This is a genomic window from Streptomyces sp. NBC_01190, assembly GCF_045039895.1.
Taxonomy (GTDB): Bacteria; Actinomycetota; Actinomycetes; order Streptomycetales; family Streptomycetaceae; genus Actinacidiphila.
This window is the reverse complement of the sequence record NZ_CP108580.1, coordinates 6,050,466-6,225,000: the sequence shown is the minus strand read 5'-3', so window position 1 is coordinate 6,225,000 and position 174,535 is coordinate 6,050,466. Positions and strand designations below refer to the sequence as shown.

Below are 174,535 nucleotides of genomic sequence, written 5' to 3'. Positions count from 1 at the left end.
CATATTCGGCATGCGTTTGGATTGTTGACGTATGGTGCGGCGCTTTTCACGAACAGCGCTTTTTCAAGGCAGTGCTTTTTCAGGAACGGTGCTTATTCAGTTGTGAAGTCTTGGTCAGAGATCTACCCCGCCCGCGGCGAGATCCTGCTTGAGCTGCTCGGTCTGTGCCGCGCCGAGGCCGACGAGGGGAAGCCGGACCGGACCGGCGGGCAGTCCGCGCAGCGCGAGGGCGGTCTTGGTGGTGACGACGCCCTGGGCGCGGAAGATACCGGTGATGACGGGGAGCAACCGCTGGTGGATCTCGGCGGCCTTGGTGACGTCGCCGCCGGTGTACGCCTCGAACAGGGCGCACAGGTCGGCGGCGACGAGGTGGGCCACGACGGAGACGAAGCCGCAGGCGCCGATGGACAGCATCGGCAGGTTCAGCATGTCCTCGCCGGAGTACCAGGCGAGGCCGCTGCGGCTGATCGCCCAGCTCGCGGCGGCCAGGTCGCCCTTGGCGTCCTTGTTGGCGATGATCCGCGGGTGCTCGGCCAGCCGGACGATGGTCTCGGTCTCGATGGGGACACCGCTGCGGGCGGGGATGTCGTAGAGCATCACCGGCAGGCCGCTGCTGTCGGCGATCGCGGTGAAGTGCTGGTAGAGGCCCTCCTGTGAGGGCTTGTTGTAGTACGGCGTGACGGTGAGCAGGCCGTGGGCGCCGCTGCTCTCGGCCCGGCGGGCCAGGGCGACGCTGTGGGCGGTGTCATTGGTGCCGACGCCGGCGATCACCCGGGCGCGGTCCCCGACGGCCGCGACGACGGCGCGGACGAGGTCGTCTTTCTCGGCGTCGGTGGTGGTCGGCGACTCTCCAGTGGTGCCGTTGAGGACGAGGCCGTCGTTGCCCGCGTCCACCAGGTGGACGGCGAGACGCTGGGCGCCGTCGATATCGAGGGCACCGTCAGCGGTGAACGGCGTGACCATTGCGGTCAGTACCCGGCCAAAAGGGGCCTTGGAGGTGGAGGTCGCTACCATGGTTCCCACGCTACTCGGTGTATGTACGGTGACGCAGCCGCGGGACCTGCGACGGAGGACTCCGACGCTGCCCGCTCGGGGGTTCGGACAACGCCGGAGTCCGTTTCCGCAGCCTAGATGAACCTCGCGAATGCCTGCAATCCGAACACTTCGGACATTTCTCAGGGAGCCACTCGGCCGTTCGCGTTGAAAGCGGCATGGGTGAGCGGCATCAGCTCCGCCCACGCGGCCTCCATCTTCTCCGCGACCATCTCGATCTCCCGCTGCGGGAAGGACGGCACCCGCGCGTCCTGGTGCTGGGTGCGCAGCCCGAGGAAATGCATCAGGGAGCGGGCATTGCAAGTCGCGTACATCGAGGAGAAGAGCCCCACCGGAAGTGTGGCGCGAGCCACCTCGCGGGCCACCCCGTCCGCCAGCATCCGCTGGTAGGCGGCGTACGACTGCGCGTACGACTCCTCCATCGCGGCGACGACGCCCTTGTGCTGCTCGGGTGTGCCGTGCACGAACTCGTACTTCCCCGGACGCCCGCGCTGGACCAGCTTGCGGTCTTCGCCGGGTACGTAGAAGACCGGCCGCAACTCCCGGTACCGACCCGACTCCTCGTTGTAGGAGTTGTGCACGACGATTCCGTCGGCGACGAAGTTGTGCCACGGGCCGGCCACGGAGAGGTCGTAGGTCATCTCCTCACCGTCGTCCGCCACGGAGACGACGGGGTCGGGCACCGCCACGGCGCCGGCCGCCAGCACCGCGTCGCCGGGCGCGAGTTCTCCGGCCTTGCGCCAGCCGTCGGGGGTGAGGACGGCGTGGTCGACCGAGCAGCGCAGTGTCCGGCCGCCTTGGGTGGTGATCCGGATGAGCGCCTTGACCCCGGACTCCATCACATCGACGATCGGGGCCTGCCGCGCCAGCAGGGTCTCCTCGTCGAAACAGCGCACCTGGCCGTCGCGGGCGGGGCCCTGGGTCGGCGGCCGGTCCGCCTCGCCGTGCCACTGCTCGTAGAGGTCCTTGATCCGGCGCTGACGGAGGCTGCCGGCCTCGGTCTCCAGGGTGATCTCGGTGTCGCCGGCCAGACACCAGCCCACCCGGTGCCGCATGAACTCGCGGAAGACGAAGATCGGGGCGCTGATCAGGAAGGTCATGGAGTTGTGCTCGAAGGGGCTGCCGTGGCGGTCCCGCATGAGGAAGTTCAGCAGCCCCTTGGAGCGCTCGGGGTCCTTGCTTAGTTCTTCGATGGACTGCTCGCCTGCGGTGGAGACGCGGGCTGCCCAGAGCACATCGGAGTCCGAGGCGCTGTGCTTGATGAGATCGACGGACACGTCGTCACGGAACTCGACTGAATCAACTGACGCGGCTGACGCGGCTGAATCAGGCGAATCGACGGACACGTCGTGCTCAGGGGGCAGATCGGTCGACACCGGGGGTCCTTCCACTTGGCTGCTGCCAGCCTAGCCAGGCTGGAGGGCGGGTCGGACACCGGCGGCCGGGCGCCGGGCCGGGGCTCCTGAGTCACGCGGGGTCACCTCGGCTCGCGTCGGAGGACGCCGACCGACGTGTGCCGACGTGTTGTGACATCAGGTGACTCCTGAAGGACAACGCCGACCTGGAGGTTGGCCGTTTCCGCCGTGGCGGATAGCCTCACCGGTCAGAGCCAGCCCCACCCGTCCGCCCCCGCCCGGAAGCCGGAAGAGGATCGTCCGCGTGTCCCTGCCCTACAGTTCCACTCCCTCGATCGAAGAAGAGTCCACCGGACGCGCGCTGCCGCATGCCGTGCACGACCGCTGGCTGCGGCCGTACCGCCCCGGCCCGTGGCGGGTGGTGACCGCCGCGCTGGCGTTTCTGCTGGCGTCCTACCTGCTGATCGCGGCGCTGATCATGGCGCTGGCCGGCGAGGGCGCGGGAGCCGGCGGGCTGCTGCTGGTGGCGGTGCTGCTCATCGTGGCCACGCTGCGGCTGCTGCGGGTCGGGGTGTGGCTGAGCGGCAAGGGCGTCCGCCAGGTGGGGTACTTCACCACGGTCACCGTGCCGTGGAGCCGGGTCGCGTCGGTGCGGACCGCGCAGCAGCCGGTGAAGGTGATCGGGCTGCCGCGTACCGTGCAGGGGCAGGCGCTGGTGGTCACCCGGAAGGGCGGCCAGCAGCTCCGGGCGCTGTTGACCGATCACAACGCGGACTTCCTCGGCCGGGTCGAGGCGTTCGACATCGCGGCGGACGCGATCGAGAGCTGGGCCACCGAGTTGCGCTGAACCCTCGTGACCGGCCTCTGGGCGGCCTCGGCCGACCAGGGGCCGATGACGTCACTGCCCTCGGCCCAGGAGTCACGGGGTCATTTGCCGTCGTGCAGCGTGATGGCCCGCTGCATGGCCTTACGGGCCCGCGGTGTGTCACGGGCGTCGAAGTACGCCACCGCCAGCCGGAACCAGTTGCGCCAGTCGTCGGGGGCCGCCTCGGTCTCCGCCTGCCGCTTGGCGAACACCGCGTCGGCCGAGTCGCGGTCGATCCGGCCGCTGGGGGTACGGGTCAGCTCGTCGACCGGCAGCCCGCCCTCGGCCTCCAGCTCCCGGCCGAGACGGCCGGCGTGGCGGGCGAACTGGGTGGTGTGCCAGAGGAACCACGCCCCGATGAGCGGCAGGACCAGCACGGCGAGGCCGAAGGCGACGGTGACCGGGCGGCCGTCGGCGATCAGCAGTATGCCGCGGTCGCCGACCAGCACGAAGTAGAAGACCAGGACGAGCGCGGAGACGGTGTAGCTGAGTTTGGCGCGCATCGCGGTTCAGTCTCCTTCGCTGCCCTGGCCGCCGCCCTGGCCGGCGCCGTCCTCGGGTCCTTCGGAGAGGAAGTGTTCCAGGCCGAAGGTGAGCCCCGGCACGCCGGGTACCGCCCGGGCCGCCAGCAGGATGCCGGGCATGAAGCTGCTGTGGTGCAGCGAGTCGTGCCGGATGGTGAGGGTCTCCCCGGTGCCGCCGAAGAGCACCTCCTGGTGGGCGAGCAGGCCGCGCAGCCGGACCGAGTGCACGGGCACACCGTCGACGTCGGCGCCCCGGGCACCGTCGAGGCCGTGGGTGGTGGGGTCCTGCTGCCGGTCGCGGCCCGCCTCCGCCCGGGCGGCCGCGATGAGCTGGGCGGTGCGGGTCGCGGTACCGCTGGGCGCGTCCGCCTTGCGGTCGTGGTGGAGTTCCACGATCTCGACCGACTCGAACCAGCGGGCCGCCTGCTGGGCGAACCGCATCGTGAGCACCGCCCCGATGGAGAAGTTCGGCGCGACAAGGACTCCGGTGCCGGGAGCGGCGGCCAGCCAGCCCCCCAGGGTGGCCAGCCGCTCCTCGGTCCACCCGGTGGTGCCGACCACGGCGTGGATGCCGTGCCCGATGGCGAATTCCAGGTTGTCCATCACGGCGTCCGGGTGCGTCAGGTCCACCGCGACCTGTGCGCCCGCCTCCGTCAGGGTCTCCAGCCGGTCGCCGCGGCCGAGCGCGGCGACCAGGTCAAGGTCGTCGGCGGCGTCGACGGCGCGGGCCGCCTCGGACCCGATCCGGCCCTTGGCGCCGATGACGGCCACTCGGAGCTTGCTCATCGTTGTTCGGTCCTTCGCTCCCGGCGGTGGGCCGGGCTTCTGGGCGTACGGGCGGCAGGGCTTGCGGGCGTCAGGCGAGGGCGCTCTGCAACTGGGCGGCCTGCTTGTCCTTGATCGGGCCGATGACCGCCAGCGAGGGACGCTGTCCGAGGACATCGCGGGCGACCGCGCGTACCTCGTCGGGGGTGACGGCGGCGATCTTGGCGAGCAGGTCGTCGACGGAGAGCTGATCGCCCCAGCACAGCTCGCTCTTGCCGAGCCGGTTCATGAGCGCCCCGGTGTCTTCCAGGCCCAGCACGGTGGAGCCGGAGAGCTGGCCGATGGCGCGCTCCACCTCCTCGTCGGTGAGGCCCTGTTCCGCGACCTGGTTCAGCTCGTCCCGGCAGATCTTGAGGACCTCGGGCACCCGGCGCGGCTGGCAGCCGGCGTACACCCCGAACATGCCGCAGTCGGCGAAGGACGAGGTGTAGGAGTACACCGAGTAGGCCAGGCCTCGCTTCTCCCGGATCTCCTGGAAGAGCCGGGAGCTCATGCCGCCGCCGAGCGCGGTGTTGAGCACGCCGAGCGCCCAGCGGCGCTCGTCGTTGCGGGACAGGCCGGGGGTGCCCAGGACGACATGGGCCTGCTCGGTGCGGCGGTCGAGGATCTCCACCCGGCCGGCCGCGCGGATGGTACGGGATCCGCCGCGGGGCGCCTGCGGGGCGGCCTCGGGCTGGTGCGACGCGCCCGCCTGCTCGAAGGCGCGCTGGACCTGGCGTACGACGGTGGCATGGTCGAGGTTGCCGGCCGCGGCCACCACCAGCCGGGTCGGGTCGTAGTGCTTGCGGTAGAAGCGGGCGACCTGATCACGGGTGAGGGCGTTGACCGTCTCGACGGTGCCGAGGACGGGGCGGCCCAGCGGCGAGTCGCCGAGCAGGGCGGTGGTGAACAGGTCGTGGACCTGGTCGCCGGGGTCGTCCTCGGTCATGGCGATCTCTTCGAGCACCACTCCGCGCTCGGCGTCGAGGTCCTCCTGCCGGATGAGGGAGGAGGTGAGCATGTCGCTGACCACGTCGATGGCGAGCGGCAGGTCGGTGTCGAGCACCCGGGCGTAGTAGCAGGTGTACTCCTTGGCGGTGAACGCGTTCATCTCACCGCCGACCGCGTCGATCGCGGCGGAGATGTCGAGCGCGCTGCGCCGCCGGGTGCCCTTGAAGAGCAGGTGTTCCAGATAGTGGGTGGCGCCGCCGAGCGCCGGGGTCTCGTCGCGTGAGCCGACGCCCGCCCAGATGCCGAAGGTGGCCGAGCGCACGGTGGGCAGGGTCTCGGTGACGACCCGCAGGCCGCCGGGGAGCACGCTGCGGCGGACCGTGCCGATGCCGTCGCTGCCGGGCAGGAGGGTCCGCGTGCGGACGGCCCGCCCCTTGGTGGAGGGGCGGGCCGTCCGTGCGGTGGAGCGGGTCGTCACTGGTCCGACTCGTCCTTCGTGTCGTCGTCGCCTTCGCCGTCGATGACCGGGATCAGCGAGAGCTTGCCGCGCTGGTCGATCTCGGCGATCTCGACCTGCACCTTGGCGCCGACGCCGAGGACGTCCTCGACGTTCTCGACGCGCTTGCCGCCGGCGAGCTTACGGATCTGCGAGATGTGCAGCAGTCCGTCCTTGCCGGGCATCAGCGACACGAAGGCGCCGAAGGTGGTGGTCTTCACGACCGTGCCCAGGTACCGCTCGCCGACCTCGGGCATGGTCGGGTTGGCGATCTGGTTGATCATCGTGCGCGCGGCCTCGGCCTGGGAGCCCTCGGTCGCGCCGATCAGCACCGTGCCGTCGTCCTCGATGGAGATGTCGGCGCCGGTGTCCTCCTGGATCTGGTTGATCATCTTGCCCTTGGGGCCGATGACCTCGCCGATCTTGTCCACCGGGATCTTGATGCTGATGATCCGCGGCGCGTTGGGGGACATCTCGTCCGGGGAGTCGATGGCCTCCATCATCACGTCGAGGATGTGCAGGCGGGCGTCGCGGGCCTGCTTGAGGGCCGCGGCCAGCACCGAGGCCGGGATGCCGTCCAGCTTGGTGTCGAGCTGGAGGGCGGTGACGAAGTTCTTGGTGCCGGCGACCTTGAAGTCCATGTCGCCGAACGCGTCCTCGGCGCCGAGGATGTCGGTGAGCGCCACGTAGTGCGTCTCGCCCTCGATCTCCTGGGAGATCAGGCCCATGGCGATACCGGCGACCGGGGCCTTGAGCGGCACACCGGCGTTCAGCAGCGACATGGTGGAGGCGCAGACGGAGCCCATCGAGGTGGAGCCGTTGGAGCCCAGCGCCTCGGAGACCTGCCGGATCGCGTAGGGGAACTCCTCGCGGGTCGGCAGCACCGGGACCAGGGCGCGCTCGGCGAGGGCGCCGTGGCCGATCTCGCGGCGCTTGGGGGAGCCGACGCGGCCGGTTTCGCCGACGGAGTACGGCGGGAAGTTGTAGTTGTGCATGTAGCGCTTGCGGGTCTCGGGCGCCAGCGTGTCGAGCTGCTGCTCCATGCGGAGCATGTTGAGGGTGGTGACGCCCAGGATCTGGGTCTCACCGCGCTCGAAGAGCGCCGAGCCGTGCACCCGCGGGATCGCCTCGACCTCGGCGGCCAGCGTGCGGATGTCGGTGACACCGCGGCCGTCGATCCGGACCTTGTCGCGGATGACGCGCTGGCGGACCAGCTTCTTGGTCAGCGAGCGGTAGGCCGCGGAGATCTCCTTCTCGCGCCCTTCGAACTGCGGCAGCAGCTTCTCGGCGGCCAGCCCCTTCACCCGGTCGAGCTCGGCCTCGCGGGACTGCTTGCCGGGGATGGTCAGCGCCTGCGCCAGCTCGTCGGTGACCGCCGACTCCAGCGCCTCGAACACGTCCTCCTGGTAGTCCAGGAAGATCGGGAACTCGCCGGTGGGCTTGGCGGCCTTGACGGCCAGCTCGGACTGCGCCTTGCACAGCACCTTGATGAAGGGCTTGGCGGCCTCCAGGCCGTTCGCCACGATCTCCTCGGTCGGCGCCTCGGCGCCGCCCTCGACCAGCTGGATGGTCTGTGCGGTGGCCTCGGCCTCGACCATCATGATCGCGACATCGCCGTCGTCGAGCACCCGGCCGGCGACGACCATGTCGAAGACCGCGTCCGCCAGCTCGGAGTGGGTCGGGAACGCCACCCACTGGCCCTTGACCAGGGCGACGCGGACGCCGCCGATGGGGCCGGAGAAGGGCAGGCCGGCCAGCTGCGTGGAGCAGGAGGCGGCGTTGATCGCGACCACGTCGTAGAGGTGGTCGGGGTTGAGCGCCATGACCGTGCAGACGACCTGGATCTCGTTGCGCAGGCCCTTGACGAAGGACGGGCGCAGCGGGCGGTCGATCAGCCGGCAGGTGAGGATGGCGTCCTCGGAGGGGCGGCCCTCGCGGCGGAAGAAGGAACCGGGGATCCGGCCGGCCGCGTACATGCGCTCCTCGACATCCACCGTGAGGGGGAAGAAGTCGAAGTGCTCCTTGGGCTGCTTTGACGCGCTGGTGGCCGACAGCACCATGGTGTCGTCGTCCAGGTAGGCCACGGCGGAGCCGGCGGCCTGACGGGCCAGCCGGCCCGTTTCGAAGCGGATGGTACGGGTGCCGAAGGTGCCGTTGTCGATCACGGCTTCGGCGTAGTGGGTCTCGTTCTCCACTATGGGGTTTCTCCTCGTCCTTGCCCGCGGGGCGTGTCCTCGCGGGCCATCGGTGGAGGGGCGTCCTGCTGCCGGGGGCCGGTCTTCGATCGAAGCCTCCGGGGGTGGAACCACCCGGGGGCCACTACCGAGGACCGGCGGAAGCGGCTGGTAAGGAGGACGCTCCTCCTCATACGTCGTTGGTCATACTTTTCTTGCTCATACTGTTCCCGCCTTGTCAACAGCACCATTGCACCAGACAAGGCCGGGATCGTGCACGTCTTGCGGTGGGGCGTACATGCGGCAATACACATACGGCAACACATACGGCAACACATACGGCAAAGGGAGCGGCCCCGTCGGACGGGAACCGCTCCCTCAACGGCGTGCTAGCGGACACCCGCCGCGCCGGCCCGGATACCGAGGCGCTCACGGAGCTCACGGAAGCGCGTGATGTCCTTCTTGGCCAGGTACTGGAGCAGGCGGCGGCGCTGACCGACCAGGATCAGCAGACCACGACGCGAGTGGTGGTCGTGCTTGTGCAGCTTGAGGTGCTCGGTCAGGTCCGAGATCCGGCGGGAGAGCAGTGCGACCTGCACCTCGGGGGAGCCGGTGTCGCCCTCCTTGGTGCCGAACTCGGCGATGATCTGCTTCTTCGTCTCGACGTCGAGCGACATACGGACTCCTTGGGTGTCAGTGGCCTCCGAGCGCCCCCGGTCTTCATCGCGGGGTGTCTCAGGTGACTCGCGAGGCGCGGCCACGCGGTGACAATCCACGCGTGACCGTCACCCAGAGTACCAGCCCGCGCCGAGGCGCTTACCCACGGGTCATCTAGGGACGGGGGCGGGGGTCCGGGGCAGGGGTGCGGCTCGGATCATCAGCCTGACATCAGGTGGGTGGCGACGATTAGTCTTGCTCTGAACGGGGAGGGGCAGTCGGCCATGGGGTGTGTGGGCACGAGCACCGCGGGGCGGTTGCGAACGGCGTACCAGGAGGCATTGTGAGCAGCGATCGGGACGAGAACCGCGTCGGCGGGCCCGGCCCTGTCGAGGACACATCGGGGGCGGCGCCGGACAACACGGCTGACAACACCGGGGAGTTCATCCTCGGGCCGCGGCTCCCCGCCTGGTACATGCGGGACACCGCGGGCAGCCCCGCGTTCGCGGCGGAGGACGAAGGCGGCGCCGACGAGGCAGCCGGGTCCGCGGCGGCGGGGGGGTCTGACGGGGCGTCCGGAGTCGAAGAGGACGGCCCGAAACCGGCCGACAAGGGCGCGGGCTCCGGGTCCACGGCGGCGCGGGACGCGAAGAGCCCCGATCTGTACGGGAGTTCGGGCGCCGCCAAGCGTGCCGCCGGGTCCGGGGCGGCCTTCGAGGAGCCGGGGAGTCCGGCGGGGCGGGACCGGGCGATGCTGTCCTCGGCGGCCGCGCCGGGGGACGAGCCGCAGGACGAGGCCGGGAAGCGCACGGGCGAGAGGCTGGGTGACAAGGTGGCGGACGCGGATCCTGACCCGCGGCGGACCGAACCGAAGCCGGCCGACGGCCCGGCGGGGGCGGCGGGGCCGGCCACGGAGATCGGCACGGCCACAGGACCGGGACCGGCCACGGGACCGGCCACGGGACCGGAACAGGCACCGGCGAGCGCGCCGGAAACAGCGGCGGAGCAGCCCGGCGAGCGCGAGTTGGTGTGGACACCGCTGCCCACGCCCCCCGATGCCGACCCATGGGCGCCGGTGGCGCCGGCCGGTCCGGTACCGCCGCTGCCCCCGCAGTTCGAGCGGGCCGAGGCGCCGCACCCGCACCCCGAGGCCCCTGACATCCCGACGCCCTACGTCCCGCCGGCCGCCGCGCCCCAGGGCGGCCACCCCTTCCCCCCTCCTCTGCCGCCGCAGCAGCCCGGCGTGCCCGCCGCGGCGCAGCCCGGCCTGGACTTCCCGCCCCCCACCGGTCAGCCGATTCCGCTCCCTCCCATCGGGCAGCCGGTCACCCCCGCCCAGCCTGGAGGGCCCCACCCGCCCGCCGTGCAGCGCGGGGTGGACTTCCCGCCGGCGTCGGCAGGTCCGGCCCGGCCGGTCGTACCGGGTGATGGTGATGCCGCCGGCCGGCCCGCGGCTCAGGCAGCGGCGACGGCTCTTCCCGAAGCCGTACCGCCGCCCCAGCCGGGGCAGGCGCCCCAGTCGGGGCAGAACCTGCCCGCGCCCATGGGCTACGGGCCGCCGCCGCCCGAGGCCGTACCTGCTCCGCAGCCCGGGCAGGACCTGCCGACGCCGGCCATCCCCGGACAGGCGCGCCCCGAGTCCTTCCCGTCGCCGTCCGGACCGCAGCAGCAGCCGCAGCCCGGGCAGCCGCTGCCCGCACCCGCGATCCCCGCTCAGCAGCAGGGCCCGCAGGGACCGCCGCTGCCGCAGGACGGCGGGTACGGCTTCCCGCACCACGCCGGGCCGCACCCCGGCCCGTATCAGGGGCCCTACCAGGCGCCTTACCCGGGGCCGGGGCAGCACGGGGAGAGCGGGCCGTACCCGGGGCCACAGAATGGGCCGCAGACCGGGCCACCGGCTGGGCCGCAGGCCGGGCCACTCACTGGGCCACTCCCCCCGCTGCCCGCGCAGGGCGGCTACGGATTCCCGCAGCCGCCCCAGCAGCCCCACCCGGGGCAGCAGCCGCAGCAGTACGGCCGGCCCGTCGCACCCGAGGCGGCGCCGCCGCAGGCCGCACCGCCCGGCCCGGCCGACCCGCGGGCCGGCGGCTGGCCGACCACCACGCCGGACCAGCGGCCGCAGCCCCCGCAGGGCGGCGCGCCGCTCGGCTACACCGCCGCGGTGGAGCTCTCCTCCGACCGGCTGCTGCGCAACCGTCCCAAGCCGAAGCGGCCGGGCGCGAACGCGCAGCCGTCCCGGTTCAAGCTGGGCGGCAAGAAGGAGGAGGCGGAGCGGCAGCGCAAGCTGGAGCTGATCCGTATCCCGGTGCTGTCCTGCTACCGGATCGCGGTGATCAGTCTCAAGGGCGGTGTCGGCAAGACCACGACCACCACCGCGCTGGGCGCGACGCTGGCCAGTGAGCGGCAGGACAAGATATTGGCGATCGACGCCAACCCCGACGCCGGCACGCTGGGCCGCCGGGTGCGCCGGGAGACCGGGGCGACCATCCGGGACCTGGTGCAGGCGATCCCGTATCTGCACAGTTACATGGACATCCGCCGGTTCACCTCGCAGGCCCCGTCCGGCCTGGAGATCATCGCCAACGACGTGGACCCGGCGGTCTCGACGGCGTTCAACGACGAGGACTACCGGCGGGCGATCGAGGTGCTCGGCCGGCAGTACCCGGTGATCCTCACCGACTCGGGCACCGGTCTGCTTTACAGCGCGATGCGCGGTGTACTCGATCTGGCCGATCAGCTCATCATCGTGTCGACGCCGTCGGTGGACGGCGCGTCCAGCGCCAGCACCACGCTGGACTGGCTCTCCGCGCACGGCTACGCCGAGCTGGTCTCGCGCAGCATCACGGTGATCTCCGGGGTCCGCGAGACCGGCAAGATGATCAAGGTCGAGGACATCGTGGCGCACTTCAGGACGCGTTGCCGCGGGGTGCAGGTGGTGCCGTTCGACGAGCATCTGGCGGCCGGCGCCGAGGTGGACCTCGACATGATGCGGCCGAAGACGCGGGAGGCGTACTTCAATCTGTCCGCGATGGTCGCCGAGGACTTCATCCGGGCCCAGCAGGAGCAGGGGCTCTGGACGGCGGACGGCGTCAACCCGCCGCCCACACAGGCGCCGCCGCTGCCGGGCGCACCCGCACCCGCGCAGCAGCCGCCGTACGGTGCCGCGCCCGCCGGGTATCAGCAGGGGTATCCGGCACCGTACGGGCCGCCAGTGCAGCCGGGACAGCCGGGACAGGTGCCGCCCGGCCAGTACGGAGTGCCGCCGCAGGGCGCGCAGCCGTATCCGCCGGCGCCGCAGGGGGCCCCGCCGCCGTTCCAGCCGCAGTCACCACGGCCGCAGGCCCCGCAGCCGCAGCAGGGCTGGCCCAACGGGCAGCCCCCGCCCCCGGCGGGCTACGGATACCCGCCGGCTCCCCCGCAGGACTGACCCGGCGGGCGACGGGAGCGAGATATCACCGGATGGGGTGAGGCGTCGCCGGGTCAGGACTGCTCGGCGGCGTCGATCAGTTCGCGGGAGCGCTTCACGTCGTCGGCCATCCGCACCAGCAGCGCCTCGATGGTGGCGAACTTCTCCATGCCCCGCAGGTAGGCGAGGAAGTCCACCGCCACGTGCAGCCCGTACAGGTCGAGGTCGACCCGGTCGATGGCGTAGGCCTCCACCGTGCGGGCGGTGCCGTCGAAGGTGGGATTGGTGCCGACGGAGATCGCCGCGGGCATCGCCTCGCCGTTGACGTGCAGCCAGCCGGCGTAGACCCCGTCGGCGGGGATCGCGGTGTGCGGGAGCGTCTCCACGTTCGCGGTCGGGTAACCGAGCTCGCGGCCCCGCTGGGCGCCGCGGACCACCACGCCCTCGACGCGGTGCGGGCGGCCGAGGATCTCCGCCGCGCCCTCGATGTCCCCCTCGGCGATGAGCCGCCGGGTCAGGGTGGACGAGAAGGGTTCGCCGCCGCCGGCCTCGCCGCGTACGAACAGGTCCACGACCTCCAGCTCGTAGTCGTACTTCAGGCCGAGCGCGGAGAGGAACTCGACGTCGCCCGCGGCCTTGTGGCCGAAGCGGAAGTTGGGTCCCTCGACCACCAGCTTGGCGTGCAGGCCGTCGACCAGCACGGTGCGGATGAACTCGCTCGGTGTGAGGTTGGAGAACTCGCGGGTGAAGGGGAGGATGAGCAGCGCGTCCACGCCCAGCGCCTCGATGAGTTCGGCGCGCCGGTGGTGGGCGGCGAGCAGCGGCGGGTGCGTACCGGGCCGCACCACCTCGCTGGGGTGCGGGTCGAACGTGACGACGACCGACGGCACACCCAGTTCGCGGGCCCGCCGTACCGCCCGGCCCATGATGAGCTGGTGGCCGCGGTGCACACCGTCGTACGACCCGATGGTGACGACGCTGCGCCCCCAGTCACCGGGCACGTCCTCCAAGCCCCGCCAGCGCTGCACCTTGACGCTCCGCTTCTTCTGCTACCGGACGTCCGTCGCCGGACGCCTCTTGCCGACTGCCGCAGGACGCGATCGACGTTTGGCCGTTTGGCCGTGCTGTCCTGCAAGGCCAAGCCTGCCATGCCGGTGTGCGGCGGTGCCCATCGGCACGTGCCGCGGGTGTCGCGCCGGCCGGACCCGTCACGCCACGGTGTCCAGACGGCGCCGGGCGCTGGGCCCGACCACCGCGTCCCAACTGCCGCCGTCGGTCAGCCACGCCCGCAGCAGACGGCCGAAGTCGGGTTGCGCGGCGGCGAGTTCCACCACCCGGCGGTCGAAGTGGGTGGCGCCCTCCGGGGTCCGGCCGAGCAGCAGCCCGAGCCGGTGCACCAGATCACGGGTGAGCAGCGGATGGCGCCGCCGGCAGCCGGCGGCGGCCGCGGTGAGCAGCGCGTCGAGCACGGCCGGATCGCGTTCGATGCCGAGGGCCAGGTCGAGCACCTCGAAACGCAGCGCCCGGGACCCGGGGGTGCCCGGGTCGGCGAAGACCGGCAGCAGGAGGCGGCGCACCGGCGTGGGGTGATCGCGCAGCAGCGCTCTGACCAGCGGCAGCAGCGTGGCTCTGGCCGCCTCGCCGGTTTCGAGCCTGGCGTCCAGGAAGCGGGCCACTTCGGGTGCGGCGGCCGGGCGGCGGCGCAGGTACTCCTCGACGAGGGTCGCGGCCCGCCGCGCCAGGGCCTGCCCGCGAACGGTGGCCAGTTCGGCGAGGATGCCGGCGGAGCCGCCCGGCGCGGCCGTGGTGGGGTCGCCGGCGGAGCCGGGCCGAAAGCCGGGGTCCGGGGAGCGGCCGCCCCGACCTCCGGTTCGGTCCTCCGGCCGGTCGGGGCGCGGATCGTGCGAGCGGCTCGCCCGCGGGGCCGGGAGGCGGCGCTCCGGGGACTCCCCCGGGCCGGGCTCCGGCGGGCTCGCCACCGGGCCCCGCAGCCGGGCCCGGAAGGCGGCGAGTACGGAGTCGGGGTGGGTGGCGAGCGCGGTGCCCAGCGCGGCCGGGGTCACATCCGGGTCGCCGACGGTGAACTTCGCGAGCGCGGCGGGGAGATGGCCGTCCCTGGTCACCGGGTCCCGCACCAGCAGCGCCAGTGCCGCGCCGTGCAGGGCGCGGTCCTGGGGGCGGCCGAGGATCGCCAGCGCCGCGTACCGCAGCAGCTCCCGGTCGGCGGCCGATCTGACGTGGGGGGCCGCCGCCGGTCCGTGGGTCGCCGCCGCCACGTGCCGGTCGGGGCGCTCGTCGTGTGCCCAGCGGTCCACCGCCCGGCACACCGCGGACGGTTCGTCCTCGGCGAGTGCGGCCAGCACCTCGTCGGCCGCCGGCTGGCCGACGGCCACCAGCGCTTCGGTGAGGTCGTCCACGGCGAGCCGGCGATGGGTGTGCAGCAGGGCCTGCGCGGCGGAGGCGACGGTGAGCCGGGCGGGGTGGGGCGAGCCCGAGGCGCCGGGGGCGCCGGGGGCCGTCTGGAGCGGCCGGTCGTCGGTGAGCCAGCCGCACACCGCGGGGAGCGCCGCGGCGGGGTTGGCGCGGAAGAGGTCGGAGGCGGCGGTGAGGAAGCGGTCGTCGGCCCGGTCCGCCGTCGGCGGTCCGTCGGCGGGCAGCAGCAGGCGGAGGAGTTCGAGGCGGTCGGTCACGGGGAGCGGGAGGGCGCGCCAGAAGGACGGGCCGAAGCGGCCGAGCGGTCCCATCGCGTCGGTGGCGAGGTCGGCGGCGAAACCGCCGCGCTCCACCGCGCGGACCACGACCCGGCCGGCCAGGTCCCTGAGGAGGTCGGGATCGGGGGCCCGGGTGAGCGTCTCCCGGACGAGGTGGGCGGCCCACCAGACGGCGTCCGCCTGGCGCCGGCCACCGCCCCCTGGCACCGGCCGGGTACGCGCCGGATGCGGGGTGGGGACGGTGGCAGCGGTGTCGGGGGTGGCGGCCGCCGGGCCGGCCTCGGTCGGCCGGTGGGGGTTCGGCAGCATGGCGAGGCGGGTCGGCGGCGGGGTGTGCCGGTCGAGCGTCTGGAGCAGGGCGCGCAGGTGGGCGGCTCGGACGGCGGGCGGGGCGGCAAGGAGCGCTTGGCGCACCGGGCCGGCACGGTGCCGGGGGACGGGCAGGCTGCGGGGGAAGCCGGCCGGGGCGATCGGTGGCGCCGGGGGCACCGGCGGCGGGTGTCCGGCGCGGGCGGCGGATCGGGCCGGGAGCCTTACGGCTGCCTCGGCGGTGGTGCTCGGCGGTACGAACCAGCGGTGGACGAGGGCGTGCAGGGCCGCGTCGAGATCGAGGTGGAGCGACTGGAGCCAGTCGGCCTGTTCCTCGTGCGCGAAGCGGTAGCCGGCGCCGGCCGGCACCAGCAGCCCTTCGGTGAGCACCGCGGCCGCCCATCCGCTGCGCCAGGGGAACAGCTCCTCGAACGCCTCCCGGTCCAGCGCCCCTTGCCCGGGCCCCAGCAGCCGCCGGGCCGCCTCATGCGTCTGCCCGGCCACGCGCGCGGCGAGCCGCCGCACCCCGGTACCGCGCAGCGGCGGCCGGGACCCGGCCGCCAGGCGTTCGGCGATCCGCAGGCACATCAGGTCCAGGTGCGCCGAGAAGACATCGGCGCGCGACGGCGGCTCGGCCGGATCCGGTTCGGTGTCGCCCGGCAGGGCAGCCCGCACTTCGGCGAGCAGCCGCAGGGCGAGCGGATGCGCCGCATCGGCCGCCGCCAGCGCGCCGTCGGGGAGGTGGTGACGGGCCCGCAGGTGCGCGGCCTGCTCGGTGGTCAGCTCGCCGACCGCCACCTTCGCCGCCGCCGCCGGCAGGGCGGCCTCGATCCGCTCCCAGAGCTCGGTCCCGCAGGCGAGGATCAGGCGGGTGCCTGACGCGCGCAGCCACTGGGCCGTGGCGGCGGCCCAGCCGGCCAGCTCGTGCGCCAGTACCGGCGGCATCTCCTCGGGCTCGTCGAGGAGGACGAGCAAGGGGCGGCCCGCGCTCCGGGCGAGGTCGGCGAGGGTGTCGGGGGAGGTGTCCCCGCCGTACTCCCCCGGTCGGCCGCAATCGCCGAGCGCGCCGCCAGGCTCCCGGCGTTCGCCGTACCCGCCGTACCCGCCGGGCTCCCCGTGCCGCGCGCACGGGGGCGGGGGTGTCAGGAGCACTTCGGCGGGAGCGTCACCGGTGGCGGCGCGGACGATCCGGGTGGCGGCGCGCAGCGACCGTTCGATCGCGTCCCTGACGCTCCCGTCACCGGGCCGCAGCTCCGCGCCGCGCAACCACAGGGTGGGCGCGGGCCGGGAGCCCCGGGCGCTGCTGGTGGCGAGGCGGGCCAGTTCTGTGCTGCGGCCGGTGCCCGGGGCGCCGACCAGGCCGAGCACGAGCGGCCTCTCCTCTCCTTCGGCGGCCAGGAACTCCGTCGGCGCGCCGACGAGTTCGGGGCGCGCGACGGTGTGGCGCCGGTCAGCGGGTTCGCCGGCCGGGCCCAGCGTGGTGCCGGTCAGCCGCAGCGCGCCGGCCAGGTTGAGGTGCGGTCCGTAACCGGGGACGGTCGCCGCGTTGCGGGCCAGCAGCCCGGCCAGTGGCGCCGGGGCGCCGGCGGCGCGCAGCGGGACCGCGAAGCCGCTCGCCCGGTGCTCGGCCTGCAAGGCGGTCACCACCACGGCGAGGACCGCGCCGGTGGCCGCGTCGATCAGCGGCGCGCCGGACGCCTGGGCCGCCGCCCGGCTCAGATCCGCCCGGTCCAGGGCGAGTTCATAGACCTCGTCGAGCAGGTGGAAGCGGTCGGTGGCCGTGTAGGTGACTGCGGTGGTGCCGATCACCGAGCCTTCGGCGCGATGGGGCAGCCGGAGCCTTATCCGCTGCTCGGGGTGGGCGGGGCCGCCGGTGGCGATGGGCAGCGGCGGCAGGCCGAGCCCTTCGGTGGCGACGAGCGCGACACCGTGTTCGGGCAGCGGGGTGATCGCCGCGGCCTCGGCCAGGCAGACCCGGCCGCCGGGGGCGTGCAGCACCAGCCGGGCGAGCCCGTCGACCGCTTCATGGCTGGTGATCATCGTGCCGTCGGTGTCGGCCAGAAAACCCGTGCCGCGGGGGCGTCCGGCCAGATCACAGACCCGGATCAGCGCATTGTCCCGTTCACCCGCGTATGTCACTTCCGGGTACCTCCCCCCGCCGTCGTGCCGGGACCACACCGTCCCGATTCGTCCCGCTTCGACGTTAGGTGCCCACTGATCGTCCGCCAAGATCACGGACCGAAAGCGCCCCCTTGCGCCCCCTCGCTTCACTCCGAGCGCCTGGCCATTGGGGTGAATTCGCTGGTCCGAATGGATAGAGACATGGGCGGGGGGGTTGGAGGGGACCGTGGAGCGGGGCCGCTCAGGGGACAGGTGGCCTCGCTGCACGGTGAACGGCGGACCGCCGTCGCGCCCGGCCGGACGTCAGGGCGCGGCGGTGGCCTTCCTCCGCCGACCTCCGCTCCCTTTCACCGGATTCGCCGGGTGCACCGGATTCGCCGGGTGCACCGGGTTCGCCGGGTGCACCGCGTTCACCGGGTTCAGCGATTCCCCCGCGTGCACCGCGTCAACCGCGCTCGCCGCGTCCCGCCGCGCCAGGTCCGCGGCTACTGGCCGAAGCCCGCCACGATCCGCGCCTGCCCCTTGCTCTCCTCAATGAGCGCGAGAAAGCGCCCGTCGGGGCCGAAGACCGCGTTCGGCCCGGCGGCCAGCGCCGGAACCTCGATCCGTACCCCATGGCCGAGCAGCCGCGCCTGGTCGGCGTCGACATCCCAGCGCGGGAAGGCCGCCGCGGCGGCCTGCTCGATGGGCAGTACGGCATAGCTCTCCTGGAGCTGCTCCAGGGTGCGGGCGCCGTCCAGCCCGTAAGGGCCGACGCGGGTGCGGCGCAGCGCGGTGAGGTGGCCACCGACGCCGAGTCCGGCGCCCAGGTCGCGGGCGAGCGCCCTGATGTAGGTGCCGGACGAGCAGACGACGGTCACATCGAGATCGACGGCGTCGGGCGCGTCCTCGGGGGTGCGCAGGTCCTGGACGGTGAACGAGGAGACCGTCACCGGCCGGGCGGCGAGCTCGAACTCCTCGCCCTCCCGCACCCTGGTGTACGACCGGACGCCGTTCACCTTGATCGCGCTGACCTTCGACGGGACCTGCTGGATGGGCCCGGTGAGCGCGGCGATCCCGGCGTCCACCGCCGGCCGGGTGACCCCGCCGGCCGGGACCGACGCGGTGACCTCGCCCTCGGCGTCGTCGGTCACGGTGCTCTGCCCGAGCCGGATGGTGGCGGTGTACTCCTTCTCGGTGAGCGCGAGATGGCCGAGCAGCCGGGTGGCCTTCTCCACGCCGATGATCAGCACACCGGTCGCCATCGGATCGAGGGTGCCCGCGTGCCCGACCCGGCGGGTCCCGGCGAGCCGCCGCATCCGGGACACCACTCCGTGCGAGGTGAGGCCCCCCGGCTTGTCGACGACGACCAGACCCGAGGGGCTTGCCTCCGGGCGTTCAGACCCGGTGTTCGGTGTCATGCGTGCGACGGACCGTCCTCGTGGTGATCGGCCGTGTCATCGTGATCGGCCGCCTCGGCGTGGCCGGCCGGTTCATCGGCGTGGCCGGCCAGGTCGTCATCGTCATCGTCATCGTTGACGTCGTCATCATCGACGTCGTCGTCGACCGGCTTGCGGTACGGGTCCGCGTCTCCGGCGAACTGGGCGTCGGTGGCGCTCTTGCGGACCTCCTCGTCGGCCGCGCGGGCCTTGGCGAGCAGATCCTCGATGGTGCGGGCGTTGTCCGGCAGGGCGTCGGCCACAAAGGCGAGGCTCGGGGTGAAACGCACCCCGGTCTGCCGGCCGACCTCGGAGCGGAGCACGCCCTTGGCGCTCTCCAGGGCGGCGGCGGAGGCCGCGCGCTCCTCGTCGTCCCCGTAGACCGTGTAGAAGACGGTCGCCTCCCGCAGGTCACCGGTGACCCGGGTGTCGGTGATCGTCACGTACCCCAGCCGCGGATCCTTGATCCGGCGCTGGAGGGTCTCCGCGACCACGACCCGGATGCGGTCCGCCAGCTTGCGCGCCCGCGCGGTGTCGGTCATCGTCTTCTTCTCTCTTCTTCGCTTCGGTGGAGGTCGGCGGGCCGGTCCTGTGGCGTCAACGGTCCGGCCGCCGGTCCGATCGTCATCTCAGTCGTCGTCGCCGTGGATGCGCTGCCGTACCGACAGCAGCTCCACCTCGGGCCGGGCGACCATCCAGCGTTCGCACCGGTCGAGTACGTCCTTGATGTGCCCGAGGTCCCCGGACACCACCGCGAGTCCTATTTCGCCCCTGCGGTAGAGATCCTGGTCCCCCGTCTCCGCCACGCTGATCCCGAACTTCCGGTGCAGCTCCGCGACGATCGGACGGATGACCGACCTCTTCTCCTTCAGCGACCGTACGTCACCGAGCAGCAGGTCGAAGCACAAGGTGCCTACATACATGTAAGCGACGGTACAGGCGAAGGCCGGGGCCGATCGACGGAATTTGTGTTCCGTCGACCGGCCCCGGACCGTGTCACCTCAGGTGAGGCACCGGATCAGCCGCGCGGCTTCTCCCGCATCTCGTAGGTGGCGATGACGTCGTCGATCTTGATGTCGTTGTAGTTGCCGAGGTTGATACCGCCCTCGTAACCCTCACGAATGTCGGTGACGTCGTCCTTGAACCGGCGCAGACCCTCGATGTTGAGGTTCTCCGCGATGACCTTGCCATCGCGCAGCAGCCGCGCCTTGGTGTTGCGTCGGACCTCGCCGGAGCGGACCAGCACACCGGCGATGTTGCCGAGCTTGGAGGAGCGGAAGACCTCGCGGATCTCGGCGGTGCCGAGCTCCACCTCCTCGTACTCCGGCTTGAGCATGCCCTTGAGGGCCGCCTCGATCTCCTCGATGGCCTGGTAGATCACCGAGTAGTACCGGACGTCCACGCCTTCGCGTTCGGCCATCTGCGCGGCCCGGCCGGCCGCCCTGACGTTGAAGCCGATGACGATGGCGTCGGAACCCGTCGCCAGGTCGATGTCCGACTCGGTGACCGCACCCACGCCGCGGTGCAGGACGCGGATGTCGACCTCGTCGCCGACGTCGAGCTGGAGCAGCGAGGACTCGAGAGCCTCCACCGAACCGGACGCGTCGCCCTTGATGATGAGGTTGAGTTCCTGCACCAGACCGGCCTTGAGCGCCTCGTCCAGGTTCTCCAGGGAGAACCGGACACCCTTGCGGGCGAAGCGGACGTTGCGCTCGCGCGCCGCGCGCTTCTCGGCGATCTGCCGGGCGGTGCGGTCCTCGTCGACCACGATGAAGTTGTCGCCCGCGCCCGGCACATTGGTCAGACCGAGCACCTGGACCGGGGTGGAAGGCCCGGCCTCCTCCAGCGTGTTGCCCTGGTCGTCGAGCATGGCGCGGACGCGGCCGTAGGCGTCGCCCACCACCATCGTCTCGCCGACCCGCAGGGTGCCGCGCTGCACCAGGACGGTCGCGGTGGCGCCGCGGCCCTTGTCCAGGTGCGCTTCGATCGCGATGCCCTGCGCGTCCTGCTCCGGGTTGGCCCGCAGGTCGAGCGAGGCGTCCGCGGTCAGGATCACGGCCTCCAGCAGGGAGTCGATGTTGAGACCCTGCTTGGCGGAGATGTCGACGAACATGGTGTCGCCGCCGTACTCCTCGGCCACCAGACCGAACTCGGTGAGCTGGCCGCGCACCTTGGTCGGGTCGGCGCCCTCGACGTCGATCTTGTTGACCGCGACGACGATCGGCACATCGGCCGCCTTCGCGTGGTTGAGCGCCTCGACCGTCTGCGGCATGACGCCGTCGTTGGCCGCGACGACCAGGATCGCGATGTCGGTCGACTTGGCGCCACGGGCACGCATGGCGGTGAACGCCTCGTGGCCCGGGGTGTCGATGAACGTGATCCGGCGCTCTTCGCCGTTCACCTCGGTCGCCACCTGGTAGGCACCGATGTGCTGGGTGATGCCGCCGGCCTCGCCCGCGACCACGTTGGTCTTGCGGATCGCGTCGAGCAGGCGGGTCTTGCCGTGGTCGACGTGACCCATGACGGTGACCACCGGCGGCCGGGAGACCAGGGCCTCCTCGCCGCCTTCGTCCTCGCCGAACTCGATGTCGAAGGACTCGAGCAGCTCGCGGTCCTCCTCCTCCGGGCTGACGATCTCCAGCACGTAGTTCATCTCGCCGGCGAGCAGCTCCAGGGTGGAGTCGGACACCGACTGGGTGGCGGTGACCATCTCACCGAGGTTGAGCATCACCTGGACGAGCGACGCCGGGTTGGCGTTGATCTTCTCGGCGAAGTCGGTGAGCGAGGCACCGCGCGACAGCCGCACGGTCTGGCCGTTGCCGCGGGGCAGCAGCACGCCGCCCACGGACGGGGCCTGCATGGCCTCGTACTCCTGGCGCCGCTGACGCTTGCTCTTACGGCCGCGCGCCGGACGACCGCCGGGGCCGCGACCGAACGCGCCCTGCGTGCCGCCACGGCCGCCCGGGCCACCGGGACGTCCGCCGAAACCGCCGGGACGGGGACCGAAGCCGCCGCCACCACCGGGCGCGCCGCCACCACCGCCGGGACGAGGGCCGCCGAAGCCGCCACCGCCGCCACCGGGACGACCGCCGCCGCCGGGACCGGCCGGACGGCCGGCGAAGCCGCCACCGCCACCACCGGGACGGCTACCGGGACCGCCGCCGCCACCGGGACGACCGGGACCGCCGGTGCGGCCACCAGGGCCACCACCGGGACGGCCGCCGGGGGACGGCGCCGGACGCTGCGGCATCATGCCGGGGTTCGGGCGCGGACCCGAGGACTGCGGACGGGGCATGCCGCCCGGCGTCGGACGCGACCCACCGGGGCCCGCCTGACCGCCGGGAGCGCCGGGACGCGGGGCACCACCGGGACGCGGAGCGCCGCCGCCGGGACCCGCGGGACGCGGGGCACCGCCCTGGCCGCCACCGGGGCGACCCGCGCCACCCGGGCGCGGCATGCCGGTGGAGCCGGAGGTGAAGGGGTTGTTGCCCGGGCGCGGACCCGCGGGACGCGAGCCGCCGGGGCGGGCACCGCCCTGGCCCTGGCCCTGGCCCCCGGGGCGGGCACCCGGCCGGGCACCGCCGTCCCGCTGGCCGTCACGCGGATTGTCCCGCTGGCCGTCACGCTGGCCGGGGCCGGCCGGACGGGCCGGGCGCGGGCCGGGGGTGGCGCCGGAGCGCGGACCGGCCGGAGCCTGCGGCGCGGACGGCGGTGCCTGGAAATCGGCGGCCGGTACCGGCGCCGCCGGAGCGGGCTTGGGCGTGGCCGGCGCCGGGGCGGGCGCCGGGGCCGGTGCGGGCCGGGGGCCGGGGCGCGGGCCGGCGCCGGCCGGAGGCGTGGAGCCACCGCTCGGCGCGGCCGGAGCCGGGGCGGGCGTCACCGGGCCGCCCGGCCGGGGGCCGGGGGCAGCGGGACGAGCCGGCGCACCCGGGGCGGGGGCCGGCGAAGAGGTGCCACCCGGACGGGGGGCGGGGGACGGCGTCGCCTTGCGCGGCGCCGAGGGCTTCGCAGCGGACTTGCCGGCGTTGCCGCCGGGTCCCTGGAAAGCGTCGGTCAGTTTGCGTACAACTGGCGCCTCGATGGTCGAGGACGCCGAACGGACGAATTCACCGAGTTCTTGGAGCTTGGCCATGACGACCTTGCTCTCGACTCCCATCTCCTTGGCGAGTTCGTATACCCGGACCTTAGCCACTTCGCTCCTTTTAGGTCCGGGGTGATCGTCCGCCGGACCGTCGCTACTTCATGGGCGTACTCATCGCGTACTCATCGAGTGCTCATCGCAATCTCGACCTACTTCCATCTCGCGAGGTACCTGACCGCACGGTGGCCCGTGCCGCACTGCTTCTTACGGGGTGTTACAGGGCTTGCTGGGTCTTACGGGGCTGCCTGCTCGACATACCGGCGCAGCTCCGCGGAATCGGCCGTCACAGGTCCCCGGAAGGACCGTGCGAACGCCCGGCGACGGACCGCCAGGTCCAGACAGGCAAGGACGGGGTGCAGATAAGCACCCCGACCGGGCAGCGTACCGCGAAGATCGGGAACGCACGCACCCCCGGTCACCACCACACGCAGCAGATCGTTCTTGGCCGCTCGCTGACGGCAGCCGACGCAGGTTCGCTCCGGGCATGCTGGATGCAGCGTCCGACCAGACACTCTTAGTCTACCTCCCCGCGCCGGACTCACTCCTTCGAGGAAGCAGACGCACGGCCGTTCGTTCGGGATCAGTCCTGCGGCTGCTCGGTGTCCGGCCGGATATCGATCCGCCAGCCGGTCAGCCGGGCCGCCAGCCGGGCGTTCTGCCCCTCTTTGCCGATGGCCAGCGAGAGTTGGTAGTCCGGCACGGTGACCCGGGCGCTGCGGGCGGCCGAGTCCACCACCTCGACGCCGGAGACCCGGGCCGGCGAGAGGGCGTTGGCCACCATGTCCGCCGGATCGTCCGACCAGTCCACGATGTCGATCTTCTCGCCGTTGAGCTCCGCCATCACGGCCCGCACCCGGGCCCCCATCGGGCCGATGCAGGCGCCCTTGGCGTTCAGCCCCGAGCGCGTGGAGCGGACCGCGATCTTGCTGCGGTGCCCGGCCTCGCGGGCGATCGCCTCGATGACCACCGAGCCGTCGGCGATCTCCGGCACCTCGAGCGCGAAGAGCTTGCGCACCAGGTTGGGGTGGGTGCGCGACAAGGTGACGGACGGGCCGCGCACGCCCTTGGCGACCCGCACCACATAGCTGCGCAGCCGGGTGCCGTGAGCGTAGTCCTCACCGGGGACCTGCTCCTGCACCGGCAGGATGGCCTCCAGCTTGCCGATGTCGACCAGCACGTTCTTGGGGTCCTTGCCCTGCTGGACGACGCCGGTCACGATGTCGCCCTCGCGGCCGGCGTACTCCCCGAAGGTCACGTCGTCCTCGGCGTCCCGCAGCCGCTGGAGGATCACCTGCTTGGCGGTGGAGGCGGCGATCCGGCCGAAGCCGCTCGGCGTGTCGTCGAACTCGCGCGGCTCGGCGCCCTCGCCGGCCTCCGCCTGGTCCTCGGTGGCCCACACGGTCACATGGCCGCTCTGCCCGTCGAGTTCGACCCTGGCCTTGCGGTGGCTGCCCGGTTCCCGGTGGTACGCGATGAGGAGCGCCGACTCGATGGCCCCGACCAGCAGGTCGAACGAGATCTCCCGCTCCTGCACCAAACCCCGCAGGGCCTTCATGTCGATGTCCACGGCTACGCCTCCTCAGTGTTCTCGTCGTTTTCGTCGTTTTCGTCGTTTTCGTCGTTCTCGTGATCCGCAGTGTGCTCGTGGATCTCGTCGGCGTCGGCCGCCTCGTCCTCGCCGGCGGCCTTGCGGTTGAACTCGACCTCGACCCGGGCTTTGGCGATCTCCGCGAAGTCGGCCCGCGCGGGCTTGGGCTTGCGCCCCTTGACCCCGGGGACCTCCAGATCCAGACCTGTGCCGTCCACCGTCATGATCCGTGCGATCAGCTCGCCGCGCTCCTTGAGCTGGAGCTTCACCAGCCGTCCGGTGTTACGCCGGAAGTGGCGCGGCTCGGTGAGCGGACGGTCGGTGCCGGGTGAGCCCACCTCGAGCACGTACTCCGATTCGCCCATCACGTCCGACGCGTCCAGCGCCTGGGAGAGCTCGCGGCTCACCTCGGCGACCGCGTCGAGCGACACACCGTCCTCGGCGTCCACCACGACCATCAACTGCCGGCGCTTGCCCGCGGCGGTCAGGACGACATCCTCCAGCTCAAGACCGGCCTTCACGACGAGCGGTTCAAGCAGGGCGCGCAGCCTCTCGCTCTGGGTGGTGCTCATCCGGGTGACTCCTCGGCCGCGTCTGCTGTTGTCATGGAAAGTCGCGTGTAGGACTCCTACGTTACCGGAGTCCCGGACCCCCTTTTTCCACCCCGCGTCGGCTGCCGCCCCCGGTCAAACCGCACGATGGCGGGCGAGAAGCACCCGCGAGGTGTCCACGGGACAGCGGTGATCGGAAGTGACGCGCGCCACCGTAAACTCCCCGCATGATCCGGGAGGTGGCTCGGCTGAGCCGGCGGGGTGTGGTGGCGGTGGCGGCCGTGTGGGGCGCCGGGGCCGTCAGCGGGTGTTCCGGGGGCGACGGGGAGGCGGGGAAGGCGCCCGCTCGGCCCGCGCCCGGAGCGGCGGAGCGGGCCCAGGCGGCACGGGACAGCGCGGTGCTGCTCGCCCGGTACGACGGCGCGCTGGCCGCGCATCCGGCGCTGGCCGGCCGGCTGGCCCCACTGCGGGCCGAAGTGGCCGAGCACGTAGGGGCGTTCGGCGGCAAGGCGGCGCCACCGCCGCGCCTCGGCCCGCCGACCGGCCCGACCGGCCCGCCGACCGGCCGGGCGGTGGCCCCGGCGACGGGTACGCCGACGGGACACACCCCGCCCGCCGCGACGCCCGCCCCCTCCCCCGCCCAGACGCTGGCCGCGCTGGCCGCCGCCGAGCGGGAGTTGGCCGACCGCCGGGCGAGCGCGCTGCTCACGGTGCCCGGGGAGCTGGCCCGGCTGCTCGCCTCGGTCGCGGCGGCCGGGGCCGGTCATGTGGTGCTGCTGGGCGGCGGATCGAGCGGGGAGACGGCGTGAGTACGGTCCTGGAGGCGGCGCAGGCCGCGCTCGCCGCGGAGCACGCGGCGATCTACGGCTACGGCGTGGTGGGCGGCCGGGTGGCCTCGGGGCGTGCGGCGGAGGCCCGGCAGGCGTACGAGGCCCACCGGGCCTGCCGGGACGCGCTGAGCCGGACGGTCGGCGACCTGGGCGGCAGGCCGGTGGCCGCGGCCGCGGCGTACTCCCTCCCGTTCGCGGTGACCGACCCGTCGGCCGCGGTGCGGCTGGCGGCCTTCCTGGAGGAGCGGGTCGCGGGCGCCTACGGCGATCTGGTGCGAGCGGCGACCGGCGGTGTCCGGCGCGACGCCGCCGCGGCCCTGCGCGAGGCAGCGGTGCGCGCGGTCCGATGGCGTGGCGCCAGTGTGGCCTTCCCCGGGCTGGCCGACCGCGGCTGACCGCCCCGCCCCAAAGGCCGCACCCGACCCGCCGCTGAGCCGAACGAGACGCACAACGGACGAGACGGACCACCGAACGGACCACCGAGGGGAGCGCGCGGGATGGGTTCGGCGCCACGGAACGGTCGGCCGGCGCACATCCGCCTGGATCCGCCCGAGCGGCTGACCCGGACGATCGGGGCCTGGGCGGGCCAGGCCGGCCGGGATTGGCTGGCCCGGCTGCCCGCTGTGGTGGCCGACTGTCTGGAGCGGTGGGAGCTGACGCCGGAGCGGGTGTTCGGAGCCGATGGCACCGATGGCACGGTCAGCATGATCGTGCTGGTCACGACGGTGGACGGCGACCCGGCGGTGCTCAAGGTGGGCATGGTGAACCGGGAGACGGCGCAGGAGCACGCGGCGCTGGCCCGCTGGAACGGGCACGGGGCCGTCCGGCTGCTGCGGGCCGACCCGGAGCGGGGCGCGATGGTGCTGGAGCGGCTCCGGCCGGATGTCTCGGCCCGGTCGCTCGCCGAACCCCGGGCGCTGCTGACGGCGGCGGAGGTGCTGCGCCGGTTGTGGGTGCCGCCGGGCTCGGACCATCCCTTCACCACCGTCGCGGAGTACACCGCCGAGCTGGCGCCGCTGCTGCGGGAGCGCGGCGAGCAGCCGTGGGCGGCCGACGCCCGGCCGCTGATCGACAAGGCGCTGGCGGTGCGGGAGGCGCTGCTCGCCGACGGGCCCGAGCCGGTGCTGCTGCACGGCGACTACCACCAGGGCAATGTGCTGGCGGGCGGGCGCGAACCCTGGCTGGCGATCGACCCCAAGCCGCTGGTCGGCGAGCCGGCGTACGACGCGGCCTGGCTGGCCCGCGACCGGCTGGACACGCTCCTCGCGCGGCCCAGCCCCCGCGATGCGGCCCGCCGTCGGCTCTCCCTGCTCTCCTCGGCGCTGGTTGTCGACCCCGGCCGGCTGCGCGGCTGGTCCCTCTTCCGCGCGGTGGAGGCCGGCGTCTGGTCACTGGCCGTGGGCGATCAGGAGGTCGGCGAACAGCTCCTGGAGTTCGCCGACTGGCTGTGATCCCTGGCGGCCGCGCCGATCAGGGACCTCAACTCTCCTGTCGCCTCGCGTTGTTCAGCCCGTGAGCCGCGCCAGGGCGGCTGCCAGGGGGAGTTCCTCGCGGGCGCCGGTCCGGCGGTCCCTGAGTTCGACGACGCCCTCGGGGGCCCGGCGGCCGGCCGTCAACAGCACAGGGACACCGAGGAGTTCGGCGTCGGTGAACTTCACGCCGGGAGAGACGCCGGGGCGGTCGTCGTAGAGGACCCGGCGGCCCGCGGTGTGGAGCGCGTCGACGGCGAGGGCGGCCAGTTCGGTCTGGGCGGCTTTGCCCGCGGCGATGACGTGGACGTCGGCGGGGGCGACCTCGGCGGGCCAGCACAGGCCGCGGGCGTCGGCGGTCTGTTCGGCGAGGGCGGCGACCGCGCGGGAGACGCCGATACCGTAGGAGCCCATGGTGACGCGGACGGGCTTGCCGTCGCGGCCGAGGACGTCGAGCCGGAAGGCGTCGGCGTACTTGCGGCCGAGCTGGAAGATGTGGCCGATCTCGATGGCCCGGTCCAGGCGCAGTCCGGCGCCGCACCGGGGGCAGGGGTCGCCGGGCCGTACGGTGACCACGTCGAGGTAGCGGTCCACGGTGAAGTCGCGTCCGCAGACGACGCCGGCCGCGTGCCGGCCGGGCTTGTTGGCACCGGTGATCCAGCCGGTGCCGGGCGCCACCCGGGGGTCGGCGAAGTAGCGGATGCCGAGCCCCTGGGGCCCCACGTAGCCGCGGACCAGATCGGGCCGGGCGGCGAAGTCCTCGGCGGTGGCGAGTGCCACCACGGCGGGCGCCAGGTGTTCGGCGAGTTTGCCCAGGTCCACGTCGCGGTCGCCGGGCACCCCGACCGCGGTGAGCTCTCCGTCGATGGTGACCAGCAGGTTCTTCAGGGTGGCCGAGGCGGGTACGCCGAGGTGCGCGGCGAGGGTCTCGATGGTGGGGGTGCCGGGGGTGTCCAGTTCCTGGAGGACCGGGTCGGGGCCGGCGTCGGCGGGCGCGGCCGGAGCCGTGAAGGTGACCGCCTCGGTATTGGCCGCGTAGCCGCACGCGGGACAGTCCGCGAAGGTGTCCTCGCCGGCCGCCGCGGGCGCCAGGAACTCCTCGGACGCGGAGCCGCCCATCGCCCCCGAGACCGCGGAGACGATCCGGAAGTCCAGGCCGAGCCGCTGGAAGATCCTGCGGTACGCCTCGCGGTGCAGCCGGTACGCCTCGGCGAGTCCCTCGTCGGTGGTGTCGAAGGAGTAGGCGTCCTTCATCAGGAACTCGCGCCCGCGCAGCACCCCGGACCTGGGCCTGGCCTCGTCGCGGTACTTGGTCTGGATCTGGTAGAGGATCACCGGCAGGTCCTTGTACGAGGTGACCTGGTCCTTCACCAGTTGGGTGAAGATCTCCTCATGGGTGGGCCCGAGCACGTAATCGGTGCCCTTGCGGTCCTTGAGCCGGAAGAGCAGGTCGCCGTACTCGGCCGCGCGGCCGGTCGCCTCGTACGCCGCGCGGGGCAGCAGCGCGGGCAGCAGCACCTCCTGGCCGCCGATGGCGTCCATCTCCTCGCGGACGATCCGGCTGACGTTGTCCAGGACGCGTTTGCCGAGCGGCAGCCAGCTCCACACCCCGGCCGAGGAGCGGCGCACATAGCCCGCCCTGACCAGCAGCTTGTGGCTGGTGGTCTCGGCGTCGGCCGGGTCGTCGCGCAGCGTGGTGAGCAGCAGTCGGGACATGCGCAGGACCATGGCGGGGCCTCCTGTGGTGCCGGGGGTCCGGGCGGATTCCGGCGAGGATATCCAGCGCGGGGCGGCCCGCCCCACTGCTTATCCGGCGTCGCGCGTCTTTTCGGTGTCCCGCGTTGTCCGGCGTCAGGCGCTCACGTGACGCGGCGCAGCAGCGGGAGTTGCGCGCCCATCACCGCGTAGGGGCGGTTCGCGCTGGGGAAGTGCACCGGCCGGGCCAGGTCGCGGTAGCCGAGCGCGTGGTAGAGGTGGCGGGCCGGGCTGTCGCCGTCGATCGCGGAGAGGATGCTGCGTGGTTCCGCCGCGGTGTCGGTGATGTCGGTGATGAGCCGGCGGCCGATGCCGCGGCTCTGGAAGTCCGGCAGCACATGCAGTTCGGTGATGACGAAGGCGCCGTCGAGCCAGTCGTCGTTGCCCTGCCCGCGCAGATAGGGCTGCACCACGCTCGACCACCAGTGCGTACGGTCGTTGGGCAGGCCGTAGACGAATCCGACCAGCCGCCCGTCCTCGCCGAAGGCGCCGAGCGCCCGGGCGCCCGGGCAGGCCAGGTGCCGCAGCACGATCTGCCGTCGGATGGCCACCTCGTCGGGGCCGAGCCCGAACGCCACCGCCTGTACGGCCAGTGCCTCGTCCACCCGTGGGACGAGATCAACCGGGCCGACCACCACGTTCTCCATGAGCCGCGACCCTATCGGTCCTTCAGAACAACACACTCATGAAGGCACCCACTTCGGCGAAGCCCACCCGGTGGTAGGCGGCGCGGGCGGGGGTGTTGAAGTCGTTGACGTACAGACTCGCGACGGGCGCGACGTCCCGCAGGGCGTAGTGGAGGACGGCGGCCATGCCGGTCTCCGACAGGCCGCGGCCGCGGTGGCCGGGGGCGACCCAGACGCCCTGGATCTGGCAGGTGTGCCGGGTGACGGCGCCGATCTCCGCCTTGAAGACCACTTCGCCGTTCTCTATCCGGGCGAACGCCCGCCCGGTGGTGACGAGTTCGGCGACCCGGGCCTGGTAGAGGAGACCGCCGTCACCGGCCAGCGGGGAGATGCCGACCTCTTCGGTGAACATGGCCACGCAGGCGGGCAGCAGCACCTCCATCTCGTCGCGCCGGACCCGGCGGACCAGCGGGTCGGGGGTGACGTCCACCGGCAGTGTCCGGGTGGTCATCAGCGGCTGGTGGGCGCGGACCTCGCGGGCCGGTCCCCAGTGCGGTTCGAGTCGCGCCCACAGGTCGGCGGTGGGTTCGGCGGGGCCGACGATGGACGAGCAGCGGCGGCCGGACCGCCGGGCCCGTTCGGCGAAGGCGGCGACGGCCTCGGGGGTGGCGCAGATGGGTACGAGGTTGGCGCCCGCGTAGCACATCGAGGTGAGTTTGCCGCCGGTGTACCAGCCCCACATCTCGCCGCCGAGCCGCCACGGGTCGAGCCCCGCGACATTGACCCGGGAGGTCACGAAGGCGTTGGCCACCGGGTCGCGGCCGAGCACGGCGAGGGCGGCGTCGAGGTCGCCCGGGTCGAGCACCCGGGCGGTCGAGTGGGTCAGCATGCGGGCGCCTCACCGTACGGGCCGCGGACGACGGCGGGGAGTGACTCCGGCACTTTACCTCCCGGCCGGCAGGCAGTGCTCCGGGCCCGGTCCGCGGTACCCGGAGCGCGCGGGACACCGGTCATCGACGGGGTTCAGGAGATGCTCACCCGCGGTTCGCCGGAGGCGACACCCGCCGCTTCCATCTGCTCGGCGAGCTTCATCGCCTCTTCGATCAGGGTCTCGACGATCTGCGACTCGGGGACGGTCTTGATGATCTCGCCCTTGACGAAGATCTGGCCCTTGCCGTTGCCGGAGGCCACCCCGAGGTCGGCCTCGCGGGCCTCGCCGGGGCCGTTGACGACGCAGCCCATGACGGCGACGCGCAGCGGCACCTCCATGCCTTCGAGTCCCGCCGTCACCTGGTCGGCGAGCTTGTAGACGTCGACCTGGGCGCGGCCGCAGGACGGGCAGGAGACGATCTCCAGCCGGCGCTGGCGGAGGTTGAGCGACTCCAGGATCTGGATGCCGACCTTGACCTCCTCGGCGGGCGGCGCGGAGAGCGAGACGCGGATGGTGTCGCCGATGCCCTCGGCCAGCAGCGCGCCGAAGGCGACCGCGGACTTGATGGTGCCCTGGAAGGCGGGGCCGGCCTCGGTGACGCCGAGGTGCAGCGGGTAGTCGCAACTGCGGGCGAGCAGCCGGTAGGCGGCGACCATGACCACCGGGTCGTTGTGCTTCACCGAGATCTTGATGTCGCGGAAGTCGTGCTCCTCGAAGAGCGACGCCTCCCAGAGCGCGGACTCGGCGAGCGCCTCCGGGGTGGCCTTGCCGTACTTCTCCAGCAGCCGCCGGTCGAGGGAGCCGGCGTTGACGCCGATCCGGATGGGCACGCCGGCCGCGGCGGCGGCCTTGGCGATCTCCTTGACCTTGTCGTCGAACTGCTTGATGTTGCCCGGGTTGACCCGCACCGCGGCGCAGCCCGCGTCGATCGCGGCGAAGACGTACTTCGGCTGGAAATGGATGTCGGCGATGACCGGGATCTGGGACTTCCTGGCGATCGTGGAGAGCGCGTCGGCGTCGTCCTGGGTGGGGCAGGCGACGCGGACGATCTGGCAGCCGGAGGCGGTCAGCTCGGCGATCTGCTGGAGGGTCGCGCCGATGTCGGACGTCCTGGTGGTCGTCATCGACTGCACGGAGACCGGTGCGTCGCCGCCCACAGCGACACTTCCGACCTGGATCTGACGGCTTTTGCGGCGGTCGGCGAGCTTGATCGGAACATCCGGCATACCGAGCGAAATCGCGGTCATCTGCGTGGCATCCCCAAGGTTGGAACGAGGTCCCGTCGTGGGCGGGTACGTGCTTCGAGATTACGGCACCGCGCCCACGACTCTCACCCGACCCAAAGCATTACGTACTCAGTTTGACCGGGTTGACAACGTCAGCGATCAGGACCAGAAGGGTGAAGGACACAAAGATTCCGGCCACGACATACGCGATCGGCATGAGCTGGGCGACGTCGAAGGGGCCGGGGTCGGGTTTGCGGAACGCCCGGGCGGTGTGCCGGCGGACCGCCTCCCACAGGGCGCCGGCGATGTGGCCGCCGTCAAGGGGCAGCAGCGGCAGCATGTTGAAGAGGAACAGCGACAGGTTGAAGCCCGCCACCAGCATCACCATGGTGGCGACCCGGTCGATCGCGGGTTCCTTCAGCGAGAAGACCTCGCCGCCCACCCGGGCCGCGCCGACCACGCCCATCGGCGAGTCGGCCTTGCGCGGCGCCCCGTTGAAGGCCGCGTTCCACAGGTCGGGGATGCGCTGCGGCAGCCGGACCAGCGAGTCGACGCCCTGGCGGGCCATGTCGCCCATGTGGCCGACGGAGTCGGTGAAGGCGAGCGGCTCGATGTGGCTGGCCGGGCTGAAGCCGAGGAAGCCGGCCTTCACGGTGCCGTCCACCGGGTTGCCGTCGCCGTCGGTCTTGGCGACGACGTTGGTGGTGATGGTGGGGTGCAGGGTGAGCTGCTTGCCGTCCCGCTCGACCACGACGGTGGCGGTGCCCGCGCCCTTGCGGATGTCCTTGGACAGGTCCGCCCAGTTCTTCACCGGCCGCCCGTTGAAGGCGACGAACTTGTCGCCGGCCTGGAAGCCGGCCGTCCTGGCGGGCGCCACCGGGTCGGTGGGCCGGCACGGGTTGGCCGCGTCCCGCTTGGCGGTGTCGGCCTGGGAGATCACACAGTCGCTGACCTGGCCGACCACGGTGGTCTGCTTGCTGATGCCGATCCCCATGAAGACCGTCAGGGCCAGCCCGAAGGCCAGGATCAGGTTCATGAACGGGCCGGCGAACATCACGATGACGCGCTTCCACGGCTTGCGGGTGTAGAAGAGGCGGTGCTCGTCGCCCGGCTGCAACTCCTCGAAGGCCGCCGAGCGGGCGTCCTCGATCATGCTGCGCCACGGCGAGGTGGAGCGGGCGGTGATCCGGCCGTCCTCACCGGGCGGGAACATGCCGATCATGCGGATGTAGCCGCCGAGCGGGATCGCCTTGAAGCCGTATTCGGTGTCGCCCTTGCGCCGGGACCACAGGGTGGGGCCGAAGCCGACCATGTACTGCGGCACACGGATCTTGAAGAGCTTGGCCGTCGACAGGTGGCCGAGCTCGTGCCAGGCGATGGAGACCATCAGCCCGACGGCGAAGACGACTATGCCGAGGACCGTCATGAGAGCCGTCATACGCCTGCTGCCTCCGATGCCTGTGCGAGTTCCGCGGCCCGGGCCCTGGCCCAGGTCTCCGCTTCGAGTACGTCCGCGACCGTCAGTCGAGTTCCCGCGGCGGGCGCTCCGTGTTCCTCGACCACCCGGGCGACGGTGTCCACGATCCCGGTGAACGACAGCCGGCCGGTACGGAAGGCTTCGACGCATTCCTCGTTGGCCGCGTTGAACACCGCTGGCGCGGTGCCTCCGAGGCTACCGACATGGCGGGCCAGCGCGACCGACGGGAACGCGTCGTCGTCGAGCGGGAAGAACTCCCATGTTGACGCCTTGGACCAGTCGACGGCGGGGGCGGCGCCCGGCACCCGGTGGGGCCAGCCAAGGCCGAGGGCGATCGGCATCCGCATATCGGGGGGGCTGGCCTGGGCGAGGGTGGACCCGTCGCTGAACTCCACCATCGAGTGAACGTAGGACTGCGGGTGGACGACGACCTCGATCCGGTCGAAGGGGATGTCGTAGAGCAGGTGCGCCTCGATCACCTCAAGGCCCTTGTTGACCAGGGTCGCCGAGTTGATGGTGATCACCGGGCCCATGTCCCAGGTGGGGTGGGCGAGCGCCTGCTCGACGGTGACGGCCTCCAGCTCGGTCCGGGTCCGGCCGCGGAACGGGCCGCCGGAGGCGGTGACGATCAGCTTGCGGACCTCGCCGTGGCTGCCGCCGAGCAGCGCCTGGAAGAGCGCGGAGTGCTCGGAGTCGACCGGGATCACCTGCCCGGGCCTGGCCAGGGCCTTCACCAGCGGACCGCCGACGATCAGCGACTCCTTGTTGGCGAGCACCAGCACCCGGCCGGCCTCCAGGGCGGCCAGGGTGGGCCGCAGACCGATGGAGCCGGTGATGCCGTTGAGCACCGAGTGGCACTCCAGCGCGGCGGCCTCGGTGGCGGCGTCCGGGCCGGCCAGGATCTCCGGCAGCCGGTCGGTGCCGTAGCGCCGGCCGAGCGCCTCGCGCAGCGGGGCCACGGCGGCGGGGTCGGCGACGGCGACGGTGCGCACCCCGAGCGTGCGGGCCTGTTCCGCGAGCAGCTCGACCCGGCCGCCGGCCGCGGAGATCGCCACGACCTGGAAGCGGTCGGGGTTGCGGAGGACCACGTCGATCGCCTGGGTGCCGACCGAGCCGGTCGAGCCGAGGATCACGATGTCCCGGGGACCGCCGCCGGGCGACGGTGTGACGTGCGGGCGGTGGTGGGGGTCTGCGAGTGCGTCCGTCATGGGGGCCATTGTGTCCTGCCGGGGTCCGGTTCGGCGCGGGGGACCGGGCACGCCTGTGGACAAACCGGCCACCGGCCGTCCCGCTGGGTGCGGGACGGCCGGTCGACAGGGAGAGCCGGCCGGGCGGTCAACGAGGGGTGACGGGCCGGTGCACGTTCTTCTTCCGGGACGGCCCGGGGGTGGTGTCGGCGATCCACGGCCCCTCGCCGCTGACGTCGAGGACACCCGCCTCCAGCCAGTCCATGGAGCCGTTGAGCACGGCCTTGGTGAGCCGGTGGTCGGAGCCGTCGGTGTTGGTCCACAGCCGGTCGAAGAGCTCGTCGGTACGGACCCGGGCCTGCCGGCAGAAGGCGTCGGCGAGCTGCCGGGCCTCCTGTCCGTGGTCACCGGTGGCGGCCTGGTGCTCGGCGCGTACGCAGGCGGCGCTCATCGCGAAGAGCTCGGCGCCGATGTCCACGATCCTGGCCAGGAAGTTCTGCTTGGTCTCCAGCCGCCCCTGCCAGCGGGACATGGCGTAGAAGGTGCTGCGGGCCAGCTTGCGGGCGCTGCGCTCCACATAGCGCAGATGGCCGGCGAGCGGACCGAACTCCGCGTACGCGTTGGGCAGTTGGCCCGGTCCCGCGACCAGTTTGGGCAGCCAGCGGGCGTAGAAGGAGCCGGCCTTGGCGCCCGCCTTGGCCTTGTCGCCCATGGTGGCGTCCGGGTCGATCAGATCGCCGGCCACCGACAGGTGCGCGTCCACCGCCTCCCTGGCGATCAGCAGATGCATGATCTCGGTCGAGCCCTCGAAGATCCGGTTGATCCGCACGTCCCGCAGCAACTGCTCGGCCGGCACGGCGCGCTCGCCGCGGGCGGCCAGCGAGTCGGCGGTCTCGAAGCCGCGGCCGCCGCGGATCTGCACCAGCTCGTCGGCCATCCGGCAGGCGGCCTCGGACCCGAAGAGCTTGGCGAGCGCGGCCTCGATCCGGATGTCGTTGCGGTCCTCGTCGGCCATCTGCGAGGAGAGGTCGACCACGGCCTCCAGGGCGAAGGTGGTGGCCGCGATGTACGCGATCTTGGCGCCGACCGCCTCGTGCCGGGCGACCGGCCTGCCCCACTGCTCGCGGGCGGTGGACCACTCCCTGGCGATCTTCAGACACCACTTGCCTGCGCCGACACAGGCCGCGGGCAGCGAGAGGCGGCCGGTGTTGAGGGTGGTCAGGGCGATCTTCAGACCGGCGCCCTCGGCGCCGATCCGGTTGCCCGCCGGGACCCGGACCCGGTGGAAGCGGGTGACCCCGTTCTCCAGGCCGCGCAGGCCCATGAAGGCGTTGCGGTTCTCCACCGTGACGCCCTCGGCCGCCGCCTCGACGACGAAGGCGGTGATGCCGCCCTGGTGGCCCTCTGAGGCGGGCACCCGGGCCATCACCACCAGCAGGTCGGCGATCACGCCGTTGGTGGTCCACAGCTTCACGCCGTCCAGCAGGTAGTCGTCGCCGTCCGGCACCGCGGTGGTGGCCAGCCGGGCCGGGTCCGAGCCGACGTCCGGCTCGGTGAGCAGGAAGGCGCTGATGTCGGTCCGGGCGCAGCGGGGCAGGAACTCCTTCTTCTGCTCCTCGGTGCCGAACATCTTCAGCGGCTGCGGCACGCCGATCGACTGGTGGGCGGAGATCAGGGCGCCGACGGCGGCGTTGGCCGTACCGATCAGCGCCAGCGCCTTGTTGTAGTACACCTGCGTCAGGCCGAGGCCGCCGTACTCCTCGTCGATCTTCATCCCGAAGGCGCCGATCTCCTGGAGGCCGCGGATGGTCTCGTCCGGGATCCGGGCCTCGCGCTCGATCAGCGGGCCGTCGACGTGCTGCTCGCAGAAGTCGCGGAGCCGGGCGAGGAACGCCTCGCCCTTGGCCACCGCCTCCGGCTCGGGCTGCGGGTGCGGGTGGATGAGGTCGAGCCGGAAGCGGCCGAGGAAGAGCTCCTTGGCGAAGCTCGGCTTGTGCCAGTCCTGTTCTCTGGCGGCCTCGGCCACTTGCCGGGCCTCGCGCTCCGAGACGTTGCGTACTGCGGCGGGTGCGGACACGATTGCGTCACCTCCGGGTAGCCGGTTACCGACCGGTGCTACTTGTCCGTACTACCCGCGATCCCGCGAACAAGCCAGGCGGACGGCATTCGGCCGTACAGCCGCCCGCCGCCCGCCTCCACGCTTCTTACCGGGCCCTCAGAGGTCGAGGCCGGTGAGGACCAGCACCCGCTCGTAGGTGTAGTCCTCCATCGCGAACTTCACGCCCTCGCGGCCGTTGCCCGAGTCCTTCACCCCGCCGTACGGCATCTGGTCGGCGCGGTACGACGGCGCGTCACCGATGATCACACCGCCGACCTCCAGCTCCCGGTGCGCCCGGAAGGCCAACTGGATGTCATGGGTGAACACACCAGCCTGGAGGCCATACCGCGAATCATTGACGGCGGCAAAGGCCTCGTCGGCGTCGTTCACCCGATGCAGTGAGAGGACCGGGCCGAACGCCTCGGCCTGCGCCAGGATCGCGTCGCCCGGCAGCTCGGCGAGCACCGTCGGCGCGTAGCCGGCACCGTCCCGCTCGCCGCCGGTGAGCAGCTTGGCGCCCTTGGCCACCGCGTCGTCCACCCAGCTCGCCACCCGCTCGGCCGCGGCCTCGTTCACGAGCGGACCCACATCGGTGGCGTCGTCGGCCGGGTCGCCGGTGACCTGGCCGCGCACCTTCGCCAGGACCTTCTCCACCAGCGCGTCGTAGACCGCGCTCTCCGCGATCACCCGCTGCACCGATATGCAGGACTGGCCGCCCTGGTAATTGGCGAAGGTGGCGATCCGGGTCGCCGCCCACTCCAGGTCCTCCTCGCCGGACCAGTCGGCGAGCACCACGGCCGCCGCGTTTCCGCCCAGCTCCAGGGTGACGTGCTTGCGCGGCACCGAGTCCTTGATCCGGTAGCCGACCGTGTCGGAACCGGTGAAGGAGATCACCGGCAGCCGGGGGTCCTGGACCAGCGCGGGCATCCGGTCGTTCTCGACCGGCAGCACGCTCCACGCGCCTGCCGGCAGGCCGGTCGTCCCGGCGAGGATCTCGCCGAGCAGCAGCGCGGAGAGCGGAGTGGCCGGCGCCGGCTTCAGGATGATCGGCGCGCCGACCGCGATCGCCGGGGCGACCTTGTGCGCCACCAGGTTGAGCGGGAAGTTGAACGGCGCGATGCCGAGCACCGGGCCGTGGGGGAAGCGCCGGGTCAGCGCGAGGCGCCCCACGCCGCCCGGGTCGGTGTCCAGCCGCTGCGCCTCGCCGCCGTTGAAGCGGCGGGCCTCCTCGGCGGCCCAGCGGAACACCGACACCGCCCGGCCCACCTCGCCGCGCGCCCACTTGATCGGCTTGCCGTTCTCCGCGGTGATCAGCCGGGCGGCCTCCTCGGCCCGCGCCGCCAGCTCCCTCGCCACATGGTCGAGCGCGGCGGCCCTGACGTGCGCGGACGTCGCGGCGAACTCCCGCTGCGCCCCGGCGGCCGCCGCCACCGCCTCCTCGACCTGCGCGTCGGTCGGCACACTCACCCGGCCGACCAGGGCGCCGTCCCACGAGCTGGTCACGTCGAAGCTGTCCTGCCCGGTGGCCGGGCGCCCCGCCAGCCAGAACGCGGAGGGGGCTGCGGCTGAGGTGGTCACGGTGGTCCGCCCTTTCCTGCACATGGTCGCTACGCGCCGTCGATCGGCTGCCCTCACCGTAGGCGCGCGGGCCGGCGGCGGCCGTTGTCCACCGCGGAGTACCGGGCCGCCCGGGCGCTACGGATTGGCCAGAGCCGCCGCGCGGGGCGGCCGCCCCGCATATTCTGCTGGTCCCCGCCCCTCGCCGGACGGGCGCGGGTCGGAGGCAGGTCGGAGGCGGATCGGCCGCGGGTCGGAGGCGGATCGGCCGCGGGATACGGGGAGGCGAAGACGGATGGCGGAGACCGTGACGATCGCGCTGGGGGACGGCTCGACCGTGCGGGCGGAGGTCATCGGCGAGGTGCCTTTCACCCACCCCGACGACAGCGGCGGCTACGGCGACGTCGGCGTGCGCGGCCGCGCGGCCGCCGTCGGCTCGGCGGTCGCCCTCACCCTCGACGAGGTCCGCGACACCGTACGCGGCATCGGCCGCTGGGCGGCGGAGACCATCACGGCGGGCGGCGCCGCGGGCTCCCCCGACTCCTTCGAGGTCGAGTTCGGCCTCAAGCTGGCGGTGAAGTCGGGTCAGCTGCTGGGCATCATCGCGGAGGCCGGCGCCGAGGCAGGGCTGACGGTGCGGCTGTCCTGGGACCTGGCGGCGCGCCGCGCGGCCGCGCCGCTTCCGGCCGGAGAGCCGCCGCCCGAAGAGCTTCGGGCCGGGGAGCCGCCCGAGGGCGCCGCGCCCGCCGCGGCGCCGCCTACTCCCCCTCTTTGAGCACCTTCAGCGCCAGCCACAGCTCCATCCGGACGTCCGGGTCGTCGAGCGAGCGTCCCAGGATCTCCTCGACCCGCCGCATCCGGTAGCGCAGGGTGTGCCGGTGGACGCCCAGGACCGCCGCCGCCGCGTCCCACTGGCCGTGGTGGGAGAGCCAGGCCGCCAGCGAGGCCACCAGGTCGCCGCGCGAGGTGGAGTCGTGCTCGCGCAGCGGCCGCAGCAGCCCCTCGGCGAAGGCGCGCACCGCGTCGTCCGCGAGCAGCGGCAGCACCGAGCCGGCGCCCACCTCGCCGTGCTCCACCAGGCTGAGGCCACGGCGCAGCGCCACCGCGAGCGCGTTCTCGGCCTGCCGGTGCGCCTCGGGCACCTCCTCCGGCGGGACCGGGGCGGACAGTCCGGCGGACAGTCCGTCCTGGGCCTCGGCGAGGTCGACGGCGGTGGCGAAGGAGTGCGCGTCCTCGGCGGCGAGGACGATCAGCCGGGCCCCGTCGCGCACCGCGAGCAGGGGCTCGCCGGCCCGGACCGCGGCGGCCTCGGCCCGCTCGGCGAGCAGGGCCGTCGCGTCGTCGGCGGCGGGGTGCGCGGCGCTTACCGTACCGGCATCCCCTGGCGCGGCGATGAGCAGTCGCAGCGGGTGGTCGAAGAGCGTGCCGTACAGGCGCCCGGCGACGCTGCGGGCGTGCGCGGCCTCCCCGGCGAGCAGCATCCGCAGCAGCGCGGCGGCCAGCCTGCCCTGCGCGTCCTGGAGGGTGCGGGACTGCTCCAGGGAGAGGGTGAGCAGGGCGACCGCCGAGTGCACGACATAACGGGCGGCCGTGTCGAGGCGCTCCTCGGTGCCGACCGCGAGGAAGCCGCGGGGGCGGCGCCCGGTGCCGAGCGACTGCAACTCCACCCGGTCCTCGCTGCCGGCCGGTCCCGCGACGGCGGCGCTGGCCGGGGCCGGGGTGTCGCGGAGCCGGTCGATCTCGCCGGCCAGCCGGGCGGCGCGGCGCCCCGCCCAGTCCGGGGCGGCGGCCACCACGGCGCCCGAGGCGTCGTAGAGGGCGGCCCAGCCGTCCAGGTGGGCGGCGAGCCGGGCGAGCAGCGCGCCGGTGCCGTCGGGGGCGAGCGCGGCCCTGGTCAGTTCGCGCTGGGCCTCGAAGCCCGCGGTGACCGCCTTGTACTGGTCGGCGGCGACCGCCGCGGAGACGGCCTTGCTGATGGCGATGAAGGGCGTGGCGCGGGGCACTTCGAGCAGCGGCAGCCGGGCCTCGGCGGCGGCTTTCACCAGGGCGGGCGGCACCTCGTCGTGTCCGACGCCGACGCCGAAGCCCAGGCCGACCACGCCGGCCGCGGCCAGCCGCCGTACGTACCCGCGCAGGAAACCGGCGTCCTCGACGTCCAGTTTGAGGCCGGTGGTGAGCAGCAGTTCGCCGCCCTCCAGATAGGGCGCCGGGTCGTCGAGTTCGCTGGTGTGGACCCAGCGGACGACGGCGTCGAGCCGGTCCTCTCCGGCGAGGACGCCGAGCTTGAGCGCCGAGTGCTGGACGAGGGAGGCGAGGGTGAGCGGCATACGGTCCTGGCGTGCGGTGGGAGGCCGGTGGACAGTGCGGTCGGGGCCGTCCGGTGCGGAGCGGACGGCGGGTCGGGGCGGGCCGCTGCCGGCCGCGCTCCTCGATTGTGCCGCACCGGGAGCCACCGGCTCACGCCCGCAGATCGAGCAGCACCGGCGGGGCGTGGTCCCCGGCGGTGGTGGTCAGCGAGAGCACGGCGTGGCCGGCCGGGACGCCGTGCGCCAGTTCGGAGGCGGACCAGCGCTCCCGTTCGACCTTGCGGACGGTGACGGACTCGGTGGTGGCCGCCTCGCCGGTGAACGCCCGCCGCACGCCCCGGCTGGTCCGCCGCAGCAGTCCGCCGGACTGGTCGGGGCTGCGGGTGACGTCCCGGGTCTCCACCCAGGTGGTGCCCCATGCCTCGGCGAAGCGCTTGCCGTCCCAGGTGGTGACGCCGGACAGCGCCATCCGGCAGCCGACCGCGCCCAGCAGGGCGCTGCGCAGCGCCTCCGGTACGTCGTCGAGGGTGCGCAGGGTCAGCAGTATCCCGGCGTTGGCGGAGCGCAGCCTGGCCATGCCGCGAACGGCGTCGGCGGTGACGGTGTGCGCGGCGTCGTCCAGCACCAGGCAGGCGAAGAGCGACCGGTCGCGGCGGGTGGTGACGGCGGCGGTGAACTGGGCGAGCACCAGCCGGGCCAGGATGCGGGACGCCTCGGCGTGGCCCCGCTCCGGCAGGTCGATCCTGACCCGCAGCGGGTGTTCGAGCGCGTGCATGGAGAACGGCCGGGAGCGTCCGGTGACGTCGAAGAAGCCGGCGAAGGCGGGCCGGTCGAGCAGCGCCACCCGGTCGGCCAGCCGGGGACCGATGTCGCCGGGGCGGCCGATCTGCCGGGCCCGGGCGTCGAGTTCGCGGACCATGGCGGGCGCGCCCGCGGCGTCGAGGGCCTCCCGCAGGGCCGCGTACACGTGCGGGGTGCCGTCCAGGAGTTCGCGCAGCTCGGTGACGGGCGGGAAGTGGCCGCGGGCGGCGGCGTAGGGGCCGAGGAGCTGGCTGAGCGCGGTGCCGGCCCGGCGCAGCTCGCCCTCGTCGGTGGAGTTCCCGTCGAGCAGCGCCTCGGCGAGGGTGGCCGCCGCGGCGTCCGGATCGGTGCCGCCGCCGTAGAGGTCGAGGTCGTAGCGGGAGGTGGGGTCGGCGAGCGAGATCACCACGTCGTAGGCGCCGGGCGGGCCCAGCTCGGCGCCGGCCGCCCCGACCGCGACCACCGCGGCCTGTCCGGCCAGCGCCTGGAGGCACAGCGACTCCACGACCGGCCGGACCAGGTGCCGGGTCTTGCCGGAGCCGGCCGGACCGACCGCGAGCAGCCCGGTGCCAAGAAGGGCCGGGTCGAGCGCGATACCGGAGCCCCGGTGCTGGTACGGGTTGCGTTCGTCGTCGGCGCCCCGGCCGATCCGCACCTGCCGGTTGAGCAGGTCGTGCGGGGCGTCGCGGTGTGGCAGGTCACGGGCGCCGGAGGGGTGGCCGCAGGCGCCCGCGCCGTGGCGCAGCACCGCGTCGGTGAAGGCGCCGAGCCGGCCGGGGTCGGCGGCCACGCCGGTCCAGGCGCGGTGGATCCGGGTGTAGTCCACGTCGTTCATCCGCCCGGTGCGGACCTCGGCGGCCAGCCGGTCGGCGAGCGCGTACTGCCGCGCCGCGCGCAGCTCCGGCCACTCCACCGGGTCGCTCTGCGCGTCCTGTGGCGCGGCGCCGGGCGCGGGCTCGTCCCAGAGCTTGCCGAGCGCCGGCTGGACGTAGCGGCGCCAGACCTCGCGCCACTGGCCGCGGCGGGCGAGCAGCAGCCCCAGCAGGAAGAGCACCACCGCGTATCCGGAGTAGCCGAAGACCGTGTAGAAGAAGGCCCCGTGGGTCCAGGCGTCGGGCAGGAACACCCGGATGATCCCCGCCACGAGCTGGTAGGCGAGGTCGCCGCCGTTGAGGAAGAGCGACCAGAGGAAGATCGCGGCGAGCCCGGTGAGGACGGCGAGGCCGAGCAGGTGCCGGGCCGGCAGCCGGTCGGGGTCGGGGGCGGCGCGGGGGGTGTGGGCGAAGCCGTAGACACCGGGCGCGTCGATCGCCCGCGGTGTGCGCAGCCAGATCTCCAGCGCGGACGCCGGGGGCGCTTGCGCCGGCATCGGCGGCGGCCCGGCGGGGCGCGGCACGGGAGCGCCGGCGGGCTTGTGGGGCGCGCTGTCCCCGTACGGGCCCGCGGAGCGGTACCCGCCCTCGTGATCCATGGCGTCCATGGCGTGCTGCCCCTCGCCCCTCGTCGCCCGTCGTCTCGTCGTCTCTCGTCGCTTCGTCGCTTCGACGCTTCGACGCTTCGTCGCTTCGACGCTTCGTCGCTTCGACGATGCGCACAATGTAGTCGAGCCGCTACGCCGGTAAAAGGATCTTGCCGGTACCGGGGCAGGGGCCCCGCTGTCCGCGGCGGCGCCCGCGGGCGGCCGGACCGTGGCCGGATGCACGCGGCCGCCGGCCGCACTGTCCGATCCGGCGCAACCGGACCCGGCAGTGTTACCGATCGGCGTATGCGGTCCGGCCGCGCCCCGGCCTAACCTGCGGGAAGAATCGACCGATCACCGCACGGACCGATCACCGGGTTTCCGCATCACCCGTCGCCCGTCGCCCACGAGGAGAGTGCCCCCCATGACCGATCTGCCCCAGGAGCGCCGGCTCGTCACCGCCATCCCCGGCCCGAAGTCGCAGGAGCTGATGGCCAGGAAGAGCGCGGCGGTCGCGGACGGGGTCGGCGTCACCCTGCCGGTGTTCGTGACGCGGGCCGGCGGCGGTGTGGTGGAGGACGTGGACGGCAACCGGCTGATCGACTTCGGCTCGGGCATCGCCGTCACCTCGGTGGGCAACAGCGCGCCGGCCGTGGTGCGCCGGGCCACCGAGCAGCTCGCCGACTTCACCCACACCTGTTTCATGATCACCCCGTACGAGGGGTACGTGGAGGTCGCGGAGCAGCTCGCCGAACTGACCCCGGGCGACCACCCCAAGAAGTCGGCGCTCTTCAACTCGGGCGCCGAGGCGGTGGAGAACGCGGTGAAGATCGCCCGCGCCTACACCAAGCGCCCCGCGGTCGTCGTCTTCGACCACGGCTACCACGGCCGCACCAACCTCACGATGGCGCTGACCGCGAAGAACATGCCGTACAAGGAGGGCTTCGGGCCCTTCGCGCCCGAGGTCTACCGGGTGCCGCTGGCCTACGGCTACCGCTGGCTGACCGGCCCGGAGCACGCAGCGGAGGAGGCGGCGGCGCAGGCGATCGACCAGATCACCAAGCAGATCGGCGCCGAGCACGTGGCGGCGATCGTGATCGAGCCGATCTCCGGTGAGGGCGGCTTCATCGAGCCGGCCAAGGGCTTCCTGCCGCGCATCGCCCAGTTCGCCAAGGACAACGGCATCGTCTTCGTGGCGGACGAGATCCAGACCGGCTTCTGCCGGACCGGCCAGTGGTTCGCCTGCGAGGACGAGGGCATCGTGCCGGATCTGATCACCACCGCGAAGGGCATCGCCGGCGGCCTGCCGCTGGCCGCGGTGACCGGCCGGGCTGAGATCATGGACGCGGCGCACTCCGGCGGCCTCGGCGGCACCTACGGCGGCAACCCGGTGGCGTGTGCGGCGGCGCTCGGTGCGATCGAGACGATGCGGGAGCTGGACCTGCCGGCCCGGGCCCGGCGGATCGGCGAGCTGATGACGCCCCGGCTGGAGGCGATGCGGGAGAAGTTCCCGGTGATCGGCGAGGTCCGCGGGCGCGGCGCGATGATCGCGGTGGAGCTGGTCGAGCCGGGCACCAAGGAGCCCAACCCGGCGGTCACCTCGGCGGTGGCGAAGGCGTGCCACGCGGCCGGGCTGATCGTTCTCACCTGTGGGACGTACGGAAACGTGTTGCGCTTCCTGCCGCCGCTCGTCATCGGGGAGGATTTGCTGGGCGAGGGCCTCGACATCATCGAGGACGCCTTCGCCGCGGTGTGAGCCCGGTGCTGAGTCCGGCGTGAAGGCCGGTATGAATTCCGCTACGGGTTCCGGTACGAATTCCGGTATGCGCACGGCATGAGTGCGGCATGCGAACGGCACGAGTCGGGCACGGATCCGGCGCTATGGCAGGGGGCGGACAGGGTCGTGAAGAAGGTGTGCGGGCCTGATGGCGGACGGGTGAGTTCGCGCCCTGGAGAGACTTCTGTGACGTACGGTTTCCGAAGAACACCCCGCTCGTGGCGGACTCCCCAGAACTCCACGGGCGGCAACGCGCCGGTGAATCCCCATCACCGGCACGGCAGTGCCCTCGCGCACGACACCGCCGGGTCCGTTGGCCCCGGCAATCCTCGCCGATCGGTCGGCCGTCCGTCCCACACCCCCCGGGACGGACGGTACGGCGGTCGCCCTGGCCGCCCCGTAACTCTCCCCCCTGTTCCGGGGCGGCTCATTTGGCTGTTCACCCTCGGGGTGGTGCTGTTCGCGGCGCTCACCTGGCAGGTGTCCTCGCACGGACCGCTGGTGGGCCGCGACGCGGCGGTGCTCGGCTGGTTCCGGCGGGAGGCCGCCGCGCACCCCTGGTTCACCACCACCGCCCACTACTTCTGCAAGCTGGGCAATATCGAGGTCGCGGTGCCGGTGCTGCTGGCGGCGGTGTGTCTGGCGGGCTGGCTCGGCCGCCGGGCCGGGCTGCCGCGCGGCTGGCTGCCGCCCGCCGCGGCCCTGCTGGTGATCGTGGTGCTGCCGGTCGTGGTGACGGTGGCCAAGGACGCGGTGGGGCGGCCCGCCCCCGGCCGGACGGTGCCCGACCCCTCCGGCTACGGCTACTTCCCGTCCGGCCACACCGCGACCTCGGCGGTCGCGTACGGCGCCGCGGCCCTGCTGCTGCTTCCCTGGGTACGCGGCGGGGCGGCCCGGCTGGTGCTGCTCGCGGGCACGCCCCTGCTGCTCCTCCTGGTCGGTTTCTCCCTGGTCTGGTGCGACTACCACTGGCCGCTCGACGTGCTCGCCAGTTGGTCGCTGACGCTGAGCCTGCTGACGGTGGTGGCGGCGGCCGTGACGGCGGTGCACCGGCCGGACCGGCAGGACCTGACAGCGGGACCGGCGGGGCCGGCGGGACCTGACGGCGGCCCGGTCGGCGACAGACGCTAGCTGTTGGTCGGGAAGCCGAGGTTGATCCCGCCGTGGGAGGGGTCGAGCCAGCGGGCGGTGACCGCCTTGCCCCGGGTGAAGAACTTGACGCCCTCCTCGCCGTAGGCGTGCGCGTCGCCGAAGAGGGAGGACTTCCAGCCGCCGAAGGAGTAGTAGGCGACCGGCACCGGGATGGGCACGTTGATGCCGACCATGCCCACCTCGACCTCGTGCTGGAAGCGGCGCGCGGCGCCCCCGTCGTTGGTGAAGACCGCCGCGCCGTTGCCGTAGGGGTTGGCGTTGATCAGCGCGAGCCCCTCGTCGTAGGAGGCGACCCGGACCACCGAGAGGACCGGGCCGAAGATCTCGTCGTCGTAGACCGACATGCCGGGCCTGACGTGGTCGAAGAGGGTGGGGCCGAGCCAGAAGCCCGCGGCCTCGCCCTCGATCGGGTGCTTGCGCCCGTCCACCGCGAGGGCGGCCCCGTCGGTGACGCCGCTGTCGAGGTAGGCGGTGACCTTGTCGCGGTGGGCGCCGGTGACCAGCGGGCCCATCTCGGAGCCGGGGGCGGAGCCGGGTCCCACGGTCAGGCCGGCGATGCGCCGGCCGATCCGCTCGACCAGCCGGTCCCCGACCGGGTCGACAGCGACCAGCACGGACACCGCCATGCAGCGTTCGCCGGCCGCGCCGAAGCCGGCGTTGACGGCGGCGTCCGCGGCCAGGTCCAGATCGGCGTCGGGCAGCACCAGCATGTGGTTCTTGGCGCCGCCGAGCGCCTGCACCCGCTTGCCGTGCCGGGTGCCGGTCTCGTACACGTAGCGGGCGACCGGGGTGGAGCCGACGAAGGACACCGCCTTGATGTCGGGGTGTTCGAGCAGCCGGTCGACGGCCGGCTTGTCGCCGTGCACGACGTTGAAGACGCCGTCCGGCAGCCCGGCCTCACGCCACAGGGCGGCCAGGAAGTTCGCGGCCGACGGGTCCTTCTCCGACGGTTTGACGACCACCGTGTTGCCGGCCGCGATGGCGATCGGGAAGAACCACATCGGCACCATGGCCGGGAAGTTGAACGGGGAGATGACGGCGACGGGGCCGAGCGGCTGCCGGATGGAGTAGACGTCGACACCGGTGGAGGCCTGCTCGGTGTAGCCACCCTTGACGAGCTGCGGGATGCCGCAGGCGTACTCGACCACTTCGAGGCCGCGGGCGATCTCGCCGAGCGCGTCGGAGTGCACCTTGCCGTGCTCGGCGACGATGACCGCGGCGAGTTCCTCCCGGCGGGCGTTGAGGAGTTCGCGGAAGGCGAAGAGCACGGTGGTGCGTTTGGCGACGGAGGCGTGCCGCCACTCCTGGAAGGCGGTGCGGGCGGCGGCGACCGCCTCGTCCACCACCTCGGGGCCGGCCAGGTCCACCTGCCCGGTGATCCGTCCGGTGGCGGGGTCGTAGACGTCGCCGTGCCGTGGCGCGTCGCCGCGCCAGGGCTGTCCGGCGATCCAGTGGGTGATGTGCGTGGCCGTCACGAGTGAGCCTTCCGTCGTCTGAGGTTCGAGTGTGGTCATGGTGAGTGCCGGCCACAAGCGCCGCGTGGGCCGGCTCGGCGGTCATCCGTCGGCGAGCCGCGCCGCCGCCTCGTGCATGGCCAGTTCCAGCACCACCGGGTCGGTGAGGTGTCCGGTGCCGTCCGGCGGGACCAGCCAGCGCACACCGCCGGAGGGCCGGCCGGGATACGGCACGACGATCCAGGTGCCGTGCCCGGCCGCCCGGACGCCGGTGCCGAGCCAGCGGTCGGCGGTGCCGGGCGGTACGAGGAATCCGGTCCGTGAGTCGGCGAAGTCGGCGAGGACGGGACCCGGCCGGTGCACCAGCCGGACCAGCACGTCCAGCGTGGCGTAGCCCAGCTCGCCGGGGAGGATCAGCACGTCCCAGAGCCGCCCGGCGGGCAGCAGCGTCACACCCAGCGGGTTGCGTTCCCACTCGAAGCGGCAGCTTTCCGGGTCGGCCGCCACCGACACCAGCCAGTCGACCGCGCTCTTCGGTCCGGTCCCGCCCATGCCGGCCCCTCCTTCGCTCCACGTGCCCCCTGCGGCGGTTGACGCCACACGGGAGAGACCGGGTTCGGGGCGGTTCATTACGCGGCTTGCGCCGCTCATCTGGCGTGGCGCCGGTCACGGCGTCCGCCACGGCCGCGGCCGGATCACGGATCGCCGGATCACCGGATCAGCTGTCGAAGCCGAGGCCGGCCCGGTCCATCATCCGCAGCCAGAGATTGCGCCGGCCACCGGAGTCGTCGGCCCGCGCCAGTGACCAGCGGGTGAGCCCGATCCCGGCCGAGGCGAACGGCTCCGGCGGGAACGGCAGCGGCCGGCGCCGCACCATGTCGAGGCCGGTGCGTTCGGTGGCCCGGCCGGCGAGCAGATCGAGCATCACCTCGGCGCCGAAGCGGGTGGCCCCGACGCCGAGCCCGGTGTAGCCGGCCGCGTAGGCGACCCGGCCGCCGTACGCGGTGCCGAAGAACGCCGAGAAGCGGGTGCAGGTGTCGATCACCCCGCCCCAGCTGTGGCTGAACCGCAGCCCCGCCAACTGCGGGAAGCAGTCGAAGAACTGCCGGGCCAGCTTCAGATAGGTCTCCGGACGCCGGTCGTAGGCGGCGTCGATCCGGCCGCCGCGCGGATAGATCGCGTCGTAGCCGCCCCACAGGACACGGTTGTCGGCGGTGAGCCGGAAGTAGTGGAACTGGTTGGCGCTGTCGCCGAGCCCCTGCCGGCCGCGCCAGCCGATGGCGTCGCGCTGGGCGTCGCTGAGCGGCTCGGTGGTCAGCGCGTAGTCGTAGACGGGGACGGTGTACGGGCGGACCCGGCGGATCAGCGAGGGGAAGACGCCGGTACCGAGTGCCACCCGGCGGGCGCGGATCCCGCCGTACGGCGTGCGGACCGCCAGCGCGGCGCCGTGCCGGGCCAGCGCGGTGGCCGGGGTGCGCTCGTGCACGCGTACGCCGAGGCGGGCGGCGGCGCGGGCCAGGCCCCAGGCGAGTTTGGCGGGGTGCACCAGGGCGACGCCGCGCTCGTCGAGCAGGCCGCCGCGGAAGGTCGGCGAGTCGACCTCGGCGCGTACCTGGTCGCGGTCGAGCAGCTTGAGGTCCAGGCCGTGCCGCGTCGCGGTGCGGTGCGCCTCGCGCAGCTCCTGCCACTGGTGGTCGGCGGTGGCCACGTCGATCTCGCCGGTCCGTTCGAAGTCGCAGTCGAGACCGTGCCGTTCGACCGCCGCTTCGATGGCGTCGAGGTTGCGGTCGCCGAGCTCCTGGAGCAGGTCGAACTCGCCGGGCCAGCGGGCCAGTCCGTTGAAGACCCCGTGGGTGAGGCTGGCCGCGCAGAAGCCGCCGTTGCGGCCGGAGGCGGCCCAGCCGATCCGGTCGGCCTCGATGAGCATCACGTCGCGGTCGGGGTCGCGCTCCTTGGCGAGCAGCGCCGTCCACAGCCCGCTGTAGCCGCCGCCGATCACCAGCAGGTCGCACTCCGCCGTGCCGGTGAGCGCCGGCCGGGCGGCGGGGCGGCCGGGGTCGTCCAGCCAGTACGGGGCCGGCTCGGTGTCGGCGAGGCTGCGGGCTGGGTCCATGGTTCTCCCACTTTCACGGTCGCACGGGTCCGCGGGGCCGCGGACGGCCCTGGCACGGTGTCAGGCGCGCGCCCTGCGGCGGCCGCCGACGAGCTGCCCGGCGACCACCAGCAGCACGGCGATCACGAACATCGCGGTACCGATCACATTGACCTGGACCGGGGTGCCGCGCTGCGCGGAGCCCCAGACGAACATCGGGAAGGTCACCGTGTTGCCCGCGTTGAAGCTGGTGATGATGTAGTCGTCGAAGGAGAGCGCGAAGGACAGCAGCGCGCCGGCCGCGATGCCGGGGGCGGCCAGCGGCAGCGTGATCCGCAGGAACGTCTGCACGGGGGTGGCGTAGAGGTCCTGCGCCGCCTGCTCCAGCCGCGGGTCCATGCTCATCACCCGGGCCTTGACCGCGGTGACCACGAAGCTCAGGCAGAACATGATGTGCGCGATGAGGATGGTCCAGAACCCGAACTGGATCCGCATGTTGAGGAAGAGGGTGCCCAGGGAGGCGCCCATCACCACTTCGGGCATCGCCATCGGCAGGAAGATCAGCATGTTGGTGGCGGCCCGGCCGCGGAACCGGTAGCGGGCCAGCGCGAAGGCGGTGAGGGTGCCGAGCACGGTCGCGCCGATGGTGGCGTAGACGGCGATCTTCAGACTCAGGGTGAGCGAGCCGCACATGCCGGCCACGTCGCAGGGGTGGGTCCAGGCGTCGGTGGAGAAGTGGTTCCAGGTGTAGTTGAAGCGGCTCTTCGGCTTGTTGAAGGAGAAGAGCAGCACCACCACGTTGGGCAGGATGAGGTAGGCCAGGGTGAGCACCCCGGCGAGCACCACGAGGTTCTTGCGCAGCCACCGTGTCGGGCGCATCAGACCAGTTCCTCCGTTCCGGCCCTGCGGACGTAGAGGGTGACGATGCCGAGGATGACCGCCATCAGGATGAAGGACAGGGCGGCGGCCGTCGGGTAGTCGAGGACCCGCAGGAACTGCGATTCGATGACGTTGCCGATCATCTGCTGATTGGTGGAGCCGAGCAGTTCGGCGTTGATGTAGTCGCCGGAGGCGGGGATGAAGGTGAGCAGGGTGCCGGCCACCACACCGGGCATGGACAGCGGGAAGGTCACCTTGCGGAAGGTGGTGAACGGGGTCGCGTAGAGGTCGCCCGACGCTTCGTGCAGCCGGCCGTCCACCCGTTCGAGAGAGGTGTAGAGCGGCAGGATCATGAAGGGCAGGAAGTTGTAGGTCAGGCCGCAGACCACCGCGAGCGGGGTGGCCAGCACCCGGTCGCCCTGGGTGATGCCAAGCCAGGAGGTGACGTCCAGCAGCCGGATGTCGCCCAGGAAGGTCACCACCGGGCTCTGGTCGGCGAGGATCGTCTCCCAGGCCAGGGTGCGGATCAGGAAGCTGGTGAAGAAGGGCGCGATCACCAGGATCAGCACCACGTTGCGCCAGCGGCCGGCCCGGAAGGCGATGGTGTACGCCAGCGGGTAGCCGATCGCCAGGCACAGCACGGTGGCGATGCCGGCGTAGGCGAGCGAGCGCAGGAAGTGCGGCCAGTACGCGTCGAGGGCGTGCCAGTAGGTGGCGAAGTGCCAGGTGACCTTGAAGCCGTCCTCCAGGGTGCCGGTCTGCACGGAGGTCGACGCCTGGTAGATCATCGGGGCGACGAAGAAGACCAGCAGCCAGGCGACACCGGCGAGCAGCAGCAGGTAGGGGACGAGGCGGCGGCGCCTGACGGCCTTGCGCAGGGCGGGCGGCAGCGGGGCGGGCGCGGGCTCGCCGGTCGGCTGCGGGTCGCCGACGGGTGTGGCGGCGGGCGTGGCGGCGGCGCTCATCCGGCGGCCTCCCCGGCTTCCGGGTCGACACCGGCGTCGATGTCCTGGTCGGCGTCGAGCCCGAAGGTGTGCTCGGGGTTCCAGTGCAGGACGACGGGGGCGCCGGGGACGAGCCGGCCGTCGCGCTCCACGTTGGGCACGAACACCTCCAGCTCCGGGCAGACGGGGCTGTCCACCACGTACTGGGTGGACACGCCGATGAAGCTGGAGTCGACGATCCGGCCCTGGACCCGGTTGCGGCCCTCGGGTATCGCGTCCTCGTCGTCGCGGTGGGTGAGGGTGATCTTCTCCGGGCGGACCCCGGCGAGCACCCGGCCGCCGACCGCGACGGGAGAGCGCAGGCGCGCGGCGGGCAGCGTCAGCCGCTGCCCGGCCGACTCCAGGTGGAGCCGGTCGCCGCCGGCGCCGGTCACCTCGGCGGCGATCAGGTTGGAGGTGCCGAGGAAGTTCGCCACGAAGGTCGAGGACGGGTTCTCGTACAGGTCGGCGGGCGCGCCCAGTTGCTCGACGCGGCCGGCGTTCATCACCGCGACGGTGTCGGCCATCGTCATGGCCTCCTCCTGGTCGTGGGTGACGTGGACGAAGGTGATGCCGACCTCGGTCTGGATCCTCTTGAGTTCGAGCTGCATCTGCCGCCGCAGCTTCAGGTCGAGGGCGCCCAGCGGTTCGTCGAGCAGCAGCACCTTCGGCTGGTTGATCAGGGCGCGGGCGACGGCCACGCGCTGCTGCTGGCCGCCGGAGAGCTGGCTGGGCCTGCGGCGGGCCAGCGGGCCGAGCTGCACCAGGTCCAGCATCTCGCCGACCTGCTTCTTCACCGACTTGATGCCGCGCCGGCGCAGTCCGAAGGCGACGTTCTCGTAGACATCCAGGTGCGGGAAGAGCGCGTAGTTCTGGAAGACGGTGTTGACCGGGCGCTTGTAGGGCGGCAGGACGGTGACGTCCTGGCCGCCGAGCAGCACCGAGCCGGACGACGGGGTCTCCAGGCCGGCGATCATCCGCAGCGTGGTGGTCTTGCCGCAGCCGGACGCGCCGAGCAGGGCGAAGAACGAGCCGGCCGGCACGGCCAGGTCGAGCGGGTGCACGGCGGTGAAGGAGCCGTACGCCTTGCTGATGCCGGTGAGCCGGACGGCGGCGTCGGGTCCCGGCGGAGCCTCGGGAGCGGGCGCTTCGGCGCCGGCTGCGCTGGTGCTTGGGGTTGTCATGGGAATGTCCTCTGGTCTGCGACGAGCTGCGGCGGTCTGCGAAGAACTGCCGGAAGCCGGGCCGGGTCAGGCACCGATGAGCTTGGAGAACTTGGCCTCGTAGCGCGAGTCCTCGGCGTCGCTGAGCGAGCGGAACGCGTGCGTCTTGGCGTCCATGGCCGCGTCCGGGAGGATCAGCGGATTGGCGGCGAGCGAGGGGTCGATCTTCGTCAGATAGGGCTTCACTCCGGCCACCGGGCACACGTAGTTGATGTACGCCGACAACTGGGCGGCCACCGGGGGCTCGTAGTAGTAGTCCATGATCTTCTCGGCGTTGGTCTTGTGGCGCGCCTTGTTGGGGATCAGCATGTTGTCGGTCGAGGAGAGGAACCCGGAGTCGGGGAAGACGTACTCGATGTTCGGGTCGTCGATCCTGAGCTGCACCAGGTCGCCGGCCCAGGCGACGCAGGCGGCGATGTCGCCCTTGCTGAGACCGTCGGTGTACTCGTTGCCGGTGAACTTGCGGATCTGCTGGTTGTCGACGGCCTTTTGGATCCGAGCGATGGCCGCGTCGTAGGTGTCGTCGGTGACCGCCTCGGGCTTCTCGCCCATGTCGAGCAGGGTCATCCCGACGGTGTCGCGCATCTCGGAGAGCATCGCGACCTTGCCCTTGAGGCTGCGGTCCTCCAGGAGTTGGGCGATGCTGGTGACCTTGCGGCCGCCGGTGGCCTTCTTGTTGTAGGCGATACAGGTGGCGATGCCCTGCCAGGGGTAGGAGTAGGCGCGGCCGGGGTCCCAGTCGGGGCTGCGGAAGCGCTGCTCCAGGTTGGCGTAGGCGTGCGGCAGGTTGGCGGCGTCGAGTTTCTGCACCCAGCCGAGGCGGATCATCCGGCCGGCCAGCCAGTCGGTGAGCACCATCAGGTCGCGGCCGGTGTCCTGGCCGGCCGCCAGTTGCGGCTTGATCTTGCCGAAGAACTCGATGTTGTCGTTGATGTCCTCGGTGTACTTGACCTTGATGCCGGTGCGCTGGGTGAAGGCTTCCAGGGTGGGGCGGTGCTTGCCGTCGTCCGAGACGTCGATGTACTCGGTCCAGTTGGAGAAGTCGACGACCTTCTCCCGCGCGGAGTGGTCGGTCGAGGCGACCGCGTCGCCCTGCCGGCCGGCGGCGGGGATGCCGCACGCGGTGAGCCCGGCGGAGGCGACCGCGCCGAGTGCCCCGGCACGCAGCAGCGACCGGCGGGCCAGCGCGGCGCGGCCGCCGGTCAGGCTGCGCAGGGTCGCCGCACGCTGCGGCGGGGAGAGGGTCTCGAACTGCTCCATGGTGGTGCCCTTCCGAGGGGCCGGCCGGGGGGACGCCGGGACGATGAGGGTCAGGTGCGGGGGATCTCTACGGGATCGGTACGGGGGTCGTACGGGATCGAGGCGGGGGGTCGTCAGCGTTCGGTGCGGGGATCGGGGCGCGGTCGCGGGGTGGCTGCGGTGGCGCGTCCTACGGTCGGGGGTCGGCGAAGACGGTGCGGTGCCAGTCCTTCCGAGCGACCGCGGTGGTGTCGTACATGACGTGCTTGACCTGGGTGTACTCCTCGAAGGAGTACCCGGACATGTCCTTGCCGTAGCCGGAGGCCTTGGCGCCGCCGTGCGGCATCTCGCTGACGATCGGGATGTGGTCGTTGATCCAGACGCAGCCGGCCCGCAGTTCCCGGGTGGCGCGGCCGGCCCGGTAGACATCGCGGGTCCAGGCGGACGCGGCCAGACCGTACGGCGTGTCGTTGGCCAGCGCCAGCCCCTCGTCGTCACTGTCGAAGGGCAGTACGGCGAGCACCGGCCCGAAGATCTCCTGCTGTACGGCCTCGCTGTGCTGCGGGGCGCCGGTGATCAGCGTGGGGCGGTAGTACGCGCCGGCCGCGAGCTTGTCGCCGGGCGCGGCGCCGCCGGTGACGACGGTGGCGTAGCCGCGGGCCCGGGACACGAGTGCGGCCACCCGGTCGCGGTGCGCGAAGGAGATCAGCGGCCCGAGGTCGGTCGCCGGGTCGAAGGGGTCGCCGAGGACCACCGCCGCCATCAGATCGGCCACCGCGGCGACGAAGGCGTCGTACAGCGGCCGTTGCACGTAGGCACGGGTCGCGGCGGTGCAGTCCTGGCCGCTGTTGATCAGCGCGGCGGCGACCGCGCCGTGTGCGGCGGCCTCCGGGTCGGCGTCGTCGAAGACCACGAACGGTGCTTTGCCGCCCAGCTCCAGGTGGAGGCGTTTGACGGTGCCGGCGGCGAGTTCGGCGATGCGGCGGCCGACCGCGGTGGAGCCGGTGAAGGAGGTCATCGCCACGTCCGGGTGGGCGACGAGGTGCTCGCCGGCTTCCCTTCCGGTGCCGGTGACGATGTTGACCACCCCGGCGGGCAGCCCGGCCTCGGTGGCGGCCTCGGCGAACATCAGCGCGGTCAGCGGGGTGAGTTCGGCCGGTTTGAGCACGATGGTGTTGCCGGCCGCGATCGCCGGCAGGATCTTCCAGGCGGCCATCTGGAGCGGGTAGTTCCAGGGCGCGATGGAGCCGATGACGCCGAGCGGTTCCCGCCGCACGTACGAGGTGTGGTCCGGGCTGTACTCGGCGGCGGCCCGGCCCTCCAGGTGCCGGGCGGCGCCGGCGAAGAACGCGGTGTTGTCCACGGTGCCGGGGACGTCGAAGCCGCTGCTCAGCCGGATGGGTTTGCCGCACTGGAGCGATTCGGCCCGGGCCAGTCCGTCGGCGCGGTCCGCCAGCGCGCCGGCCAGCCGGTGCAGCGCGTCGGAGCGTTCTCCCGGGGTCGCGTCCGCCCAGTCCGGCAGCGCCGCCTTGGCGGCGGCCACCGCCGCGTCCACGTCGGCGGGCCCGGCGGTCCGGTACGTCCACACCGTTTGCCCGGTGGCGGGGTCCACCACGGAGTACGTGCCGGTGCCCGTGCCGACCCGCGGCCCGCCCGCGATGTACTGGGCGCCGCCGAACCGCTCCCCCGCGTCCGTCACGTGGTGCATCACGCCTCTCCTCGCCTCCGTGCCCCGTCCTTCACGCCGTGGCCAAAGCCTGGATTGGTGGCTGATCCTGACAGAGGAGCCGCCGGTCAACAAGGGATTCCGTTGTTGCCTTTTGGTTAAGCGACGAATTCTGTGCCCATCCTGTCTCGGCCCGCTTCTGTCACCGGGTGCGGGCCGCCGGGGCGCGGCCGGGCCCGGCGCGGGGCCCGGTGCCCGCTGCCCTGTCGGCGCGGCCGCCTAGGATGATGGGCCAGGAGCTGCCCCGTGGAAGGACCCCCCATGCCCGACATCGCGACCGGCCAGGCGACCCTCTCCGAGGCGAGCGGGGCCGGCGGCGGACTCGACGCCTTCATCGCCGGGCTGCCCAAGGCCGAGCTGCACGTCCACCACGTGGGATCGGCGTCGCCGCGGATCGTCGCCGAACTGGCCGCCCGGCACCCCGACTCGGCGGTTCCGACCGATCCGGCGGCGCTGGCGGACTACTTCAGCTTCCGGGACTTCGCCCACTTCATCCAGGTCTACCTGTCGGTGGTCGACCTGATCAGGGACGCCGAGGACGTCCGGCTGCTCACCTTCGAGGTGGCCAGGGACATGGCCCGGCAGAACATCCGGTACGCGGAACTGACCGTCACCCCGTACTCATCGACCCGGCGCGGCATCCCCGGCGAGGCGTTCATGGCGGCCATAGAGGACGCCAGGAAGGCGGCCGAGAGCGAACTCGGCGTGATACTGCGCTGGTGCTTCGACATCCCCGGTGAGGCGGGTCTGCCGTCGGCGGCGGAGACCGAGCGGCTCGCCCTGGACCTGCGGCCGGAGGGGCTGGTGTCCTTCGGTCTCGGCGGTCCGGAGATCGGCGTGCCGCGCCCGCAGTTCAAGCCGTACTTCGACCGGGCGCGCGCGGCCGGCCTGCACAGCGTGCCGCACGCCGGCGAGACCACCGGGCCGCAGACGATCTGGGACGCGATCAACGAGCTGGGCGCCGAACGCATCGGCCACGGCACCAGCGCCGTCCAGGACCCCCTGCTGCTGGCGTACCTGGCCGAGCACCGCGTCCCGCTGGAGGTCTGCCCGACCTCGAACGTCGCCACGCGGGCGGTGCCCTCGCTGGACGAGCACCCGATCCGGGCGATGGTCGACGCGGGGGTGCTGGTCACGGTGAACAGCGACGACCCGCCGATGTTCGGCACCGACCTCAACCGCGAGTACGCGGTCGCCGCCCGGCTGCTTGAGCTGGACCCGGCGGGGGTCGCGGCGCTGGCGAAGAACGCGGTCGAGGTGTCGTTCCTGGACCCGGCGGGCAAGCGGGCGCTGGCGGCGGAGATCGACGCCTACACCGCGGCCTGGGGGTGACCGGCGGTGGCCGACCTCCGGGTGACGACACAGGCGGTCGCCCACCGCGGCGACCCGTACCACTTCCGCGAGAACACCCTGGCCTCGGTGCGCTCGGCGCTGCTCAAGGGCGCGGACGTGGTGGAGGTCGACGTCAGGACCAGCCGCGACGGGGTGCCGGTGCTGCTGCACGACCCGACGCTGGAACGGCTGTGGGGGTCCGACCGGCCGGTCGCCGAGCTGAGCGCGGCCGAGGTGTTCCTGCTCACCCGCGGCGGGGTGCCGACCCTGGCCGAGGCGCTGGCCGAGCTGGACCGGCACCGCACCGGCCGGCTGCTGCTCGACCTGCCGGACGAGGGGCACACGGCGGCGGCCGCCGTGGCGGCGGTGAAGGCTTCGGGGGCGGCCGACCGGGTCTACTTCTGCGGTGAGCTGCCCGCCATGGTCGCGGTCCGGGTCCTCGACCCGACCGCGGAGATCGCCATGACGTGGAAGACCTCGCGGCGGCCGCCGACATCGCTGCTCGCCGACCTCGGCCCCCGCTGGCTCAACCTCCGCTTCCCGCTGGCCGACTCGCGCACCATCGACCAGGCGCGCGAGGAGGGGCTGCTGGTCGCGGTGTGGACCGCCGACTGGCAGCGCTCCATGGCGCGGCTGGTCCGGCACGGTGTGGACGCGATCACCACCAACCGGCTGGAGACGCTCCAGCGGCTGCTGGCCCGCCACACCGGCTGAGCCCCCGCCGGAACCGCCCCGGCCCGGCCCGGTCGGCGAGGACCGGGCCGGGCGTACGGGGTGCGGGGGCCGGGCGTACGGGGCGGGGGCCGGCCGTACGTGGAGGGAGGCTACGCGTCCAGCGACGTCATGACGTGCTTGATCCGGGTGTAGTCCTCGAAGCCGTACCCGGACAGGTCCTTGCCGTAGCCGGACTGCTTGAAGCCGCCGTGCGGCATCTCGGCGACCAGCGGGATGTGGGTGTTGATCCAGACGCAGCCGAAGTCGAGCCGCTTCGACATCCGCATGGCCCGCCCGTGGTCCTTCGTCCAGACCGATGACGCGAGCGCGTAGTCGACCCCGTTGGCCCACCGCACCGCCTGGTCCTCGTCGGTGAAGGACTGCACGGTGATGACCGGTCCGAAGACCTCGCGCTGGATGATCTCGTCGTCCTGCCGGAGCCCGGAGACCACGGTCGGCGCGTAGAAGTAGCCGCGCTCGCCGACCCGGTGGCCGCCGGTCTCGATCTTGGCGTGCTCGGGCAGCCGCTCGATGAAGCCGCTGACCTGGGCGAGCTGGTTGGCGTTGTTGAGCGGGCCGTAGAGCACGTCCTCGTCGTCGGGCAGGCCGGTCTTGAGGCCGGCCGCGGCCTTGGCCAGGGCCGCGGTGAACTCGTCGTGGATCGACTCCTGCACCAGGACGCGGGTGGCGGCCGTGCAGTCCTGCCCGGCGTTGAAGTAGCCGGCGACCGTGATGTCGTCGACCGCCTTGGCGATGGCCTCGCTGTCGAGGTCGTCGAAGACCACCACCGGCGCCTTGCCGCCCAGCTCCAGGTGGACCCGCTTGACGCCCTTGGCCGCCGCCGCGGCGACCTCGCTACCGGCCCGCACCGAGCCGGTGATCGAGGCCATCGCGGGCACCGGGTGCTCGACCATCAGCCGGCCGGTGTCGCGGTCGCCGCAGATCACGTTGAAGACGCCGGTGGGCAGCACCGAGCCGAGGATCTCGGCGAGCAGCACGGTGGAGGCGGGGGTGGTGTCGGACGGCTTGAGCACCACCGTGTTGCCGGCCGCGAGCGCGGGCGCGAACTTCCAGACGGCCATCATCATCGGGTAGTTCCACGGCGCGACCTGCGCGCACACCCCGACCGGCTCGCGCCGCACGATGGAGGTCATCCCCTCCATGTACTCCCCCGCGGCGCGGCCCTCCAGCATCCGGGCGGCGCCGGCGAAGAACCGGATCTGGTCGACCATCGGCGGGATCTCCTCGCTCGCGGTCAGCCCGAGCGGTTTGCCGGTGTTCTCGCTCTCCGCGGCGATCAGCTCGTCGGCCCGGGCCTCCACCGCGTCGGCGATCTTCAGCAGCGCGCGCTGCCGCTCGGCGGGCGTGCTGTCCCGCCAGCCCGGGAACGCCGCCGCGGCGGCCTCCATCGCCGCGTCGACGTCCGCCTGCCCGGAGAGCGGCGCTTTCGCGTACGCCTCCCCGGTCACCGGGTTGATCACCTCGGTCGTGCGTCCGTCGGCGGCGTCGCGGAATTCTCCGTCGATGTAGTTGCGCAGAGTACGGAGTTCGGTCACGGCGCCAGCTCCCTGATGATGTCCAATGTCCAACTGCTGAGACATCGCCCAGCTTAGCCGGAGGACTGCCGTATTCGACATACCCACCCGGACGAGACAACTGATTCGGTTCCCCAATCCGCTGACCGCGACGAATTTCATCGTCCAAGGCTTGCGTCACCGACGACCTCTCCTGCACAGTGGGGCGCGTGGCAACTCGTGACAGAAACGGCGCTCCGTCCGCCATGGACGCGGTGTCGAAGGCGATCATCGAACAGCTCCAGGAGGACGGCCGCCGCCCGTACGCGGCGATCGGCAAGGCGGTGGGCCTGTCCGAGGCCGCGGTCCGGCAGCGGGTGCAGAAGCTGCTCGACCAGGGGGTCATGCAGATCGTCGCCGTCACCGATCCGCTCACCGTGGGGTTCCGCCGCCAGGCCATGGTCGGCATCAACGTCGACGGCGACATCGACCCGGTGGCCGACTCGCTCGCCGCGCTCGACGAGGTGGAGTACGTGGTGATCACCGCGGGCTCCTTCGACCTCCTGGTGGAGATCGTCTGCGAGGACGACGACCACCTGCTGGAGATGATCAACAAGCGGATCCGCGCGCTGCCCGGCGTGCGGTCGACCGAGAGCTTCGTCTACCTCAAGCTCCGGAAGCAGACCTACACCTGGGGAACCAGATAGCCATGAACGCCAATAACACGGAGCAGTCGAAGCTGTCGAAGACCGCGTACGACCACCTGTGGATGCATTTCACCCGCATGTCGTCGTACGAGAACGCCCCGGTGCCCACCATCGTGCGCGGCGAGGGCACGTACATCTACGACGACCAGGGCAAGCGCTACATCGACGGCCTGTCCGGGCTCTTCGTCGTCAACGCCGGGCACGGCCGCCACGAACTGGCCGAGGCCGCCTACAAGCAGGCGCAGGAGCTGGCCTTCTTCCCGATCTGGAGCTACGCCCACCCCAAGGCCGTCGAACTCGCCGAGCGGCTGGCGCACTACGCGCCCGGCGACCTCAACAAGGTCTTCTTCACCACCGGCGGCGGCGAGGCCGTCGAGACGGCGTGGAAGCTGGCGAAGCAGTATCACAAGCTGACCGGCAACCACACGAAGTACAAGGTGATCTCGCGGGCGGTCGCCTACCACGGCACCCCGCAGGGCGCGCTGTCCATCACCGGACTGCCGAGCCTCAAGGCGCCGTTCGAGCCGCTGGTGCCCGGTGCGCGCAAGGTGCCCAACACCAACATCTACCGGGCGCCGATCCACGGCGACGACCCGGAGGCGTTCGGCCGCTGGGCCGCCGACCAGATCGAGCAGCAGATCCTCTTCGAGGGCCCGGAGACGGTCGCCGCGGTCTTCCTGGAGCCGGTGCAGAACGCCGGCGGCTGCTTCCCGCCGCCGCCCGGCTACTTCCAGCGGGTCCGCGAGATCTGCGACCGGCACGACGTGCTGCTCGTCTCCGACGAGGTGATCTGCGCGTTCGGCCGGCTCGGCACCATGTTCGCCTGCGACAAGTTCGACTACGTGCCCGACATGATCACCTGCGCCAAGGGCATGACCTCCGGCTACTCGCCGATCGGCGCGTGCATCGTCTCGGACCGGGTGGCGGAGCCCTTCTACCGGGGCGACACCACCTTCCTGCACGGCTTCACCTTCGGCGGTCACCCCGTCTCCGCCGCCGTCGCCCTGACCAACCTCGACATCTTCGAGCGCGAGCACCTCAACCGACACGTCCTGGACAACGAGGGCGCCTTCTTCGACACCCTGAAGAAGCTGCACGACCTGCCGATCGTGGGTGACGTCCGCGGCGACGGCTACTTCTACGGCATCGAACTGGTCAAGGACAAGGCGACCAAGGAGACGTTCACCGACGAGGAGACCGAACGGGTCCTGTACGGCTTCCTGTCCAAGGCGCTCTTCGACAACGGCCTCTACTGCCGGGCCGACGACCGGGGCGACCCCGTCGTGCAGTTGGCGCCGCCGCTCATCTCCGACCAGGCGCTCTTCAACGACATCGAGGGGATCCTGCGCGGCGTGCTGACCGAGGCGTGGACCAAGCTCTGAGCAGAGCTGAGCTGACCCGGTCTGGCCTGGCCTCACCCGGCCGGGCCCGCCGGTCGCGGAAAGGGCCGTCCGGGTCAACCGGCCGCCGCGCCTGCGGGCCCGCGCCCCGCCGGGCTGGCTACGGTTCCGGGAGTGACCCGCCCACCCCGGAGCTCGCGCCACGCAGTGCGGCGTTCTTCGCCACCCGCTGCCGGACCTGCCGAGGGGAACGACTCGCGGAAGGTACGGCATGGTGGCCCCGCCCGACAACGACGTTCTCTGGGCCCGCGCCCTGCGCCACTCCCACCAGGGCTCGCCCGCCCTGCTCGGTGTCTCGATCGACGTCAGGGCCGGTGAGATCCTCGCCGTCACCGGGGCGCGCGGCGCCGGCAAGACCACGCTGCTGCACTGCCTGTCCGGACAGCTCGTCCCGGACGAGGGCGAGGTCTGGTTCACCACCGCGGCCGTGCACACCCTCTCCGAGCCGGCCAGGGAGGCGCTGCGCCGGGAGCGCTTCGGCTGGGTCGGCCCCGGGCCGCAACTGCTGCCCGAGCTGACCGCGTGGGAGAACGCGGCGCTGCCGCTGCTGATGCGCGGCGACGGCCACCGCGCCTCGAAGGCGGCGACCCAGGAGTGGCTGGAGCGGCTCGACATCGGCGACATCGCCGACCGCAGGCCCGCCGAACTGCTCCAGTCCCAGCGCCAGCGGATCGCCGTCGCACGGGCCCTGGTCACCGGGCCCGACGTGGTCTTCGCCGACGAGCCCACCGCGTCGCTGCACCGCGCCGACCGCGCCCACATGCTGCGCACCCTGACCGGCGCGGCCCGTTCGCACGGCATCGCGGTGGTGCTCACCGGCAGCGATCCGGAGATCGTGCGGCAGTCCGACCGTGTCGCCACCCTGGTCGACGGCCGCTGCGGCACCGGGACGCCGCTGCGCGAACGCGACCTCGCCGACACCTCCCCGGCCGCCGTATGAGGCCGGCGCCGACGCCCACGGTGACCCCGGTGGCACCCGACCCGGCAGCCGCCCCGGCACCCGCCGCGCCGCCCCCCGCGACCCGGCCCCGCCTCCGCCGCGTCCCGGTGGAGGCGGTGGCCGCGTGCTGAGCCTGCGGGTGCTGCGCGGCAGCCGCCCCGCCGCCCTCGGCCGGTGGGCCGGGGTGGCCGCGGCCTCGGCGGGCACCGGGCTGCTGCTGCTCTCCTCCCTCGGCTGGGCGCTGGCACACCCCGAGCACGGGACATCGGACGCGTTCATCCGGCTCGGCTGGTGCGTGGTGCCGGTCGCGGCGGCCGTCCAACTGGCCGTGGCGGTCGGCCGGGCGCAGCCCGTCGACTGGCCGCGGGCCGCACTGAGCGCGGCCGGGCTCGGCCGCACCGGGCTGATCATGCTGGCCGCGGCGACCACCTCCCTGGTCTGCGCGGCCGGCAGCGTGCTCGCCTTCCTGGTCTTCCTCACGTTGCGCGGCGACATCACCGGCGTGCCGTTCGACGGGGTCGGTCCCGGGCTGCTGGCCGCGGGTAAGCCGCTGCCGCTGGCCGGCGCGGTCACCCTGCTCGCGCTGGTACCGGCCGTATCGGCGCTCTGCACCGCGGCCCGGGTTCGTCCGGCGACCGCACCCGCGCGCGACATGCCCCGCGGCCTGCCGTGGGGAGTGGCCCTCACCGCCATCGGCCTGGCCGTCGAGGTGACCGCCACCGGGGGGCAGGCCCTGCCGCTGCCCAGCGGCCTCGGCTCGATCCCGCCGGGCGCGGCCGGCGGCTGGGCGATCACCAGCGTCGGGATGACGGTGGCCGGCCCCGGCCTGGTCTTCGGCAGCGGCCGGTTGCTCTCCAGCCATCACCCGGGCGCGCTGCGCCTGCTGGCCGGGCGCACCCTCCAGTACGAGTCCCGCGCCATCGGGCACCCCCTGGGCCTGCTCTGCGCCACCGGCTCCGCGGCCCTTGCCGCCTACGGCCTCCAGCACACCAGCGGCCACTCCCTGGGCCCCGTCACCCTCTTCGCGGCGTCTCTCATCGCGGCGTGCGTCGCCGCATCCGCGGCGCTCACCCTCTGGCAGACCAGGCGCGACCGCGACGAAGCGCTCTCCGCCTTCCACGACATGGCCGCCTCCCCCAACCTCCTGCGCGCCGCCGTGGCGGTGCGCGCCACCGCCCTCGTGGCGGCCCTGCTCCCCGCCACCCTGCTGGTGGCCGCCCTCTCCTCCGCCCCCACCCACTGAGGCCCACCGCATGCCGGGACATGACGACGCGACCGCAGGGGCTATCGTGCTGGACGTGCCTGCCGAGACGCCTTCCGCCCACGTACCCGCGACCCCTGCGCCCGGCGACGGTGAACTGCCGCCCGCCGAGCCGGAGCCGCGGCCGGAACCACCGCGGGAGCCGCGGCCGGAGCCCGGTCCTGGCGAGCCCGGCGTCGGGCGGTCGGCCCGGGGCGCCGGGCGCGACTCCGGGCAGGGGCCGGGGCGGGGCTCGCGGGAGATCGAGACGCTGGAGCGGTTCGACCACGTCGCGGTCACCGGCTCCCTGGCCGGGTACCGCGTACAGGCGGTGGACCTCACCGAGCGCACCTTCGCCCTCCTGGTCGCCGACACGGCGGAGGCCGTCTTCCTCGGCTGCCGTATGGAACCGCAGGCCCTCGCCCATGTACGGGCCAATGGCGCGCTGGTCTTCCCGCCGGTGCCCGACCTGCCCTTCGATCCCTACCGGGCGCGGCTGTACTCCCCCGGCGAGCTCTACGCGGGCCTGGCCGGCCTCGACGAGGGCGAGGGCGGTTACCCGGAGACGCCCGACGCCCTGACCTACCGCTGGTTCCAGCGGACCGCCGCCGACGGCGACATACTCGCCTCGATGCTGCGGTCGATCCACGACGACGCCGTCTCCGACGCCCTCGACGAACACCTGCGCGGCAAGCGTGTGGTGGGTGTGATGGGCGGTCACGCCATGGAGCGCGGCACCGACGCCTACGCGGGCGCCGCCCGTCTCGGCCGCGAACTGGTCCGCGAGGGTCTCACGGTGGCGACCGGCGGCGGCCCGGGCGCGATGGAGGCCGCCAACTTCGGCGCGTACGCGGCCCCGTACGACGATCTGATGCTCGGCAAGGCGCTCGCGGTGCTGGCCGCATCCCCCTCCTTCCGCCCGTCGGTGGGCGCCTGGGCATCGGCCGCGCTGGCCGTACGCGATCGGTGGCCGGACGGCGGCCCCTCGTACGGGCTGCCGACGTGGTTCTACGGTCATGAGCCGCCGAACGCCTTCGCCGGGCACATCGCGAAGTTCTTCGCCAACGCCACCCGGGAGGACGGCCTGCTCTCCCGCTGCACGGCGGGCGTCGTCTTCCTGCCCGGCGCGGCCGGCACCGTCCAGGAGGTCTTCGACGCGGCGACCCCGAACTACTACGCGTCGCGGGGCGAGCCGGCCCCGATGGTGCTGGTCGACCAGGAGCACTGGACGAGCCGGCTGCCGGTCTGGCCGCTGCTGCGGAGCCTCGCGGCGGACCGGTCGATGGCGCGGCGGATCGCCCTGGTCGACAGCGTGGCCGAGGTACCGGCCGCGCTGGCCGAACTCAGCGCCTGAGTCCCGGGCCAACACCCCGCGCTCCGGACTGAAGGTCGGGGGCCGGGGTCTCCGGCGCCCCCGTGCGCCCCGGAGACCCCGGTGTCCCGGCCCCTTGGGCGTCAGCCGGCCCGGACGGGCCGGCTGACACGGGGCCTACGGAAGTGCGGACTGCCCGGGGGCGCGAAACTCATCGGCCGGCCGGTCACCCGGCGGTGCCCCGAGGACGACGATGTCCTCGGCCGCGAAGGTGACGCCGACCCGCGCGCCCTCGTCGGGGGCGTCGCGCAGCGCGCATTCGGCCTCCAGCGTCGGGCCGCGTTCGGGTCGCAGCAGGACGGCGACATGGCCGCCGCGGAAGGTGCGGGCGAGGACTTCGCACACCGGGCCGTCGCCGGTGGGCCCGAGCCGCACCCCGGTGGGCCGGATCAGCAGCCGGCAGGGGCCGGCCGGGGTGCCGCCGGGGACGGGCAGCCTGCCCCACACGGAGTTCGCGCCGACCGCAGCGTCCTGGCCCCCACCGTCACCCGCGCTGTCGACCACGGCGTCCACGATGTTGTCGAAGCCGAGGAAGCGGGCCACGAACTCCGAGGCGGGCCGCTGCCAGACCTCGAGCGGCGTACCGGACTGGGCGATGCGGCCGTCCCGCATCACCACGACCCGGTCGGCGAGCGCGAAGGCCTCGCCCTGGTCGTGGGTGACGGCCAGCACGGTGGTGCCCAACCGGCCGAAGAGCCGGCGCAGTTCCACCACGAGCCGTTCGCGGAGCGAGCGGTCGAGCTGGCCCAGCGGCTCGTCGAGCATCAGCAGCCGCGGCTCGGGGGCGAGCGCCCGGGCGAGGGCGACGCGTTGCTGCTCGCCGCCGGAGAGCGTCGCGACCGCGCGGCGGCCGGCGCCCGGCAGCCCCACCAGGTCCAGGAGTTGGGCCACCAGCAGGTCGCGCGGCCCGCGGGCCATCTTGTGCATCCGCGGTCCGAAGGCGACGTTGCCCGCCACGTCGCGCTGCGGGAAGAGCTGGTGGTCCTGGAACATCAGGCCGAGCCCGCGCCGGTGCGCGGGCACCGCCTTCTGGTCGGCGCCGTCGAGCAGGATCCGGCCGCCGTCGAGCGGCTGGAGTCCGGCGACCGCCCGCAGCAGCGTGGACTTGCCGCTGCCGCTGGGGCCGAGCACACAGACGATCTCGTGCGCGGCCACCTGGAGGTCCACCGAGTCGAGGGCGGCGCGCGACCCGAACCGTACGGTCACGGCGTCCAGTTCGAGCAGCGGGTGCGCTCCGGGGCCTGGCTGGTCGGGCCGGTCGGGCCCGGGATCGGGATCGGGCCGGTCAAGCGGCTGAGACGGCATCCAGTGCCCCTTTCGGCGTCTTCCGCGCCGGTCTGACGGCAGGCCGGGCCTCCGCGGCGCGTCGGCCGGCGGCCTGGGACATCGCCGTCCGCGCGGCGGTCGGTTGAGGTCTCGGCACTAGAACTCCCCCGCGGTGTCGGTGGTCCTGAGGTTCTCCAGGATCAGCAGCGAGGCGGCGCACACCAGCATCAAGATGGTGCTCAGCGCCATCGCCTGGCCGTAGTTGGCGGCGCCGGCCCGGCCGAGCAGCCGGGACACGGCGACCGGGAGGGTCGGGCTGTCGGGGCGGGCGATGAAGACCGTCGCCCCGAACTCGCCGAGCGACACCGCGAAGGCGAACCCGGCGGCGATGCCCAGCGCCCGCCCCACAAAGGGCAGTTCGACCTCCCGCCAGACCCGCGGCGGCGACGCGCCCAGTACCGCCGCCGCCTCCCGCAGCCGGTGGTCGACCGCGCGCAGCACCGGCAGCATCACCCGTATCACGAAGGGCACCCCGACCAGGGCCTGGGCGAGCGGCACCAGCAGCCACGAGTCGCGCAGATCGAGCGGCGCCTTGTCGAGGGTGATCAGGAAGCCGAAGCCGACGGTGACCGCCGAGGTGCCGAGCGGCAGCATCAGCAGCGCGTCGAAGCCGCGGACCAGCCGCCCGGCCCGGCGGACCAGGGCCGCCGCGGCGAGCCCGCCGACGAGCAGCGCGATGACGGTGGCGACGGCGGCGTACCGCAGCGAGTTCCCCACCGTCTGCAGCGGCGGCACGAGGAAGGTACCCCCGTCGGCCGAGGTCAGGGCGCGGTAGTAGCCGAACCCGTAGCCGCCGGGGACGTCCAGCGAGCGGGCGACGAGGACACCGAGCGGCAGCAGGATCAGCACGCCGATCGTCGCCAGCACGGCGGCCAGCAGCACGCGTTCACCGCCGCGCGGGCGGTGCGCGGTGCCGCCGGCGTCCACCAGCCGCAGGGTCGCCTCGCGGCGCCGTACGGTCCCGGCGTGCACGGCGAGGATCGCGGCCACCGCGGCGAGCTGGAGCAGCGTCAGCACGGCGGCGGTCGGCAGGTCGAGAAGCTCCGCGGTCTGCCGGTAGATCTCGACTTCGAGCGTGGAGTACGTGGGTCCGCCGAGGATCTGGATCACGCCGAACGAGGTGAAGGTGAAGAGGAACACCATCAGCGCGGCGGCGGCCACCGAAGGTCCCAGCGCGGGCAGCGTCACCCGCCGCCAGGCCGCGAGCCGGCCGGCGCCGAGCATCCGGGCGGCTTCCTCCTGCCGCGGGTCGAGCTGCGCCCACAGGCCGCCGACGGTGCGCACCACCACCGCGTAGTTGAAGAAGACATGCGCGACGAGGATCGCCCACACACTGGTGTCGAGCCGCAGGCCCAGCAGGTCGTCGGTGAAGCCGCCGCGGCCGAGCAGCGCGAGGAAGGCGGCGCCGGCCACCACGGTGGGCAGCACGAACGGCACGGTGACGACCGCGCGCAGCAGCTTCCGGCCCGGGAAGTCCAGCCGCGCGAAGACGTAGGCGCCGGGCAGCGCGAGGGCCAGGGTCAGCGCGGTGGAGGCGGCGGCCTGCCAGCAGGTGAACCACAGCACGTGCCGGATCGCCGCGTCACCGAGCACGTCCTTGACCGGGCTCAGCCGCCAGTGGCCGCCCTGGTGCAGGCCGCGGCCGACGATCGAGGCGACCGGGTAGGCGAAGAAGACGGCGAAGAAGGCGAACGGCGGGGTCATCAGGCCGAGCCGGATCAGGGTGGCGCGGCGGGGGCGGTGCGGGCGGCGGGCGGGGTGGGCGCCGTCCGGGCGGTCCGGGCCGTCATGGCGGGGCCGCTCGGGTGTTCCGGTCCCCGGGGTCCCCGGGGTCGCCAGGTCCGCCGCCGGGCCGCCGACCGGGTCCGTGACCGTGTCCGGGGCCGCCGCGCCGGCCGCCCCGTCGGCCCCCCCGGTCAGAGGACGATCGAGGTCCATGCCTTCACCCAGTCGTCCCGCTTGGCCGCGATCGTGTCGGGCGCCAGGGTCGTGGGGTGGTCGATCTTCGCGCCGTACTTGGTGAACACCTCGGGCTCGGCGGCGCCCTCGCGCACCGGGTCCACGTACATCTCGAGCGGCATGTCCTGCTGGAACGTCTTGCCGATCATGAAGTCGATCAGCGCCTTGCCGCCCGCGGTGTTCTTGGCGCCGTGCAGCAGTCCGGCGAACTCGATCTGCCGGAAGCAGGTACCGGTGGACACCCCGACCGGGGACTGCGCGGGCTCCGGGCTGACGCCGACCACCTCGGCGGGCGGGCTGGAGGCGTAGGAGACGACCAGCGGCCGGTCGCCCTTGGCCTTCTTGCCGGCCCCCGAGCCGGAGAAGCTCTCGTTGTACGCCTGCTCCCAACTGTCGACGACCTGCACGCCGTTCTTCTTGAGCTGCTTCCAGTACGCCGGCCAGCCCCCGTCGCCGTAGGTGGCCACGCTGCCGAGCAGGAACGCCAGGCCCGGGGACGAGGTGCTGACGTTCTCGGTGACCAGCAGGTTCTTGTACGCGGGCTTCACCAGGTCGGCGAAGGTCTGCGGCGGGGCGAGCTTGTGCCCGGTGAAGTAGGCCCGGTCGTAGTTGACGCAGACGTCGCCGGAGTCGATCGGGGTCACCCGGTGCCGGGTCGCGTCCAGTTGGACGTCGGAGGCCACCTGGTCGAGATCCTTGGCGGTGTACGGGTCGAAGAGGCCGTTGTCCAGGGCGCGGGAGAGCAGGGTGTTGTCAACCCCGAAGAAGACGTCGCCGCGCGGGTGGTCCTTGGTGAGGATCGCCTGGTTGACGGCGGCGCCCGCGTCGCCGCCGCGCAGCACCTTGACGGTGTAGCCCGTCTCCTTGGTGAACTCCGCGAGCACCTGCTTGGAGGCGGCGAAGGAGTCGTGGCTGACCAGGGTGACGGTGGTGGACTTCTTGCCCTCGCCGGCCGCGGAGTCGCCGGCGCCCGAGCCGGACCCGGAGCCGCCGCCGCAGGCGGCGAGGACGGTGGCACCCGCGGTGGCGAGGACGAGCGCGCCGATGGCACGCCGACGAACGGTCTTCATCTGCTGACTCCCTACGCCGGTATGACCCGGATCAGGTTGGAGGGTCTGCGGCTTCGGGGGCCGCACTCTCAGCGCCGTCTCAGGCGCTCCCCTGTCGGAATGTTCATTTGTCCGACCGCACGCTATCAGCCGGGTGGAACCCGCAGGTCAGCGGGTGGTGTCGGGCCGCGGCGGCGGATGGCGGCGGATCCGGCGGGTCAGCGCTCGCTCGCGGCGAGCTGGCCGCAGGCGCCGTCGATCTCCTGGCCCCGGGTGTCCCGTACGGTCACCGGCACACCGTGCGCCTCCAGGGCGGCGACGAACGCCCGCTCATCCTCGGGACGGGAGGCCGTCCACTTGGAGCCGGGCGTCGGGTTGAGCGGGATCAGATTGACGTGCACCCGGTGGTTCTTGAGCAGCCTGCCCAGCCGGTCGGCCCGCCAGGCCTGGTCGTTGATGTCGCGGATCAGCGCGTACTCGATCGAGATCCGGCGGCCGGAGACCTCGGCGTAGTGCCAGGCCGCGTCGAGCACCTCGCGGACCTTCCAGCGGGTGTTGACCGGGACGAGGGTGTCGCGCAGCTCGTCGTCGGGGGCGTGCAGCGAGACCGCGAGGCGGCACTTGAAGCCCTCGTCGGCGAACCGGTACATCGCCGGGACCAGGCCGACCGTGGAGACGGTGATGCCGCGCTGCGACAGGCCCAGGCCGTCGGGCTCCGGATCGGTGAGGCGGCGGATGGCGCCGACCACCCGCTTGTAGTTGGCGAGCGGTTCGCCCATGCCCATGAAGACGATGTTCGACAGCCGGGTGGGTCCGCACTTGTCGGCCTGGCCGCCATTTCCGGCCTGGCCGCCCGGTTGCAGGCCGCCGGACGGCATCTCCATCTCGCCGTCCCGCAGCGTGCGCATGCCGGCCACGATCTGGTGCACGATCTCGGCGGTCGACAGGTTGCGGTCGAGGCCGGCCTGTCCGGTGGCGCAGAAGGGGCAGTTCATCCCGCAGCCGGCCTGGGAGGAGATGCACATGGTGACCCGGTCCGGATACCGCATCAGCACCGACTCGACCAGCGTCCCGTCGAAGAGCCGCCACAGTGTCTTACGGGTGTCCCCGTCGTCGCACGAGGCGTGCCGGACCACGGTCATCAGCTCCGGCAGCAGGTCCTCGGCCAGCTTCCCCCGCGACGCGGCCGGTATGTCCGTCCACGCGGCCGGGTCGTCGGCATATCGCGCGAAGTAGTGCTGCGAAAGCTGCTTCGCCCGGAACGGCTTCTCCCCGAGCGCGGCCACCGCCTCCTTCCGCTCCGCGGGCGAAAGGTCGGCAAGGTGCCGCGGCGGCTTCTTGGCTCCGCGCGGCACGGCAAAGGTGAGTTCTCCGGGCACAGGCATGATGCCTCCCAGTGTCGCAGACCCGCGGCGGTGTCCCGGTCGGCGGCTTCGGCGCCTTCCCCGGACGGGCGGGCGGTCAGCCCTGGCCGACGAAGATGACCAGGAGGAGCCAGACCACGGGGGCCGTCGGCAGCATGGAGTCCAGGCGGTCCATGATGCCGCCGTGGCCGGGCAGCAGGGTGCCCATGTCCTTGATGCCGAGGTCGCGCTTGATCATGGATTCGCCGAGGTCGCCGAGGGTGGCGCTGATGGCGGCGGCGAGGCCGAGGATGACGCCCTGCCACCAGTGGCCGTCGTCGACGAGGAACCGCAGGAGCAGGGCGCCGGCGATCATGGCGAAGGCGATCGCGCCGATCAGGCCCTCGCGGGTCTTGCCGGGGCTGATGCGGGGCGCGAGTTTGTGGCTGCCGAAGCGCCAGCCGACCGCGTACGCACCGGTGTCCGAGACCACGGTGAGGATGAGGAAGGCGAGAACCCGCCGGGGGCCGTCGTCCGCGGCCAGCATCATCACCACGAAGGTGGCGAGGAAGGGGACGTAGAAGACGGTGAAGACGCCCGCGGTGACGTCCCGCAGATAGTCCTCGGGCGGCCGCGCCATCCGCCAGACCAGGACGGCGAGCGCGGTGAGCGCCGTGGCGACCCAGGCGCCGTCCGCGCCGCTGACGTAACCGGCGATCACCATCGCCACCCCGCCGGCCGCGATCGGGATCAGCGGCGCGTGGATGTCCTTGCGTTCGGCGAGCCGGGAGGTCAGCTCCCACACGCCGATCACGACGGCGACCACCACCACGCCGACGAAGATCGCCTTGACGATGAAGAGCGAGGCGATGATGACCACGCCGAGTCCGACACCGACCCCTATCGCCGCCCGCAGGTTGCGGCCCGCTGACTTCTTGGCGGGGGCGGGCTGCGGCTGCTCCGAGGGCGGCGGGGGTGACGGCATGGAAGGAGTCTTCCTCCTGACGCCGGTCCCCGCCGGGGAACCCGCCGGATACGGAGTGCCCACCGCCTGGCCGGCGCGTGGCGAAGCGCCCCAGGAAGAGTCGTTCACGGAGCTTCGCCTCGCGTCGTCGTCGTTGCCGATATCCATCGCCTATCGGTGGCTACCGGCAGTTGTCGGTGGTGGTCGCTGGGGGACGGTGGGTGTCACTGGGGGTCGCTGGCAGGCCCTGTGCCATGGCCCGGAGGGGTCGGATCGGTCAGACCTCGAGCAGCTCCGCTTCCTTGTGCTTGAGCAGCTCGTCCACCTGCGCCACGTACTTCGCGGTGGTGTCGTCCAGTTCCTTCTCCGCGCGGCGCACCTCGTCCTCGCCGGACTCGCCGTCCTTGACGAGCTTGTCGAGGGTCTCCTTGGCCTTGCGGCGGATGCTGCGGATGGAGATCTTGGCGTCCTCGCCCTTGGTCTTGGCGACCTTGATGTATTCCCGGCGGCGCTCCTCGGTGAGCTGCGGGAAAACCACCCGGATGATGCGGCCGTCATTGCTCGGGTTGACGCCGAGGTCGGACTTGCGGATCGCCTCCTCGATATTGCGCAGGCTGCTGCTGTCGAAGGGGGTGATCACCGCCATCCGCGGCTCGGGCACCGAGAAGGAGGCGAGCTGGTTGATCGGGGTGATGGCGCCGTAGTACTCGGCCACGATCTTGTTGAACATCGCCGGGTGCGCACGGCCCGTCCGGATCGCCGCGAAGTCGTCCTTGGCGACGATGACGGCCTTCTCCATCTTCTCCTCGGCTTCGAGGAGGGTCTCTTCAATCACCATGTGCTCCTGGTTCTCAGAAGGCAGAGCCATCGAGTCGGGGTCCCTGCGCGCGTCTTCCCTGCACGGTGTCCGACCGGCAGCGTGTTGTCCATCCCCGGTCCGGGCAAGCCGTCGGCAGGTCCGGTGTCGGGTCCGGTGTCATGTCACGTATCAGAGCTCCGGGCCGCCATCACGCCCGAGTGCCTTGGTCATTGACCAGCGTGCCGATCTTCTCACCCTTGACGGCCCGCGCGATGTTGCCCTCGGCGAGCAGCTCGAAGAACAGGATCGGCAGCTTGTTGTCCTGGCAGAGGGTGATGGCGGTGAGGTCGGCGACCCGCAGGTCGCGGGAGATGACCTCGCCGTACTCCAGCGCGTCGAACTTGACCGCGTCGGGGTTGAGCTTGGGGTCGGAGTCGTAGACACCGTCCACGCCGTTCTTGCCCATGAGCATGGCCGCGGCCTCGATCTCCAGGGCCCGCTGGGCGGCGGTGGTGTCGGTGGAGAAGTAGGGCATGCCCATACCGGCGCCGAAGATCACCACCCGGCCCTTCTCCAGGTGCCGGACGGCGCGCAGCGGGATGTACGGCTCGGCGACCTGGCCCATGGTGATGGCGGTCTGCACCCGGGTCTCGATGCCCTCCTTCTCCAGGAAGTCCTGGAGGGCCAGGCAGTTCATCACCGTGCCGAGCATGCCCATGTAGTCGGAACGGGCCCGGTCCATGCCGCGCTGCTGGAGTTCGGCACCGCGGAAGAAGTTGCCGCCGCCCACCACGAGGGCGATCTCGTAGCCGTCCCTGACGACCGCGGCGATCTCCCTGGCGATGGTGTGCACGACGTCGGGATCGACGCCGAGGCCCCCTCCTCCGGCGAACGCCTCGCCGGACAGCTTCAGCAGAAAGCGGCGGTGCGCGGCACCACTACGGGCGCCGGCCCCGGTGTCGTGGGGCTGGTCGGCTCGGGCCTTGTCGGCGGCATCGTCCATTGCGGATCTCCTCGTGCACGTACAAAGGAGGCCATTGCCGGGGGTCCTTATGGGGTCCCTGAACGGCAATGGCCTCCTCGTCACATCTGCGGCCGGCCGGCGGGCGGCCGACCGCGTACGACCCTAGCGGGGCCGTCGGACATTCGTCGGCCAGACGCCCCCGGGCGGGGGGTCTGCCGCCGCTGCGGTTCAGACGCCGACGCGGAACCGGGCGAAGCGCTTGAGCGTGACACCGGCCTCGTCGAGCACCTTCTGGACGGTCTTCTTGGCGTCCTTGGCGAAGGACTGCTCCAGGACGACGTTCTCCTTGAAGAAGCCGTTGACCCGTCCTTCGACGATACGCGCCAAGGCGGCCTCGGGCTTGCCCTCCTCGCGGGCGGTGGCCTCGGCGACCCGGCGCTCGTTCTCCACCGTCTCGGCGGGGATCTCGTCACGGGTCAGGAAGGTCGGGGAGAACGCCGCGATGTGCTGGGCGACGTCCTTGGCGGTCTGGGCGTCCGCCTTGTCCAGCTCGACCAGCACGCCGACCTGCGGCGGCAGGTCCGGGCTGGTGCGGTGCAGGTAGGAGGCGACGTAACCGTCGGTGAACTGGGCGAAACGGTCCAGCACGATCTTCTCGCCGAGGGTGGCGTTGGCCTCGTCCACAAACGCCTGGACGGTCTGGCCGTCCTTGATCTCGGAGGAGAGCAGCGCCTCGATGCCGGCCGGCTTGGTGGCGGCGGCGTGCTCGGCGATGGCGTTGGCGACGACGATGAACTTGTCGCCCTTGGCGACGAAGTCGGTCTCGCACTTCAGCTCGACGAGGACGCCCTCGGAGTTGTCGGCGGCGATCAGGGAGACGACAGCGCCGTTGGAGGCCGAGCGGCCCTCGCGCTTGGTGACGCCCTTCTGGCCCTTGACGCGGAGGATCTCGACGGCCTTGTCCAGGTCGCCTTCGGCCTCGGTGAGGGCGTTCTTGCAGTCCATCATGCCCGCGGCGGTGAGCTCGCGGAGCTTCTTGACGTCGGCGGCGGTGAAGTTCGCCATGGGTTTTGGTCTCTTCCCGAATGGTCGGTGGATCTACGGGTCAACGGCGGGGGCGTGGGCCCCCGCCGTCGTCACGCGTGTTTCTCGTTGTGCGCGGCATGCGCGGCGTTCCGTCGTACACCTCGCGCGGCGGCCGGTCGTCAGGACGACCGGCCGCCGGACGCGGGCCGGAAGGCTCAGGCCTGCTCGCTGTCGCCCTCGGTGGCCGGGGTGGCCTCGGCGGCCGGAGCGGCCTCCTCGGCGGCGGGCGCCTCGGCGGCGGCCGGGGTCTCGGCGGCTTCGGTGGCGGGTGCCTCCTCAGCGGCCGGAGCCTCGGTCGCGGCGGCCTCGGTGGCGGCCTCAGCGGCGGGGGCGTCGCCCTCGTCCGTCTTCTTCTCGCCCTCCAGGAGGTCTCGCTCCCACTCGGCGAGCGGCTCGGCGACGCCTTCGGCCTTCTTGTCGTTCAGCGCGGCGCCGGACCGGGAGATCAGGCCCTCGGCGACCGCGTCGGCGATCACGCGGGTGAGCAGCGTGACGGAACGGATCGCGTCGTCGTTACCCGGGATCTTGTAGTCGACCTCGTCGGGGTCGCAGTTGGTGTCGAGGATCGCGACGACCGGGATACGGAGCTTGCGCGCCTCACCGACGGCGATGTGCTCCTTCTTGGTGTCCACGATCCAGACGGCGCTGGGCACCTTCTGCATCTCGCGGATACCGCCGAGGGTCTTCTCCAGCTTCTCCTTCTCGCGGGAGAGGACCAGCAGCTCCTTCTTGGTGAGGCCGGAGGCGGCCACATCGGCGAAGTCGATCTCCTCAAGCTCCTTGAGGCGCTGCAGCCGCTTGTAGACGGTGGAGAAGTTGGTGAGCATGCCGCCCAGCCAGCGCTGGTTGACGTACGGCATGCCGACGCGGGACGCCTGCTCGGCGATGGCCTCCTGCGCCTGCTTCTTGGTGCCGACGAACATGATGGAGCCGCCGTGCGCGACGGTCTCCTTGACGAACTCGTAGGCGCGGTCGATGTACGACAGCGACTGGAGCAGGTCGATGATGTAGATGCCGTTGCGCTCGGTGAAGATGAAGCGCTTCATCTTCGGGTTCCAGCGACGGGTCTGGTGCCCGAAGTGGACGCCGCTCTCCAGCAGCTCCCGCATCGTGACGACGGCCATGGCCGTACTCCTTGATGTACTCGGTTATCGCGACCACCGGACGGCGGTCGCGCCTGACGTCCCGGCGCGCCGTACCACGAGGGACCGAGGGGCGCGGCCACCACCCCTGAACGGGGGTTTGGTGGCGGGGCGTGCGAAGTCGATCCGGTGACCCGAATCGCCATAGGAAGTGTACGGGACCCGTGGAGCACCAGGCGACACCCGAGTTGTCCACAGGCCGCCGACCAAGATCATCGCGGTCGCCCCCGCATCCGCCATCGTGGAGCCATGACCTTCACGACGATGTGGTTGACCGTCCTCGCGGCCTCGCTCCTCGCCGCCGCGCCCGGCACCCCCCTCGGCCCGGCTCTCGGCACCGCCCCGGCCCGGGGGTGCGCGCGGGCACGCTGCTGGCCGGTGGCGGGACCGGGAGCGCGGGGCCGGCCGCTGGTGCTGCGGACCTTCGAGCCGCCTGCGACACCCTGGGCGGCCGGACACCGCGGCGTGGACTTACGGGCCGGCCCCGGCCGGCCGGTGCGGGCCGCCGCCGCGGGCGAGGTGATCTTCGCCGGCCCGGTCGGCGGCACCCCGGTCGTGGTGATCCGGCTCTCCGCCGAGCTCCGCGTCACCTACGAACCGGTCCGCGGCACCCTCCCGGTCGGCACAGCGGTCACCCCCGGCCAGCCCGTGGGAACCCTGAGCGGCGCCCTTTCGCACTGCCCGACCCCCTGCCTCCACTGGGGCCTGCTGCGCGGCGACACCTACGAAGACCCACTGACCCTGCTACCGGCCGCCCTCCGCCGCGCCGAACCCTCCCGGCTGCTCCCCCTGGGCAAGGCACGGACATGGGGGCGCCCCGGCACGGGATGACCAACCCGGTACGGGATGACCGGGAGACCAGCGGACGGGCGGCTCGTGGGGCTCGTGGGGCTCAGGGTGAGACGCCGTGCAGGGCCATGGCGACCGCGGCTTCGATGATGCGGTCGGGGTGTTCGGCGGCGGCGAGTTCGATGCGGCGGACGGCGGCGTCGACGGTGCCCTGGAGCAGCATGGCGACCAGTCGGGGTTCGGCGTGGCCGAGGTCGGAGAGGGCGGCGACGACCATGGCGATCAGACCGCCGTGCGCGGCGCGGATCTTCTCCCGGGCGCCGGCGTCGAGTTCGCCGGCCGAGATGGCGACGACGGCGCGGTGCCTGCGGTCGCCGACGAGCGAGAGCTGGGTGCGGACATACGCCTCGATCTTGGCCTGCGGGGTGTCCGCGTTCTCCATCGCGGCCTCCACCTCGGCGGCCCAGACGGGGAGGTCCACCGCGCAGAGCTCCTCGACCACGGCGGCGCGGGAGCGGAAGTACTCATAGACCGAGGAGCGTGCCAGCCCGGTGCGCTCGGCGAGGGCCGGGAAGGTGAGGGCTTCCGTGCCGCCCTCGGAGAGCAGCGCGCGGGCGGCGTCCAGCAGGGCGCGGCGCTGCATCGTCCGGTGTTCGGCCACCGAGGCCGCTCGAATCCTGGGCATTGCTCCACTGTAGACAGTCGGTCCAGGGCTCAGCGGCCCACGTCGGCGAGCTTTGCCCGTAGTTGGAGCACCGACTTGGTGTGGATCTGGCTGACCCGGCTCTCGGTCACGCCGAGTACCTGGCCGATCTCCGCCAGGGTGAGGCCCTCGTAGTAGTAGAGGGTGACCACGGTCTTCTCGCGTTCGGGCAGGGTGTTCACGGCGCGGGCCAGCAGCCGGCGCAGTTCGCGGTCCTCGGCGACCTCGACGGGGTTGTCGGCGCCGGTGTCCTCCAGGGTGTCGACGAGGCTGAGCCGGCCGCCGCCCTCGGCGCCGACGTGCAGCAGTTCTTCGAGCGCGACGACGTTGGCGAGGGACAGGGCGCTGAAGACGCCGTGGAGTTCCTCGATGCCGACGCCCATCTCGGCGGCGACCTCCTGCTCATTGGGGGTGCGGCGGAGTTTGGCCTCAAGGGTGGAGTAGGCGCGTTCGACGGCGCGGGCCTTCTGCCGTACGGAGCGGGGGATCCAGTCCAGGGCCCGCAGTTCGTCGATCATGGCGCCGCGGATGCGGGTGATCGCGTAGGTCTCGAATTTGATGGCCCGCTCGGGGTCGAACTTCTCGATGGCGTCGATGAGGCCGAAGATCCCGGAGGAGACGAAGTCGGCCTGTTCCACGTTGGCCGGCAGTCCGACGCTGACCCTTCCCGCGACGTATTTCACCAGGGGCGAGTAGTGCAGGATCAGTTGTTCCCGCAGCCGTGCGTCGCCCGTGGACTTGTAGGTCCGCCACAGCGCGTCCAGCGATGTGGGGGCGGCGGGCCGGGCGGCGGCGGGGGCGGCGGGCGTTGCCGGCGTCTCCTGCGGCCCGGGGGGGTGCTGGGGCATGCGTCGTTGTGAGCCGTTCTGCCGTGGCGTTGGTGCGGGGGTTGTCGGGGCAGTCGGGAAACCGAGCCTCCGCGAGCGTAGCGTGACCATAGTGTCGCTGATTGCTACATCATCCGTGTGGGACATGCGCAGATACGTTCCTCTACGGCTGCGGGGTGCCGGACCGGGTGGGGCCGGAACGGGGCAAGGCTGCAGTCCTGCGCAGACTTTCGCGCCATCATCCGGGGCCGGCGTGCGCTCCGCGGCCGGTTCTCGGGTCGTGGCAGGTCAGCGCATTCGGCTTTCACCTGATGGTGTGTCGATGGCGTCAACCCGCCCGGCGTGGCGGCTGCGCGCCACCGGTACGGACCAGCGTCCAGCGGCCGTCCTCGCAGGCGACGAAGCCGAGGGCCTGCAATTCGTAGAGGCGCCCGAGCGTGTCCCGCCGGGCGACGCCGGCGGCCCGGGCGAGGTCGTCGATGCCGAGGGTGCCGTCGGAACTGCCGGTGCCGTCAGTGCCATCAGCCCCATCAGCCCCATCAGTGCCGACAGTGCCTTCGAGGCTGACGCTCCCCTGTGCCGGCAGTGCTTCGAGGATCCGGGCGGTGGCGGGGGCGAGGCGGTCGCGGGGCAGCAGCGGGCCGCGGCGGTCGGGGGCGAGGTCGGCGCCGATCTCGCCGACCATCTCGGCGATTTCGGCGGCGTCGGTGACCACGACGGCGCCGCCGCGGAGCAGTTCGTGCACCCCTTCGGACAGGCCGCTGGTGCACGGGCCGGGGATGCCCATGGTGATCCGGCCCAAGGCGGCGGCGCGGCGGGCGGTGATCAGTGAGCCGCTGCGATAGCGGGCCTCGACCACGACGGTGCCCCGGGTGAGGGCGGCGATCACCCGGTTCCGCAGCACGAATCTGATCCGGGTCGGATGGTCGCCGGGTGGCAGTTCGCCGATGAGCAGGCCGTGTTCGGCGATCTCCTCGATCAGCCGGGTGTTGCCGGGCGGGTAGGCGACGTCGACGCCGCTGGCCACCACGCCGATGGTGGCTCCGCCGGCCTTGAGGGCGCTGGTGTGCACGGCGGCGTCGATGCCGTAGGCGGCGCCGGAGACCACCGCCCAGCCGGCGGCGGCGAGGCCCGAGCCGAGCCGCGCCGCCATGTGCGCGCCGTAGTCGGTGCAGGCGCGGGCGCCGACGACGGCGACCGATCGCAGCGCCCACAGCCGCAGGGAGGGCCGGCCGCGCACCCACAGTCCGTAGGGGCGCTGCACACCGAGGTCGTCCAGTTGTCCGGGCCAGTCGCCGTCGCCGGGGCAGAGGAAGCGGGCGCCCGCCCGCCAGGCCGCGGCCAGGTCCGCCACCGGATCGGCCCTGGCGGCCCGGCGGGCGTAGGACTCGGTGCGGCCCTCGCCGGCCCGGGGCAGGCCGGTGCCCTGCCGGGCGGCGCGCAGTGCGCCGTCGACACCGAGGTCGCGCAGGGCGCGGCCCATCACCTCGTCGCCGGGGTCGGCGATCCGGGTGAGCGCCACCCGCGCCAGTCTCTCCTCCCACGGCACGGCGTATCCGAGTCCGGTCCCGTCCGTGGTGGCCGTGGTGGCCCGGGGCCGGTAGTGGCGCCGGAGTTCGGCTGCCACCGCCTCGGGCGCGGCGGGCGGACGGCTGTGGGGTCGGGGTGCCATTACCGGCTGCCGGCGAGGACGGCGCCGCGGTTGAAGCCGGTGCGCAGTTGGAGGGCTTGCAGGATGTCGCCGGCGTCGGGGCGGGGGTGGGCGGCGAGGTCGGCGAGGGTCCAGGCGACGCGGAGCACCCGGTCCAGGCCGCGGGCGGTGAGCAGGCCGCGTTCCATGTCGCGTTCGGCGGCGTGCAGGGCGCCGGGGGCGACATGCCAGCGGGTGCGCAGTTCGTGTCCTGGGACGTCGCTGTTGGTCCGCCAGCGGGTGTCGGCGTAGCGGGCGGCGGCGCGGGCCCTGGCCTCCTGGACCCGGGCGGCCACTTGCGCGGTGGTTTCGCCCCGGCCGTGTTCGATGAGTTCGCTGCGGCTGACCGCTTCGACCTCCACCCGCAGGTCGAGGCGGTCGAGGAGCGGGCCGGAGAGCCGGGACTGGTAGCGGCGGACGGCGCTGGGTGAGCAGTCGCAGCCGCCGCCCAGCATGGAGTGGCGTCCGCAGGGGCAGGGGTTGGCGGCGAGTACCAGCATGAAGCGGGCCGGCAGCCGCATCACTCCGGCGGCGCGGGCGACGACGACATGTCCCGCTTCCAGGGGCTGGCGCAACGCGTCGAGCGCCTGGCCGCTGAACTCGGGCGCTTCGTCGAGGAAGAGCACTCCCCGATGGGCGAGGGAGACCGCGCCGGGGCGCGGCAGCCCGCTTCCGCCGCCGACGAGCGCGGGCATGGTGGCCGAGTGGTGGGGTGCGCAGTAGGGCGGGGAGTCGACCAGGGGGCGGCCGGGCGGGAGGATGCCGGCGACCGAGTGGACGGCGGTGACCTCCAGGGATTCCTGCCGGGTGAGGGGCGGCAGGATGCCGGGGAGCCGCTCGGCGAGCATCGTTTTTCCGGCTCCCGGTGGGCCGTTCAGATAAAGGTGGTGGCCGCCGGCCGCCGCGACCTCCAGGGCGAGGCGGGCGACGCGCTGGCCGGCCACGTGGGCCATGTCGGGGGCGTCCTGGCCGCTGTGGCCGGGGGTCGCCGAGCCGGAGCCGGGGCCGCCGAAGGTGTTGGCGAGTCCGGTGCCCACTCCCCCGCCGGGGACGGTGAGGCCGGCCAGTATCGGGTCGGGGCGGCCGGGGCCGTCGCTGTCGTCGTCCTCCTCCGGTACGGGTTCGTCGTTGAGGACCGCGACGAGTTGGCGCAGGCTGCGGACGCCGAGGACGGCCATGCCGGGGACCAGGGCGGCTTCTGCGGTGGTGCGTTCGGGCACCACCACGTGCCGGTATCCGGCGTCGGCGGCGGCGAGCACGGCGGGCAGCACTCCGCGCACCGGGCGGACCCGGCCGTCGAGGCCGAGTTCGCCGATCATCATCAGGTCGGCGATGGATTTGGGGGCGATCCGGTCGTTGGCGGCGAGCACCGCGCAGGCCACGGCCAGGTCGAAGCCCGAGCCGCCTTTGGGTACGGAGGCCGGGCTGAGCCCGACGGTGAGTTTCTTCTGCGGCCAGGTCTCGCCGCTGTTGACGATCGCGGCACGGACCCGGTCGCGGCTTTCCGTGAGGCTTTTGTCGGGCAGGCCGACGAGGGCGAAGGCGGCGACGCCGGGTTCCAGGTCGGCCTGGACCTCGACCACCACTCCTTCGACACCGATCAGCGCGACCGAGCAGGTGCGGGCGAAACCCATCACGCCACCCCCCGCACATGCTCGACGCGGGCCGCGCCTTTGGCGGGCAGTACGACACCCACCAGATCGATCCTGACGCCGCCGGGCGGGGCGCCGCCGTGTTCCGCGGTCCAGCGTTCGGCCAGTGAGCGCAGTCGGGCCATTTTCCCCGGGGTGAGGGCGGCCATCGGGTGCTGGAAGGCGCCGTCTCTGCGGGTCTTCACCTCGCAGACCACCAGGGCGCCACCTTCGGACGCCAGGATGTCGATCTCGCCTCGTCGCCCGCACCGCCAGTTGCGGTCGAGCACGGTCAGGCCGGCGTCCTTGAGGGTCCGGGCCGCCACATCCTCGCCGTACCGCCCCAGCGCACTTCGCGCGTTCATACCTACCACCTCCGTCACCGACTGTGACAGAGGAGGGCCTCACGAAGATGATCTTGAAGTCGGACCTGTGGATAACCCCGGCTCAGCCGTTGAACCCCGCGTCGTCCTGCGGCAGGTCCAGATCCGCCTTGTTCAGCTCCTCGATGTTCACGTCCTTGAACGTGAGCACCCGCACCTGCTTGACGAAACGAGCCGGCCGGTACATGTCCCAGACCCAGGCATCGGCCATCGAGACCTCGAAGAACACCTCGCCCTGGACGGAGTGCACCTGCATCTCGTAGTCGTTGGTGAGATAGAACCGCCGCTCGGTCTCGATCACGTACTTGAACAGGCCGACGACGTCGCGGTACTCCCGGTAGAGCTTCAGCTCCATCTCGGTCTCGTATTTTTCGAGGTCCTCGGCGCTCATGGCATGTTCCCCTTCAGCCGTTCGTGACCCCCATTGTGCGTCAGTCGCGCTCCGTCCCCAGGGCGATCGGGGACAGCGGGGGGCCTTCGTCGAGCAGCGTACGCATCAGCCCGGCGAGCCTGACGGGATACACCGTCTCACGAGTGCGCAGAAGTTCCTCACACGTCCACCACCGCAGCCCGTTCACGCTGCGGCGTTCGAGATCGGTGTGCCCGCTGGTGTCCACGTCCAGGGTCTCGGTACGGCCCAGGAAATACCATTCGTCCTGCTCCCAGCGGCGCCCGTCGAACATGAACGAGCAGGTCCGCTGCCACAGCACCGGACCCAGCCGCACCCGGCTGATGCCGGTCTCCTCCGCGACCTCGCGCAAGGCGGCGGCCGCCAGATCCTCGTCCCCCTCCACGCCGCCGCCCGGGGTGAACCACCAGGTCGTCGCGGGATCCGGCGGATCGAAGCCGTGCAGCAGCAGGACGCGGTCGTCCGGGTCGAGCAGCACCACCCGGGCGACCTGCCGCCGGCCGGTCCGCTCCCGCGCCGCCGCGCTCATCGCCGCGCCATCCGGACCAGCGGCCCGTAGACGGCGCCGCCCAGAATCAGCGCCGCCCCCGCGATCACCGCGAAGAAGAGCCACTCCAGCGGGCCCGGCGGCGACTGGCCGCCGGCGCCGGGCAGCGTGTCGAAAGCCGAGGTCCGCGGCAGCATCCCGGCCCGGCCCAGCGGCCACACGGTCGCCTCCACCCGGGCCTTGACGTCGCCGACCGGAACCGCGCCCTGCTGGGCATCCTCGATGTGCACCCGGGAGTCCTCCGAGACACTCCGGTTGTCACCCAGCAGGAAGAGCTCACCCTTGGGGACGGTGGCGCTGAACTTCTCCGCCGAGGCGGGCCCACCACCGCGCAGATATCTCTCATCCACCGGCCTGCCGTCCACGGTGAGCCGCCCGAGCCTGTCGCAGCAGGCCACCACGTCGCCGCCGACGCCGACGACCCGCTTCACCAGGGGCTGGTCACCCCACAGCTTGTCTTGGAAGACCACCACGTCCCCGCGGTGGACAGCGGCCCCGGAGACGTGCCGGGCCAGCACCCTGTCGCCCGGGTTCACCGTGTCGCGCATCGACTGGGTCGGCACGACGTACGGCCGGTAGGCGACCGCCGTCCAGGCGAAACCGCCGAGGAAGAGCACACAGCCGACCGCGATCGCCGCCCCGGAGACGGTACGTCCCAGCCGGCCGCCGGCCGTACCGCCATCCCTGTGGATCGCACCGCTGGCGGCGCGTGTGGAGCTGCTCATGAACCGGAACCCTACCCGGCGGTACGCGCCCGGTCAGCCCGCCCGACAAGCCTCACGCAGCGCTACCGTCACTGCCTCAGGCCCCGCTGTGGGTCTCGCCGGTCACGGTCCGGGTCTCGTCCTTCCGCAACAGCCGCCGCCTGCGCAGCAGCACCAGCGGCAGGGCGGCAGCCACCCCGGCGCCGGCGGGAGCCGCGAGACCGGCGGCGCTCAGACCGGGCTGGGAGAAGGTGGACGGGATGGACAGCACGTCCCAGCGGTTGACCGGCCAGGCCACCACGATCGCGCGCCCCACCACGTCCTTGGTGGGGACGGTGCCGCCCTTGGTGGCCGACAGCATGTGGTAGCGGGAGTCGAGCGAGTCCTGCCGATGGTCGCCCATCACCCAGATCTGGCCCTTGGGCACGGTGATCTTGAACGGCTTGTCCGCGCTGCACGGCGTGTTGCCGGGGAAGACATACGGCTCGTTGAGCGCCTTGCCGTTGACCTCGACGGGGCCGGTGCCCTGACACTCGACGGTGTCGCCGCCGACGCCGATGACCCGCTTGATCAGGTCCTTCTCATTGGCCGACGGCATCAGTCCGATGGCGCTGAGGCCGGTTTGCAGCCCCTTCACCACCGGGTTGTCGGTGCCGGACGGGTTTTCGCCCAGCCAGCCGCCCGGGTCGTGGAAGACGACGACCTCGCCGCGGCTCGGTGTGGAGCCGAACCAGGGGGTGAGCTTGTCCACCAGCACCCGGTCGCCCTGCTGCAGGGTGTTCTGCATCGAGTCCGAGGGGATGGAGAACGCCTGGACGAAGAAGGTCTTGATGACCAGCGCGAGCACCAGGGCGATCACGATCAGCAGCGGCAGTTCCTTCCAGAAGGAACGCGGCTTGCTGCCCTGCTCCGAGGAGGCCGATGAGTCGTCGCCACCGCCGCCGTCCCCACCGTCGACCGGGCCGCCGGGGGCGCCGCCGTCGGTGGGATCCGCGAGCGGCGGTTCACCCGCCGGGACGTGGTCCGCGGCGGCCGGCTGGCCGCCGTCGGCGAAGTCCGCGGGGTACGCCGGGGAGCCGGACGGCGCCGGAGGTCCGGAGGGCGCCGGGACGTCCGCGGCCGCCGGGGGCGCCTGGGCCGCCGGAGCCTCGGGGGATCCCGCGGGCACCGAGGAGGCCGCGGGCCCCTGGGGCACCTCGGCATTCCCCTTTTCGGGCTCGCCGGATCCAGACCGTGCGCCGACCACGAGGTCCCCCACGTCCACTCCTCACTCCAGACTTCCGCCCGCCCCGCTTCCGGCGCAGGCCCACCACTCCCATAACGATCGGGAGTTCCGCAGGAGTCGGTAGCTGGTTCGTCCTTTGACCGTTGTTGGCGGAGCCCACCCTAGTGGGCGTACCTGTGGCCGCCGTGCTCGCCACGGGAGGGTCCGGGACCGATGAGAACGTCCCCGGCTCGTTCAGCCGCCGCCAGTGGCCGACCGGCCAGGCGATGACAAAGGCCCTTCCGACCACCAGGTTCTCCGGAATCGTGCCGCCGCCGGGCTTGTCGGTGTGATAACGCGAGTCGGCCGAATCGGACCGGTGGTCACCCATCACCCACAACCGCCCCAAGGGTACGTGGACGGTAAATTTCATCATTGAGGGTGGATTGCCGGGATAGATGTACGGCTCGTTGAGCGGTTTGCCGTTGACCAGCAGGTGACCCGCCGTGTCACAGCAGGTGACGGTGTCGCCGCCGACCGCGATGACGCGCTTGATCAGGTCCTGCTCGCCGGAGGCGGGAAGCAGCCCGATGAAGGTGAGGAACTCCTTCACCTGCTTGACGACGACCGGGTCCGGCGTGGGCTTGGGTTCGCCCTCGAGCCAGCCGCCCGGGTCCTTGAAGACCACGACGTCCCCGCGCTGCGGCGTCGAGCCGAACCACGGGGTGAGCTTGTCGACCAGCACCCGGTCGCCGATCCGGATGGTCTGCTCCATGGACCCGGAGGGGATCACAAAGGCCTGGAGCAGGAAGGTCTTGAGCACCAGGGCGATCAGCAGCGCCACGAAGACCAGCAGCGGCACTTCGGTGATCATCGAGCGGCGCCGCTTGCGCCGGACCTTTCTGGCCAGCTTGCGGCGCTCGATCCGGCTGGTGCCGGTCAGCGGCGGCGGCGCGGCCGGATCGGACGCCCCCGGCATGTCGCCGGCACCGGCACCTGTGCTGCCACCGGGGCCGTGGTGGTCTCTCGCGGGGTCCGTGCCCTGGCGGCCCGAGCGCGGCTTGCCGCGGTTACCCATGCCGGCCGGCCGGGGGCGCGGACAGCGCGGCGAAGGCGGCCGGACGGCGCAGTCTGGTCCAGTGCCCGACCGGCCAGCCGATCCAGTCGGCGCGGCCGATCACCTTGTCCACCGGCACGGTGCCGCCTCCTGGATCGCCGAGGTGGTCCCGGGAATCGCTCGAATTGTCCCGGTGGTCACCCATTACCCACAGCCTCCCCGACGGCACCTCGACGTCGAAGGGTACCTGGGAGGGCGCGTCACCGGGGTGAAGGTAAGGCTCGTTCAGCGGTTGGCCGTTGACGGTGATCCGTCCTTGCTCGTCGCAGCAGGTCACCCGGTCACCGCCGACACCGATCACCCGCTTCACGTAGTCGGTCCCGCCCGCCTGCCGGAAGGACCCGTCGCCGTCGAAGACGATGACGTCTCCCCGTCGGGGCGAGCCGCCGAACCGGTAGGCCAGTTTGTTCACCAGGACCCGGTCGCCGATCCGCAGGGTCCCCTCCATCGACGCGCTCGGCACCTGGAAAGGCTCCACCACGAAGTGGCTGACGAGCAACAGCGCGGCCACACAGCCCGCCGCGAGCAGCAGGGTCCGCCGCCACTCCGCCCACCAGCGGGCCACCGCCGACGCGGGCTCCGGCCCGGGATCCGCGTCGGACCCGGCGTCAGCCGGCGCTGCGGACCCGGCGTCGGAGCCCGCGTCAGCCGGCGGCTCGGCCGGCGCGTCGGATACGGACCCGGATACGGAGCCGGATACGACGGAACGCGACCGCTCCCCCGGCTCCGCCTGGTCGGCGGTGGGGGAACGGTCGCGTTCCGGAACGACTGCTTCGCTGTCCATCGAGGCCAGAGCTTATCCGGCCGGTCCGCTCGGGAGAGCGGACGGTCAGTCGCGCTTCTCCTTGATCTTCGCGGCCTTGCCGCGCAGCTCACGGAGGTAGTACAGCTTGGCGCGACGGACGTCACCGCGGGTCACGACCTCGATCTTCTCCACGATCGGGGTGTGCACCGGGAAGGTGCGCTCGACGCCGACCGAGAAGCTGACCTTGCGGACCGTGAAGGTCTCGCTGATGCCCGCGCCCTGGCGGCGGATGACGACGCCCTTGAACTGCTGCACACGGGAGCGGTTGCCCTCGATGACGCGCACGTGGACGTTGACGGTGTCGCCGGGACGGAACGGCGGTACGTCGTCGCGCAGGGACGCGCTGTTGACGCTCTCGATCAGGTTGGTCATGGTGTGCTACTGCTTCCTCGCCGATGCCACAGGTCATCGGCGGCATGTTGTCATCTGTGTCTGGGTGGCTGCCGGTCCCCGGCGGCGTCGTTCCCCCTGTGGCAGGGGCGCGCGCCGGACGGGCAGCAGCCGCTCATTCTTCCACGGCGTCGGGGTTCGGCCCAAATCGGCCGTCGGGTCCCGGCCGCCAGCCGAGGATGCTGAGCATCTCGCGGTCCTTCTTGTCGAAGGCGGCGGGGTCGGCGCGCTCGATCAGATCGGGCCGGTGGGCGACGGTACGGCGGAACGCCTCGTCGCGGCGCCAGCGGGCGATCTTCCCGTGGTGGCCGCTGAGCAGCACCTCGGGGATGCCGCGGCCGCGCCAGGCGGGCGGCTTGGTGTAGACGGGGCCTTCCAGCAGGCTGGCCATCGAGCCGGTCGCGAAGGAGTCGTCGGCGTGCGACCGGGCGTTGCCGAGCACGCCGGGCAGCAGCCGGGCGACCGCCTCGGTGATGACAAGGACCGCGGCCTCACCGCCGGCCAGCACGTAGTCGCCGATGGAGACTTCGAGGACCGGCAGCCGGGAGGCGTATTCGTCGGTCACCCGGGAGTCGATGCCCTCGTAGCGGGCCGGGGTGAAGATCAGCCAGGGGCGGGCGGAGAGGTCGGCGGCCAGGGCCTGGGTGAAGGGGCGTCCGCTGGGGGTGGGGACGACGACGACCGGCTGGTGGGCGCCGGCCTCGTACCCGTCGGCGAGGGTCTCGTCCAGGGCCTCGCCCCACGGCCCGGTCATCATGACCATGCCGGGGCCGCCGCCGTACGGGGTGTCGTCGACGGTGTTGTGCCGGTCGTGGGCCCAGCCGCGCAGGTCGTGCACCCGGACGTCGAGCCGGCCGGCCGAACGCGCCTTGCCGACCAGGGAGACGTTCAGCGGTTCGAGGTACTCGGGGAAGATCGTGATGACGTCGATCCGCATCTCAGACGTCGTCCTTGCCGGCCGCGGCGTCCTGGTCGGCCGGGTTGGCCCGGTTGGCCCGGTTGGCCCGGTCACCCAGGTCGCCCGTGTCATCGGCGCCGCCAGCCTCGCCCTCGCCGCCGGCCTCGCCCGCGCCATCAGACCCGGCCGCCCCCGCCGCCCCCACTTCATCGTCCAGCGGCTCCAGCAGCCCCGGCGGCGGGTCGATCAGCGCCCGCTGCTCCTCCAGGTCGATCTCCGGCACGATCTCGGCGACGAACGGAATGAGCACCTCGCCGCCCTCGGGCCGCGCCACGACGAGCAGGTCCTGGTACGGCAGGTGGGTGATCTCGGTGATCCGACCGACCTCGCGGCCGTCCACGGTGACCACGTCGAGGTCGATGAGCTGATGGTCGTAGAACTCCTCGGGGTCCTCCGGCACCACCGTCGGATCGACCTCCGCGATCAGCAGGGTGTTCCGCAGCGCCTCGGCCCCGGTGCGGTCGGTGACGCCCTCGAAGCGGAGCATCAGCTTTCCGCTGTGCACCCGGCCGGTGGCGATGGTGAGCGGACCTGTGGCGGCCGGGTCGGTGGCGAGCACGGCGCCGGGCGCGAGCCTCAGCTCCGGCTCGTCGGTGCGCACCTCGATGCTGACCTCGCCCTTGATGCCGTGCGCACGGCCGATCCTGCCGACTACCAACTGCATGGAACGCGTTCACCTTTCCGGGACATACCACTGACGGACATGCCGCGATCCTCGGGACGTTCCGCACCGCGGAAGTCCCTGACGACACGTACGGCGCGGGCCGGGAGCGGTGGAGACCGCTCCCGGCCCGCGCCGGGTGTTCACAGGACCGGGTCCGCCTCAGCGCACCTGATCGACGTCGACCAGGTCGACGCGTACTCCGCGTCCACCGAGCGCGCCCACGACCGTACGCAACGCCCGGGCGGTGCGGCCGTTGCGGCCGATCACCTTGCCGAGGTCCTCGGGATGAACCCGGACCTCCAGCACGCTGCCACGGCGCTGGGTGCGCATGTCGACCTGCACATCGTCGGGGTTGTCGACGATGCCTTTCACGAGGTGCTCAAGAGCCTCCTCGAGCATCCTCAGGCCTCGGTGGACTCGGCCGGGGCGGTCGCCTCGGCATCTTCGGCCTTCTTGTCGGACTTCTTGGCCTTGGGGGTGATCGCCTCACCCTTCGGCTCGTCCGCGGTGTCCTTGGCGGCGGCTTCGAAGATGGCGCGCTTGTCGGCCTTGGGCTCGGCGACGAGGAGCGGCGCGGGAGCCGCCTCGCCCCGGTACTTCTGCCAGTCGCCGGTCAGCTTCAGGATGGCGAGCACCGGCTCGGTCGGCTGCGCGCCGACAGAGAGCCAGTACTGCGCGCGGTCCGAGTCGACCTCGATGCGCGACGGGTTCTGCACCGGGTGGTACAGGCCGATCTCCTCGATGGCCCGGCCGTCACGGCGGGTACGGGAGTCGGCGACGACGATGCGGTAGTGAGGCGAACGGATCTTGCCCAGACGCTTCAGCTTGATCTTGACTGCCACGGGAGTGGGTTCTCCTGGAATTGACGTGTTTGGGCACAGCGGACGACCACGTGGGGTTGTGGGAATCATGCGCCCGATGGACGCGTCAGCCGAAGGAGAGAGGGTTCCTGCACGGCTGTCGAGTTCTCGGCTGTACATTCTGCCACACTTGACCGAGGCGACGAACCAGACGGTTCCCCCCGCGCCACGGTGGCCGAGCCGACAGGCCCTAGCCGACGCCGACGACCTCCGGGATGCGGAAGGGCTGGCCGCAGGCTCCGCACATGATCGGGGCCTGGGCCAGCACGGACGGCACCACGCGGACGTTGCGCCCGCAGTCGCAGACGGCCTTGACCCGGACGCCGCCGCCGGAGGAGCCGTGCCGGGCGGCAGGTCCCCGGAAGGAGCTCGCGGTGTCCGCGGTGGTGGCCACGGTGTGCGCCTTGAGGGCGCGCTGGAGCCGTTCGATGGTGGCGCGGTAGCGCCGGCGCGTGTCCTGGCGCATCACCACCAGCGAGAAGCCGCTGCTCGGATGGGGCTCCTCGGCGTGGTCGAGGCCCATCTCGTCGGCGATCGCGAGGAATCGGCGGTTGTGGTAGCGGCCGGCACGCGAGGTGTCGCGGATGCCGCGGGAGGCGGCGATACCGTGTACGGCCTCGTGCAGCAGCCTTTCGAAGGAGAGCTCGTTTCCGCAGGCGGACGAGGACTCACCGATGAGGGACTCGGGCGCGGCCAGATCGGGCAGTTCGGGGTGGTGCCGTTGAATATCGGCCCACGCGACTGCCAGTTCGGCGGCGAGTACAGGTGGTGTCGTGCTCACGCCCTGACAACGAGCCGGCCTCCCCCGGTGTTCCGATTTGGGGCCACCACGATTAATTTGCACTGATCGGTCAGTTTCCGGAGGATGCGCCTCGATGGGCATGACGCGGGGCGGGTGCGGAGGAGTCCCCAGAACACCGGAGGAACACGCGCACCCGCCCGCAAGCGAGGACGTTCTTCCGCATTCCGTACACCGCTTTTCGGTCAGCGGACACGCGGTGTACGGATCGCGAACGACCCGGCGGCTCAGTAGGCCCGGGCCACCACCGCGAGGGTTCCGGGCGCGTTGTCCTCCAGCGGCACCGAGCCGTCCTCGGCGACCAGGCAGCGCACCGAAACGCCCTGCTCGGCGAGTTTCGCCTCGCCCTCCGCGCCCAGGTCGGCCCATGGGATACGGGCCCAGCCGGTGGCCGCGGCCTCGGCCGCCTCGCCGATGGTGGCGACGTCCACCGTCCGGGAGGTCCGGCGGTCGCGGGACTCCTGGAGGAGTCGCGCCTGGTCCTCCTCAAGCACGGTGGGCAGCAGCGAGACCAGGCTGTCGATGGCGACCGGCGACTTGCCGCCCGGGATACGGCGGGCCAGCATCGCGGTGCCCGCCTCCAGGTCGCGCGGCCCGATCTCGACCCGCAGCGGCACGCCCTTGAGCTCCCAGTCGACCGCGCGACGGCCGAACGGGGTGTCGGTGCGGTCGTCCACGACGACCTTCAGACCGGCGGCGCGCAGCTTCTCGCCGACCTCGCGCACCTTGGCGACCACCGCCTCGTCGTCCTTGATCGCGAGCACCACGACCTGGACATGGGCGAGCCGCGGCGGCACCCGCAGTCCGTTGTCGTCGCCGTGCATCATCACCAGGGCGCCGATCATCCGGGTGGTGCTGCCCCAGGAGGTCTGCCAGACGAACTCCTGGTTGCCGTCCTTGGACAGGTACTGGGTGTTGAACGCCTTGGCGAAGTTCTGGCCCAGCTCGTGGCTGGTACCGAGCTGGAGCGCCTTGCCGTCGCCCATCATCCCTTCGAGGGTGAGGGTGTTGATGGCGCCGGCGAACCGCTCCTTGGGGGTCTTGCGGCCCGGGACCACGTCCATCGCGAGGACGTTCTCCATGAAGTCTTCGTATACGTCGCGGTGGATCCGGGCGGCGAATTCCCGCGCGTCCTCGAAGGTGGCGTGGGCGGTGTGCCCCTCCTGCCAGAGGAACTCGGTGGTGCGCAGGAAGAGCCGCGGCCGCAGCTCCCAGCGGACCACGTTCGCCCACTGGTTGATCAGCAGCGGCAGGTCGCGGTAGCTCTGCACCCACTTGGCGAAGTACTCGTTGATGATCGTCTCGGACGTCGGCCGGACGACGATCGGCTCCTCAAGCTCCTTGCCGCCGCCGTGGGTGACGACCGCCAGCTCGGGCGCGAAGCCCTCCACGTGCTCGGCTTCCCTGGTCAGGTACGACTGCGGGATGAAGAGCGGGAAGTACGCGTTCTGCGCGCCGACGGATTTGATCCGCGCGTCCATGTCCTGCTGCATCCGCTCCCACAGGCCGTAGCCGTACGGCCGGATGACCATGGTGCCGCGCACCGGGCCGTTGTCGGCCAGCTCGGCCTTGTTGATCAGGTCCTGGTACCAGCGCGGGAAGTCGTCCGCCTGGGGCGTGAGAACGGGAGCCTTTGCCATGGAGGCGATGGTACGGCCCTGCGTAGGCCGAGCGTGAATCGGTCGGCTCGTTGTGGGGACCGAACACAGAATTTAGTGAGAACGGTACTTCTGGAGCCTGGACGGGGGCCCGGATCCGCAGTTGTCTGGAGTGTCGGGCGGGGAAAGCCGAGAAGGCCGAGAAAGCGACTGAGCCCCGACCGGGCACAGTCGGGCACAGTCGGGCCCAGCCGGGCCCAGCCGAAAACGGCCGAGAACGGCCGAGAACACGGGCATGGCTGGGCGCGGCCGGGCAGACGGATCCCGGGGAGCGGGAACCGTCGGGGCCGCTCGGGGCCGCTCGGGGGTCGCTCGGGGCCGCTCGGGGGTCGCTCGGGGGTCGCTCGGGGACTGCCGGCTACAGGGGAAGACGCTGCTGATTGGGGCTTCCATGGCACCAACGCTCTATCGCGGGATCAGGCCGGGTGCGGACAACAGGGCACGGGACTGGGCGGAGATCCAGGAACGCATGCTCGTACCGCTCTACGAGACCGTCTACGACCGGGTCGGGATCGGCCCGCACACGCGGCTGCTGGGCCTGGGCTGCGGCACCGGACTCGCGCTGCTGCTGGCGTCCCGGCGCGGCGCCGCCGTCACCGGCCTGGACAGCGACGAGAGCAGGCTGGCGGTGGCCAGGGACCGGCTGCTGCCCGACGGGGCGTCAGACGGCGGTGGACCGCGGGTCCGTCGGCCCCGGGCGCGGCTCGGCGGTCTACAGGACCGGCCGATCGGCGACGACTTCGATGTGATCACCGCCCTCGATCCGGTGGCACCGGCCGAGGAGGTGGCACCGGCGCTGGCGGCGACGGCCGCCGCGGCGGCGCCCGGCAGCACCGTGGTGCTGACCGGCTGGGGGCCGCCGGAGCGCTGCGCCACGGCGCGGGTGCTGCGGCTGGCCGCCCGGCTGGCCGAACCGCGCGGGCCCCGCCCGCCCGGCGCCCGCCTCGGCGGCCGGGACGTCGGGGCCCGCGGAGACGGTGGGGACGACAGGGATGCCCGGGACGGCCGGGACGACCCGGCGGCTCTGGAGCACCTCGCCCGGGACGCCGGACTGCGCCCCGACGGTACGGGGCAGGTCTCCTGCCCCTTCGGCTATCCCGATCTGCCGAGCGCCGTCCGCGGCCTGCTGTCCACCCGCCTCTTCGACGCGGCGATCGACGCCACCGACCGCGACCAGGTCGACAAGGAGATCACCGAGGCCCTCCACCCCTACCGCCGCCCCAACGGCACCGTCCGCATGGACAACGTCTTCCGCTATCTCGTCGCGCGCGTCTGAGGTCTGGCCCGGCGGCGATGGCGGTCGGGCAGAAACCACCGGGCTGAAAACCAGCCAGGCGGAAAAACGGCCGGCGGGCCGGGCTTCAGACGGTCGGGCCGGCCCATTCCTCGGCGGTCAGGGCGAAGCGTTCGTGGTCGCGCCAGGCGTCGTTGATGAAGAGCATCCGGGGGGAGAAGCCCTCGTGGCGGAAGCCGAGGCGCCCCGCCATCGCCGTCGAACGGAGGTTGTCCGGCTGCACGTTGATCTCCAGGCGGTGCAGGCCGAGGCCGTCCGGATAGGGGGTGAAGCAGTGGTCGACGACCTGGCGCAGGCCCTCGGTCATCCGGCCGGTGCCGCTGTACGGCAGATAGCTGTCGTAACCGAGTGAGCCGTTGCGGAAGCGGGCGCGGATGATGTTGGCGACATTGCACTTGCCGACGATGCCGCCGTCCTCGTCGTTGATGATCAGGAACGTCCGCAGCTCGGGGCCCTGCCGGCGCAGCAGTTCGTGGAACCCGTCCGGGTCGACCGGGTTCCACGGCCGCAGATGGTCGGCGGACCGCAGTACGGCCGCGCGGTGTGCGCCGGCGTCCTCGGGCCTCGGTGCCCGGATCGTAACTCGCATCGGCCCATTGTCGTGCACGCGCTGGGGCGGGCGCGCCCGGTGCCGCGCCCCGGGCGCCGCTTCCCGGGGCCGGACCCTTTCGTGCGCGGATGTCCGGTGGGCGCCGCGCGAGCGGTCGCCCGGACCGTCTACTTGGGCGGCAGGAAGTCCTTGAACGCCGAGGGCAGTTCGAAGTTCTCCGGTTCGGCGGCGCCGCCCGCCTGCTCGCGCCGCGCCGCGGCCTCCTGCTCCTCCTGGAGCCGCTTCATCGGGTTGCCGCTGCGCCGGCTGCCCTTGCCCTTCTTGACCTGCTTCTTCTGCCGGCCGGGACCGCCGCCCATGCCCGGCATGCCGGGCATCCCCGGCATCCCGCCGCCCTGGGCCATCCGGGACATCATCTTGCGGGCGTCGAAGAACCGCTCCACCAGGCCCTTGACCGCGCTCACCTCGACGCCGGAACCGCGGGCGATCCGGGCGCGGCGCGAGCCGTTGATGATGTGCGGGTCGGCGCGCTCGCCCGGGGTCATCGACTTGATGATCGCCGCGGTGCGGTCGACGTCCTTCTCGTCCAGGTTGTTGATCTGGTCCTTGATCTGGCCCATGCCGGGCAGCATGCCGAGCAGCTTGGAGATGGAGCCCATCTTGCGGACCTGCTCCATCTGCTCCAGGAAGTCGTCGAGCGTGAACTCCTTGGGGCCCTTCGCCAGCTTGGCCGCCATCTTCTCGGCCTCGGCCTGGCTGAAGGTCTGCTCGGCCCGCTCGATCAGGGACAGCACGTCGCCCATACCGAGGATGCGGCTGGCCATCCGGTCCGGGTGGAAGGCGTCGAAGTCGTCGAGCTTCTCACCGTTGGACGCGAACATGATCTGCTTGCCGGTGACGTGCGCGATGGACAGCGCGGCGCCGCCGCGGGCGTCACCGTCCAGCTTGGAGAGCACCACGCCGTCGAAGCCCACGCCGTCGCGGAACGCCTCGGCGGTGTTCACCGCGTCCTGGCCGATCATCGCGTCGACGACGAAGAGGATCTCGTCCGGGCTGACCGCGTCGCGGATGTCGGCGGCCTGCCGCATCATCTCCTGGTCGACGCCGGTACGTCCCGCGGTGTCGACGATCACCACGTCGTGCTGCCGGGCCGTGGCGAATTCGATGGAGTCCCGCGCGACCTTCACCGGGTCGCCCACGCCGTTGCCCGCCTCGGGCGCGAAGATCGCCACCCCGGCCCGCTCGGCGACGACGGTGAGCTGGGTCACCGCGTTGGGCCGCTGGAGGTCACAGGCGACCAGCAGCGGGGTGTGGCCCTGCTTCTGGAGCCACTGACCCAGCTTGCCCGCCAGGGTGGTCTTACCGGCGCCCTGGAGGCCGGCGAGCATGATCACGGTCGGCGGCTGCTTGGCGAAGCGCAGCCGCCGCGTCTCGCCGCCGAGGATCGTGACGAGTTCCTCGTCCACGATCTTGACGACCTGCTGCGCCGGGTTGAGGGCCTTCGACACCTCGGCGCCGACCGCCCGCTGCTTGACGTTGGCGATGAAGGCGCGGACCACCGGGAGGGCCACGTCCGCTTCGAGCAGGGCGATCCTGATCTCGCGCGCGGTGGCATCGATGTCCGCCTCGGACAGACGGCCTTTACCCCGGAGGTTCTTGAAGCTGGCTGCAAGGCGATCGGAGAGGGTATCGAACACGGTGGTTGCAGATCCTCGGGTCGGGGGCGGACACCATCGCCTTCCAGGATATCCGGCCCGGAGCGGAGACCCTCCTCCCCGGACGGATTGGGCGGCCCGGCCGGCCGCTCGGGGGGCGCCGGGCGGCCGCCGTGCCGCTCAGCGCAGCGCCGCCTCCACCTGCCGGGCGACCTCCTCGGCGCGGGCCGGGGAGAGGGGGTTGCCGTCCTTGTCCAGCACGTAGAAGGCGTCGACGGCGTTGGCGCCCAGGGTGGAGATACGGGCGGAGCGGATGGTGACGGCGGCCTCGGTGAGCGCCAGGCCGATGCGGTGCAGCAGGCCGGGGGCGTCGTGGGCGCGGACCTCAAGCACGGTGGCGGTCTGGGAGGTGGCGCCCGGGGCGACGGTGACCCGGGGCGGTGGCGGGATGATGCCGCGCCGCCGGGGGTAGGCCGCTTCGCGTTCGGCGAGCCGGGACTCGATGTCGAGGTTGCCGTCGAAGGCCCGGGCGAGGTCGGTACGGAGCCGGGAGGCCTCGGGCAGCGCGCCGTACTCGGCGGAGACGCGCCAGCTCAGCAGCGCGACCCGGCCTTCCCCGATGGGGTCGAAGGAGCGCAGGTCGGCGGCGCGGACGGTGAGCCGGTGCAGGGCGAGCACGCCGGCCGCCTCGGCGATCAGGCCGGGCCGGTCGGGTACGGCGAGCAGCAGCTCGACGCCGAGCGCCCCCCGGCCCTCGTCTCCCGCGTCGGCTTCCGCGGCGTTCCCGGTGCGGCCGCCTGCCCCGGTCGGGCCGGCTCCCTCAGAACTGCCAGGACTGCCAGAACCGTCGGAACCGTCGGAACCGTCCGCCCCGGCGGCTCCCCCGGGTGCCGTCTCGGCGTGCAGGGCCAGCACCGGGCCGCCGGTACGGGCGGCCTCGATGGCGAGGCGCTCCTCCTCGGCGGTGGGTTCGCTGTCGCCGCTGTCCGGCAGCGCGCCGGTGTGGAGGGCGCCGGCCACCCGGGCGACCAGGTCGGCGAGGAGTGAGGCGCGCCAGGTGCTCCAGGCGGCGGGTCCGGTGGCGAGGGCGTCGGCCTCGGTGAGCGCGGCGAGCAGTTCCAGCGTGGAGGTGTCGCGTACGGTCTCGGCGACCGCCCGTACGGTCTCGGGGTCGTCCAGGTCCCGCCGGGTCGCGGTGTCGATGAGCAGCAGGTGGTGGCGTACGAGCAGGGTGAGGGTGTCGACATCGGCGCTGCCGAAGCCGATCCGGACCGCCACGTCGTGGGCGATGACCGCGCCGGCCTCGCTGTGGTCGCCGGGCCAGCCCTTGCCGATGTCGTGCAGCAGCGCGGCGGTCAGCAGCAGGTCGGGGCGGCCGACGCGGCGGGTGAGGCCGGCCGCGCGGACCGCGGTCTCCACCAGGTGGCGGTCGACGGTGAAGCGGTGCACGGCGTTGCGCTGGGGCCGGCAGCGGACCCGTTCCCAGTCCGGGATCAGCTTGGTGATCAGGCCCTCGGCCTCCAGCGCCTCCCACACCGGGACGGTGGATTCGCCGGCGCCGAGCAGGGTGACGAGCTGTTCCCTGGCCTCGGCCGGCCACGGCACGGGCAGCGGCCGGGCCTCGGCGGCGAGCCGGCGGACGGCGTGGATGGACAGCGGCAGGCCGGCCTGGGCGGCGGCGGCGGCCGCGCGCAGCGGCAGCACCGGGTCGCGGTCGGGTTTGGCGGGCAGCGCGAGCACGGCCTCGCCCTCGAGCTCCACGACGCCTTCGGCGAGCGGTACGCGTTCGGGAGCGCTCTCGGGGGCGCGGCCCCGGCCGAGCAGGCCGCGGCGGCGCGGGCGTGACTCGCGGGAGCGCAGCACCCGGCCGACCTCGCGCCAGGTGACGTCGGAGGCGTAGGAGATCCGGCGGGCGGCCTCATATACCTGGCGGAGCAGGGTGTCCGCGTCGAGCAGGCCGAGGGAGGCGGCGACCTGGTCCTGTTCCTGGAGGGCGAGGCGGTCGGTGGCCCGGCCGGTGACCAGGTGGAGGGCGTCGCGGGCGTCGAGCAGGCGGGTACGGGCTTCGTCGAGCCCCTCGCGGGGGGCGTCGGCGAGCCAGGAGGCGGCGACGGCGCGCAGGGCGGTGGCGTCGCGCAGGCCGCCGCGGGCCTCTTTGAGGTCGGGTTCGAGGAGGTAGGAGAGCTCGCCCTGGCGCTCGGCCCGCTCCTGGCACATCTCGCGCAGGGCGGGCAGCCGCTTGGCCGCCTGGTTGCGCCAGTCGGCGAGGACGGTGCTGCGCAGGTTGGAGGTGAGCGCGGGGTCGCCGGCGATGTGCCGGGCGTCGAGCAGGCCGAGCTGGACCTTGAGGTCGTCGGCGGCGGCCTTGCGCGCCTCGGCGGGGGTGCGGACCGAGTGGTCGAGGGCGACGCCGAGGTCCCACACCGGGTACCAGACCCGGTCGGCGAGGGCGGCGACGTTCTTCTCGGTCTTCCCGGAGTCGTGCAGCAGGACCAGGTCGAGGTCGCTGCGGGGGGAGAGTTCGCCGCGGCCGTAGCCGCCGACGGCGAGCAGGGCGTAGCCGCTGACCCCGGTGGCCTCGGCGGCCGCGGTGACCAGGGAGGTCAGCCAGCGGTCGGTGAGGGCGGACAGAGCGGCGCGGCGCGGCGGCCCGGACAGCGCCTCCTCGGTGAGGAGGCGCAGCCGGGCCGCCGCGTAACTGCCGTCCTGCGCTTCGACGCTCTCGGTCACTCGTTCTCCAGCGCTGGAATGTCGGACGGTCAGAGCGCGTCGGGCCCGCGCTCGCCGGTGCGGACCCGGACGGCGGTGTCGACCGGGAGGCTCCACACCTTGCCGTCCCCGATCTTGCCGGTGCGGGCGGCCTTGACGATCACCTCGATGAGCTGATCGGCGTCGGCGTCCTCGGCGAGCACCTCTATCCGGATCTTCGGCACCAGGTCGACGGTGTACTCCGCGCCGCGGTACACCTCCGTGTGTCCGCGCTGCCGGCCGTAGCCGCTGGCCTCGGTCACGGTCAGGCCGTGCACCCCGAAGGCTTGCAGGGCTTCCTTGATCTCGTCGAGCCGGTGCGGCTTCACGACGGCCGTGATGAGCTTCACGCGTCCACCTTCTTGCTTGGGGAGGCGTCCGCCTCACTGCTGGTCGCCACATCGGAGAGGCTGCTGCGGGAGCCTACGCCCGCGAAGTCGTAGGCAGTCTCGGCGTGCAGGACCTGGTCGACACCGGTGACCTCCTCGTCCTCGGTGACCCGGAAGCCCATGGTCATGTCGATCAGCTTGGCGAGGATCGCCGCGCAGACCAGGGAGTAGCCGAGGACCGCGCCGACACCGATGAACTGCTTCCAGAGCTGGGTGAAGCCGCCGCCGTAGAAGACGCCCTTGGCGGTCTGGCCGACACCGCCGGTGGCGAAGAAGCCGATGAGCAGCGAGCCGATGATGCCGCCGACCATGTGGACGCCGACCACGTCGAGCGAGTCGTCGTAGTTGAAGCGGTACTTCAGGCCGACGGCCGCCGCGCAGACCACACCGGCGATGAGGCCGACCGCGATGGCGCCGAGCGGGGAGACCGAGCCACAGGCCGGGGTGATGGCGACGAGTCCGGAGACCGCGCCGGAGGCGGCGCCGAGGGTGGTGAAGGAGCCGTGGCGCAGCCGCTCGTAGATGAGCCAGCCGAGCATGGCGGCGGCTGTGGCGACCTGGGTGTTGGTGAAGGCGACGGCGGCGACGCCGTCGGAGCCGAGCCAGGAGCCGGCGTTGAAGCCGAACCAGCCGAACCACAGCAGACCGGCGCCGAGCATCACCAGCGGGAGGCTGTGCGGCCGCATGGGGTCACGCTTGAAGCCCTTGCGCTTGCCGATGACGAGGATCACACCGAGGGCCGCGGCACCGGCGTTGATGTGCACCGCGGTACCACCGGCGAAGTCGATGACGCCCTTCTTGAAGAGCCAGCCGTCGGAGGCCCAGACCCAGTGCGCGACCGGGAAGTAGACGATCGTGGCCCAGAGCGTGATGAAGAGCGACCAGGCGGTGAACTTCACCCGGTCGGCGAGCGCGCCGCTGATCAGCGCCGGGGTGATGATCGCGAACATCAGCTGGAATACGGCGAATACGTAGATCGGAATGCCGTATCCGGGCCAGAGTTCGGCGATCCCTATGTGGCGCATCCCGATCCAGCCGGTGCCGCCCATGAATCCGTTGCCGGAGTGGAAGGCGAAGGTGAATCCGTAGAGGGTCCAGAGAATGGTGATGATGCCAAGGCTGATGAAGCTCATCATCAGCATGTTGAGGGCGCTCTTGACCCGCACCATCCCGCCGTAGAAGAAGGCGAGACCGGGGGTCATCACCATCACCAGGGCGGCGCTGATCAGCATGAACGCCGTACTTCCGGTATCGAGCTTGGGCGCATCAGCGGCCAGCGTCATGATGGCTGGTGCCATCGGCGTCTCCTCGTCATCGGACGGCCCGTGCGGGCGGTGCAAAAGGGTGGGCCGGTTTTCGCCATGAGGTTGGCTCAGCCGGGTTTCCTACGATGCCGTACGGTGTTTCACCGCGGTGACGAAGAAGTCGGGCGTGTTACGTAACGATGAACCGTCCTGTGCTGTGGTGAAGGACGTATACGAGTTACGGATGGGGCGGTCGCGTTACGCCGACCGGGTGACGGCGCCCGGTGGCGGCCCCGGATCCGTGGGCGCGGAGATCCAAACGACAGGCCTAGGCCGACTCGGCGACCTCCGGAAGCTCCTCGGCGAGCCGCTCGGCGAGGCTGACCACCGCCGGTACGTCACCGAAATCGCGAACCGCCGCGTGGGTGGTGGTGCGAATGCGGGTGTTGACGCGCTCGGAGCGGACCCGCTTGGCGAGGGTGATGGCCCGTTCGGTGTAAGCCGCGGCCTCTTCCGGTTCGGACATCAGAAGCTGCACGGTACCCATACCTACCAGATTGAGCGCGTAGGCGCGCTGGTGGACCCGGTCGTCACGGAAGCCGGCCACGGCGAGCACCATCTCGGGGTGGGCGAGGGTGGCGTACGTGGGGCTGCGGCCGGCGACATAGGCGAGGTCGCGGTAGGAGTGCGCGTTCTCGGCGTGCAGCTCGGCTTCGTTGAAGAAGCTGATCCAGGCCGGGTCCTCGGCGGGCTGGGCGTCGGCGAAGGTGTCCTCGGCCATCCGGACCGCGCGATGGCACTTGTTGACCTGGCCCATGTTGGCGTAGGCGCGGGCCTCCAGCGCGTGCAGCATGGCCTGGGTGGTGGCGCTCGCCGCGTCACGGCTGCCGTACTGGGCGAGGTGGATGAGCTCCAGGGCGTCGTCGGGGCGCTCCAGATGGATCATCTGACGGCTCATCGAGGACAGGATGAAGGCGCCCAGCGGCCGGTCGCCGGCCTCCCTGGCCGCGTGCAGCGCGAGGACCAGGTATTTCTGGGCGGTGGGCTGGAGGCCGACGTCGTAACTCATCCAGCCGGCCAGGGCGGCGAGGTCGGCGGTGATCCGGTAGAGGCGGCGGCCGACCGCGGACGGATGCGGTTCCTGGAGCAGATCGGTCACCTCGTGGAGCTGGCCGACGACGGCTTTGCGGCGCAGCCCGCCACCGCACTGGCTGTCCCACTCACGGAACATCACCGCGGTGGATTCGAGCAGTTGCAGCTCCTGCTCGGAGAGCCGGGAGGGCCGGCCGCCGCCGTCCCGCGGCGCGGTGACCACCGGCTGGGCGGCCCCGCCCGGCGAGGTGGGCACCAGCCAGCGCTGCATCGGCTCCAGCAGGGCCGGTCCGGCGGAGAGCGCGAGCGAGGTGCCGAGGAAGCCCCGGCGGCCGAGCATCAGGTCGCTGCGGGAGAACTCGTTGATGAGCTGGACGGTCTGCGGTCCGGCCCACGGCAGGTCGACGTCGCCGCCGGCCTGCGGCTGGTGCGCCGAGCGCAGCCCGAGGTCCTCCACCGGCACGACGCAGCCGAAGCGTTCGGAGAACAGCTCGGACAGGATGCGCGGGATCGGCTCGCGCGGCTGCTCGCCGTCGAGCCAGCGGCGCACCCGCGAGGTGTCGGTACTGACATGGTGGGCACCCATCTGGCGCGCCCGGCGGTTGACTTGGCGTGCCAACTCGCCCTTGGACCAACCGCTGCGCACGAACCATGAGTTCAGTTGCGCGTTGGGCTGTTTCTCCGGTGTGGCACCCACGGCCAAGCCCCCATCCCGCTTCCGTCGGACCCCTTGGTATCAGGGTCCGCTGAATCCTGTCGCGCCTGTCGCGCCTGTCGCGCCTGTCGCGCCTGTCGCCGCACCGGCCGCGGCCGATCGTGCGGAGCGCGGATGCCTCCGGCATAAACCGGCGAACACACGGTGCACACAAGTGTGCCGCTGGGGATTCGCCGACTGAACGTAGTCCCAGCATCACCCGGATGCGCTCGCCAGCGCGGAAACGCCACCATTCGCCACCCCTTCGTATGAACTCGGGTGGGGACCTGGACGATTCACTTGACACATGCCAGTTAGATGAGGTCAGGCGGGTGCGTAACCATCGGCGGCGGCGAACCGTTGGAGATGTCATGGTGTTCACGATCGGCAGCATGCGGGAGATCCGGGAGACACGGCAGCAGCGGACAGGAGCACGGAACCCCGTTCGCCTGGCGGCGCTGAGCGGCGCGCGCCCCGGCGTGCGCCGCAAAACCCACGCGGCCGTTCGTCTCAACGTCGCGGAGTACGCGGGGCTCTGCGGCTGGGCCGTGGTGCCGGGTGCGCGCGCGGCCCGCGGCGGCGGTGCCTGCTCGTGCGGGGACGCCGCCTGTCCGCGGCCGGGCGCGCATCCACTGGCGTTCGCCGCCGAGATCCCGGCCGGGGCCACCCTGGAGGAGGCGGCCGAGGCCTGGGCGCGGGTGCCGGGGGCGGCCGTGCTGCTGCCGGTGGGCCGGTCCTTCGACATCATCGACGTCGCCGAGGCGCCCGGGCGCCACGCCCTGGTGCGGCTGGAGCGGATGGGGCTGGGTCTCGGCCCGGTGCTGCTCACCCCGACCGGGCGCGCGCAGTTCTTCGTGGCCCCCGGCGCCGCGGCCGAACTCCCCCGGCTGCTCTACCGGATGGGCTGGGACGACACCCAGCTCGATCTGCGCTGTCTGGGCCCCGGCGACCATGTCACCGCGCCGCCCTCCGATCTCGCCGGCCTCGGCCCGGTCCGCTGGCTCCGCGAGCCGCTGCTCGGCTCGGTCGCGCAGCCGCCGGAGGCTCGGATGCTGCTGGGCACGCTCGCCTACATCTGCCACCGCGACCGGCAGGCGTACGCCTGAGCGCACCGGGCGGTGCGTGTCTGACCGGCGGGGCGGCCGGGTGACGGGAAGGCCGGGCGGCGCGGTGTCATCCACCGCGCGGGCCGCGGCCGTCGGCGTTGGGGGTGGCAGGGGATCCCCCGCCACCCCCAACCGCTACTCCCCGATCAGCGCGTCCACGAAGGCTTCCGGCTCGAAGGGGGCCAGGTCGTCGGCGCCCTCGCCGAGGCCGACCAGCTTCACCGGGACCCCGAGCTCGCGCTGGACGGCGACGACGATGCCGCCCTTGGCGGTGCCGTCGAGCTTGGTGAGGACGATGCCGGTGATGTTCACCACCTCGGCGAAGACCCGGGCCTGGATCAGCCCGTTCTGGCCGGTGGTGGCGTCGAGCACCAGCAGCACCTCGTCCACCGGGCCGTGCTTCTCCACCACCCGCTTGACCTTGCCCAGCTCGTCCATCAGACCGGTCTTGGTGTGCAGCCGGCCCGCGGTGTCGATGAGCACGGTGTCGGCGCCCGCGGCGATGCCCTCCTTCACCGCGTCAAAGGCGATGGAGGCGGGGTCGCCGCCCTCCGGACCCCGTACCGTCCGCGCGCCGACCCGATCGCCCCAGGTCTGGAGCTGGTCGGCGGCGGCGGCCCGGAAGGTGTCGGCGGCGCCGAGCACGACGCTGCGGCCGTCGGCGACCAGGACCCGGGCGAGCTTTCCGGTGGTGGTGGTCTTGCCGGTGCCGTTGACCCCGACGACCAGCACGACGGCCGGGCTCTCCTCGTGGCTCTCGGTGCGCAGCGTCCGGTCGAGCGTCGGGTCGATCAGGGTGAGGAGTTCCTCGCGGAGCAGCGCGCGCAGCTCCTCGGGAGTCCTGGCGCCCTGGACCCGCACCCGGGTGCGCAGCCGCTCGACCAGCTCCTGGGTGGGGGTGACGCCGACATCGGCTGTGATGAGGGTGTCCTCGATCTCCTCCCAGGTCTCGTCGTCCAGCCGCTCCCGGGAGAGCAGGGTCAGCAGACCCTTGCCCAGTGAGTTCTGCGACCGGGAGAGCCGGGAGCGCAGCCGGATCAGCCGGCCCGCGGCCGGTTCCGGCAGCTCGATCGCGGGCGGCGCCTCGGCGGGCGCCTCCTCCACGGCCTCGGGCTCCACGGTCTCGGGCGCGATGGTCGCGCCCGGCAGGGGCACCTCTTCGATGGTCCGGCGGGTTTCTTCCCGCGGTGTCTCGGCCTCGTCCCCGATGTGTGGTTCGGCTGGAGGCTTGGTGATCGTCGGAGTGCGCGGCGGGGCGGGCGGTAGCTGCTGCTTCTTGCGGCGGCTCCCGATCACCAGCCCGCCGGCCCCGAGAATCACGACCAGGGCGATGACGACGACAAGGATCACAATTTCCATAACCACCCCAGTATCAACGACGGCCGCCGGGCATCATCGCACCCGGCGGCCGTCGTGTTCATGACCTTCTGCACAGAGCGGCTTCCGCCGCGGTCAGCCCATCTCTTCGAGAGACTTGCCCTTCGTCTCCTTGACGAACTTCAGTACGAACGGAATGGAGACCACCGCGAAGCCCGTGTAGATGACATAGGTGCCGGAGAGGTTCCAGCTCGCGAGACTGGGGAAGCTCGCGGTGATCGCCCAGTTGGCGATCCACTGGGCCGAGGCGGCGACACCGAGCGCGGCCGCGCGGATCTTGTTCGGGAACATCTCACCGAGGAACACCCAGACCACCACGCCCCAGGACAGGGCGAAGAAGAGCACGAAGACATGGGCGGCGACCAGCGCGACCGTGCCCTGGGTGTTGGGCAGCGTGGCGCCGTGCTTGGCGGAGAAGGCCCACGCCTCGCAGGCCAGCGCGACGGCCATGCCGGTCGAGCCGACCAGCGCCAGCGGGCGGCGGCCGACCCGGTCCACCAGGAGGATCGCGATCACCGTGCCGACGATGTTCACGATCGATGTGGTGAAGGAGTAGAAGAACGAGCTGCTCGGGTCGATGCCGACCGACTGCCACAGGGTGGACGAGTAGTAGAAGGCGACATTGATGCCGACGAGCTGCTGGAACGCGGACAGGCCGATGCCGATCCAGACGATCGGCAGGAAGCCGGCCCGGCCGCCGAGCAGATCCCGGAAGCTCGCCTTGTCCTCCCGGCGCATGGCGTTCTTGATCTCGGCGATCCGCTCGGTGAGCCTGCCCTCGCCGCCCTCGACCTCGGCGAGCACACCGCGGGCCTCGTCCTCCCGGCCGACGGCGATGAGATAGCGCGGCGACTCGGGGATGGCGAAGGAGAGCAGCCCGTAGACCAGCGCGGGCACCACCATGATGCCGAGCATGAGCTGCCAGGCCTCAAGGCCCAGGATCTTGCCGCGCTGCTCACCGTCGGCGCCCCGCAGGATCGCGTAGTTGACGAGCTGGGAGACGGCGATGCCGAGCACGATGCCGGCCTGCTGGAAGGAGGCGAGCCGGCCCCGGTAGGCGGACGGGGAGACCTCGGCTATGTACGCGGGGCCGATCACCGAGGCCATGCCGATCGCGAAGCCGCCGATGATCCGCCACAGGGCCAGTTCCCAGAGCGCGAAGGGCAGCGCGGAACCGACGGCGCTGACGATGAAGACCACCGCGGCGATCTGCATACAGCGGATCCGGCCGATCCGGTCGGCGATGCGTCCGGCGACGGCCGCGCCGATCGCGCAGCCGATCAGCGCGATGGCGATCACCTGGGCGAGGGTCGCCGGGCCGATGTGGTACTTGTCGCGGATGGCCTCGACCGCGCCGTTGATGACGGAGCTGTCGTAGCCGAAGAGAAAGCCGCCCATCGCCGCGGCCGCGGTGATGAAGATGACCCGGCCGAGATGTTCGGGTTTGAGCGGGCTGTCGCCGCTCCTGGCTACTTCCTGAGTGGTGCTCGTCACGGCGGTCTCCTCGGGCTCGGCGGTGAGCCCTCACGTGAGGGTCGGGATGGTCGTGCGGCGACCGTCCTCGCCTCGGCCGTCCATCGAACGTCTTGACCGCTTCAGGGAGAATATGCCGACAGGTTTCCTGCCGGGCGGGGTTCTTCGGGGCGGTTCGCCCAGGTACGGTCCGGATTCTCAGCCGGCCGGCGGGGCGGTGTGCTCGCCCGCCGAAGCCTGGTGCGGGATGACCGACTCGCCGGCGTCCCCGGTATGTACTGTGTCCCCGGCGGCCCCGGCGGCCCCGGCGGCCCCGGCGGCCCCGGCGGCCCCGGCGGCCCCGGCATCGACGGGCGTCATGACGGCCCCGGCATCCACGGGCTCCCTGGCGTCCGGTTCCGCGGTCCGCTGACGGGCCGGCACGGTTCCCGTCGCCTGGGCGGGACGCCGTTTGCCCTCGCGCAGCCGCTGGCTGATCACCTTGGAGACACCGTCGCCCTGCATGGACACGCCGTAGAGGGCGTCGGCCACCTCCATCGTGCGCTTCTGGTGGGTGATCACGATGAGCTGCGAACTCTCCTGGAGCTCCTCCATGATCCGGATCAGCCGCTGGAGGTTGGTGTCGTCCAGCGCCGCCTCGACCTCGTCCATCACATAGAACGGACTCGGCCGGGCCTTGAAGATCGACACCAGCATCGCCACCGCGGTCAGCGACCGCTCACCGCCCGAGAGCAGCGACAGCCGCTTGACTTTCTTCCCCGGCGGCCGCGCCTCGACGTCGACGCCGGTGGTGAGCATGTTGTCCGGGTCGGTGAGCACCAGCCGCCCCTCGCCGCCGGGGAACAGCCGGGAGAACACGCCCTCGAACTGCCGGGCGGTGTCGTGGAAGGCCGCGCTGAACACCTGCTCCACCCGCTCGTCCACGTCCTTGACCACCTGGAGCAGGTCGGCGCGGGTCTTGCGGAGGTCTTCGAGCTGCTCGGTGAGGAACTTGTGCCGCTCCTCCAGCGCCGCGAACTCCTCAAGGGCCAGCGGATTGACCTTGCCGAGCTGCGCGTACGCCTTCTCCGCCGCCCGCAGCCGCTTCTCCTGGTCGGCGCGTACGTAGGAGACGGGCTGGTTGCGCGGGTGCTCGGGGTCGTCGGGCAGCAGCTCGCCCTCGGCGGCCGGCGACGGCGGCACCCTCTGGTCGGGGCCGTACTCGGCGACCAGCCCGGCGGGCTCCATGCCGTGCTCCTCCAGCGCCTTGGCCTCCAGTTGCTCGATCCGCAGCCGCTTCTCGGCGCCGAGCACCTCGCCCTTGTGCACGTCCCCGGTGAGCCGGTCGAGTTCGCCCTTCAGCTCCCGGCCGCGGCGGCGTTCCTGGCCGAGGGCCGCCTCGCGTTCGGTCCTGGCCTGTTCGGCGGTGGCGCGCTCCGCCTCGGCGCGGCCGAGCGAGACCTGGACGCATTCCAGCAGGCCGCGGGCGCCGGCCAGCACGGCGGCGGCGACCGATGCCTCGTAGGCGAGCCGGGCCCGGCGCTGTTCGGCTCTGGCCCTGGTCTCGCGTTCGGCGCGGGCCGCCCGGTCCAGGCCGTCGGCACGTCCGGCCAGCCCTTTGACCCGCTCCTCGTGGGTACGGACCTGGAGGCGCGCCTCCATCTCGGTCTGCCGGGCGTTGGCGCCGTCGGCCGCGAGCCGGTCCCGTACGTAGGTGTCGGGTTCCTCGTCGCCGGGTTCCTCCTGCGCCTCGCTGAGCCGGTAGGAGAGCTCCTCCAGCTCCTCGCGGGCGGCGGCCAGCGCCTCCCGCGACCGTACGACGGCCGCGGCGGCCCGGTCGGCCTCGCCGGCGGCGGCGCGGGCCTGGCCGCCGAACCGGCCGAGCTGCTGGGCGACGGACGCCTTCGCCTTCTCCGCCGCCCGGCGCCGCTGCCCCAGCTCGTCCACGGTCCGCGCGGCGCCGGCCCGGCGTTCCTTGGCCGTCTGCTGCTGGTCCGCGAGTTCGGCGCAGAGCGCTTCGAGCCGGACCAGCTCGGTGGTGGCCTCGTCCACGGCGGCCTGGGTCTCCAGCATGCTGGGCGCCTTCGAGGAGCCGCCCTGCGCGAGGTGCGCGGCCAGTACGTCGCCCTCGGCGGTGACCGCGGTCAGCTCCGGGTGCCGCAGCACCAGCGCCTCGGCGTCGTCGAGCGTGTCGACCACCGCGGTTCGGTCGAGCAGCCGCCCTACGGCGCCGGTCAGCTCGCCGGGTACGGCGATCAGGTCGGCGGCCCAGCGCGCGCCGGCCGGCAGCGGCGGCGGCGCGGATCCGGCGCCGGAGGCGGGCGCGGCCTGGGGAGCGCCGGCCAGCAGCAGGGCGGCGCGGCCGGCGTCGTCCTTGCGGAGCAGCCGGAGCGCCTCGGCCGCCGCCGAGGCTCCGGTGACCGCGACGGCGTCGGCTGCGGCGCCGAGGGCGGCGGCGACCGGGATCTCGTAGCCGGGGGTCACCCGGAGCAGCGCGGCGGCCGAGCCGAGCACCCCGGCGGGCCGGTCGCCGTCCCCACCCAGTAGCGCCCCGGTGCCGTCCTTGCGGCGCAGGGCCGGGGCGAGGGCGTCCCGGCGGGCGGCGACGGCGGCCCGTTGGCGTTCGGCGGCGGTGGCGGCTTCGCGGGCGGCGCTGAACTCCTCGTCGGCCGCGGTCTGCTCGGCCCGCGCGGTCTCGTAGCGGGCTTCCAGTTCCGAGTCGTCGGCGTCGAGGTCCTCGACCTGGGCGCGCAGTTCCTCGTAGTCGGCCTGCGCGGATTCGGCCCGGTCCCGGGCCTCGTCGCTGGCGGCGGTGAGCCGGCCGATCTCGGCGTCGGCGGCGGCCGCCTTGGAGCGGGCCGCGTTGACCTGGCCGTTGAGCCTGGCCAGGCCCTCGCGGCGGTCGGCGATGGCGCGGGCGGCGGCTTTGAGCCGGGTCTCCTCCTCGATCAGCCGGCGTTCGAGGTCCGCGCGGTGGCCGACGGTGTCGTCCAGGGCGCGTTGGGCGGCGTCCAGCGCCTCGGTGAGCTCCGCCTCCTGCTCGCGGATCCGGGCGGCCTCGCGCTCCATGTCCTCGGGGTCGCGGCCCCGGCGCTCCTCCGCGGGCTGGCCGGTGGCGTGGCGGTGCCGCTGTTCGGCCAGGCCGATGGTGCCGCGGACCCGTTCGGACAACTGGGAGAGCGCGTACCAGGTGGCCTGGGCGTCGTTGACCCGCGGGGTGAGGGCCCGCACCTGTTCCTCAAGGCGTGCCTCGCGCCGCAGCGCCTCGGCGAGTTCGGCCTCCACGGCGCCCCGCCGCTCCTTGAGGGCGGCTTCGTCGGCGACCTCGGCCCGCAGTGCCTCACGCAGTGTCACCAGGTCGTCGGCGAGCAGCCGCAGCCGGGCGTCGCGCAGGTCGGCCTGGATGACGGCGGCGCGGCGGGCGACCTGTGCCTGCCGGCCGAGCGGTTTGAGCTGGCGGCGCAGTTCCGCGGTGAGGTCGTTGACCCGGGCGAGGTTGGCCTGCATCGCGTCCAGCTTCCGCAGCGCCTTCTCCTTGCGCTTGCGGTGCTTGAGGACTCCGGCGGCCTCCTCGATGAAGGCCCGGCGGCCCATCGGGTCGGCGTGCAGCACCGAGTCGAGCTGGCCCTGGCCCACGATGACGTGCATCTCCCGGCCGATACCGGAGTCGGAGAGGAGTTCCTGGATATCCAGCAGCCGGCAGGTGTCGCCGTTGATCTGGTATTCGCTGCCGCCATTGCGGAACATGATCCGGGTAATGGTGACCTCGGTGTACTCGATCGGCAGCACGCCGTCGGAGTTGTCGATCGTCAGGGACACCTCGGCGCGGCCGAGCGGGGGGCGGCCGGTGGTGCCGGCGAAGATGACGTCCTCCATTTTGCCGCCGCGCAGCGACTTGGCACCCTGCTCACCCATCACCCAGGACAGCGCGTCGACCACATTGGACTTGCCGGACCCGTTGGGGCCGACGACGCAGGTGATTCCGGGTTCGAAGCGCAGTGTCGTCGCCGAGGCGAACGACTTGAAACCGCGCAGCGTGAGGCTCTTGAGATGCACGCCGGTCGACTCTACTAGGGCTGCTCGGTTTCACCGAGGAATGTGCAGGGCACATCAGACGTAGGGCGGGGCGGTTCCGCGGCAAGGGGAGGCAGCACGGGCGGCCGAAATCGGGATGACATCAGCGCGACACGCCACGGCAGCGCGAAGGCCGCGCGGGAGCATCAGGGCGGGACGGCGGTACATGACCCGGCACAAGACGAAGGGACGCCGAAGCGTCCCTTGTATTGACTGCTGAGGCTGCCGCAGTCCGAGCCGCGATGTCCGACACACCCGTCCGGCTGACGCCGGATCAGGCGGGTACGGGCTCCGCGCGGACTACGTCGAGGCCGCTGAGCAGCGACTCTTCATGCGAGGCGACGGACAGCGTGTCGTTTTCCGCCTGCATCCGGATGAGCTCGGATTCCAGGTCCTGAACACGCTGCTGAAGCCTTCGCATCTCGGCGAGGAGTCGCGGGTCGGGACCGCCGACGTAACCGAGAAGCGCCTTTGCCATGATGGATGGTCCTCCACGCTGAGTGACCGACCGGAAGCGGTTTGGGTCGTGGGTGAGGGTTATTGGTGTGCTGCCTGGTGCTGCGTCTCCCGCACACGGTGTGACAACGCCGTGACCGCCGCTTATCACTCTTGGGGCCACTATGCGCGGGGATTTAAGGGTCTCACCAATACGTGGGACGGTCAACACGATCACAGCCCAGTCACCGGGTGCGCCTCAGAAAACACGGCGCTGACCGCGCCGTGGGCTGCCCGTTGGGCATCGAGATCATCCTCGATAGGGGGCAGCCTGACACGGCGTTCCCCGGATGGCAACAGGTTGTGCTCAGCGGATGTGGAATCCCTGGTAACCGCCCCGGGGCGCCCCCCATATTTCGGTCACTCCCGTGACGTGTCCGGGCGTGTCGCCGTCCCGCAGCCAGTCGAGCAGCTGTTCGCACCGATCGCGGGGACCCTCCGCCACCACCTGGACCCGGCCGTCGTCGAGATTGCTCGCGTAGCCGGACAGGCCGCCGGTCTCCAGCGCGGTGGCCCGGGTCCACCAGCGGAAGCCGACACCCTGCACCCGCCCGCGCACCCAGGCGGTGAGCCGGATCTCTTCACTCATGTTCACTCATGCTCACTCCTGTTCACTCAAGCGCGCACGCTATCCCGTGTCCCGGCGGCATGACGTACCCGCCGGCACATGGGATAGCGAGCCGCCGGATCACGCCCGATCACCGCGTCGCCGAGCAGCATTCGCTACAGTCGCCCCTCGACGGAACTTCACCCGTTCGGGCTACGGACCCGTGGGGGTTCCGGACCGGAACGAACGGCAAGCCGAGCAGTAGAGGAGCGGCAGATGGGGCGTCACAGCCGTCATGTGCAGCCGGCGGCACCGCAGCCCGGCCCCCGCGGCCACCGCGGTGGCCGCAAGCACCACCCGGTACGCACCGGGTTGCTCGCGTCCTCCGCCGCGATGGCGGTCGGCGCGGTCGCCGCGTCGTCCGGGCTGCTGTCGGCGGTGACCGGTTCGCTGCCCTACCAGGACGGCGACGGGGCCAGCACGCAGGCGGACGCGCCCGGGCCCACCGTGCCGGGCAGCGACATACCCTCGCCGCTGAGCGACGGCGCCACGCCGGACGCCGGCGGCGGCACGATCCTGACGCCGGGCAGCGGCACCGCCGGCTCGCCCGGTTCGGCCAAGGCGACGCCCCGGCCGAGCGCCTCACCCACCCGTACCAAGGCGGCGCCCAGCGCGACGGCCCCGACGCCCACCCGCACCACCGCGGCGCCCACCACTCCGGTGGTCACCGTCTCGCCCGCTCCCCCGGCCCGCACCACCCCGGCGAACGCGCCCGCCGCCACCGACGCGGTGACCGCGGCCCGGGCGCAGATCCTCGCGCTGGTCAACGAGCAGCGGGCCACCGCCGGCTGCAAGCCGGTGACGGAGAACTCCGCGCTCGACCAGCTCGCGCAGAACTTCAGCGACGACATGGCGGCCCGCGGCTTCTTCGACCACACCGATCCCGACGGCAACACCCCCTGGGACCGGGCCAAGAAGCTCGGCATCACCAACCTCGGCGGCGAGAACATCGCCCGCGGCCAGGCCGACGCGCAGGCCGTCATGGACGCGTGGATGAACAGCCCCGGCCACCGTGCCAACATCCTCAACTGCGACTACACCACCCTCGGCATAGGCATCCACTTCGGCACCGGCGGCCCCTGGTGGACCCAGGACTTCGGCTTCTGAGCCGTCCGCGGCAGCCGGGACACCGGCGGGCAGCCGGGAAAGCGCCGCCCTGAGGGCAGCGCCGACCGGTCCGGCGGCGCCGGCTGGCGGGCAGCGCGTTCCGGGCGGCCGGCGCGGCGCCACGGTACGCTCGCCGGTATGAGGGAGCCGACCGGCGAGGGCCCGTACGACGGCCCGCGGGACCTGGTGGAGGAGCGGGAGACGGCCGAGCGCGAGGCGGCGTTCAGCGTCTTCGCCCGCGACTGCCCGTCCCGCGTCACCCTGGAGCACGCCACCGGACGCTGGGGCAGCCTCACCCTGTGCGCGCTCGCCGAGGACACGCTGCGCTTCAACGAGCTGCGCCGCCGGGTCGACGGGGTCAGCGAGAAGATGCTCTCCCGGACGCTTCAGGCGCTGGAGCGCGACGGACTGGTCATCCGGGAGGCCCGGCCGGTCAATCCGCCCCATGTCGAGTACCGCCTCAGCCCGCTCGGGACGGACACCGCGACGCGACTGCGCGAGCTGATCGCGCTGGTGGAGGGCCGGATGCCGGAAGTGCTCGCGGCCAGGGGCCGTTACGACGCGGCGCGCGGCACCGGCTGACAGTGCGGGCAGAAGTAGCTGGAGCGGTTCATCCAGGCCCGGCGCCGGATCGGGGTGCCGCACCGGCGGCAGGGCTCGTCCTCCCGGCCGTACACGTTGAGGGACCGGTCGAAGTAGCCGGACTCGCCGTTGACATTGACGTACAGGCTGTCGAAGCTCGTGCCGCCCGCGATCAGGGCGTCGCCCATCACCTCACGGATGTGGGTGAGGAGTTCCTTGGTGCGGGGGCGGGTCAGATCGGCCGTGGGGCGGTCGTAGTGCAGCTTGGCGCGCCACAGCGCCTCGTCGGCGTAGATGTTGCCGACTCCGCTGATCAGTGACTGGTCGAGCAGCGCGCGCTTGACGGTGGTGCGCTTGCGGCGCAGCGCCGCGTGGAAGGCGTCGTCGTCGAAGGCGTGGTCGATGGGGTCGCGGGCGATGTGCGCGAGGGGTTGCGGCAGCTTCTCCGGGTCGCCCGGGATCGTCTCGTGCAGCGACAGGCCGCCGAAGGTCCGCTGGTCCACGAAGCGGAGGTCGGTGTGGTGGCTGTCCTTGAAGGTGAACCGGATCCGCAGATGGGTCTCGGCCGGTGCGACCTCGGGGCGGACCAGGAACTGGCCGCTCATCCCGAGGTGGGCGACGAGGGAGAGGTCGTCGGTGACGGGGAGCCACAGGTACTTGCCCCGGCGGTGGGCCTCGCCGAGCACGGTGCCCTCCAGCGCCCGCGCGAAGTCCGCCGGGCCGGCGGCGTGGCGGCGGACGGCACGGGGGTGCAGCACCGTCACACGGTCGATCGTCCGGCCGCTGGCCCAGCGGGCCAGCCCACGCCGTACGACCTCCACTTCCGGCAGCTCGGGCACGGCTCTCCTCACAACGGGACGCGCCCCGGAGGGGCACGGGGAATTCCGCGCACCCCTCCGGGGCGGGCCTCACGGCCGGCGCCGGCGGGCGGACCCGCTCAGCTCGCCGCGGCGGCGGATGTCTTACGGATACTGCGCCAGGCGGCCTCGGCCGCCTGCTGTTCCGCTTCCTTCTTGCTGCGGCCGGTGCCGGTGCCGTACTCGACACCACCGACGCGGGCGGCAGCCCTGAAGGTCTTCTCGTGGTCGGGACCGGATTCGGTGACACCGTATTCGGGGACCCCGAGGCCCTCGGCCGCGGTGAGTTCCTGCAGGGAGGTCTTCCAGTCCAGGCCCGCGCCCAGGTTGGAGGACTCCTCGATCAGCGGGTCGAAGAGCCGGTGGACCAGTTGGGAGGCCGCGTCGAGGCCCTGGTCGAGATAGACCGCCCCGATCACCGCCTCAAGGGTGTCCGCGAGGATCGACGCCTTGTCCCGGCCGCCGGTTCCCTCTTCGCCCCGGCCGAGCCGGATGAACGCGCCCAGGTCGAGCCCGCGGCTGACCCCTGCCAGGGCCCGCGAGTTGACCACCGCGGCCCGCAGCTTGGCCAGTTGGCCCTCGGGCAGGTCGGGGTGGGTGCGATAGAGGGTGTCGGTGACCACCAGGCCGAGCACGGAGTCCCCGAGGAACTCCAGCCGCTCGTTGGTGGGCAGCCCGCCGTTCTCGTACGCGTACGAGCGGTGGGTCAGCGCACGCACCAGAAGGGCGGGTTCGAGGTGATACCCGAGCCGCCCTTCCAGAAGCGTGTGGGACGAGGCCTTGTCCGTCGCGGTCTGCTGCGACGCCGGAGCGTCGTGCTCGGAGGACGTAGAGGACACTGCGCCTGTCACCCGCCGATCAGACCTCGAGGACCTGACGACGGTTGTAGGTGCCGCAGCTCGGGCACGCGATGTGCTGGAGCTTCGGCTCGTGGCAGCGCTCGCACGCCACCAGGCTCACGGGCGCAGCCTTCCACTGCGAACGGCGGTGGCGCGTGTTGCTGCGCGACATCTTCCGCTTCGGAACAGCCACGGCTACTTCTCCTGGTTCTCGTCGGCGTCGTCTCCGGCGCCGTTCAACTGGTCGGGATCCACGGTCAGATCCTTCAAGGCCGCCCACCGGATGTCGGTGACCTCATGGTGGTGGTCCGGGTCGTCGGCGAGCCGGGCCCCACAGGTGGAGCACAGGCCCGGGCAGTCGTCCCGGCAGACCGGCTGCAGCGGCAGTGCGAGCACCACCGCGTCGCGCAGCACGGGTTCGAGGTCGAAGAGATCGTCCTCGAGTTCAAGCGCGTCCTCGTCCTCGGCGTCGTCACCGGCTTCGTCCTTGCGGGCGGTCCTGGTATCGGCGTCGGGGTAGGAGAACATCTCCTGGAACTCCGCGTCCAGCTCGCGCCGGACGGGCTCCAGACACCTTACGCACTCCCCGGTGACCGGTGCGTGGGCGGTACCGGTGACCAGTACGCCCTCCAGCACCGACTCCAGCCGGAGTTCCAGCTCGACGGTGGCGCCCTCCGGCACCCCGATGACATCGGCCAGGCCGAGGTCCTTGGGGGCGGGCACCGTGCGGGAGACCTTCTTCATCGCACCAGGACGGCGCCCCAGCTCGTGTGTGTCGAACACAAGCGGGTCGCGGTGGTCGAGGCGGGTGTTCAGGGCTTCCTCTTTCGTCGGTGCGGCCCGCTTGTCCCCCTTGGGGGTGGGCAGGCCAAAGCGCCGGGAATTCACACGGCTGGAAGTGACAGGATACTGGACCGGCCGCCCCGGCCCAAAACAGACCGGGGCGGCCCTTCCGGAGCGGGCCGTGCGGGGCCGGGACGGGCCGGGACCGCGGTCAGCGGCCCTGTTCCAGCTCCCGCAACCGGTTGAGGTCGATCATGCCGGTGTCGAAGAAGCTGGTCTCGTCGAGCGCGGCGGGCTGGGCGCCCTGGGCCGGCTGCCCGCCGTAGCCGTCCTGCTGTTGCTGCTGCGGCTGCTGCTGCTGGTACGGGACCACCGCCGCGCCGTCGAAGCCGGGCTGCGCGTACTGCTGGTCGTACCCCTGCTGCCCGGCCTGCTGGGCCGGCTGCTGGCCGTAGCCGTACGACGGATCCTGCGGATACGGCTGCTGCTGGGCGTACGGATCGGTCGCGTATCCGGCCTGGTGGGCGTATTCCTGCTGGTCGTAGCCCTGGCCCTGCTGCTCGTAGCCGTAACCGGCCCCGGCGTCCTGCTGGTAGCCGTAGCCGGCGTCGGGCTGCTGGGGGATGGCGGGCACCTGGGCGGCGGCCGGCTCGTAGCCGTACTGGGCGAGGTCGGCCTGCTCGGGGGCGTGCGGGGCGGCGAGCCCGGCCATGAACTCGGCGTCGCTCTGCCGGGAGGCGGCACCCTCGCCGATGCCGTCGGCGGCGTCCGCGGCGGCCATCTGGGCGGCCAGGTCGTCGATCGGGTTGTGCCCGGTGAGCTTGAGCCGGCCCCGGCCCACCGCCTCCAGGGTCTTGCTGAGCACCGCCTCGAAGGCGCCGAGCTTGGTGTCCACGTACTCGTCGGCGCGCCGGCGCAGCGTCTCGGGGTCGGTGCTGCGCTCGGGGGCGTCCGGGTCGTCCTCGGCGTACTCCTGGCCGTACTGCTCCTCGGCGTACGGGTCGCGGCCCAGCAGCTTCTCCCGGCCGCGGTCGACCGAGCCGATGGTCTTGGTGAGGACCACCTCGAAGTTGGCGAGCTTGCTGTCCACGTAGTCGTCGGCCTCGGCGCGGATCTCGTCGGCCTCACGGCGGGCCTCGGCGATGATCCGGTCCGCCTCGTCCTGCGACTGGCGGGCGATCTGGGTGTCGGAGACCATCGAACCGCGCTCGGCGTGCGCCGAGTCGATGATGCGCTGGGCTTCGGCGCGGGCCTGGCGCACCATCTGCTCGCGGTCGCCGAGCAGTTCCTGGGCCTGGGAGAGGGAGGCCGGCAGCGCCGCGGCGACCTCGTCGAGCATGGAAAGCAGCTCGGCCCGGTTCACCACGCAGGAGGCCGACATCGGCATCGACCGGGCGCCGGCGACGGCTGCCGCGATCTCATCGAGCTTCTTCTGGACGTCCACGACAAAGACTCTACTGCTGCCGGAGTCGGGCGGTGAGCGCCTCCAGCACCGCCTGCGGCACCAAGTGCGAGATGTCGCCGCCCCATTGGGCGACTTCCTTGACCAGACTGGAGGACAGGAAGCTGTAGGCGGGGTTGGTGGGGACGAAGAGGGTCTCCACGCCCGACAGGCCGATGTTCATCTGGGCCATCTGCAACTCGTAGTCGAAGTCGCTGACCGCGCGCAGGCCCTTGACGATGGCGGGGATGTCGCGCTGCTTGCAGAAGTCGACCAGCAGTCCGTGGAAGGCCTCGACCTCGACATTGCCGAGTTCGGCGGTGACCTCCTCGATCAGCGCGATGCGCTCCTCGATGGTGAACAGGCCCTGCTTGGACTTGTTGATCATCACCGCGACGTGCACGGTGTCGTACAGCCGGGAGGCGCGGGCGATGATGTCGAGGTGCCCGTTGGTGATGGGGTCGAAGGACCCCGGACAGACTGCGCGGCGCAAGAGTGGCTCCTCGCTCATGGCGGCTCGGATCGGCTCGGATCGGCTCGACGGGCTCATGACTCGTCGGTAACTTCAGCGGCGAGACCGTACCAAAGCGTCGCCTCGCCGTAGCGCCGGGAACGGAACGCCTCGAAACCGGCCGGCCAGCGGAACTCACCGCCCCGGGTCCTGCGCTCCACGGTGACCAGAGCGGACGGCGTGAGCCAGTCGTTCGTCCGGAGTGTGAGCAGGATCTCCCGCAGGGCCTCGTCGGGGACGTCGTACGGCGGATCGAGGAACACCACGTCGTACGGCTCTTCGGGGGCGGGTCCCGTGACGGTCTTCTCCGCCGTGGCGGCCCGTACGTCCGCGCCGGGCAGCCGGAGCGCCGAAACGTTCTCCCGCACCACGCGGGCGGCGCGCGGATCGGCCTCCACCAGCGTCACCCGCTCGGCGCCCCGGGACAGTGCCTCAAGGCCGACCGCGCCGGAACCGGCGTACAGGTCGAGCACCCTGGCCCCGTGCAGGCTGCCGCGCAGCGACTCCCAGGCGGAGAACATCCCCTCCTTGGCCCGGTCCGAGGTGGGCCGGGTGCCGGTGCCCGGCGGCACGGCGAGGCGCCGCCCTCCGGCGGCGCCGGCGATCACGCGGGTCATGAACTGCTCACGCCGACGAGGTTACCGCGTGCCCACGCCGCCCACGGCTCCCCCGTCCTGGGCTCAGCCCTTCTCCAGGAACTCCTCGCGGTCCGCGTCCAGCAGGCTCTCCAGGGCGCTGCGCAGGTCCGGGTGGCCGGTCAGCTCCGGGTCGGCGGCGACCACCGCGGTGGCCTCGTCGCGGGCCGCCGCGATGACCTCCTCGTCGTCGATGACGGTCAGCACCCGCAGCGAGGAGCGGCTGCCGGACTGGGCCTGGCCGAGCACATCGCCCTCCCGGCGCTGTTCCAGGTCGATCCGGGAGAGCTCGAAGCCGTCGAGGGTGGCGGCCACCGCGTCCAGCCGGGTGCGGGCCGGGCTCGCCTCGGGCGCCTCGGAGACCAGCAGGCACAGACCGGCGGCCGCGCCGCGGCCCACCCGGCCGCGCAGCTGGTGGAGCTGGGAGACGCCGAAGCGGTCCGCGTCCATGATCACCATCGCGGTGGCGTTCGGTACGTTCACCCCCACCTCGACCACGGTGGTGGCCACCAGGACGTCCACCTCGCCCGCGGTGAAGCGGCGCATCACGTCGTCCTTGGCGTCCGGTGCCATCCTGCCGTGCAGCACCTCGACCCGGAGCCCGGCGAGCGGGCCGGCGGCGAGCTGCTCGGCGGTCTCCAACACGGCGAGCGGCGGGCGGCGCTCGCCGTCGTCGGGGGCTTTCTTCCGGCCGCCCTGCCCGCTCTGCCCGGCGGCCCCTTCCTCGTCGTCGCCGATCCGCGGGCACACCACATACGCCTGGTGCCCGCCCTCGACCTCCTCCCGGACCCGCTCCCAGGCCCGCGCCAGGAAGTGCGGCTTCTCGGCGGCCGGTACGACATGGGTGGCGATCGGCGAACGCCCGGCCGGAAGCTGGTCGAGCACCGAGGTCTCCAGGTCGCCGAAGACCGTCATCGCCACCGTGCGGGGGATCGGGGTGGCCGTCATCACCAGCAGGTGCGGCGGCTGGCCGGCCTTGGCCCGCAGCGCGTCCCGCTGCTCCACGCCGAAGCGGTGCTGCTCGTCCACCACCACCAGGCCCAGGTCGTGGAACTTGACCTTGTCCTCGATCAGCGCGTGGGTGCCGATCACGATGCCCGCCTCGCCCGTGACCAGGTCGAGCAGCGCCCGCCGGCGGGCGGCGGTGCTCATCGAGCCGGTCAGCAGCACCACCTTCGTACCGAGGTCGGAGCCGCCGAGCATGCCGCCCTGGGCCAGCTCCCCCATCATCTCGGTCACCGACCGGTGGTGCTGCTGCGCCAGCACCTCGGTGGGCGCGAGCATCGCCGCCTGGCCGCCGGTGTCCACCACGCCGAGCATCGCGCGCAGCGCCACCAGCGTCTTGCCCGAGCCCACCTCGCCCTGGAGCAGCCGGTGCATCGGATGGTCGGTGGCGAGATCGGCGAAGATCTCCTCGCTCACCTTGCGCTGGCCGGCGGTGAGGGTGAAGGGCAGTTTCCGGTCGAACTCGGTCAGCAGCCCGTCGGGCCCCGGTGTCCTCGGTACGGCGGGCAGCGCCGACTCGTCGGCCCGCCGCCGGGCGAGCGCCACTTGCAGGACGAACGCCTCGTCCCACTTCAGCCGTCTGCGGGCGGTCTCGATATCGGCCTTGGTGCCCGGCCGGTGGATCTTCTCCAGCGCCTCCGGCAGCGGGGCGAGGTCCCGGGTCGACCGCAGCGCCGCCGGCAGCGGCTCCCCGACCCCGGCCCATCCGGTCGCGCCGAGCGAGTTCAGCGCGGTGTCGACGGCCTGCGCGATCTGCCACGAGGTGATCTGCTTGCACGCCGGATAGAGCGGGATCAGCCGGTTGGCGAAGGCGTCGACCGCCTCCTCGCCCTCGTCGGCGTCCAGCAACTGGTAATCGGGGTGCGCGAGTTGGCGGGTGCGGTTGAAGACGGAGACCTTGCCGGAGAACATGCCCCGGCGCCCCGGGATCAGCCGGTGCGCGTGCGCGTGCGCGGCCTTGCTGAAGAACACCAGGGTGAGCGAGCCGCTGCCGTCGGTGACCACCACCTCCAGGCGTACGCCCTTGCCGCCGCCGTACGTCCGCTTGTCCGCCTTGGCGATCTGCGCGACCACGGTCACGTACTCGTCCACCGGCAGATCGGCCAGCCGCGTCAGCTCCCCACGCTCGGCGTACCGCCGCGGGTAGTGGTGCAGCAGGTCTCCGACGGTGCGCAGGCCCATGTGCTCGTCCAGTACTTTGGCGGTGCGGTCACCGACAAGCTTCTTCAGCTCTTCGTCCAAGGGGTTGCCGCTCATCCCGCCCATCTTTACGCACGCCGCTGACATTTTTACCCTCGGCACCCCCGAACTGGACCCCCGCGTCCGACGCCCGAACGTCAGCCCCTTTGGTCCACTTCACGCTCCGGGGTTCGCCGGTAGCGACCGAGCCGAAGGCCGCGCCGGTGTCGAAAGGAAGAACGCGCGCAGCTTGCGAGGTACGAGTAAGCGAGCACGATCGACCGTCGACACCGGGTCTGAGCGGCCGGAGGCGAGGGCGCGGCAATAAGGGGCCAGGGCGGTGCCCATTCGCTCGGCGGCGCCCACCATGGGGCACCCCCAGGGCGGTACCCATGCGCCAAGGGGGTGCCCACCCTCCGGCGCCCTTACCTGCGAACGGCACCCGCCCCGGGCACCCGCGCCTAAAGCGGCGCCCCCCAGCGACCCTGCCCACGAACGGCACCCGCCCCCGGGCACCCGCGCTCAAGGCGGCGCCCACCCCCCAGCGACCCTACCTGCGAACGGCACCGCCCCTACGGCACCCGCGCGCTGGCGGCACCCACCCAGGGGTGCCCGCTGCGGCGCCTGCCATCGGGCTTCCTACTCCACCCCGATCAGCAGGGGCACCCCGCGCTGGCCGCCCTCGTAAGTCACCGTGTCGACGGCCAGGTGGACGTCGCGGACGTGGGACTCGATGCGGGGGGCGAGGTCGGCGGGGGCGGTGGAGCCGATGACGAGGGTGACGAGTTCGCCGCCGGCCGCCAGCATGCGATCGAGGACGGTGACCGCGGTGGCCGCGAGATCCGCGCCGATGACCGCGACATCGCCGTCGATGAGACCGAGGACGTCGCCGGCCTGGCAGACCCCCGCCATGGTCCAGGAGCGGTGTTCCGCGACGTTGAGCTCGGCGTAGCGGGTCGCGCCGGCCGCCGCGGTCATGGCGACGACGTCCTCGTCGAAGCGGCGGGTCGGTTCGTGGACGGCGAGGGCGGCGAGGCCCTGGACGGCGGAGCGGGTGGGGATGAGGGCGACCCGGACGCCCTCGGCGAGGGCCTGCTCGGCGGCGGCGCCCGCCGCGTGCCGCAGCTCGGTGTCGTTGGGCAGCAGCACGACCTCGCGGGCGTGGGCGCGGCGGATGGCGGCGGCGATCTCCCCGTCGGCGGGCTGTTCGCCGGGGCGTACGGCGACGACGGTGGCGCCCGCCTGGGCGCACAGCGCGGCGAGGCCCTCGCCGTGGACGAGGGCGACCACGGCCCGCTGGGCGGGCGCGCCGCCGCGGTTGCGGGCCTGCTCGCCGAAGTGGGTGACCCGCAGCCGGTACGGGCGGCCGGCCTCGATACCGGCTTCCACGGCGGCGCCCACGTCGTCGACGTGCACGTGCACGTTCCACAGGCCGTCGCCGCCGCCGACCACCAGGGAGTCACCGAGGGCATCGAGCCGGTCCCGGAGGGCGCGGACGGCCGCGGTGTCGCTGGTCTCCAGCAGGAAGACCACCTCGAAGGCGGGGCCGCCGGCGGCTCTGGCCTCCAGGTTCCCCTCCTCCGTGCAGAGCGGCCCGCCGTCCTCGTCCGGCGCGACGGCGCCGCCCCCCTGCTCGACGTGCCCGACCTGCCAGACCTGCCCGACCTGTCCGACCTGTCCGACCTGTTCGGCCGACCCGGGCCGCTCGGATCCCGCCGGGCCCCCGTGCGGGTGAGTGAAGGATGTACCGGAACCGCCCGCCGCGCCCGGCTGCGGCCCGAGCGGTGGTTCGCCGGTCACCGCCTCGCAGAGCGCGCCGAGGATGGCCACCAGGCCGAGGCCGCCCGCGTCGACGACGCCCGCCCGGCGCAGCGCGCCGAGTTGGCCGGGGGTGCCGGCCAGGGCGGCCAGCGCCCCGGCGTGGGCGGCGCGTACGACGTCGGTGAGGTCCCCCTCGGTGTCGCGGGCGGCGTGGGCCGCGCCGGTGGCGACGCTGAGCATGGTGCCCTCGACCGGCCGGGCCACCGCCGCGTACGCGGCGGCGGCGGCGGCGAGCAGCGCGTGCCGGAGCGCGGCGGCCTGTCCGGTGCGGGGCGGGGCGCCGTTCTCGGCCGGGAGCGCCAGCGCGTCGTTCATGCCGCGCAGCAACTGGGCGAGGATGGTGCCGGAGTTGCCGCGGGCGCCGATCAGCGCGCCGTGGGACATGGCCCGGAAGGACTCCCGCAGGGTCGGGAGCGCGCCCCGGCGGTCGGCGCCCGGGGCGTCGAAGACCGCTTCGACGGCTTCGGCGGCGGACTCGACGGTCAGATAGAGGTTGGTGCCGGTGTCACCGTCCGCGACCGGGTAGACGTTGATCGCGTCGATCTCCTCGCGGGCCCGCCCCAGCGCGTCGAGGGAGAGTCGGCACCAGGCGCGCACGGCGGAAGCGTCGAGCGAGGGTGGCAACAGGTCCTCCTGGGACGCCGGAACGTGCGGGCTGCTGCTGGTGAGGGTATCCGTGCGGCGGACGATGATTCCCGTCCGGCGGTCAGGGGCGGGGTCCCGGCGGCCGGCCACGGGGAGGGCGGCAGCCGCCGCGCACGGCGGGGGCGGTGCCCCGGCCGTGGTAGTTTCGTTGAACGGGAGTGGCCGTTGTATGCTGCTCCGGTTGCCCGGGGCTCTCTCGGGCTTTTCATCGTAAATGCATCTGAAGTCTTTGGAGTGACCCGTGGCTGCCAACTGCGACGTATGCGGCAAGGGGCCGGGCTTCGGCAACAGCATCTCCCACTCGCACCGCCGTACCCCGCGTCGTTGGAACCCCAACATCCAGCGCGTGCGTGCGGTCGTCGGGAAGACGCCGAAGCGGCTCAACGTCTGCACCTCGTGCATCAAGGCCGGCAAGGTCTCGCGCTGAGCGAGCGGTGACTCTCCGCGCGAGCGGGGGCGATCCGGTCTCGCGCCGACGCGTTTCGTCGTAGCAGCGCAGCCTTTGCGGCTACTGGAAGCCGATCCACCTCACGGTGGATCGGCTTTTCGGCGTCTGCCGGCGAGCGGTTGCCGCCCGGCGGGTCAGCGGTGCCGCCAGCCGTGGTCCACCGGCCCGATGCCCGCGCCCAGCGCGAAGCCGGCCGCGATGGCGCCGGTGACGTACTCCTTCGCCAGCCCGACCGCGGCCGGCGGCCGGTGGCCCAGGGCGAGATACGAGGCGATCGCGGCGGCCAGGGTGCAGCCGGTGCCGTGGGTGTGCCGGTTGTCATGGCGCGGGCTCCGGTACCAGTGTTCTTCCCGGCCGTCGGAGAGCAGATCGACGGCGTGGCCGCTGTCCGGGAGATGGCCGCCTTTGATGAGCGCCCACCGCGGACCGTGGCCGAGTACGGCGGCCGCGGCGGCCCGCATGCCCGGCTCGTCGGTCACCACGATCCCGGTGAGCTGGGCCACCTCGTCCAGGTTGGGGGTGGCGACGGTGGCGAGGGGCAGCAGCCGGGTCCGTACGACGTCCAGTGCCTCGGTGGTGAGCAGCGGGTCGCCGTGTTTGGAGACGGCGACCGGGTCGACCACGACGGGCACGCCCTGGCGGTGGGTGAGTTCGCCGAGGAGTTCGGCGACGGTGGCGGCGAGCGGGGCGGAGGAGAGCATGCCGGTCTTGACGGCCTGCACCCCGATGTCGTCCACCACCGCGTGGAACTGGGCGCGGACCGCCTCGTCCGGCAGTTCCCAGGCGCCGCGCACCCCCAGCGAGTTCTGCGCGGTGACCGCGGTGACGACGCTCATGCCGTGCGCACCGAGGGCGAGCATGGTCTTGAGGTCGGCCTGGAGGCCGGCGCCGCCGCCGGAGTCCGAGCCGGCGACGGTGAGCACCCGGGCAGGCGCGGTCGGTCCCACGGGCCGCCCGTCCGCCAGCGCGTGATCCGCCCGGGCCGCGGGCTTCACGCCCGGCCCCGTACCGTCGCTCCCGCTCACGGCTGCTCGCCGAAGTGGTCCCAGCCGCCGGCCTGGTCCCAGGGCGCGCCGTCGACGGTGACCTGCGGGACGCGCCCGGCGGGCGCGGTGGTCCCGCCGATGATCCGCCAGCGGGCGGGGAGTTTCGCGTCCCGGGGGAAGGCGGCGACGATGGCGTGGTCCTCGCCGCCGCTCAGCACCCAGTGCAGCGGGTCGACGCCGACGGCCTGGCCGATGTCGGACATCTGGGCGGGCACATCGACGTCGGCCGAGCGCAGATCGATGTCCACGCCGCTGGCGGCGGCGATATGGCCGAGGTCGGCGACCAGGCCGTCGCTGACGTCGGTCATCGCGGTCGCGCCGAGTTCGGCGGCCGCGGGCCCGGCGTGGTACGGGGGTTCGGGACGGCGGTGGGCCTCGACGAAGGCGCGCGGGGAGCGGAACCCGCGGGAGAGCACGGCGAGTCCGGCGGCGGACCAGCCGAGCCAGCCGGTGACGGCGATGATGTTGCCGGGGCGGGCTCCCGATCGGGTGACCGGGGCGCGGCCCCGCAGGTCACCCAGAGCGGTGATGGCGACGGTGATGGCGTCACCGCGGACGACGTCACCGCCGACCACCGCGGCGCCGGCCACCTGGCACTCGTCGCGGATGCCGTCCATCAGCTCGACCGGCCAGGTGGCGGGGAGTTCGGCGGGGACGACGAGGCCGAGCAGTACGGCGGTGGGGAAGGCGCCCATGGCGGCGATGTCGGCGAGGTTCTGCGCGGCGGCCTTGCGGCCCACGTCGTAGGCGGTGGACCAGTCGCGGCGGAAGTGGCGGCCTTCGAGGAGCACGTCGGTGGTGGCCACCACCCGGCGGTCGGGCGCGGCGATCACGGCCGCGTCGTCACCGGGGCCGAGTTCCACCGCCGGGGTCGAGGTGAGGCGCGAGGTCAGCTCCCTGATGAGCCCGAACTCCCCCAGCTCCCCCACGGTCCCCTTCATCACTTCGTCCCCTTCACTGCGTTCGGTGGCGTGTTTCCCGGCAATACGGGGGCCGGGTACCGCGCGGGTCTCCCCGCTGTGCGCGACGACGCGATAACGTGGCGTCCCCCCTTCCACATGATCCTCGAAGCCGCCCTGGAGGTTCCGTGGTACAGGCGTACATCCTGATCCAGACCGAGGTCGGCAAAGCCTCGGCAGTAGCGGAGGTGATCTCCAAGATTGACGGAGTCATCCAGGCCGAGGACGTCACAGGTCCCTATGACGTCATCGTCCGGGCACAGGCCCCCACGGTCGACGAACTCGGCCGCATGGTGGTCGCCAAGGTCCAGCAGGTGGACGGCATCACCCGAACCCTGACCTGTCCAGTCGTACATATCTAGTCCCCCAGCGAGCCGCTTTCGGGGCTCTTCTATGCTCGGCAGGTGAGATTCCACCGCCGGGCCCTACTGATAGCCGTGTCCGCCGTCGCAGGTCTGTCCGCGGCGGCGGTCTACGCTTTCCGGCCGGCTTCCGACGAACGGGTCGCCGTACCGGTGCCCGGCGCGCGTGCCGCCGCCTACTGCGCCGCGCTGCACGCCCAGTTGCCGGCCAAGCTCGACGGCCTCTCCGAGCATGATCTCAAGCCGGTCTCCGATCTCACCGCCGGGTGGGGCGATCCGCTGATCGTGCTGCGCTGCGGGGTGCCGCGGCCCGCGGTGGACGCGGATCCGCAGACGGTCGCGGTGGAGGTGAACGGCGTGACCTGGTCGTACGAGCAGGTCACGAACGGCGGCGTGCGGATGACCACGACGCTGCGCAAGGCGTATGTGGAGGTGCTGCTGCCGCCGAAGTACGCCCATGACACGGGTCCGCTGGTGGACCTCGCCAAGCCGGTCGAGCACACGATCCCGGAGGGGGTCTGAGCCGCCCTCCGGGATCCTTCGCGCGGTCAGCGCGATCAGCGCGGACCCGCGGTCAGCGCAGACCGGTGGCCCGGCGGAGCGCCGCCTGGATCAGCAGGTCGATGAGTTCGGGGTAGCTCACCCCGGTCTCCTGCCACATCCGCGGATACATCGAGATGGGGGTGAAGCCCGGCATGGTGTTGATCTCGTTGATCACGAACTCGCCGCTGTCCAGCAGGAAGAAGTCGGCGCGGACCAGCCCCTCGCAGGAGGCCGCCTCGAACGCGGCCACCGCGAGCCGCCGTACCTCGGCGGTCTGCCGGTCGGAGAGCGGCGCGGGCACGATGCCCTCGGCCGAGTCGATGTACTTGGCGTCGAAGTCGTAGAAGTCCTGGGCGCCGGCCGCCGGGATCTCGGCGGGCAGCGAGGCGCGCGGCCCGTCCTCGAACTCCAGCACACCGCACTCGATCTCGCGACCGCGCAGCAGCGCCTCGACGATGATCTTGGGGTCGTGCCGGCGGGCCTCGGTGATCGCCGCGTCCAGTCCGTCGGGGTCCTCGACCCGGCTGATGCCGAAGGAGGAGCCGGCCCGGGCCGGTTTGATGAACAGCGGCCAGCCGTGCGCGCCGGCGAAGTCGGTGACCTTGCGGCGCACGGCCTCCGGGCTGCGGTCCCACTCGCGCGGTCTGATCACCGTGTACGGGCCGACGGCGAGCCCGAAGGAGGTGAAGATCCGCTTCATGTACTCCTTGTCCATGCCGACGGCGGAGGCGAGGACGCCCGAGCCGACGTAGGGGACGCCGGAGAGTTCCAGCAGGCCCTGGAGGGTGCCGTCCTCTCCGTAGGGTCCGTGCAGCAGCGGGAGGACGACATCGACCTCGCCGAGTGCCTTGGGCACGGCGCCGGCCTCGGTGTAGACGATTTCGCGGCTGGCCGGGTCGACCGGCAGCACCACGGCGCCCTCATGGTCGGTGACCTGCTCGACGGTGGGCATCCGGCGGTCGGCGATGGCCATCCGCTCCGGCTCGTCGGCGGTGAGCGCCCAGCGGCCTTCGGAGGTGATGCCGATGGGCAGGACGTCGTACTTGTCGCGGTCGATGGCGCGCAGCACGCTGGCGGCGGTCACCACGGACACTCCGTGCTCGGAGCTGCGGCCGCCGAAGACGACGGCCACCCGCGGTTTGCGGTCGAACTTGTGCACGTTGCTCATACCGCCGTGACCTTACCGTTCCGGCTTCGCCGAGCGTGACATCAACTCTTTGACCGCCACCAGGGGCGGCTTCCCGTTGTGCACGATGTCGACCACGGTCTCGGTGATCGGCATGTCGACGCCGTGTCTGCGGGCGAGATCGGCCACCGATTCGCAGGACTTGACGCCCTCGGCGGTCCGGCTGGTGGCCGCGATCGTCTCGTCGAGGCTCATGCCGCGGCCGAGGTTGTGGCCGAAGGTGTTGTTGCGGGACAGCGGTGAGGAGCAGGTGGCCACCAGGTCGCCCATGCCGGCCAGCCCGGCGAAGGTGTACGGGTCGGCGCCCATCGCCAGCCCAAGCCGGGTGGTCTCGGCGAGACCGCGGGTGATCAGCGACGCCTTGGTGTTGTCGCCCAGGCCCATGCCGCCGGCGATGCCGACGGCGAGCGCGATGACGTTCTTCACCGCGCCGCCGAGTTCACAGCCGACCACGTCGGTGTTGGTGTACGGGCGGAAGTACGCGGTGTGGCAGGCGGCCTGGAACCGGCGGGCCACCGACTCGTCCTCGCAGGCCACCACGGAGGCGGCGGGCTGCCGGGCGGCGATCTCGGAGGAGAGGTTGGGCCCGGACAGCACGGCGATACGGTCCGGGCCCGCCTTGGTGACGTCCTCGATCACCTCGCTCATCCGCTTGGCGGTGCCGAGTTCGACGCCCTTCATCAGGCTGACCAGCACCGCGTCCGGGTGGAGCAGCGGCGCCCAGGCGGCGAGGGCGGTACGCAGTTCCTGCGAGGGAATGGCGAGTATCACGAACTCGGCGTCGGCGGCCGCCGCGGCGGGGTCGGCGGTCGCGGTGATCGCGGCGGGCAGTTCGAGGCCGGGGAAGTACTCGGGGTTGGTGCGGGTGCTGTTGATGGCGGCGACGAGTTCGGGGCGGCGCCCCCACAGCGAGACCTGGCAGCCGGCGTCGGCGAGCACCATGGCGAACGCGGTACCCCAGGAGCCGGTGCCGTAGACCGCGCAGCGGACGGTCATGCCTCCTCCCGTGCCTGCCCGGCCGCCTTGCGCGGGTCGAAGAGGCCGGGCGGCGCGGGTTCGCCGCGGACCTCGGCGAGCAGTTCCTTCACCGCTCTCATGATCGCCTCGGTCACTTCGCGGAGCACCTCGGCGCTGGGTTCCTTGCCGTACCAGGCGTTCAGGTCGACCGGCGGCCCGGCCAGCACGCGGTGCGTCTTGCGCGGCAGGAAGCTGGCCTTCTTCGCGTACGGCGGCAGGAACTCGTTGGCGCCCCACTGGGCGATCGGGATGACGGGGGCCTTGGTGAGCAGGGCGACCCGGGCGACACCGGTCTTGCCGCTCATCGGCCACAGGTCGGGGTCCCGGGTGAGGGTGCCCTCGGGGTAGAAGGCCACGCATTCGCCGCTGTTGACCGCGTCGACGGCGGCGCGGAACGCGGCGGCGGCGTCCGTGCTGGCCCGGATGACCGGGATCTGGCCGGTGCCGCGCAGGATGGCGCCTACGAAGGGGGGCTTGAAGAGGGCGGCTTTGGCGAGGAAGCGCGGGACCCGGCCGGTGTTGTACTGGAAATGCGCATAGAGCAGCGGGTCGAGGTAGGAGTTGTGGTTCACCGCCGTGAGGAATCCGCCCTCGGCCGGAATGTGCTCCTTTCCCCGCCAATCGCGCTTGAAGAGCACAATGAGCGGCGGCTTCGCGATGGCGGCCGCCAGGCGGTACCAGAAACCGATTCTGCGGCGGGACACCCGGACTCCTCTTCGTTCGCTGGCGCCGCGCAGGCGTCGCGGCTAGGGAGGAGGTTACGCCCCCCGCCGCGCGCGGCAGCGGGGACGGGTGAGACCCGAGCGGCTGATCAGCGGGCCGCCCGGCCACAATGGCTGGACGGGATCACGGGATGGCGGGGATGGGTGGATGACGGGAACCACGTGGTCGCTGGTGGTGCCGTTGAAACCGCTTGCGGTCGCCAAGAGCCGTCTCGCGCCGGTGCGGGTGCCGGGTGCGGGACGTCCCGCGCTCGCGCTGGCGTTCGCGGTGGACACGGTGGCCGCGGCGCTCGGCTGCCCGGCGGTGGCGGACGTGACGGTGGTCACCGACGACGAGGTGGCGGCGGCGGAAATGGCCGCGCTGGGGGCGTTCGTGGTGGCGGACGGGCCGGCCGCCGGGCTGAACGCGGCGCTGCGGCATGGCGCCGAGGCGGTCAGAAACCGCAGGGCCGCCGCTCCGGTCGCGGCGCTGAACGCCGATCTCCCGGCCTTGCGGCCGGCTGAGCTGTCCATGGTCCTGCGCGAGGCCGTACGGGCCCAGGAGCGGGCTTTTCTCGCCGATGCGGCCGGTACGGGGACAACCTTGCTCACCGCGCCGCCGCACGCCGACCTCTCCCCCGCCTTCGGCGGCCCCTCCCGAGCCCGCCACCTCGCCGGCGGCGCCCGCGAGATCCTCCTCCCCGACGTCCCCTCCGTCCGCCAGGACGTCGACACCCCCGCCGACCTCCGATCCGCCCTGACCCTCGGCGTCGGCCCCCGAACCAGCCGCCTTGTTGCCGCCTTCTCACCTCCGGGCGCGGAGGTGAACCCGGCGGGTTGACCCTCCCCGTGCCCGGCGGGCGGCAAATAGGCTGGGGGCATGCAGGCAACCGCGTTTACTTTTGATGCTCGGACCCGGGCCGGCAGTGTGCTGCTGGACGACGGGACGCCGGTGGAGTTCGACGCCGCCGCGTTCGACGCCGGGGGGCTGCGGCTGTTGCGGCCGGGGCAGCGGGTGCGGATCCGCACCGAGGGGTCGGGCGGGGAGCGCCGCGTGGTGTTCGTGACGCTCCAGACCTTCCCCGACCCGCGGGCGTAGCCCGGCGCGGGGGGCCGCGGCGCCCCGGGGACATGGCGCGGGCCGGGCTCCCCTGCACAGGGGGCCCGGCCCGTCGCGGTGGAGCGGCCGATCGCGCGGCCCGGCTATCCCCTCGCGGCGGCGGCGCGCTTCGCGGTGGTCTTGCGGGCCGAGGCCCGCTTGCCCGGGCTCTTCTTGGCGGCCGACTTCTTGGCCGGCGAGGACCGCTTGGCGGTGGTCTTCTTCGCCGCGCTCTTCTTCGCCGCCGACTTCTTCGCGGTGGTGGTCTTCTTCGCCGCGGTCTTCTTGGCGGCGGCGGTGGTCTTCTTGGCCGCCGTGCCGCGGGTGCTGGTGGCCTTCTTCGCCGCCGCCTTCTTGGTGGTGGTCCTGGCGGTGGTGGACGGACCGCCGCTCAGGCTGCCCTTGGGGGCCTTCTTGACGGAGACCTCGCCGCCCCGCGGAAGCTTCTTCGAACCGCTCACCAGGTCCTTGAAGCCCTGTCCCGCGCGGAACCGCGGCACGGAGGTCTTCTTCACCCGGACCCGCTCCCCGGTCTGGGGGTTGCGGGCGTAGCGGGCCGGACGCTCGACCTTCTCGAATGACCCGAAACCGGTGACCGAGACCCGTTCGCCGGCCACCACCGAGCGGACGATCGCGTCGAGAACCGCGTCAACCGCTTCCGCGGCGGACTGTCGACCGCCCACCTTGTCGGCAATCGCTTCTACGAGCTGCGCCTTGTTCACGTCTTCCCCTATCGGAAACTTGCCCGGCGAATGAGTACGGGCTGATTTCGCACGCTAGGCGGATATATACCGCAAATCAAATACGAAACGGGCGAATCACCCTTGTGCCGCAACGAACTCGGTGCCTCCGGCGATCAGCGATCGGGGATTCCGAGGTCGTCCAACTCAGCCGTTAACACGTCCGGACACCGTGCCGCGCCGACCGGATCGCGCCGCGCCGGCGCGGTCACCGCGAGCACCCGCCGACTCGACTCCGGCCGTGTGCCACCTGGGACTTCGGGGTTCGCGACGTGGGTGCGGGCGTGCTTCAAACGCGCCGCCGGAACCCCGTGGAGCTCGAGTTGGCTGTCGCGTTCCATGCGTCGATTGTGCCATCTGCGGCGAGTTGTCGGGAGCGACAGGGCCAACCGGGTGTGCCGCGGCGCTTTCACCGGACCACGAGGGGCTCCGAACCGGGTTTGAGAACACGTCGGAACACGCCGAAGCGCCCCCCGCGACGGGCGGGGGGCGCTTCGGGTTCGTGCCGGGTGAGCGCGTGTCTCTCGGGGCTGTCGGGCCTGGGGGCCTTCGTCGGGGCCCGTCGGCTCAGCTGTGGACGACGGTGCTCGGCTTGAAGGACGGCCGGCTCGCCTCGAACGCGGCGATGTCCGCCTCGTTCGCCAGCGTCAGACTGATGTCGTCGAGCCCTTCGAGCAGCCGCCAGCGGGCGTTGTCGTCGAGTTCGAAGGTCGCGGTGACGCCTTCGGCGCGGACCTCCCGGGCCACCAGGTCGACGGTGATCTCCGCGGTCGGGTCCGCCTCGGTGAGCTTCCACAGCCGCTCGACGGTTTCCTGCGGCAGCACCACGGTGAGCAGGCCGTTCTTCAGCGAGTTGCCGCGGAAGATGTCGGCGAACCGGGACGAGAGCACGGTTTTGAAGCCGTAGTTCTGGAGCGCCCAGACGGCGTGCTCGCGCGAGGAGCCGGTACCGAAGTCGGGGCCCGCCACCAGCACGGTGGCGCCCTGCCGCTCGGGCGCGTTGAGGATGAAGCCGGCGTCCTTGCGCCAGGCCTCGAAGAGCCCGTCCTCGAAACCGTCGCGGGTGACCTTCTTCAGCCAGTGCGCGGGGATGATCTGGTCGGTGTCGACGTTGCTGCGGCGCAGCGGTACGGCCCGGCCGGTGTGGGTGGTGAAGGCTTCCATGGGCTCAGACTCCCTCGAGGGCGGGCGCCTCAGGGGCGTCGGACAGGTCTGCGGGCGAGGCGAGGTGGCCGAGCACGGCGGTGGCGGCGGCCACCTGCGGGGAGACCAGGTGCGTACGGCCGCCCTTGCCCTGCCGTCCTTCGAAGTTGCGGTTGGAGGTGGACGCGGAGCGCTCGCCGGGGGCCAGTTGGTCGGGGTTCATACCCAGGCACATCGAGCAACCCGCGTGCCGCCATTCGGCGCCGGCCGCGGTGAACACCTGGTCCAGGCCCTCCTCGACGGCTTGCAGCGCGACCCGTACCGAGCCGGGCACGACCAGCATGCGGACGCCGTCGGCGACCCGGCGGCCCTCGACCACGGACGCGGCGGCCCGCAGGTCCTCGATCCGGCCGTTGGTGCAGGAACCGACGAAGACGGTGTCGACCTTGACGTCGCGCAGCGGCTGGCCGGCCGACAGGCCCATGTACTCCAGGGCCTTCTCGGCGGCGAACCGGTCGCTGGGGTCGGCGAAGGACGCCGGGTCCGGCACGGCCGCGCTCAGCGGCGCGCCCTGGCCGGGGTTGGTGCCCCAGGTGACGAACGGGGTGAGGGTGGCCGCGTCGATCCGCACCTCGTGGTCGAAGACCGCGTCCTCGTCGGTCCGCAGCGTCGACCAGTAGGCGAGGGCCGCGTCCCAGTCGGCGCCCTCGGGGGCGTGCGCGCGCCCTTGGAGGTAGTCGAACGTGGTCTGGTCGGGGGCGATCATGCCGGCCCTGGCGCCCGCCTCGATCGACATGTTGCAGACGGTCATCCGGGCTTCCATCGACAGCTTCTCGATGGCCGAGCCGCGGTATTCGATGACGTAGCCCTGGCCGCCGCCGGTGCCGATCTGGGTGATGACGGCGAGGATCAGGTCCTTGGCCGTGACGCCGTCGGGCAGTTCGCCGTCGACGGTGACCGCCATGGTCCTGAACGGGGCGAGCGGCAGCGTCTGGGTGGCCAGCACATGCTCGACCTGCGAGGTGCCGATGCCGAACGCCAGCGCGCCGAAGGCCCCGTGGGTGGAGGTGTGCGAGTCGCCGCAGACCACCGTGGTGCCGGGCTGGGTCAGTCCGAGCTGCGGGCCGACCACGTGCACGACGCCCTGTTCGACGTCGCCGAGCGAGTGCAGCCGGACCCCGAAGTCGGCGCAGTTCTTGCGCAGCGTCTCGAGCTGGGTGCGGGAGACCGGGTCGGCGATCGGCTTGTCGATGTCGAGGGTCGGGGTGTTGTGGTCCTCGGTGGCGATGGTGAGGTCGGTACGACGCACCCGCCGGCCGTTCATCCGCAGCCCGTCGAACGCCTGGGGGCTGGTCACCTCGTGCAGCAGGTGGAGATCGATGAAGAGCAGATCGGGTTCGCCTTCGGCGCGGCGGACGACGTGGTCGTCCCAGACTTTTTCCGCGAGTGTCCTACCCATCGCTGTCCCTCCGGCCCGCGGCGCCTTCGCCCGGGCCAACTCGGTATGTGTCCTGCGCTGTGCCTTCCAGCGTGACGCGTTCCCCCGGAATATGAACTTGCGTTTCATAGTGTGAGACGCGAGTATCGTTGCATGGACAACTCTAGCGGCGTCGGCGTTCTCGACAAGGCGGCTCTGGTGCTCAGCGCGCTGGAGTCCGGTCCGGCCACCCTGGCCGGTCTCGTGGGCGCCACCGGGCTGGCCCGCCCCACCGCGCACCGGCTGGCGGTCGCGCTCGAGCACCACCGGATGGTGGCTCGTGACATGCAGGGGCGCTTCATCCTGGGCCCCCGGCTCTCCGAGCTGGCCGCCGCGGCCGGCGAGGACCGGTTGCTGGCCACCGCGGGTCCTGTCCTGACCCATCTGCGGGACGTCACGGGTGAGAGCGCCCAGCTCTACCGGCGCCAGGGCGACATGCGGATCTGTGTGGCGGCGGCCGAGCGGCTGTCCGGACTGCGGGACACCGTCCCGGTGGGCTCCACCCTGCCGATGAAGGCCGGGTCGGCGGCCCAGGTGCTGATGGCTTGGGAGGAGCCGGAGCGGCTGCACCGCGGGCTCCAGGGCGCCAGGTTCACCGCGACCGCCCTGTCCGGGGTGCGGCGCCGGGGCTGGTCGCAGTCGATCGGCGAGCGGGAGCCGGGCGTGGCGTCGGTCTCCGCGCCGGTCCGCGGCCCCTCCAACCGCGTGGTCGCCGCGGTCTCCGTCTCCGGCCCGATCGAGCGGCTGACCCGCCACCCGGGGCGGATGCACGCGCAGGCCGTGGTGGACGCGGCCGGCCGGCTGAGCGAGGCGCTGCGGCGCACCGGCTGAGGTCGGCCGCAACCACCCGCTCGGGCAGGGCGGTTGGGCATCCTGAGATGCGGACCCGGAAAGGCCGGCCCGGAGACGCCGACGACCCGAGGCGCGGACCCGCGAGACGCCAAAAGCCCGCCGCAGATGCGACGGGCTTTGCTGGTTCGCGTACCCCCGACCGGATTCGAACCGGCGCTACCGCCTTGAGAGGGCGGCGTGCTAGGCCACTACACAACGGGGGCCTTTGGCGATCCTCACGTCATTCCGGCCGGGAGCGACCCGACGGGAAGGGAAAGAGAGGATCTGTACCCCCGACCGGATTCGAACCGGCGCTACCGCCTTGAGAGGGCGGCGTGCTAGGCCACTACACAACGGGGGCTCGCACTTCGCAGAACTGAGCTATGCGCTGGGGTACCAGGACTCGAACCTAGAACAACTGAACCAGAATCAGCCGTGTTGCCAATTACACCATACCCCACCAAAACGCAACCCCATCGGGTCTTGTTCGGCTTGCGTCTCCCGGCCGGGCTTCTCGGCCCTCTCCGGCGGCGCAGGAAGAACATTACCCGATGTGGGACACCGCTCCAAAACGGGTATCGCCACGGAGGACCCCGCGCAGTTCTGCGAGCCCGGTGATCGTTGTCAGCTCCGGACGGCCGCCGAGCCCCTGCCGGTCGAGCCAGATTCCCAGCAGTCCGGCCTCCACCGCTCCGCGCGCGTCGATGTCCGGCTCGTTGCCGACGTAGGCGACTTCCCGGGGTTCGAGCGCGAGCGCCTCGCAGGCCGCGAGGAAGGCGCCGGGGGCCGGCTTGGCCAGGCCCAGGTCCGCGGCGCAGACCAGCACCTCGAACCGGTCGCGTACGCCGAGCGCGCGCAGTTTCCGCTCCTGGACGACCGCGACGGAATTGCTGAGCACCGCGTGCCGGTACACCCCGGCCAGCTCGTCGAGGACCGGCACCGTGTCCGGGAAGAGGGACCAGGCGGCCTCGTAGTGCACCAGGTGCCGGCCGTAGTAGGCGTCGGCCTCCGCGTCGCTCAGCGGGAGCCCGGTGAATTCCCTGATCCGGTCGCGGCGCTGGCTCTCGAAGTCGCACTCCCCCGCGGCGAACCGCAGCCAGTGCGTCCGGGCCAGCGCCGCCCAGCCGAGCAGGGCCCGCTCGACGTCCGGGTAGCCGCCGGGCAGGCCCTCCTGCGCGAGATGCCGCCGCATGCCGTCGCGGTCGGCGCCGGCGTAGTCGAAAATGGTGTCGTCGATGTCCCACAGGACCGCGCGGATCGCCATGACGGCAATGTAGCCGCGCGGCCTCGGCGATGGACCCGCCGCCGCGTGGAACGGCGTGCTCAGGCCGCCAGTTTGGCCAGCGCCCTGTCGATCCTGGCCAGGGTGCGCTCCCGGCCGAGGATCTGGAGGGACTCGAAGAGCGGCAGCCCGATCGTGCGGCCGGTGACGGCCACCCGGACCGGCGCCTGGGCCTTGCCGAGTTTCAGGCCGTGCGCCTCGCCCGCCGCGAGCACCGCCTCCTTGAGCGGTTCGGGGGCCGACCAGTCGGCCGCGGCCAGCTTCTCCCTGGCGGTGCTCAGCAGCCCGGCCGCGCCCTCCTTCATCGCCTTCTGCCAGGACGCCTCGTCGTCCACCGGCTCGTCGAGGAAGAGGAAGTCGACGTTGTCGGTGATGTCCGACAGCACGGTGAGCCGGGTCTGCGCGTAGGGGGCGATGGCCCGCCAGGCCGCCTCGTCGAAGGCTTCCGGGGCCCAGGGGGCGTGCGGTGCGGTGAGCCAGGGGCCGCAGGCCTCGATGAAGGCCTTGGGGTCGAGCCGGCGGATGTGGTCGGCGTTGATCGCCTCGGCCTTCTTGAGGTCGAAGCGCGCCGGATTGGCGTTCACATCCTCGATCGCGAACCGGGCGACCATCTCGTCCATGGTGAAGACGTCCTGGTCGGCGGCGTAGGACCAGCCGAGCAGCGAGAGGTAGTTGAGCAGTCCCTCGGGGAGGAAGCCGCGCTCCCGGTAGAGGTTGAGGGACGCCTCGGGGTCGCGCTTGGAGAGCTTCTTGTTGCCCTCGCCCATGACATAGGGGAGGTGGCCGAACTCCGGGACCTTCGTGGCCACGCCCAGCTCGATCAGCGCCTGGTAGAGCGCGATCTGCCGGGGGGTGGAGGAGAGCAGGTCCTCGCCGCGCAGCACGTGGGTGATCGCCATCAGCGCGTCGTCCACCGGGTTGACCAGGGTGTAGAGCGGGGCGCCGTTGGCCCGGACGATGCCGTAGTCCGGCACGTTCTCCGGGGTGAAGGTCAGCTCGCCGCGGACCAGGTCGGTGAAGGTGATCGGCTGGTCGGGCATCCGGAACCGGACGATCGCCGGGCGGCCCTCGGCGAGGTAGCGAGCGGTCTGCTCGGCGGTCAGGTTCCGGCAGTGGCCGTCGTAACCGGACGGCCGGCCCGCGGCGCGGGCGGCCTGGCGGCGTACCTCCAACTCCTCCGGCGTGCAATAGCAGTCGTAGGCGTGCCCGGCCTCCTTCAGCCCGCGGGCCACATCGGCGTAGATGTCCATCCGCTGCGACTGCCGGTACGGCGCGTGCGGGCCGCCGATCTCCGGGCCCTCGTCCCAGTCGAGGCCCAGCCAGCGCATCGAGTCCAGGAGCTGCCGGTAGGAGTCCTCGGAGTCGCGGGCCGCGTCGGTGTCCTCGATACGGAAGACCAGCGTGCCGTGCTGATGGCGGGCGAAGGCCCAGTTGAACAGGGCGGTGCGGACCAGTCCCACATGGGGGTTGCCGGTCGGCGAGGGGCAGAAGCGGACGCGGACGGCCGCGTCGCCCGGGGCGGAAGCCGCGGCGGGGCCCGTGGAGGGGCCTGCGGAAGGAACGGGGGAAGCGGGGGAAGCCGGGGAAGCGGAGGAAGAGGGAGCGCTAGCCACGCGAGATCACCTTGTTGGTGAGAGTGCCGATGCCTTCGATGGAGACGGCGACCTCGTCGCCGGGGTGCAGCGGGCCGACGCCCGAGGGAGTGCCGGTGAGCAGGACGTCACCGGGGAGCAGCGTCATCGCCTCGGTGATGTTGACGATCAGGTCCTCGATGGAGTTGATCATCTCGGCGGTGCGGCCGGCCTGCCGGAGTTCGCCGTTGACGGTGGCGGTGATGGCCAGGTCGGCGGGGTCGAGATCGGTCTCGATCCAGGGCCCGAGCGGGCAAGAGGAGTCGAAGCCCTTGGCCCTGGCCCACTGCTTCTCGGTCTGCTGGGTGTCCCTGGCGGTGACGTCGTTGGCGCAGGTGTAGCCCAGGATGACGTCCTTGACCCGTTCCCGCGGCACCTCGCGGCACAACCGGCTGATCACCACGGCCAGTTCGGCCTCGTGGTGGACCTCGTTGGAGAAGGACGGGTAGACGATCGAGTCGCCGGGGCCGATCACCGAGGTCGAGGGCTTGAAGAAGGCCCAGGGGGTGGTCGGCACCTCGTTGCCCAGTTCCCTGGCGTGGGCCGCGTAGTTGCGGCCGATCGCGACCACCTTGTTGGGCAGGACCGGCGACAGCAGCCGCACCTTGTCGATCGGGACCTTCGTACCGGACAGCTCGAAGTCCGCGAACGGGACGCCCTTGATGATGTCGATGACGAGGCCGTCCAGGCCGGGGCCTGTCGGGTCGCCTTCGACCGCGCCGAAGGCGACGTTGCCGTCGATGGAGAACCTGGCGATGCGCATGCCGCCAGCCTAGTCAGCCCGGCAGGTGGCGGGCGCCCGCCACGGGCGTCAGGGGGCGGCGGGCGACGTGGGCAGTTCGGTGAGTACGGTACGGCGGGGGTTCGCGGTGCGCTGCGGGAGCTGTCGGGCCGGGGCCGCCGCCTTCGCGTCGGTCTTCGGGTCGGCCGTCACGGGGTTCGCCTCGTCGGCGGCCGCGTCGGCCCGCGGAGCCGTCAGTTCGCTCGCGTCGGTGAGGTGCGCGAGGGTGGTGCGCCGCGGGTTGGCGATCTGACGGAACATCAAGGTGGTCTTCATCAGTCGGGGACCTCGCGTTCGGGGCGTCCACAGGGGGCGCACAGCGGTTGACACTCTGTCGTTTTTGTAAAGCATCAGGCTAGTGGCGCCCATTCCCCGAACGCCGGGGAGCCAAGAGCCGGGGCGTTGTGATTTTGCTCACCAAGTGCGTCGCAGACCACTCCTTCCGGACAATTCTCCGACCTCTACAAAACGGACCCTGAACCCTTATCGCCACACAACACCCAAGGGGGCCGACGGCGGCGGGACGAGTGCCGGTGACAAACAGTTGCCCGCGAGACCCGGTTTGCCCGCTTTCGGTGATCGAATGCTCGACGCTGCGTGCCCACGTCCTCGCGTCGAGTGACGCATTCCAACCCGTCCGCTGCGGGCCTTGTTGGGAGATCCGGCACTGTGCTGGAATTCCCCGGACCGCCGCATCACATCGAGCCGGCGCGCAGGGGGCGCGTACGAGTACCGAGCGGTGGTGATGGGCACATCTGCCTCCTCGTCACCCGGGGATGCCTGAGCCCCCATGACTCGACACCGTCCTGCCGCTTCACTGCGGGGGACGCCTGGTCCAGAGGTTGCGACGCTAGTGCAGGGACGTTTCAAGAGGGACAGCGGCGCCGCGGGCGAGCCGGAGCAGCAGCCCGGCGGGACCGGCAACGGTTCGGCCCAAGGGGCGGGCGACTCCGGAGCCGCCACGCCGGGCACCACCGCGGCCACCGGACGATCGAGCACGCCCAGCGGCATCGAGGCGGGCAAGATCACCGGCCTCGACGGCAAGACGGGCCCGCGAATAGCGATGCGCAACTGGCGCATCAGCACCAGACTTGTCTCCCTGCTCGCCCTCCCGGTGGTCACCGCCTCCGCGCTCGGTGGTCTGCGCATCAACAGCTCGCTGGACAACATCCACCAGCTCGAGCAGATGAAGACGCTGACCGACATCACCGAGAACGCCACCGACCTGGCCGCCGCGCTCCAGGAGGAGCGGGACAGCTCGGCCGGCCCGCTGGCCTCCCACCGGACCAACGACGACGCGGTCGCCGCCTCGCGCGCCGCGACCGACCGCCAGGTCAACCTCTTCGAGAAGTCCACCGACGAGAACATCAGCGCGGACGACCCGGTCTTCAACGGTGTCCGCACCACGCTGCTCTCCATCGACAGCCAGCTGCACACCCTCACCGACATCCGGGGCCGCGCGTACACCGGGGACGTCGGCATCTCGCAGACCGTCACCCAGTACGACAGCCTCATCCAGTCGCTGCTGGCGCTCTCGCAGGACATGGCGCAGGCGACCAGCAACCACGAGATGATCCAGGCCACCCGCGCGCTGGCCGCCTTCTCGTCGGCCAAGGAGTACGAGTCGATGCAGCGCGCGGTGATCAGTGCCGCGTTCGCCACCGGGAAGCTGCTCCCGGACGACTACCAGACGGTCAACTCCGCCTACACGCAGGAAGCCACCGCGCTCACCCGGTTCACCAGCGTGTACGGACCGCTGGCCGCCCAGGAGTTGCTGGCGCCGACCCGCGACAACGACACGATCCAGGCGCACGACGCCGAACTCGAGCGCATCGCCAAGTCCCCGAACGGCTTCACCAAGTTCGACAGCTCCTACCGCGACTGGGACGACGCCGCCAAGACCAAGATCCAGGCGATGCGGCAGATCGAGAGCTCGCTCCTGATCGACATGCAGCAGAAGTCCCTCAAGCTGCAGAGCGAGGCCAAGCAGGAAGCGCTGATCTCCGGCGCGATCATCCTGCTGGTCCTCGGCGTCGCCGTGGTCGGCGCCTTCATCGTCGCCCGCTCCATGATCCGTTCGCTGCGCCGGCTCCAGCAGACGGCGCAGGAAGTCGCCCAGAAGCGGCTGCCCGAGCTGGTCCGCCAGCTCTCCGAGACCGACCCGCAGGACGTGGACACCTCGGTCGAGTCGATCGGCATCAACAGCCGTGACGAGATCGGCCAGGTGGCCCGCGCGTTCGACGAGGTCCACAGCGAGGCGGTACGACTCGCCGCCGAGCAGGCGCTGCTGCGAGGCAACGTCAACGCGATGTTCACCAACCTCTCGCGCCGCAGCCAGGGCCTCATCCAGCGGCAGCTCTCGCTCATCTCCGAACTGGAGTCGCGCGAGGCCGACCCGGACCAGCTCTCCTCGCTCTTCAAGCTCGACCACCTCGCCACCCGTATGCGCCGCAACGGTGAGAACCTGCTGGTGCTCGCCGGTGAGGAGCCGGGCCGCCGGTGGACCCGCCCGGTCCCGCTGGTCGACGTGCTCCGCGCCGCCGCGTCCGAGGTGGAGCAGTACGAGCGGATCGAGCTGACCGCGGTCCCGTCGGCCGAGGTCACCGGCCGTATCGTCAACGACCTCGTGCACCTCCTCGCCGAGCTGCTGGAGAACGCCACCTCGTTCTCCTCGCCGCAGACGAAGGTGCGGGTCACCGGTCACTCGCTGCCCGACGGCCGGGTGCTGATCGAGATCCACGACACCGGTATCGGCCTGTCCCCCGAGGACCTGGCGGACATCAACGAACGACTGGCCAACCCGCCCACGGTGGACGTCTCCGTCTCCCGCCGGATGGGTCTGTTCGTGGTCGGCCGGCTGTCCCTGCGGCACGGCATCAGGATCCAGCTCAGGCCGTCCGACTCCGGCGGTACGACCGCGCTGGTCATGCTGCCGGTGGACGTCACCCAGGGCGGCGCCAACGCCAAGAACACCATGGGCGGGGCCGGGCGTCCGGCGGCCGCTCCGCCGGCCCAGGGCGCGGGCGGTTCCGGTATCGCCGGCGCCTTCGGCAACACCCCGCGGGTCGGCAACGCCCCGCAGCGCGGCCAGGTCGGCGGCGGGCAGCAGCGCCCGGCCATCGGTGCGGGCGCCGGCGGCGGGCGGCCCGGGGCCGGCGGCCCCGGTGGCGCGCCGCAGCAGCCCGGTGCCCCGCGCTGGGCGGCGCAGGACGGCCCGCAGGGCTTCCCCGACGACCGGGGTGTGGAGACCGCGCGCGGCCACGAGGACGTGGAGGGGCCGGGCTTCGACGCCTTCGACACCCCCGCGGCCGCCGGGACCGGACCGCGGGCCGACTTCCAGCAGGGCCCCGGGGATCCGTTCGGCGGCCAGCGGGGCGGGCAGCCCAACCAGCACCAGCAGGGCCAGCAGCCGGGTCAGGGCCGGCCGGTGGGCGGGTTCCCGCCGCCGCAGCCGCAGAACACCGGGCCCGACGGCTTCCGTTCCGACGTCTTCGGCGGCCGTCCAGGACCCGCGCCGCGGCACAGCGGCGGCCCGGGTCCCGACGAGACCGCGCAGTTCCCGGTCGTCCGTGAGGACGACTTCGCACCCACCGGACAGGGTCCCGGCGGCCAGCACGTGCCGGGCGGACCGGCTGGTCCCGCGGGTCCCGGCGGTCCCGGCGGCTATGCCAACAACGGGAACCCCGGCGCCTACCAGGGCCAGCAGCAGCCGGGCCAGCCGGGTCAGCAAGGACAGCCGGGTCAGCCGGGTCGCGGCAACCGCAACAGCCAGACCGGGCAGTTCCCGCTGCCCGGGCAGGGCGGCGGTCTTCCGCACCGCGGCCAGGGCCAGCAGGCGCCGGTCGGCCAGGGTGGTCAAGGCGGCCAGGGCTACAACCCCCGCGGCCCGCAGGACCCGTACAACCCCAACCAGACCGGCCAGTTCCCGGTGCAGGGCGGCCGAGGCCAGAGCGGCCCGGGCGGCCCCGTTGAAACTGGACAGTTCCCGCTGCCTCCGCAGCCGGGCGGCCCGGGCGGCCCGGGTGACACCACCCAGTTCCCGGCCGTACGCGACAACGACTTCGCACCCACCGGACAGCACGGCCAGCCCGGCCCGAACGACCGGAACAGCCAGACCGGCCAGTTCCCGGTCCAGCACGGTCAGCAGCCGCCTCAGCAGCCCCTCCAGCAGCCCGTCCAACAGCAGGGCCAGCACACGCCGCCCGGCTACGGCGGCGGGGCCCCCGGCCAGTACGCCCCGCAGGGCGGCCCGGGCGGGCTGCCGCACCGCGACACGCGCGGCCAGCAGGGCAGCCCCGGCTGGGCCCCCGGCGCGCAGGACCCGTACGACCCGGCCGGCTACGGCGGCGGCAACCAGGGCCTGCCCAACCTCGGCGGCCAGGGCGTTGGTTCCACCGGGCAGTACCCGACGGCGCCGAACCAGCCGGCGCAGCAGCCCGGCGACGGTTCGGGCTATCCGGGGCAGCAGCCCGGCGACCGGCGACCGGCGCCGAACCGCGCGGACCAGCACCTGCCGGTGCCCGGCGAGCCGATGGCGCTGCCGCCCGCGCCGACCCGCGGCGACGAGCCGACGCCGATCTTCTCCGCCATCGAGTCCGACTGGTTCCGTACCGGTCAGGCCGAGCGGATGCAGCAGATCCACGTGGAGCAGAGCGCCCGGGGTCAGCAGCAGGTGCCGGCGCCGCGGCCGGTGGGCCGCACCGCGCCCCCCGCTCCGCCCCAGCGGCCGCGGACCGAGCAGCGCCCGGCGCCGGGTTCCCCCCAGCGCCAGGGTGTCGGTCCGCAGCAGACCGCCCAGGTGTCCCCGCCGGCTCCGACGGGCCCGGCCGCGCCGGTCGCCCAGCCGCTGCCGCGCGAGACGCCGAACTGGCGGAGCTCTCCCAACGACGCCCTGCGCCAGCGGGCCGAGCAGGTCCGTGAGCCGTCGGCCGGCGGGGTCACCCCGTCCGGTCTGCCGCGCCGGGTCCCGCGGGCCAATCTGGTCGCGGGCGGTGCGGCGCCGCAACAGGCGCCGCAGGGCGGTCCGCAGGTTTCGCGGGCCCCCGATGATGTGCGCGGACGTCTGACCAACCTCCGCAGGGGTATCCAGCAAGGCCGCCAGGCCGGCGGTCACACCGACGGCCGTGGTTTCGGTACGAACTCCCAGGAGCGCTAGTTGAGTGCGATGAGCCAGGCGGCACAGAATCTGAACTGGTTGATCACCAACTTCGTGGACAACACCCCCGGGGTGTCCCACACGGTGGTGGTCTCCGCCGACGGCCTGCTGCTCGCGATGTCCGACGGATTCCCCCGGGACCGGGCCGATCAGCTCGCGGCCGTCGCCTCCGGACTGACCTCGCTCACCGCGGGCGCGTCCCGGATCTTCGAGGGTGGCAGCGTCAACCAGACCGTGGTGGAGATGGAGCGCGGCTTCCTCTTCCTGATGTCCGTCTCCGACGGCTCCTCGCTGGCCGTGCTGGCGCACCCCGAGTGCGACATCGGCCTGGTGGGCTACGAGATGGCGCTGCTCGTCGACCGGGCGGGCGCGGTTCTCACCCCGGACCTCCGTGCTGAGCTTCAGGGCAGCCTCATGCACTGACCGTCCGGGTCGTCACCGCGGCCGCTTGTTCCCATCCGACGTATCAGCCCGACGTACCCATCGGCGTACTCAAAGACGGATTCGAAAGCATCAGAAGAATCAGAAGAATCAAGCACTTAGCAGAAGACGCGACAACCGCACGTTCCCGTCATTCCGCACCAGCCGTAGCACTGCCCGGACACGGAGGACCCTCATGACCCCGCCACCCGCCTCGCCGGGCCCGTACGGCGCGTCCCACCACGCGCCGTACGGGGTGGAAGGCGACCAGCCGCTGGTGCGGCCGTACGCCATGACAGGTGGCCGGACCAGGCCGCGCTACCAGTTGGCCATCGAGGCGCTGGTCAGTACGACCGCGGATCCGTCGCAGTACTCGGGTCTGCTGCCGGAGCACCAGCGGATCTGCCACCTGACGCGTGAGATCAAATCGGTCGCGGAGATCTCCGCGCTGCTCGCCATCCCGCTCGGCGTGGCCAGGATCCTCGTGGCCGACCTCGCCGAGGCCGGAATGGTCGCCATCCACCAGCCGGGCAGCGGCGAAGCGGGCGGCCAGCCAGATGTGACATTGCTTGAGAGGGTGCTCAGTGGACTTCGGAAGCTCTAGGCCAGCGCAGCCGGCGTACGGTGCGCCGCCGGCGAGGTCCACGACCTCCGCGAAGATCGTGGTGGCGGGTGGCTTCGGCGTGGGCAAGACCACGTTCGTCGGTGCGGTGTCGGAGATCAATCCGCTGCGCACCGAAGCCGTGATGACGTCGGCCTCGGCCGGGATCGACGATCTGAGCCACGTCCAGGACAAGACCACGACCACCGTGGCCATGGACTTCGGCCGGATCACGCTCGACGACGACCTGATCCTGTACCTGTTCGGTACGCCGGGCCAGGACCGCTTCTGGTTCATGTGGGACGACCTGGTGCGCGGCGCCATCGGCGCGGTGGTGCTGGTGGACACCCGCAGGCTGGCGGACTGCTTCCCCGCGGTGGACTACTTCGAGAACAGCGGTCTGCCGTTCGTGATCGCGCTCAACGGCTTCGACGGCCACCAGCCGTACCGGCCGGAGGAGGTCCGCGAGGCGCTCCAGATCGGGCCCGAGGCGCCGATCATCACCACCGACGCCCGCCACCGCGGCGAGGCGAAGAGCGCGCTCATCACGCTTGTCGAGCACGCGCTGCTGGCCCGCCTCAAGTAGATGTGGCCGCTGGCGTGGTGCCAGTTCTTCCAGTCACGGGGACCCGTTGTGTCATTGGACACGGCGGGTCCTTGTGTTCATAACATTTCGACAGAGTTTCCTGGGCCGGTGACCACCCCGCGCGCTCAGCCGGTACCGCAGCGCGTACGCCTGTCATAGGGTTTGACAGCACTTCGGGTTTATGCCCGTTTTACTTCGGCGGGCAGGACATCGATCCCCCCAATCCAGACGTTTGGCCACCGCGACCATGACGTGCTGGAATTCGCAGAACCCGAGCGTACGAACGGCCGTCGTCGAGCCGTCGCCGAGAGGTTGTTGGTCCAGTGAGGAACACGAGGCGAGCCGAGGCGGGTGCCCAGCAGGGCCCCCGGGGCAACTTCACGCCGCCCCAGCGCCCGGTCGGGAGTACATCGGCGGATCCGGCCGCGGTGGAGCCGCCCGCGCCGCCCGACTCCGGCAGCCGCTTCAGTATGCGCAACTGGCGGGTGGCGACCCGGCTGAACGCGATCCTCCTGATCCCGGTGCTGGTCGCCCTGGTCTTCGGCGGCTTCCGCGTCAACAGCTCGGTGAACACCTGGCGGCAGGCCGACGACGCGGTGAAGGTCGCCGACATGATCAAGGCGGCCTCCAACTACAGCAACGCGCTGGAACTGGAACGGGACAACACCGTGGTCCCGCTGCTGGCCGGCAAGCGCGCGGCACCCGAGGTGAGCGCCGCCTACGCGGCCACCGACGCCGCCGCCCGCGCGTTCGACGAGGCCTCGGCGCACATACCGCTCACCCCTGAACTCTCCCGCCGGCTCGCCAACTTCCGCACCGTGGAACCGCAGCTGGCCGGCCTCCGCAAGGTCGCGTACACCCGGCAGTTGCCCGGGGTGCAGACCGAGGAGTTCTACGTCAAGATCCAGCACCCCTTGATGGAGCTGGACAACGAGCTGGGTTTCGGCACCAGTAACGCCGCCGCCTTCGGCCGTACGCTCTACGCCGTCTCGCTGGCCAAGTCGGCCCAGTCGCTGACCCGGGCCATCGGCGTCCACATCCTCACCCAGCCGGCCGTCCCACCCGCCGAACTGGCGCTGATGAAGACCTCGCTCGGGTCGTACCAGTACCTGGAGGGCATCGCCCTCATGGAGTTCCAGGGCGGCGGTACCCCGCAGGACGCGGCGAGGCTGGCGGCGGCGCAGAAGGCCGCGGCCCTCAAGGGCCAGACCGCGATCACCGCGGCCCAGCGCAAGGCGGAGGAAGCCCATACCGCGTTCGTGGTGCCGCCCGACCTGACCACGATGATCACCGACATCGCCACCCCGGGCCGTACCACCGCGCAGCTGGGCGGTCTCGGCATCAACGCCCAGTCCTTCGGCGCTGCGGCCGGCCTCTCCTTCGACGCCTACCGCTCGGTCGAGACGGTGCTGACCGCCCAGGCGTCGGCCGACGCCTCCTCGGTCGCCTCCCACGCCCGGCGGGACGCGCTCCTCAACTCCGCGATCGTGGTGATCGCGCTGATCATCGCGTTCATCGTGGCCGGTCTGATGGCCCGCGCGATGAGCCGCAGCATGCGGCGGCTGCGCGGCGCGGCCTTCGAGATCGCCGAGACCCGGCTGCCAGGACTGGTCGACCAGTTGTCCAGGACCGATCCCGGCCGGGTGGACACCCGGGTGGCGCCGATCCCGATCAACAGCAAGGACGAGATCGGCGAGGTCGCCCGGGCCTTCGACCAGGTGCACCGCGAGGCGGTCCGGCTGGCGGCGGAGCAGGCGCTGCTGCGCGGCAACGTCAACGCGATCTTCACCAACCTCTCCCAGCGCAACCAGGGCCTCATCCAGCGCCAGCTCACCCTGATCACCGAGCTGGAGAACAACGAGGCCGATCCGGACCAGCTCGAGAACCTCTTCAAGATGGACCATCTGGCCACCCGTATGCGGCGCAACGGCGAGAACCTGCTGGTGCTCGCCGGCGAGGAGGCGGGCCGGCAGTGGAACCAGCCGGTGCCGCTGGTGGACGTCCTGCGGGCGGCGGCCTCCGAGGTGGAGGCGTACGCGCGGATCGAGCTGGTCGGCATCCCGGAGACCGACATCCACGGCAGCGCGGTCACCGACCTGGTGCACCTGCTGGCCGAACTGCTGGAGAACGCCACCGCCTTCTCCTCGCCGCAGACGAAGGTGCGGGTCACCGCGACCCGGCTGCCGGACGGCCGGGTGATGGTGGAGATCCACGACCGCGGCATCGGCCTGACCGCCGAGGACTTCGCGGACATCAACCACAAGCTGGCCGAGCCTCCGACGGTGGACGTCGAGGTCGCCAAGCGGATGGGCCTGTTCGTGGTCGGCCGGCTCGCCGACCGGCACGGCATCCGGGTGCAGTTGCGGCCGTCCGGTGAGCAGGCGGGCACCACCTCGCTGGTGATGCTGCCGGAGCCGATCACCCACGGCGGTGGCGGCGAGGAGTTCCCCGCCGACGACGACATCACCAACTCCAACGGCAACGCCAGCGGCTTCGACGTCTCGCACGTCTCGCGGATCGTGCCGGAGCACGAGGTACCGGAGCCGGTGCTGCTCCGCCCCGAGGCGACGGTGGCCGGTCAGCGCACCGCGGCGGAACTCGGCTTCGACGACTCCCGCTACGAACGCCAGGGCGCGTTGGAGCCGCTCGGCCGCTCGCTGCTGCGCGAGGGCCGGCGGGCCCAGTTGGAGGCGTCGGCGGCCGACCGGCAGGAGCCGGAGCCGCGGGATCCGGGCGGCCAGCAGGTCCCGGCCGACGCGGGGGCGTCCTACGAGGGGTATGAGCCGGCCCCGGACGGCTACGGGGCCGGCCAGGGCTACGAGCAGAGCTACGACCCGGCCTACCAGCAGCAGGCCTACCAGCAGGGGTTCGGGTCCGGAGACCAGCCGCAGAACGGTTTCTTCGGAGCGGCCGGCCAGTCCTACCAGGGCGCTTACGACGGCTCCTACCAGCAGCCTTACCAGCCGGCGGCCGGATCCGCCGCCGAGCAGCCGTATCCCGGTCAGGAGGGCGCCGGCTTCACCGGCGGCCTCACGGACCAGCCGTACGACCCGGCCTATGCCTCCGGCGCCGCCGACGGCTATCCTCCGGCCTATCCGAACCCCGGTGACCCGGCGGAGTTCTCTGGTTACGACCCTGCTCACAGTGGCTGGACCGAGGTGGGACCCGAGGTGGCGGATTCCGCTCCACCGCTCCCGCAAGCGGCGCCGGAGAGCGTAGTCTCACCTTCGCTGACGGACTCCGGCCTGCCGCGCCGCGACCGCCAGCAGCCGGAAGAGGATCAGGAGCAGCCCGCTCAGGAGGCTCCCGAGCCGCAGGAACCACCGCAGCCGGACCGGTCCGACTGGCGGTCCACGAACGATGAGCACTGGCAGCGGGCCGAGCAGGTCCGTGAGCCGAAGGCAGGCGGAGTCACCCCCTCCGGCCTGCCACGGCGTGTACCCAAGGCCAACCTGGTCCCGGGTGCCGCGACGCAGACCCCGCAGGGTGGCCCACAGGTCTCCCGCGCACCCGAGGACGTCCGCGGCAGGTTGAGTAACCTGCGGCGTGGCGTCCAGCAAGGGCGCACTGCTGGAACTGACACGAACGGACAGGCCACCGACAGCCGATTCGGCGGCCCCCAGAACCAGGAGCGCTAGTTGAGTGCGATGAGCCAGGCGGCACAGAATCTGAACTGGTTGATCACCAACTTCGTGGACAACACCCCCGGGGTGTCCCACACCGTGGTGGTCTCCGCCGACGGCCTGCTGCTCGCGATGTCCGACGGATTCCCCCGTGACCGCGCCGATCAGCTCGCGGCCGTCGCCTCCGGACTGACCTCGCTCACCGCGGGCGCGTCCCGGATCTTCGAGGGCGGCAGCGTCAACCAGACCGTGGTGGAGATGGAGCGCGGCTTCCTCTTCATCATGTCCGTCTCCGACGGCTCCTCGCTGGCGGTACTCGCGCACCCCGAGTGCGACATCGGTCTCGTCGGCTACGAGATGGCACTGCTCGTCGACCGGGCGGGCACCGTACTCACCCCGGATCTGCGGGCCGAACTTCAGGGCAGCCTGCTCAACTAACGCAACACGGCGAGCGGCCGGTCCGGTCCCCGTCCACGCCACTGGACGGGGGACGGACACCGGCCGTCAGGCCGCATCAGGAGGAGGACTCGTGAGCACGTCCCCCGGCGGAGATCCGTACGGCGGTCAGCAACGGCCGCCTCTGAACCCGTATCAGTTCCCCTCGGCGCCCACCCCGGACCCGCACCCGGACCCGCACCCGGAGCCCCAGCCGGACCCTTATCCGGGCCGGCGGCCTCCTGGCGAGGCGTCACCCGAGCCGCAGTACCGCCAGCCCCGGATCCAGCCGTTCGCGCCGCCCCAGGCGCCCCCGCCCCGGGCCTCGCAGGGCCCGCAGGGCGGCGGTTCGGCCGACGCCCCGCCAAGGGGCCGGCGGCCCGCTCCCTCGGGTCTGGTGCGCCCCTACGCCATGACCGGCGGCCGGACCAGGCCGCGCTACCAGTTGGCCATCGAGGCCCTGGTGAGCACCACGGCGGACCCCGAGCGACTGCGCGGGCAGTTGCCCGAACACCAGCGGATCTGCCTGCTGTGCCGGGAGGTCAAGTCGATCGCGGAGATCTCCGCGCTGCTCACCATCCCGCTCGGCGTGGTGCGGATCCTCGTGGCCGACCTGGCCGAGGCCGGCCTGGTCGCGATCCACCAGCCCGGTGGCGATGCGGCGGCCGGCGGCCAGCCTGACGTGACGTTGCTTGAAAGGGTGCTCAGTGGACTTCGGAAGCTCTAGCGGTCCAGCCCGCGCCACCACCTCCGCGAAGATCGTGGTGGCGGGCGGATTCGGCGTGGGCAAAACCACGTTCGTCGGCGCCGTCTCGGAGATCAATCCGCTGCGCACCGAAGCCGTGATGACCTCCGCGTCGGCCGGGATCGACGATCTCACGCACGCGCCGGACAAGACCACCACCACGGTGGCCATGGACTTCGGCCGGATCACGCTGGACGAGGACCTGATCCTGTACCTGTTCGGCACCCCGGGCCAGGACCGCTTCTGGTTCATGTGGGACGACCTGGTGCGCGGCGCCATCGGCGCGATCGTGCTGGTCGACACCCGGCGGCTCGCCGACTGCTTCCCCGCGGTGGACTACTTCGAGAACAGCGGCCTGCCGTTCGTGATCGCCCTCAACGGCTTCGACGGCGCCCAGCCCTACGGACCCGAGGAGGTCCGCGAGGCGCTCCAGATCGGCCCGGAGGCGCCGATCATCACCACCGACGCCCGCCACCGCGGCGAGGCGAAGAGCACGCTCATCACACTGGTGGAACACGCGCTGATGGCCCGGCTGCGCTAGGCCGTGTCTGACAAATCCCGCCTGCCCCGCGGCGTCTGGCACGCACGCTCGCTGCGTTGTCGGGGTCGTCCGAGTAGGCCCACTACGAGGACGACCCTCCGCCTTGCGAGCGCACGCACCAGACGCCGCGGGCCCCGCCCTGCGGGCGGACGACGCTATTTGTCAGACACGGCCTAGGCGGCCGGTCGGTCGGGGGCTTCTGCCGTCGGTCGACGCGGCCCTGAGCACGGCTCTGGCCCCCCACCGCGGACGCGGTGAGGGGCCAGAGCCGTGCTGCGAGCGGTAACCGGTGTACCGGTGTTACTAGGGCCACGAGCCGCCCGGCTCAGCCCTGCCAGGAGTGGGGCGCCCGGAAGCCGGGGGTGCGGTCCAGGCGGCGCCAGCCGGCCACCGTGCTGTCCGCGCCGGACTCCGTGACCGGCTCGCCCGCGGCGGCGCGGGCCAGCAGGATCGCGGTCAGCGCGGCGACCTCTTCCGGCTCGGCGTCACCCTTCTCGACACGCACCAACGAATCGGCGGAAGTAGTCACGGTGGTCTCCTGACGGGCGGTCACTGAACGTGCAGTGAGGATGTGCTGTGCGAGAAGCGGGGGCGGCCAGGGATCACTGCGGGGGGTTGCCGTGCTTGCGCGACGGCAGGTCCGCGTGCTTGTTGCGGAGCATCGCCAGCGAGCTGATCAGCACCTCACGGGTCTCCACCGGGTCGATGACATCGTCGATCAGCCCGCGTTCGGCCGCGTAGTACGGGTGCATCAGCTCGGCCTTGTACTCCTTGACCATGCGCGCGCGCATGGCGTCGGGGTCGTCGGCCTCGGCGATCTGCTTGCGGAAGATGACGTTGGCGGCGCCTTCGGCACCCATCACCGCGATCTCGTTGGTCGGCCAGGCGAAGGTGAGGTCCGCGCCGATCGACTGGCTGTCCATGACGATGTACGCGCCGCCGTAGGCCTTGCGCAGGATCAGCGAGATCCGCGGCACGGTGGCGTTGCAGTACGCGTAGAGCAGCTTGGCGCCGTGCCGGATGATCCCGCCGTGCTCCTGGGCGACACCGGGCAGGAAGCCGGGGACGTCGAGCAGCGTCACGATCGGGATGTTGAAGGCGTCGCACATCTGCACGAACCGGGCGGCCTTCTCGGACGCCTCGATGTCGAGCACCCCGGCCATCGAGGCCGGCTGGTTGGCGACGATGCCCACCACGTGGCCGTCGAGCCGGGTGAGCGCGCAGATGATGTTGGTGGCCCACCGCTCGTGGATCTCCAGGTAGTCGCCGTCGTCGACGATCTCCTCGATCACCTTGTGCATGTCGTAGGACCGGTTGCCGTCGGCGGGCACCAGGTCGAGCAGCACCTCGCCGCGCCGCCCGGCCGGGTCGTTGGACTCCACGGCCGGCGGGTTCTGCCGGTTGTTCTGCGGCAGCAGCGACAGCAGGTAGCGCACTTCCTCCAGGCAGGTCTGCTCGTCGTCGTAGGCGAAGTGCGAGACGCCGGAGACGGTGGAGTGGACATCGGCGCCGCCGAGGCCGTTCTGGCTGATCTGCTCGCCGGTGACGGCCTGCACGACGTCGGGTCCGGTGATGAACATCTGCGATGTCTCGCGGACCATGAAGACGAAGTCGGTGAGGGCCGGCGAGTAGGCGGCGCCGCCCGCGCACGGGCCGAGCATCACGCTGATCTGCGGGATGACGCCCGAGGCGCGGGTGTTGCGCTGGAAGATGCCGCCGTAACCGGCCAGCGCCGAGACGCCTTCCTGGATACGGGCGCCGGCGCCGTCGTTGAGCGACACCAGGGGCGCGCCCGACGAGATGGCCATGTCCATGATCTTGTGGATCTTGGCGGCGTGGGCCTCGCCGAGGGCGCCGCCGAAGATCCGGAAGTCATGGGCGTAGAGGAAGACGGTCCGGCCGTGGACGGTGCCCCAGCCGGTGATCACGCCATCCGTGTAGGGACGCTTGCCTTCCAGGCCGAAGCCGGTGGCGCGGTGGCGCCGCAGCGGCTCCACCTCGTGGAAGGAGTCCTCGTCCAGCAGCAGATCGATCCGCTCGCGCGCGGTCAGCTTGCCCTTGGCTTTCTGGGCCGCGGTCGCCTTCTCGCTCGGCCCGCGCCGGACCTCCTCGCGGATCGCGCGGAGTTCCGCCACGCGCCCGCGAGCGTCGTTCGCCGCGGCAGGAACCTCTTGCGATGTGGTCATGTACCGACAGTACGAGCGTGGTGCCGTTTTTCGAGCCATCGACTCCGTACAGTGTCTGCCGACTCTTCATGGTGGTTCCCGACAGATTCCCGGCGAAGCCGCTGCGCGGCGGGGTTCCGCCGAGGCCCGGGAGAGCGGCGTCCTTTGTCGTGGATCGCCCCATTGAGTACGCCGAAGTGCGGCCGATCGGGCGAATCCGGCTCAGCGGCCGGCCACCGCCTCGACGAGCGCCAGCACCCGGCGGGCCTCCGCCACATGAAGGTTCTCGATCATCCTGCCATCGACGGTCACCACTCCGCGCCCCTGTGACGTCGCTTCTTCGAACGCGTCGATGATCCGGCGGGCCCGGTCCACCTCCGCGTCGGCGGGCGTGAAGACGCGGTTGCAGGGTTCGAGCTGCCCGGGGTGGATCAGCGTCTTGCCGTCGAAGCCGAGTTGGCGGGCTTGGCGGGTCTCCGCTTCGAACCCGGGCAGATCCCTGATGTCGTTGTAGACACCGTCCAAGACCGCGGTGCCGGTGACGCGGGCCGCGAGCACCACCAGCGACAGCGCGGTGAGCAAGGGGGCCCTGCCCGGCACGTGCTCGGCGCGCAGCTCCTTCGCGAGGTCGTTGGTGCCCAGCACGAGGACGGTGAGCCGCTCGGTGGCGGCGGCGATCGCCCGCGCCTCGAAGACCGCCTCGGGGGTTTCGATCATCGCCCACACCGCGGTGTGCTCCGGCGCCCCGGCCGCTTCCAGTGCGGCCACGGTCCGCCGTACGGTGTCGGCCGAGTCGACCTTCGGCACGACCAGGGCGTCGGGACCTGCCTCGGCCGCGGCCCGGATGTCGTCGGCGTGCCAGGGCGTGCCGGGCGCGTTGACCCGGATGGCCACCTCCCGGTGGCCGTACGAGCCGCTCGCCCCGGCCGCCGCGACCCGCCGGCGGGCTTCGGGCTTGGCGTCGGGCGCCACCGAGTCCTCCAGGTCGAGGATCAGGGCGTCGGCGGGCAGGGTGGATGCCTTGGCCAGGGCCCGTTCGTTGGCGCCCGGCAGGTAGAGGACCGAGCGGCGGGGGCGCGGGGCGGGGTCGGTCGGGGGGCGGCTGTCGGGGGTGGTCATCGGGCGGCCTCCTTGGATGCCGCGGCGTAGGCCGCGGCGAGTTCGGGGTCGCGGGCCGCCAGAGCGTCCGCGAGTCCGGCTACCACCAGGCACTGTTTGTACGTGGCGTCGTCCTGCATCTTGCCGTCGATCAGCACCGCGCCACCGCCCTCCCCCACGGCGTCGATCACCCGGCGGGCCCAGGCGACGTCGTGCGGGTCGGGCGAGAACACCCGCTTGGCGACGGCGATCTGGGCCGGGTGCAGCGACCAGGCGCCGACACAGCCGAGCAGGAAGGCGTTGCGGAACTGGTCCTCGCAGGCGGTCACGTCCTGGATGTCCCCGAACGGGCCGTAGTAGGGCAGGATGCCGTGCGCGGCGCAGGCGTCGACCATCCGGGCGATCGTGTAGTGCCACAGGTCCTGCTGGAAAGTGGCCCGGGGACCGTCACCGGGGCCCGGGTCCGCGCGGACCAGATAGCCGGGGTGGCCGCCGCCGACCCGGGTGGTCTTCATCCGGCGGCTGGCGGCGAGGTCGGCGGGGCCGAGGGAGATGCCCTGCATCCGGGGGCTGGCGCCGGCGATCTCCTCGACGTTCGCCACCCCCGAGGCGGTCTCCAGGATGGCGTGGACCAGGATCGGGCGCCGCAGCGGCAGCCCGTCGCGTATCGCCCTGGCCTCCAACTGGGCCAGCAGCCGGTCGACGTAGTGGATGTCCTGGGCGCCCTCGACCTTGGGCACCATGACGACGTCCAGCTTGTCGCCGATCTCGGTGACGAGGGTGAGCAGGTCGTCAAGCGCCCAGGGCGAGTCCAGGCTGTTGACCCGGGTCCAGAGCTGGGTGGCGCCGAAGTCGGTGCCGCGGGCGATCCGTATCAGACCGGTCCGCGCCGCCTCCTTGCGGTCGGCGGGGACGGCGTCCTCCAGGTTGCCGAGCAGCACGTCGACCTGGGGGACGAGGGCCGGGACCTTGGCGGCCAGCTTCTCGTTGCCCGGGTCGAAGAAGTGGATCATCCGTGAGGGCCGGAACGGCACCTCGTGCGGCGGGGCCGGCGCCCCCACCGCCAGCGGGCGGAAGAAGTCCTTCGCCGAGCGCATACGCGTCTCCCGGTGGTCGGTCGAGGGCGGACGTGGGTGTGGCGCGTACGGCGGAGGTGCCGTACGCGCCACACCCTACGACCGGCCGGGACGGGAGGTTACCCGCCAGTACATGTGCTGTTGGTCACCGGTTCCCGGCGCATCGCCAGATCGGGTTCCCCTTCCATGTTCCCCGAGCCGTCGCCGGCCGCGGTCACCGTGAAGCCGTGGTGGGCGTAGAAGGCGCGCGCGTCGGTGTTCTTCTGGAAGACGAAGAGCGAGAGGCCGCCGGGGTTCGCCGCCAGCGCGGCGCGCAGCAGCGCCGTGCCGATGCCCCGCCGCCGCACGCCGGCCAGCAGATAGAGCGCGTCGAGCACACCGTCGTGGACCGCCGCGTACCCGACGACCTCCCCGGACGCCTCGGCCACCCACACCGCTGACCGCGGCAGCACCACATCCCCGACCCACGCCTCCACTTGGGCGTCGGTCCGCTTGCGCGGCGGCAGGTAGGGCATGGTGGCCTCGCGCGAGGCGATGTGCACGTGGGCGATGGCGGCGGCGTCGGCGGGCACGGCTCGGCGTACGGCTGGTCGGGTCACCGGGACACCCTACGGGGGGCTCCGGCGGCTGTCAGGGCCGTTTTCGGGGCCCGGCGGAGAGTCCGCCGGCAGCCCGCCGGAGCGTGCCAGGGGTCGTCAGCAGCCGCCGCAGGTGTAGAAGAGGGCGTCCCAGTGGGTGCCCTCGTCGGCGTAGATGTTGCCCGAGGCGGCCTGCCACTGCGGGTAGCCGTCGCCGCGCAGGCCGATGTAGGTGAAGGCGTTGTGGATGTAGTTGGTCAGGCAGGTGTTCTTGCCGAAGTCCAGCTTGTAGCCGTTGTAGTGGGAGTACGTGCCGCTGGCGTGGCCCACTTCGGTGCCGCCGGTGATGTTCAGGGCGCAGCCGCTCGCGTTCTTGAGGGTGACCGCGCCCTGGGCGGTCGTCAGGTTGAGCTGGTCGAAGGAGGTACAGGTGGAGTTGGCGCGGTTGGTACAGCCGCCGGACGACGACCAGGTGATGCCGGCCGAGCTGAACATGCTGGCCGCCTGGGCCTGGGTCAGCTTGGTGACCGCGTAGGCGCTGTGCGCGCTTGCCAGGCCGACGCCCGGGGCGAAGAGCACGGTGAGGAGCAGGACGAAGGCGCTGATCGTGGCGCGGCCCCGGTGGCCGGCCTGGAGAGGCGAGATCCTCATGACTGTTTCCTCCTGCGGTTGTTGGGGTGCAGGTGGCGCAGGAGGCAAGTCTGCTCGGGGGCGTCACGCGTCCGCTAGAGGAGCGGCGGTGAACTTCCCCCAGGGATACCCGGGATACCCGGGATACGCCACGGGCCCGGCGGAGCCTCCTGGGGAGACTCGGCCGGGCCCGTGGGGAGCTGTGGGAACTATTGGAACTGTTGGAACTGTTGGAACCGTATGAACGCGGTGGTAAGCCGTTCAGCTCGTGGAAGAGGTCAGCTCGTGGCGCGCAGCGGGGCCAGCGCGTTGCTCCACGCGACGGTCTGGTCGAGCGTCAGGGTGAGGGCCTCAAGGTGGTGGTCGCCGGGCTTGAAGACGGAGAAGTTCTCGAAGTCGGTGTAGAGGGAAAGGGCCACCTGGGCGCGGACGTCGGCCAACTGGAGCTCGCCGGCGATCAGGCGCAGGTGCTCGACCGCGCGGGCACCGCCGAGGGCGCCGTAGCTGACGAAGCCGACCGCCTTGTTGTTCCACTCGGCGTACAGGAAGTCGATGGCGTTCTTGAGCGCACCCGAGGTGGAGTGGTTGTACTCGGGAGTGACCATGATGTAGCCGTCGAAGGACGCGATCTTGCTCGCCCAGGCCAGGGTGTGCGGCTGGCTGTACTGACCCAGTGACGGCGGGTACGCCTCGTCGAGGTGCGGAAGCTTGAAGTCCAGCAGGTCGACGAGCTCGAACTCCGCGTCGGTCCGCTGCGAGGCGACCTCGGTCACCCAGCGGGCGACGGCCTCTCCGTTCCGCCCGGGGCGGGTGCTGCCGAGGATGATCCCGATCTTGGTCATGAACAGTCCTGACTTTCGGTGCGACGATCCGCCGGCCTGTCCGACGGATTTGGTTGCGCTCTCAAGCATCCATAGTAGCGCTTGCTTCGTCAAGCAATTACGATGGTCATATGTTCCCCGTCGATCCGCTGTCCGAGCGTTCCGCCGACGGCCCGCCGGGGCCGGGACCCGTGACACCGCCCCGCGCCGGGCAGCCGCTTCAGCCGCTGAGCGCCGGCGAGGAGGCGCTGGTCCGCGCGCTGGGCAGGGTGCTCGTCGCGCTGCCCAGGTCGATGGACGACGACATGCTGCGTGAGCAGGGCCGCCCGCTGTCGGAGTACACGGCCCTGATGCTCCTGTCCGAGGCGCCGGGCCGGTCGATGCGGATGAGCGAGCTGGCCGCCGCCTCGCTGCTCTCGCTGAGCGGAATGACCCGGGTCATCTCCCGGCTGGAGAGCGACGGCCTGGTCCAGCGGGTCAGATGCGACTCGGACGCCCGGGGGCTCAACGCCGTCCTGACCGACGCCGGCCTCGCCAAGCTGGCGCAGATGTGGCCGACCCACCTGGCCAGCGCGAGGCGGCACATCCTCGACCGCCTCGGCGGCGTCGACCTCGCCGAGCTCACCCTCGCCCTGGAGCGCCTGGCCACCTGACGCCGCGCCCGGATGTGGCGGCGGCGCCGGTCCCGCCGCCGCCCGAGGGTACGGGCGGGGCGGGAGCCGGGGGGTACGGGCGGGGCGGGAGCCCCGGGGCCGGGCTACTCCTGCGGTTCGAGGCCCGCGCGCAGCAGACCGTAGGCGTACGCGTCGTCGAGGGCCTGCCAGGACGCGGCGATCACGTTGTCCGCGACACCGACCGTGGACCACTCGGTGGCGCCGTCGGTGGTGGTGATCAGCACCCGGGTGGTCGAGTCGGTGCCGTAGCGGCCTTCGAGGATCCGGACCTTGTAGTCGGCGAGCGCGAAGTGGGCGAGCTGGGGGTAGATCTGCTCCAGCGCGGCGAGCAGCGCCCGGTCCAGGGCGTTGACCGGGCCGTTGCCCTCGGCGGTGGCCACGATCCGCTCACCCTTCGCCCAGAGCTTGACGGTGGCCTCGTTGGCGTGGGTGCCGTCGGGGCGGTCCTCGGTGATCGCCCGCCAGGACTCGACCCGGAAGAAGCGGCGCGGGGTGCCCTCCGAGGCCCGCTCCAGCTCGTCGCGGAGCAGCAGCGCGAAGGACGCGTCGGCGGCCTCGTAGGTGTAGCCCTTCAGCTCGCGTTCCTTCACCCGCGCCACCACCCGGCCGACCAGCTCGCGGTCGCCGCCGAGGTCGATGCCGAGCTCCTTGCCCTTGAGCTCGATGGAGGCCCGGCCCGCCATGTCGGAGACCAGCATCCGCATGGTGTTGCCGACGAGCTCGGGGTCGATGTGCTGGTAGAGGTCGGGGTCGACCTTGATCGCCGAGGCGTGCAGTCCCGCCTTGTGCGCGAAGGCGGAGACACCGACGTACGGCTGGTGGGTGGAGGGCGGCAGGTTGACGACCTCGGCGATGGCGTGCGAGATCCGGGTCATCTCGCCGAGGGCGCCGGGCGGCAGGACCCGGCGGTCGTGCTTCAGCTCCAGCGCGGCGACCACCGGGAAGAGGTTGGAGTTGCCGACCCGCTCGCCGTATCCGTTGGCGGTGCACTGCACATGGGTGGCGCCGGCGTCGACCGCGGCGAGGGTGTTGGCGACCGCGCAGCCCGTGTCGTCCTGGGCGTGGATGCCGAGCCGGGCGCCGGTGTCGGTGAGCACCAGACCGGTGACGGCCTGCACCTGGGCGGGCAGCATGCCGCCGTTGGTGTCGCACAGCACCACCACGGACGCGCCGGCCTCGTGCGCGGTGCGCACCACCTGGGTGGCGTACTCGGCGTTGGCGCGGTAGCCGTCGAAGAAGTGCTCGCAGTCCACGAAGACCCGGCGGCCCTTGGCCACCAGATGGGAGACGGTGTCCTGGATCATCGCCAGGTTCTCTTCCAGGGTGGTGCGCAGGGCCAGCTCGACATGCCGGTCGTGGGATTTGGCGACCAGCGTGACGACCGGGGCGCCGGACTCGTACAGCGCTTTGACCTGCGGATCCTCGGCCGCCGTGGAGTTCGGCCGACGGGTGGCCCCGAAGGCCACCAGCTTGGCGTGCCGGAACTCGAGCTCCTTCTCGGCGCGCGCGAAGAACTCGGTGTCACGGGGATTGGCGCCGGGCCAGCCGCCCTCGATGAAGCCCACCCCGAAGTCGTCCAGGTGCCGGGCGATCGTCAGCTTGTCGGCGACGGTGAGGTTGATCCCCTCACGCTGGGCGCCGTCGCGCAGCGTGGTGTCGAAGACGTGGAAGCTGTCGTCCAGTTCGGCGGTCATGGCGTTGCTTGCTCCTGTCGGGTGAGTGGGTTCCCTGCGGGCGGTCGGGCCGTCCGGAGGTTCCGACTCCACTTGCCCCCATCATCCCGCGTGCCGTACGCCTCCGGCGGTGGTGGGCCGGGAAACGAAAAAACCCCTCGCGGATGCGAGAGGTCTGCACGCGGGTCTGGGGCACGATGCCGTTCGGCCGGGTTCAGCCGAACGGTCACTGCGGACCGGCGTGCCTGTTGCCGATAATCTTCGTGGCGTACGAGGACACGGCAGCAGTCTGGCATATCTCTACCGGCCGGTCACGGTGATCTCACCATCCGGGCCGATCGCCGTCGCCATCCGCAGTCCCGGCGGGCCCCGGCGGGCCTCGTCGGGGGCCCGGGGGACCGTCCGGCCGGCCGCGGGGCCGCCCACCCACGCGGCCGCGGCCGGCCACCGTCACCCGTCAGGCGACGGGGCGCATCCAGCCGTGCGCGTCGGGGGCGTGGCCGGTCTGGATGTCGAGCAGCGCGGCGCGCAGCTTCATGGTGACCTCGCCGGGCGTGCCGTCGCCGACCGTCCAGTTGACCCGGTTGGACTTCACGGAGCCGACCGGGGTGATGACGGCGGCGGTGCCGCAGGCGAAGACCTCGGTGATGGTGCCGTCCTCGTTGCCCGCCCGCCACTGATCGACGGAGATCCGTCCCTCGGTGACCTCGTACCCCAGGTCGGTGGCGATCTGCCGGACCGAGTCACGGGTGATGCCGGCGAGCAGCGAGCCGGACAGCTCGGGCGTCATCAGCTTGTCGCCCGACACGAAGAAGAGGTTGTTGGTGCCCATCTCCTCGACCCAGCGCCGCTCGATCGCGTCCAGCCAGACGACCTGGTCGCAACCGTGCGCGGTGGCCTGGGCCTGGGCGACGAGGGAGGCGGCGTAGTTGCCGCCGGCCTTGGCCTCGCCGGTGCCGCCGGGCGCGGCCCTGACGTACTCCTCGGAGAGCCACACCGAGACCGGCTTGACGCCGCCGGAGAAGTACGCCCCGGCCGGCGAGGCGATGACCATGAAGAGGAACGAGTTGGCGGGCCGCACACCGACGCCGACCTCGGTCGCGAACATGAACGGGCGGATGTACAGGGACTCCTCGCCGGTGGTGGGAACCCAGGCGATGTCCTGCTTGACCAGCGCGTCGACGGCGGCCAGGAAGGTCTCCTCCGGCAGCTCCGGCATGGCCATCCGGCGGGCCGAGCGCTGGAAGCGGCGGGCGTTCTGCTCGGGGCGGAAGGCGGCGACCGTGCCGTCCGCCTGGTGGTAGATCTTGAGGCCCTCGAAGATCGTCTGGGCGTAGTGCAGCGTCATGTTGGCGGGATCGATCGACAGCGGCGCGTACGGAACGAGCTGGGCGTCGTGCCAGCCATGGCCCTCGGTCCACCGGATGCTGACCATGTGGTCGGTGAAGTGGCGGCCGAAGCCGGGATTCGCCAGGATCCCCGCCCGCTCGGCGGCGGCGAGCGGATGCGAGGAGGGCTTGAGCTCGATCGTGGGCGTCGTCATGTGAGTGTCCTTCATGTCCTTCAGGTGTTCCGCTGCCGTCCCGCGAACGAGGACGTCCGAGTTTCCCGCCGAGAAGCGGCCCCGCCGATCTGATTATCGCAGCGGCGGGGCCGTGGGCTATCCGAGGAGATCCGAGGAGAAACTACCTTTGCCGTACCGGGGTCATACCCGGGCAGCGAGCGCGTCACCGATCCGGACGGTGGAGCGCGCCGGGCCGCCGGCCCGTTCGGCCAGATCGGCGTGGACGGCCGCGTCGATCCTGGCCGCCTCCTCGTCGTAGCCGAGGTGCTGGAGCAGCAGCGCCACCGAGAGCACGGTCGCGGTCGGGTCGGCCTTGGACTGCCCGGCGATGTCGGGGGCGGAGCCGTGCACCGGCTCGAACATCGAGGGGAAGGTCCGAGCGGGGTTGATGTTGCCGCTGGCGGCGACGCCGATACCGCCGGACACGGCAGCGGCGAGGTCGGTGATGATGTCGCCGAAGAGGTTGTCGGTGACGATCACGTCGAAGCGCTCCGGCTGGGTGACGAGGAAGATCGTCGCCGCGTCCACATGGAGATAGTCGGTGGCGACCTCGGGGAACTCCGCGCCGACGGCCTGGAAGATCCGGGTCCACAGGTGGCCCGCGTGCACCAGCACGTTGTTCTTGTGGACCAGCGTGAGCTTCTTGCGCGGGCGGGCCTGGGCGCGGGCGTACGCGTCCCGGACGACGCGCTCGATGCCGTACGCGGTGTTGAGGCTGACCTCGGTGGCGACCTCGTGCTCGGTGCCGGTCCTGATGGTGCCGCCGTTGCCGGTGTACGGGCCCTCGGTGCCCTCGCGGACCACCACGAAGTCGATCTCGGGGCTGCCGGCCAGTGGCGAGTCGACCCCGGGGAAGAGCTTGCTCGGCCGCAGGTTCACATGGTGGTCGAAGGCGAACCGCAGCTTCAGCAGGAAGCCGCGCTCCAGGACACCCGACGGCACCGAGGGGTCGCCGATCGCGCCGAGCAGGATGGCGTCGTGTTCCTGGAGCTGCGCGAGGTCGTCGTCGGTGAGCGTCTGTCCGGTGGCGTGGTACCGCTTCGCGCCGAAGTCGTATTCCTTGGTCTCCAGCTTGACGTCCTCCGGGAGGACCGCGGCGAGGACCTTCAGGCCCTCCGCCACGACTTCCTGGCCGATGCCGTCACCGGGGATCACTGCGAGGCTGATGCTGCGAGACATGCGCGGCACACTACCCCGCGTCCCAGCCTGTGACATGGCTCGTCCGCATGTCGGACGGTTTTTCGCCGGCGCCGGGCCCCGGCGTCAGGCGGCCCGCTGGGATTCGTGACCGGTCTGGCCGCCGTTGTCACGACGGTCCATGGAGCGCTGCAAGGCGCGCAGGGCGTTCTGGCGGGCGTTCTCGTCCATGGTGATCAACTCCCGTGAGAAGACTGGAGAGATGGCGGATTCGGTCGCCGCGGAACGGGGCGGAGAGCGGCGCCGCGGGGGTGACCCGCGCTACGGGCGCCTGCTCGATCCGCCGCTCGTCCGATGGGACGAGACGTTCGGCTCGCTACCACGGTAGGACAGCCCGGCCGCCTTGTCGCCCCGATTACTCGGACGTCCTAGTATCTGAGACGACTGTCACCCGATCGCTCCAGGGCGTGACATGGCGAAGCCCGCCGCCGGGTGCGAGCCGGGGGCGGGGGCCGGTTGGGGTCAGGTCGGGAGCTGTCAGGACCGCGGGCGCGAGGCCCGGGGATCAGCCCTGGTGCGGGTAGTGGTAGTCGGTCGGCGGGACCAGCGTCTCCTTGATCGCGCGGGTGGAGGTCCAGCGCATCAGGTTCTGGGCGGCGCCCGCCTTGTCGTTGGTGCCGGAGGCCCGGCCGCCGCCGAAGGGCTGCTGGCCGACGACGGCGCCGGTCGACTTGTCGTTGATGTAGAAGTTGCCGGCCGCGAAGCGCAGGGCGGCCATCGCCCGGGCCGCGGCGGCCCGGTCCCGGGCGATGACGGAGCCGGTGAGGGCGTAGCGCGCGACCGACTCCATCTGGGCGAGCATCGCGTCGAAGGCCGTTTCGCCACCGTCGCCGCCGTCGTCCTCGCCGTCGTCCTCGCCGTCCGCGCCGTCGTCATAGACGTGGATGCCGAGGACCGGACCGAAGTACTCCTCGCGGAAGATCTCGTTGTCCGGGTCGGTGGAGACCAGGACGGTGGGGCGGACGAAGTAGCCGACCGAGTCGTCGTACGTGCCGCCGGCCACCACCTCGACGGTCGGGTCCGCCGCAGCGCGGTCGATGGCGGCCTTGTTCTTGGCGAAGGCGCGCTCGTCGATGACCGCGCCCATGAAGTTGCTGAGGTCGCTGACGTCACCCATGGTGATGCCGTCCACCTCGGCGGCGAACTCCTCCTTGAAGCCGTTCTCCCAGATCGAGCGCGGGATGTAGGCACGGGAGGAGGCCGAGCACTTCTGGCCCTGGTATTCGAAGGAGCCGCGGGTCAGCGCCGTCCTGAGCACCGCCGGGTCGGCCGACGGGTGGGCGACCACGAAGTCCTTGCCGCCGGTCTCGCCGACGATCCGCGGGTACGAGCGGTAGTGCTCGATGTTCTCGCCGACCGTCCGCCACAGGTGCTGGAAGGTTTTGGTGGACCCGGTGAAGTGGATGCCGGCCAGGTCCTGGTGGGCCAACGCGACCTCGGAGACGGCGAGGCCGTCACCGGTGACCAGGTTGATCACACCGTCCGGCAGTCCGGCCTCGCGCAGCAGCCTCATCAGCAGCACCGCGGAGTGCGTCTGCGTCGGGGACGGCTTCCACACCACGACATTGCCCATCAGTGCGGGCGCGGTGGGCAGATTCCCGGCGATGGCGGTGAAGTTGAAGGGCGTGATCGCGTAGACGAAGCCTTCGAGCGGGCGGTGGTCCAGCCGGTTCCACACCCCGGGCGCGTTGGCGACCGGCTGCTCGGCGAGGATCTGCCGGGCGAAGTGGACGTTGAACCGCCAGAAGTCGACCAGCTCGCAGGGGCTGTCGATCTCGGCCTGCTGCACGGTCTTGGACTGGCCGAGCATGGTGGACGCGACCAGCGTCTCCCGCCACGGCCCGGCCAGCAGCTCGGCGGCGCGCAGGATGATCGCGGCCCGGTCGTCGAAGGACATCGCGCGCCAGGCGGGGGCGGCGGCGAGCGCTGCGTCGACGGCGTCCTGGGCGTCCTGGGTGGTCGCGTTGGCGTAGGTGCCGAGGCGGGCGCCGTGGTTGTGCGGCTGCACGACGTCGAACCGCTCGCCGCCGCCCATCCGCTCCTCCCCGCCGATGAAGAGGGGGAGGTCGACCGGGTTGGCGGCCAGCTCCTTCAGCTTCGCTTCGAGGCGGGTGCGCTCCGGGCTGCCCGGCGCGTAGGAGTGCACCGGCTCGTTGACCGGCGCGGGGACCTGGGTCACGGCGTCCATGAGGGGTTTCTCCTTGGGGAAGTCCGGGGGTGCGGGTGGTGCTCGGGGGTGCTCGGGGGGCCGAGAGGCAGTTCAACGGGCCGGGCTCGGCCGATGGGCCTCAGCGGGTGGGCGCGAACGAGCGGAGGAAGAAGCCCAGGTTGGCCGGGCGCTCGGCGAGGCGGCGCATGAAGTAGGCGTACCAGTCGGCGCCGTAGGGGACGTAGACCCGCATCCGCTCCCCCGCCTCGGCCAGCCGGCGCTGCTCGGCGGTCCTGATGCCGTAGAGCATCTGGAACTCGTAGGAGCCGCTCGCCCGGTGGTTGCGGGCGGCCAGCTCCTGGGCGATGGCGATCATGCGGGGGTCGTGCGAGCCGACCATCGGGTAGCCGTCGCCGGCGAAGAGCGTGCGCAGCACGCGGACGTACGCCCGGTCCACGTCCTTCTTCTCCTGGAACGCCACCGAGGCCGGCTCCCGGTAGGCGCCCTTGACCAGCCGGACCCGGGATCCGGCGGTGGCGAGCGCGCGGGCGTCCTCCTCGGTACGGAAGAGGTACGACTGGAGGACCGCGCCCGTCAGCGGGTGCGCGCGCCGCAGCTCATGGAGGATGGCCAGCGTCGAGTCGACGGTGGTGTGGTCCTCCATGTCGAGGGTGACGGTGGTGCCGATCTCGGAGGCGAGCTCGGCGACCTGGCGGATATTGTCCAGCGCGATGTCGTGGCCGTCGCCGGGGAGGGCCTGACCGAAGGCGGTGAGCTTGACGGACACCTCGGCGCGGTCGCCCAGCTTCTCGTCCCGCAGGGTTTCCAGCAGCCGGAGGTAGGCGTCACGGGTGGCGCGGGCGGTCGCCTTGTCGCTGACGCCCTCGCCGAGGTGGTCCAGGGTGACATCGAGGCCGGCCGCGGTCAGCGCGCGGACCGTGGCCAGCGCGGGGTTGAGCGCGTCACCGGCGACGAAGCGGTTCACCACGGGTCGGGTCAGCGGAGCGGCCGCGATGACGCGGCGCATCCGGTCGCTGCGGGCGGCGGCGAGCAACACGGGACCGAGCACGGGGTCCTCCAGGGCCAGATGAGCGGATGCTCACGGTGGACAGCGGGCGTTACCGCGATTGTGGGCTTCGCCTACCCCGGGAACCACGGACACCTGTCACGCATCCGGGTGCGATCCCTCATACAGATGTATGAAGTGTGCGGGACAATGGGGAGGTGCGGACGGACCATGGCGGACCCGGTGGATACAGCGGCAACAGCGGATACGGCGGCCCCGGTGCATACGGCGGCTACGGCGACGGCGTGCAGGACCTCGTGGACGAGGTCTCGGCGCTGCTCGGCGCGCCCGCCACCCTGGAGGACCGCGACTTCCGGCTGATCGCCTTCGGGGCGCACGACAGCGAGGACGACACGGCGATGGACCCGGTCCGCACCCGTTCCATCCTCACCCGGCGCTCCACCAGCGAGGTCCGCGCCTGGTTCGAACGCTTCGGCATCGCCCGCGCCACCGGCCCGGTCCGTATCCCGGCGGAACCCGCCGAGGGCGTCTTCCGCGGCCGCCTGTGCCTGCCGGTCCGGCACGCGGGCGTGGTGCACGGCTATGTCTGGCTGCTCGACGAGGCGGAGCACTCCCCCGCCCAGCTCGACGCCGCCATGGCGGTGGCGGCCCGGATCGGCGACCGGCTCGCCGCGGCCTCGCTCACCGGCGCCGCCGCGGACGACGCCTTGCGCGCCCTGCTGACCGCCGGGTCCCGTACGGCCGGGTCCCGTACAGCCGGCGCCGAGGCCGAAGAGGCGCTGCGCGCCGCCCTGGGCCCCGACGCCGACCAGCCGCACGCCCTGGTCTGTCTTCGGCCGCCCGCTCCCGCCGAGCGGCGGCCGCACGGGAGCGGGCTCGACGAACTGCCGGGGACGCGCTCCATCCCGTCCGCCGCCGCGGTCACCGCCCTGCCCGGCGGTCAGGTCGCCCTGCTGGTACGGCTCAGGTCGCCGCTGCTGCGCGCCCCGGCGGAAGCGGCGGCCGACCGGCTGCTGGCGGCGGCCGGGGGCGGCGTGGGCGCCGACGGACCGGTCGCCGGGGTGAGCGAGGCCCGGCTCACGCTGGCCGAACTGCCCGCCGCCTGGGCCGAGGCGGTGGCCGCCGCCCGGGCCGCCGCGGCCGAGCCCCGGCTGGCACCGGTCGCCCACTGGGGCGAGTTGGGCGCCTACCGCCTGCTGACGGCGCTGCCACCGGGCGCGGCCCCTGACCCGGCGGTGGCCCCGCTGCTCGCCCCCGCCAACCGCGAACTCGCGCACACCGCCGAGGTCTTCCTCGATCACGCGGGCCAAGCGGGCCGCACCGCCGCCGCCTTGGCCGTCCACCGGCAGACGCTCTACTACCGCCTCTCGCGTATCGAGCACCTCACCGGCCTCGACCTCTCCGACGGTGAGGCCCGGCTGCTGCTCCATATGGCGCTCAAGGCGGCCCGGTTGTGACGCCGGCCGGCCCGGTTACGCCACCACCGCCGTCCCCAGGAGTGGGCAACGGCGGTGGTGTCGACGCGAGTTGACGCGCGGGGACGGACTGTCAGGCGGTGAGGTTGACCGCGCGGGCGGAGGTCGCGCCGATCTCGCCGGCGATGTCGGTGAGCACGCCCGCCGGGATGGTGGAGTCGACGGTGAGGGCGACCAGCGCGTCGCCGCCGACCGCCGAGCGGGCCACCTGCATTCCGGCGATGTTCACGTCGACCTCGCCGAGGATGCGGCCGAGGGTGCCGACGACGCCGGGCCGGTCGGTGTAGCTGAGGAAGGCCATGTGGTCGGCGAGGACCAGCTCGACATCGTGGTCGCCGATCGCCACGATCTTCTGGATGTGCTTGGGGCCGGCCAGGGTGCCGGAGACCGAGACCTCGGTGCCGTCGGCGAGGGTGCCGCGGACGGTGACGAGGTTGCGGTGGTTGGGGGACTCGCTGCTGGTGGTGAGGCGGACCTCGACCCCGCGCTCCTGGGCGAAGAGCGGCGCGTTGACGTAGGACACCGTCTCGGCCACCACATCCTCGAACACGCCCTTGAGCGCGCTGAGTTCGAGGATCTTCACATCGTGCTGGGTGATCTCGCCGCAGACCTCGACATCGAGCCGGGCGGCGACCTCGCCGGCCAGCGCGGTGAAGATCCGGCCCAGCTTCTCGGCCAGCGGCAGACCGGGCTTGACGTCCTCGGCGATGACGCCGCCCTGGACGTTCACCGCGTCCGGCACCAGCTCACCGGCGAGCGCGAGCCGCACCGACCGGGCGACCGCGATACCGGCCTTCTCCTGCGCCTCGTCGGTGGAGGCGCCCAGGTGCGGGGTGGCCACCACGTTGTCGAACTGGAAGAGCGGGGAGTCGGTGCAGGGCTCCTTGGCGTACACATCGAGGCCGGCCCCGGCCACCCGGCCCTCCTTGAGCGCGGCGGCCAGCGCCTCCTCGTCCACGATGCCGCCGCGGGCGGCGTTGACGATCCGCACCGACGGCTTGACCTTGTGCAGTGCCTCGTCGCCGATCAGGCCGAGCGTCTCGGGGGTCTTCGGCAGGTGCACGGTGATGAAGTCGGAGGTCTCCAGCAGCTCGTCCAGCGTCAGCAGCTTGACGCCCATCTGGGCGGCGCGCGCGGGCTGCACATAGGGGTCGTACGCGACGACCCGCATCCCGAAGGCGGCCATCCGCTGGGCGACCAGCACCCCGATCCGGCCGAGGCCGACCACGCCGAGCACCTTCTCGCTCAGCTCGACACCGGTGTACTTGTTCCGCTTCCACTCCCCCGCCTTGAGCGCCGCGTTGGCCGGCGCGATGTTGCGGGCGGTGGCGATGAGCAGTCCGCAGGCGAGTTCGGCGGCGGTGACGATGTTCGAGGTGGGAGCGTTGACGACCATCACGCCCGCCTTGGTGGCGGCGGACACGTCCACGTTGTCGAGACCGACGCCGGCCCGGGCGACGACACGGAGCTTGCGGGCGGCCGTCACCGCTTCCGCGTCGACCTTGGTGGCGCTGCGGATCAAGATGGCGTCGACGTCGGCGATGGCGGACAGCAGTTCGGCTCGGTCCGCGCCGTTGCAGTGCCGGATCTCGAAGTCCGGGCCGAGCTCGTCCACCGTGGCGGGCGACAGCTCTTCTGCGATGAGTACGACAGGCTTCTGGCTCACGTGGTCCTCACTTGTCCTGCGTGGGCGGCCGGTCCCGATCGACCGCTCCAGGGAGGCGGGCGGGGTGCGGGTGGAGGGCATGCCGCGTGGAAGACGCACGACGCTGTGAGCCTGACGCGCTTGTTAACGAAGTGTATCGGCGGCCTTCACGCGCGCCTTCGCCGAAATGGCGGATCACCCGGCGGGCATGCGTCGCTTCGTACAAACCCGGGGCTCACAGCCTGTGGAGATGTGTACGAAACGGCGCCCGCACGGGTGATCCGTGACGCCGAGAGTTACGCCTCTTCGTCGACCCAGCTCATCAGCTTGCGGAGCTTCTTGCCCGTGGTCTCCAGCAGGTGGTTCTCGTCGGCCTTCTTGTACTCGTTGTAGCGCGGCAGGCCGGCGTTGTACTCGGCGATCCAGGCGTTGGCGAAGGTGCCGTCCTGGATCTCGGCGAGCACCTTCTTCATCTCGGCCTTGGTGTTGTCGTTGATGATCCGGGGGCCGGTGATGTAGTCGCCCCACTCGGCGGTCTCGGAGACCGACCAGCGCATCTTCTCCAGGCCGCCCTCGTACATCAGGTCGACGATGAGCTTCAGCTCGTGCAGGCACTCGAAGTAGGCGATCTCCGGCTGGTAGCCGGCCTCGACCAGCGTCTCGAAACCGGCCTTGACCAGCGCCGAGGTGCCGCCGCAGAGCACCGCCTGCTCGCCGAAGAGGTCGGTCTCGGTCTCCTCGGTGAACGTGGTCTTGATGACGCCGGCCCGGGTGCCGCCGATGCCCTTGGCGTAGGAGAGGGTCAGCGCGAACGCCTTGCCGGTCGCGTCCTGCTCGACCGCCGCGATGCACGGCACGCCGCGGCCTTCCTCGTACTGGCGGCGCACCAGGTGGCCGGGGCCCTTGGGGGCGACCATACAGACGTCGACACCGGCCGGCGGCTTGATGAAGCCGTAGCGGATGTTGAGGCCGTGGCCGAAGAAGATGGCGTCGCCGTCCTTGAGGTTGTCCTTGATGGACTCCTCGTAGACACGGGACTGGATCGGGTCCGGCACCAGGATCATGATCACATCGGCTTCGGCGGCGGCCTCGGCCACCGGCAGCACCCGCAGGCCCTGCTCCTCGGCCTGGGCCTTGGACTTCGACCCCTCGTGCAGACCGACGCGCACATCGACGCCGGAGTCGCGCAGCGACAGCGCGTGGGCGTGGCCCTGGCTGCCGTAGCCGATGACCGCGACCTTGCGGCCCTGGATGATGGACAGGTCGGCGTCGTCGTCGTAGAACAGCTCGGCCACTTCGGGTCTCTCCTTGAATCGGGGTGATGCGACCCACCGTACGACGGGTGGGGCGGGGAGTGGTTCGGGGGTCTCGCGATACGGATCGGTACGTTCCGGCTGTTCACCGGGGTCCGATCCGGGGATCAGGCGGACCGGTCGAGCGCGCGCAGCGAGCGGTCGGTGATGGAGCGGGCGCCGCGGCCGATCGCGATGGTGCCGGACTGCACCAGCTCCTTGATGCCGAACGGCTCCAGCATCTTGAGCATGGCCTCCAGCTTGTCGGCGCCGCCGGTCGCCTCGATGGTGACCGCCTCGGGGGAGACGTCCACCGTCTTGGCGCGGAAGAGCTGGACGATCTCCACGATCTGGGACCGGGTCTCGTTGTCGGCCCTGACCTTCACCAGGACGAGTTCGCGCGCGACGGCCGCCCCGGGGTCGAGTTCGACGATCTTCAGCACGTTGACCAGCTTGTTGAGCTGCTTGGTCACCTGTTCGAGAGGCAGTTCGTCGATGACGTTGACGACGATGGTGATCCTGGAGATCTCGGGGTGTTCGGTGGTGCCGACCGCGAGTGAGTCGATGTTGAAGCCGCGGCGGGAGAAGAGCGCGGTGATCCTGGCCAGGACGCCGGGCTTGTTCTCCACCAGAACCGAGAGCGTGTGCTTGGACATGGGGTTGGGTTTCCTTCTCTCGCGCGCGCTCAGTCGGCCATGCCGTCGCTGAAGTCCGGGCGGACGTCGCGGGCGGCCATGATCTCGTCGTTGGAGGTGCCGGCCGCGACCATCGGCCACACCATGGCGTCCTCGTGGACGATGAAGTCGACCACCACCGGGCGGTCGTTGATGGAGTTGGCCTTGGCGATCACCGCGTCCAGCTCGTCGGGGCTCTCGCAGCGCAGACCCACACAGCCCATCGCCTCGGAGAGCTTGACGAAGTCCGGGACCCGGGTGCCGAGGTTCTGGATGGAGCCGACCCCCTGGGTGGAGCCGGGGACGCTCTCGGCGCCGGAGTGCAGCACCGTGTTGGAGAACCGCTCGCCGTAGAAGAGGTGCTGCCACTGGCGGACCATGCCGAGGGCGCCGTTGTTGATGATGGCGACCTTGATCGGGATGTTGTTCAGGGCGCAGGTGACCAGCTCCTGGTTGGTCATCTGGAAGCAGCCGTCGCCGTCGACGGCCCACACCGTGGCGTCGGGCATGCCGGCCTTGGCGCCCATCGCGGCCGGCACCGCGTAGCCCATGGTGCCGGCGCCGCCGGAGTTGAACCAGGTGGCGGGCTTCTCGAACTTGATGAACTGGGCGGCCCACATCTGGTGCTGCCCGACGCCCGCCGCGAAGAGGGTGTTCTCCGGGGCGAGCTGGCCGATCCGCTCGATCACCTGCTGCGGGGAGAGGCTGCCGTCGGCCGGGATGTCGTAGCCGAGCGGGTAGGTGTTGCGCCAGAAGTTGAGGTGGTTCCACCACTCGGCGTAGTCGCCCTTGTGGCCGGCCTCGTGGTCGGCCTGGACGGCGACGACCAGATCGGCGAGCACCTCGCGGGCGTCGCCGACGATCGGCACGTCCGCCACCCGGTTCTTGGAGATCTCGGCCGGGTCGATGTCGGCGTGCACGATCTTGGCGAACGGCGCGAAGGTGTCGAGCCGGCCGGTGACCCGGTCGTCGAACCGGGCGCCGAGCGCGATGATCAGGTCGGCCTTCTGGAGCGCGGTGACCGCGGAGACGTCGCCGTGCATGCCGGGCATGCCGACGTGCTGCGGGTGGCTGTCGGGGAAGGCGCCGAGCGCCATCAGGGTGGTGGTGACGGGGGCGCCGGTCAGCTCGGCGAGGATGCGCAGCTCGGCGGTGGCGTGCGCCTTGAGAACGCCGCCGCCCACGTAGAGGACGGGGCGCCTCGACTCGTTGAGCAGCCGGGCGGCCTCGCGGATCTGCTTGGCGTGCGGCTTGGTGACCGGGCGGTAGCCGGGCAGGTCCTGCTGGGGCGGCCAGGAGAAGGTGGTCTCGTTCTGCAGGGCGTCCTTGGCGATGTCGACCAGGACCGGGCCCGGGCGGCCGGTGGAGGCGATGTGGAACGCCTCGGCGATGGTCCGCGGGATCTCCGCGGCATCGGTGACCAGGAAGTTGTGCTTGGTGATCGGCATGGTGATGCCGCAGATGTCCGCCTCCTGGAAGGCGTCGGTCCCGATCGCCTTGGAGGCGACCTGGCCGGTGATGGCGACGATCGGCACCGAGTCCATGTGGGCGTCGGCGATCGGGGTCACCAGGTTGGTGGCGCCGGGGCCCGAGGTGGCCATGCAGACCCCGACCCGGCCGGTGGCCTGGGCGTAGCCGGTGGCGGCGTGGCCGGCGCCCTGCTCGTGCCTGACCAGCACATGGCGGACCTTCACCGAGTCCATCAGCGGGTCGTAGGCCGGCAGGATCGCGCCACCGGGGATGCCGAACACCGTGTCGGCGCCGACGGCCTCGAGGGAGCGGATGAGGGACTGCGCGCCCGTCATCCGCTCGGCGGGGGCGGCGGGCGCCGCGCTGCGGGTCCGCGGCTGCGGATGGTGGGACCCGGTGGCCTGCTCGGTCATCTGCGTACTCTTCTCTCGAAGATGAGGGTGCGGGGGTGCTGCGAGGGTTGCGGTGCTGCGGTGCTGCGGGGTGCTCAGGGGTACTGCGGACAACAAAAAACCCCTCGTGCCGTGAGGCAAGCGAGGGGAGCGCGCCGGTGCGTGCGAGGCGGTGTGAGGCCTCGGTCAGCCGACGCGCTTTCCAAGTACGAGAATTCGGGTGCGCATGGCGATGACCTTCCTCCGCTCCCCTGTGGGGTGTCAAGCCGGTGGGACAGGCGTCTCAGCATTTGAACGTCGGGCGGGCACGGACCGGCCCCGCGCGGTGATCTGCTCGCGCGGCGCGTCATGCGGTACGGGGTAGTCGCCGCGGGTCAGCGTGCCGCGCAGCCGGTGCTCGTCGAGCGGGCCGGAGAAGGCCATCCCGAGGCCGTGCAGACAGCCCATCTCGCGGAGCGTCCGTACCTGCTCCGGGTGGTCCAACCCGTCGGCGACGGCGTGGATGCCGAGGTCGGCGGCGATCCGCAGCAGTCCGCCGGTGATCTTGCGCAGCCGGGCCGATTCGACCACCCCTTCGGTGAAGGTACGGTCGATCTTGACCACGTCGACCGGGAGGGTGCGCAGCGCGCCCAGCGTGCCGTAACCACTGCCGAAGCCGCCGAGCGCGATCCGCACCCCGAGCCCCCGCAGGGCGGTCAGGCGGCGCTCCAGCTCCTGCGGGGGCAGCTGCGGATCGCCGCCCGGGAGCTCCAGGATCAGCCCGCCGGGGGGCAGCTCATGGCGGGCCAGCAGGCGTTCGACATCGCTGTCGGGCACCCGGCGGGCGGCGAGCTGTACGGTGACCGGCGTCCGGTGACCCGCGCCGTAACGCAGCGCGGCCTGCTCCACGGCGTGCTCCAGCAGCCATCGCCCCATGTCTAACCTGCGGTCGGGGGGCTCACTGCCGCGCAGCAGGAACTCCGCCGGGGTGAAGAGGATGCCCGTCGCCGACCGCCAGCGGGCCTGGGCCTCGACGCCGGTGATGCGGCCGCCGGCCAGTTCGACCACTGGCTGGTGCAGCAGGGTGAACTCACCGTCGTGCACCGCTCGGCGTAGTTTTCCGGCCATTTCGGTGCGGCGGACGGCGTCCGCCTGCATCTGCGGCGCGAAGAGCTCGACCCGGCCCTTGCCCGCCTGCTTGGCGCGGTACATCGCCAGGTCGGCGTTGCGCATCACCTCGCTGGGGGTGGCGCCCGGCTCGGCGAAGGCGATGCCGATACTGGCGCCGACCCGCACCTCGCCCCCTTCCAGCCGGTAGGGGGAGGAGAGGATGGCGCGCAGCCGGTCGGCGATGTCCCGGATCTGCCGCTCGCGTACGCCCGGCTCGGCGCCGTCGGGACCGGTGATCAGGGCGGCGAACTCGTCCCCGCCGAGCCGGGCGGCGCTGTCGCCGACCCGCAGCGCTTCCTGGAGCCGCCGGGCCGCCTGGGTGAGCAGTTCGTCCCCGGCCTGGTGGCCGGCGGTGTCGTTGACCGCCTTGAAGCCGTCGAGGTCCACATAGAGGACCGCGGGTCTGCCGTCCCCGGCGCGCCGCCCGGTCAGCGCCAGCCCGACCCGTTCGGTGAACAGGGCCCGGTTGGGCAGGTCGGTGAGCGGGTCGTGGGAGGCGTTGTGCTGCAACCGGGCCTGGAGGATGACCCGTTCGGTGACGTCCCGGCTGTTGAAGATCAGGCCGCCCTGGTAGCGGTTGACGCTGGATTCGACATGCAGCCAGCACTCCCGGCCGCCCCGGCCGGCACCCGAGCGGATCCGGCACTCGATCCGGGTGGCGGGCTCCTCGCTCGGCGAGGCGGCCAGGAAACGGCGCACCTCGTGCAGCACCCGGCCGAGGTCGTCGGGGTGGATGTGGGCGGCCAGCTCGGTGCCGATCATCTCCTGCGGGTCCCGGCAGTAGACCCCCTGCGCGGCGGGGCTGACGTACCGCAGCACGCCGGTGGGGGCGGCGATCATGATCACGTCGCTCGAGCCCTGCACCAGCGAGCGGAAGTGGTTCTCCTGCTGGGCGAGCTCCTGGGTGAGCGCGATGTTGTCGAGCAGCATGATGCCCTGGCGGACCACCAGGGCGAGCACCACGCTGGCTCCGGTGATGAGGACCACGTGGTCGCACTTCTGGCCGGTGATCACGTTGTAGAGGATGCCGAGGGTGCAGACCGCCGCGGCGAGGTACGGGGTGAGCGCGGTGAGCGAGCCGGCCGACTTGCGCGGGACGGTGCCGGTTTTCCGCTGCGGCTGGGTGCGGGCGCCGACCCAGGGCGCGTGGGCCATCAGCATCGCGCCGGCGAACCAGCCCGCGTCGAGGATCTGGCCGGACCGGTAATGGGCCCGCAGCAGCGGCGAGGTGAACAGCGCGTCGCACAGCACGGTCAGCGCCAGCGCGGCCAGCGCGGTGTTGACCGCCGCCCGGTTCACCGCCGAGCGGCGGAAGTGCAGCGCGAGCACCATGCTGACCAGCACGATGTCCAGCAGCGGGTAGGCGAGCGAGAGCGCGGTCCTGGCGGTGCTGCGGCCGTCCCAGTGGGCGGCGTGGGCGAGCGCCAGGATCCAGGAGAGGGTGAGCAGCGAGCCGCCGACCAGCCAGGTGTCGAGCCCCAGACAGACCCAGCCGGCCTTGGTCACCGGGCGCTTGGCGAGGACCAGCAGGCCGATGATCGAGGGCGGGGCGAACATCAGGAAGCAGAAGTCGGCCAGGGAGGTCCGCGGCACCGGCTCGCGCAGCACCACCTCGTACCACCCCCAGATGCCGTTGCCGAGGGCGAGCATCGCGGAGGAGAGGGCGAAGAGCACCCAGGCCGGGCGGTGCGGTCCGGCCACCCGGCGGGCGTAGAGCAGCGCCGAGACGGTGGCGGCGGCCGAGCCGGCGGCGAGCCCGAAGTCGCCCATGATCATGGCGAGGTCGGTGGAGCCCCAGCCGAGGGCGGCCCCGGTCGTGTAGCCGGCGCAGAGCACGGCGACCAGGAGTTGGGGCAGCACCACGGCCCGGCCGCAGCGGGCCGCGACCGGCGCGGGGAGGACCGCCGCCGCGCCGGCGCCGCCCGCGCCGCCGCTCATGCCGCGCCCCGGCGGGGCCGACGCGGCGGGGTGGCGTCAACCAGCCGCCCCGCACAGACCAACGGCACCGGCGGCACCGGTGGCGCTGCAAGGACTGGTGGCGCTGCAAGGACTGGTGGCGCCGCGAGAATCGGCGGCACCGCGCGGACCGACAGGACGGCCCGGACCGATTGGACCGGCCGGACCGGCGGTGGGATGGTCAGGTGTGCGCGGAACATCGCCCGTCGCCCCCCTTTGCTTGTTCGTCGTTCACAGCGCCGCGCTCGCGTGCTCACAGCCGCCGCGTACCCCCCGATCCGGACGATACACCAGGATTGTCACTCAGGGATAGGGCTTCTCTACTGTGTGTAACCATGGCGAGGGGTGGCGAATACGGCCCGCAGTCACCCCGTGCCATCGGGCGCGCGAGCCGGTACGGGCCAGTATGGGCCAGAGACGAACCGCCGGGTCAGCTCGTGGCCACGATGTTCTCCAGCGGCGCCCCGGCGGCGAAGCGGTTGAGCTGGGCGCGGATCAGCCGGCTCGCGCGGGGGCGGAACGCCGAGCTGCTGCCGCCGACATGAGGGCTGATCAGCACGCCGGGCGCGTGCCACAGCGGATGCCCGGCGGGCAGCGGTTCCGGGTCGGTGACATCGAGTGCCGCGGTGAGTCGGCCCGACTCGGTCTCGGCCAGCAGCGCCTTGGTGTCCACGACCGGGCCGCGGGCCACGTTCACCAGCAGGGCGCCGTCCTTCATCCGGGCCAGGAAGGGCGCGTTGACCAGACCGCGGGTGTGTTCGGTGAGCGGGGTGGTCAGCACCACCACGTCGGCCACCGGGAGCAGCGCAGGCAGTTCGTCCATGGCGCGCACCGGCCCGTGCGGCCCGGTCCGCGCGGTGCGGGCCACCCGCAGTATCTCGCACTCGAAGGGCGCCAGGCGGTCTTCGACGGCCGCGCCGATCGAGCCGTATCCGA

At 72.1% G+C, this 174,535-nt stretch carries 146 protein-coding genes, 3 tRNA genes, 5 pseudogenes and 1 riboswitch (1 of these 155 running past the window's edge); of the genes and pseudogenes, 36 read left to right on the top strand and 118 right to left on the bottom strand.

Translation table 11 applies throughout. The features are described from left to right. Positions 1-114 precede the first annotated feature (114 nt). The 4 genes and pseudogenes from dapA to OG519_RS26250 all read right to left on the bottom strand — a co-directional run. Positions 115-1,014 (bottom strand): 4-hydroxy-tetrahydrodipicolinate synthase, encoded by a 900-nt coding sequence (dapA, locus tag OG519_RS26265; protein WP_405593009.1) that lies wholly within the window; start codon positions 1,012-1,014, stop codon positions 115-117. 161 nt (positions 1,015-1,175) lie between these two features. Then, positions 1,176-1,625 (bottom strand): annotated as a pseudogene (gene thyX, locus OG519_RS26260) (FAD-dependent thymidylate synthase); the annotation flags it as partial. A 3-nt stretch (positions 1,626-1,628) separates the two neighbouring features. Next, positions 1,629-1,694 (bottom strand): annotated as a pseudogene (locus tag OG519_RS26255) (hypothetical protein); the annotation flags it as partial. A 123-nt stretch (positions 1,695-1,817) separates the two neighbouring features. Then, a pseudogene (locus OG519_RS26250) lies at positions 1,818-2,399 on the bottom strand (FAD-dependent thymidylate synthase); the annotation flags it as partial. Positions 2,400-2,712: 313 nt separating this feature from the next. Between OG519_RS26250 and OG519_RS26245 the strand changes: the two are divergent. Further along, on the top strand, positions 2,713-3,255 hold the full coding sequence (locus tag OG519_RS26245; RefSeq protein ID WP_405588667.1) for a hypothetical protein: 543 nt from the start codon (positions 2,713-2,715) through the stop codon (positions 3,253-3,255). An 80-nt stretch (positions 3,256-3,335) separates the two neighbouring features. Here OG519_RS26245 and OG519_RS26240 read toward each other — a convergent pair whose 3' ends face one another. The 5 genes from OG519_RS26240 to rpsO form a co-directional block, all read right to left on the bottom strand. Further along, positions 3,336-3,776 (bottom strand): hypothetical protein, encoded by a 441-nt coding sequence (locus tag OG519_RS26240; protein WP_405588665.1) that lies wholly within the window; start codon positions 3,774-3,776, stop codon positions 3,336-3,338. Between the two features lie 6 nt (positions 3,777-3,782). Further along, complete coding sequence (gene dapB, locus OG519_RS26235) at positions 3,783-4,583, bottom strand: 4-hydroxy-tetrahydrodipicolinate reductase (RefSeq protein ID WP_405588662.1); 801 nt, start codon at positions 4,581-4,583, stop codon at positions 3,783-3,785. 70 nt (positions 4,584-4,653) lie between these two features. Continuing rightward, complete coding sequence (locus OG519_RS26230) at positions 4,654-6,030, bottom strand: M16 family metallopeptidase (RefSeq protein ID WP_405588659.1); 1,377 nt, start codon at positions 6,028-6,030, stop codon at positions 4,654-4,656. Next, a complete protein-coding gene (locus OG519_RS26225; RefSeq protein WP_405588656.1) occupies positions 6,027-8,243 on the bottom strand; it encodes a polyribonucleotide nucleotidyltransferase in 2,217 nt (738 codons plus the stop codon). Before OG519_RS26225 ends, OG519_RS26230 begins: the two co-directional genes overlap by 4 nt. A gap of 368 nt (positions 8,244-8,611) precedes the next feature. Beyond that, positions 8,612-8,899: a 30S ribosomal protein S15 gene (rpsO, locus tag OG519_RS26220; RefSeq protein WP_405588653.1), complete on the bottom strand. Its 288-nt coding sequence runs from the start codon at positions 8,897-8,899 to the stop codon at positions 8,612-8,614. 323 nt (positions 8,900-9,222) lie between these two features. On the opposite strand from rpsO, the gene OG519_RS26215 reads away from it, so the two are divergent. Then, positions 9,223-12,306 (top strand): AAA family ATPase, encoded by a 3,084-nt coding sequence (locus OG519_RS26215; protein ID WP_405588650.1) that lies wholly within the window; start codon positions 9,223-9,225, stop codon positions 12,304-12,306. A gap of 53 nt (positions 12,307-12,359) precedes the next feature. On the opposite strand, the gene OG519_RS26210 is transcribed toward OG519_RS26215, so the two are convergent. From OG519_RS26210 to rimP, 9 genes are all read right to left on the bottom strand, one after another. Next, the gene (locus OG519_RS26210; protein ID WP_405588648.1) at positions 12,360-13,313 is read right to left on the bottom strand and encodes a bifunctional riboflavin kinase/FAD synthetase; all 954 of its coding nucleotides are present in this window, start codon (positions 13,311-13,313) and stop codon (positions 12,360-12,362) included. A 180-nt stretch (positions 13,314-13,493) separates the two neighbouring features. After that, entirely contained in the window at positions 13,494-17,444 is a 3,951-nt protein-coding gene (locus OG519_RS26205; RefSeq protein WP_405588645.1) for a trypsin-like peptidase domain-containing protein, read from the bottom strand. Positions 17,445-17,911: 467 nt separating this feature from the next. After that, positions 17,912-18,826 (bottom strand): tRNA pseudouridine(55) synthase TruB, encoded by a 915-nt coding sequence (gene truB, locus OG519_RS26200; RefSeq protein ID WP_405588643.1) that lies wholly within the window; start codon positions 18,824-18,826, stop codon positions 17,912-17,914. Continuing rightward, positions 18,823-19,386 carry a 30S ribosome-binding factor RbfA gene (rbfA, locus tag OG519_RS26195; protein WP_405588641.1) on the bottom strand — a complete coding sequence of 188 codons (564 nt, stop codon included), beginning with the start codon at positions 19,384-19,386 and terminating at the stop codon, positions 18,823-18,825. The genes truB and rbfA overlap by 4 nt, the downstream gene beginning before the upstream one ends. 87 nt (positions 19,387-19,473) lie before the next feature. Next, positions 19,474-19,767: a DUF503 domain-containing protein gene (locus OG519_RS26190; protein ID WP_405588639.1), complete on the bottom strand. Its 294-nt coding sequence runs from the start codon at positions 19,765-19,767 to the stop codon at positions 19,474-19,476. Positions 19,768-19,862: 95 nt separating this feature from the next. Further along, positions 19,863-23,036, bottom strand: a complete 3,174-nt coding sequence (gene infB, locus OG519_RS26185) for a translation initiation factor IF-2 (protein ID WP_405588637.1) — start codon at positions 23,034-23,036, stop codon at positions 19,863-19,865. A gap of 182 nt (positions 23,037-23,218) precedes the next feature. Continuing rightward, entirely contained in the window at positions 23,219-23,497 is a 279-nt protein-coding gene (locus OG519_RS26180; protein WP_405588634.1) for a YlxR family protein, read from the bottom strand. A 68-nt stretch (positions 23,498-23,565) separates the two neighbouring features. After that, a complete protein-coding gene (gene nusA, locus OG519_RS26175; RefSeq protein ID WP_405588631.1) occupies positions 23,566-24,552 on the bottom strand; it encodes a transcription termination factor NusA in 987 nt (328 codons plus the stop codon). 2 nt (positions 24,553-24,554) lie between these two features. After that, on the bottom strand, positions 24,555-25,145 hold the full coding sequence (rimP, locus tag OG519_RS26170; RefSeq protein WP_405588629.1) for a ribosome maturation factor RimP: 591 nt from the start codon (positions 25,143-25,145) through the stop codon (positions 24,555-24,557). 206 nt (positions 25,146-25,351) lie between these two features. Here rimP and OG519_RS26165 point away from each other — a divergent pair, with 206 nt between their 5' ends. The 3 genes from OG519_RS26165 (at position 25,352) to OG519_RS26155 (ending at position 27,405) form a co-directional block, all read left to right on the top strand. Next, positions 25,352-25,933, top strand: a complete 582-nt coding sequence (locus OG519_RS26165) for a hypothetical protein (RefSeq protein ID WP_405588626.1) — start codon at positions 25,352-25,354, stop codon at positions 25,931-25,933. After that, on the top strand, positions 25,930-26,349 hold the full coding sequence (locus tag OG519_RS26160; protein WP_405588624.1) for a ferritin-like domain-containing protein: 420 nt from the start codon (positions 25,930-25,932) through the stop codon (positions 26,347-26,349). The genes OG519_RS26165 and OG519_RS26160 overlap by 4 nt, the downstream gene beginning before the upstream one ends. Before the next feature lie 102 nt (positions 26,350-26,451). Then, complete coding sequence (locus OG519_RS26155; protein ID WP_405588622.1) at positions 26,452-27,405, top strand: aminoglycoside phosphotransferase family protein; 954 nt, start codon at positions 26,452-26,454, stop codon at positions 27,403-27,405. Positions 27,406-27,459: 54 nt separating this feature from the next. Here OG519_RS26155 and OG519_RS26150 read toward each other — a convergent pair whose 3' ends face one another. The 8 genes from OG519_RS26150 to OG519_RS26115 form a co-directional block, all read right to left on the bottom strand. Then, positions 27,460-29,151 (bottom strand): proline--tRNA ligase, encoded by a 1,692-nt coding sequence (locus OG519_RS26150; protein ID WP_405588619.1) that lies wholly within the window; start codon positions 29,149-29,151, stop codon positions 27,460-27,462. Positions 29,152-29,282: 131 nt separating this feature from the next. Beyond that, positions 29,283-29,825 carry a GNAT family N-acetyltransferase gene (locus OG519_RS26145; protein ID WP_405588616.1) on the bottom strand — a complete coding sequence of 181 codons (543 nt, stop codon included), beginning with the start codon at positions 29,823-29,825 and terminating at the stop codon, positions 29,283-29,285. A 22-nt stretch (positions 29,826-29,847) separates the two neighbouring features. Continuing rightward, positions 29,848-30,693 (bottom strand): GNAT family N-acetyltransferase, encoded by an 846-nt coding sequence (locus tag OG519_RS26140; RefSeq protein WP_405588614.1) that lies wholly within the window; start codon positions 30,691-30,693, stop codon positions 29,848-29,850. 134 nt (positions 30,694-30,827) lie between these two features. Continuing rightward, entirely contained in the window at positions 30,828-31,982 is a 1,155-nt protein-coding gene (gene ispG, locus OG519_RS26135; RefSeq protein WP_405588611.1) for a flavodoxin-dependent (E)-4-hydroxy-3-methylbut-2-enyl-diphosphate synthase, read from the bottom strand. Positions 31,983-32,082: 100 nt separating this feature from the next. Further along, on the bottom strand, positions 32,083-33,399 hold the full coding sequence (locus OG519_RS26130) for a M50 family metallopeptidase (RefSeq protein ID WP_405588608.1): 1,317 nt from the start codon (positions 33,397-33,399) through the stop codon (positions 32,083-32,085). Next, positions 33,396-34,646, bottom strand: coding sequence for a 1-deoxy-D-xylulose-5-phosphate reductoisomerase (gene dxr / locus OG519_RS26125; protein WP_405588605.1), 1,251 nt, complete (start codon positions 34,644-34,646; stop codon positions 33,396-33,398). Before dxr ends, OG519_RS26130 begins: the two co-directional genes overlap by 4 nt. A gap of 127 nt (positions 34,647-34,773) precedes the next feature. Then, positions 34,774-36,702 (bottom strand): acyl-CoA dehydrogenase family protein, encoded by a 1,929-nt coding sequence (locus OG519_RS26120; RefSeq protein WP_405588602.1) that lies wholly within the window; start codon positions 36,700-36,702, stop codon positions 34,774-34,776. 138 nt (positions 36,703-36,840) lie between these two features. Then, entirely contained in the window at positions 36,841-38,325 is a 1,485-nt protein-coding gene (locus OG519_RS26115; protein WP_405588599.1) for an aldehyde dehydrogenase family protein, read from the bottom strand. A gap of 250 nt (positions 38,326-38,575) precedes the next feature. Between OG519_RS26115 and OG519_RS26110 the strand changes: the two genes are divergently transcribed. Further along, positions 38,576-39,055 (top strand): CU044_2847 family protein, encoded by a 480-nt coding sequence (locus OG519_RS26110; protein ID WP_405588597.1) that lies wholly within the window; start codon positions 38,576-38,578, stop codon positions 39,053-39,055. On the opposite strand, the gene OG519_RS26105 is transcribed toward OG519_RS26110, so the two are convergent. Both OG519_RS26105 and OG519_RS26100 read right to left on the bottom strand, forming a co-directional pair. Then, on the bottom strand, positions 39,039-40,607 hold the full coding sequence (locus tag OG519_RS26105; RefSeq protein WP_405588594.1) for a PucR family transcriptional regulator: 1,569 nt from the start codon (positions 40,605-40,607) through the stop codon (positions 39,039-39,041). The two genes, OG519_RS26110 and OG519_RS26105, sit on opposite strands and share 17 nt — an antisense overlap. Positions 40,608-40,737: 130 nt before the next feature. Further along, positions 40,738-42,858: an ATP-binding protein gene (locus OG519_RS26100; RefSeq protein ID WP_405593008.1), complete on the bottom strand. Its 2,121-nt coding sequence runs from the start codon at positions 42,856-42,858 to the stop codon at positions 40,738-40,740. A 412-nt stretch (positions 42,859-43,270) separates the two neighbouring features. On the opposite strand from OG519_RS26100, the gene gabT reads away from it, so the two are divergent. Both gabT and OG519_RS26090 read left to right on the top strand, forming a co-directional pair. Further along, positions 43,271-44,602, top strand: a complete 1,332-nt coding sequence (gabT, locus tag OG519_RS26095) for a 4-aminobutyrate--2-oxoglutarate transaminase (RefSeq protein ID WP_405588591.1) — start codon at positions 43,271-43,273, stop codon at positions 44,600-44,602. A 474-nt stretch (positions 44,603-45,076) separates the two neighbouring features. Further along, positions 45,077-45,754 carry a phosphatase PAP2 family protein gene (locus OG519_RS26090; RefSeq protein WP_405588588.1) on the top strand — a complete coding sequence of 226 codons (678 nt, stop codon included), beginning with the start codon at positions 45,077-45,079 and terminating at the stop codon, positions 45,752-45,754. Here the strand turns inward: OG519_RS26090 and OG519_RS26085 are convergent. The 8 genes from OG519_RS26085 to OG519_RS26050 form a co-directional block, all read right to left on the bottom strand. Beyond that, a complete protein-coding gene (locus tag OG519_RS26085; protein WP_405588585.1) occupies positions 45,751-47,250 on the bottom strand; it encodes a CoA-acylating methylmalonate-semialdehyde dehydrogenase in 1,500 nt (499 codons plus the stop codon). The genes OG519_RS26090 and OG519_RS26085 overlap by 4 nt on opposite strands. Before the next feature lie 81 nt (positions 47,251-47,331). After that, positions 47,332-47,781, bottom strand: coding sequence for a hypothetical protein (locus tag OG519_RS26080; protein WP_405588582.1), 450 nt, complete (start codon positions 47,779-47,781; stop codon positions 47,332-47,334). Between the two features lie 166 nt (positions 47,782-47,947). Then, positions 47,948-49,342 (bottom strand): NAD(P)/FAD-dependent oxidoreductase, encoded by a 1,395-nt coding sequence (locus OG519_RS26075; RefSeq protein ID WP_405588580.1) that lies wholly within the window; start codon positions 49,340-49,342, stop codon positions 47,948-47,950. A gap of 60 nt (positions 49,343-49,402) precedes the next feature. Continuing rightward, the gene (locus OG519_RS26070; RefSeq protein WP_405588577.1) at positions 49,403-50,200 is read right to left on the bottom strand and encodes an ABC transporter permease; all 798 of its coding nucleotides are present in this window, start codon (positions 50,198-50,200) and stop codon (positions 49,403-49,405) included. Continuing rightward, the gene (locus OG519_RS26065; RefSeq protein ID WP_405588574.1) at positions 50,200-51,165 is read right to left on the bottom strand and encodes an ABC transporter permease; all 966 of its coding nucleotides are present in this window, start codon (positions 51,163-51,165) and stop codon (positions 50,200-50,202) included. Before OG519_RS26065 ends, OG519_RS26070 begins: the two co-directional genes overlap by 1 nt. Further along, positions 51,162-52,367 carry an ABC transporter ATP-binding protein gene (locus OG519_RS26060; protein ID WP_405588572.1) on the bottom strand — a complete coding sequence of 402 codons (1,206 nt, stop codon included), beginning with the start codon at positions 52,365-52,367 and terminating at the stop codon, positions 51,162-51,164. Before OG519_RS26060 ends, OG519_RS26065 begins: the two co-directional genes overlap by 4 nt. 66 nt (positions 52,368-52,433) lie before the next feature. Further along, positions 52,434-53,666, bottom strand: a complete 1,233-nt coding sequence (locus tag OG519_RS26055) for a spermidine/putrescine ABC transporter substrate-binding protein (RefSeq protein WP_405588569.1) — start codon at positions 53,664-53,666, stop codon at positions 52,434-52,436. A gap of 169 nt (positions 53,667-53,835) precedes the next feature. Beyond that, positions 53,836-55,353, bottom strand: coding sequence for a gamma-aminobutyraldehyde dehydrogenase (locus tag OG519_RS26050; protein WP_405588566.1), 1,518 nt, complete (start codon positions 55,351-55,353; stop codon positions 53,836-53,838). Positions 55,354-55,632: 279 nt separating this feature from the next. On the opposite strand from OG519_RS26050, the gene OG519_RS26045 reads away from it, so the two are divergent. Together OG519_RS26045 and OG519_RS26040 are read left to right on the top strand one after the other, a co-directional pair. Then, complete coding sequence (locus OG519_RS26045) at positions 55,633-56,703, top strand: adenosine deaminase (protein ID WP_405588563.1); 1,071 nt, start codon at positions 55,633-55,635, stop codon at positions 56,701-56,703. A 6-nt stretch (positions 56,704-56,709) separates the two neighbouring features. Continuing rightward, the gene (locus tag OG519_RS26040; RefSeq protein ID WP_405588560.1) at positions 56,710-57,417 is read left to right on the top strand and encodes a glycerophosphodiester phosphodiesterase; all 708 of its coding nucleotides are present in this window, start codon (positions 56,710-56,712) and stop codon (positions 57,415-57,417) included. A gap of 110 nt (positions 57,418-57,527) precedes the next feature. Here the strand turns inward: OG519_RS26040 and OG519_RS26035 are convergent, their stop codons facing one another. Beyond that, a complete protein-coding gene (locus OG519_RS26035) occupies positions 57,528-59,018 on the bottom strand; it encodes a gamma-aminobutyraldehyde dehydrogenase (RefSeq protein WP_405588558.1) in 1,491 nt (496 codons plus the stop codon). Between the two features lie 179 nt (positions 59,019-59,197). Between OG519_RS26035 and OG519_RS26030 the strand changes: the two genes are divergently transcribed. The 5 genes from OG519_RS26030 (at position 59,198) to OG519_RS26010 (ending at position 64,572) form a co-directional block, all read left to right on the top strand. Next, positions 59,198-59,638: an Lrp/AsnC family transcriptional regulator gene (locus OG519_RS26030; protein WP_405593006.1), complete on the top strand. Its 441-nt coding sequence runs from the start codon at positions 59,198-59,200 to the stop codon at positions 59,636-59,638. 2 nt (positions 59,639-59,640) lie between these two features. Next, positions 59,641-61,020, top strand: coding sequence for an aspartate aminotransferase family protein (locus OG519_RS26025; RefSeq protein WP_405588555.1), 1,380 nt, complete (start codon positions 59,641-59,643; stop codon positions 61,018-61,020). A 229-nt stretch (positions 61,021-61,249) separates the two neighbouring features. Next, the gene (locus OG519_RS26020) at positions 61,250-61,978 is read left to right on the top strand and encodes an ABC transporter ATP-binding protein (RefSeq protein ID WP_405588552.1); all 729 of its coding nucleotides are present in this window, start codon (positions 61,250-61,252) and stop codon (positions 61,976-61,978) included. 124 nt (positions 61,979-62,102) lie between these two features. Then, positions 62,103-63,221 carry a hypothetical protein gene (locus tag OG519_RS26015; RefSeq protein WP_405588549.1) on the top strand — a complete coding sequence of 373 codons (1,119 nt, stop codon included), beginning with the start codon at positions 62,103-62,105 and terminating at the stop codon, positions 63,219-63,221. Positions 63,222-63,480: 259 nt separating this feature from the next. After that, a complete protein-coding gene (locus OG519_RS26010; RefSeq protein WP_405593004.1) occupies positions 63,481-64,572 on the top strand; it encodes an LOG family protein in 1,092 nt (363 codons plus the stop codon). Between the two features lie 135 nt (positions 64,573-64,707). Here the strand turns inward: OG519_RS26010 and OG519_RS26005 are convergent, their stop codons facing one another. The 9 genes from OG519_RS26005 to rpsB all read right to left on the bottom strand — a co-directional run bounded on the left by OG519_RS26005 (position 64,708) and on the right by rpsB (position 75,204). Continuing rightward, complete coding sequence (locus tag OG519_RS26005; RefSeq protein ID WP_405593002.1) at positions 64,708-65,814, bottom strand: ABC transporter ATP-binding protein; 1,107 nt, start codon at positions 65,812-65,814, stop codon at positions 64,708-64,710. A gap of 198 nt (positions 65,815-66,012) precedes the next feature. Then, on the bottom strand, positions 66,013-67,620 hold the full coding sequence (locus OG519_RS26000) for an ABC transporter permease (RefSeq protein WP_405593000.1): 1,608 nt from the start codon (positions 67,618-67,620) through the stop codon (positions 66,013-66,015). Positions 67,621-67,832: 212 nt separating this feature from the next. After that, on the bottom strand, positions 67,833-68,945 hold the full coding sequence (locus OG519_RS25995; protein ID WP_405588546.1) for a thiamine ABC transporter substrate binding subunit: 1,113 nt from the start codon (positions 68,943-68,945) through the stop codon (positions 67,833-67,835). After that, a riboswitch (TPP riboswitch) is annotated at positions 68,937-69,048 on the bottom strand. (Overlaps the previous gene by 9 nt.) A 94-nt stretch (positions 69,049-69,142) precedes the next feature. Continuing rightward, positions 69,143-70,309: a 23S rRNA (adenine(2503)-C(2))-methyltransferase RlmN gene (rlmN, locus tag OG519_RS25990; RefSeq protein WP_405588543.1), complete on the bottom strand. Its 1,167-nt coding sequence runs from the start codon at positions 70,307-70,309 to the stop codon at positions 69,143-69,145. A 76-nt stretch (positions 70,310-70,385) separates the two neighbouring features. Then, positions 70,386-71,399 carry a phosphatidate cytidylyltransferase gene (locus tag OG519_RS25985; protein WP_405588540.1) on the bottom strand — a complete coding sequence of 338 codons (1,014 nt, stop codon included), beginning with the start codon at positions 71,397-71,399 and terminating at the stop codon, positions 70,386-70,388. Positions 71,400-71,508: 109 nt separating this feature from the next. Then, positions 71,509-72,066, bottom strand: a complete 558-nt coding sequence (frr, locus tag OG519_RS25980) for a ribosome recycling factor (RefSeq protein WP_405592998.1) — start codon at positions 72,064-72,066, stop codon at positions 71,509-71,511. Between the two features lie 172 nt (positions 72,067-72,238). Continuing rightward, entirely contained in the window at positions 72,239-73,033 is a 795-nt protein-coding gene (pyrH, locus tag OG519_RS25975; protein WP_405588537.1) for a UMP kinase, read from the bottom strand. 189 nt (positions 73,034-73,222) lie between these two features. Further along, on the bottom strand, positions 73,223-74,059 hold the full coding sequence (gene tsf / locus OG519_RS25970; protein ID WP_405588534.1) for a translation elongation factor Ts: 837 nt from the start codon (positions 74,057-74,059) through the stop codon (positions 73,223-73,225). 176 nt (positions 74,060-74,235) lie between these two features. Beyond that, positions 74,236-75,204, bottom strand: coding sequence for a 30S ribosomal protein S2 (gene rpsB / locus OG519_RS25965; RefSeq protein WP_405588531.1), 969 nt, complete (start codon positions 75,202-75,204; stop codon positions 74,236-74,238). Between the two features lie 267 nt (positions 75,205-75,471). Here rpsB and OG519_RS25960 point away from each other — a divergent pair, with 267 nt between their 5' ends. Beyond that, positions 75,472-76,053 (top strand): M23 family metallopeptidase, encoded by a 582-nt coding sequence (locus tag OG519_RS25960; protein ID WP_405588528.1) that lies wholly within the window; start codon positions 75,472-75,474, stop codon positions 76,051-76,053. Positions 76,054-76,114: 61 nt separating this feature from the next. Here the strand turns inward: OG519_RS25960 and OG519_RS25955 are convergent, their stop codons facing one another. The 18 genes and pseudogenes from OG519_RS25955 to proS form a co-directional block, all read right to left on the bottom strand. After that, positions 76,115-76,672, bottom strand: coding sequence for a TetR/AcrR family transcriptional regulator (locus OG519_RS25955; RefSeq protein WP_405592996.1), 558 nt, complete (start codon positions 76,670-76,672; stop codon positions 76,115-76,117). A gap of 53 nt (positions 76,673-76,725) precedes the next feature. Then, positions 76,726-77,562: an RNA polymerase sigma factor WhiG gene (gene whiG, locus OG519_RS25950; protein ID WP_405588525.1), complete on the bottom strand. Its 837-nt coding sequence runs from the start codon at positions 77,560-77,562 to the stop codon at positions 76,726-76,728. 307 nt (positions 77,563-77,869) lie between these two features. Then, positions 77,870-79,213, bottom strand: a complete 1,344-nt coding sequence (gene dprA / locus OG519_RS25945; protein WP_405588522.1) for a DNA-processing protein DprA — start codon at positions 79,211-79,213, stop codon at positions 77,870-77,872. After that, complete coding sequence (locus OG519_RS25940; RefSeq protein WP_405588519.1) at positions 79,213-80,865, bottom strand: YifB family Mg chelatase-like AAA ATPase; 1,653 nt, start codon at positions 80,863-80,865, stop codon at positions 79,213-79,215. The genes dprA and OG519_RS25940 overlap by 1 nt, the downstream gene beginning before the upstream one ends. Next, positions 80,865-81,227, bottom strand: coding sequence for a YraN family protein (locus OG519_RS25935; RefSeq protein ID WP_405588516.1), 363 nt, complete (start codon positions 81,225-81,227; stop codon positions 80,865-80,867). The genes OG519_RS25940 and OG519_RS25935 overlap by 1 nt, the downstream gene beginning before the upstream one ends. 82 nt (positions 81,228-81,309) lie before the next feature. Then, positions 81,310-81,636 (bottom strand): DUF2469 domain-containing protein, encoded by a 327-nt coding sequence (locus tag OG519_RS25930; RefSeq protein WP_386426161.1) that lies wholly within the window; start codon positions 81,634-81,636, stop codon positions 81,310-81,312. Positions 81,637-81,676: 40 nt separating this feature from the next. Continuing rightward, positions 81,677-82,183, bottom strand: a complete 507-nt coding sequence (locus OG519_RS25925) for an NUDIX hydrolase (RefSeq protein ID WP_405588513.1) — start codon at positions 82,181-82,183, stop codon at positions 81,677-81,679. After that, the gene (gene lepB / locus OG519_RS25920; protein WP_405588510.1) at positions 82,180-82,926 is read right to left on the bottom strand and encodes a signal peptidase I; all 747 of its coding nucleotides are present in this window, start codon (positions 82,924-82,926) and stop codon (positions 82,180-82,182) included. Before lepB (OG519_RS25920) ends, OG519_RS25925 begins: the two co-directional genes overlap by 4 nt. A gap of 76 nt (positions 82,927-83,002) precedes the next feature. Beyond that, the gene (lepB, locus tag OG519_RS25915) at positions 83,003-84,163 is read right to left on the bottom strand and encodes a signal peptidase I (protein WP_405588507.1); all 1,161 of its coding nucleotides are present in this window, start codon (positions 84,161-84,163) and stop codon (positions 83,003-83,005) included. A gap of 280 nt (positions 84,164-84,443) precedes the next feature. Continuing rightward, a pseudogene (lepB, locus tag OG519_RS25910) lies at positions 84,444-84,983 on the bottom strand (signal peptidase I); the annotation flags it as partial. A gap of 196 nt (positions 84,984-85,179) precedes the next feature. Then, positions 85,180-86,010, bottom strand: coding sequence for a signal peptidase I (gene lepB / locus OG519_RS25905; RefSeq protein ID WP_405588504.1), 831 nt, complete (start codon positions 86,008-86,010; stop codon positions 85,180-85,182). A 45-nt stretch (positions 86,011-86,055) separates the two neighbouring features. Next, positions 86,056-86,403, bottom strand: coding sequence for a 50S ribosomal protein L19 (gene rplS / locus OG519_RS25900; protein WP_405588501.1), 348 nt, complete (start codon positions 86,401-86,403; stop codon positions 86,056-86,058). Between the two features lie 133 nt (positions 86,404-86,536). Next, positions 86,537-87,358, bottom strand: a complete 822-nt coding sequence (gene trmD / locus OG519_RS25895; protein WP_405588498.1) for a tRNA (guanosine(37)-N1)-methyltransferase TrmD — start codon at positions 87,356-87,358, stop codon at positions 86,537-86,539. Between the two features lies 1 nt (position 87,359). Beyond that, positions 87,360-88,043 carry a ribosome maturation factor RimM gene (rimM, locus tag OG519_RS25890; protein WP_405588495.1) on the bottom strand — a complete coding sequence of 228 codons (684 nt, stop codon included), beginning with the start codon at positions 88,041-88,043 and terminating at the stop codon, positions 87,360-87,362. A gap of 159 nt (positions 88,044-88,202) precedes the next feature. Continuing rightward, a complete protein-coding gene (locus OG519_RS25885; RefSeq protein WP_329137078.1) occupies positions 88,203-88,442 on the bottom strand; it encodes an RNA-binding protein in 240 nt (79 codons plus the stop codon). Positions 88,443-88,444: 2 nt separating this feature from the next. Further along, a complete protein-coding gene (gene rpsP, locus OG519_RS25880) occupies positions 88,445-88,885 on the bottom strand; it encodes a 30S ribosomal protein S16 (protein WP_405588492.1) in 441 nt (146 codons plus the stop codon). Between the two features lie 208 nt (positions 88,886-89,093). Further along, positions 89,094-89,684 (bottom strand): hypothetical protein, encoded by a 591-nt coding sequence (locus OG519_RS25875; protein ID WP_405588489.1) that lies wholly within the window; start codon positions 89,682-89,684, stop codon positions 89,094-89,096. Positions 89,685-89,929: 245 nt separating this feature from the next. Beyond that, on the bottom strand, positions 89,930-91,342 hold the full coding sequence (proS, locus tag OG519_RS25870) for a proline--tRNA ligase (RefSeq protein WP_405588486.1): 1,413 nt from the start codon (positions 91,340-91,342) through the stop codon (positions 89,930-89,932). Positions 91,343-91,751: 409 nt separating this feature from the next. On the opposite strand from proS, the gene OG519_RS25865 reads away from it, so the two are divergent. Next, positions 91,752-92,636, top strand: coding sequence for a methyltransferase domain-containing protein (locus OG519_RS25865; protein ID WP_405588483.1), 885 nt, complete (start codon positions 91,752-91,754; stop codon positions 92,634-92,636). Between the two features lie 85 nt (positions 92,637-92,721). Here OG519_RS25865 and OG519_RS25860 read toward each other — a convergent pair whose 3' ends face one another. The 6 genes from OG519_RS25860 to OG519_RS25835 form a co-directional block, all read right to left on the bottom strand. Then, positions 92,722-93,243 carry a GNAT family N-acetyltransferase gene (locus tag OG519_RS25860; RefSeq protein ID WP_405588480.1) on the bottom strand — a complete coding sequence of 174 codons (522 nt, stop codon included), beginning with the start codon at positions 93,241-93,243 and terminating at the stop codon, positions 92,722-92,724. Positions 93,244-93,371: 128 nt separating this feature from the next. After that, complete coding sequence (gene ffh / locus OG519_RS25855; RefSeq protein WP_405588477.1) at positions 93,372-94,901, bottom strand: signal recognition particle protein; 1,530 nt, start codon at positions 94,899-94,901, stop codon at positions 93,372-93,374. 138 nt (positions 94,902-95,039) lie between these two features. Next, positions 95,040-97,589 (bottom strand): [protein-PII] uridylyltransferase, encoded by a 2,550-nt coding sequence (locus OG519_RS25850; RefSeq protein WP_405588474.1) that lies wholly within the window; start codon positions 97,587-97,589, stop codon positions 95,040-95,042. A 29-nt stretch (positions 97,590-97,618) separates the two neighbouring features. Beyond that, complete coding sequence (locus tag OG519_RS25845) at positions 97,619-97,957, bottom strand: P-II family nitrogen regulator (protein ID WP_188281229.1); 339 nt, start codon at positions 97,955-97,957, stop codon at positions 97,619-97,621. Further along, positions 97,954-99,294 carry an ammonium transporter gene (locus tag OG519_RS25840; RefSeq protein WP_405588470.1) on the bottom strand — a complete coding sequence of 447 codons (1,341 nt, stop codon included), beginning with the start codon at positions 99,292-99,294 and terminating at the stop codon, positions 97,954-97,956. The genes OG519_RS25845 and OG519_RS25840 overlap by 4 nt, the downstream gene beginning before the upstream one ends. 274 nt (positions 99,295-99,568) lie before the next feature. Beyond that, the gene (locus tag OG519_RS25835; RefSeq protein ID WP_405592994.1) at positions 99,569-100,918 is read right to left on the bottom strand and encodes a hypothetical protein; all 1,350 of its coding nucleotides are present in this window, start codon (positions 100,916-100,918) and stop codon (positions 99,569-99,571) included. 479 nt (positions 100,919-101,397) lie between these two features. Between OG519_RS25835 and OG519_RS25830 the strand changes: the two genes are divergently transcribed. Then, positions 101,398-102,132: a bifunctional DNA primase/polymerase gene (locus OG519_RS25830; RefSeq protein WP_405588467.1), complete on the top strand. Its 735-nt coding sequence runs from the start codon at positions 101,398-101,400 to the stop codon at positions 102,130-102,132. A 135-nt stretch (positions 102,133-102,267) separates the two neighbouring features. Here OG519_RS25830 and ftsY read toward each other — a convergent pair whose 3' ends face one another. The 5 genes from ftsY to OG519_RS25805 form a co-directional block, all read right to left on the bottom strand. After that, positions 102,268-103,491, bottom strand: a complete 1,224-nt coding sequence (gene ftsY / locus OG519_RS25825) for a signal recognition particle-docking protein FtsY (RefSeq protein WP_405588465.1) — start codon at positions 103,489-103,491, stop codon at positions 102,268-102,270. A 93-nt stretch (positions 103,492-103,584) separates the two neighbouring features. Then, positions 103,585-105,003: a sugar porter family MFS transporter gene (locus tag OG519_RS25820; protein ID WP_405588463.1), complete on the bottom strand. Its 1,419-nt coding sequence runs from the start codon at positions 105,001-105,003 to the stop codon at positions 103,585-103,587. 177 nt (positions 105,004-105,180) lie between these two features. Further along, the gene (gene smc, locus OG519_RS25815; RefSeq protein ID WP_405588460.1) at positions 105,181-109,017 is read right to left on the bottom strand and encodes a chromosome segregation protein SMC; all 3,837 of its coding nucleotides are present in this window, start codon (positions 109,015-109,017) and stop codon (positions 105,181-105,183) included. 292 nt (positions 109,018-109,309) lie between these two features. Then, positions 109,310-109,513 (bottom strand): hypothetical protein, encoded by a 204-nt coding sequence (locus OG519_RS25810; RefSeq protein WP_405588457.1) that lies wholly within the window; start codon positions 109,511-109,513, stop codon positions 109,310-109,312. Positions 109,514-109,837: 324 nt separating this feature from the next. After that, entirely contained in the window at positions 109,838-110,119 is a 282-nt protein-coding gene (locus OG519_RS25805) for an acylphosphatase (protein WP_405588454.1), read from the bottom strand. Positions 110,120-110,353: 234 nt separating this feature from the next. Between OG519_RS25805 and OG519_RS25800 the strand changes: the two genes are divergently transcribed. Together OG519_RS25800 and OG519_RS25795 are read left to right on the top strand one after the other, a co-directional pair. Further along, positions 110,354-111,244 (top strand): CAP domain-containing protein, encoded by an 891-nt coding sequence (locus OG519_RS25800; RefSeq protein WP_405588451.1) that lies wholly within the window; start codon positions 110,354-110,356, stop codon positions 111,242-111,244. 138 nt (positions 111,245-111,382) lie between these two features. Next, on the top strand, positions 111,383-111,826 hold the full coding sequence (locus tag OG519_RS25795; RefSeq protein ID WP_405588449.1) for a winged helix-turn-helix transcriptional regulator: 444 nt from the start codon (positions 111,383-111,385) through the stop codon (positions 111,824-111,826). On the opposite strand, the gene mutM is transcribed toward OG519_RS25795, so the two are convergent. The 9 genes from mutM to OG519_RS25750 form a co-directional block, all read right to left on the bottom strand. Further along, a complete protein-coding gene (gene mutM, locus OG519_RS25790; protein ID WP_405588446.1) occupies positions 111,799-112,665 on the bottom strand; it encodes a bifunctional DNA-formamidopyrimidine glycosylase/DNA-(apurinic or apyrimidinic site) lyase in 867 nt (288 codons plus the stop codon). The genes OG519_RS25795 and mutM overlap by 28 nt on opposite strands. A 98-nt stretch (positions 112,666-112,763) precedes the next feature. Next, positions 112,764-113,534, bottom strand: a complete 771-nt coding sequence (gene rnc, locus OG519_RS25785) for a ribonuclease III (RefSeq protein WP_405588443.1) — start codon at positions 113,532-113,534, stop codon at positions 112,764-112,766. A 7-nt stretch (positions 113,535-113,541) separates the two neighbouring features. Then, positions 113,542-113,715 carry a 50S ribosomal protein L32 gene (gene rpmF / locus OG519_RS25780; protein ID WP_069465182.1) on the bottom strand — a complete coding sequence of 58 codons (174 nt, stop codon included), beginning with the start codon at positions 113,713-113,715 and terminating at the stop codon, positions 113,542-113,544. Positions 113,716-113,717: 2 nt separating this feature from the next. After that, a complete protein-coding gene (locus tag OG519_RS25775; protein ID WP_405592992.1) occupies positions 113,718-114,338 on the bottom strand; it encodes a YceD family protein in 621 nt (206 codons plus the stop codon). A 178-nt stretch (positions 114,339-114,516) separates the two neighbouring features. Beyond that, positions 114,517-115,749 (bottom strand): ATP synthase F0 subunit B, encoded by a 1,233-nt coding sequence (locus OG519_RS25770; protein WP_405588439.1) that lies wholly within the window; start codon positions 115,747-115,749, stop codon positions 114,517-114,519. A 10-nt stretch (positions 115,750-115,759) separates the two neighbouring features. Continuing rightward, entirely contained in the window at positions 115,760-116,239 is a 480-nt protein-coding gene (gene coaD / locus OG519_RS25765; RefSeq protein WP_405588436.1) for a pantetheine-phosphate adenylyltransferase, read from the bottom strand. 53 nt (positions 116,240-116,292) lie between these two features. Then, positions 116,293-116,874: a 16S rRNA (guanine(966)-N(2))-methyltransferase RsmD gene (rsmD, locus tag OG519_RS25760; protein WP_405588433.1), complete on the bottom strand. Its 582-nt coding sequence runs from the start codon at positions 116,872-116,874 to the stop codon at positions 116,293-116,295. A 63-nt stretch (positions 116,875-116,937) separates the two neighbouring features. Next, the gene (gene recG / locus OG519_RS25755; protein ID WP_405588431.1) at positions 116,938-119,154 is read right to left on the bottom strand and encodes an ATP-dependent DNA helicase RecG; all 2,217 of its coding nucleotides are present in this window, start codon (positions 119,152-119,154) and stop codon (positions 116,938-116,940) included. A 561-nt stretch (positions 119,155-119,715) separates the two neighbouring features. Continuing rightward, the gene (locus OG519_RS25750) at positions 119,716-121,521 is read right to left on the bottom strand and encodes a DAK2 domain-containing protein (protein WP_405588429.1); all 1,806 of its coding nucleotides are present in this window, start codon (positions 121,519-121,521) and stop codon (positions 119,716-119,718) included. A gap of 262 nt (positions 121,522-121,783) precedes the next feature. Between OG519_RS25750 and rpmB the strand changes: the two genes are divergently transcribed. Then, positions 121,784-121,969 carry a 50S ribosomal protein L28 gene (gene rpmB / locus OG519_RS25745; RefSeq protein WP_033173090.1) on the top strand — a complete coding sequence of 62 codons (186 nt, stop codon included), beginning with the start codon at positions 121,784-121,786 and terminating at the stop codon, positions 121,967-121,969. 155 nt (positions 121,970-122,124) lie between these two features. Here rpmB and thiD read toward each other — a convergent pair whose 3' ends face one another. After that, positions 122,125-122,937, bottom strand: a complete 813-nt coding sequence (gene thiD / locus OG519_RS25740) for a bifunctional hydroxymethylpyrimidine kinase/phosphomethylpyrimidine kinase (RefSeq protein WP_405592991.1) — start codon at positions 122,935-122,937, stop codon at positions 122,125-122,127. A 74-nt stretch (positions 122,938-123,011) separates the two neighbouring features. Next, positions 123,012-123,977: a thiamine-phosphate kinase gene (locus tag OG519_RS25735; RefSeq protein ID WP_405588426.1), complete on the bottom strand. Its 966-nt coding sequence runs from the start codon at positions 123,975-123,977 to the stop codon at positions 123,012-123,014. A 146-nt stretch (positions 123,978-124,123) separates the two neighbouring features. Here OG519_RS25735 and OG519_RS25730 point away from each other — a divergent pair, with 146 nt between their 5' ends. Both OG519_RS25730 and OG519_RS25725 read left to right on the top strand, forming a co-directional pair. Continuing rightward, on the top strand, positions 124,124-124,357 hold the full coding sequence (locus OG519_RS25730) for an Lrp/AsnC family transcriptional regulator (RefSeq protein ID WP_405588423.1): 234 nt from the start codon (positions 124,124-124,126) through the stop codon (positions 124,355-124,357). 42 nt (positions 124,358-124,399) lie between these two features. Next, a complete protein-coding gene (locus tag OG519_RS25725) occupies positions 124,400-124,879 on the top strand; it encodes a DUF3515 domain-containing protein (protein WP_405588420.1) in 480 nt (159 codons plus the stop codon). Between the two features lie 52 nt (positions 124,880-124,931). Here OG519_RS25725 and OG519_RS25720 read toward each other — a convergent pair whose 3' ends face one another. Genes OG519_RS25720 through OG519_RS25710 form a run of 3 tightly spaced genes read right to left on the bottom strand, consistent with a single transcriptional unit; the run spans position 124,932 to position 127,807 of the window. After that, positions 124,932-126,068 carry a D-alanine--D-alanine ligase family protein gene (locus OG519_RS25720; RefSeq protein ID WP_405588417.1) on the bottom strand — a complete coding sequence of 379 codons (1,137 nt, stop codon included), beginning with the start codon at positions 126,066-126,068 and terminating at the stop codon, positions 124,932-124,934. A 12-nt stretch (positions 126,069-126,080) separates the two neighbouring features. Then, positions 126,081-127,082, bottom strand: coding sequence for an NAD(P)H-dependent glycerol-3-phosphate dehydrogenase (locus OG519_RS25715; protein ID WP_405588415.1), 1,002 nt, complete (start codon positions 127,080-127,082; stop codon positions 126,081-126,083). After that, entirely contained in the window at positions 127,079-127,807 is a 729-nt protein-coding gene (locus tag OG519_RS25710; protein WP_405588412.1) for a lysophospholipid acyltransferase family protein, read from the bottom strand. Before OG519_RS25710 ends, OG519_RS25715 begins: the two co-directional genes overlap by 4 nt. 166 nt (positions 127,808-127,973) lie before the next feature. Between OG519_RS25710 and cofC the strand changes: the two genes are divergently transcribed. Together cofC and OG519_RS25700 are read left to right on the top strand one after the other, a co-directional pair. Beyond that, positions 127,974-128,645, top strand: a complete 672-nt coding sequence (gene cofC, locus OG519_RS25705) for a 2-phospho-L-lactate guanylyltransferase (RefSeq protein WP_405588410.1) — start codon at positions 127,974-127,976, stop codon at positions 128,643-128,645. Between the two features lie 39 nt (positions 128,646-128,684). After that, the gene (locus tag OG519_RS25700; RefSeq protein WP_405588407.1) at positions 128,685-128,903 is read left to right on the top strand and encodes a hypothetical protein; all 219 of its coding nucleotides are present in this window, start codon (positions 128,685-128,687) and stop codon (positions 128,901-128,903) included. A 104-nt stretch (positions 128,904-129,007) separates the two neighbouring features. Here the strand turns inward: OG519_RS25700 and OG519_RS25695 are convergent, their stop codons facing one another. From OG519_RS25695 to leuC, 4 genes are all read right to left on the bottom strand, one after another. Further along, entirely contained in the window at positions 129,008-129,625 is a 618-nt protein-coding gene (locus tag OG519_RS25695) for an HU family DNA-binding protein (RefSeq protein ID WP_405588404.1), read from the bottom strand. Between the two features lie 134 nt (positions 129,626-129,759). Continuing rightward, positions 129,760-129,984, bottom strand: coding sequence for a hypothetical protein (locus OG519_RS25690; RefSeq protein WP_405588401.1), 225 nt, complete (start codon positions 129,982-129,984; stop codon positions 129,760-129,762). Between the two features lie 226 nt (positions 129,985-130,210). Further along, on the bottom strand, positions 130,211-130,807 hold the full coding sequence (leuD, locus tag OG519_RS25685; RefSeq protein ID WP_405588398.1) for a 3-isopropylmalate dehydratase small subunit: 597 nt from the start codon (positions 130,805-130,807) through the stop codon (positions 130,211-130,213). 4 nt (positions 130,808-130,811) lie between these two features. Further along, positions 130,812-132,245, bottom strand: coding sequence for a 3-isopropylmalate dehydratase large subunit (leuC, locus tag OG519_RS25680; RefSeq protein ID WP_405588395.1), 1,434 nt, complete (start codon positions 132,243-132,245; stop codon positions 130,812-130,814). A gap of 132 nt (positions 132,246-132,377) precedes the next feature. Between leuC and ndgR the strand changes: the two genes are divergently transcribed. Next, positions 132,378-133,094, top strand: coding sequence for an IclR family transcriptional regulator NdgR (gene ndgR / locus OG519_RS25675; RefSeq protein WP_093737876.1), 717 nt, complete (start codon positions 132,378-132,380; stop codon positions 133,092-133,094). Positions 133,095-133,245: 151 nt separating this feature from the next. Here the strand turns inward: ndgR and OG519_RS25670 are convergent. From OG519_RS25670 to OG519_RS25640, 7 genes and pseudogenes are all read right to left on the bottom strand, one after another. Beyond that, positions 133,246-133,318: transfer RNA gene (locus tag OG519_RS25670), tRNA-Glu, on the bottom strand. Positions 133,319-133,382: 64 nt separating this feature from the next. After that, positions 133,383-133,455: transfer RNA gene (locus OG519_RS25665), tRNA-Glu, on the bottom strand. Between the two features lie 27 nt (positions 133,456-133,482). Next, a tRNA-Gln gene (locus tag OG519_RS25660) sits at positions 133,483-133,554 on the bottom strand. Positions 133,555-133,638: 84 nt separating this feature from the next. Further along, entirely contained in the window at positions 133,639-134,358 is a 720-nt protein-coding gene (locus tag OG519_RS25655; RefSeq protein ID WP_405588391.1) for an HAD family hydrolase, read from the bottom strand. A gap of 59 nt (positions 134,359-134,417) precedes the next feature. After that, positions 134,418-135,887: pseudogene (gene gltX / locus OG519_RS25650) on the bottom strand (glutamate--tRNA ligase); the annotation flags it as partial. Between the two features lie 94 nt (positions 135,888-135,981). Beyond that, the gene (locus OG519_RS25645) at positions 135,982-136,770 is read right to left on the bottom strand and encodes a fumarylacetoacetate hydrolase family protein (RefSeq protein WP_405588388.1); all 789 of its coding nucleotides are present in this window, start codon (positions 136,768-136,770) and stop codon (positions 135,982-135,984) included. A gap of 48 nt (positions 136,771-136,818) precedes the next feature. Then, a complete protein-coding gene (locus OG519_RS25640; protein WP_405588385.1) occupies positions 136,819-137,064 on the bottom strand; it encodes a hypothetical protein in 246 nt (81 codons plus the stop codon). 577 nt (positions 137,065-137,641) lie between these two features. On the opposite strand from OG519_RS25640, the gene OG519_RS25635 reads away from it, so the two are divergent. The 8 genes from OG519_RS25635 to OG519_RS25600 all read left to right on the top strand — a co-directional run bounded on the left by OG519_RS25635 (position 137,642) and on the right by OG519_RS25600 (position 148,894). Continuing rightward, a complete protein-coding gene (locus OG519_RS25635; protein ID WP_405588383.1) occupies positions 137,642-141,943 on the top strand; it encodes a nitrate- and nitrite sensing domain-containing protein in 4,302 nt (1,433 codons plus the stop codon). Positions 141,944-141,952: 9 nt separating this feature from the next. After that, positions 141,953-142,366 (top strand): roadblock/LC7 domain-containing protein, encoded by a 414-nt coding sequence (locus OG519_RS25630; RefSeq protein ID WP_093737125.1) that lies wholly within the window; start codon positions 141,953-141,955, stop codon positions 142,364-142,366. A gap of 193 nt (positions 142,367-142,559) precedes the next feature. Next, positions 142,560-142,967, top strand: a complete 408-nt coding sequence (locus OG519_RS25625) for a DUF742 domain-containing protein (protein ID WP_093737126.1) — start codon at positions 142,560-142,562, stop codon at positions 142,965-142,967. Continuing rightward, the gene (locus tag OG519_RS25620; RefSeq protein WP_405588380.1) at positions 142,948-143,550 is read left to right on the top strand and encodes a GTP-binding protein; all 603 of its coding nucleotides are present in this window, start codon (positions 142,948-142,950) and stop codon (positions 143,548-143,550) included. Before OG519_RS25625 ends, OG519_RS25620 begins: the two co-directional genes overlap by 20 nt. A 323-nt stretch (positions 143,551-143,873) precedes the next feature. Then, complete coding sequence (locus OG519_RS25615) at positions 143,874-147,188, top strand: nitrate- and nitrite sensing domain-containing protein (protein WP_405588377.1); 3,315 nt, start codon at positions 143,874-143,876, stop codon at positions 147,186-147,188. A gap of 9 nt (positions 147,189-147,197) precedes the next feature. Next, positions 147,198-147,611 carry a roadblock/LC7 domain-containing protein gene (locus OG519_RS25610; RefSeq protein WP_033173109.1) on the top strand — a complete coding sequence of 138 codons (414 nt, stop codon included), beginning with the start codon at positions 147,198-147,200 and terminating at the stop codon, positions 147,609-147,611. Between the two features lie 91 nt (positions 147,612-147,702). Continuing rightward, positions 147,703-148,335: a DUF742 domain-containing protein gene (locus OG519_RS25605; RefSeq protein WP_405588374.1), complete on the top strand. Its 633-nt coding sequence runs from the start codon at positions 147,703-147,705 to the stop codon at positions 148,333-148,335. Then, the gene (locus OG519_RS25600) at positions 148,316-148,894 is read left to right on the top strand and encodes a GTP-binding protein (RefSeq protein WP_405588371.1); all 579 of its coding nucleotides are present in this window, start codon (positions 148,316-148,318) and stop codon (positions 148,892-148,894) included. Before OG519_RS25605 ends, OG519_RS25600 begins: the two co-directional genes overlap by 20 nt. Positions 148,895-149,219: 325 nt before the next feature. Here the strand turns inward: OG519_RS25600 and OG519_RS25595 are convergent, their stop codons facing one another. The 7 genes from OG519_RS25595 to OG519_RS25565 all read right to left on the bottom strand — a co-directional run bounded on the left by OG519_RS25595 (position 149,220) and on the right by OG519_RS25565 (position 155,283). Then, positions 149,220-149,423: an acyl-CoA carboxylase subunit epsilon gene (locus OG519_RS25595; RefSeq protein ID WP_405588369.1), complete on the bottom strand. Its 204-nt coding sequence runs from the start codon at positions 149,421-149,423 to the stop codon at positions 149,220-149,222. 73 nt (positions 149,424-149,496) lie between these two features. Next, the gene (locus OG519_RS25590) at positions 149,497-151,080 is read right to left on the bottom strand and encodes an acyl-CoA carboxylase subunit beta (RefSeq protein ID WP_405588366.1); all 1,584 of its coding nucleotides are present in this window, start codon (positions 151,078-151,080) and stop codon (positions 149,497-149,499) included. A gap of 201 nt (positions 151,081-151,281) precedes the next feature. Further along, positions 151,282-152,178, bottom strand: coding sequence for an HpcH/HpaI aldolase/citrate lyase family protein (locus OG519_RS25585; RefSeq protein ID WP_405588363.1), 897 nt, complete (start codon positions 152,176-152,178; stop codon positions 151,282-151,284). Further along, a complete protein-coding gene (locus tag OG519_RS25580; protein ID WP_405588360.1) occupies positions 152,175-153,254 on the bottom strand; it encodes an HpcH/HpaI aldolase/citrate lyase family protein in 1,080 nt (359 codons plus the stop codon). Before OG519_RS25580 ends, OG519_RS25585 begins: the two co-directional genes overlap by 4 nt. Before the next feature lie 98 nt (positions 153,255-153,352). Next, entirely contained in the window at positions 153,353-153,832 is a 480-nt protein-coding gene (locus OG519_RS25575) for a GNAT family N-acetyltransferase (RefSeq protein ID WP_405588357.1), read from the bottom strand. Positions 153,833-153,928: 96 nt separating this feature from the next. After that, entirely contained in the window at positions 153,929-154,462 is a 534-nt protein-coding gene (locus OG519_RS25570) for a hypothetical protein (protein WP_405588354.1), read from the bottom strand. A 257-nt stretch (positions 154,463-154,719) separates the two neighbouring features. Then, positions 154,720-155,283, bottom strand: coding sequence for an NADPH-dependent FMN reductase (locus OG519_RS25565; protein WP_405588351.1), 564 nt, complete (start codon positions 155,281-155,283; stop codon positions 154,720-154,722). 110 nt (positions 155,284-155,393) lie between these two features. On the opposite strand from OG519_RS25565, the gene OG519_RS25560 reads away from it, so the two are divergent. Then, positions 155,394-155,915, top strand: coding sequence for a MarR family winged helix-turn-helix transcriptional regulator (locus OG519_RS25560; RefSeq protein WP_405588348.1), 522 nt, complete (start codon positions 155,394-155,396; stop codon positions 155,913-155,915). 104 nt (positions 155,916-156,019) lie between these two features. Here the strand turns inward: OG519_RS25560 and cimA are convergent, their stop codons facing one another. The 5 genes from cimA to OG519_RS25535 all read right to left on the bottom strand — a co-directional run bounded on the left by cimA (position 156,020) and on the right by OG519_RS25535 (position 163,588). Next, a complete protein-coding gene (cimA, locus tag OG519_RS25555; RefSeq protein ID WP_405588345.1) occupies positions 156,020-157,630 on the bottom strand; it encodes a citramalate synthase in 1,611 nt (536 codons plus the stop codon). Between the two features lie 436 nt (positions 157,631-158,066). Then, on the bottom strand, positions 158,067-159,152 hold the full coding sequence (locus tag OG519_RS25550) for a branched-chain amino acid aminotransferase (protein WP_405588343.1): 1,086 nt from the start codon (positions 159,150-159,152) through the stop codon (positions 158,067-158,069). Between the two features lie 162 nt (positions 159,153-159,314). Continuing rightward, positions 159,315-160,352 (bottom strand): 3-isopropylmalate dehydrogenase, encoded by a 1,038-nt coding sequence (locus tag OG519_RS25545; RefSeq protein ID WP_405588340.1) that lies wholly within the window; start codon positions 160,350-160,352, stop codon positions 159,315-159,317. Between the two features lie 523 nt (positions 160,353-160,875). Beyond that, positions 160,876-162,558 (bottom strand): L-glutamate gamma-semialdehyde dehydrogenase, encoded by a 1,683-nt coding sequence (gene pruA / locus OG519_RS25540; RefSeq protein WP_405588337.1) that lies wholly within the window; start codon positions 162,556-162,558, stop codon positions 160,876-160,878. A gap of 100 nt (positions 162,559-162,658) precedes the next feature. Continuing rightward, complete coding sequence (locus OG519_RS25535; RefSeq protein WP_405588334.1) at positions 162,659-163,588, bottom strand: proline dehydrogenase family protein; 930 nt, start codon at positions 163,586-163,588, stop codon at positions 162,659-162,661. 242 nt (positions 163,589-163,830) lie between these two features. Here OG519_RS25535 and OG519_RS25530 point away from each other — a divergent pair, with 242 nt between their 5' ends. After that, entirely contained in the window at positions 163,831-165,003 is a 1,173-nt protein-coding gene (locus tag OG519_RS25530; protein WP_405592988.1) for a PucR family transcriptional regulator, read from the top strand. Positions 165,004-165,094: 91 nt separating this feature from the next. Here the strand turns inward: OG519_RS25530 and serA are convergent, their stop codons facing one another. The 6 genes from serA to OG519_RS25500 form a co-directional block, all read right to left on the bottom strand. Then, positions 165,095-166,687: a phosphoglycerate dehydrogenase gene (serA, locus tag OG519_RS25525; RefSeq protein ID WP_405588332.1), complete on the bottom strand. Its 1,593-nt coding sequence runs from the start codon at positions 166,685-166,687 to the stop codon at positions 165,095-165,097. Positions 166,688-166,962: 275 nt separating this feature from the next. Next, a complete protein-coding gene (ilvC, locus tag OG519_RS25520) occupies positions 166,963-167,961 on the bottom strand; it encodes a ketol-acid reductoisomerase (RefSeq protein ID WP_405588329.1) in 999 nt (332 codons plus the stop codon). A gap of 125 nt (positions 167,962-168,086) precedes the next feature. Continuing rightward, positions 168,087-168,614 (bottom strand): acetolactate synthase small subunit, encoded by a 528-nt coding sequence (gene ilvN / locus OG519_RS25515; protein ID WP_405588326.1) that lies wholly within the window; start codon positions 168,612-168,614, stop codon positions 168,087-168,089. A 29-nt stretch (positions 168,615-168,643) separates the two neighbouring features. Then, positions 168,644-170,515 (bottom strand): acetolactate synthase large subunit, encoded by a 1,872-nt coding sequence (locus tag OG519_RS25510; RefSeq protein WP_405588323.1) that lies wholly within the window; start codon positions 170,513-170,515, stop codon positions 168,644-168,646. Positions 170,516-170,755: 240 nt separating this feature from the next. After that, positions 170,756-173,581, bottom strand: a complete 2,826-nt coding sequence (locus tag OG519_RS25505; RefSeq protein WP_405588320.1) for a putative bifunctional diguanylate cyclase/phosphodiesterase — start codon at positions 173,579-173,581, stop codon at positions 170,756-170,758. Positions 173,582-174,029: 448 nt separating this feature from the next. Further along, positions 174,030-174,535, bottom strand: the 3' portion of a protein-coding gene (locus OG519_RS25500) for a 2-hydroxyacid dehydrogenase (RefSeq protein WP_405588317.1). 484 nt of this gene lie beyond the right edge of the window; 506 of the gene's 990 nt are visible here — the last part of the coding sequence; the start codon falls outside the window, past its right edge — the gene reads right to left on this strand; it ends in the stop codon at positions 174,030-174,032.

Coding starts and splice junctions, on each gene's coding strand:
- dxr (WP_405588605.1), bottom strand. CDS start 34,646: ATGACGGACGCACTCGCAGACCCCCACCACCGCCCGCACGTCACACCG.
- pyrH (WP_405588537.1), bottom strand. CDS start 73,033: ATGGACGATGCCGCCGACAAGGCCCGAGCCGACCAGCCCCACGACACC.
- OG519_RS26035 (WP_405588558.1), bottom strand. CDS start 59,018: ATGTCTCAGCAGTTGGACATTGGACATCATCAGGGAGCTGGCGCCGTG.
- OG519_RS26070 (WP_405588577.1), bottom strand. CDS start 50,200: ATGCGCCCGACACGGTGGCTGCGCAAGAACCTCGTGGTGCTCGCCGGG.
- OG519_RS25720 (WP_405588417.1), bottom strand. CDS start 126,068: ATGAGCAACGTGCACAAGTTCGACCGCAAACCGCGGGTGGCCGTCGTC.
- ndgR (WP_093737876.1), top strand. CDS start 132,378: ATGGACAACTCTAGCGGCGTCGGCGTTCTCGACAAGGCGGCTCTGGTG.
- leuC (WP_405588395.1), bottom strand. CDS start 132,245: ATGGGTAGGACACTCGCGGAAAAAGTCTGGGACGACCACGTCGTCCGC.
- OG519_RS26065 (WP_405588574.1), bottom strand. CDS start 51,165: ATGAGCGCCGCCGCCACGCCCGCCGCCACACCCGTCGGCGACCCGCAG.
- OG519_RS26020 (WP_405588552.1), top strand. CDS start 61,250: ATGGTGGCCCCGCCCGACAACGACGTTCTCTGGGCCCGCGCCCTGCGC.
- trmD (WP_405588498.1), bottom strand. CDS start 87,358: ATGCGGATCGACGTCATCACGATCTTCCCCGAGTACCTCGAACCGCTG.
- OG519_RS25570 (WP_405588354.1), bottom strand. CDS start 154,462: ATGAGGATCTCGCCTCTCCAGGCCGGCCACCGGGGCCGCGCCACGATC.
- OG519_RS26155 (WP_405588622.1), top strand. CDS start 26,452: ATGGGTTCGGCGCCACGGAACGGTCGGCCGGCGCACATCCGCCTGGAT.
- OG519_RS25625 (WP_093737126.1), top strand. CDS start 142,560: ATGACCCCGCCACCCGCCTCGCCGGGCCCGTACGGCGCGTCCCACCAC.
- OG519_RS26050 (WP_405588566.1), bottom strand. CDS start 55,353: ATGCACCACGTGACGGACGCGGGGGAGCGGTTCGGCGGCGCCCAGTAC.
- OG519_RS26115 (WP_405588599.1), bottom strand. CDS start 38,325: ATGTGCAGGAAAGGGCGGACCACCGTGACCACCTCAGCCGCAGCCCCC.
- OG519_RS26165 (WP_405588626.1), top strand. CDS start 25,352: ATGATCCGGGAGGTGGCTCGGCTGAGCCGGCGGGGTGTGGTGGCGGTG.
- rsmD (WP_405588433.1), bottom strand. CDS start 116,874: ATGACCCGCGTGATCGCCGGCGCCGCCGGAGGGCGGCGCCTCGCCGTG.
- rpsB (WP_405588531.1), bottom strand. CDS start 75,204: ATGGCCGTCGTCACGATGCGGGAGCTGCTGGAGAGCGGCGTCCACTTC.
- OG519_RS26060 (WP_405588572.1), bottom strand. CDS start 52,367: ATGACAACCCCAAGCACCAGCGCAGCCGGCGCCGAAGCGCCCGCTCCC.
- OG519_RS25840 (WP_405588470.1), bottom strand. CDS start 99,294: ATGGCACCAGCCATCATGACGCTGGCCGCTGATGCGCCCAAGCTCGAT.
- tsf (WP_405588534.1), bottom strand. CDS start 74,059: ATGGCGAACTTCACCGCCGCCGACGTCAAGAAGCTCCGCGAGCTCACC.
- OG519_RS25960 (WP_405588528.1), top strand. CDS start 75,472: ATGACCTTCACGACGATGTGGTTGACCGTCCTCGCGGCCTCGCTCCTC.
- OG519_RS25630 (WP_093737125.1), top strand. CDS start 141,953: ATGAGCCAGGCGGCACAGAATCTGAACTGGTTGATCACCAACTTCGTG.
- OG519_RS25585 (WP_405588363.1), bottom strand. CDS start 152,178: ATGACCACCCCCGACAGCCGCCCCCCGACCGACCCCGCCCCGCGCCCC.
- OG519_RS26110 (WP_405588597.1), top strand. CDS start 38,576: ATGGCGGAGACCGTGACGATCGCGCTGGGGGACGGCTCGACCGTGCGG.
- OG519_RS26075 (WP_405588580.1), bottom strand. CDS start 49,342: ATGGACCCAGCCCGCAGCCTCGCCGACACCGAGCCGGCCCCGTACTGG.
- OG519_RS25940 (WP_405588519.1), bottom strand. CDS start 80,865: ATGGGTTTCGCCCGCACCTGCTCGGTCGCGCTGATCGGTGTCGAAGGA.
- gabT (WP_405588591.1), top strand. CDS start 43,271: ATGACCGATCTGCCCCAGGAGCGCCGGCTCGTCACCGCCATCCCCGGC.
- ilvN (WP_405588326.1), bottom strand. CDS start 168,614: ATGTCCAAGCACACGCTCTCGGTTCTGGTGGAGAACAAGCCCGGCGTC.
- OG519_RS25925 (WP_405588513.1), bottom strand. CDS start 82,183: ATGAGCGCGGCGGCGCGGGAGCGGACCGGCCGGCGGCAGGTCGCCCGG.
- OG519_RS26105 (WP_405588594.1), bottom strand. CDS start 40,607: ATGCCGCTCACCCTCGCCTCCCTCGTCCAGCACTCGGCGCTCAAGCTC.
- OG519_RS25805 (WP_405588454.1), bottom strand. CDS start 110,119: ATGAGTGAAGAGATCCGGCTCACCGCCTGGGTGCGCGGGCGGGTGCAG.
- OG519_RS26145 (WP_405588616.1), bottom strand. CDS start 29,825: ATGGAGAACGTGGTGGTCGGCCCGGTTGATCTCGTCCCACGGGTGGAC.
- OG519_RS25505 (WP_405588320.1), bottom strand. CDS start 173,581: ATGAGCGGCGGCGCGGGCGGCGCCGGCGCGGCGGCGGTCCTCCCCGCG.
- OG519_RS25985 (WP_405588540.1), bottom strand. CDS start 71,399: ATGGATATCGGCAACGACGACGACGCGAGGCGAAGCTCCGTGAACGAC.
- OG519_RS25645 (WP_405588388.1), bottom strand. CDS start 136,770: ATGCGCATCGCCAGGTTCTCCATCGACGGCAACGTCGCCTTCGGCGCG.
- OG519_RS25510 (WP_405588323.1), bottom strand. CDS start 170,515: ATGACCGAGCAGGCCACCGGGTCCCACCATCCGCAGCCGCGGACCCGC.
- cofC (WP_405588410.1), top strand. CDS start 127,974: ATGACGGGAACCACGTGGTCGCTGGTGGTGCCGTTGAAACCGCTTGCG.
- pruA (WP_405588337.1), bottom strand. CDS start 162,558: ATGGACGCCGTGACCCAGGTCCCCGCGCCGGTCAACGAGCCGGTGCAC.
- OG519_RS26130 (WP_405588608.1), bottom strand. CDS start 33,399: ATGACGGCTCTCATGACGGTCCTCGGCATAGTCGTCTTCGCCGTCGGG.
- OG519_RS25735 (WP_405588426.1), bottom strand. CDS start 123,977: ATGAAGGGGACCGTGGGGGAGCTGGGGGAGTTCGGGCTCATCAGGGAG.
- whiG (WP_405588525.1), bottom strand. CDS start 77,562: ATGCCCCAGCACCCCCCCGGGCCGCAGGAGACGCCGGCAACGCCCGCC.
- rpsO (WP_405588653.1), bottom strand. CDS start 8,899: ATGTCGCTCGACGTCGAGACGAAGAAGCAGATCATCGCCGAGTTCGGC.
- OG519_RS26190 (WP_405588639.1), bottom strand. CDS start 19,767: ATGTATGTAGGCACCTTGTGCTTCGACCTGCTGCTCGGTGACGTACGG.
- dprA (WP_405588522.1), bottom strand. CDS start 79,213: ATGGCACCCCGACCCCACAGCCGTCCGCCCGCCGCGCCCGAGGCGGTG.
- OG519_RS25715 (WP_405588415.1), bottom strand. CDS start 127,082: ATGACCGTCCGCTGCGCGGTCTACGGCACCGGCTCCTGGGGTACCGCG.
- OG519_RS25690 (WP_405588401.1), bottom strand. CDS start 129,984: ATGGAACGCGACAGCCAACTCGAGCTCCACGGGGTTCCGGCGGCGCGT.
- OG519_RS25560 (WP_405588348.1), top strand. CDS start 155,394: ATGTTCCCCGTCGATCCGCTGTCCGAGCGTTCCGCCGACGGCCCGCCG.
- dapA (WP_405593009.1), bottom strand. CDS start 1,014: ATGGTAGCGACCTCCACCTCCAAGGCCCCTTTTGGCCGGGTACTGACC.
- rlmN (WP_405588543.1), bottom strand. CDS start 70,309: ATGCCTGTGCCCGGAGAACTCACCTTTGCCGTGCCGCGCGGAGCCAAG.
- OG519_RS25700 (WP_405588407.1), top strand. CDS start 128,685: ATGCAGGCAACCGCGTTTACTTTTGATGCTCGGACCCGGGCCGGCAGT.
- OG519_RS26100 (WP_405593008.1), bottom strand. CDS start 42,858: ATGGATCACGAGGGCGGGTACCGCTCCGCGGGCCCGTACGGGGACAGC.
- OG519_RS25550 (WP_405588343.1), bottom strand. CDS start 159,152: ATGACGACGCCCACGATCGAGCTCAAGCCCTCCTCGCATCCGCTCGCC.
- OG519_RS26000 (WP_405593000.1), bottom strand. CDS start 67,620: ATGACCCCGCCGTTCGCCTTCTTCGCCGTCTTCTTCGCCTACCCGGTC.
- OG519_RS25795 (WP_405588449.1), top strand. CDS start 111,383: ATGAGGGAGCCGACCGGCGAGGGCCCGTACGACGGCCCGCGGGACCTG.
- OG519_RS25545 (WP_405588340.1), bottom strand. CDS start 160,352: ATGTCTCGCAGCATCAGCCTCGCAGTGATCCCCGGTGACGGCATCGGC.
- OG519_RS25830 (WP_405588467.1), top strand. CDS start 101,398: ATGGTGTTCACGATCGGCAGCATGCGGGAGATCCGGGAGACACGGCAG.
- OG519_RS26140 (WP_405588614.1), bottom strand. CDS start 30,693: ATGCTGACCCACTCGACCGCCCGGGTGCTCGACCCGGGCGACCTCGAC.
- dapB (WP_405588662.1), bottom strand. CDS start 4,583: ATGAGCAAGCTCCGAGTGGCCGTCATCGGCGCCAAGGGCCGGATCGGG.
- OG519_RS25810 (WP_405588457.1), bottom strand. CDS start 109,513: ATGGCAAAGGCGCTTCTCGGTTACGTCGGCGGTCCCGACCCGCGACTC.
- OG519_RS26025 (WP_405588555.1), top strand. CDS start 59,641: ATGAACGCCAATAACACGGAGCAGTCGAAGCTGTCGAAGACCGCGTAC.
- OG519_RS26030 (WP_405593006.1), top strand. CDS start 59,198: ATGGACGCGGTGTCGAAGGCGATCATCGAACAGCTCCAGGAGGACGGC.
- OG519_RS25580 (WP_405588360.1), bottom strand. CDS start 153,254: ATGCGCTCGGCGAAGGACTTCTTCCGCCCGCTGGCGGTGGGGGCGCCG.
- rimP (WP_405588629.1), bottom strand. CDS start 25,145: ATGAGCACCACCCAGAGCGAGAGGCTGCGCGCCCTGCTTGAACCGCTC.
- OG519_RS26150 (WP_405588619.1), bottom strand. CDS start 29,151: ATGGTCCTGCGCATGTCCCGACTGCTGCTCACCACGCTGCGCGACGAC.
- OG519_RS26045 (WP_405588563.1), top strand. CDS start 55,633: ATGCCCGACATCGCGACCGGCCAGGCGACCCTCTCCGAGGCGAGCGGG.
- OG519_RS26080 (WP_405588582.1), bottom strand. CDS start 47,781: ATGGGCGGGACCGGACCGAAGAGCGCGGTCGACTGGCTGGTGTCGGTG.
- OG519_RS25865 (WP_405588483.1), top strand. CDS start 91,752: ATGGCACCAACGCTCTATCGCGGGATCAGGCCGGGTGCGGACAACAGG.
- recG (WP_405588431.1), bottom strand. CDS start 119,154: ATGAGCGGCAACCCCTTGGACGAAGAGCTGAAGAAGCTTGTCGGTGAC.
- ispG (WP_405588611.1), bottom strand. CDS start 31,982: ATGACCGCGATTTCGCTCGGTATGCCGGATGTTCCGATCAAGCTCGCC.
- OG519_RS25860 (WP_405588480.1), bottom strand. CDS start 93,243: ATGCGAGTTACGATCCGGGCACCGAGGCCCGAGGACGCCGGCGCACAC.
- truB (WP_405588643.1), bottom strand. CDS start 18,826: ATGACACCGAACACCGGGTCTGAACGCCCGGAGGCAAGCCCCTCGGGT.
- proS (WP_405588486.1), bottom strand. CDS start 91,342: ATGGCAAAGGCTCCCGTTCTCACGCCCCAGGCGGACGACTTCCCGCGC.
- lepB (WP_405588504.1), bottom strand. CDS start 86,010: ATGGACAGCGAAGCAGTCGTTCCGGAACGCGACCGTTCCCCCACCGCC.
- OG519_RS25655 (WP_405588391.1), bottom strand. CDS start 134,358: ATGGCGATCCGCGCGGTCCTGTGGGACATCGACGACACCATTTTCGAC.
- OG519_RS25995 (WP_405588546.1), bottom strand. CDS start 68,945: ATGAAGACCGTTCGTCGGCGTGCCATCGGCGCGCTCGTCCTCGCCACC.
- OG519_RS25930 (WP_386426161.1), bottom strand. CDS start 81,636: ATGAGCGCCGAGGACCTCGAAAAATACGAGACCGAGATGGAGCTGAAG.
- OG519_RS25565 (WP_405588351.1), bottom strand. CDS start 155,283: ATGACCAAGATCGGGATCATCCTCGGCAGCACCCGCCCCGGGCGGAAC.
- cimA (WP_405588345.1), bottom strand. CDS start 157,630: ATGACCGCCGAACTGGACGACAGCTTCCACGTCTTCGACACCACGCTG.
- OG519_RS25590 (WP_405588366.1), bottom strand. CDS start 151,080: ATGACCACATCGCAAGAGGTTCCTGCCGCGGCGAACGACGCTCGCGGG.
- OG519_RS25610 (WP_033173109.1), top strand. CDS start 147,198: ATGAGCCAGGCGGCACAGAATCTGAACTGGTTGATCACCAACTTCGTG.
- leuD (WP_405588398.1), bottom strand. CDS start 130,807: ATGGAAGCCTTCACCACCCACACCGGCCGGGCCGTACCGCTGCGCCGC.
- OG519_RS25935 (WP_405588516.1), bottom strand. CDS start 81,227: ATGAACGCGCGAAGTGCGCTGGGGCGGTACGGCGAGGATGTGGCGGCC.
- OG519_RS25800 (WP_405588451.1), top strand. CDS start 110,354: ATGGGGCGTCACAGCCGTCATGTGCAGCCGGCGGCACCGCAGCCCGGC.
- lepB (WP_405588510.1), bottom strand. CDS start 82,926: ATGAGCAGCTCCACACGCGCCGCCAGCGGTGCGATCCACAGGGATGGC.
- ftsY (WP_405588465.1), bottom strand. CDS start 103,491: ATGGAAATTGTGATCCTTGTCGTCGTCATCGCCCTGGTCGTGATTCTC.
- rbfA (WP_405588641.1), bottom strand. CDS start 19,386: ATGACCGACACCGCGCGGGCGCGCAAGCTGGCGGACCGCATCCGGGTC.
- rplS (WP_405588501.1), bottom strand. CDS start 86,403: ATGACCAACCTGATCGAGAGCGTCAACAGCGCGTCCCTGCGCGACGAC.
- OG519_RS25885 (WP_329137078.1), bottom strand. CDS start 88,442: ATGCTCGAGGAGGCTCTTGAGCACCTCGTGAAAGGCATCGTCGACAAC.
- OG519_RS25640 (WP_405588385.1), bottom strand. CDS start 137,064: ATGAAGACCACCTTGATGTTCCGTCAGATCGCCAACCCGCGGCGCACC.
- rimM (WP_405588495.1), bottom strand. CDS start 88,043: ATGCAGTTGGTAGTCGGCAGGATCGGCCGTGCGCACGGCATCAAGGGC.
- OG519_RS25835 (WP_405592994.1), bottom strand. CDS start 100,918: ATGGGTGCCCACCATGTCAGTACCGACACCTCGCGGGTGCGCCGCTGG.
- OG519_RS26240 (WP_405588665.1), bottom strand. CDS start 3,776: ATGCGCGCCAAACTCAGCTACACCGTCTCCGCGCTCGTCCTGGTCTTC.
- OG519_RS26055 (WP_405588569.1), bottom strand. CDS start 53,666: ATGGAGCAGTTCGAGACCCTCTCCCCGCCGCAGCGTGCGGCGACCCTG.